Consider the following 230686-nt stretch of genomic DNA (forward strand, 5'->3'; position numbering starts at 1 on the left):
TATCTGAAGCAGTAAGCGTAAACGTACTTGCTGGTGTTACTGGTTCAGCATCAGGCGGAATGAGTATTGTACTTGATATGTTTGGTAAGCAATACTTAGAGTGGGCACATAGAGTTGGTGTTGATCCTCAGTTACTTCACCGTGTAGCTGCTATGGCTTCTGGTGGTATGGATACACTACCTCACAATGGGGCAGTTATTACACTACTAGGAATTTCAGGGTTAACTCATAAGCAATCATATAAAGACATATTTGTTATCACACTTCTTAAGACAGGAACTTGTTTCCTTCTAATATTACTACAAGGAATTTTCCATTTTGTTTAATAAATTTTGAAACAAATAAGTTTTTAATTCAATTAGAAAAGAGACAAGATACTATGTTAAGTACTTGTCTCTTTTTTATAGAATGTAAAATTTAAAGGAATGGCCTTAATTTTGGAAGACGATACCATACAGAGTCGAATAAAGTAAATGTAAGTCGAGTTTTTTATAGCATTAGATAGGAATCAGTATAGTAGAAACACTTTAGAAGATTGCTAAATGTTACGAAAATAACATATAGGACTTATTACGTAATTACTAAGAAAGAAGGTGTACTAATGCTAATACGAAAAAAATTACCTTTATTTATTGCCTTGCTTGTTGCAATACCTTTGATAATTACAAGTGCAGTTGTGGAGGTATATACTTCTAAAGCGCTACAAAGTGATGCATTAAGTAAAATTTCAACTAACAATAATTTGGGGGCTGAGAATATTAATTCTCTTATTCTTTCTGAAAAGAAGGAGGTGGAATTGCTATCTGAGCAAAAAGACATTGTAGAAATATCAAAAGTTAGAATGTCAAATATGGGAGAAGATTTTTTTGATAAATATATAAACCATAAGGCTTTTGATATGTTAAAAACTAGAGCGAGCTATCTTAAGGATCACGAACATTTATTTGTTATTGATTCAAATGGAGAAATATTTGCGGATAGCAATAAGGATTCGTTAAAAATAGACCTGAAAAGTAGAAAGTATTTCCAAGATGCTATACAAGGAAAAACAACTATTAGTGATACTTTAGTTTCAAAGGCAAATGGAAAGACAATTATAGTTTTTGTAGCTCCTATAAAGGATGAAAACGGGAGTATTATAGCCGTAATGGCGAACTCAGTTTATACTGAATACTTTACAAATAAGTTAATGGGGTTAAAGTTAGGAAAGACAGGTTATCCATATGTAGTTGATAAGACAGGAATAATAATAACTCATCCAATAAAAGAAAAAATAAATAAACCTGTGGAAAATGATAGGATAAAGGAGGTAGTTTCAAGAGCTAAAAATGGTGAAGTGATACAGTCTATTACCGGTAGCTACAACTATAATGGGGTAGAGAAATATATGTCCTATTCAGTGATTCCAGAGATAAACTGGACTTTTGTAACGACTCAGGATGTAAGCGAAGTAGAAGAAAGTGCATCAGTACTATTTAGGATTATTCTTATAACTACTATTTTATCTTTAATTTTAGCAATTATAGTAGGTATACTGATATCTAAAAGAATAACATCGCCTATAAGTAAGTTAATGAATTTAATGGACAAAGCTTCTAATGGTGATGTAACGGTTATTTCAAATATTGATTCTAAGGATGAACTTGGTAACTTAAGTATCAGTTTTAACAAGATGATGAATAATATTAAAGGTTTAATATTAAATATTGATCAAGCAATTGATGTTGTATTAAATAGTGTTGATAGGCTTACGGATGCTTCTGATGAAAGTACAGAGTCTATCACTAATGTATCAGATGCCATTGAAAATATTGCATTAGGTGCAGGGCAGCAATCAGAGCAAGCAGAGGCAACATATAAAGTTTCAGAGGATTTAGGAAGTTTAATTGATAAGGCAGCATTGTCAAATAAAGAGATGCAAGAGTATTCAATAAGTATAGATAAATCAAAGGATATTGGCAAGAATACAGTAAAGAATTTAATGGAAAAAACATATAAAGGAACAGAACTTAGTAAGGATTTAGCAGCTGCAATTGATAGTTTAAGTGAAAAATCTTCTAATATAAAAAATATAATAGAAGCTATAACTACCATATCTGAACAGACAAACCTTCTAGCACTTAATGCAGCTATTGAAGCTGCTAGGGCGGGAGAACAAGGTAGGGGTTTTGCTGTAGTTGCAGATGAGGTTAGGAAGTTAGCAGAACAATCAGGAGATGCGGCGAAAGAAATAAGAAATATAATTTTAGATATACAAAATGAAGTTAATTATGCAGTAAAAACGGCTAGAGATGTAAGTATTTCTATTTCAGAACAAGTGACTGCTGTAGAAAGTACTCAAAATGTATTTGATATTATATCAGAAAAGATAAACTCTATAACAAATAAAATTAATGAAGTAGATACCGTATTTACTTCCGTTGAAAAAGGTAAAAATGAATTAGTAGCTTCAATTCAAAGTATTGCAGCTGTGTGCGAAGAAACGGCGGCTTCCTCTGAAGAGGTGTCTGCTTCTACTCAACAACAGATATCTGCAATAGGAGCAATAGCTGACCAAGCATTAAATTTGAAAGATCAAATTGAAAAGTTAGAAAGGTCGGCTAAAGTATTTAAGCTATAGTCGTTATCCAGGGACGTAGCCGCTCTTTACTCGGGAGTATTAGAGCGGGTAGTCATCGGATAAATAAGGATAGCTAAACTTGTTTAAGGTGGCTATCCTTTATTTATTTCAAGCAGCACATTAACTATACACACTTAAAAATAGATTTTTTAGTTCCTTAGTTGTTTTATCGTTTTCACACCCTGATAAAACATTTATTAGTGGAAAAATATCTTCATTTAAGTCTTCCTTATTTCCTTTTCCTTGCAAGTAGTATTCAAATATAGTAGAAATCAGCCGATCCTCACAACTTATTATATTTAAATAGTAGTTTCTAGTACGGAAGACGGAATCATTTCTTGAAATTCTTTGAAAAACCCTAAAAGCACAATCCAATGCTACTACGAAGCCATTATAACTAGTTTTTTCGTATAACTTCGACAGTAAGTTTTCACCTTTTCTTATCAAATTTTCATTCATATTAAGGCTCATCTCCTAAAAGTATTTATGTTGTATTTATTAAAGTATGTATTATTTTTTATATTTTTATTCTATAGACCATCAAATAAATTGAGATATGTGAGTGTATGACGTAAATTGCTTTCATATATTGCGGCGACAGTATTTGATTTAATTGTAGAAGTAAGTTTATTGGTGACGAGAGATTATTTTTAAAAAATTAGGAATATTATTCCAATTCTTGAAAAATGAGAGTATAATTTAAATGCAAGTGAAAGTGTTTTACCATATTCTATACTTTAAACAGTTAAGTAAAAAATATGAAGTTTTTTACTTCGGTATTTCTTTTTTAGGAGTGATGAGTTGATGTTATTAGAAAAACTTTTTAAATCAATAATGGAAAATGTAAGTGATGGAATATTAGGTATTGACAGGCTAGGAAATTTACTTGTTATAAATAATAGAGCTGAAGAATTATTAGGTGTTAGTGGAAAATACAATGTAGGGAAGCATATAGAAAAGGTTTTACCTAATACAAATTTATCACAATTAATCAAAGATAAAGGCGATAAATTGAATGAAGAGTTTTCTTACAATGAAAGAAAATTCATGGTAAATAAAATTATGATAGGGGAAGATGATAAGATTGAAGGAGGAATATTAGTACTTCAAGATGTGACTACGTATAAAGAACTACAAAATGAAATGAATGAAGATAAATTATACATAGATATTTTAGATACAGTAATGAGTACTGTTAACTCATGTGTTGTTTGTGTAGATGAAAAAGGTATTATAACTATGATGAGTGATGCCTACAAGGAATTTTTAAATTGTGATAGTCCCGAAGGTAAGCACGTTACAGAGGTGATTCAAAACACAAGAATACATAAAGTGTTAGAGACTGGAAATACGGAAGTTGCTGATTTACAGGAAATTAACGGACGGAAGACAGTTGCCATGCGTGTTCCAATAAAAAAAGATGGTAGGGTTGTTGGGGCTGTTGGAAAGATAATGTTCAAGGATATAAAGGATTTTCACTTCTTAAGTAAAAAGCTTAGTAGTTTAGAGAAGGAAATAGAATTCTATAGAAGTGAGCTTTGTAAAGAAAGAAAAGCCAAATATTCATTTGAAGATATTATAGGAACTTCAATTAGAATCCATGAAGTTAAAAAGCTAGCTAAAAATGCTGGAAAAACTGATTCAAATGTTTTAATAGTAGGAGAGAGCGGTACTGGAAAAGAGCTATTTGCACATGCTATTCATAATTCAAGTAAAAGGCGTTTAGGACCTTTTGTAAGGGTAAACTGTGCGGCAATTCCTGCAGAGCTACTTGAGGCTGAGTTGTTTGGTTATGAAGAAGGTGCTTTTACGGGAGCAAGGAAAGGCGGTAAAAAAGGTAAGTTTGAACTGGCGGATGGTGGAAGTATTTTTTTAGATGAAATTGGAGACATGCCTATAGATATGCAAGTTAAGATTTTAAGAGTAATTCAAGAAAGAGAAATGGAAAGAATAGGTGGCAGTGTACTGATAAAACTTGATATTAGAATAATTGCTGCTACAAATAAAAATTTAAAAGAATGCATTGATGACAAAAAATTTAGAGAAGATCTCTACTATAGGCTTAATGTTATAAATATTGGATTACCTCCACTGAGAGAAAGGAAAGAGGATATTCCTATGCTAGCAGATGCGCTTAGGGCAAAGGTTGCAAGCAGATTAGATGTATATGTAGATGGAATTTCTAAAGAAGCAATTAATTGCTTAATTCAATACGATTGGCCAGGGAACATTAGAGAATTAGAAAATGTTATTGAGAGAGCAATAAATTTACTGGATTCAGATTTAATAATAAAACCCGATCACTTACCTGAAAAACTAATAAATAATGAACAAAAAGACTATAGTAATGAGTATAAATTTTTAAAGGATATGATTGAGGAAGTCGAACGAAAAGCTATTCTTCGCTGCTTAAAAGATAATAATTGGAATAAGAATAAAACTGCAAAGTTATTAGGGATAAGTAGGGCAGGGTTATATAAAAAAATTGAGGAGTATAACCTTGAAAGTGGACAAAAAGTATACATGTAATATAAAGATACAGTAATTGGAAAACAAGTTGGAAAGTGCATTTTGATTTATAGGGTGTATACAAATTGTACACCTTATGAATTTACTCTGAAATATATATTGCAATTTGGCTAAATAGAATCAATAATTATAGCAATTAAATTAATTTTATATTACTAAAATAATTTGAGTGAATCCATGAAAATCAGTATATAAAGAAATTAATTTTAATATTCGATTTGACTCACTATAAGTTTCTTTATATCTAAAATACCAGTTGGCATGATATATGCTTCTAAACATAATGAAGGCTATAAAGTTAAAGACGAGGTATACTGAATTAAATTTTAAATATTGGAGTTGATATTATGAAATTTAGAAATATAGCTGTACTTGGCACAGGAACTATGGGGCACGGAATAGTTCTATTATGTGCAAAGGCAGGACTTAATGTTACTATGTATGGTAGGTCTGATGAGAGCTTAGAAAGAGGATTTAATCATATAAAAACTGCGTTAAATAGGTTGAAAGACGAAGGGAAACTAACAGAATCTAAGACTACAGAAATACTAGATAGGATTAAGGGAGTTAAAACTATTGAAGAAGCTGCTAAAGGTGCGGATTTTGTAGTAGAGTCATTAGCTGAAAACTTAGAACTTAAACAGAAGGTTTTTAAGCAGTTAGATGAACTTTGTCAGCAAGATGTAATATTAGCTACAAATACTTCTGGCCTCAGCCCAACAAAGATATCAAAACATACAAAACATCCAGAGAGAGTTGTAGTGGCTCATTTTTGGAATCCTCCGCAGTTAATCCCTTTAGTAGAAGTGGTACCTGGAGAAAAAACTTCGTCAGAAACAATGGAGTTAACTATTGAATGGGTAGAGTTTATTGGGAAGAAAGCAGCTCGTATGGAGAAAGAATGCTTAGGATTTATAGGAAATCGTTTGCAACTTGCTATACTTAGAGAAGCTCTATATATAGTTGAACAGGGATGGGCAAAGCCAGAAGAGGTTGACAAAGCAGTAGAGTATGCTCATGGAAGAAGGCTTCCTGTTACTGGCCCATTGTGTAGTGCAGATTTAGGAGGATTGGACATATTTGATGATATATCTTCCTATTTATTTAAGGATTTGTGTAATTCTACAGAAAAGTCCAAGCTATTAAGTAGTAAAATTGAAAAAGGAAACTTAGGAAGTAAGACAGGAAAAGGATTTTATAATTGGGCACCTGAGTATTTAGATAAAAAACAAAAGGATCGTACTAAGGTATTACTTTATTTTTTACAAAAGGATTCTGAAGAAAAATAGACAATACTAAACATACTTATAATAGAAGTTATCAGATTGCAACTTGAAATGAAACTTTTGCTAAAAATGGGTAAACTGTACCCTTTGTCAAGTACACAATAAAACAGGCTGTTCACCTAGAAATTAATTTCTAGGTGAAATTTTTAATATGGTATAATACCTGTAGTCAAATAACTATAGTATTCATTGGGAGTCATTTTCATAAGATCCCACTGGTAACGTTCATTATTGTAATACTCTATGTATTCATCAATCTCTGATTTAAGTTGTTCAAAGGTTTCACATTGACTAAGATTGAGCTCATCTTTCATATGACCATAAAATGATTCTTGAGGAGCATTGTCCCAACAATTTCCTTTTCTTGACATAGATTGTATAAATCCTTTTGACTTTATCAAGTTTTGAAACTTTCTGCTTGTATAATGGATACCTTGATCTGAATGCAAGTAAGCATCTTTTGATATAACGTATGCTTTATTATCCATCAGAAAATTAATCGTATCTGTTGCAATAGGAAGTTCAAGCGATTCACTTAATACATAAGATGGTATTTGACGTGTGCATCCATCTTTGACAGTTGATAGATATGCGCATTTTCCAGAACCATAGTATATGTAAGTTATATCTGTCAGTAGAACTTTACCAGGCTTACCCACACAAAACTCTCTATTTACTTTATTCCCTACAGCGTGGCTTTTTATAGCTTTACCAATCTTTTTATATGGATTAGGTTTCCTTATAGGGCAACGTACCCCATACTTAGCCATTAGCCTACGAATTTTTTTAAGATTCATATTGATACCAAGTTTCCTGAATAAGAACATTTTTATGCTTCTTGCACCTTTATTTCTGTTTTTGAACTGAAACGCATTTAAAATAAGCTCAAAGTCATTCCTGTCTTGCTCTTCCTTTTTGATTCGGTGATCTTCTCTTTGCAACCATGAATAATAGCCCGACCGTGAGACACCAGCCATTTCGCACATATATTTTATGTCAAGACAACATTTACTTTTTTCTGACAATCTTCTAATTATTTTGTACTTTTCATCTGGTTTAATTTTGAATTGGGCATCACCTGCCTTTCCAATCTTCGTAGTTCCCGCAGAAATGAATTTTCTTGCTTTAGATATTGATTTTGTTGTTTTAAACGCGTTAACTCCTCTTCAATACTTATTTCGCCTTCTAAACCTCTGGTTGTTCCAGAGTTACCTTTTCGTATGTCTCTAACCCCTTCGGGGCGATTTGCTTTTGAACGCCATCTTACACTACAACGATCGATTCGATTTTGTCCTATCATCTCAGGATCAAATCCATTCTCTATAAAAATATCTCTAGGAAGCATCCCCTCATTATGTTCAGCGATAAATAATTCTTTAAAGGCATCTGTATACGTAATTTGTTTTGGAGTAACATTTTTAACATGCATATTTTTGGACAAAATATCTATTTCAGCTTGTATGAAGTCTCTGTTTCTTGACTTGCCCATAGAACTCTCCCCTTTTTTCTTCATTATACTAAATTGTTAAATACAAAAATACCCTGTAAGATAGCACAGCCTCTTTTCTGTGTCTATCTTACAGGGTACAGTTTACCTGTTTTTAGCAAATTATATAACAACTGCTATTTATAGATTAAGTTCAAACTTGCAACCTATAGTCTATTTTTGAGAATTATTATAGTTAAATCATAGATTATATGTATGATATTAATAATACTCACACATTATAATAAATAATATGTAAATAAATATATGTATGAAGGATTAATAGAAAGGAGAAAAATATGAGGAAATCTTTTGTAGTAGGTTCAGCGGTAGCAGTAATTGCATATGTTGTTTCTAGAAAAATGCGAAATGAGGCATTACTTAGATGTTTTACAGACAATCACGTTGAAGATGATGACTATACTTCAATAAGTGAGGAGGATGAGGAAAATACCGCAGTTTATGATGATACTACTAAATTGCTACCATCGAAGTCTAAAGCATTAAAGATTAAAACTACTAATTCACTAATAACTTTGAATCTTAAATGGAATTTTTCTTTTGGAACTAGGCCTTTTAAATAACTTTTTAAATCTAAAGCTAGACTTACACACCGGTATATATAACCAATTCCTAGAAGTCGTTAATTACTTTTAGAAATTAGTTATATATACCTTTGCATAAGTCTAGCTTTGTATTGTTTTATCTAAAGTTTAATAAAGTAGTTGACTGTGTCTAAAGCAATTTGTTATATGATCATTTATTATCCCTGTAGCCTGTAGATGAGAATAAATTATAATTGGTCCTAAAAATTTAAATCCATGTTTTTTCAAATCTTTACTAACTCTATCTGATAGTTCGGTAGTTGCGGGAACTTCTGATATGCTAGCCCAGTTATTTACGACAGGTTTATTATCTACAAACTTCCATATGTAGTTATCAAAGCTTCCAAATTTTTCCTGTATTTTAAGAAACATCTTTGCATTATTAATTGAAGCTTCGATCTTTCTTCTATTTCTTATAATACCTTCATTTTGAAGTAATTCATTTATCTTATCTTCTGAGTATAATGCAACTTTTGCAGCATCGAAGTTATCATAAGCTTTTCTATAATTTTCTCTTTTTCTTAGAATTGTTATCCAACTAAGTCCTGCTTGAGCTGATTCTAATACAAGAAATTCGAAATGTTTTCTCTCATCATGAACAGGCACACCCCATTCTTCATCATGATATTTTATGTAGAGAGGATCAGTTCCGCACCAAGGGCATCTATCCATTAAATTCACCGCTTTCTTTAGTTATTATTTATAATATAGATTATATCATTTAGAACGGTATTTTTCTTAAAACTTTCATTTAAAACACTATACTAGCACCTCTATCATTTTATAACATATAAATATAGAGAATCAATTATAAAGGTTAGATAAAATGATTATTGATTTTTCTTATGTGAAAAAGAATATAGATTTTGTTCAAGGATATATTTTAAAAGGAACTTTCTATAAATGTAGTTATATAAGATATAAAACCTTATATAAAAATCCAGCACCAGGAACTGAAAATGTCGAGCTATATAATTTTGCCCCCAGAGGTAACACAAGAGCTTCAGTACTTATACTACATGGGCTTGGAAGCCGTAATATAAAGTTTATGCTTTGGCTTGGAACTCACCTTGCTTCTGTTGGAGTTAACTCAAGTATAGTTATCTTACCAGGGAACTATACTCGTGTGGAAGATAAATCAGTAAGTGGCAGAAGTTATATATGGCCGGATATTAGACTTATGTATCAGTTTTGGGAGCATGCAGTAGTTGATGTAAGAACAACCATAGACCTATTGGAGCAGCAAAAGATTTGGAATGAAAACAATTGTGTAGTTGGATATTGCTTAGGAGGAATGATTTCTTCAATATTAGCCTCAATTGATAAAAGAATCCATCAGACAATTTTTATGACAACAGGGGGGCATATACCTAAAATACTTCATGAATCTCATGTTACGAATTTTGCAAGAAAGCTCTTTGATAAGGGACTTGGAACTGAATACTATTTGAATGACAAGGAGAGATTGTACAAAATATACGAAAATCAATTTGGTATTGTAAAAAAAATGAGTTTGACTGAAGTATTAGGCAGTAGGCTTATACATCCTTTGTTTAGAATAGATCCTATTTCATATGCTCATTTAATTGATAAATCTAAAGTGACTTTTATAGACGCTTTGTTTGATGAAACATTACCTTTCAAGAGTAGAAGTATACTTTTCAAGGAGATGAAGGGAGCTAATAGATATATTGTCCCAACCACTCACGTTGGATGGCTTCCATTTGAATCCTTTTTGGCTCAGTATATTTTACTTAAGGTAAACATTAATGATAAAAAATCCGCTAGCTTAGTTAAAAAGAAACAGGAAATTTTTGACTTTATTAATTTTAAATTCCTAGGGAAATTATAGATTAACAATAGACTTAAAGAGTAAAAAATATAATAGCAGGTAAAATATAATTACTTAAATAGTTTTTATAAAATCATGGAATAATTTATAGATAAGATTCATATAATATTTTTAAAATATAAAGCAAGAATCGTAAACCATAAAGTTATTGTTTAAGAATGTTAAAATATCAAATGAATTGATAATCTTTATTGAATTGTTAATAAAGTATGAAAATAGGTAATCATTTAATAATTCTGTATTGACATTTATAAATTAAAATCATATAATTATACAAAATAATAGAAAAAAAGCAATGAAAAGGAAGAGTAAATAGACTACTGTTCAAAGAGAGAGAAACCCATCGGCTGAAAGGTTTTTTGTTCAAGTGATATTGAAAACCACCTTCGAGTTGAGTACTGAAAATTTAGTAGGTATATTCCGTTGCCAGCGTTAATGGCCTAGAGATAATAGCTTTAAACTCTGCTGCTAAGTCAGTAGTTTATCTATGCTATTAATTTGAGTGGAACCGCGATATATACTCGCCTCAAAATTGAGGGGAGTTTTTGTTTTTTTAAATCTAATAATGATAAATGCAATGATGAGGAAGAGTAAATAGCATTCTGTTCACAGAGAAGGAAATCCTTGGCTGAAAGATTTCTTGTTCAAGAACTACTGAAAACCACCTTTGAGTTAAGTGCTGAATCTCAGTAGGCATCCTTCGCTTTCTAGCGTTAAAAGTACAAAGTGATAGCGTAATCAAGTCACTATTTAAAGCAATTTGTTTTGAGTTTTTGACTAACGCTGTAATTTGGGTGGAACCGCGAACATAACTCGTCCCATTATAGGGATGGGTTTTTATTTTTATATAAAGAATTAAGAATCTAAATTATAAGGAGGAGTAAATTATGAAAACCACCACCAGTAGAAATTTAATTAAATTATTTATAAATAGGAGGGATTTGGATGACTTGTGTAGCAATGCTTGGTTATGGCACTGTAGGTAGTGGAGTTGCCGAACTTATACTAAAAAACAGAAATAGATTAAGAAAGAATATAAACGAAGAGATAGTTCTATCTAACGTACTTGTTAGGGACTTAGAAAAACATAAAGAAAGTAACAATTTAAGCATTTTAACAAGGAATATTGAGGACATATTCAGTGATAAAGTTGATATAATAGTTGAAGCCATGGGGGGAGTTAATCCTGCTTATGAATATGTAAAAAGAGCATTACAGTTAAAGAAGCACGTTGTTACAGCTAATAAAGATTTAATAGCGGAACATGGCGCAGAACTTTTAGATTTAGCTAATAAAAATGGTGTTGTGCTAAGATTTGAAGCTAGTGTGGGTGGAGGAATACCTATATTAAAATCTCTAAGTGAATGCCTCGTTGGAAATAAAATAAAAAGTATTAAAGCAATACTTAATGGAACAACAAACTTTATTTTATCAAAAATGAGCAAAGAAAACATGAATTATAAAGAAGCTTTAATGCTTGCTCAAAAGCTTGGTTTTGCTGAAGCTAATCCGGAAAGTGATGTAATGGGTTATGATGCAGCTAGAAAGCTATCAATACTTTCAACAATGGCCTTTCAAGAAAGGGTTAACTGGAAAGATATTAAAATTAATGGAATAACTGATATTGATGCTATAGATTTTCAATATGCTAGAAGTGAAGGCTTTGAAATTAAGCTTTTAGCAATGAGCGAATATGGAGAGGAGAGAGTATATGCTTCTGTATCACCGATTATGGTAAGGAGCAACTCTACGCTAGGTAGAATTGAGAATGAGTATAATGCTATTTTGGTAGATGGAGATGCAGTTGGAGATGTAGTCTTTACGGGAAAAGGAGCAGGAATGTTCCCAACGGCTAGTGCTGTATTCTCTGATATAGTAGATATCATTCAGAATAAGAAGGAAAATGGAATTCGTTTTGATTACGAAGAGGCATCAGTGGATAGGTTTTGGAGAAAAGAAAATAAATGGCTTCTAAGGATAAAAACAAGGGATAGAGTGAAGACAATGGCTTGTTTATCTGAACTTTTTCCTTATTGTCAAATAATAACTAAAGGAATGTATGGTTTAGAAGAAGAGGTTGCTGCTTTTGTGAAGTCAAAGAATGAGGCCATATTAGATAGAAATATAGATATTTTAAGAGAGAAAGTAGATTCTGATAAGATTAAAAAAATAATGTTGTTAGAGAATTAAAAAACAAAATGTTATTGGGGGATTGCAAAATGAGATGGATGGGACTTATAGAAAAATATAGAGAGTTTTTACCAGTGAGTGAAGACGCAAGGATTATTAGTTTATGTGAAGGAAATACACCCTTAATTAGAGCAGAAAATATTGAAAAACTTATGCCAGGAGTTGAGATATACTTAAAATACGAGGGCTTGAATCCAACAGGTTCCTTTAAGGATAGAGGAATGACTATGGCAGTTACAAAAGCTGTGGAGGAAGGGTCAAAAGCAATAATATGTGCGTCCACAGGAAATACTTCTGCTGCAGCTGCTGCGTATGCTGCTAAGGCTGGCATTAAGTCTATAGTTATAATACCTAATAGAAAAATAGCCATGGGAAAACTGGCACAGGCATTATCTTATGGGGCAAAGGTTATAGCTATTGATGGTAACTTTGACGATGCCTTAAATATGGTTAAGGAAATATCAGAAAAGCACCCTATAACTTTAGTAAACTCTATAAACCCTTATAGAATAGAAGGACAAAAAACTGCTGCCTTTGAACTATGCGAACAACTTGGAGGGATTCCAGATTACGTATCAATACCAGTAGGGAATGCAGGTAATATAACTGCCTATTGGAAGGGGTTTAGAGAGTACAAAGATAGAGGCAAAATAGATAGTTTACCAAAGATGATAGGTTTTCAGGCAGAGGGAGCGGCTCCTATAGTTAATAATAAAATTATAGAAAATCCTGAAACTATTGCAACAGCAATAAGAATTGGTAACCCTGCGAGCTGGAGAAAAGCAGTGACAGCTTTAGTAGAATCAAAGGGAATTATTGATAAAATAAGTGATGAAAAGATACTAGAAGGTTATAAGTTATTATCCAGTTTAGAAGGAATATTTGCTGAACCTGCTTCATGTATATCTGTGGCGGGCTTATATAAGCTTTATAAAGAAGGAAGAGTTCAAAGAGGTAGTAAAGTTGTATGTATACTTACAGGAAATGGACTTAAAGATCCTGACATTGCTGTAAATGCTGGTGGAGATATAGTGACCTTGCCTTGCGATTTTGGAATTATAGAAAGAGAAATAATGAGTAAATAAGTTAGAAGTTAAGAATTAGGAGTGAATAGTTAAAGGGAATTTTTGTTTTTATGCTATAGGGTTTCACTCAAAATTACGTATTTAAGGATGAAGAAACTAATAAAATAGACTTGTACATTAAGGAAGGAGGAAAGTTTAATGATAAAAGTTAGAATACCTGCTACAACTGCTAATATGGGGCCAGGATTTGATACCTTAGGGATGGCTTTAAAACTATATAACGAAATAGAAGTTCAAGAGAAGAGTGGGGAAACTGAAATTTTTAATAATGGAGAAAAAAGTAAAGATGATTATAGAGAAAATTTAATATATACTAGCATGATAAGAACACTTAACATGTTTGACTATAGATATGAAGGCTTTTATATAAATGTTTCAAAATGTGATATACCGATTTGTAGGGGACTTGGAAGCAGTGCAGCTTGTATAGTGGGAGGAGTTGCTGCAGCTAATGCCATTATGGGAAATGTTATGTCTATGGATAGAATAATAGAAATAGCTACAGAAATTGAAGGGCATCCAGACAACATAGTTCCTGCAGCAGTTGGGGGGATGGTAGTTTCGCTTCAGGAAGGCGAGAAGGTTAGCTATTCAAAGGTAAAGTTGCCTTATCAATTGAAATTTGCAGCTATGATACCAGATTTCCAAGTAAGCACGGCTATGTCTAGAGGAGTGCTTCCACAGAGTTACTTAAAGGAAGACTGTATTTTTAATATATCAAGGTCTGCAATGCTTATAAGTGCATTAAGTAATGGAGAGTTTGATAAGCTTAGAACTTGCTTTGGTGATAGAATACATCAACCATATAGAAAAAATTTAATCAAGAATGCAGAAATAATACTAGATAAGGCTAGAGAAATTGGTGCTATAGGCGAGTTTATAAGTGGTTCAGGTTCAACTCTTATGGCGGTAGTAGAACCTAAGGATGAAGAAAAATTTGAAAGAGAAGTTAAAAACTTTTTAAATAATTTCGAAGATCAATGGAGAGTAGTTTTGTTAGAGCCAGATATGGAAGGAATCCAAGTAGCATTTTGCTAAATGAAAAAAATGGAACACATTTAAATTGATTGCATAATATGATATACTGAGGAACTTTTTTTAGGAGGCATATTTTGAAAATCAATGATTTGAAAAGTCAGACATTGTTTGAACATCGTTTTTGGCTTCAGGTTTTAGGAGATCATTCAAGATTTATTTTAGGAGCTTTATCTCCAGAAGAAAATAGTAATATACAAAAGGCGAATTATTTTAAGAACTTATTTGACAATCTTTTGAATAATGCTAGAATGGATCTCAGTACCGAGGAGTTAAATAAGTTAAATAACTTAGCGTATAATGCAGCTTGTCAAATACGTTCTTTTAAACTATATCTTATTAAAGAGCATTTAATCGGTAAAATAAAAATTAATCTACCCCCAACTTTTATAAATCATATGGTTAACGAGGTGGAAGAGTACTTATTTATTCTTTATTGTATTATGAACAAGCAACCTTATTTATTGAATCCAGTACATTATCATAAATTATGGTTACTGGACGGGTCAGGTCATGCTGCTTCGATAGCAAGCTCTCTTGATATGGCAGAACAAGAGTTTATTAAAAAGAGTATGAAATTTCGAAAAAGCTTTGATAAGCTACATCAAAAGTCTCTTGAAATGAAAGGATACATGAGAACAGGGCTATTTAAGTTTCCAGCTTTAAGCAAACTTAATGAAGATGCAGAAGAGGAAATGAATACTTTTAAAAAATTCCTTAAGGATTTGGAAAAGCTAATTTTAGAAAAAAAGTTATTAGGAGACTTAAAGCCTTTAATGACTGACCATATGTACAGAGAAGAATGCTATTATCTCACTAAGCTTTCCATGGTTTCTGAGGTTAAAAAACCTGGCTGTGCACCTGAAAAGCCAAGGATAGAAGAGTAAAATAATTAAAGATTTAATAATCATCGGCTAAGCTTATATTTATACATTGCAGAACAATAACAATTATGCTATAATTTTCATGTAATCAAAATTGAATAACACTAGGGGTGCCCATGTGATGGGCTGAGATAGAACTACTAGTTCTGACCCTCATAACCTGATTTGGATCATACCAACGTAGGGAAGTACTTTATATAGTTAATAAAAATGCGAATTTCTAATATTGTATTTTCTATTAATGAAGTGTTTATGAGGGAGCTTATATTAGCTTCCTTTTTTATTTTATCTAGTGTTACTCTATTTTAAAAAAATTATAAAGGAGATAGAGAATATGAATTACACAACACAAATGGATGCGGCTAGAAAAGGTATAGTTACAAAAGAGATAGAAATAGTAGCAAAAAAAGAGAATATGGAAGTAAATAAATTAATGGAACTTGTAGCAGAGGGTAGAGTTGCAATACCTGCTAATAAAAATCATATATCTTTAAGTCCAGAAGGTGTAGGTGAAGGACTTAGAACAAAAATTAACGTAAATTTAGGTGTTTCAAAAGATTGTAATAGTATAGATGATGAATTAGAAAAAGTTAGATTATCAATAGACATGAAAGTTGAGGCTATAATGGATTTAAGCTGCTTTGGTAAAACAGAAGAATTTAGAAAAAAACTTGTAGAGGTATCATCAGCAATGATTGGAACAGTACCTATTTATGATGCAGTAGGTTTTTATGATAGAGAGTTAACTGATTTAACTGCAGATGACTTATTAAACGTAATTGAAAAACATGCACAAAATGGAGTAGACTTCATGACTATTCATGCAGGAATCAATAGGGAAACTGCAGCAGTATTCAAAAGAAATAAAAGACTAACTAACATAGTATCTAAAGGAGGAGCTTTAATGTATGCTTGGATGGAACTAACTGGTAAAGAGAATCCATTCTTCGAACATTATGATAAAGTTCTAGATATATGTGAAAAATACGATGTAACTATAAGTTTAGGTGATGCTTGTCGTCCAGGTTGTATAGCAGATTCTTCCGATGCGAGCCAAATAAAAGAGCTAATGATACTTGGAGAGCTAACAAAAAGAGCTTGGGAAAGAAATGTACAAGTTATGGTAGAAGGACCTGGTCATATGAGCATGGATGAAATAGCAGCTAATATGAAGCTTGAAAAAAAACTATGCCACAACGCACCTTTTTATGTGTTAGGACCTTTAGTTACAGATATAGCTCCAGGTTATGATCATATTACTTCTGCAATTGGTGGAGCAATAGCAGCTGCTTCAGGGGCAGATTTCCTATGCTATGTAACACCAGCTGAGCATTTAAGGCTTCCAACTTTAGAAGATGTGAGAGAAGGAATTATTGCAACAAAGATTGCAGCACATGCTGGAGATATAGCAAAAGGAATTAAAGGTGCAAGAGATTGGGATAACGCTATGAGTGAAGCTAGATCAGATTGGGAAAAGATGTTTAGTTTAGCTATAGACCCTGAAAAAGCAAGAAGATATAGAGAAGAGTCAATGCCAGAGGATGAGCATACATGCACAATGTGTGGAAAAATGTGTGCTGCTAGAAATATGAATAAAGTAATGAGTGGCAAAAACCTAAATATTTTAAGAGATGATGACTAAATGATTAAATCTGCTATTGGAAGATTGGGCATTTGTTTAGGTTCAGAAGATAAGCTTAAAGAAGAGTGCGGTGTATTTGGAGTTTTCTCAAGGGAAGACATAAATATAGGTAAGATAATCTATCATGGACTTTATGCACTACAGCATAGGGGACAGGAGAGTGCAGGGATTGCATTTTCTGATGGAAATACAATAAAGTGCCATAAGAGTATTGGGCTAGTTTCTGAAGTTTTTAGTAAAGAAAATCTGATAAATACTTTTGGGCAAATAGGAATAGGACATGTTAGGTATTCCACTACAGGAGATAGTAATAAAGATAACGCTCAGCCTATTTTACAAGAGTTTAACTCTAGACAAGTTGCAATTGCTCATAACGGGAATTTGCTTAACGCTGATGAAATAAAAGAACAATTAAGTAGATTGGGGATAAACTTTAAAACTACTACAGACTCAGAGGTTATTTTAAAGCTTATAGGAGAAAATCTAAACAGAGAAACTGATGTCAATACAATTATCAATGGATTAAGGCCTTTAAAAGGTGCATATTCCTTTGTATTGTTAACTGAGGATAGCTTGATTGGAGTTAGGGATCCTGATGGAATAAGACCTCTGTGCATTGGAAAGTTAGATGAAGCATATGTTATTTGTTCTGAAAGCTGTGCATTAACTTCTCTTGGAGGAAAGTTTATAAGAGATGTTGAACCAGGAGAAATGGTCATTATAAACAAAGATGGAATTAAAGAAATTAAGTTTTCCTCTAACTGTGATTATGCTACATGTGCTTTTGAGTACATATATTTTGCAAGAGAAGACAGTGTTATTGATGGAGTAGGTGTGTATAAATCAAGAGTTTTATTCGGAGAAAAGTTATATGAAGAATGTCCTGTTTCTGCTGATATTGTAATCGGAGTACCTGACTCTGGTATACCTTCAGCTATTGGATATGCTAAAGCTTCTGGTATTCCATATGCAATAGGATTGATTAGAAACAAGTACTTAGGAAGAAGTTTTATACAGCCTTCTAAAGAGGTAAGAGAAAATGTTGTTTCACTAAAGCTAACTTTACTAAGTGAAGAGGTAGAAGGAAAAAGAGTGGTTATAGTTGATGATTCGATAGTTAGAGGAACTACCACTAGAAGAATTGCTGAGTGTTTAAGGCAAAGTGGTGCAAAAGAAATACACTTTAGAATTGCATCTCCTCCAATTAAGCATTGCTGTTTTTTAGGAATTAATACTAGTAATAAAGATGAGCTTATAGCTAGCTATAAAAGTTTAGAAGATATAAGAGAGCACATTGGAGTAGATAGCTTAAGATACATCAGTATTAATGGATTTTTAGAATGTATGGAAAATAGGAAGTTATGCTTAGGTTGCCTTAATGGAAAGTATCCTTATTGTGAAGATACTGAAAAGATAAGAAACTTGTATTTGAACTTTTAATACATTAGTTTTATCTGTAAATAGGTGTATAGTAACTAAAATAGGTGTTTTAGTTACTCTGCACCTATTTGTCATGTGTGGAATTAGCAGTAAAAGTTTATAATTTGGTTTGCAAATTTTTATTTACTAGTATAGTAATTGAGATTAAATGCAATATTAAAATTAAGTGTTATATTATATGTTTGGTAACAAGAATTATTTTCGCTCAAATATTTTGAATAAATAATTCTGATCTTTTATTAAGGAAAGGAGTATTTGTATGAAAAAAGATATTGTTTATATAACTATTGATGGTAGAGGGGAACATGAAAGTTTTAGGGATTGTGTCACAAAAGTTTTAGAGACATTAGGTCCTGGTGAAGGGATACACGTTATCAAGGATTTTGAACCATTCCCTATGTACAAAATGATGGAAAGCAAAGGGTTTGATAAATATATAGAGAAGGTTAATGATGACGAGTATCATGTTTATTTTTTTCCTTCAACAAAGTTTAATGATATCAAAATGAATAATCATCTAACTGTTAATAATACGAGAATTAAGAAAATGATTGATATTGAAGTAGATTTTCTTAACAATAAAATTTCTTTGGATGAAGCTAAAAAAAGGGCTAGAGACTCTTTTGAGAAAATCACTGCTGAGGAGTTTGCAGTAGGTGAACAACATCTACATTCTTATGGTATTAGTGATGAGCTGCTAACAGAAAGGATGAATGAACTTTTAAGTATTTTCGAAGGAATTCTTGTTTCAACTGAATTAAAGCTTCCAAAGGGGCATCCAATAAATACATATCAACAAGAAACTATAGAACTTGGTAAAGTTCTTTCATTAATGGAAGAATTACTTGACAAAGGATTTATAAAGAATCAATGGTTAGAATTGTATGATAAACTAAGTCAAATAAATATTCATTTTAGTAGAAAACAAAATCAACTTTTTGCTGCTCTTGAGAGGAAGGGTTTTGATAAACCATCAAAAATAATGTGGACATTGGATAATGATATAAAAGATATTATAAAAAGATCAAGGGATCTATTAGAAGAGGATAATGATAAGGAATTCTTAGCTGTTCAACCTGAGGTAATCGAAATGATAAGGGATATGATGATGAAGGAAAATGAAATTTTATTTCCTACTTCAATTGAGTTGTTAACTGATGAAGACTTTACTGAAATGAGAATAGGCGATGATGAAATTGGATATTGTTTAATAGATAATCCGCCAGCATATAAAAGCAAAGATCTAAGCAAAACTAGTGATTTTACAACGAATAATTTAAACTTAAATGTAGATCTTTTAAAAGATCTTGCAAGTGTTCTTCAAAAGCATGGGGTAACTTCTTCTTCGAAAGATAATGAAGTTTTAAAGGTTAGTCAAGGCCTTCTTACTTTAAACCAAATAAACTTGATTTTCAAGCATTTGCCTATAGACTTATCCTATGCTGATGAGAACAACCTCGTTAAATTCTATAGTGATACGAAACACAGAGTTTTTCCAAGAAGCGCTGGAGTTATAGGTAGAGAAGTTAAGAACTGTCATCCAAAAGAAAGTGTTGATACCGTAGAAAAAATTATTAATGCCTTTAGAAATGGTGAGCATGATGAGGCTGAATTCTGGCTTGAAATTGAAGGAAAGTTCATTTACATAATTTACATTGCAATAAGAGATGAAGAAGGTAATTTCAAAGGTGTTCTTGAAATGATGCAGGATGCCAGTCACATTAGAAGTTTATCTGGTAGTCAGAGACTTATATCTTGGAAAGATGATAATTCATCTAAGGATAATAAGCAAGAAGAATCTATACAGGATAACAATAAATATAATATGAATAAAGATACAAAAATAGGAGATTTAATAAAAGAATATCCATTTTTAAAAGATTTCTTGGTATCCTTAAGTCCTAAGTATCAAAAGCTACAGTCACCTATGATTTTAAAAACAATGGGGAGTGTTGCTACGGTAGAAATGATTAGTGCAAGAGGTGGCTTTGAGGTTTCCGACCTTATCAGTAAATTAGCAGCAGAGATTGATAGGGTAAGTAATTAATTGAAAAACATGTTGGAAGGGATACATGGAAATGAAAGTTGCAATAATGGGAGCAGGATTGTCAGGATTATGCTGTGCAATTATATTAGAGAAGAATGGAATAGAGTCAACTGTTTTTGAAAAGCGGCGTATGCCTGGAGATAGATTTATAAATGCTGAAGCATTATTTCATATATCGAATAGACCTATAAATAATTGTCTCGAATATTTTAGCGATAAATATGGTATAGATTTAAAACCAATAGACAAAATTAGAAAATTAACAGTATATGGACCTAGTGCTCAGGCACTCCTTCACGGCAATTTAGGTTATTCAAACTTAAGAGGAAGGCATGAGGAGTCCTTTGAAAGTCAACTGGCAAGGCAGTTGAAGTTGAAGATAATATCTCACTCCGAATACGGATATGAGGACTTATTAAAGGAGTATACTCACGTTGTCTTAGCAACAGGAGATGCAGCATATGCAACAAAGCTAAATAATTTTCGTGTTGATTTAACTATTAACGTAAGAGGAGCTACAGTAGATGGCGATTTTAAGACAGATCATGTGGTGACTTGGTATAATAATGAATTTGCACCTGAAGGCTACTCTTACCTTGTGCCTTACACGGAAAAGGAAGCTAATATATCTATAGCGTATCCAAGTTATCCTGATACAACTATAAAAGAAATTGATGATTTATGGGATAAATTTTACGCCCGTGCCAAAGGCGATGTAAAGCAAGCTTTAAATATTACTGATAAGTATGAGGTGAAAAGGTACATATTAGGTACTTGTGATAGAGCTAAAATTAATAATACGTATTTTATTGGTAACTGTTTTGGTTCCATTATGCCAGCCTATGGACTAGGTCAATTTGTAGCTATACTTACTGGCATATATGCAGCACTTGACATATGTGGAAGAGGCGATTATGAAGAATTGGTTAAACCACTGAAAAAATCTTATGACAGTTCTCTAATTATTAGGAGGAGCATTGAGAAATTAGATAATAACAAGCTAGACTTATTCGTTAAAGCAATGGATAATGTCATGGCAAGCAAACTGTTCAGTGATGATACTGAATTAGATATATTTAAGATAGTGAGCAAAATACTAAAACCGTTCTTTAATGAAGGATAATTCTTCATTAAAGAACGGTTTTTAGTCTAAAGTCTCTTAGCCTGTCCGCTTAAAATTTTGAGTTTATTGTTTTCGTAACCCACCATATAAGTAACCTTATACTTACTTGATTTAGTTCCGCCATTACTTCTCTCAGTGGCATTTATAATAGATACTACTTCAATAGTTCTATCATCAACCACTCTACCAGTCATATTTTCAATTTCTACTGATAAAGTATCTAAATATCCATTTCTAAAAGTTTCATAAGTCATTTTCTTTTGCCAATCGGAGCCTAAGTATGAGTAAGCTGCTACGTAGTCTTTTGAATCCACGCTATTGTAAAAGTAAGAGACTAAGTATTCACCATCTTCTGCTAGGAGCTTTCCATTATATTCATTCGAATTTACAGAGGTAGATTTAGAACTAGTTTCAGTAGTAGAAGGATTTGCTGACCAATTATCTACCAAGGGTAACACTTGATCTATAGGTATACTAAAGCCTATGGTTTCTTCTCCAAGCTTAGCAGAATTTATTCCTAAAACTTCACCAGTCTTTTTATCTAATAAAGGTCCACCGCTGTTTCCAGGAGATATAGGAGCAGATATTTGGTAAACTCCTTTGTATTTAAAGTTTTGAATTTCAAAATCACGATTAAGTCCACTTATAATGCCTGTGGTTGCTGTATTTTGTAGCCCAAGAGGACTTCCAAGAGCTAATACCTCATCACCTATTTCTACTTTTTTACCTCTGGTTATTTTTACTGGCGTTCTACTAGCAAGCTCTGGAACACGTACTAAAGCCACATCAGTAGAAGAACTTCTACCTATAACCGTTCCTTTATAAACGGTTGTGTCTGCCATTTTTATAGTTACTGTAGAGGCATTATCAACTACATGAGCATTAGTGATTATGTCTCCCTTATCATTATATAAAAAACCAGAACCAATACCTTTTCCACCATAGGCTTGAACTTCTATGTTCACCACAAGTTTTTGATTTTCATATATTACCGTCTTTAAATCTTTATCTTTTGTCTCAGTGGTTTTATTTTGGGATTCTACATCTGCAAGCTTAGTGGTACCTGTAAAAACCTGTTGTTTGGCGTTTGTATGTATAAAGAAAGCAGCGAAAACTCCAATAAGAGCCAATATAACTGTTAATGTTATAGAAATTATAAATTTTTTATTTACATTATTCATAAGGTTCCTCCTAACTTAAATACCACGTGATGTTATTAATTTTTATATGATGGCCATTAACTACACCATACTCTGTATTTTGAAATTCTGCTTCAGAGTTAATATCTAAGTAGTCGGGATACACATAAGTGGAATCTGTTCCTAGTGAGTTATTATTCGCATCGTATACTGTATAGTATATCTTTATAGAACTTATAGGCCTGGTAGCCACATTCTTAACCTTTCCTTTTATAACAAAGTCTCCGTATTTATTTACAGAACCATTTGTTTCTAGTACCTTAACTGCATTTGTTCTATTATTTGTATCTTCCTTTGCAGCTGCAACCATAGCTTGTTCGATTCTTTGCTGCTCTGCTTTTTCGAAAGAAGTCTTCTGTTTAGCTATAATATCCTTAAATGAAAGCAATTTTTTATCATTTGCATTATATTTAAGACCTTCTTCTATGGATGCAGCAGCACCAGCAAAGTCATTTTTCTTCAAGAGCTCATTAGCATTATTGTAAGCTATAACTCCAATTTTTTTACGAAGCTCATTAGCTGTGTCAATAGCTTCTTTAACAGTATAACTGGACACCTTTGTAAGGAGAGGAGTCAGTTCTTCTATGGATTTTTTATTATTCATTTCGCTTTTAATTTGAAGTACTGTTACACCAGTTCTTTTATCTTCCACATTCTTTTTTAATAAAGAATATAAAGCACCTTTCTTTTCCCCTATTTCTTTATCTGCCTTATCTAGTTCCTCTAATGCTTTAGCATAATCCTGCTTTTTCACGTAAGTTTCTAAGCTTTCAATATGCTTTTGAATATTTTTTCCTTCGCTTAAGAGCTTTTTATCTTCTTGAAGCGTTTTATGATTTGGACGCAATGTTAATCCTTTGTCCACTAATTTTTCGGCATCAGCAATTTTGCCTTGAAGAGCTACAGTCTCAGCTTGCACACGAATATTTTCTACATCATTCGAAACTTTTTTCTCATAAGTAAAGAATCCTATGGTCAAAGCTATGGAAAATATAGCAGCACCTGCAGGGAGTAACCATAAATTTATTCTCTTAGTTATAGGGGCTGGTTCAGTAACTTTGTCATTATTATAAAGTAATTCCTTAGGTTCATTAAGAAGTGGAATAACTTCTTTATCAATAGGTTTATTAATCAACGCTGTTATGGGTTCAAATTCTGAAATAATTTCATTCATTTCTTCTTCCGAATTAAAGCCATCTTTTGGGGTAATATTAAGTTTTTCCTCAACATCATTGCTTTGATTAATATTAAGTTTTTCTTCAGAATCACTATTTAAATCAGTAATATAGTTTCTTTCAAAATCATTTTTAATATCTGTATTATCGACTTTAGCACCACAATTATGGCAAAATACAGCTTCCTCAGGCAGTTTAGTGCCACACTTTATACAAAACATAAATTCCTCCTAAAAATACAATTTTCTACTAAATTATAAACTTAAAGTCACTTTTTATCAATAAAATATCTTACTTTAGATATCTTAAAAGAAATAACCAGTAGAAGATGCCCTAACTATATTAACACAAAATCTTGTGGTTTAGGCCAAAATAAATAATACGATTATGTGAACAAATACTTTTCTTATAATGTTTTACTTGAAAAGATAAAGAGGATATAATAAGAGTTTATCAAGTGATTCTTAGGTTCAGATGGAGTTTACTTATAAGAGTGACTTTCTCCAGCTGAACCTTAGAAGAACTTATCCAGGCGCGTAGCAGTGCTTATCCCCCACTTTGATAGAAGATGGGGGTGTTAGCAATGGTAGCGGTCGGATAAAGCAAATTAGTTATTTTTGTATATTGAGATGAAGCTAATTGATTTAAGATTTGTAATCTAATTGTAACTTATTCCATTTACAAAAGATATATAATGTATAAGGAAAAAACTCTTCTATACAATAGAAAGACAGGGAACATATGAACTGAAGATTAAATCAGGTATTTGCATTAGAGTAGGTGGTCATCGGATAAATATGTAAACAGGAGTGATAGTGGTGAATAAAGTATTAATTATTGAAGATGAAGATAGTATTAGAGGTTTTTTGAAAATAAATTTTCAAAGACAAAATTTTATAGTAATAGAAGCAAGCTCTGGGGAAGAGGGGCTGGACAAGGCAAGAATGGAAAATCCAGATATTGTCTTGCTAGATATTATGCTGCCAGGAATTGATGGTTTTCAAGTATGTGAGAAACTAAGGTGTGATTTCCCAAACATTGGAGTTATTATGCTTACTGCTAGGGGGCAGGATGGGGATAAGATAAGAGGACTGGAATTTGGTGCAGATGATTATGTTGTAAAACCCTTTAATCCCTTGGAGGTTATATTAAGGGCAAAGTCTTTAATAAGGAGAATAGTTGAAAAGGATGAGAAGTTAGAGACTGAAAATTTAAGCAGTGGGCCATTTGTAGTAGATATTTACTCCCAAAAGGTATTTAAAAATAATGAGGAACTGTCTCTTACTCCGAAGGAATTTATGCTTATGAAACTTTTTATTGAAAACCCTGGTAGAGCATTTGCTAGGAATGAACTATTAGATATAGTTTGGGGGTATAATTTTGTAGGTGATGCTAAAATAGTGGATGTTAATATAAGAAGGTTAAGGTCAAAGATAGAAGATAAATCTTCAGATATATTACATATAGAAACTGTTTGGGGAACTGGTTATAGATGGAGGAAAGAATAAATGCCTATTAATAAAAAGGACAAGGATTCCTCAAAGAGTATAAAGACAAGACTTGTAGGTAATTTTATGGTTATTATTTTGATTAGTGTCACTGTTTTTGAAGGTTTGCTTATTAATTTTACACAACATTATTTTTATAAGAATGTTGAAGGCGTTTTAACAAATCAAATAAGAATAGCTTCAGATTTTTATACAAAATATTTTTCAAATGTTGCTCTAGAAATAAATGTTCTTGATAATATTGATGTGTTTTGGAAACAAACTACTGCACAAGTACAAATTATAGACCCATCGGGAAGAATTTTAATGGACTCAGCAGGTGTTTTAAATAAGGATTTATTAGGCACCTCTGATTTTAAAGATTCTTTATCTGGTGAAAAAGGTATATGGATAGGAAAAGAAGAGTATGATATGGAAAAGATTATGGCAATTTCATATCCATTAAAATCTAATGGGAAAATAATTGGAGTATTACGATTCATCACATCTCTTAAAGAAATAGATAAATTAGTATTAAATATATCCTTAATATTTATAGGTATTGGAATTATAGTGCTTTTAATTTCAGGGATTATAAGTATACTTATTGCACAAAGTGTTGTTTATCCGCTTAAAGAGGTTACTAGTGCAGCAGAATTAATGGCAGCTGGTAACCTGAAAATTAGAATAAAGAAGAATAATAATGATGAAATAGGAAGACTTTCAGATACGCTAAATTTTATGGCGGAAGAGATTGAAAAAAGAGATAAGATAAAAAATGAATTTATATCATTAGTATCTCATGAATTAAGAACACCTTTGACATCAATTAAGGGATGGGCTATTACTCTTAAAACTGATGAGACAAATGATAAATTTATATTGAATGAAGGATTAAATATTATTGAAAAAGAGAGTGACAGACTAAATGTTATGGTAGAGGAACTGCTTGATTTTTCAAGATTTGTTTCAGGTAAAGTCACATTGAAGAAGCAAGAGACGGATATTAGAGAGATTCTTGAATACATAGGGAAATATATGGGATTAAGAGCTAAGAGAGAAAGGATAAATTTTAAGGTAATATATGAGGAGATACCTTTGATAGAAATTGATAAAGACAGAATAAAGCAAGTGCTTATAAATCTTCTTGGTAATGCCTTTAAATTTACACCTCCAGGAGGAGATGTAATATTAAAGGCATTAAAAAAAGAAGAATCAATTCTTTTAAGTGTTAAGGATACAGGATGCGGAATTAGTAAAGAGGATTTAGCACACGTTAAAGAAAAATTTTATAAAGGGAAAAATAGTAAATCGCAAACGGGTTTAGGCTTATCCATATGCGATGAAATAGTACAAATGCATAATGGAAATCTTGTTATAGAAAGTGAATTAGAGAAGGGGACAGAAGTTATTGTAAGTATTCCCTTTAAAACAAACAATAAAGAGGAAAAAGATTATGAAACGAAGATATAGTGGTCTACTTATTATATTGTTATCTATACTTATTCTTCCTGGTTGTATAAGTATAGATTTTAATGTAGAAGAAAAGATATTACCTCCAGGAAATGCTGTTAATGTTGTTCATGGAACGTGGAGCATATCAAAATACTTACCAGTAGGAAATAAGGATAATGTGTCTAGAGTAATGAATAAGTATATTGGTAAATCTGCTATATTTGACGGTGAAGTAAGTATCCTAGGAAAGGACGTATGTTTTAATCCTCAGTACAAGATAAGAAATGTAGCAACTAAAGATTATTTGTCAGAAAAATATAAAATAGATCCAGAAGAGCTTGGAAATTTAAAAGACAAAATTCATGTAGTTACAGTAACATCAGGAAATCAAATGTTTTATGATTTTATCATAGTAGATGACAGCACTCTGCTCGTGTATGTAGGGAAGGGGTTTCTGAATCTGCAAAAGAGTTCTAGTGAGGTTAATAGCGATATAAAACAAAAAAGCTTAAAAAATTCTGTAGAAGCAAAGAACAATATTATTAAAGAAGATTCTTTGGTAAGATCAGGAATTTTACTTGGAATACGATCAAAAGAAAATACTTATAGAACTATATGGATAGGATCAAGGAATAAAGAAATCAAGCCTATTATGTATACTAAGCAACTTTATGTGCCAAGAACAAAGGGCTTTTGGGAAGTAGGTGTACATAAAGAAACAACCTTAAAAGACAACAACTTAAACATATATGCAAATCCTATTACTGAAAAACCTACCGTAAGCGTAAAAAATATGCTCACTGAAAATGTTGAAAGAAAAATTATGTTCATTGGGAATGATTATGTGGGTACAGAGTATGGTTCAAGACTTCAGGTCATACCTATAGATAACATAGGTGCTGGCAAGGGTGTTAACCTTTCTGATATAGCAAATGACAATGCATATAATGTTATGATACGCTCTAGTGAGAGATTTATTTCATCTCTTGATAAAGATAAGGTACAGCTAATTGAAAAAAGCCCTAAAAAAGATAACTTCACATTACAGAGGCATAATGGACATTGGATTTTAAAAGGTAGATTGGAATATCAGAAGCCTATAGAAGGAAAAAATTATGAGGATTTTGATATAAATTTAATGTTACCTTCAAAGCTTATAAACTATGATGACTTGTATATCCCATGGAGTGATATAAAGTCAAGAATGCCAGAAGCTTCAGATGCATTGCTATCACCTAATAAAGACATTGCATTATTGGAAGGGAAAGATAGCATGTATATATACTCCATAGAAAATGGAAAACTTTCTGAGCAACCGTTAGAAAAAATATCACTAGATGATGGTGATTCTGTTGTTATGGCGGAATGGGCTACTGGTGAATATGCGGAAAAGTGGGAAAGAAGTGTACAGCACAAATTTACGAAACTAGATGAAAGTAAGGATTTAAAATAATTAGATATCTGAAAAGAAATGATAAGTTAAGGATGCAATGTATATATTGTGTTAGATGAGGAGAGAGGTGACCTTGATAGCTAATCTATCAAGGTCACTGTTTTATCTCTACTTAATAGTGGCAAATTCATATCCCTTAGATTTTAGAAGTTCTATTATAGAAGGAAGAGCATTAACAGTGGATTGCTTTGTTGACGAATCATGCATTAAAATTACAACATTGCTATTTGAAATTTCTGCAGTAGCAATTTGATTTTTAATAGTTGATAATTGCTCCTCAGGGGAGACATTATTTTTTACACCATCTCTATTTTCGCTGTTCCAATCTACAAAATACATTCCAGATTTTATAAGGTAGTCTCTCATAGGTTTTTTCCAAGATTCAAAAGAACCCGCAGGAAATCTTACTATTCTTGTGGAACCTGTTTTTTCAAGGGCATTGTCAATTGATTTATTTGTTTTCTCTATTTGTGAACTAAATGCTTGTACGTTAACACTTTTGTGTGGATATAACACTTTATAATCATGGGTGTAAGTATGGTTTCCTATAGCATGTCCTTCATCTGAAATCTGTTTCAATATTTGGGGACTATTGTCAACAGCATTTCCTACTACAAAAAATGTTCCGTGTACTTTATATTTTTTTAATATATCTAGTATTTGGGGAGTTATGCTTGTATTAGGACCGTCATCAAAGGTCAGGAAAGCATATTTCTTACCCTCATTTCTTCCAAAATTATAAACTTCTTCTGCTTTTATTGAATAGCTTTCTTCTGGTTTTTGTACATTATTTTCGTCTTTTGATATATCAGATTTAGATTCGAGCTTTTCTGTATTACTGTCACTATTATTTGTATTAGATAATAGTACAGATGATTTGCTATTTTTATTTACAGACTTGTCCTGAGATTGTGTAGCGGAATTGTTTTTATTAAGTAGTAATAATTCCCTTGCAGACAATGCTGTTGATGCTAGAATTGTAATAATCATTATAGAAAAAATAAACCTTTTCTTTGATTTAATTTTTACTTTTTTTAATCTCTTTCTTCTCATATTATGTCTCCTTCTTTTTTGTATAATGTTGTCTATACTTATATATTACAGTCTTTTTTGAAAAAAAAGGTTACAAAAAACGAAAAAAAAAGTTACAAAATAGTTACAAAATTATTGGTATCCTTAAAAGTTTTTCTCTTTGAAAAATATTAAAGTGAAACTTTATAGAATATAATATATAGGTTGTATTAAATAAACTACATTGAATTGCTAATAATTATTGGAGCAGGCAGTCATCGGATAGACTTTATGGATTGTATACAAAATAGTACTATTTAAGTTAAGAGAATATCTCAACTATGAAAAGAAGCAAGGTATCAGAGAATATATTACGTTTGGAGTGATTATTATAACAAACTATGTGAATAAGAATATAATGGTAAAATTCGTAATTTTCATTGAGTTAGTAATATACTTTTTATTCATTTACATTGATTTCAGGACCAATTTTAAATCAGTGTATTCTTCAATGTTGAAATATACTGGAATATTACTTTGTTTGTTTTTAACTATTTTAATAGGAAATAGCGGACATGATAAAAAGGATACAATGCTTCTAAGATTGGCATTTATCTTTACTGCTACAGCTGATCTATGTATGGTAATTTTAGAGTTCAATACACTAGGAATAGCTATATTTTGCTTAGTACAAATAACTTACATAGTTCGTCATAGAAGAGGGGCAAAAGAGAGGAGTAATGTATATTTCTTAGTAGCTGTTATTGTAGTAGCGATAATTATATTAGGGGTAGATATGAACGGCTTGAAAATAAGAGATTTGTGTAATAGTAATTTAAATATATTTATTATAACTATAGGAAGTGTTTATGCTATTTTGCTATCTTACAGCGTTTATACTGGGTGGAAGACTATTGGAGGAAGCTTTTATCCAGTTTATAGTAAGTATTTAATTGTTATTGGTATAACTTTATTTCTGCTTTGTGACATAAATGTAGCCTTATCAAATATACCAGGTAATTTATCCATAGTGAATATTAAGATTGCAAGTGTTTCAAAGTTACTAATATGGGTATTTTATCTTCCATCACAGGTTTTGCTTGCTTTAAGCGGGTATAGTAAGGATTAAAAAAGGAACTTTCTAGCAATGATGCATTGCGAGAAGTCCCTTTTTCTTAATATCACTTAAATTATGAATTTATTTGACAAAAATCAATAACAAAATATCAAGTTGAGTTAAAACTTTATCTGATGCCAAAAGTTCTATTTATAATTTTGCCTTAATAGTTGACCAATAATCTGCATTTTCAAGCCCAAGCCTCCAAATAGCTATACCGGCTAAATTATTTTTATTCACAATATCTAATTTATAAGCAAGACTTGTACTGTTCTCAAACCATACAGTATGGTTAACTCCCGACTTATCCTTATATCTAAAATACGGACTTTGCGAAACATCATTCCATTGAATTTCTGCATTATAAGCTTCTGCTAGCTTATATATAGAATCAATTCCGTAAGCTTTTACCCCATTTGAAGACCAATCATATCCATAGCTTGCCACACCTAAAACTATTTTGGTGGGGGGGATTATAGAGATAGCATAATCCACAACAGCTTTCACCCAGTTTATAGAAGCAATTGCACCAGCTGGACTACTTGGAGAATGTTCATCATAAGTCATTAGGACAACCTGATCTGTATATTTGGCAATCTCTTTATAATCAAAGGCACCACTCCACCCATCTTTTAGGTTATCATTTGTTTTTGCTGGTACTGAGGCTGTTACAGTAAAGCCTTGAGGATTAAGCACACTATAAAGCTCCTTTAAAAAGCTCGAATAATAATCTCTATCATAGTAATAAACATTTTCAAAATCTATGTTTACACCTTTATAGTTATTTGCTTTCAAAGTATTTAAGATATTGTCTATTAATACTTTTCTATTAGTAGGATTCTCAAGTAAGGTTTTAGCTAAATCACTATTGAACTTATTTGTTACCATAGCTAAAGGTTTAATTCCTTTGGTATTAGCATATGAAATCTGTTCCTTAGGAACAGTACCAGATAAGTTACCCTTAGTATCAATAGTATAAGTTTCAGTTGCTATATTATTTATAGAGCTAGTGTTTTCTATCATTTTATTGTAGGAAGACCTATCCTCGGGGTAATAATAGGTTGTAAATGCTAAAACAGTTTTATTTGTAATTGTTTTAGCAGGTGGTGTTCCAATTGATATATTCTTTTTGGTAGATTTAATAAATAGCATTGATGTAACAAGACCTATAAGTAGTATAGCTACAAGAGCTAGAAATAATCTTTTTTTAGTAAACATAAAGTTTCCCTCCTGTGTCTTTAGACGTAAATTAAGACTTCTATAGACAAGCATATAAACTATTATGTATAAGATATTGGTTAATTTCAAATGTAACTTTTGGCATGTTTGTAAAAAGAAGTGACAATAAAGGAGATTTGGCTTAAATTAATATTTAAATATAAGATTCCATATGGTATTATAGGTATTATATTATTTAGCTGTCTGATAAATGAAAAAATGACTGATAAAATTAAGCACTAGATAAATTTGTAATTAATGTTAATTTAAGTTCGGATTAAACTGGAGTACTAGGCAGTTAACTTTGTAGAAACTAAAGTTGAAGATTGGAGGAGTAAGAATGTTTGATATAAAAGTATTTGATGGTATGAGTTTAAAAGAAAAATATGAAAATATGGTGAACATGCTAGAGGCCTTAATTATTGATGAAAAGGATGATATAGCAAATATATCTAATGCCGCTGCAATTATTAATGCCTTAATAGATAGAATAAATTGGTGTGGATTTTACTTAATGAAAGATGGAGAATTAGTTCTAGGACCTTTTCAAGGCATGCCTGCTTGTAATAGAATAAAAATAGGAAAAGGGGTTTGTGGTACAGCAGCAGACCAAAGGAAAACTTTAAGAATAGATGATGTTCACAGTTTTCAAGGACATATTGCATGTGATTCTGCTTCTAATTCAGAGATAGTTATACCTATAGTTAAAGATAATGTTGTTTATGGTGTGTTAGACTTAGATAGTCCTGAGCTCGGTCGATTTACAGAACTTGAACAGGAGTATTTAGAAAAGTGTGTGAGTATTCTAAATAAGTATATAAGTTGGGATAAAGTTACCGATATTAAATAATTAGATTTCTAAATATTACATTGATTACGCTACCAGATGTTTAGAAATTTGATAACATTTGATAATATTTGATAATAGTTTAAATTAATTAAAAATGTAAAAAATGTTTAATATTCTTCCTAAATAGTACGAATATTAATATAATAATATTTTTTAGGAGGATTTTTTGTGTGGGAAAAGCTTCAGTGTGATTATTTTATAGAGTTAACCATAATAATTCTCACTGATATATTAGATGTATTAAGAAAAGAAAAAGTGGATGATACAGAACTTGAAGTGAGAAAATCCAATTTTGATTATGCAAGTAGAAAACTTCAAAAGCTAATTTTAAGATATGAAAAGAATAGTATTATCTCTGATGAATATATTCTGTTTATCGAAGCGTTAGAGGAAAGTAATAGCTTTGTTGCAGGTATTAATAGTAATTTAAACAAACAAGAGATAGAAAAGAAATGTAGTAAGATTACTAAATTTATAGAACAAATGATAGAATTATGTGGTAAGTAGAAATATATTAATTTAATATTTAAAAAGTATATAATTAATGTGTTAAAAATCTATTATTGAATATTGACAGTTTTATCGATGCTATATATTTGAGTTGATTTCTAGGGTTCCGCGATTAGTTATCGGTCTGGTCCAAGAGAAATCACGCAGCATGTCTGCGTTCACGGTGAGATAAAAGCCCAGGAGGATTTATTTAATTCCTCTTGGGCTTTTTTGTTTTTTTATTGATATATTTCAAGTGTTTCATAGCATGGCTAAATTTTCATAAATAATAAGTTCACTCTTAAGAGATAATATTAATGCTAAAAAAAATAAGGAGGGAACAAAGATATGACAGAAAGAAGCCATGTAGATATAGATAAATTAGAAAAGATTCCAGAAGGAAAGCCTTTTACTTATAAAGATGTTGTAGAAGATGGTTTTACAAATGAAGGACATACTGAAGATGGTAAGAAATTTAAGGCTGAGGTCAAAAGTGGAGAGTTTGATGCAGAAATTGTAAAGGAAACTAATAGTCATTTAGTGTATAAAAAACTATAAATAAGTCAATAAAATTTAATAGAGAAGAAAAAATAAGGCTTAGGCATATTTTTGTATCTGAGCCTTATTATCTTTAATTTAAAAATAGATAGATAACATATAGATAAAAAACTCCAAAGCTAGACTTACACCCCGGGATATATTAGTAATTCTCAAGCACCATAAATACTTTTTAATTCGTCTAAAGCTCGGCTAGAGGGAAAAGCCAAGAACTTAGCCAAACTCGCTATCGCTCAGACATGGCTAAGTTCTAAGCTTTTCTCTCTAGCCGAGCTAAGACTCATAAAAAAGTATTTAAATGTGCTTCAGAATCACTAATATATCCCTCCGTATAAGTCAACTTTCTAGTTTGGTTATCTATAGAGTTCCGCTTTAGATTCCTGTAGGGCAAGGTGCAGTGAACGAATTAGTATTGACTTATAAGGCAGTGATAGAGGAGAGTAACAGTTGAATAAAAGATTTTTAATGCTAAGTATATTTTCACTAATATGTTTAATAATAGTTAGTAGTTCAGCATGTACATCTGCAAACTATGATAGTAACAACTTGAATAGTAAACAAGAATTAATTACCAAAAGTCGATTAGCCGAAAAAGAAAGCTTTATTTCAAAAATGGGCTTAATTAATAAAGAAAATTTAGTGGAAAAAGAGAATTCAATTACAAGCGATAATTTAGTTAAGGGGAAAGAGTTGGCTAGTGAAGATAATTTAACTGAAAAGGAGGAGCTAACTAGTAAAGAAAAATATAAGGATTATTCCGATTATTATATTGATAGAGTTACGACATTTAAGAAATTGCCACATAGCAACAGGGATATAATATTCTTAGGGGATAGCTTAATTGATATATGTGAGTGGGACGAATTACTTGGAAATCCATTAATTAAAAATAGAGGAATAAGTGGAGATACAACTAACGGAATTTTAGATAGATTAGAGGAAGTTGTAGCAGGAAAGCCTAGGAAGATATTTATTATGATTGGAATAAACGATATAGGAAAGGGAAGGAAAACTGAAGATATAGTAAAAAATTATGAAAAAATACTTCAGAACATAAAAGAGAGCTCGCCAAATACTGAGGTATATATCCATAGTGTATTGCCTATAAATAAAGATTTATTTAAAACGAGTACAAAAGAGGAAGAGATAATAAATTTAAATAATAGATTAAAAGAGCTTTGTGCAAGACAGAAATTACAATACATAGATTTATATCCACTACTTGTGCAATCAGATAATAAATTAAAAACAGAATATACTACTGGAGGGATTCACTTAAATGGCAAGGGATATTTGGTGTGGAGAGAAGCTGTCAGAAGGTTTTTATAATAAAAATTTGTAGAATGTGGCCGTATTACGAACAAGGAGCTGTAAATCAGCTCCTTTTGCATAATGAAAAATAAAATAAATATGGTATAATTATTTTCAGAGAAGTTACTAGTAGCGTATGAGAAAAGGGGTTATAAAAGATGAACAAAAAAGATTTAGCAGATTTAAGAAAAGAATTTAAGCTTTCAAGTTATATGATGCCTATAAAAGAGATATATAGTGTTTATTTAAAAAAAGATAATGGCGAGATTATAACAAAGGAACTAAGTTACTTTGAAATGATGGATATTGAGAAAAGAGAACTTTACCTAGAAAACTTTAAAAAGGTTTTAACTGGCACTATAGATGCAAAGATTTTTGAACTTGATTTTAAAATGGTTAATCAAGGGCAAGCAGATCAGGAAACTGCAGCAGCAGGGATTGGTATGGATGAAAGTACTGAAGATATAGTTGAAACTTTAAGAAAGAAAATGGAAGGTGCTGACTATGAGCCAGAAATTATAGAAAGCACACAAACTATTCTTTATAATGCATTAAGCTCAGGTGAAAGCATGGTAGACTATGCAGATAAGATAGTTGAAAAGATTGCTAGAAATTATACCTATGAAACTGATATAGTTATAAATTTTATAAAAGCTGAGTATTTTAAAGGAAACAGGAAAAGAAGCAAAGAAGCAGATGAGTCAATAGATGATTTTGTACAAGCAATAGAGTTTATTATATGCAGTATAAATAAAGTAGATGTACCTAAGAAGGTTTTGAAATTTGATTATTCAGAAATGACTTTTAAGCCCACATCAGCTTTAGATGTAGAGGTTAACTTAAAGTCTCCTTTAGATGGATTCTTATTTCCGAGCATTAGCAGTGAATATGTTGATGTAAACAAAGTCGTGTATTATTCTTCTAAAGCAAAGCAAATGAATACAGCTTTTGTGGAAAATGTACTAGACTGTGGTTTAAGACCTACTGCAATTGAGGAGAAGGAAAGCTTCAACGCAATATTAAATACAGTAGTAGGAGATAGAATAAAGTCTGATACTATGCAGGAGATATACGAAAGAATAAATGAGAAACTAGAACTTGCGGATGAAGATGAGGTTGAAGAGCCAACCATTGATATGAAGGAAATAGCCAAGGTCTTGGAGGAAACTGGTATCGAGCAAACAGAAGTAGTTAAGAGTGCCTTTGAAGAAATCTGTGGTGGAGATTATGAATTTAAGATTAAGAATATAATACCAGATTTTAATAGTAAATCTATTAAGATTGAAAATGAAACTACTAATATAACTATTACTCCAAGAGAGTTAAGCTCTGTTAGACAAGTTATTGATAAGAACGGGAAGAAGTGTCTTTTAATTGAGCTTACTGAAGATGTAGAAATCAATGGATTTAAGCTAGAAAATGAAGAAATAGAAGTTTTATAATGAATTTGAGTTAATGGTACTATTATTAGAAATTTAAAAATAAGATATGATTGTAATATGGAATGGTCTTCAGGAAAATACCATTCCATATTAGTATTTAATAATCCAAAAGTAGGTGAAGGTATAGTGAAATTTAAGCCAAGAGCAAAAGGAATAATACTTGTAATCATTGGAGCAATGCTTTGGGGAGTATCTGGAACTGTTGCTCAATATTTATTCCAAAAAAAAGGATTTAGTCCGGAATGGCTTACTGTAATTCGGTTATTAGCATCAGGAGTGATTTTACTATTATATGCTTTTATAAAAGGTAATCAAGATATATGGAAAATTTGGCAATCTAAACGTAACTGCTGGGGACTTATACTTTTTAGTATAATAGGAATGATAGGTGTACAGTATACGTATTTTGCTGCTATTAAGTACGGAAATGCGGCAACAGCTACCATACTTCAATACTTATCGCCAGTTATAATTACCTGCTACTTAGCTATTCGTACTAAAAAGATTCCGAATTTACAAGAAATTTTAGCTATTACCCTGGCAATGATAGGTACATTTCTTATAATTACAAAAGGCAATATTCATGCTATATCCATTTCAAAATTAGTATTATTTTGGGGAATCAGTTCGGCTTTTGCAGCAGCATTCTATACATTACAACCGCGAAATCTGCTTAATGAATGGGGTTCTACACTTGTAGTGGGATGGGGAATGCTCGTTGGAGGAATAACTTTCAGTTTTATTCATAAGCCCTGGGATTTTATTGGTCAATGGTCAACTAGTTCAATACTTGCTGTCATATTTGTAGTATTATTTGGAACCCTCATTGCTTTTCATTGTTACTTGGAAAGTTTAAAATATATACAACCAACAGAAAGCAGTATACTATCTTCTGTTGAACCCTTATCAGCAGCATTTTTATCTGTATTATGGCTAAAAGTTTCTCTTGGATTGCTGGAATGGGTAGGGACAGTATGCATTATAACTACGATTATAATTCTATCTCGTGCAAAAAATAAAGAAATTACTATTGAAATTTAAGGTACTGCCTACATGATAACTCTAGTTTAATGCTAAATTTTAATATTAAACCTAACTTTTTAAAAAGATTAACGAAATCAATGAAAGCTTGTTCCATAGAGTCATCTAAGGGATAAGCTTTTTTTAAATAATTATATAACATATATAAGCATAACGGTATATTATCCATAAGCGAAGAGGTTCAACAGGAATTTGGACGTACAGGAAATGGCTTGGTATAGAAAAATTTGATATAGTTTCAGATGCAATAATAATGGGAAAAGCCATGGCTTGTTTTGCAGAAAGTGTGCTTAAATTCCAACTGCCTCTTGCAATAGAACAAGAATAACTAGGTATAGACTTGGACCTGGTTGAGGAATCCATAAATGAATATTTAAAAGGTGAGACATCTAATGAAGTTCTAGAAATAGCTAAAGGATAATAATTAGAAAACTTGTAGGTAAAGGATATTTATTTAATCATAAAAATTGAACTTTATGAATATAAAGTAAGGGGGTGATTTTATGTATATAACAAGAGTATGTAAGATATGTGATAATAATAAATTTCACGTGATACCAGATGGAGTTAAGTTTAATGTGAAGTGTTCAGAGTGTAATGGTTTGAGAAACAGCATTGAAATTAGTGGTGAAATGATTATACCAAAATGTAAAAACTGTGGTAGCGATAAGTTTAAGCTAAGGGAAGAGGAGCTAGAAGATGAAGTAATAGTTCAAATTAATTGTTCGGAGTGTGGGACTGCTGCAGAGTATGCATATATTGATGATGACGGTAATGAGATTACATTTGAAAAAAGAACGCTATTGGATATGAAGAAGTTGGTAAGCAGACTAAGTAAAAAGGTTGAAGGGTTAGAGATTGATGTTAGTGATTTAAGGGAAAGATATGATGAGTTTAATTATGAGGTTAGTGATGTAACTGACTTAGGATATGAACTTGAGGGAATCACTAAAGAATTAAGGGATATCAAAGATGATGTTCAGAATTTAGACAGCAAAGTAAAGGATATTGAGTTATAAGCAGAGTTCTTGACATCAGAGGAAGCTAGGATTTCATCTGATGCTTATTTATAGGATAAAAAGAAAGAAAATTATACTTTAAGGCTTAGTATTATCCATCATTTTTGGAGACTACTGAGTCTTTTGTTTGTACAAAACTTAAATAATTAAAAGCAAATAGTTATAACAAATTAAAATATTAGTGATAACTATCTATATGAAACAATTATTTAACTTTGGAAAATTTAAATGCTATAATCAATTAGTAGAATTTTGAAGATTCATGAAAATTTTCGAAAGTGCTTTGAAATCGTTTAAAAGTATAATTGATAAATTATGGAGGATGTAAGATGAAGTTTAATTTTGATGAAGTGGTGGATAGAGCGAACACTAACTCTGTAAAGTGGAGTTTTAAAAAAGAACTTTTAGGATACGAAGACGTAATTCCTATGTGGATTGCTGATATGGATTTTAGAACTCTTCCAGAGGTTGTAGAAGCTATTATGAAAAGAACCGAGCATGGTGTGTTTGGATACTCAGATGGAATGAATTCATATTATGATTCAGTGATTAGTTGGATGAAGAGAAGGCATAGCTTTGAAGTTAAAAAGGAATGGATTTGTACATGTCCTGGAATCGTTCCAGCATTACATTTTTTAATTAAAGCTTATACAATTCCAGGAGATAAAGTAATTGTTCAATCGCCAGTTTATTACCCGTTCTATGATTCAATTTTACATAATGATTGTGAGATATTAACAAATCCTTTAAAACTTGAAGATGGAAAATACACTATGGACTTTGAAGATTTAAAGGAAAAAGTAAAACAGGAAAGGGTTAAGATTTTAATACTTTGCAATCCGCATAATCCTATTGGAAGAGTGTGGACAAAGGAAGAGTTAAAAACATTAGGTGAAATCTGTATAGAGAATAATGTATTGGTTATTTCCGATGAAATTCATTCAGATTTAGTATTTAAAGGTTATAAACATACAACCTTTGCTTCGATTTCTGAAAAGTTTAGAGAAAATTCAATAACTTGTACAGCACCAAGCAAAACATTTAATTTAGCAGGATTACAAACTTCAAATGTTATTATTTCTAATGGAGAGTTGAGGGACAAGTTTAAAACAATACTTTTCAAACATGGATTAAAACGTTTAAACACTTTTGGAATCATAGCCTGTGAGGCAGCGTACATGCATGGCGATCAGTGGTTAGATAATCTTATGGAATACTTAGAGGGTAATAAAAACTTCTTAAAGGATTTTATAAAAGAGAGAATGCCTAAACTTAAAGTAATAGAAACAGAAGGAACCTATCTAGTTTGGATAGATTGCAAAGAATTAGGAATGAGTGAAGAGGAGCTTAAGGTATTTATGCTTACAAAAGCTAAAGTAGCTTTTGATGAGGGATTCATTTTTGGACAAGGTGGAGAAGGTTTTGAAAGAATAAATATTGCCTGTCCAAGACTAGTTTTAAGAGAAGCATTAGAGAGGATGGAGAAGGCCATAAACAGCCTATAATCTATAGAATAACATTTTAGGAGGATATGAAACATGTTTAAAAAAACAAAAATAGCAAAAATAGTACTATCATTAGTTATGGGAGCAGTAATTTTTACTGGATGTGGAAATAAGGAAGCAGCTACAACTGCTAGCAATGACGCTGCTAAAAAGGACAAAGTTATAAAAGTAGGAACTTCAGGTGAATATTTACCATGGACATTTAAAGAAGGCGGAGAATTAAAAGGCTTTGAAATTGATGTGTGGAATGAAATAAGCAAGAGAACAGGATATAAAGTTGAATATAAGGTATCAAAGTTTAGTGGACTTTTTGGTATGTTAGATGCAGGACAAATAGATACGATAGCACATCAAATATCAAATACACCTCAAAGAGCAGAAAAATATGATTTTACTGAAACTTATGCATATAGTGGTTATAGTTTTGTAGTTAAAAAAGATAGCAGCTTTAATAAAGTAGAAGACTTAAAAGATAAGAAAATAGGAGTTGCACTAGGTGGAAATGGGGAAAAGTCTTTAAAAGATATGAATCAGCAAAAAGGACTTAACTTTAATATAGTTACATACGACACAGTTGCTGTTGAAAAAGATGCTGAGATTGGAAGAGTAGATGCCAGTTTCATGGGTACAGTAAAGGCGAAAAGTGCTATTGAAAAAGGTAATATGAATCTAAAATTAATTGATAGTCAATTTGTGTATGAAGTAAATCAATATCCATTTAAGAAGAGTGGAAATAAAGAATTAATAGCAGAAGTAAATAAAGCAATAAAAGCTATGAATGAAGATGGAACTTTAACAAAGTTATCACAAAAATGGTTTGGTTTAGATACAACTAAAAAACAATAAGGTGTGATTTAAAATGACCAATAATTTTGATTTTCACTTTTTTATAAATTTAATTCCATTAATGATAAAGTCCTTGAAGACAACTTTTGCGATATCAATACTTTCACTAGTTCTAGGATTAATGATATCAATAATCATAGCGTTAATAATACAAACAAAAGTGAAAATATTATATCCTCTAACTAAGGTTTGGGTGTCCTTCTTTAGAGGAACGCCTTTAATAGCTCAGTTATTCTTTTTATATTTTGGAATGGTTCAGATTATACCAAGCTTAAAAGGGCTAGATGCCTTTACTGCAGCTGTAATTGGTATAAGTTTTAATGCCTCTGCTTATATGTCTGAAACTTTAAGAGGAGCAATATCATCGGTAGACAAAGGTCAGATGGAAGCTTGTCTATCTGTAGGTATGACCTATATTCAGGCGATGAAAAGAATAATTCTGCCACAAGCAGCAAGAGTTGCAATTCCAGCATTATCAAATAGTTTTGTGGATATTGTAAAAGGGTCGGCTATAGCTTTTACATTAGGAGTAACCGAAATTATGGCTGTTGCTCAAAGTGAAGGGGCATCTAGTTATAGGTTTTTGGAGGCCTTTGCAGCGGTAGTTGTATTATATTGGATTATAATATCAGTTTTTGGATATTTGCAAAAAATGCTTGAGAAGAAAATGAATGAAGCTTATTAGGATGTGTTAATATGGTAAAGATTGAAAATTTACATAAGAGCTTTAATGGGGTAAATGTATTAAAGGGTATTGATTTAGATATTAAAAAAGGTGAAGTCATTGCTGTTATCGGGCCATCAGGAACAGGAAAGTCTACTTTGCTAAGGTGTATGAACTTTCTCGAGAATCCAGATAAAGGAGTAATTGAGATAGGGAATCTAAGGGTTGATGCAGAAAATGCAGCAAAAGATCAGATACATAAGCTTAGAATGAGTACGTCAATGGTGTTTCAAAGCTACAATCTCTATAAGAATAAAACAGCTTTAGAAAATATCATAGAGCCGCTTATTGTAGTAAAGAAGGTGGACAAAAAACAAGCAGAAGAAATAGGTATGAATATATTAAGGCAGGTTGGTTTAGAAGACAAGATGGATTATTATCCGTCAAAGTTATCAGGAGGACAGCAGCAGAGAGTAGGTATAGCAAGAGCCATGGCGGTTAATCCTGAAATAATGTTGTTTGACGAACCTACATCTGCACTAGATCCTGAACTTGTAGGAGAAGTGCTAGATGTAATACGAAACTTGGCAAAGCATCACACCACTATGATTATTGTAACTCACGAAATGAAATTTGCAAGAGATGCAGCGGATAGAGTTATATTTATGGATGGTGGAAAGATTGTTGAAGAGGGTACTCCCAATGAGATATTTAACAATGCTAAAAATGAAAGAACAATAAAATTCTTGAATCAGGTTGAATTGAAATAATTTATAAGGGTCAGACCCCATTCCATAAAATGGAGCGGGGTCTGACCCTATTTTATTTTATTTATTTCCTTCAATAGTTCTTTTGTATCATGATAAGCTAGGGTTATAAGAGAGAATGGTGTTATAACTATAAAAAATATAAAAATAAACTTAAGTATTGTTTGAATAATCATATAACAAATATCCCCATCAAAACTTATATACATAATTATAATATGTAAAAAATTAAAATAGTTTACAGTGATATGTGTGATGGCTACATATGTTGTGTTATCAAAAAATGGGAATTTTCCATATACTAAAAATAATAGTATAAAACCTCTAATCAGATGTTTCTTTATTGATGTGAAAGGGGCTAAACATATGGTAGGAGCAATGAAGATAATTCAGGACATGTTTGTTAATATATGTATATTAGTATCAATTATTTTTATAATAAGTCAGGTCTTTAAAAATGTAGATATTTTGGACTTGAAAACCAAATTTGTATATAGAGTTACACTTGGAATACTAGGAGGTATACTAGGGGTGGCATTAATGTTTTATGGAATTCGTGTTACGCCTTCTCTTGTTATAGATTTTCGGCATATATCGGAAGTAGTAATTGCAATATATGGAGGATTATTTTCTGTACTTGTCACTTCAATAATTTCAGCAATATTTCGCCTTTTTTATTTCGGAATATCCAACTATTCTATTATAACATCGGTGGGAATAATAATAGTTAGTGTTGGATGTGGAATAATTTCAACACTAACTATTGGTAACAAACAAAAGTGGATATATATGTTAACATACAGTGTAATTGTTAGAAGTATAATATTATCTTTACTATTAAAAGATATAAGTCTTATTAAATTAGTATTAATACTATTTTTTATTGGTACATTAGCTGTGGGAAGTTTGGTATGTTATTTGGTGGAGTATCTTGAAACTTCAAATAGAGTTTTAAAAAAGCTAAAATATGAAGCTTCAAAGGATTCTCTTACAGGGTTAAATAACGTAAGAAATTTTAACAGATTGTTAGATGAATCAATAAAAAATGCAGAGCAGAAGAATGAATCACTTTCAGTTTTACTTGTAGATATTGATTTCTTTAAAAAAGTTAACGATACTTACGGTCATCCAGCAGGGGATTCTGTTCTAAGGAATCTGGCATATATACTACTTGGAGCTTGCAGTAAATTTGATATAGTAGGAAGAATCGGGGGAGAAGAGTTTTCAGTAATACTTCCAAGATGTAATGGTAATAAGGCGATTGAGATTGCTGAACGTATTAGAGCTGTTGTGGAAAAGTATCCTTTTGTATTACCAGAAGGAAAAACAATTTATGTTACTGTTTCAATTGGTGTTGCCAGTTATCAAGGTACAACAAGAGAAACTCAAAGTATATTAAAATGTGCTGACTTAGCTTTATATAATGCAAAACATACTGGCAGGAATAAAGTATCTTTTAAAAATAAATAGCTGTTGAAGGGATTCTAAACCTTCAACAGCACCTAAGGCATCTTTAAAGAAATAACTAGTCAGTATGCTAGTCTATTTTGTATCATACTGCGTTGACAGAACCCGTTGATAGGGCGACTATCAACGGAACCTATCGCCTTGTCTGATACAAAATAGACGTCGCATCTTTGACTTGTTATTTCTTTTTAGATGCCTAGATACAAATTCATCTATCTTCTTGCACTTTCTAATGCTCTTGTAACAGCTAACTTCCAGTTGTTAACAGCTCCTGTTTGATTACTTGATATATTAACATTTGCACTTTGTTGGTTTATTATAGTGTTTGCTAAATCTCTTCTAGCAATTTCAAGAGCAGACATATTAGTTGTAGTACTAGTATTTCCGCCTATTGCTCCTTGATTAGTACCTCCCATAAGTCCATTTTGAGTTCCGTCATAAGTCCTTACATTAGGTCCCACTGGATTGTTTCCAAAAGCTTTTTCATTTGCAGCAGATGTAATTCCTCTAGTAGTTCCATCAGCTGGTAAGTTTACACTGCCAGCAGTAGTTCCACCTACAGTGCCGCCAACACCAGCACCATTGTTACCACCATAATATGGGCTTGCATTATTTGCAATTCCTCCATTAGGATGAACACTAGTATTGCCACCAACTGCAGTACCGGTAGTACCAGTTCCACCCATAGTGCCACCAGTAGTTCCACCAATATTAGTTCCAGGAACTCTATTATTTACGCCAGGAGTAGTACCTCTAGTAACTCCACTAGCTGGTGTGTTTACATTGCCAGTAGTACCTGTAGTAGTTCCACTATAATGAGTAATATCTCTTCCCTGAGCGTCCATGGATTTGAGAGCTACATCAACAATTCTTCCGCCTCTTATGGTAACTATAGCAGCTTCGTTACCAGTTGCGCCTCTGTTGTTTCCACTACCTAAATAAACGCCATCTTTATATACAGAAGTTGTATTTACATTAGATCCTATATTAGGTGCGGCTGCATTATTATAACGAATATCTTGAGACGTATTTAGTGGCGGTTGATTAGTGTTTCTATAATAAGCTGTATTTCTATTACCACAAGCACTAAGTGAACAGGTTATTAATGCTACCGCAACAAGACTTGCTACTTTTTTCATACGATGATACCTCCTGATTATTAATTTTTATATGAAACAAACTCTTCCGGTGTATGAGGTAAAAATTTCAACAAAATATCATTACTACCAGGTTGTCCATAAGTACCCGCAAATAATTCTTTTATGTTTACACTAAAATAAACTATAGTTATTGCAAGGTATGTAGTTGACAACATATGGATTTACTATATTGAAAATTTTATTTACAGGACGAGGTTTCAATATTAGATTAACCTGTAAATAAAATTTTATGCTTGAATACATGTTGCTGCTTAATTTGGCTTAGTAGTAAAAGTTTCTCAATAAAAAAACAGTAATGATATTAAATTCATTACCGCTTTTTTATTTGATTAATAGCATAAAATTTATGCTAATTTATTGCTTTCATTGTTTAGCTTGGTTTGATTGCTCTTGAGATTGTTGCTGAGATTCTTGCTGGGATTGTTGACATTGATCTGATTGCTGAGATTGCTGAGATTGCTGAGATAAATTCTGCAATTCTTGTATATCTTGTTTAATTTGTTCTTGTGGATTTGCATGGGCATTATACCATTGTTTGTTTATAGCCATATCTGATAATCTAAAATGTTCATTGATGCAATTTGTCAACTGAGAACTTAATATCTGCCTTAATTGAGGATTGGTGGTTTCAGTGACAGCCTTTGCAAGGGAAGTGATATCCCCTTTTGAGATTATCAACATATCCATGGCTATATCCTTATCGTTAAGCGCTGAATTATTATTGCTATTACCACTGCCGCTATTATTGCTATCATCAGTCCCAAGTAAATTATCTATCCAAGACATATGTACACCTCCTATTTTAAACTAGGTTGATTATTAATAAAAGTTTGCATTTGTTCGAGAGAAGTTTTTTTCGCATTTAAAGATTCCTGCATGAAGGTTTTTAGTTCTTGATCTTGAACCATTTCCATACTCGCCTTAGTTTTTTTTGCTTCAACAATTCCGCTATTAATTAATTCATGTAATTCTATAATCTCGTGGGGAGTTAATGAGTTTACATTATTTTGTTGTTGATTATTGTTATTTTGTTGTTGATTATTCTGTTGATTATTCTGTTGTTGGTTATTATTGTTACAACCATTACTATCAGCCATAAACAACACCTCCTTACTAAATTATTTTTAACCAAGTAATCAAAAATAACCATGGAAAAAAATAGATGCAAAATAAATAAAGTTTCAATTTAGAAGTTTGACTTATATTTATTACAAGCCAAACTTTTAAATTGAAACCTCATATTATGCACCTATTTTTAATTCGTTTTTTTCATAATTATTGAAAGCTTTTCTATCAAATTCTTTTTCGGAGTTTGCAACTAACAGAGATACTACTGAAGCACCTGTAACGTTTGTTGCAGTTCTAGCCATATCTATTATTGTATCAACTCCCATAAGCATTGCTATTCCTTCAATCGGAAGTCCAAGTCCTGCCATTACAACGGTTGCCATTATAGAGGCAGTTCCAGGTACCCCTGCTGTCCCTATAGAAGCTATTGTAGTAACAATAACTAGAAGAATATAGCTGGATATTGACATAGGAACATCGAATACTCTTGCTACGAATATAGCGGCAATTGCAGGATATAGCCCACCGCAGCCATTCATCCCCATTGTAGCACCCATCGGAGCTACAAAACTTGCTACTCTATTAGAAACTTTTACCTTATCAGTTAGGCATTTTATTGTTACAGGCAAGGTTCCGTAGCTGCTTCTTGTTGTAAACGCAACAACTTGAGCCTCGTAAATCTTCTTGAAAAAACTGATTGGATTTACTTTTGCTACAAAGGCTAGTAAGCTTCCATGGACTAATGCAACCTGTAAAATACAAGCTATGTAAACTGCTAAAATCATTTTTCCAAGTGGAAGAAGTGTAGCAATTCCATATTGACCAGTAACAGATGCCATTAATCCTAGAACACCATAAGGAGTTATCTCAAGTATCATGTCTGTAACTCTAAACATTATACGAGAAAATGAACTAAAGAAGTCTTTAACTGGTTTCACAACTTCAGGATTTATAGATCCCTCGATTGTTATTGCAACTGCTATGATTATTGAGAAGATTATTACAGGAATAATCTTTGCATTAGCCATATCTGAAACTGGGTTAACTGGGACCATGTCTAGTAGAACTTTTGCGAATGTAGGAATTTCTCTAGCCTTGAAACTTGCATCTTTAGCAAACTTTATGCCAGCTCCGGGATCCATTATTAGTGCTACAATAACTCCAATAATAGCTGCTATAGCTGTAGTAGATAAAAGCCAACCAAGAGTTTTACTTCCTACTTTTTTTAGTTTTTCAGTACTATCTAAAGATGTTATACTTGAAATTACAGTAGGTACAACTAGAGGTATTACAAGCATCTTAATTAAACTTACGTATATTTGCCCAATTGGTTGAACCAATTGAGTATCTTTCTTGAATAACAGTCCAATAATGATACCAAGAATCATTCCTATGAAAACTCTGTTTCCAAAGCTTACATTTTTTTTCTTTAAAAAATACAAAAATGCTAATAATAATAACGCTAAGAATAAACTTAAATAATTTGGATTCATCACTTTTCACTCCTATAAAATATATTTTTATTTATCATTGCTATATATCACTGCGCGCTAGATTTATATAGCAATTCTTGATGGATATGAACTTTTATCTCTACCTAAAATTTAATTAAACCTATTAACGAATCAACTTTATCTATATATAACTTGACAATGATAAAGTTAGAAAGTGTTAATGAAGCTTTATTATGTAAATCAGAAGGTAGTAGAAATAAGCCACAGAATAAAATAAAAAACCTTCTGCCTCTGTAATAATCTACAGAGGCAGAAGGTTATACTTCCACGGTTCCACTCTGATTAGGCATATCTAAGCCCATCTTTTAGTAGGTACAATAATACCATATCTCTATAACGGGAGAACCCGTAACAGCCTACTGTAGTTCGGCTTAATGCTCACAGGGGCACTTCAACAGTAATCTTGCATAAAGTCCTCCCACCAAATGGACTTCTCTCTGAATGATTCATACAGTTTACTTTTCCTGATCACAGCATTTAATTCATACTAGGTTTATATGTTTAATATGTGTTTATTATATATCTATATTTTACAAAAAGCAAGGTTTTTTTGTCTGGGAATTTTAAAAGAATATTTACCATTCTGGTGATACTATTGTTTAATATAAAGAATATAGAGTATAATTGTTACTATAAACAGGTTTCTAAGCATCAGATGGAGTTTTAACTCCACCTGATGCTTAGAAATCGTTATCCAGGGACGTATCCGCTCTTTACCCCCGAGGGTATTAGAGTGGGTAGTCATCGGATAAACAGAGTTCTTAGTGTCTTTGACACTTAGAAATCGTTATCCAGGGACGTACCCGCTCTTTACCCCTGAGGGTATTAGAGAGGGTAGTCATCGGACAAATAACATAATTCACTGAGGGAGTAAGGACATGACTGCTGAAAAATATAAGATAGATAATTATAAAATTATTGCTAAAAAATTTTATAGTGAAAGGCAAATTGATAAAGCACTTAATTTTTATGAAAAGGCTTATAACTTAGAAGGTGGTAATAGAGATATAGAACTATTAATTGACATGGCTTTAATTTACGACGAACAGGAGCAATGGGAAATTGCAGAAGCGAAGTATAAAGAAGTGCTAAAGCTAAATCCAAAGGATGAAAGAGCATACTATGGTCTAGCAATAATATATGATAACAAAAAACAATATGAACAAGCGATAAAGTACTATAATGAAGCAATAAAAATAAATTCTGAGTATAATAGAGCTTATTTTTTCCTTGCTGGAGCCTATGATGAGATAGGGGAGAAGAAAAAAGCCATTGAATGTTATAAAAAGGTGCTATCTATGGATGATAAGGATTTTTGGGCGTATACAAATTTAAGTGCCATATATGAAGAATTAGGTAAATATCAGTTGTCACTGGAGATGTTAGAGCATAGTTTGGAGATTGACCCTAATCATTACCTTGCACTTTTTAATATGGGAGTAGTGCTTGGAAGATTAAATAGAAGCGAAGAGGCTATTAATTTCTACAAAATGTCTATATCGGAAAATCCCAACTATTCCTATAGTTATTTAAATTTATCTGTGATTTATAAAGAAAAAAAAGATTACAGAACTGCGATAAAGATTATTAGTGCAGGAATTTATAACAATCCAGATGAAGGTTTTCTTTATTATAATAGAGCTTGTTTTTATGTACATATGGATAAATTAAAAGAAGCGATAAGGGATCTATATGAGGCTGTGAGATTATATCCTGGATTTATGAAATATATTAAAGAAGATGAGGAGTTAAACCCAGTGAAGAAAACAGAAGGGTATATGAGATTAATGGATAGGAAAAATTGAGGTATATAGATTTAATTTTAAACCATTCGCATGTGATACCTCGAGTAAATATTTAATACTTCCAATGGTATATGGTATAATATACATAGAATGTTATTAACATGTAGATTTATAAACAGAGTTCTTTAGTGTCTTTGATACTTAGAAATCGTTATCCAGGGACGTAGCCGCTCGCAACGCACTCTTGGAGAAAAGCAGATATCCCAAATCTCTGATTTGGTGATAGTCGCTTTCACACCGTGCAAGCAGATATCCCAAATCTCTGATTTGGTGATAGTCGCTTTCACACCGTGCAAGCAGATATCCCAAATCTCTGATTTGGTGATAGTCGCTTTCACACCGTGCAAGCAGATATCCCAAATCTCTGATTTGGTGATAGTCGCTTTCACACCGTGCAAGGGAGTTTTAGGGCGGCTAGTCATTGGATAAAGCTATAAATAGCAAATATATAAGTTATATCATTAAATCTATTAATTTTGATTTTTGGAAGTGGTAGAAAATGAATTTTTTAAACGCTTTATGGGTTGGTTATTTAAGAAAATATAATAGTTATTTATTTTATTCATTTATTATTTTTAGCGTAGCTATCGGAGTCAGAACTGCATTTATAACTAAAAATTTTTTTTTGCCTTTATTATTTAGTGTTTTCCTAATAATTGCAGAAAAATCAGAAAGAGTTTTAAATAAGTATGTCTCTGCTTATCTATCATTGGTTTTTTTTGTCATAGTAATATGCTATAGTCACCCTGAATATGAACATTTGACTTTAATTCTACATTTTATTCCGGTTATATATGCATACTTACTACCAGATATTCTTTCATCTAATATTTCAGGGTTTATTACAGTAGGAATACTTCATTTATATATTGGACAAGTAGCCGTTTATAGGTTGTTATATAGCTCTATTGGAATATTAACTACTTCACTAATTTTATCGATTATTTTTAGAATGCTTTATAACTTAGTTTTAGAACGTAATACGTACAAAGCTGCAAGTATAACTGATTCCTTAACCGGTTTAGTTAATTTTTCTCACATTATTAAAGTTGGACAAGAAATGATAAATAATGAACAAGATGTTGCTGTATATATAGTAGACTTAGATTATTTCAAGCAAGTTAATGATATATATGGTCATATTGTGGGAAATGAAGTAATAATTAAAGTAGCTAATACTTTAAAGGAAGCTTTAAAAAGTTATAATTGTGTGCTTGGAAGACTAGGTGGAGATGAATTTATAATACTAGTAAAGGGAGCAACTAATTTAGAGCTAAAAATTCTTATGAAGAAACTAAATAATAAGCTGAACAAGGAAACTTTTTATAAAGCTGCTGACGATAGGGTTATAAAGATATCATGTTCAATTGGAAAATCACGAAATAGAGCGAGTACTATAGATGAACTCATACATGAAGCAGATATGGACATGTATCAAAGAAAGTATGGAGCCTTCGATAAGGACATGTGTGTGAATATTGGAGAAAATTTAATAACAGAACAGGTTAAGCAGATTTTAACATCGATAAAGGAGAAAGATAAATATACTTATATTCATTCTCAATTTGTTGCTGGCTACTCGGTGAAGGTAGGCAGAGTACTAGGATTTCAGCAGAAGAAGCTTGAGGAATTATATATTGCAGGATTGCTACATGATATAGGTAAAATTTTTGTAAGTAATAGTATATTAAAAAGACCAGGAAAACTTACAGAAGAAGAGCATGAAATAGTAAAAGGACATGTAAATATAGCAGTAAATAATTTGGATATTTTGGGGTTTAAGGATTTCATAATGATTAAGGACGCTATTAAATATCATCATGAAAGATGGGATGGAAAAGGATATCCCTTTGGAGTTAAAGGGGATGAGATACCATTATGGGCTAGAATATTACAGGTAGCAGATGTATATTCAGCTGTAACAATTAAGCGAGTTCACAAAGAAAGAATATCTATGGAGGAGGCGACAGAGGAGATTAAGAGATGTAGTGGAACTCAACTTGATCCAGAACTTGTAGATGTATTTCTAAAAGTATTGGAATAGAATTTTGAAGCATTAGTATTAAATTATGAATCGCCTTATGAAGTTTATAATTCAATATGATTTACAATCAGTGCTGATAACTAAACGTTATTGCAAGTTTGAGCACTCAATTATATAATTGAGTTTAAAATATTAAGAATGGATGATGTCTATGCCTGTAAATTCTTTTGAAAATTACCCGATGAGCTGGAAGCCAAAATTGACCGAGAGTAATCAACCATTATATTTGGCCATTGCAGAGCTGTTGGAGACGGATATACAGAGAAACGTACTACTTCCGGGGACAAAATTACCACCACAGAGAGAGTTGGCTGACTACCTAGATATTAATGTAAGTACTGTTAAAAGAGCGTTTAAGGTTTGTGAAGATAAAGGTCTGCTTAGCGGAAGAGTTGGCAGTGGGACATTTGTAGCATATGGTGCATTGTCGAATACTTATCTTGCCCCTAATTATGATGCACCACGGTTGATCGAAATGGGTTCAGTCTTTCCTGAGACTACATCACATGAAGAAACAAACATTTTGATTAAGAAAATTCTTGCTGAACCAAATTTAGGTAACCTATTCCAATATGGCAGCCCAGAAGGAGTTTTGTGGCAAAAAGAAGCGGCTCTCAAACTCATCATTAATGCAGGATATGAGACAACGGCAGAACACCTTCTGCCAGCAAGTGGAGGTCAAAATGCTATTGCAGCAATCTTAGCAGGACTTTTCAAAACAGGAGACCGAATTGGAACAGACCCGCTCACTTATCCGGGTTTCATAACGGCTGCTAAAATGTTAGGCATCCAGTTGGTACCTATTCGTCAAGAAAACAATGAAATGAGTAAAGAAGGATTGATTTACGCCTGGAAAAATGAAAAAATTAAAGGCATATACATTATGCCGGATTATCAAAATCCAACAACACATACAATGTCAAAGGTGTGTAGAAAAATGATTGCAGATATTTCAAAGCAACTAAATCTTATTGTAATAGAGGATGGCATTCACAGTTTGTTAAACGAGCATCCACAAAAGGCAGTTGCAAACTATGCGCCAGAATAGACTATATATATTGCTAGTTTTTCGAAAACGGTAGCTCCGGGACTTCGTCTTGCTTATGTGGTGACACCTGAAAAATATAAAAGTGCTTTGTCAAATGCTTTATATAATATAAATCTTACATTGTCTCCATTTCTTGTTGAGCTGGCATCCCGTATGATAGCCTCAAGGGAGGCAGAAAGACTAATTGAAACACATCGAAAATTGAATAAACAGCGTAATAAGTTAACCAATAGATACCTTACCGGATACACCTTGCTTGGCTCTGATGAATGTATTTTCAGATGGCTCCTACTACCGGAGGCATTTACTGGTGAGCAATTTGAAAAATTAGCTTATAATGCTGGGGTAAGTATTTATGCATCGGAACGTTTTGCAGTCGGAAATATAAAACCACCCAGTGCAGTAAGGTTAGCTGTTACAGCTCCATCTAGCGATGAAGAATTGAAAAAGGCACTTAAAATTCTAAAAGGAATATTAACAAATCTATGATTATAGCTTACACAGAAAACAAAATTGAGTTGCACACAATTATATTATTGAGTGCAACTCTTTTCTTTGTTAACATATAATCAGATGTTTACCATGTGAAGTGTAAGCTATTGTTTATGTTAGAAAATTAGAGGAGGGAAATTAAATTATGAGACAATATGTAGTGGATGCCTTTACTGACAAAATATTTGGTGGAAATCCGGCAGCAGTTTGTGTGATGGAAAAATGGCTTGATGATGAAACTATGTTAAAGATTACTATGGAAAATAATTTATCTGAGACTGCCTTTGCAGTAAAGGAAGGTGAAAATTACAAGCTTAGATGGTTTACTCCTGGAGGTGAAATAGACCTTTGCGGGCATGCGACTTTGGCTACAGCATATATAATAACAACATTTGTAGAACCAAGTTTAAAAGAGATTAGTTTCGAAACTTTAAGTGGCATTTTGACAGTCAATAAAAATGATGAACTTTTAGAAATGGACTTTCCAGCATATGAACTAAAAAAAGTGGAAGTAACTGATGCTATGGCTCAGGCAATTGGTGTACGTCCCGATGAGGCATGGATGGCTAGAGACCTCCTTTGCGTATTAGAAAATGAAGAAGATGTTCGTAGTATGAATCCTAATATGGAAAAAGTTAAGGAACTGGATGGTCTGCTTTTGAATGTTACAGCAAAAGGAAAAAACTTTGACTGTGTATCACGTTCATTTGCTCCTAAACTTAATGTGCCGGAGGACCCGGTTTGCGGATCAGGCCACTGCCATATAGTTCCCTTTTGGGCAAACAAGATAGGAAAGAACAATATTATTGCATATCAGGCTTCAAGAAGAGGTGGAACCTTGTATTGCAAAGTTGAGGGCAACCGCATTAAAATGAGCGGAAAAGTAGCACTGTATTCTATTTCAGACATCAATTTATGATATGATTTTTATGTAAAGCTAGGTATCGCATAATAGTGTCAAATCAAATCCACACCATATTTTATTATTACTTAGTATGGATGACATAAGCATAAAAAAGTATTACACAATATTCTTTAAGTGTGACTTAATCTAACTTTAGTACTCTGTTTTAAGGTTAGATTCACAGTGTTGCATCAGCCTTCACTTCGAGAACAGAATCTAATACTAACTCACTTTTAAAGACTCAAATTTTTTTCAATGTTTTATTGCAGAAAACTGTGAAAAAAATTTGAGAGTCTTTAAGTTCGTTAGTATAAGATTCTGTAACTCTTGCTCAAAGCTGATTCCACACTATAAACCTAACCTTAAAACAGTTCTAAATTTTAGTTTTTGCTCTAACTGTTTTGAATTATATTTCCAATCTTAGAGTCATGCTAATGACTCATGCCGCAGGCTTCAAAAGCATATATCTTTTATACAATTATGATATAACACAGTATAGAAAAACAGTATCCGTAAGGATTTAAATATAATATAAGTAAGATACTCAGAGAGAACTTATAAATAGAAATTTCCTATGATATAGTACTAAATGAAAATATATTAGAGTGCTAACGCACTGAGTTATTGTTTGAATTTAGATAGCTTGTTTTTATATTAATTTGCAAGGCCAATACCATTTTTATGCTCTCGCATAATGGATTAGGGAAGGAAAATTAAAAGATTCAATTAATAGAGAAATTTATGTAACCAGTGTATCAGGCTATATGTAGTATGAAGGTCATATTTGATTTGCCATGTAAGTGGAACTTAAAAGAACGTTAGAATAATAATTTGAATTTTGGTCTGTTTGAATAGTAGGTTTATAGTGTGGAGTCAGTTTCGAACAAAGGATTACAGAATCTTATGCTAATGAACTTAAAAGCTCTCAATATTTTTCACAGTTTTCTGCAAGAAAACATTGAAAAATATTGGAGCTTTTAAAGGTTTATTAGTATTAGATTCTGTTCCTGAAGAGAGGGCTGATGTAACACTATAAGCCTACTATTCAAACAGTTTTCTAACTTGTGATTAAGTCGCACTATCCTTTAAATGTTCATGTATCGCTAATTTACAATTGATGAAGAATTTAAGAATGAGACGACACATTTTAAGGAAAAGTGACTTAAAATGTGTCGTCTCTTTTTACTATAACTTAAATCCACTTACCTGATTCATCATTTCTGTTGTCATTTTACTCAGCTGCTCTGCTGATGATGCAACCTCTGAGGAGGAGGTGTTCATTTCTTCAGAAGAAGCAGAAATTTCTTCTGCTGAGGCAGAAACTTCTTCCGATATAGCTGAAGTTTCTCCTATCTTTTGAATAATTAAATTCTTGTCATTAGTTATACTTAAAGCAGAGTCGTTAATATTTTGTATTTGGGGTATTATAACGTCAATGGCGTTAATAATTTTTTTAAATGAATCTATAGTGATGTTTATGATATTAGTCTGGTTACTTAATTCACTATTCATTACACTTGTACTATTTAGGATTGCATCGGAGTTATCTGAAATACCTTTAATAAGTTCATTTATATTTTGTGATGAAGCCTTACTTTGCTCTGCAAGTTTTCTTATTTCATCAGCTACTACTGAAAAACCTCTGCCTGCCTCTCCAGCTCTTGCAGCTTCAATTGCGGCATTTAATGCCAGTAAATTAGTTTGATCAGAAATACTATTTATAAAGTTTGTGATTTCATTAATCTTATTTATATCTTTACCTAGCTCTGAAATCTTAGTAACGAACTCCTTAAAGACTAAGCTTATTTCATTTACAGATTGAATTAAAATATTCATGCTATTATTACTTTCATTAGCCATGGAACCAATGTTTTTAGAGCCTACACCTACTTTTTCAATTGCTTGAACAATCAATTCTAATTTATCACTAAACTTATTTATTGTACTAGTGATATTTATTAGTTCTTCAGATTGAGAACTGGTTCCTCTTGCAACTTCTTGAATTGCAGCAACTACATTTTCAGATGAAGATGCCATCTCCTCAGATATTGAAGAGAGGTTTTCAGAGTGAGAATCTATATTTTTAGACTTTTCATCAATAGCTTTGAGCATAATTGAAATATTCTCAACAGTTTTTGCAAGTGACTTTTTCATTATTCCAAATTCATTTTTACTTTCAGTATCAATCTTTACTGTGAAATCACCTTGAGATACTGTTTCTAGATTTTCAATCATTTCCTTGGAGGATTTTTTAATCATTTCAAATATAAAGTAACTCATTATTGAAGATATAATAATTGATAATATAAATACAACTAGCATAAGTCTTACACTGTTAGAGTAAATTGCATCGCTTTCTTTATTTGACTTATCTGCCACATTTTCATTGTAATCCCTTAACTGGATAAGTATAGTTTCAATCTTGTCACCTATTTCAACAAACGGCTTGTACTCATCTTCAGATAACTTTTCACCCTTGCTTAATTTTATATTAGCCTGTTCCCAATACTTTAAATATTGAGAGTATAGCTCTTTAAATTGGCTAAGATTTTGTAATTCTTCGGGGTATAATTTTGCGTTTTCAAATTCTTTTATTCCTTTTTTCATGTCTGCATCATATTCCTTTATTTTAGTATCAATGCTTGGATCATATTTTAAAAGGGCTTTATTAAACTGAATTCTTATATTTAGAAAGTTTCCTCTGACTCTTGCAATTCTAGCAATAGGTATAAGATTATTATTATATATTGAGTCCATATTATTATTTATTGTTCTCATGTTCCAGAAACCTTCTAAACCTATAGTTAGTAAAAAAATTATTGATATAAAGTTAATTAAGAAAACCGTGGTGACTATTTTTATGTTTTTAAACATCTAACCATCCCTTTCCAATGTATAGTTTAGCCTAATAAACAGAATTCTTAGTGTAGTTAACACTTATAAATAGTTATCCAGAGACGTAGCCGTCTGTCATGTACCCTTAGAATGCAAGTAGAATGTCCAAATTTCTGATTTGGTGAAAATTGATTTCACAAAGTGAGTGAGAGTATCAGAGCGGGGAGTCAGTGAATAAAAGTTATTCGGCTGTCTTTAAAAGTAACACTTAACCTTTCAACTACGCTATTAATATGTATATTAACTAATAAAAGACATAGAAAAGGTAAGATTTAAGCATGGTTTGTAACATCGTTTAATTAATTGTAACTGATAACACTAGATTTTTCAACTGAAAAGGCGATAAATCCCCGAACTGGAGTGGCTAAATATACATTAAGTATGCGGACGATAAAGCTTTCTCTAGTATAGAGTTTTAATTTATCCGATGACTACCCCCCTAATACCTCCATGCACTCTGTTTATTGCTATTTGAAGGTTAGGTTTATAGTATTTTCTTCTAGCTAAGACTAGGGAAGTACTGTAAACCTGACCTTTAACTGGCATTATGGTCAAACTTGTCACTTGACAGGTGGGTGGTAACATAACTTAGAAATTCTAAGTCTATTGAAACTCAAACAAATAAAATTACTATTGGTTCTTCAGCTGTTTCATTTGTTTCTTTAGATCTTTCATTTTCTCTTTCTTTTCTTGGTTAGCGTCTAATAGCCCACGTTGTGAAATTAATAATGCCATCATATCTCCCACTGCAGTGAGTAAAGCGCCAATGAGTTCTACTTCTTCATCGCTTTTGTCTTTTGATAACGATATAGCAATGGCACTAGCCAAAATTGATAACTCCTCTGGACTTGTACAGTTAAAAATAGACATCACTTTCCCCTCCTTTTATTATATTAAATGCAGATCCACTCATTTTTGCTAACTTAATTAATTTATTATCTTGAAAAAAACTTGGTTTATATAAAAGTTAAATCTTAGGTGATAATTATTGTTGATTATCTTTACATAAAGTAGTAAAATATATTCAAAGAGAAATCAGAGTAATACACTCGGATATAAAATTAAGATACTGACATATAGTTAAAGTCTATTTAATGTCTTAATTTAGGTTAACTTAAATCCATGATTAATCTTCTATAAATTTGCTGTTAAAAGGAATTATAAATAAGAATCTACATAAAATTTTTGCATTGAAATCAGAGTGAAATACTCGGGTATGAAGGAGAGAAATTAAAATGTTAAAAATAATTAATCTAAAAACTTCAGTTGAAGATAAGGAAATATTAAAAGGGTTAAATTTAGAAATAGGAAAAGGTGAAATTCATGTAATCATGGGACCTAACGGGGCAGGAAAATCAACTTTAGCTAATACATTAATGGGGCATCCAAAATACTCAATAAAAGATGGAGAAATGATTTTTGAAGGTGAGGTAATTAATGACTTAAAAGTGGACGAAAGGGCAAGAAAGGGAATTTTCTTATCCTTCCAATACCCAGAAGAGGTGCCAGGAATAACAGTAGAAAACTTTTTGCGTACAGCTAAAGGTGCTGTGGTAGGAAAAGTTCAAAATATTATACAATTCAGAAGAGTGTTGAAAGAAAAAATGAAGCTTTTAAGAATGGATGAAAGCTATGCTCAAAGGTATTTAAACTTAGGATTCTCTGGTGGAGAGAAGAAAAAGAATGAAATACTTCAGATGGCAATACTCGAGCCTAAACTTTCAATACTAGATGAAACAGATTCGGGACTGGATGTGGATGCAGTGAGAATAGTTGCTGAAGGTGTTAGAGAGTTAAAAAATGAGGAAAATTCAATTTTAATAATAACACACCTTAATCGTATTTTGGATTATTTAAAGCCTGACTATGTTCATATTTTGATGGATGGAAAGATTGTAAAAACAGGTGATATGTCACTTGCAAAACAGATAGAAGAGTATGGATATGATGCAATAAGAGCCGAGCTTGAAGCCTAATAGTGAGACAGGTATATATTAAGCTATCCAGTAATCTTCATATAAAGGATTAAGATAGTGATTCTATTGAAAAAAGAGGTGTGTGAAATTGGAGAAAAAGAGAACTTACGTCGAGGATATTGAACGTGGTGTTTATGATATAAAAAATGATTTTAAATATAGTTATAAAACTGAAAAGGGTTTGACTAAAGAGATAATAGAGCAAATTTCAGAGGAAAAAAATGAACCTCAGTGGATGAGAGATTTTAGATTAAAATCTTTAGAAGTATATAATAGTATGCCGATGCCAGCCTGGGGGCCAGATTTGAATGATTTAGATGTGGAAAATATAGTCACTTATATTAGACCTAATACTAATATGAAACATGATTGGGAGGATGTTCCCGAGGAAATAAAGAAAACTTTTGATTTACTTGGAATTCCAAAGGCTGAGAGAGAATCACTTGCAGGAGTGGGAGCACAATATGATTCAGAAGTTGTATACCACAATGTAAGTGAGGAATTAACAAGTCAAGGTGTTCTATACATGGATATGGAAACAGCGGTAAGGGAGTATGAGGATTTTGTAAAACCATATTTTATGAAACTTGTACCACCTAGTGACCATAAATTTGCGGCACTACATGGTGCAGTATGGTCTGGAGGATCTTTCGTGTACGTGCCTGCTGGTGTTCAAGTAGATATTCCAATACAATCTTACTTTAGGCTAAATGCACCAGGGGCAGGTCAGTTTGAGCACACTTTAATTATAGTGGAAAAGGGAGCAAAGATTCATTATATAGAAGGGTGTTCCGCACCTAAATATTATGTAAACAATCTTCATGCAGGCTGTGTTGAGTTATTTGTAAAAGAGGATGCGACTCTAAGGTACAGCACTATTGAAAACTGGTCAAGAAATATGTATAACTTAAACACTAAAAGATCAGTAGTAGATAAAAATGGAACTATCGAATGGGTATCTGGTTCTTTTGGTTCAAAGGTTTCTATGCTTTACCCTATGAGTATTTTAAGAGGAGAGGGAGCTAAATCCGAGTTTACGGGAGTTACTTTTGCTGGAGCAGGTCAGCATTTAGATACAGGTTCTAAGGTTGTTCATGCAGCACCTTATACTACTTCCACAGTTAACTCAAAGTCTATATCTAAAAATGGTGGGGTTGCTCTATATAGAGGACTCTTAAGTGCTACACCAAATGCACATCACTGTAAATCTACTGTATCTTGTGAATCCTTGATGCTTGATAATGAATCAAGATCAGATACTGTACCAGTTATAAGTGTTGCAAATGACGGCATTGATATAGGACATGAAGCAAAGATTGGGAAAATAAGTGAAGAAGCTATCTTTTACTTAATGAGTAGGGGATTAAGTGAAGCAGAGGCTAAGGCCATGATCGTAAGAGGATTCGTTGAACCTATAACAAAAGAACTCCCTCTTGAATATGCAGTTGAAATGAATAATCTAATTAAATTGGAGCTAGAAGGAACTATAGGGTAAAGGAGGGAGAAAGTAAAATGAAAGACAATAGGAATGAAGTTTTAGACTTTAAGTACAATAAAATTTCTTTAACTGAAGAAAGAATTAAAAATAATACTATTTTTAAAAGTGAATATGAAGATATCTCAGATATATTAAATGTAATTAATAATACAAAGCAGCATAAGTTAAATCAAACTATGGTTCCTGCTTGGAAACATTTAAAGGTGAATAATTATGATTTAAATAATTTCGATTTACCTACTATAGAGGCTTATAAGAATGATTATTTAAGTTTTGAAGAAAAAATTTCAGATAATGCAATAATCTTAGAAACTAAAAACGCTTTATGGCTAGTGGAAGATGCTAGTAAATATATAAACCTAGAAGAAAATTTCGGGGTTTCTGATAAGTTTGTAGCATTAGGTGAATATGGTTTTAATAGTGGTGTGTTTGTTAAAGTATCTGAAAATAAAGAGATAAGTTCACCTATAAAACTTAACTTTAGCTTGGATAAAGAAAATCCTACAGTTATAGATCACAATATAATTATTGCAGAAAAAGGAAGTAAGGTTACAGTTGTTATGGACTATAGTGCAAGTGATATAGATAGCGAAAATATCCTATTCCATAATGGTGTTACTAAGGTGTTTGCTAAAGAAAATTCGGAAGTAACTATAGTAAAAGTTCAGAGGATGAATAATAAAGCGGTACATTTTGACTCAAACATTGCTTTTGTAAACAAGGATGCCAAGGTAAACTGGGTAACTATTGAAATGGGAAGCGAAATAAACGTTACTAATTACACATCGAATCTAAATGAAGATAATAGTTCATCAGAACTTTATTCTGCATACCTTGTAGACGGAACAAGCAGGCAGGATATTTACTATACAATGAACCATAGAGGCAGGAGAAGTGAGAGCCATATGGAGATAAAAGGTGTAGTAAAAGATAAGGCTAAAAAGATATTTAGAGGCAATATAGATTTTAAAAGAGGTGCTTCGAAATCAAAGGGAGCACAGGATGAAGATGTACTCTTATTAGATTCTACTGTAAAAGTTGATTCAGTACCGATGCTTTTATGTGAAGAAGATGATGTGGAAGGATCACACTCAGCAAGTGTTGGCCAGATGGATGAGGATAAGTTATTTTATTTAATGAGCAGAGGTTTCTGTGAAAGAGAAGCAAAGAAGCTTGTAGTGGAAGCGAAGTTTAGTCCTATTTTTGATAGAGTTCCAGTGGAAGAGCTTAGAGTGTTCTTGGGTGAGGAGCTTAGAAAAAAGCTGATACAATAGGGACTCAGAAGTTAAGTTGATCAAGGTATTTATATACTTTCAGATATGGATATATAAACCTGCAAGAACTTAACTTCCTAAGCTTTATAATGATAGATTAAGAGTTGATAGATATTAATAACTATACAGGAGGAGAAAAATGAGTAAAATAGATATAAATAAAATAAGAGCAGATTTTCCCATTCTCTCTTTACAGATAAATGGAAAAAACTTAGTATACCTAGATAATGGGGCAACTACACATAAGCCGAAATCAGTTATTCAAGCTATAACAGACTATAATGAAAAGATTAATGGAAATCCTCATAGAGGTGCTCATTACCTAAGTGTGGCAGCTACTGACGCCTATGAAGGTGCTAGGGAAAAAGTTAGAAATTTCATAGGAGCTAAAAAGTCCCACGAAATAATATTTACTAAAAATGCTACAGAATCCTTGAATTTAATAGCCTATACCTATGGAATGGCTTTTATAAATGAAGGGGATGAGATTGTAGTTACCATATCAGAACACCACAGTAACATATTACCTTGGCAGATGGTGGCAAAGGCTAAAGGTGCTGTTTTAAAGTATATGTATGTAAATAAAGAAGGAAGACTTACTGAAAAGGAATATAAAAGTAAGATTACTGATAAAACAAAACTAGTTGCTGTTGCTCAAATGTCTAACGTTCTTGGAACTATTTATCCTGTAAAGGAAATAGTAGAATATGCACACAGCCAGGGAGCAGTTGTAGTAGTTGATGGAGCGCAAAGTGTTCCGCATATGAAGGTTGATGTAATGAGTTTAGATGCAGATTTCTTTGTATTTTCAGGACATAAGGCGCTTGCCCCAATGGGTATTGGTGTGCTTTATGGAAGGGAAGAGCTTTTATTAGAAATGCCTCCATTTTTAAGAGGAGGAGATATGATAGAGTATGTTACAGAGCAGGATGCAACCTTTGCAGAGCTTCCATTCAAGTTTGAGGCTGGTACACAAAATGTTGAAGGAGCAGTGGCACTAGCTTCAGCTATTGATTACCTAGAGTCAGTAGGGATGGATAATATTGCTGCGCATGAAAAAGAGCTTACTGAATATGCAATAAGTAAAATGAGGGAACTACCTTATGTAACTATTTATGGACCCCAGAATATGGAAGATAGAGGTGGGCTTATTTCCTTCAATATAGAAGGAGTTCATCCACATGATGTTGCAAGTATTGTAGATAGCTATGGAGTTGCAGTTAGAGCAGGACATCATTGTGCACAACCCCTTATGAAATATTTGGGCGTGCAAGCTTCTTCAAGAGCGAGTTTCTACTTCTATAACACCATTGAAGAAGTCGATAAGTTTATAGAAAGTATAGAAAATGTAAGGAAGTGGTTAGGTTATGGAGAATCTTAATTCGATATACTCTGAGATAATTATGGAGCATAACCAAAGTGGTCACAATAAAAGACACTTAGACCATGCTGATTGTTCAGAAAGAGGGCATAATCCGAGCTGTGGAGATGATATAACTCTATCACTTAAATTTAATGGTAATATTATTGAAGATGCAGCTTTTGAAGGAAGCGGATGTGCTATTTCCACAGCGTCTACTTCTATGATGATAGATTTGATTAGAGATAAATCAAAGGAAGAGGCACTAGGATATGTAAACACCTTCATAGGTATGATTAAAAAAGAAATTACTGATGAAGATGAGTTAGAAAAATTAGAGGACGCTATATCTCTCAAAAATATTTCTACAATGCCAGCGAGGGTAAAATGCGCAGTACTTGCTTGGCATACCTTAAAGGAAGCAATAAGAAAAAAAGATTAAGTTATATCAGATAAATCTTTACTATTAATAGACATAAGATATATGTGAAGTTATATAGATTAACATGGTACTAATAATAAGAATATTGCATGGATAGTGAAAAAATAACCTGAGATGAAATCAGGTTATTTTTTATATTGCACTATAATAGCCAAATTTAAATGCTAATAGGTTGTGTTATTTATAATAAAAGTGTAGACTATAGAAATTTATAGTACTAGTTACATGGTTTTATATGTCAAATTCTTAACTCTTTCATATAATGAAGTAAAATAGGTGGAGAGATTAATTTATAGGGTAGGGGAAGTCAAATGTTTACCATGAATTCATTTTTAGAGTTCTTTGTTAACTCAATCTTATTTGTGGATAAGTTGAAAGATCTAAATACATTCCAGATTTCTAGTCTTATACTTATAGCTCTAATTACAATAGATACAATATTAGGAGTTAAGGTAGCACTAAAATTCAATAGAGTTGGAAGCAAAGGGTTATTGAAGTTTGTTAAAAAAGTTATATTATATACTGTAGCCATAATAAGTGTTAGATTGCTTGAAATTGGAATATTGGCTTTTGTAAATACCACTATGTTATCACAGTTAACGCTTGCTTATCTTATAATTTCAGAAACTATTAGCGTAATGGAGAATCTAACCATATTGGGGGTTCCAATTCCAGCGAATTTTATTTCTATTATGCTTAACAATTTGAAGATAGCTGGATTTGATAAAGTACTAGAGGCATCGAAAAATAACGAAAAAGACATTATAGAGATTGATGATATTATAAAATACCAATTACCTAATTTTAAAGACAAAGATATAGGAAAGTTATTAGAGATAAAATTTAAAGCTTGGAAAGCTATTTCTGAACAAATAACAAATACTGTTGGAGAAAATGAATCTAGTAATGAACGGCTATATTATAGGGTATTGTCATTAATAGAATTAGGGTTTAAGGAAATGGAGCAAGAATTCGAAAATCAAAAAGTGTGTAAAGAATGTGCCGGGCAGTTTTTAAAAGTTCACATGCCAAAAAGAAATAAGCTATTGAAGAAGGTTGAAGAAATTTGCTATTCGGAAAAACCTATAAAAGTTAAAAGAGAAGAATTACTTGATGGGATTATAGTGCTATTGTATGAAACAATACTTGATGCTTATAAAACTATTGATTAGTTTTAAAATATTTTCAAAAACTAACTAAAAAACAACCCAGCATATGTGCTGGGTTGTTTTTTAGATTAAATTATGGATATAATTAAAGGAATTTTATTATAGCAACATTATTAAGTATATCCACTATAAAAAGTATTATTCAATAAATTTCAAGAAAATTAACTAAATTTTAAAAATTATTTCCACTACCTAATAATGAATAAATTAGAATAGTTACCAGTAATTTAATAGACTATTTAATTTAAAACTGCACAAACTTATATTACAACAGGAAGCGACATAAAATAACAAAAATAAAAGGAGGAACACAATTATGGCAAACAGAAATAGTAATAGAGTATTAGTACCAGAGGCAAAGGCAGGATTAGAGCAATTTAAGATGGAATCAGCTAGAGAAGTTGGAGTAAATCTAAAAGAAGGTTACAATGGAGATTTAACTGCAAGAGAAGCAGGATCAGTAGGCGGAAACATGGTTAAAAAGATGGTTGAAGCATACGAGCAAGGATTAAAATAGAACATAGCAGTAAAAGAGTCAGGTAGGTCATATACTACCTGATTCTTTTATAATTAAGTGAAATTTAAATTAGGTAAGCAGAGTTCTTAGTGTCTTTGACACTTAGAAATCGTTGTCCAGGGACGTAGCCGCTCTTTATCCCCACTTTGAGGAGTGGGTGGATTAGAGCGGATAGTCATCGGATAAATACCAACTTAATGTAATTACCAGTCTAAGCAAGTCATAGGTTAATGTTAGTTTGATATAACAAAAAAGCACAGCTATTGTTGCTGTGCTTTAATATTAATATATATATCTTAAATATTTACTAGATGCAAAGCCTTCTACTCCACTAATTCTAATTCTCATCCAATTACCGTCTTTTGAATAGTCAAGTACTTCAGCATACTGATTACCACTAATTACGCCAATTATAGAAGAACTTAGTGTTGCACTACTTCTAATATTTAACTGATAAGCATTACTTATTGCAACGAATTTACCACTTGGTATTGAAGTAACTAGATTTCCCCACACCCAACCAACTTTTCCATTATAGTTAGTTGAATACCAACCATTCGAGTAGTTACTTAAATAAAGTACAGTACCCTTTGGAATAGTTCCAAGTAAAGTAGCGTCATCAGAAGGATTTGCATTAAAGTATGCTGAGTAAGTAACCTTTGTTACTTGAGCAAATTGACCAGGTTTAACAGTATTTTGGTCATCTTCAACTATATTTATATATCTTCCTGGAATATAGCCATTATTTATGTCGTCTATAGTTACGAAATATCTTTTAGTACCTTGAATTCCTCCGAAAACCTGATCCCAAGTTGCTTCATAGGTATAGGCACCAGAAATTCCGTTTAAAGTACCCCATTTATCAAAAATTAAAACGTGGTCACCCGGCCTATCTAGTATGTCCATGTGTTTAATTTCACTTAAGCTTATCTTCTTAAAGTATTTATCAAACATTGTTGAGGTTGAAATTTTATAATCTTTTATATTAAATACAGCTTGTACAAACCCTGAACAATCTATTCCAGCAGTTCCAGGTATATAGCTGCTTCCAGCAGTTGTATTTACATTACCTGCAAAGGCACCTTTATTAATAGCATCTAAATAGTTTGTCCAAGGAGCACCAAGAGATTTTGAATCAATACCATCTTGTCCACCCCAGTTATAAGGAATACCAGTTACTTCTGCAGTTGTTAAATTTGAAAATTGATTTGGCTCAGTCACATAAGAATTATACTGAGGATCTAATTTTCCGTTTTTTTCTTTAGAGTATGTCCATTTTAAATCTATCATTTTAAGTGCTCTTTGTTCTGCATTACTTCTTGTTATCGGAGTTTGTACAGTACTTGCACTTACACTTTTTATAGGTGTAATTACAGCAGATATTCCAAATAGGATACCAAATAGAATCGTGCTAACTTTTTTCATCACAGTTACCTCCTGATATGATTTTAAAAAATAGTAAGAATTACTTAGCTTTAGGGGGGAGGTCCTATGGGTTCAAGCTAAGTAATTCCTACTTTATGGATTATAGACAACTTTTGCCCACAATATTCATTCTGTCTATAAAAATTATTATAAGGGGACTCAGGTTTGTTATCAATAATCAAATTATGGTACTGAATATAAAGAGCTTAATAACTTAACAACTACCAATGATTTTTATGGGTGTGGTCTAATCATATTGAGTTTGCTGATTTTAAGACAGAACCTTCTTATACATCATAAAAGGAAACTTATCAGCAAACTAGAAATACAATCTTCAAGAGATTTTCTTACTGGGCTTTTTATCAAAAGATATGTTATAGAAATTTTACAACAGCTTTTTACTAATTTAAATAATAGATGTGTACAAATATCTATTTTAATGGTTGACATAGATCACTTTAAAAGTTATAACGATAAATGGGGTCATGTTAACGGTGATACATTATTAAAGGAACTTTCAGATATATTATCATGCAATGCAGGAATTGGAAATATGGTAAGCAGATTTGGCGGGGAGACTCAACCTCTAGGAAGGGTAACGGTATCAATAGGTGGAGCTACCTGAATGAAGGGTATGAGTCATATTTATGACTTGATAGAAGATGCAGATAAAGCTCTTTATGAAGCAAAAAAAGAAAGAAATAAGTGTGAGTGGTATAATGGAAAGTAAAAGGAGAGTGCGACTTAACTCTAAGATAACACGCTGTTAGAACAGCATGTTAACCTTAATTTAAGTCGCATCTTTTTGCTAATCTCAGTTTAACTTTAAACCTTAAATTTTTCTACAGAATGACTCAACTCCTCAATAGATGCAGCAAGATCTTCGAGTTTACTAGCCATTGACTGTATTACAGTAACCTGCTCCTCAGCAGAGGCAGAAACCTCTTCTGTTGCAGAAGTAAACTCAGCGGAGATATCTAGTATATTCTGCATAAGAGTTCTAATTTGAGCATTACCCTCAGCTATATCGTTCATTTCAGAATAAACCTCTTCTATGCTATTTATTGTTATAAGCATATTCTCTTGAATACCTCTGTAGTCTACAAATATACTTTCATTAATAGACTTTCTATCTACATTTAATTTAATAGACTGCTCTTTAATATTCTCAGATATTTCTGCTTCTGACCTAACCTTTCGCACTAATTCTTCTATCTTTTGGACGGAATTAGAAGATTCCTCTGCCAGTTTGCGGATTTCCTCGGCAACAACAGCAAACCCTCTTCCATGTTCTCCAGCTCTAGCAGCTTCTATTGAAGCATTTAAAGCGAGAAGATTGGTTTGTGTGGAGATGTTAGATATTGCAGAAGTCATTGCTTCAATTTGTTGTGCATTTTCATGAAATGCGGCTATGATATCGTAGATTTTTTCTGATTGTTCAATACTATTATCTTCAATTTGTTTTAAGCCATCTAAGTTATTTAAGCCTTTAAGTACAACATTGTTTGTTAAATTAGACTTATTTTTAATCTCACTTATTCTATTATTTATAACATCCATCTTTTCAGTAAAGATGTCTAGAAATTCTTTACCATTAGTTATATTTATAGACAAATTGCTCGATTCAGATGCAACTTGATTTATTGCCATTGAAATCTCACTGGACATATTCTCTACAACTTCTGAACTGTCTTTAAGGTCTGAGGAAAGATCATGGGCAGATCTATTAGTGGAAAATATTCCTTTAATAATATGTCTTAAGTCAAAAATCATATTAGCAAAGCTTTTTATAAGTTCACCTATTTCATCATTACTCTTAACAGATATTTCAGCAGTTAAATCTCCATTTGCAATTACCTCTGTATGATTTTTTAGCTTCAAAATAGGTTTTAAAATCCTATTTATCATCAATATTGTAATCGTTATTGATAAAAGGATGGAAATAATTAATGCAACAATAAAACCTTTAATTAGTGTATTTAACGGTTTTTTATATTCTTCAGTAGGAATAGCAAAGCCTACAGACCATCCAGTTGATTTAATGTTATGAAAAATAAAGTACTTTTCTTTACCATCATAATCTTTTTCTTTATATAGGTTATTTGAAGTACTATTTAAGGCATTCGCTATGGATTTCAAGTTTCCGTTCATTACTCCATCAATACTTATCAACCCTTTTTCAGTAGGCTGAAACTCTTTGTTTGGATGGACTATAAAATTATGTCTATTGTCTAGTAAAATAGCATAACTATTCGGAACATCTTTAGCATCTTGTACAACCTTGGTTAAATAGTCTAAGTAAATATCTGATGCAGCAACTCCTAGAAGTGTTCCACCCCTTTTAACTGGCTTTGCTATAGTAATTACCATTTTTTTAGTGGTTGGGTCTAGATAAGGAGAAGTATAAATTACTTTATCCTCTTTTAATGCTTGCTTGTACCAGTCTCTTTCAGTAACATCATAATCAGCTGGCGGAGTCCAACCATCACCAGATATCATCTTTTTATCTTCAAAGCCTATGTAAAAACATAATACACTTGGGTTAGATTTTTGCTTTTGTATAAAATAGTTGAGGGTTTTGTTAAAATCGTAGTCATTATAATATTCTAGGTCATTTGCCATTTCATCAATCATTTCACCTTGCTGCAGGAGCCAGCCGTTAAGTTGTTCTGAATATTTATTTGCAGTCATCATTGAACGCTGTTCTGACTCTTGCATAACCGTCTTGTAGGAAATATAGTAGCTTATTGTAAGTGAAAGTGACACACAAAATAAGCATAACAGACTTACTACTAGAGAAAACTTTACTCTTAAACTTTTCATTTACATACCTCATTTCAAAGATTCATAACTGTGATTAATGCTTTGATTTTTATTTAAATGGATTAAATTTACATAATTTTGGATGTTATGTATTGGATTATAATGTATTTATTTGAAGAATATGCTTCAAACAAGTATCATTATAACATTTTATACTGTAAAGTGTTATAAAAAATATTTATCGTTGCAATAATAAATCGAAAATATGCAAGAATGTCCAAAAAACACTTAAATTATTTTTACAACCAACATTTACAAATAAGGGGAATAGGTGTAAAATATAATCAATAACAATTATTAATTAGTAATTAAAACTAATTTATAAATTAAAGCTTATAGATATGAGTTTTAAATAGGTCAAATAAATATAGTTGTAAAGGGGCGTATGAACTTGATATATAATATTTTAATAGGCGGAAGCGCTGGACAGGGAATGGATACTGTAAGTGAATTATTTGAAAAGATATTGAAGAGGGAAGGATACTATTCATTGTCAACAAAGGACTATATGTCTAGGGTAAGAGGAGGTCATAACTTTATTCAAATAAGATTTGGTGAAGAAGTGGTAGACTCTCATCATCCTAAAGTAGATGCTATAGTTGCTTTAGATTTATCTACAATAGAGCTTCATATAGAGGACTTGAATAAAAATGGAATAATAATTGCGGATGAAGGGATTAAATATGAAGATTCAAGACTAGTTAAAATTCCAATGAAGAAATTTGCAGCAGAAATAGGAAATCCAAAAGTTATGGGAACTGTTGCAATTGGAGTGCTTCTTAAAGCCTTTGGATTTGAAAAGGAAAAAGGAGAAAGAGTTATAAAATCTCAGTTCTCAGGAAATATTTCAGAAGCTAATTTATTAGCATTACAAAGTGGTTATTCAGTAGGAAACAAAATGTTTGAAACTAATAAGTTAGAAGAAAAAGATACTATCTTAATAAATGGAAATGCCTCCATAGCACTGGGAGCATTAGCAGGAGGCGTAAACTTTTACTCAGCATATCCAATGACACTGCAACAAGTGTTATGACATATCTTTCTAAAAAATCAAAAGATGCAGGTATAGTTGTGGAGCAAGTAGAAGATGAAATCGCTGCTATAATTATGGCGCTTGGTGCCTCTTATACAGGAGCAAGAGCAATGACTGGGACTTCAGGTGGTGGATTATCACTTATGGTAGAGGCACTAGGACTTGCATCAGTAACTGAAGTGCCTATAGTAATAGTAGATTCTCAAAGACCAGCACCAGCTACAGGACTTCCAACAAGAACAGAGCAAAGTGATTTAAGCTTTATTTTAACGGCATCTCATGGAGAAGGACCAAGAATGATACTTGCGGTAAGAAACCCAGAGGATGCCTTTTATCAGACTGCTAGAGCCTTAAATATAGCAGATAAATATCAAATACCTGTAATAATTCTAACAGATCAATACTTGGCAGATGCAGTAAGAACAGTTAACCCTTTTAATTTTAGTAAGGTTAGCATAGAAAGACATATTGCATCAAAAGAGGATATAGCAGAAGATTTAAAAGAAGGAAAGTATAAGAGATATAAGTTAACTGAAACTGGAATATCAAAGAGAATAATACCTGGTTCAGTAGAAGGGCAAATAGTGCTTGTAGACAGTGATGAGCATGATGAATATGGCCACATAACTGAGTCTTCCAAAGTTCGTGTTGCAATGATGAAAAAGAGAATGGGTAAACTTGACCTTCTAAAAGAAGAGGTTTTAGAACCAGAGTATGTCGGAGTAGAAAATCCTGAAATTCTTCTTGTAGGATGGGGCTCAACTTATGGTCCAATAAAAGAATCGGTAGATATGTTAGAGAAAGATGGAGTGTCTATAGGAGCATTAATATTTGGAGATATTTATCCGCTTCCAGAAAAACTTCTCAAAAAGTACTCAAAAATTGCTAAGAAAATAACAAACGTTGAACAAAACTATACTGGACAGCTTGCTAAGCTTATAAGACAAGAGACAGGAATTGACATGAATAAAAGCATATTGAAATATGATGGAAGACAGATAAGTGCATATGAGATTTACAATGAAGTAAGAAAAGAGGTGCTTTAGATGTTAGATAAGAAGATATTTAGTTCAAATGATGAAATAGCATGGTGTCCTGGTTGTGGTAACTTTGGAATATTAAATGCATTAAAACAGGCACTCGCGGAATTAGATTTAAAACCAGAGCAAGTTTTAATTGCCTCAGGAATAGGTCAGGCTGCTAAAACTCCCCATTATATAAATACAAATGGATTTAACAGTTTGCATGGAAGATCTATTCCACCAGCAGTGGGAGCAAAAATTGCAAACAAAGATTTAAAGGTTATTATAACATCTGGTGACGGAGATAGCTATGGCGAAGGTGGAAACCACTTGCTTCACAATATAAGGAAAAATGTTGATATTACACATTTTGTCCATGATAATCAGATTTATGGACTAACAAAAGGACAAGGATCACCTACAACAGAGTCTGGACAAATCACATCAATGCAGTTTGATGGTGTTATAGCTCCGAGATTTAATCCATTGGCCTTTGCAATAAGTGTGGGAGCTACTTTTGTAGCAAGGGCTTTTTCTGGTGATGGGGCACACTTAGTTAAAATAATGAAGGAAGCTATAAATCATAATGGATATGCAATAGTAGATATTCTACAGCCTTGCGTAACTTTTAACCAAGTAAATACTTTTAAATGGTATAATGAGAGAATTTATAAATTAGAGGAAGATTATGATGCAAAAGATAAGATGAAGGCTCTTGAAAAGGCTATGGAGTGGGGTGATGATGGTATTCCTGTTGGTGTAATTTACAAGGAAGATAGGGAAAGCTATATCGATTCAATTCCTTATTTGAGAGATGGTGAGCCACTTATTAAGAGAAAGTGGAGTCCTATGGATGCTGAAAAGTTTATGAATGAGTTTAGATAATGAAAGCACCTTTGTGGTGCTTTCATTTTTTAGACATTTAAGAAAATAATTAGAATACGAGAAAAGATTTTAGATATATAATAAAAATATGAGTGTAATTATCTGAGTGATTTTTCGAAAATATTGAAAGTTAGTTATTATAGTGTGATATTTTAATTTTGGGGGGAGAATATTGTGGAGATAAGAGAAAATGAATATTTGTTTACTGATGACAAGAAAAAGATTAATGTAAAGGCCGTTTGGAATTTATTAAAAAACACTGAATGGGCTAAAAATAGACCTGTAGAAGTTGTTCAAAAATCCATAGAAACCTCACTTTGTTTTGCTGTTTTTAAGGATGACATTCAAGTAGGATTTGCAAGAGCTGTAAGTGATTATGCTGTGTATAGTTTGATTTTAGATGTAGCAATTGATGAGGAGCACAGGGGAAAGGGGTTAGGTAAAAAGCTAGTCCAGTTTATAAATAATCACCCAAGTATTATAAGTACCAGCAAGTTTCTATGGACAAAATCTGCTGAAGGGTTATATTCAAAGTTTGGCTATAGGGAAGAGGAAGGATATACCTTTATGTTTAAAAGATAAACAGAGTTCCTGGCATTAAATGTATTTTTAACTTCAATTGATTCTTAATAACAGGGTTCTTAGTGTATTTTACACTAAGAAATTGTTATTCTTAAGAGAAAATTGTCATTCATAGACATATAAGTTCTTTACCCCTTGGGGTATTAGAGCGGCTGCGTTTCTAGATAAAATAAGCACATCAGGGGACTAATCACTGATGTGCCTATTTTGTATACTCTATTCATTTTTTAACAGAGCTTCATCTATTGACTAAAATTTAATACTCAACTGAGTAAAACACATATGCCTGTCACATAATCTAACTCCTCCAAGTATGCCACATTGCATTATTTCTGCCCCTGGCAAATACGTCAGTTCTGTTTGATCCCCAAGATACTGCAGCAGGATCGGAGTTTATATTTCCACCAAGACTTCTCCAAGAACTCCAGCGAGAGCCGTTCCAGGACATGGTAATTACTTGATTATTTAGCCCTCTAGCAAATACCTCAAGTCTGTTTGATGCTCTAGAAGAAACTGCAGGAGCTGAACTTATTAATCCACCAAGGTCTTGCCAGTTACTCCAGCGAGAACCATTCCACCATAGATGGAACAGACGATTGCCTTGACCACGAGCAAATACGTCAATTCTATTATTTCCCCATGAAACAGCAGCAGGAGCAGAAGTCAATCTTCCACCAAGGCTTTCCCAATCACTCCAGCGAGAACCATTCCACCATTTATGATAAAGGGCATTATCAGTGCCACGAACAAAGGTATCTAATCTATTAGGTGCCCAAGAAGAAACTGCAGGTGAAGAGGTTAAAACTCCACCAAGACTTTCCCAAGCACTCCAACGAGATCCATTCCAGAATATATGCCACATAGCGTTATCTGTGCCGCGGCCAAATACATCAATCCTGTTATTTCCCCATGAAACAGCAGCAGGAGCAGAAGTTAATATTCCACCGAGGCTTTCCCAGTCACTCCAACGGGAGCCGTTCCACCATTTATGATAAAGGGCATTGTTAGTGCCACGAGCAAAGGTATCTAGTCTGTTAGGTGCCCAAGAGGAGACAGCTGGTGCAGAAGTTAAAACTCCGCCAAGATTTTCCCATCTACTCCACCTATCACGAGTAGGTGGTATGATTACATTTCCAATACCGAATTCTGTTCGATTAAGGTCATCATTAGGTACATCTTCCTCATTAAACATATCAACTTCGTCAAATTCATTAAGTTCATCACAGTTTTCAACGCTTCTCATTTGTTCATTTGAAATTGGACAAATAGTAGGTTGTGCGCAATAAGGACAATAATAAAATGGATTATTATTCATTGGGTCCCCCTTATGTTTTTGCTGCGGATTAAAATCCTCACTAATTATAGTCTATGATTTAGGAGAGAAAGTGTTACAAATTCCTGTTAACTTAAATAAATATACTTTCCGGGCGGCTACGTCCCTGGATAACGACTTCTAAGCTTCAGATGGAGTTGAAACTCCACCTGAAGCTTAGAAGTCTGTTTATTTGGCGAGAAGCTTTAGATCTCCATTATCCACCCACTCTATAACTCTATCACTCTTATCAATTCTAACATAGGAATTACCATACTTCATACTTCTAGTGTCTATTCCGAACTCAACATTCTGAGGAGTTCCCATAGCTCTTACTACATCAATCACATAAGAGCCTTTTTTTATTCCCGGTGCAGATGGATCTTTCTCACCCATATCTATCTTAAGGTTACCGTTATTAACAAAAGCAACAACATAATTATGTTTATCCACATAGAGGCATGAATCATTTGGATATCTCCATATGCTATAGTCCATATACTCAAATGCTCCATAAGGTGTGCCTAAGGCTGGACCGATTTCGCCTATTGCAGATCCTAAAGTGATTGGTGGTGCATTCTCCTGTTTCTCGCCAACACTTATCTTTGAACTTATATTAGGATCACTACCTTTACTCCATCCTTGAACCACCAATCCATTGGTATCCTCATCTCGTCTAAAGAAAATTTCCGTACTCCATATATATTTACTGGGTATACTATTAAAATAATAGATAGCACCATCACCGTTCTGACTTGATCCTGACGCAGCACCCATAATTTTTACAGCATCATCAAAAGTCATTCCTAGGTTAACCTTATTACCAGGTAATCTTTCTTTGATTAAAAGGCTCTGTACTGTATTCTCTGGAACTACGCTTGTACCTCCTAGTACAAAAATCATCTTATTATTTGGTTTTTCTTCTGCATATGAGCTATAAACAATTTGTTTTGTGATTTTTGACGGCTGAGAAGAGGTTAAAAACATCGGCATTTCATATCTTGCTACTAAGGCTGCTCCGTCCAAAGCATCTGGGAAGTTTTCTCCTGATGCAAAAAATATACTTTTTGAACCTAAATCAGTGATAAAGGTTCTCATAATATTGGTATTGGTTTCATATCTATCTTTACCCCATACCCTAATATTTCCGGAAAACTTCTCTGCCAGAGCATCACTTATAACACCTCGACCTCCAATAATATAGCTCTTGGTTATTTGCTTATTGCTAAGAAGCGTTTCTATATTCGGAGTTATAGTAGTATTGGTTGTGAGTATTATTGGCATACCATTCATAGCTGCAACAGGTGACATAGAAAGTGCATCTGGAAAGTTCTCCCCATTTGCAACTGCAATCTCTGTTCCCATATCAAAATTTGAATACATAAACTTTGCGATATTTATTGAGGTTTCATACCTATTGATCCCCGCTATTCTTATAATCTCCCCATTAAGGGAATTTCTCAAGTTATCTTCCAAGAACTTGGATACCGAACCCTCTCCACCAATTAGATATACTTTACCAGGATTTAGTTCTTTAAGTCTAGTTAAAATTTCATTATCAAGCTTATCGTTTTTTGTCAGTATAATAGGAGCATTTAACTTTCTCGCCAGAGGTGCAGCACATAAACCATCCGGAAAGTTTTCTCCATTTACTATAACTATATTTTTAGCAACTTCCCATCCTTGATTTAACAACGCCAATGAGGTTTTGTATCTGTCCTCTCCTGACAACCTGACTATACTTGGCGCTGCATTTACTTTATATTCGGAAATAAGTACGGCTACAAGTAGTAAAAAAATAACTATAATGAGAGTATTAAATTGTCTTTTTTCTGTTATCATAAACCTTCTCCTTATCTTAAAATAATTTAATCATAATGTTATAGTATCCCGCGTCTAATATAAAACTATTAATGATTTATATAATCTCAGAAGAAAGTGACCCTAAAGTAAAAAAAAGTGCTTCATCTTGCAAAGAATAGCGCTTTCTTTTTACACATGTGCCATATAATTAAAATATTACGATGATATAAGAAATATATAATATGGAAAAAATGTTAGATGACAGTGTGGTATAATTGAAGCAAGAATACAAAGTTGGAGGAATGACAAAATAAGTGATAACTTTAATTTTGCAAGTTTTATATGGAACATAGTAGAAAGTGAAAGTGATTCACACAAAATCAAAGATTTTGGTTCTCTACTTTTCCACATAGATTACGTGGCGAGTGGCTACATCGATAGATATAAGTAATACATAAATTATAAGAAAGTGGTGTTATAATGAATCAAATTTTTGTATTAGAGGTTAAATTCGATTTTGGAGGTGCTGTAAATACTATTTATCCTGCAATATTACAAGATGAAACTGAAATGATTTTAATTGATTGTGGGTATCCAAATTTTTTACCCTTTATAAAAACAGCAGCTAAAGAAAAAGGGATTAATATTGATAGATTGACAAAAATAATTATCACTCATCATGATTTTGACCACATGGGATCCTTAGCAGAATTTAAGGAGGCATACCCCAATTTATCAGTTGTGTCATCTTATGAGGAAGAAAAGTATATTAGTGGAAAAGAAAAATCCTTGAGATTACAACAAGCAGAGGCCTTGTACGATTCTCTACCAGAGGATCAAAAAGCGGGTGCAGAAAGCTTTCACAATATGCTAAGATCAGTTAAACCTGTAAATGTTGATATGATTATAAAAGATGGTGATGTATTTTCATGGTGTGGTGGGACCGAGATTGTTGCTACTCCAGGACATATGCCAGGTCACATTTCTTTATATTTAAAGGAATCAAAAATGTTAATTTCGGGAGATGCCTTAGTAGTAGAAAATGGTGAACTTTGTATTGCAAACCCACAGTATACTTTAGATATAGAAGAAGCAAAAAAGTCAATTAGAAAATTGCTTAATTATAACATAGAGAAAATCATTTGTTATCATGGCGGTGAATATACTGGAGATATTAAAGGTTTTTTGCAGAATGTATAGTATGGATTACGTAGCAATAATTGAGATTAATTATGTTGGAAGTTTAATCATTAGATGGAGTATTAATTTAGCATAATGATTAGAAATAGTTATCTAAAAGAGGTAGATGCTCGGAAAGTAAATGTTAGAAAAGAAAGTGAGGTACAATATGAATTGGATTGAGTCTATAAGAAAATATAATCCTTATAATGAACAAGAAAAAAAAGATAAAGAACTAATTTTACAATGTATAGATAAATTTAATGACATTTTAACTAGAGACAATAGGATTTTACATATAACAAGCTCGGGATTTATAGTAAATAAAACAAAGGACAAAGTTTTAATGGTGCATCATAATATATATAATTCATGGTCATGGACAGGTGGGCACGCAGACGGAGAAGAAGATCTATTAGCCGTCGCAATCAAAGAGGCAAAAGAAGAGACAGGAGTACAAAATATTTGTCCTGTAAGTATAGATATATTCTCATTAGATGTACTACCAGTTCTTGGACATACTAAAAGAGGGAAATATGTATCTGCACACTTACATTTGTCAGTTGCCTATTTGATAGAGGCAGACGAAAATGAACAACTTATTATTAAAGCAGATGAAAATAGTGCCGTTAAGTGGATTCCTATAGGTGAAGTGAATAAATATACAAATGAACCACATATGCAGAAGGTATATGAGAAGTTAATATTTAAAGTGAAAAATTAGTATTTAAGGCATATATAATTTACTTAGATGTAAAATTTTTGGTATAATATGATTAAAATAGCTAATTGAAGATTTTATCGGGTGACTATTCGTACTTTACCCCTTGTTTCATTCAAGGATGGGGTGATGTAAGAAGGCAGGTGAGGATATGTCCCCGGATAACGAACTATAAACAATAGTTGCATGATGACAAGAATTCTATTTATTTAGATAATTATATTTGGGGGTCGTAAAGTGGAAGGGATACAAGACAGTAAAAGGTATATGCTATATAAGGGTATTTCTATTAAGTTTATTTATATGATGCTATTCTCTTTATTAGTTTCGTTTTTAATTTGGAAGCAACTTTGGAACGGTGATAAGGAACTATTACATTCGCTACTGGAAATTACAAGCGTTATTATTGGGGTTGCAACATTCTTAATTATCTGGTACCAGAATGAAACAGATAACACAATAAACAGTATCTTAGGCTTTGGCCTTTTTGCTACAGCAATTTTTGACTTAGCACATGTATATTACTACAAATACTTAATAACAAATGATATATTTAGAGGAAATTTGACAATTAGGTATTGGCTAACTGCTCGTTTACTAGAGATTGGAACGTTGTTTGTCTTTTCATTTTTTCCCTACTATAAAAAAATTAATAAATATATAATGGCAAGTATAACATCAATAGTTATAAGCTTATCTTTTTGCTTCATATACTTCAATAATAATTGGCTTCCTATTCTTTATACTAGTGAAGGTGTAACTTTCCTTAAAGTGCTTCTAGAATCTCTAGTTATCGTAATGTCAGTACTTACTCTAGCTAAGTTAAAGAATAATCTAGAGGAAGAAAGTATAGTAAAATTTGTGTATCTTTTTCTGTGTGTAATAATGGTAATCCCTTCTGAAATTTGTTTTACTATTTATAAAAATACAGATTCATTTGCTGTGGTTTTTGGACATGTATTAAAGATTGTTAGTTATTGTTACCTTTATAAAGCAGTGTTTGAGAGTGCAGTCAAGTATCCTTATGTTAAGTTAATTGAAAGTAATCAGCGGTTATCAGATATTCTTAATGCCATTCCTATGCCAATATATACTTACAACGTCCTTAATCGTGTAGACTTTATCAATGATAAGTTTGAAGAAATATTGAAATATCCTAGAGATAGGATTATAGGATTAAGTGATAAAGAAATCTTAGAAGTTTTGCGAAAGATAGATAATAAAAATGAAGAGACGATTATTTATAGAGTAAATAATGATAAAGGTGACGTAAATAACATTATTAGAACTTACCTTAATGGTGATGGTGAGCCAATTAAAGTACTTATAAATGCACGCAAGATTAAAAATGGTATTCTTGTTTTAGTAAGCGATGTAAAGCAAAAACAGGAAATAAAGAACTTACATTTGCAGACACAAACAATTTTGAATGCAGTGTTAGTACCAATTACAATTGTTGACATTAATGGAAATATAACAGCATGCAATAATGCTTTTGTAGAGCTAGTAGAACTAGCCTACGATGAGGTTATTAATATGAGCATTCACGAACTTGATTATATTACTAAGTTTAGTAGAAATAGGGCAACTGATAATATGAGAGCTGAAAATGTTGTTGAAGAAATATACGAAGATTTCATAGAAACTCCAAAGGGGAATAAGAAAGAAATCAGATGTACAACGTCTGCAATTTATAATGTTGATAATGAAAAGATTGGTGTAATTTCAGTAATTCAAGACATTACAGAAGAAAAACAAATACAGTTTAAATTAGTTAATCAGGAAAAACTGGCGCTACTTGGACAAATGGGAGCAACTATAGTCCATGAAACCAGGAATTTTCTAACAACAATTAAAGGAAGTAGTCAACTAATAGGGGTTTATTCAAATGATCTAAGAGTAAAACAATACGCTGAAAAGATTAATATTAATACAGATGAAGTAAATAGAATTATTACTGATTTTTTAAATTTATCAAAACCACGAGGAACTGAACTTTTAGAAGTTGCATTTAATGATTTAGTTTCATCTATGACAGGAATAATTGAAACTTCCTCTTTAATGAAGGGAGTAGAATTAAAATTGGATTTAAATTATGACGAGAGATATATACTTTGTGATGAAACACAAATAAGACAAGTAATTTTAAATATATGCAAAAATGCAGTAGAAGCGATGGGAGAAAGAAAGAAACCTATTTTGCATATATGTACTGGACTAAACGAGTTCAAAAATGAAATATTTATAAAGATGTCTGATAATGGAAAAGGAATTTCAAAAGAAATGATTAAGAAAATAGGAACACCATTTTTTTCAACCAAGAAGAATGGTACGGGGCTCGGTTTAAATGCATGTTATCAAATAATCAAAGAACATAAAGGCAAGATAGAAATAGAAAGCGAAATAGATAAGGGGACAACATTTACAGTAATATTGCCTTATATTGAAGAAGACATAGAGGATATTGTTTAGAGTTTTAACTGAAGAAATGTAAAAATTACAGGCTTAGGGCATGATTTCATACCCTAAGCCTGTACCCAGCACCCCAAACAGTTTCGATATACTGAGGATTAGATGGTGAGGACTCTATTTTTTCTCTAACTCTTCCAATGTGCACTGTAATAGTTGCAGTATCACCAAGAGCGTCAAGTCCCCAAATCTTCTCGAATAATTCCTCTCTGCTAAAAACTCTGTTTGGATTTTCAGCCATGTAAAGTAATAGATCAAATTCTTTTTGTGCGAGTATTACCTCATTTCCATTAATAAACACCTGTCTAGAATCCTTGATTATTTCAAGTCCTCTTACTACTATATTGTTAGTCTTTTCTTTTGAAGTAAATCTATTCTTAATCCTCTCATAATTCTGAATGTGTGACTTTACCCTAGCAACTAATTCACCTGGACTAAAAGGTTTTGTAATATAATCATCAGCACCAAGGCTTAATCCTTTAATTTTATCAATTTCTTCTTTTTTTGCAGAAACCAGCAAAACAGGGATATCCTTATCCTCTTGAATACTTCGTAAAATACTAAACCCATCGATTTTAGGAAGCATAATATCAAGAATTATTAAGTCAAATTCTTTTTCTTTTATAGTATTTAAACCCTGTACGCCGTCTGTACATATAGTAACCCAAAAGCCTGAAAGCTCTAGATAATCTTTTTGAAGTTCTGCAATACTTAAGTCATCTTCAATTATTAAAATCCTTTTCATAATACCCTCTCTATTTCTGCGATGTTTTCGCTAGTGATATTACTATGCTTGTGCCAGCATTTTCAGGGCTTATAGCCCATATTTTACCCTTATGGCCTTCTACGATTTGTTTTGAAATAGCAAGGCCTAGTCCACTGCCCTTTGTTTCAGTTCTAGCTAAATCTGCTCTGTAGAATCTATCAAATATTCTATTTATATCATCTTTATCTATGCCCGGTCCATTGTCTCTTATTTCTATAATAATGCTAGAGTTAGTTTCCCTAAGCAGTATAGTTATCTCACCTTGATCTTTATTCATGTATTTACGTGAGTTATCAATAATATTAATTATAACTCTTCTCATTCTCTCACGATCAAGCATAACATATTTTGTTTCTGTTAAAGAGCTGTTTATATGAATTTTTATATTAGATTTTTGAAGTTCGAAAGAACTTTCTTCAACACAGTAATCAAAAAACTTAGCAATATCTGTTTTTTCATAGTTAAAGGGAATTTGGTTCAAATCTAGTTTAGAGTATAAAAGCAAATCGTCAATCATAACATCAATAAGCTCTGCTTTTGAGTAAATAGTTTTTAAATAGGTTTCTACCTTTTCGGGGGTATTTGCAACACCATCTAAAATTCCCTCAACATATCCTTTTATAGAAGTTATAGGAGTCTTTAAGTCATGAGATATACTAGAAACCAGCATTTTTCTGTTATCGTCATATTTAAGTTGTAATCGTACAGAATCCTTTAATTGTATTCTCATCTTCTCAAAATCTGCACATAATTCCCTAATTTCTCCATCACCGCTTTCTATAATTTCAAAGCCCAAATCACCTCTGCTAATTTCTGCGGTGGCCTTTTTAAGATTAGCAATAGGTTTCAATATTCTTTTTGAAAAGAGATAAGACATAAAGATATTTACAGCTATAAATGAGATAAAAAAGACACTAACAATAGTAATTATAAATATTCCAAAAACATTTTCTGTCTTTTCTGCCGAGGCAAGTAATAGGACATTACCTATAGAGTCATCCTTAAATTTTAGTGGAGTCGCCTCAACCATATAAGAAATATTATCAATTTTTACTGACTTTTTTAGGCTAGTGTTTCTTACTTCTTCTAAGCATTTTTCTATATCAATCTTGTTCATAGCTTTTGAGGCAAATATAACATTATCATTTTTGATTACTATTATCTCTCCGTTTAAAGGGGAAAGTTTATCGTGTAAATATCTTTGAAATTCAGCATTCTCAATATTTTCAGGATTTGACTTTGAAATATCTTTTATCGCATTTACTAATTCATATCTTGTAGCTACAATTTTTTTGAAATTATCATAACTTATATCTGCATTAAAAACCTTTGAAGATACAATCATAAAAATAAAAATTGTCAAAACTGCAATAACAAAGGGAATAGTAACTGTAATTGTATTAGAAATAATTAGACGTTTTTTTATATTCATTTTTCCACCTTATATTATTTGTGTAAGTGTCTATTTAATAGCTATTTTAACATAATAATAGATTAATATAGCTTAACTCTCTAGAGAATCTGCTAAAAATCTTTTTTATCAAATAAATAATAACTACCTGTAAATAGTAGTATAGCATAACTTAGAAGCATCATAAACTGGCGAAAAATTTTTAAAAAGGAAATATTGCTCATAATCCATAACTTATACCAATCCATCATGCTAGTAAAGAATAAACCAGAATAACTTGAAAAAACAAGTGAAATTGCTTTAAAAGCAAGAAAAAGAAGAATAGTTACAAAGAATACACTTATTCCACTTTTTAAGATATTTGTTAAAAGTACAATAGTAAGTGATAGTACAAGCATAGGCATTAGCGTTACTAAGTATGAAATAAATATCTTAGCAATGCCTTGAACTGAAAAAGAATTGGTATTAAAAATTAAACTGGTTATAGTTGAAAAAATCATTACAAATAAAAGATTTACTAGCACGAATAACATTATTGCAGCAATTTTTGCAGTAAAGAACTTTAACCTTGCAATCGGTCTTGTGATTGCAATCTTCATGGTGTTTTGAGAAAATTCACCAGAAAAACTATCTATGGTAACAAGTGCAGTAAATAGAGGAAGAATTGTATTAACAACTACTGAAAGCACAAGCAGTGGGAATTCCATACTAGAAGTACCACGTACCCCGAAACCACTTCTTAAGCCTACAATAGATATTTGTCCGAGTATAATGAAAATAAGTGACACTAACGCTGCCACCAAAACTTTTTTCTTTTTGTATAATTTTTCTACTTCATTTACTAAAGCTGCTTTAAATCCTACCATTTCTTTCTACCTCGCTGATAAAATAGTTTTCTAGGGAAACATAGTTGTTCAATATATTTTTAGTACTATCAACACTAAGCATTTTTCCGTTATACAACAAACCAACACTAGTACAAGTAAGCTCCACATCGTGAATAAGGTGACTGGAAATAAAAAAGGTGGTTTTTTCTCTTTCTGCAAGGTCTTTTATAATATTTCTCATATCCAGCATTCCCTCAACATCAAGTCCATTTAAAGGTTCATCTAAAATTACTACCTCAGGTCTTGATAAAATTGCAGCTGCAATTCCTAATCTTTGTTTCATTCCAAGAGAAAATTTTCTGGGCTTTTCATTTTTATATTTTGAAAGTCTAGTAAGTTCTAAAACTTCATCTATTCTTTTATTATCAACATTTTCATAATATCTTGCAAACTGTTTTAAATTTTCAAAAGCCGTTAAATAAGGGTAGGATTCAGCAGTTTCTATAATACAACCCACTTTTTTCATAGCATTCTCAAAGTCCTCTGAAACACTATGACCTAAAATCTTAACATCACCACTATCTGCCTTCACAAGCCCAGTCATAATCTTCATAGCAGTAGTCTTACCGGCTCCATTAGGACCTAAAAAACCAAAAATATCACCCCTATGTATATCTAAATTAATATCCGTTATACCTCTTCCATTTTTATATACCTTGGACAAATTTTCAATTTGGATGACTTTCTCCATTTGTATACCTCCAAAATTTTATGTGGTTTGCCGGAGTAGCACCGGCAAACTGAACTACTATTAATTGAATACTCTACTAAACTGACTATCAAATAACATGTTTCCATTCATTGTTCCATCAATATTAAAGTTTATTTTACCTGAATGTTGGTCGATGTATATATTACCTTTAACGTTATTATCAGCTGTAAATTGAGCATCAAAATGGTTTTGACTGAACTTGGCATCAAACTTGAAGTCCTTTTTATCAGTTCCGTAATCCTCGAAACCTTTTAAATACTCTTCGTAATATCTTCCACTAATGTTGCTTTCAGTCACGTTAGTAACGTCTACAAACTTTTCACCTATTTTTTGGAACTTTCCGTCTTTCTCTATTAAAATGTCAGTTTTATATTTTCCTTTATATTTTTCAGGATTTGATAATTTATTATAATCTTTTTCTATAGTTTTTTCTACCTTTTGACCAGTAAGATCAGGCTTTTTAACAACAGTTGAATTAACATTTGTTATCTTTCCTAATAGTTCAAAGGTTATAGTGTGCTCTTTGCCACTTTCATCTTTACCAGAAACTACTCCAGTTCCAAGAACACTTTGAATTAATCCATTTTTGTCTACAATCATTTTTCCTTTAATTTCTTTTACAAATATATCTTTTGCAATCTTAGGCATATAGCTTTCGCTATTTTGTCTATTTCCAAATTCATTCTTAGATTGGAAAGATACTATTGCATTAATTAATGCTGGTATTTGTGCTTCAGTTAAGGAACCTGATAATTCTTTGCTTCCATCAGGATTCTGATTAACTATTACAGAATCTTTTAAATTTCCTACAAGAGCATCAGCTATTTTTTCAGCATCTCCTGCTTGTTTTTCCTTAAAAGGATTTTTAAAAGAATGATTTTCTTGAGGAGTTGTAAACTCTGTTACGTAATAAATATTTTGTTCATTGCTTTTATTTATACGACTATTTTTATCAGTGTAGTAATAGTTGTCCCTTTTATTAGGACCCTCTGTAGATGAGGATTTAGTTTCCACAGTTTGTTTTGAGACATCATATTTTCCAAGTGTAGTTTCGGAAGCAATGACATTACCATTATCCTTTAAAACGAATGACATATCCATAGTATAGCTTGAGAGTTTAGTAGTACAACTTTCTGCTGTATACTTTACAGAGTCCTTTAATTGATCATATCCGCTTTTAGATACTACTTCAGCAAAGGCAGTAGTGGCAAACATAGTAGTACCAAGGGCAAAACTTAAAATTATTGCTGTTTTTTTCTTAAATTTCATTTTCAATACTCCTTTTATACTTGAATTTTATACATGAAGGCCTTTCATAATTCCATTATAAAGTGTACCTCTCTACTTTCTATAAACTAATTATAAACAAAGTATAAACTTTAATATAATAGGGTTTAACAAATATATTTTGCCACTTGTCAGGTGGGTGGTACCTATGGTTACCAGTAAAGCATATCATGATATTAGTAATTTATACACGCATTATATAAATAAAGGTGGTAAATTAGATGATAAAAACTATAAAAGGAAAATTATTGATTTTCACACTACTATTGTCATTAATTCCGATGTTGATAACAAACCTGTATCAACTTTTTAGTTACAGTAAAAATCAGCAAACAGAAATAACAGCACATCTTCAAGACATTGCAAGAGATAAAGCAGAAGCAATAAATCTCTGGCTTGAGGAAAAGATAGATTTATTAGATACAATATATAAAAGTCATCCAGAAATACAAACTGCTAATTTAGAAAATGTAGTACCAACTCTTGAAACTATCAAGAGTAAATATCCAGGTATTGATAATGCTATTTTAGTAGATAATGTTGGAAATGCGGTAACAGAGCAAGGGCAGAAGGCTAGTATTACTGATAGAGAATATTTTATGAGAGCACAAAAAGGAAACTCTATTATAATAAGCGATATAGTTACAAGTAAAACCACTGGAAAGAAGGTAATAACGTTTATAAAACCTGTGACAAATGATAATGGGGGATTTAAAGGCTTATTTATGCTTTCAGTTAATGCAGAAAGAATGATTAAGACTGTAAATGATATAAAAATAGGACAGACAGGGTATGGATATTTAATAAATAAGGATACAACAATATTTTTAATTCATCCTACAAAGGATAATGTAGGTAAAAAGTATGAAGAAGTAAACCCTGATAACGCTAAGTTATTTCAAGAAACTGTGTTTAAAAATGACGGTGGACATCTTCAGTATATAGCTTTTGATAAAACAGAAAGAATGGGTTATTATCAAATAATAAAGGTTGCAAATTGGCAGTTAATTGTAACTGGAAAGACATCAGAAGTACTGGAGGGAGTTAACGCAACAACTAAAGTTCTTACTATACTAATAGTTGTGACTACAATTATTATTACAACATTAGGCATATTTATTGGAAGTGCATTTGTTAAACCTATAAAGAAGATAACGGAACTTTTAGTTAAAACAGAAGAGCTAGATTTGGCAGATGAAAATGGCTTTGAAGAACTATACAAAAAGAAAGATGAGACAGCAGTTATGGCCAGGGCATTAGGTAATACAAGAAAAACCATAAGAGAACTCATAGGGAGGATTCAGAATACTTCTCTTATTATAGAAGGCAGTACTAAAGAACTATCCTCCACCTTAGGTGAAACATCAGGTTCAATTGAAAGTGTTTCTAAGGCAATTGACGATATGGCTAATGGCTCAACAGAACTTGCTCGAAGTACGCAAACAAGTGCAGAAAAATTAAATATGCTTTCTAAAGAAATTGAAGCAATAAATAAAACTGCTTTTGAAATGAAGATTTATATAGATGAAAGTAAAAAAGCTAAGGATAACGGTTTAGATGTAGTTAATAAACTACAAAAGGCAGTGGTGGATAATGAAGCGGTAGCTGGCAGAGTAGGAGAAAAGGTATTTGATTTAGATGAAAAATCTCAAAGAGTTACTGTGATTACAGAAACTATAAAAAATATTACCGCACAAATAAATCTGCTTTCACTTAATGCAGCAATAGAGGCAGCAAGGGCAGGGGAAGCTGGGAAGGGCTTTGCCGTGGTTGCAAATGAAATAAAAAGACTCGCCTCAGATACAGCGGCCTCAACTATTGAGATTGATAGTATTATTTTGGAATTTAAAAAGATAATTGAGGATACTAAAAAGGAAATGATAGGAGCAAAAGAAGTTATAGAAAACTCAAGCAAGATGAGTAAGATTACTGGAGAGACTTTCAATAGTATAGATAATTCCGTAGTAAATATTATTAAAGAAATAGATTATTTGGCTAAAGGTATTACAGGTATGAACAATGATAAACAAGAAGTTCTTAAGGCAATAGAGGATATTTCTGCAGTTTCAGAGCAGTCAGCTTCAACCACAGAGGAAATTTCAGCTTCCATTCAGCAACAGTCAGCAAATATAGAACAAATTTCAAGTTCAGCAGAAAAGTTATATGAAATTTCAAAAGAACTGGAGGAATTAATTAATAAATTTAAGGTTTAAAAGATAGGTACTGTCTCAAAATGAATATGACATACAAAAAGTTTTTGTATAGTTCCAATATTATATAAAAACAATAGTTTTATATAATATTTTCAAAGTAAGGTTATAATTTAAGTGATATTATGGAAAAAGATGTTGTCTCAAAATGCATATCTATGCATTTTGAGACAGCATCAAAAATAAAAGGTAATTGATTAAGTATTTAGAGATGGTGTAAACTTATTATAAACCTTGATTTGAAACACTTAAGATAAGATATAGAAAGAAGGCGATGAAAGTGTCATTATTAGTGGGACAACAAAATTTATATAATAAATTAGTTGCTTACCGACGTGAATTACATAGAAATCCAGAACTATCAATGAAAGAATTTGAGACCACAAAACGTATTCGTAAATGGTTAAAGGAAGCAGGTATTAATATTTTAGAATATCCCTTAATTGTAGGTGTGGTTGCTGAAATACACGGTGATAAGGAAGGTCCAACAATTGCACTTCGTGCTGATATTGATGCATTACCAATAGATGAAGAAAGTGGAGTAGAATTTTTTTCTCAAAATCAAGGTGTTATGCATGCATGTGGACATGATTTTCATACTGCTTCTATTTTGGGGGCAGCTATTCTTTTGAATGAACGTAAATCAGAATTAAAAGGAAAAGTCCGTATTATTTTTCAACCAGCAGAAGAAAATGCACAAGGAGCAGTAGAGCTTTGCAAATTAGGTGTGTTAGAAAATGTAGAGGCTATATTTGGAATGCATAATAGACCAAATCTTCCAGTTGGAACAATAGGTATAAAATCAGGCTCATTAATGGCAAGTGTAGACAGATTTGAAATAGATGTTATCGGTATAGGCGGACACGCTGGTATGCCAAATGATGCTATTGACCCGATTGTTGCAGCTAGTCAAATTGTATCTGGACTACAGTCTATTGTAAGTCGTAATTTGAATCCATTTGACAATGTGGTTATTAGCGTAACTCGTTTTCAAGCAGGTAACACATGGAACGTAATCCCAGAGAAAGCTGAACTTGAAGGTACTGTAAGAACATTTCAAGATGAAGCACGTGGGATTATTCCGGGTTTAATGAAACGTACAGCTGAAGGAATTGCATCAGCCTTTGGTGCAAAGATAGATTTCAGGTGGTTTCCATATTTACCTGTTGTAAATAATGATTCAAAGTTTACACAAATATTAACAGAAGTTGCCGGGGAACTTGGTTACACAGTTGTAGAGGCTGAGCAAAAACCAGGCGGAGAGGATTTTGCTATTTATCAAACTAAGATTCCTGGATTTTTTATTTGGTTAGGCGTTAGTGGTACAAAAGAATGGCATCACCCAGCTTACACATTAAACGAGGATGCTCTAATTATAGGAGCTAACTACTTTTCAAATTTAGCAATCAAGGTATTAGCACAGTGGAAGTAAGTATAAGAGAATATAGTATTAGTAGGAAAGGTGATTTTATGAAGATTTCAACAAAAGGCAGATATGGATTAAAAGCATTAGTTGATATTGCTATGTATTCCAATTCTGAAACAGTTACATTAAAAAGTATTTCTGAGAGACAAAATATTTCGGAAGGATATTTAGAACAAATCTTTTCAAACTTAAGAAAAAGCAATTTGGTAATAGGAAGAAAGGGAGCACAAGGTGGTTATTCATTAGCAAAGGCTAGTGAAGAAATAACTATTGGAGAAATATTAAGAGCCTTAGAAGGCGACTTAGGTTTAGTGGAGGTAAGTGGTAAAGATATTGTTGATAATTTAGAAGACTGTATAAACGAAAATTTATGGAATGTAATAAATAAAAATATTAATGATTATTTTGACTCAATTACTTTAGAGGATTTGGTCAACAAATATAAGAGTAGAGTAGATAACTTTACGTACGTAATTTAAATTTTGAGGAGGATTACATATGGTACATTTACTTAAACCGTTACAAGTTGGAAATTTAAAACTTAACAATCGTTTAGTTATGCCTCCAATGGCTACTGCTAAGTCAGAAGATGATGGAAAGGTAAGCAAAGAAGTGCTTGATTACTATGACGAAAAATCTAGAGGAGGATATCTATCCCTTATTATTATTGAACATAGTTTCATAATGCAAGAAGGAAAGGCTAGCAATAATCAACTTTCTGTTGCAGATGATAGTGTAGTTAATGGACTACGTCAGCTTACAGAAATTATTCATAAAAATGGGGCAAAGACAGCAATGCAACTAAATCATGCTGGAAGCGCAGCTAAGGAGGCGGTTACAGGAATGGCTTCTGTGGGTCCTTCAGCAATTGTTAATTTACGCCAAGGAGATGTTACTCCTCACGAACTTACTCAAAAAGAAATTAAAGATATAGTTGATGCATTTAGGAATGCAGCCTCTAGGGTTAAAGAAGCTGGTTTTGATGCTATAGAAATACATTCAGCCCATGGATACCTTCTTAATCAATTTTTGTCCCCTTTAACAAATAAAAGAACAGATGAATATGGTGGAGATATACATAACCGCATTCGTATTCATGTTGAAATAATAGAAGCAGTTAGAGCTGCTGTGGGTGAGGATTTTCCGATTTTATTAAGACTAGGTGCTTCTGATTATAAAGAAGGTGGAACTACCTTGGAGGACAGCCAAATTGCTTGCAGAGAATTTGAAAAGGCAGGAGTAAATATTATTGATATTTCCGGTGGTTTCTGTGGATATGTTGTGCCGGGGGCTACCGAACAGGGATATTTTGCGGAGCTTGCAGAAGGCATTAAAAAGGTTACTTCTATTCCTGTGATTTTAACTGGTGGAATTACTGAAGGTAAGGTTGCTGAGAGGTTATTAGCTGAGAGGAAGGCAGACCTCATTGGAGTGGGGAGAGCTGTACTTAAGGATTCTAGTTGGGCAAAAAATGCCATTGAAGGTCTAGTGTAATTTTAGATGCCACTTAAGGGTTTATGTGTTACTTTAAGTGAAATAACAAACATACCTAGGCAAGCATTTGCTGTACTTATTGATGAAAATGATGCGGATAACATAGGTGTTGACGGAGTAATACTATCAGAGTGTAAATAGAATTTAATAAGATAAGTTAAAAAACTGCAGGAGAATAATAATTTCTGCAGTTTTTGTTAATATTCAGTAAATTCTAGTTTTTAACTTTACTCATTGTGAAGAATATGATAAAGTATTTATATAAGCATAACTATTATGAAAATATAACTATATTTGCATTATTAAAATAACAAAATTGATTAGGAGATAAATATGGATAATAAAAGATTTGAAGAAATAGCAGAAAACATATTTTTAATAGTGCCTTTACTAAAAAATAAATTGCTGAAGTATGAGTTAAGTAAAGAAATAGATATAACACCATCTCATTTTCGTATTCTAATTAACATTCAACAAATGGGGACGATTACCATTAGCGAACTAGGAAAATTAATGAGCATTTCAAAACCAAATTTAACACCATTGATTCAAAAACTAATTGATAGAGGATATCTTGAGAGAATTACTGATGAAAAGGACAGAAGATACATTTATATTAAGTTGACGGTAGATGGAAGAGAATTTTTGAAAGAGCAAAAAGATTTTGCCATTAAGAATCTAGAACTTCGAATGTCTAATTGCAGTGAGATAGATTTAGAAAAGTTAGGCACTTCGTTACAGTGCTTAAAAGAAGTTTTAGAAAAGATTTAGTAGATGTTACTTAAGCAGAACTCTGTTTATAAATATAAAATTTAAATTTAAGGGAGGAATTATATGAAGAGCAAAAAAAGTAAACTTTATTCAAATATCATCAAAGTAATTTTCATGATAATAGGGGCAGTGTTATATTCAATTGGACTTGAGATATTCTTAATACCAAATCACATAATTGATGGTGGAGTTGTTGGAATTTCTATAATGGTAAGTCATTTTACGAAAGTACCGTTAGGAGTACTTACCTTTGTACTTAATATTCCATTCTTTATATTTGGATATAAACAAATAGGAAAAACATTTACCATATCAACCTTATTTTCTGTAGTATGTTACTCTATAGGGGTATCTATCCTTCATCCTATACCGGGTATAACAAATGATATTCTTCTAGCTTCAGTTTTCGGTGGAATAATAATAGGTCTTGGAATAGGAATAATAATCAGGAGCGGTGGTTCAACAGATGGAACTGAGGTAGTTGCAATAATTCTTGATAAAAGAATGAGTTTTTCTGTTGGTCAGATTGTAATGTTCTTTAACTTTTTTATACTAACTTTTGCTGGGTTTATTTTTGGGTGGGACAGAGCAATGTATTCTCTTATAGCATATTTCATAGCGGTAAAGGTTATTGATATTATAGTTGAAGGAATAGATGAATCAAAGGCTGTCATGATTATTTCAGAAAAGCATAAGGAGATATCCGAGTCTATAATGGCTAGACTTGGAAGAGGACTTACATTACTTGACGGAAAAGGTGCGTATAAAGGAGCAACAACTAATGTATTATATGTTGTAGTTTCTCGCCTAGAAATAGCTAAGGTGAAAGATATTGTGCATGGCTTTGATGAAGATGCTCTAATAACCATAGGGACTGTTGATGTTTCAGGAAAAAAGTATAAAAAGAAGGCAATCCATTAGCAAACTTAAATCATACTTTATAGTCAGGTATATCAGAGCAATTCCTAAGTACTGTTAACTAACTCCAAGCGTTTTAAAGTCCGAAAACTAAGAAGTCAGTTAAATGTATCTTAAGAATTACTCAAATATACCTTTGTACAATTATGTGAAATTCAATATGACTATTAATACTTTGTTTATATATAAATACTATTAAACAAGAAGGGTTTTTCATTAATATATAGAATATTTATAGAATACATATGGGTTAACTTATTAAAAATTGAAACGGGGGGAATTCACATGAAATCATTAAAAGGAACTAAAACAGCAGAAAACTTAATGAAGGCTTTTGCAGGAGAATCACAAGCTAGAAACCGTTATACATACTATGCTTCTGTAGCAAAGAAAGAAGGATATGTTCAAATATTTAATCTATTTACTGAAACAGCAGATAATGAAAAAGAACACGCAAAAAGATTTTTTAAGTTTTTGAATGAGGATTTAAAAGGAGAACCTATAACAATAACTGCAGATTTTCCAGTAGGACTTGGAGATACTAAATTCAATCTAGCAGCGGCAGCAAATGGTGAGAATGAAGAGTGGACAGATTTATACCCAAAATTTGCTGACATTGCAGATGAAGAAGGCTTCCCGGTAATCGCGTTTGCTTTTAGAAAAATAGCTGAGGTTGAAAGACACCACGAAGCAAGATATAGAAAATTACTTAGCAATTTAGAAAATAAAACAATATTCAAGAAAGATGATTCCGTTTTATGGAAGTGTAACAACTGCGGATATATCCACGAAGGGGAAGCTACTCCAGAAATGTGTCCAGCTTGTGCACATCCACAGGGATATTTTGAAATGTTTGTAGAAACTTATTAGAAGTTAAGAAGATGGAGGAAAATTTTTAGTATCATGTACTAAAAATTTTCCTCTTTATTTGATTTTATAGTATTGCTTTCTAATTTAGGTGAGATTATAATTGAAATAGTTAATATAGTTAACTATTAACAATGTTAAAAGTTATGACTTTTAATTGTTAAATTTGTAAATAATCAGGACAGGAGGACAAAAATGAGTATAACCGAAATTTCAGTAAAAAGACCTGCCGCAATGTGGATGGTAATAGTTCTACTGGTTGGTCTTGGTGTTATAGGCTATAGAAGCATGGGAGCAGATCTTTTGCCATCTATGAATGTTCCTATAGTTGCAGTAATGACTCCCTACGGCGGAGCAAGTGCTGAGGATGTAAAAAAGGACGTTATAAAACCCATAGAGGATGCTATATCAGGAATAAGTGGACTTGACACAATCAAGTCAGAAGCTAGAGAGGGATTTGGTACTGTCATTATAACTTTCAAAATGAGTGCCGACATGAATTCAGCATTCTTAGATGTTCAAAAGGCTGTTGAAAACGCATCAGCAAAGCTTCCTGAAGATGCAGGAAAACCTATTTTATATAAGGCAGATACAAGTGCTATTCCAATTTTAACACTTGCCTTAACAGGAAACGTCACATATGATGAACTTTATAATCAAGCAGATAAGTTAAAGCAGTCCTTAGAGAAAATACAAGGTGTTGGTAAAATAGAATTACAGGGTGCAGATAAAAAGCAATTAATGATAAAAATTGACAAGACTGCAATGGAATACTATGGAGTAAACATAAATGCTTTAACAGGCAAATTAAAATCAGAAAACATCAATATGCCAGCAGGTGAAATTAAGCAAGACAAGCTTAATCAGGCAATTCGAGTTGTTGGAGAATTTCAGAATATTGACGAGGTTAAAAACATATTAATATCTACAGTGACAGGTGGAACAGTTCGTCTTGGTGATATTGCAGAAGTGAGTCTTGAAGCGCCAGAAGCTAGTTCTATATTAAAGTTAAATGGTAAAAAGACTATGTCACTTGTTATCCAAAAGCAGAGTGATGCAAATGTGGTTGAGGTAGTAAATGTAGTGAAAAAGGAGTTAGAAAATATAAAGAAAACTGCTCCTAAAGAGATTAATATAACTCTTGCAAATGATACTACTACATTTATTAATTCATCATTATCAGAAATAAAGCGTAATCTTATAGAAGGAATTATAACCACTGCTATTGTACTGTATTTCTTCTTCCGCAGCTGGCGTTCTTCCTTAGTTGTTTTAGTGGCTATACCAACGTCACTTATTGCTACTTTCTTTATGATGTATAAACTTAACTTTACCTTAAATATGATGTCTTTAATGGGATTATCACTAGTTGTAGGTACACTGGTGGATGACTCTATAGTTGTACTTGAGAACATACAAAGACATCTAGCTATGGGTAAAAACCCAATAGCAGCAGCAATTGAAGGACGTAAAGAAGTAGGAATGGCGGCAATTGCCATAACCCTTTGTGACGTAGTTGTATTTGCACCTATTGCTTTTGTATCCGGTATGATTGGACAGTTCTTTAAAGAGTTCGGTCTAACAATAGTTGTGGCTACGTTATTCTCACTTTTAGTGTCCTTTACAGTTACTCCAATGCTTGCCTCAAGAGTATACAAGAAAAAAGGTGAGGAAAAAGAGAAAAATAAGGTAACTAAATATAAGAATAACATATTTTCAAAGATAGGTAATAGGTTTTCAAATAGCTTTGAAAACTTTACAGAAAGCTACAGAAAAGCTCTTATATGGTCTTTAGACAATAGGAAAAAAGTCCTAGCGATGTTTGTAGCTGCAATGATATTAAGTGTAGCACTTGTTCCGATGAAGGTTATAAAAACAGAGTTTATGCCACAAGCGGATGAAAGTACTTTTACTGTTAATATAGCGCTTAGCCCAGGTTCTACATTAAAGCAAACAGATGATAAAATAGTGCAGATAGAAAATTACTTGCATAAGTTACCAGAGGTTAAAGACTATTTCTCAACTGTAGGAACAAGTAACAACAAAGCTAATGCAGATATTACTGTTAATCTAGTACCTAAGAAGAATCGTAAAAAAGGTCAAAGTGAAGTTGCCAAAGAAGTTCGTGACTGGGGAAAGAAAATGCCAGGAGTAGAGTTTAGTGTGTCAGAGCAGCAAACTGGAGGCGGAAGCAGTAAGCCAGTATCAATCGGTATAAAAGGTGATGATGCTGATACCTTAAAAGATATATCAAATGAGGTTGAAAAAATAGTTACTGCAGTTCCTGGAATTACCGACGTAAGCAACTCTTCAAAGATAAAGAATAGTGAACTTAGGGTAAAAATAGATAGGCTTGCAGCTACTCAATACGGTGTGGCAATATCAGATGTTGCCAGTATGCTGAGAATAGGTATTGAAGGTACTACATCAGGTGTATATAGAACAAATGATAGTGAATATGATATAAAAGTTAAGTTTATGGATGGACAGATAAAGAATTCTGAAGATATTGGTTCAATAAAGCTTAACAGTTCAACTGGGCAGCAAATACCATTAAGCCAAGTTGCGTCTATTGAACAATCAGAAGGACAACAAACAATATCAAGAGAAGATAGACAAGACGTGGTAACAGTATCGGCAAATATTCAAGGAAGAGTACTTGGAGAAGTAAATGGAGAAATCTCTAAAAAGATTAAGGCTCTCTCACTTCCAATGGGTTATAGTATAACTTATGGTGGAAGTCAAAAGAATATGGCAGAATCCTTTAGTTCTCTTATTATGGCGTTAGCTGCTTCATTAGCTCTTGTTTATATGATACTTGTAGTGCTTTACGAATCGTTCTTAACTCCAGCTATAAGAATGATAGCACTGCCTTGTGCGTTAATAGGTGCTTTTCTTGCACTTGCATTAACAGGTAAGACATTAAATATGATGTCTATGATCGGTTTAGTAATGCTAGAGGGACTTGCATCTAAAAACGGTACACTGCTTATAGACTACACAAATACCCTCATGAAAAGGGGATTAGGCATAAGAGATGCTCTTATAAAAGCTGGTGTTACTAGATTAAGACCTATAATCATGACCTCTGCAACTATGATAGTTTCAATGATTCCTGTTGCTTTATCAATGGGAGAAGGAAGTGAAACTAAATCTAGTATGGCTGTAGTAGTAATTGGAGGTATGGTTGTATCAACAATACTTTCACCTATTGTACTGCCAGTAATTTATACATTAATGGATGATTTAAAGAACTTTGTATCTAGAAAGAGAAGAAAAGAATCATTTACTAGGGAGGTAGAACAATTTGAAGCGTAGATTAAATAAAAAGAAGATTATAGCAGTGGTTGTCATAGCCGCTGTTGTAGTCGGAGGTATTTCTTTCAAAATAAAAGGTAAAAAGGTAGAAGCTACTAAACAAGATGTTAAGAATGTTAAGGTCCAAAAGGTAGCAATGGGTTCTATATCTACTCAAGTAGAATACCCAAGTAAATTAAAACCAATTACTGAGGTAACAGTTACTCCAAAGACAGGGGGAAAGGTTGCTTCTGTAAATATTAATGTTGGAGACAAGGTTACAGCAGGACAGGTACTTTTCGCATTAGATACAGCAGAGATTAATGCAACACTTCAGCAACAACAAGCAGGACTTACTGCTGCAAATGCAAATTACGCTAAAACGAGCGATTCAGGACTTGAGCAGCAAATTACTACAGCTGAGCAAGCATTAGGTAAATATCAAATAGTATATAACGATTCTAAAGATAACTATGAAAAAATGCAAAAGCTTTACGATGCAAATGCAATATCAAAACAAGAGTTAGATAATGCTAAGTCAAGATTTGATAGTGCATCTTTAGATCTTAATGCATCACAAACTAACTTAAATCTCTTAAGAGATAAGATAGGGCCACAATCTTCACAAGCGGCAGCGGCACAGGTGGAGCAAGCTCAAGCAGGAGTTAACTCTGTTCAAGTTCAGTTAAATAACGCAACAATTACTTCACCTATTGCTGGAGTTGTATCAGCAAAGACTGTTGAAGTTGGTGAAATGGCTTCAGCACCTTCAAGCTCAGTTACTGTTATTGATTCTTCAATGTTAATAGCAGAAATAAACGTACCAGATAAAATGGTAGGTAGACTTACAGTAGGGGAGCAAGTTCCTGTGAAGGTAAATGCATTAGAGGATAAGGAGATAACAGGAATAGTAGACAATATTAGTCCTAATGCGGACGATAAAAATCACTCCTATATAGTTAAGGTTAAAATCGATAACTCAAAGGGTGAGATAAAATCAGGTATGTTTGCTAAGGTTTCTATACCAGCTGAGAAAAAGGATAACATTTTAACAGTTCCTAATGAGGCTATTAAAATTGAAAATAGTGTTAAGTATATTTATGTAGTTGATGGAGGAAAAGTTAAAAAATTATCTGTAGATACTGGTGTTTCAAATGACAAAGTTACAGAGGTAATAGGTAACGTTAAAGATGGAGCAAGTATAATTACAGAAGGACAGAATCTCTTAAACGATGGGGAAAAGGTAAATGTAGTTAAGTAGGGGAAGGCTTATAACTTAACTTAGCACCAGATGTATATAGCTAATTATTCAATGTATTTTCATAATCAGCTATATACACCTGTGCAAGGCTAGAGTTATGAGCCTAATATACTATTAACAATACATTAAAACAAAAGAAAATATGTGAGTACAAGGCTGTTTAAAGGAGGAATTGGGATGTCTAAAGATATTTTAAATACATTGACTGAAAATCTGTTTGAGCTTAATCCTTTAGTCCATAGAAGACTTCTAAAATTTGATAGATGTCCTGACAGAGTAATACTGCCTATAAATCAGATGATGGTTTTAGGTGTACTTCATGAGGAAGAGAGTTTGTCTATTTCGGAAATAAGCAAGAAGGCATACATATCAAAACCGCAGATGACAAGTATAATAGATAGACTTATTAAGGAAGACTTCGTGGAAAGGATACATGATAAGGAGGATAGAAGGGTAATTAACATTAATCTTACCGAAAAGGGCAGGGCCTATACAGATGATATTTCTAAAATGTTAAAGGAAAATATGAGAAAGAAGTTAGCTGCACTGTCTGAAGAGAATCTAGAATGTTTAGCTAGTTCTATTGAGAGGGTAATTAGTATATTGAAGATTGTGGAAGAATAATAGTTATGCTAAGGTGTATACTAGAATTTTATAAATTATTTATAAAGTTTAGCACTTTAAATAGGAAAACGCAATAAAACTATATAAGGTAAGGTTTACTTGTAGTATTAGAAGTTGAAATTACTATTGAATATAGCTTGATTTTTATATGCTGTTATTGTTTAATATAAGGGGATAATTGAGGAGGGGTAGTAAATGTTTGGTTCTTTAAGAAGAAAAATCAGTATTAGTTTTATTGTGCTTTCACTTATTTGTATTATTTATACAATGGTTTTGATGACTATACAATTTGGAAAGGTATTTGGTGCACAGGTACAAAATGATGCTTTAAGCCTGGCTTTAGAGATCGAAAATGGAATAGAGTACTATGAGACTGATAACATAGATGATATACAAAAGTACATAGATCATAGTAAAGAAGATGCAAAGAATGTATCTTATATGGCGATAATTGATAAAGACAACAAAATTATAGTTAGTTCAAATAAAAGTGATATTGGTAAAACTTCAACAGAAAAATCTTTATCAGTTATAAATAGTGGAGAAGTAGTTCATGAGGATGAAGAGAATGCAGAGACAAAGGAACCAGTTCATGAAATAATAGTTCCATTTCATGATAAATCTGGTGATAAGGGTGCACTTTTATTACAAATTTCTTTATCAGAAGTTACTGGATTACCAGCTATTATACTAAAAAAAGTAGGAATATTTGTCATGGTTATGGTAATATTTGCCATGGTTGCAGCTGCTATAATTTCACATAAGTTAGCAAAGCCTATAAAAGATATAGTAGAAAATTTAAGGAAAGTAAGTGAAGGAGACTTATCCCTTCAGTTTAAATCTTCATCAAAAGATGAGATGTCTATACTTTCAAATAGTATGAATGATACATTAAGTGTATTGAGAGAAATGATTACGAATATTAGAAAAGCAGCAACAGAGCTAGAAGGAGTTTCAGAAGATTTAGCTAACTCCAGCGGAAGTGTAGCATCTTCAAGTGAGGAGATAGCTGCTTCAGTAACAGCGGTTTCACAGGGAGCAACTAGACAGTCTGATAACATACTTGGAACTGTTGAGCTTTTGGACAAATTCTCTGATAACTTAACAAAGGCAAGTAACGAGCTTCAAGTTGTATCTGATAGTAGTAATAAAATCAAAATTGTAGCTGATAATGGCTTTGGGAAAATTGAAGAACTTAATAAGGCAGTGACTCAGTTAGAAAAAACATTCTTATATGTAGCTGGAAAAGTTAAAATATTAGATGAGAATGTTGGGAAAATTAATACTATCACAGAAGTAATAAGTAATGTTGCTGGGCAGACGAATTTACTTGCTTTGAATGCATCAATAGAGGCTGCAAGAGCTGGAGAAGCTGGAAGAGGGTTTTCAGTTGTTGCTGATGAAATAAGAAAGCTTGCAGAACAGGTCTTAGAATCTTCAGAAAGTATTAATGTAATAGTAGGGAATGTTACTCAGAATACGAAAGATCTTTCTAAAACGTCAGAAATCGCCTCTGGTTTTGTAGGTAAACAAGTTGGGGTTGTTGAGGGTACAGTAGATTCTTTAAAGCAAATATTAGAAGAGACAGAAAAGATAGTTCCGCAGATAAACTCTGTCAACGCAATGCTTAATAACACAGTAGAATCTAAATATGAGATTATATCAAACATACAAAATTTTGCAAGTGATGCACAGGAGATAGCTGCATCCACTGAGAATGTAACTGCATCTGTAGAAGAAGAGACAGCTGCAGCAGAAGAGTTAAATAAGACAGCAAATCGCTTAACAGATATGTCTAAGGGATTACTTGAGAGTATTGAGAAATTTAGGGTTTAGAATATAAGACATCCGCATGATTCTGTTCATGTGGATGTATTTTTTTAAGAAAATAATGCTTAGAAATCGTTATCCAGGGACGTAGCCGCTCGCAACGTACTCTTGGAGAAAAGCAGATATCCCAAATCTCCGATTTGGTGATAGTCGCTTTCACAAAGTGCAAGCAGATATCCCAAATCTCCGATTTGGTGATAGTCGCTTTCACAGAGTGCGAGGGAATATTAGAGCGGGTAGTTATCGGATAAAAGGGATTCATATTTATAAATGTGTATTATAAGATAGCTGTTATAACTATTTCTCACTCATAAAAATGGATTTTAAGAATAGAATCATTATATGAAGTGAAACTTGAATCAGAAGAGGGAGAGTCTCAAATGATTCCTAGTTGAGCTAATCTTTGCTCGCAGGGAGTATTAGAGCGGGTAGTCATCGGATAAAAGGGGAGGATATAGGTAGTATGGCTGTAAATATTTCTTATGAGATAGAGAGATTACTTCAATACGGTTTGCATAAAAGGCTTATTAATGATTTAGATGCAATTTATACAAGAAATAGAATAATGGAGCTATTACAAATAGATGACATTGAAGAAGTATGTGTTGAAGAGGAAGTTTTAGATTCCCCTGAAGTAATACTTGAAAATATACTGAGATGGTGTCTTAAAAAAGGTGTTCTTGAGAACGATGGAGTAGTATATAAGGATTTATTAGATACAAAAATTATGGGATGTTTAATACCAAAGCCCTCTGAAATTATTTGTAAGTTTAATACTTTTTACTTGGAAGACAAAAAGAAAGCAACTGATTATTATTATGATTTAAGTAAAAGCTCTAATTATATTAGGACTAGCAGAATAAACAAGGATTTAAAGTGGAAAACTTCTACTGAATATGGGGATATAGATATTACAATTAATTTATCAAAGCCTGAAAAGGACCCTAAGACTATTGCAATAGCAAAAAATTTACCTTCTAGTTCATATCCTAAATGCTTATTGTGTAAGGAGAATGAGGGCTACGCAGGAAGACTGAGTCATCCAGCAAGGCAAAATCACAGAATACTTCCTTTAATATTAAATAATGAAAGGTGGTTTTTTCAATATTCACCATATGTTTATTACAATGAGCATTGTATAATATTCAAAAGTCAGCATGAGCCTATGAAAGTTTCTAAAGATACATTTGTAAGATTACTAGATTTTATAGAAAAATTCCCACATTATTTTATTGGTTCCAATGCAGATTTGCCTATAGTCGGAGGTTCTATCTTATCACATGACCACTTCCAAGGCGGAAACTATGAGTTTGCTATGGCAAAGGCACCGATTGAGAAAGAATTTAATGTTCCAAAATTTAAGAATATAAAGGTTGGTAAAGTTAAATGGCCAATGTCTGTTATAAGACTAGAAGGGGAAAGTAAGAAAGATTTAGCTGAAGCTGCTTATTATTTATACAGAGTATGGGCAAACTATTCTGATGATACAGTAGACATTCTATCTAATACAAATGGGATTCCACACAATACAATAACTCCAATCACAAGAATGAAAAGTGGCAAGTTTCAACTAGATTTAGTGCTTAGAAACAACAGAACAACGGAACAATATCCAGATGGTATATTCCATCCACACTGTGAGTTACACCATATCAAAAAGGAGAATATAGGACTTATAGAAGTTATGGGATTGGCAGTTTTGCCAGCAAGGTTGAAAAATGAATTAAAGAATTTAGAATATTTTTTAGTAAATAAAGACTATATAGAACAGATAAATGAAAAAGAAGAATTATTGAAGCATAAAGAATGGTGTAAAGAAATTATTCAAAGATATAAAGATATAAATAATGATAATGTGGGTAAAATATTACGAAATGAGGTAGGAACTAAATTCTTAAAGGTGCTTGAGCACGCTGGTGTTTTCAAAAGGGATAAACAAGGACAAGACGCTTTCAATATGTTTATTAAAGGATTATAACTTTAAAGGCTGTTCTAGTAAAGGTTATAATATTAGTGTATAACGGGAAACAAAAAACGCAAACATTACAGTTAGGTTACTCTAATCTTTTTTCATTCAGACAGTTAGTGTTATAACTAAGTGGAATTTGGATAAGACTCTGAATTTAAATTCTGAGCCTTATCCTTTAAAATCTCTATTTAGTTTTTATTTCATAGTTCTAAACATAACCTTTTGAGCAGGCATAGCTGCTTTAATAGCATCAGCCTTATCCTGTGATATAATTCCGGCAGTTACAAGTTCAGCTGTGAAATCAGTCTTTTCTTTCTTATTATTTTCGAAATAAGTCTTACGTTCAGTCTCAGTCATATTTTTAATCTTATCAATTTCTGCTTTTCTATCAGTTTCTTTTTGTTTCATATAGTCTACAATCTTAGTTTCTTCATCTTGGGTAATAGTTCCGTTCGTTACTAGTTTATCAAGCTCAGCTTTAAGCATTTCTTGATTTCCTCCGAACCCTTTTCCGCCAGGTCCTTGGTGAATTACCTTAGCTACAGCATCAGCTTGGTCTTTAGTTATAGTTCCAGCTGTTACAAGGCTGCTTAGTAAATTAGTTTTTTCTGCCGGCTTATTGTTTTCAAAGTAAGTCTTACGTTCAGCTTCAGTCATGTTTTTTACTTTATCCATCTCTGCTTGTCTTGCAGCATGTTCTTGAGTAATGCTGTTTAATATGGCAGTCTCTTGGTCAGCAGTAATAGTTCCAGCAGCAACTAATTTATCAAGCTCAGTTTTAGCTTGTTCTGGATTTTCTCCACGTTCTTTACCGCTAGGTCCTTTATGGCTTACATTAGATATGGCATCAGCTTGAGCCTGTGTTAAAGTTCCATTGGTTACAAGTTCACTTAAGAAGTTAGTTTTTTCTGCCGGCTTATTGTTTTCAAAGTAAGTCTTACGTTCAGCTTCAGTCATGTTTTTTACTTTATCCATCTCTGTCTGTCTTTCAGTATATTTTTGTTTAAAGTAATCCAAGACTTTAGTTTCTTGGTCAGCAGTGATAGTTCCGTCCGTTACTAACTTATCAAGCTCTGTTTTCATATTGTCTGATATGTTTTGCTTATTCATTCTAGCTTCCTGTCTTTTAGTACTTGCTCCTGCTAATGTATTTGTATTACTTTTTGCAAAGACGTAACTTCCTGTTGATAGAAGAACACCTCCAGCTACTACTGCAGTTATTATTTTGCTTACTAATTTTTGGCTTTTCATTTTATACTCTCCTTTAAATGTTTTATTTTTAAAACTTGTTGGTTTCTATATATTTATAATACAGCTCCTATGTCACAGTTTAGTTACAACTTGGTTAATATTTCATAGATAATGATTAATAGTTTGTGAACGTTTTATATATTTGAATTTTTACGTAGCATTTTATTATTCACACAATCTTAATCATAATATTGAATTTTGTAATTTAATTAGGATTAGTAGTAAATACTAGAATATAATAATGTTTTACAAAGAGTGGTGATTTTAGTGGAAGCTACTAATTTAAATAATGATAATACAAATAAAAAAGCAGATTATACACCCTTAAGCAGCGATATAACCTGTAATTTAGATAAACTAAAAACTATTTTTGTATACCCAGAAAATAGAGATTTTATTATTAGAGGTATTAATATAAAAGCTTTAAATAAAGATGGAGCTGTAATTTGTTTACATGGTATCGTTGACGCTAATATGATACAGAATAACATCATTGAACCCTTGTTAGGAAGCTCAGTTACAAATGAAAATAACGAAGACATATGCACATTTTTGATGAAAAACATTTTAACAGGAAAAAATGTTAAAACGGTTAATAACTTTAAACAAGTTTCAGATGAAATTGTTAATGGCAATAGTATACTGCTTATTGAAGGTCAGAGTGAAGCAATTTCTATTTCCACCGCACAATATGAACATAGGTCGGTAGAAAAGCCTACTGCTGAAAATACACTTAAGGGTCCGAAAGAATCATTTACCGAGGATTGTGGTGTAAATCGTTCTCTTATCAGGAAGCATTTAAGGAATTCAAGACTTATCACAGAAAGCTTTATTCTTAATAGCAAGGTTTTTAATGAGATTTTTATTATGTATGAAAAGGATATTGCTAATCCTAAATTAATAGAGGAGGTTAAAGAAAGAATAGGAAAAATAAGCGTAGAAAATATAAAAAATCTTTCGATTTTAGAACAGCATCTAGAAGATAGGACTTACTCATTAATACCGACAGTATTAATGACTGAAAGACCAGATAGGGTGTCAGCATTTCTCGAAGAAGGATATGTAGCGATGCTCATGGAAGGAGCACCCTATGCTTTAATAGTTCCTGTAACTTTTTGGTCATTTTTTCATACTCCTGAGGATATGTATCAAAGATGGTCATATGGAAACTTTATGAGAATGATAAGACTGTTTGCCTGTTACATTGCACTACTTATGCCAGGATTATATATCGCAGTAAGCAGTTATCATGCAGATATGATCCCCACAGATTTAGTTCTTGCTATATCTGCAAGTAGAGAAAAACTCCCTTTTCCAGCTATAATTGAGGTTTTAATAATGGAGATTTCTTTTGATTTAATAAGAGAAGCAGGAATAAGAGTTCCCACGCCTATAGGACCTACAATTGGAATAGTTGGCGCGCTTATCCTAGGGCAGGCAGCAGTTCAAGCAAATATTGTAAGTCCAATTTTAGTAATTGTTGTATCCTTAACAGGGCTTTCATCCTTTGCTATTCCAGAAAATAGTCTGAACTTTATGATTAGAATAGGAAGATATATATTTTTATTTTCTGGGGTTATGATGGGTTTTTATGGGATAGCTGTATGTTTTGCTGTGATTATAACCTACCTGGGAACAGTAAGTTCCTTTGGAGTTCCTTTCAATACGCCTATGTCACCACATTATAGATCCTCAAAGGATATGGTTATTAGACCACCAGTATGGAAACAATGGCTTAGGCCAATGTTTATGAATCCTCTGGATAAAAAAAGAAGCAAGAAACCAGAAGAGGAGTGATTTTAGTGTTTAAGCAAGCTAACAACAAAACAGGAACGAGGGAATTATTGGCAATTATTGTTTTTACAATAGGTATACAGGCGTCAGACACAACACCAACACTACTCTTTAAGGATGGGAAAAATGCCGCCTGGATGATGGTATTGGTGGCCTCAATCATTCCTTTTATTTGCCTTCTAGCACTTATAAAATTACTGAAAAGATACAAAGATAAAGGGTTGATGGAAGTTGTATATCAGTTAACAGGGAAATTTATTGGATTTATTATTGGCATGATGTTAACTATCCAGTTAATATTATTTACTGCAATTAATACTAGAAGCTATATAGACATACTTTCAAATGTATTTTTTCAGAGTACGCCTCTAATGGTTTTATATATAATACTAATTTTAGGTAGTTTCACAATAGCAAACTTTGGAATAGAAGCAATCGGGAGACTTGCATGGATAAGCTTTTTCTACGTTATGATATCAATAATAGTCTTTATCCTGCTAGTTTGGAAAGAGCTTAATATAGATTACCTTTTTCCAATTTTGGGGCCGGGTATTAAAGACATTATAAAAAATGGAATAACTAACAGTACAATTTTTGGTGAAATAATTTTTTTTGCTATATTATTTCCTCATGTAAGGAGTTCTAATGCCTATAAAACTGCAAGTATTTTAGGCTTAGGGTTTGTAACAATTTTGATTTCTGGGTTTTGTGCAATATACATAATGGCTTTCGATTACCCACCAGCAGTAATTATAAATTATCCTTATCAGACACTTGCAAGGCTTATTTATGTAGGGAGATTTCTTGGTAACCTTGAAGCCTTCTTTTTAGCCTTTTGGGTTATAGCCTCAATTATACGTTTCTCCGTGTACCTTTATTTGGATGCTATTTTTTTAGGACACACACTAAAGCTAAGGCAATTTGAACCTTTAATTCTCACCTGTGCCGCATTAGCAATGGTTATTGGATTGATTCCGGAGAATTTTTTTCAAGCTATTGAAGTAGCAAAAAAATTTTTATTGAAAATAACATTGATATCTATCTATTCCCTACCTTTTATCCTTTTGATTATTTCACAATTGAAAGGAGATTATAAAAATGAAACTTAGAAAAATTAGCTTTTTTATGATTCTAATATTAATAACAGTTTTGTTTACAGGATGTTGGGATAAAATTGAAATAGAAGAGCAAGGATATGTTGCAGCTATTGGAGTAGATAAAGGAACTGGAAAAATGCTAAGGATTACCTTTCAAATTATAAATCCTAAAGCAGGTGGGGGAGGCGGTGCATCAAATCAAGGATCAGGAGGTGGCGGAGGCAGTAGCAAAGCATCGGATATTATCACAATAGAATCTCCTGGAATGCTTATTGCTAGGGAGATTGTTAGCATTTCAGTAACAAGGAAAATATCTCTCTCACATGCGAAGATTTTAGTTATAGGTGAGGAGTTAGCCAAAACAGATCAGTTTTTTCGAATTCTAGAGTCATCTTTGCGTGAAAAGGAAATTAGACGTTCTATGAATATAATGATATCGAGAGAAAAGGCAGAAGAGTTTATTAGCAATAATAAACCTATTCTAGAAGACAGACCAGAAAAGTTTTTTCAGTTTATGGCAAGGAGATGGAAGGATACTGGACTTGTTCCTCCGAAGTCAACCTTAAATAGGTTTATGCAGCGTACTGAAGAAGCAGGAAGTCTTTTTTTAACTACCTATGGTACTGCTAAAACTTTTCCTGACAGAGAAGGAAAAAATGAAGCAGATTTTCTTCCAGGTCAGGTTCCAAAGGTAGGAGGTAACCCTACTGAAATAATAGGATCAGCGGTCTTTTGTAAAGGTAAGATGATTGGTAGTTTAACAGGAGATGAAACTAGATTAGTTTCGCTTTTAAGACCGAAAGCTGAAGTGAATAGCATGTTATTTAGCATCCCAGACCCCTTAAAGAACGAGTATCTAATGGGAGTACGAGTTACGAAACAAAAGGGTAGCAAGATTAATATAGATGTTAGTGATGGCCCTCTTACTATAGATATTACTGTGCCAATTCTTATAGACGTATTAGCTATTCCAAGCTTCGAAAGTTATCCGGAAGATATAGGGAAGCAAGACATATTAAAACAGGCAATAGGAAGTCATTTTGAAAAAGAATCAATGAAGTTAATAAAAAAAGCTCAAAATGAGCTAAATGGAGATCCTTTTTTATGGGAGCTTGCGGCAAGAAAAAAGTTTTTAACCCAAGATGCTTATAAAAAATATAATTGGTTAAAGGCATTCCCTAAAGCGCAGGTGACTGTTCATTATAAAGCAATTATAAAAAGTTTTGGAAAACAGCTAGATCCACCTAAGGAAAATGAATCAAAATAATGATATAGGATGGTTTTAAATATGGGACGATTATTTTTTGTGCTTTATTTAGTTGTAACTTGGAATACACTTAGGTTTGGAAGAATAGTATGGAAACAAGGAAAGAGGTTCAGTAGTGTTATTATTGTGAGTATAGCTTTAATATTGGTAGGATTAGCGACTTGGGTATTTTTACTAGGACCTAGATAACTTAAGACAAATTTATATACTACAGAAACAAGGAAATGTTTTGTATTAAAATATTATAGATAGTGAAATTTAGAGGTGCTTTTATTGAACCTTGAATAAATTTATTTTTTAACTCCTAAAATAGATGAAGAAACAAATAGAAAATGATTTAAAAGAACTTAAGATATATATACTTGAGTTCTTTTTGGTATTTCTGTAACATATTGAAATGTTTTGATAAATTTATAAATTTGTCTGTTATTGTAATTATATTACATATATAATATCGAAAAATATACAAACTAACAATAATTTTTACATATGTATAAACTAATTTAAAAATACTACGAAAAATAAATATAACAAATATTCAAAGGGATGGTGTAGTAATGCTGAGAGAGTTATTCGTAAATATAAATATCTTAATTTCTTTTATATTTATAGCATTCATATACTTAAAGGATCATTCTTTAAATTATGAGTGTGGAATAAAAACAAGATGCGTCTCAGGGGTTGCTAGCGGGGTTCTAGGGATTTTACTGATGATCTTTGGAATTCATAGTAGTGGTATTATTTCGGTTGATTTGAGGTTTATTGCAGTTATTTTAGTAGCTATTTATACAGGCACTCTTCCAGCTGTGATTTCTGCATCTATAATAGATGTGTTTAGAATATTATATTTTGGATTAAATATATCTTCAATAATTAGCTCAATAACTTTAATGGTTATTGCCATTGGATGCGGGATAATATCTAAGTTAGATTTAGAAGAAGAGAAAAAGTGGTTTATGATGTTTACATATAGTATAGCAGCAGTCACAATAAATCTAACGATATTATTAAAAAATCGAATTGATTTTCATTTGTTAATTTTTCAATTTTGGATTGCATCTATAAGTGCTGGCTTCATTATTTATTTTGTTACACAATATATTATTGAATCCAATAGGCTTTTTAAGAGATTTAGAGAGCAATCTACAAAGGACTTCTTAACAGGATTAAATAATACTAGACAGTTTAATTTATTGTTTGATGACATGGTTAGTAAAGTTAAGAAGAATGGGAAAATCGAAAAGTTTTCTCTTATCATCATAGATGTAGATCACTTTAAGAAGATTAATGACACCTATGGTCATCCTTCAGGAGATGCTATACTCAAGCAGCTTGCAGTGGTTATGTCTAGCATATGCAGTTCGAATGATATTATTTCTCGAATAGGTGGAGAAGAATTTTCTATCCTGCTACCTAATTACAACTATATGAAAGCTTCAGTAATTGCTGAGAAAATTAGAAAATCCATAAGAAAACATAAGTTTTTGCTTCCAGAGGGAGTAGAGGTAAGTTGTACTGTTTCAATAGGAGTTGCAACGTATCCAGATACGGTTACTTGTGCTGATATGCTGATAAGTAAAGCGGACCAAGCTCTTTATGAGGCAAAAAAACTTGGACGCAATCAGGTATACTGTGTCGGTAAAAATTGTGAGATGATACGATTTGTAGATTCTTTTTAAATAATCGGATAAACAGAGTTTTTAGTATCAAATTGAGTATTAGAATTATTAATCATGGGATAAATATTAAAAATAAACAATATATAAAAAGCATAATAGGTAGTGAATACTTATTATGCTTTTTATATATTGTTTATTAACCTGTATTTTAGCACTCAAATACACTTGTTCATAGTCTTATATTCCGTGTTTTAGTTATTAAAAAAAATTATAATTTAGTAAGTATAATAGGAGCTCCATCTGTTATAACTATTGTATGTTCATATTGAGCAACTAAACACCCATCTTCAGTTCTTAAAGTCCAGCCATCATTATCTTCCACAGTAAACTCGGATGTAATAGAAATGAAGGGTTCCACAGCGAGCACTAGTCCATATTTCAATAGATAATCCTGCGATTTATCGAAAAAGTTAGGTATATACTCTGGCTCCTCATGAAGCCTTTTTCCAATACCATGACCAGTTAAGTCTTTTATTACCGTAAAACCATTGTTTCTCGCCTCATTATGTATGGCTCTTCCAAGTTGATTTATCTTAACACCGGGCCTAGCTTTTTCCATGGCCTTATAAAAAGCTGATTCAGAACACTCACACAACTTTTTTGCTAAGTTAGATACAGGTTCAACTGCTATAGTAATACCTGTGTCTGCAAAATACCCGTTTAATTCAGCAGAAATATCAACATTTACTATATCACCAGCGTTTACTACTCTGTCACCTGGGATTCCATGGGCAGCTACATCATTTATGCTTATGCAAGTGCTTCCTGGAAAGTTATATTCCTGTCTAGGAGCGGACTTTGCTCCGTATTCTAGCAGGACCTTTTCGCCTATTGAGTCGAGCTCAGCAGTTGTAATACCTGGCTTGATGTTTTTAACCATTTCTTCTCTTGCTGATGCAACAATTCTGCCTATTTTCTTTAAAGCCTCCAAATCATTTTCCGAGGTTATTATCATTAATATATCAATCCTTTCTCTTAAGATTTTTATTAAGATTAATTTTTAAAAACAATAAAATAATAACTAGTCGTAAAGGTATAATAATAGTATGATATTAAATGGAAATATAATTCTATAGGAGGTGTTTTGGGTGGATCGTTCAAAGCAATTAGGTGAAGAAAGTGTAGGACGACTATTATGGAAATTTTCCATTCCTGCAATAGTGGGAATGGTTGTAAATGCACTATATAATATAGTAGATAGAATATTTGTAGGAAGAGGAGTTGGAATGCTAGGGATTTCAGCAACAACTATAGCTTTTCCTATTGCGATTATTATTATGGCTTTCGGCATGCTTGTGGGAATAGGTTCTGCGGCCACAGTTTCAATAAAACTCGGTCAAAAGAACAAAGAAGAAGCTGAACATATCTTAGGAAATGCATTTACTCTAATAATTATAGTATCTATTTCGGTAACTGTTTTAGGGATTGCCTTTGAGGAGCCTCTTTTAAGACTGTTTGGGGCCAGTGAAGAGGTTCTACCATTAGCAAAACAGTTTATTACTATAATTTTGCTAGGTGCTGTACTTCAAAATATAGGGTTTGGACTTAATAATATAATTCGATCTGAAGGAAATCCTAGAATGGCAATGATTACTATGTTAATTGGGGCTATATTAAATACTATTTTCAATCCACTTTTTATATTTGTATTCCATTTGGGAATAAGAGGGTCAGCTCTTGCAACTATAATTTCACAATCAGTTTGTTCAGTATGGGTGCTTTCATATTTCATGGGTAAAAAAAGTACGTTGAAACTAAAGACTTCTAATTTAAAGTTGAATTCGTATATTGTAAAACAGATATTTGCTATTGGTATGGCTCCGTTCTTGATGCAGCTAGCTGCTAGTGTAATAAATATAACTTTAAATAAAAGTTTGGAAGTATATGGAGGAGATATAGCTATTGCAGCTATGGGAATTATAAATAGTGTAGTGATGCTAATATTAATGCCTATCTTTGGCATAAATCAAGGTTCTCAGCCTATTATTGGATATAATTATGGAGCTAAAAATTTTGAAAGGGTAAAGAACGCTTTAAAGTTAGCTGTGTTTGCTGCAACAGGCATTTCTACTTTGGGGTTTATTATAGTAGAATTGTTTCCAAGGGCAATCATAAGTGTTTTTAGTAGCAGTAATACTCAATTAATAGATATTGGCTCAAAGGGAATTCGAATATTTTTAGTCATGCTTCCTATTATAGGATTTCAAATTGTAAGTTCAAATTATTTTCAGGCCGTAGGAAAAGCTAAGATTTCTACTTTTCTAGCTTTATCAAGACAGGTTATAGTATTATTACCACTACTTCTTATTTTACCTGGTTTTTTCAAGTTAAATGGAGTTTGGGCTGCGGGACCTACTGCTGATGCTATTTCCTCAATACTTACTGGCGGATTTCTTCTCAGAGAGATAAAGCGTTTAGGTGATGCTGAAACAAAAATCAGCTAGGTTTTACTCTTTTTTCAAAGTGGAGTTAAAGAACAATTTGATGATTCATCAGATTAAGAATAAGGTGGGGCTTATTGCCCCATCTTATTTAAATTTCAGTGCATATACAGAGTTAAAGAGTTAATAGATTGAAGATGCTTTTTTAAAACTTTAATTTTTGCTATTTTACGTATTAATCTATAAAATTCTTCTATTAGGTAGGGCGAAATTTTGGAATGAGACTATTATTTAGCAATAAACTGCATCTGGTGTATCACTATGAGTATTATGAAGTTTTTTAGAGAAAAAGTTAAAAAAATGAATATAATTTAAAATAAATAGATATAATACTAATGTTTATAGGTTATAAAAATGATAAGATTACATTCGTCGCTTGGATAAGTGATAAACAAAAGTCGTAAAGATGTTATTGACACTTAGTAAATATTTATGATAGTATGTGAAGACAGTTGAGAATTAGAAAAACACTCGAAAAATTCTTGACAAAACAAAAACAACTTGATAGAATATTGAGGTGTTGAAATAAAACAAATTGATCTTTGAAAATTAAACAGAGTGAAGATAAGTAAAACTTATTTTTAAATAAACCAGCAATTCTTTGAGTTACTTTTAGAGTAACAAACAGTAATGAGTCACAAACTTTTAAATTGAGAGTTTGATCCTGGCTCAGGACGAACGCTGGCGGCGTGCCTAACACATGCAAGTCGAGCGATGAAATCCTTCGGGATGGATTAGCGGCGGACGGGTGAGTAACACGTGGGTAACCTACCTCAAAGAGGGGGATAGCCTCCCGAAAGGGAGATTAATACCGCATAATATTAGTTTTTCGCATGAAGGACTAATTAAAGGAGTAATCCGCTTTGAGATGGACCCGCGGCGCATTAGCTAGTTGGTGAGGTAAAGGCTCACCAAGGCGACGATGCGTAGCCGACCTGAGAGGGTGATCGGCCACATTGGAACTGAGATACGGTCCAGACTCCTACGGGAGGCAGCAGTGGGGAATATTGCACAATGGGCGAAAGCCTGATGCAGCAACGCCGCGTGAGTGATGAAGGCCTTCGGGTTGTAAAGCTCTGTCTTTGGGGACGATAATGACGGTACCCAAGGAGGAAGCCACGGCTAACTACGTGCCAGCAGCCGCGGTAATACGTAGGTGGCAAGCGTTGTCCGGATTTACTGGGCGTAAAGGATGCGTAGGCGGATATTTAAGTGAGATGTGAAATTCCCGGGCTTAACTTGGGAGCTGCATTTCAAACTGGATATCTAGAGTGTGGGAGAGGAGAATGGAATTCCTAGTGTAGCGGTGAAATGCGTAGAGATTAGGAAGAACACCAGTGGCGAAGGCGATTCTCTGGACCATAACTGACGCTGAGGCATGAAAGCGTGGGTAGCAAACAGGATTAGATACCCTGGTAGTCCACGCCGTAAACGATGAGTACTAGGTGTAGGAGGGTCCAACCTTCTGTGCCGCAGTTAACACAATAAGTACTCCGCCTGGGAAGTACGATCGCAAGATTAAAACTCAAAGGAATTGACGGGGGCCCGCACAAGCAGCGGAGCATGTGGTTTAATTCGAAGCAACGCGAAGAACCTTACCTGGACTTGACATCCCCTGAATTACTCGTAATGGAGGAAGCCCTTCGGGGCAGGGAGACAGGTGGTGCATGGTTGTCGTCAGCTCGTGTCGTGAGATGTTAGGTTAAGTCCTGCAACGAGCGCAACCCTTATCATTAGTTGCTACCATTAAGTTGAGCACTCTAGTGAGACTGCCCGGGTTAACCGGGAGGAAGGTGGGGATGACGTCAAATCATCATGCCCCTTATGTCCAGGGCTACACACGTGCTACAATGGTGAGTACAATTAGATGCAAACCCGCGAGGGGGAGCCAAACTAAAAAACTCATCCCAGTTCGGATTGTAGGCTGAAACTCGCCTACATGAAGCTGGAGTTGCTAGTAATCGCGAATCAGAATGTCGCGGTGAATACGTTCCCGGGCCTTGTACACACCGCCCGTCACACCATGAGAGCTGGCAACACCCGAAGTCCGTGAGGTAACCGTAAGGAGCCAGCGGCCGAAGGTGGGGTCAGTGATTGGGGTGAAGTCGTAACAAGGTAGCCGTAGGAGAACCTGCGGCTGGATCACCTCCTTTCTAAGGAATAATAACTAGAAGCTTAGGTTTTTAGTTACATTGGAATTTTGGTTTATACTCTGTTTAATTTTGAGAGATTATAAAATAGATCTTTCGAAAATTAAGTGTTGTTAATTAGATATGGATAGTTATTCATATGAATTATCAACCGTTAATTTAAATATGGGGGTATAGCTCAGCTGGGAGAGCACCTGCCTTGCACGCAGGGGGTCAAGGGTTCGAATCCCTTTATCTCCACCATTGTTCTTTGAAAATTGCACAGTGATAAGCGTTAAATAATGAAAGTTATTTAACATAAATTAAGTAAAGCTAAAGGTATGATTACTTAAATATGGATATTTATATCTGTACTAAAGTATCAATAACACCTTTGTAGATTTATAAACTAAAACTAGAAAATTGATAGAAGCAAGCAGTTCAAGGAAGGACTCGAGTGAAGAGCGGAGTTTACTTATGGTAAATGAGCATCTGAAAGAGAGGCCTGACGCAGAAATGCGAAGCTTATAGCAATTTTCGGTCAACTAGGTCAAGCTACAAAGGGCGCATGGTGAATGCCTTGGCACCAGTAGCCGATGAAGGACGCGATAAGCTGCGATAAGCTTCGGGTAGGCGCAAATAGCCTGCGATCCGGAGATTTCCGAATGGGGCAACCCACATAGCTAACGCTATGTACTGTAAACTGAATTCATAGGTTTATAGAGGTAGACCCGGGGAACTGAAACATCTAAGTACCCGGAGGAAGAGAAAGAAAAATCGATTTCCTAAGTAGCGGCGAGCGAAAGGGAAAGAGCCCAAACCAGGAACTTGTTCCTGGGGTTGCGGACAGATCATAAAAGGAAGTAGGAATTAATTGAAGAGAGCTGGAAGGCTCCGCCATAGAAGGTAACAGCCCTGTAGATGAAAATGAAAACTTCTAGATCTGATCCAGAGTACCACGAGACACGTGAAACCTTGTGGGAAGCAGGGAGGACCACCTCCCAAGGCTAAATACTAACTGGTGACCGATAGTGAAGCAGTACCGTGAGGGAAAGGTGAAAAGAACCCCGGAAGGGGAGTGAAATAGAACCTGAAACCGTGTGTCCACAATCAGTCGAAGCAGTTTTACCTGCGACGACGTGCTTTTTGTAGAACGAGCCAGCGAGTTACGATGTGTAGCAAGGTTAAGTATTTAAGATACGTAGCCGAAGGGAAACCGAGTCTGAATAGGGCAAAAAGTTGCATGTCGTAGACCCGAAACCGGGTGACCTATCCATGGACAGGTTGAAGCGGAAGTAAAATTCCGTGGAGGACCGAACCACATTGGTGTTGAAAAACCATGGGATGAGCTGTGGATAGCGGAGAAATTCCAATCGAACTCGGAGATAGCTGGTTCTCCTCGAAATAGCTTTAGGGCTAGCGTTTTGAATGAGTAGTGGAGGTAGAGCACTGAATGGGCTAGGGGCTGACAACAGTTACTGAACCCTATCAAACTCCGAATGCCATATACTTGAATCAAAGCAGTCAGACTACGAATGATAAGATCCGTGGTCAAAAGGGAAACAGCCCAGACCATCAGCTAAGGTCCCAAAGTGTAAGTTAAGTGGAAAAGGATGTGGGATTTCTAAGACAACTAGGATGTTGGCTTAGAAGCAGCCACTCATTTAAAGAGTGCGTAATAGCTCACTAGTCGAGAGATCCTGCGCCGAAGATGTTCGGGGCTAAAACTTACCACCGAAGCTATGGATTGATACGTAAGTATCAGTGGTAGAGGAGCTTCCTGTATGGGTTGAAGTCGTACCGTAAGGAGCGGTGGACTGTACAGGAGTGAGTATGCTGGCATAAGTAGCGAGAAATAAGTGAGAATCTTATTGGTCGAAAACCTAAGGTTTCCTGAGGAAGGCTCGTCCGCTCAGGGTTAGTCGGGACCTAAGCCGAGGCCGAAAGGCGTAGGTGATGGACAATCGGTTGATATTCCGATACCACCAATTTGCGTTATTACAAATGGGATGACGCAGGAGGATAAGATGTGCGCACTATTGGATGTGCGTCTAAGCACTTAGACAGACTAGATAGGCAAATCCGTTTAGTCAATGTTGAGGTGTGATGGGGAGCCCTTATGGGCGAAGTATCTGATTCCACGCTGCCAAGAAAAGTCTCTATGGAGTAAATTGGTGCCCGTACCGCAAACCGACACAGGTAGGTGAGGAGAGAATCCTAAGACCAGCGGAAGAATTGTTGTCAAGGAACTCGGCAAATTGACCCCGTAACTTCGGGAGAAGGGGTGCCACCGCAAGGTGGTCGCAGAGAATAGGCCCAAGCAACTGTTTAGCAAAAACACAGGTCTCTGCTAAAGCGAAAGCTGATGTATAGGGGCTGACGCCTGCCCGGTGCTGGAAGGTTAAGGGGAACACTTAGCGTAAGCGAAGGTGTGAACTTAAGCCCCAGTAAACGGCGGCCGTAACTATAACGGTCCTAAGGTAGCGAAATTCCTTGTCGGGTAAGTTCCGACCCGCACGAATGGCGTAATGACTTGGGCACTGTCTCGACAACAAATCCGGCGAAATTGTATTGCGAGTGAAGATGCTCGCTACCCGCGATTGGACGGAAAGACCCCGTAGAGCTTTACTGTAGCTTAGCATTGAGTCTCGGTATTGTCTGTACAGGATAGGTGGGAGACTGCGAAGCAGAGGCGTCAGCCTTTGTGGAGTCGTCCTTGGGATACCACCCTGATAGTACTGGGATTCTAACCGGCGGCCATGAATCTGGTCACGGGACATTGTTAGGTGGGCAGTTTGACTGGGGCGGTCGCCTCCTAAAAAGTAACGGAGGCGCCCAAAGGTTCCCTCAGAACGGTTGGAAATCGTTCGTAGAGTGCAAAGGCAGAAGGGAGCCTGACTGCGACACAAACAAGTGGAGCAGGGACGAAAGTCGGGCTTAGTGATCCGGTGGTACCTCGTGGGAGGGCCATCGCTCAACGGATAAAAGCTACCTCGGGGATAACAGGCTGATCTCCCCCAAGAGTCCACATCGACGGGGAGGTTTGGCACCTCGATGTCGGCTCGTCGCATCCTGGGGCTGAAGTAGGTCCCAAGGGTTGGGCTGTTCGCCCATTAAAGCGGCACGCGAGCTGGGTTCAGAACGTCGTGAGACAGTTCGGTCCCTATCCGTCGCGGGCGTAGGAAATTTGAGAGGAGCTGTCCTTAGTACGAGAGGACCGGGATGGACTGACCTCTGGTGCACCAGTTGTTCCGCCAGGAGCACAGCTGGGTAGCTATGTCGGGACGGGATAAACGCTGAAAGCATCTAAGCGTGAAGCCCACCTCAAGATGAGATTTCCCATAGCGTAAGCTAGTAAGACCCCTTGAAGAACACAAGGTTGATAGGTCAGAGGTGTAAGCATGGTAACATGTTCAGCTGACTGATACTAATAGGTCGAGGGCTTGACCTAAAACATCACTGTGCAATTTTGAGAGAACAATTCTTTCAAACAAAAAGTAACAATAAAAATTGATAGAAGCGAGCAGTTCAAGGAAAAGCTTGAGCGAGGAGCAGAGTTTACTTCAGTAAATGAGCACCACAGCGAAGGATTTGACGCAGAAATGCGAAGCTTATAGCAATTTTTGCGAATCTAGTGGTTATGACGTGAAGGTTACACCCGTTCCCATTCCGAACACGATGGTTAAGCTTCACAGTGCCGATGGTACTGCACGGGAGACTGTGTGGAAGAGTAGGTCGCTGCTAGGTTAATGATAAAAAGACGCTAAGTTTAAATACTTAGTGTCTTTTTTATTTGTAGTGAATCAACTATACAAACTTATAAAAATAATATTTAAAGTAAGTAAGAGCCTACAGAAGCCAAGTATATCTAATGATTAGCATTTATAAACAGAATTATTGGCATCAGATGGAGTTCCAACTCCATCTGATGTTTATTAATATAGTGTGATGGGAGTATTAGAGCGGGTAGTCATCGGATAAAAATATGTTGGAGTAAATGGAATAAGGTATAGCGCTTTGAGATAGTTCTATATAAACAAAAATTTATTGCTTTATCTGAATGAAATACTACAGTGTTAACCTGTGTTTGAATAAAAAAAATTCAAAACTATAGTTATATTTAATTCGGAGTGTTCATAAATATTAAATATAGATAAATGATATCAAAGAAAAAGCTTCGATATCATCTACCTATAAAAAGGAATTAAAAAAACTATAAAGGGGGATGCAAGATGAAAACGCAAATTAGACTAAGAATGAGTGCACATGATGCTCATTATGGAGGAAATCTTGTTGATGGAGCAAGAATGATGCAACTATTTGGAGATGTAGCAACAGAACTTTTAATTAAAAATGACGGAGATGAAGGCCTATTTAGGGCATACGATAATGTTGAGTTTTTGGCTCCAGTATATGCAGGTGACTATATAGAAGTTGAAGGGGAAATCACTGAAATAGGAAACAGCTCAAGAAAAATGATTTTTGAAGCAAGAAAGGTAGTAGTGCCAAGAACAGATGTAAATGATTCTGCAGCTGACTCTTTAGAGAAACCAATAGTCGTATGTAGAGCCTCTGGTACTTGTGTAGTACCTAAAGATAAGCAAAGAAAAAAATAACTAGTTAAAATAAAGTTTACAAAATAGTAATAATTAAATTTTAATTACAATATAAATTAACATAAGGAAAATATAAACTAAAAGTTAGCATAATAATGCTTAATACATTGATTTAAATTGAAAATTAAATAGAATTAATACATAAATAGAGGCGCAGGTGAAAGGGTAGTTTATAGGTGATAAGGAGAATAACCCTCCAACACTATAGATGAAGGATTCATTTGCCGAAAGAATATATTAGGTGTTTGGTATGTTCTTGGGGAGAATGGCACAATAGCTTACTCCTTGCCATGAATGGTATTCATGGAGCGCTATTTATGTAATGAAAAGGAAATTTTCATTGCATGAATGGCAAACTAAAATTATGTTTTTAGAAGCATTGAAGATTTTCAATGCTTTTTATTTTTATTAAATGTTTTAATTTATGATTAAAGCATATTTTTAGTAAGTCGCTACATGCAACAGGGGGGATTGTCATGGAAAAATTAATCATCACAGCAGCTATTTGTGGTGCTGAAGTTACAAAGAATCATAATCCTAATGTACCTTACACAGTGGAGGAGATAGGAAGAGAGGCTGAAGCTGCTTATAAGGCAGGAGCAAGCATAATTCATCTTCATGTGAGATGGGATGATGGTACTCCTACGCAAGATAGAGAAAGATTTAGAAAATGCATTGATGAAATCAAAAGAAGATGTCCAGATGTAATTGTACAACCTTCTACAGGAGGTGCTGTTGGAATGAGTGATGAAGAAAGATTACAGCCTGTAGATTTAAGACCAGAAATGGCAACATTGGATTGCGGAACTTGTAATTTTGGAGGAGATGACGTTTTTGTAAACACAGAAAATTCTATTAGGGTATTTGGAAAGAAGATGATCGATCTAGGAGTAAAGCCTGAAATAGAAGTGTTTGACAAAGGGATGATTGATATGGCACTTAGGCTTTATAAAAAAGAATTCATTAAAGCACCGATGCATTTTAATTTTGTATTAGGTGTAAATGGTGGAATTTCTGCAACAGCTAGAGACTTGGTGTTTATGGCAGGAAGTATTCCACAAGGAAGTACTTTTACTGTAGCAGGAATCGGAAAAAGTGAGTTTGAAATGGCTGCTTTATCAATAATAATGGGTGGACATGTTAGAGTAGGATTTGAGGATAACATTTACATTTCTAAAGGAGTACTGGCTAAATCGAATGGTGAATTAGTAGAAAAAGTAGTTAGAATAGCTAAAGAGTTTGGAAGAGATATTGCGAGCCCAGACGAGGCTAGAAGAATTATGGGTATTAGCAAATAAATGCCTCTATTTGCTATGCTATAAAAACGTATTCATGTAAAGGTGTATTTTTGGCATAATAGAAAACGAATAAATTGAAGAAGTTAGGTCATTTACTTAAACTGATTAGTTATAGATGAAAAAATAAAAATAATAGATATTTAGGGGGAATTTAATTATGAAAAAAGGATGTAAATTTGGAACACATAGGGTATTAGAGCCACAAGGAGTTTTAACACAAGCTGCCTATAAGATAGATAACAATATGGATGTTTACAGTAATGAGTTATTAATAGATGTACAAGCATTAAATATTGACTCAGCGAGCTTTACACAAATTGAAGAGGAAGCAAAAGGTGACATAGAAAAAATCAAAGCTAGAATAATAGAAATAGTAAATGAAAGAGGAAAAATGCAAAATCCTGTGACAGGATCAGGTGGAATGCTTATAGGAACTGTAGCTCAGGTAGGAGAAGACCTAAAGGATAGAGATTTAAAAGTAGGAGATAAAATTGCTTCATTGGTATCTCTTTCATTGACACCATTAAAGATTGAAGAAATTATAGGTGTAAAACCTGAAATAGATAGGGTTGAGGTTAAGGCAAAGGCAATATTATTTGAAAGTGCAATATATGCTAAACTTCCAAGTGACATGCCTGAAACACTTGCATTAGCTGCATTAGATGTTGCAGGAGCTCCAGCACAAACTGCTAAGCTTGTAAAACCTGGACAAAGTGTATTAATTTTAGGTGCTAGCGGGAAATCAGGATTACTTTGCTGCTATGAGGCTATGAAGAGAGTAGGACCAACTGGAAAAGTTATAGGAATGGTTAGAAAACAAGAACAAGCTAAAAAGCTTTTAGAATTAGGTCTATGCCATGAGGCTATAGTAAGTGATGCTCAAAAGCCTGTAGATGTATTAAATAAAACACTAGAGGTAAACGGAGGAAACGAGGTAGACATTTCAATCAACTGTGTAAATATACCTAACAGCGAAATGGCTTGCATACTTCCAGTAAAAGATGGTGGAATTGTTTACTTCTTCTCTATGGCAACAAGCTTTACTAAAGCAGCTCTTGGTGCAGAAGGTATTGGAAAAGATGTAAATATGATAATAGGTAATGGATATACAAAAGATCACGCCGAAATAACACTAGCAGAATTAAGAGAAAGTCAAACTTTAAGAGAAATATTTGAAAAAATGTATGTTTAATTAGAAACTACTTATTCTAAGACATTTCTGAACATTTTTATTGGTGATTGTATGGCAGACTGCATGTGAGATTAGCGAAGTAATTACAAAACTCATAACTCATGTGCCTGTCACCATAACCATTAATTTGGCAAGTAAGTACTTGATAACATTTATCCTATTTATAAAAAACCATACTAATAGGATATATTCATATCAATGACTGCAATCATTACTTGTTGAATTCAAGTTAAAAATAGCACTTAATTATTGGGAGGATTTAAATGAAAAATTATATAAGAAATGAACTGTTTAAAGACATTACAGATGAACAGTGGAATGATTGGAAATGGCAGTTAAGAAATAGAATCGAAACAGTAGATGAACTTAAAAAATATATTCCCCTAACTGAAGAAGAAGAGGAAGGAGCTAGAAAATGCCTTCAATCCTTAAGAATGGCAATTACACCTTATTATTTATCATTAATAGATGTAGATGATATAAATGATCCTATTAGAAAAGAAGCAATACCAACTGGACAAGAGCTTCACAAAGCAGCGGCAGATCAATTAGATCCACTTCATGAAGATGAGGATTCACCAGTACCAGGGTTAACTCATCGATATCCAGACAGAGCACTACTCTTAGTTACAGATCAATGCTCCATGTATTGCAGACATTGTACTAGAAGAAGATTTGCAGGACAAAATGATTCAGCGCTTCCAATGGCACAAGTAGATAAAGCAATCGATTATATATCAAAAACACCAGTAATAAGAGATGTTCTTCTTTCCGGTGGAGACGCGTTACTGCTTTCAGATGATAAGCTGGAATATATCATATCTAAACTAAGAGCCATACCTCATGTTGAAATAGTAAGAATAGGTTCAAGAATCCCAGTAGTTTTACCTCAAAGAATCACACCTGAATTAGTTCAAATGCTTTCAAAATATCATCCAATATGGCTAAATACACATTTTAATCATCCAAATGAAATTACAGAGGAATCAAAGAAGGCTTGTGAAATGTTAGCTAATGCAGGCATCCCACTCGGAAATCAATCTGTTCTCCTGCGGGGTGTAAATGACTGCGTACATGTAATGAAAAAATTAGTCAATGAATTAGTAAAAATAAGAGTTAGACCATACTATATCTATCAATGCGATCTTTCAATGGGCCTTGAGCATTTCAGAACAACAGTATCTAAGGGAATAGAAATTATTGAAGGATTAAGAGGACATACTTCTGGATTCTGTGTTCCTACCTTTGTGGTTGATGCACCAGGTGGAGGTGGAAAAACTCCAGTTATGCCGAATTATGTAATTTCTCAAAACCACAGCAAGGTAATTTTGAGGAATTTTGAGGGAGTAATCACAACTTATGAAGAGCCAACAAACTACACTCCAGGCTGTAAATGCGAAGTTTGTAGAGGAGAAAAAGAAGTTAAGAAGGTGGGCGTTGCAGGACTATTAAATGGACAGCAAATGAGCTTGGAACCAGAAGGGTTAGAGAGAAAGAAGAGAAATCATCATAGTCATGAATAAAAAATATATTCTTCAGATGGTTAAAGGATATAGTACCTTATCAATTATAGGAATGGACAAAAATGTTGGAAAAACCACACTACTTAACTACATTTTGCAGGAGTCAAGGGGAAAACTTCCCCTTGGCCTAACTTCTATAGGCAGAGATGGGGAAGAGGAAGATGTTGTAATGGGCACGGAGAAACCTCGGATTTATGTTGAAAAAGGCACTATAATTGCAACAGCTAAAAAGTGTTTGCTTGAGTGTGATATAACCAGAGAAATCATTAAAACTACTGGTATAAATACTGCAATAGGAGAAGTAGTTATTGTTAGAGCTCTTAGCGATGGACATGTAGAACTTGGAGGACCTTCTATCAATGCACATATGGTTAATATATGTAAGTATTTAAGGGAAGCGGGAAGTAACCTCGTCATTGTAGATGGTGCCTTAAGCAGAAAAACCACCGCAGCTCCTTTAATAACAGAAGCTGCCATACTTTCCACAGGAGCAGCTTTATCTGCCAATATGGACAAAGTAGTAGAAAAAACTGCACATACTGTAAAGGTTCTTTCATTGCCAAAAGAAGAGGATGGTGAAGTATGTAGGTTAAGTGAAGATCTACTAAAGGAATTCAGAGTTGGCATCATATTTGATTATAATAATGTGAAAGGCTTAAAGCTTCCTACATCATTAGAGGCTGAAAAGGAGATTATTGAATACTTAAATCAAAGACCAAAGTACGTAACTATAAAAGGAATTGTTTCTGATAAATTGATTTCAGATATTATGAAATCTACAGATAAATATAAAGGTGTAACATTTTTAGCTGAGGATGGCACTAAAGTATTTCTAAAACAGGATACACTGTATAAATTCGAAAAGCAAGGGGGACGGATTAAGGTCACTCATCCAATTAACATTACCTGTGTAAGTGCGAATCCTAAATCACCTTTTGGCTATGAATTTGATAAAGTAAAATTCATTGAGATGCTTAGACAAAATATAGATTTACCAGTATTTGATGTAGTGGGAGGGGATTAGCATTCGATTTTTAGATAAAGAGCAAAGAGAACAGATAGGCTTCAGTTTTATTTTAGATAATCTAAATTTGAATACTGTATACGGTTTAGATGAAAAGAAGTTGCTAAAACCCTTTAAAAAAAGTGAAAGAAGTAGATTAGCAGCAGAACTAGACAATTTGGAAACAGTTATTGAAAGTATAGAGAAAGACAAATCTGTTTATAGAGAGATTGTTACAAGACTACGGAAGCTTAAAGATATAAGAAACTCTTTAAGGAGATGTAAAAACCTAAATATTTTGGATGATGTTGAACTATATGAACTAAAATTTTTTGCAATTATAATGAACGAGGTTATTCAGTGTTATGAAAAACTGAATATAAGCATAATAGGAATAAAGTTTTGTAAACTAGAAGAAGTTATTACACTTTTAGATCCGGAAGGGATGGGAATACCTACATTCTATATCTATGATAAGTATTCGAAGAATCTTAGGAGTTTAAGAGAAAGAAAAAGAGAAATTGAAAATAAAATTTTTGAGGATATAAATGAAGAAACAAAGGCAAAATTGAAGCAGCAAAGATTAGAAATAGTAATTCAAGAAGAACAAGAAGAGATGAGAATAAGGAAAGAGCTTACAGAGCAGCTGTTTGAGTATATTAGTATTATTAACGAGAATATATATTCTATAGGAAAACTAGATTTACTAATAGCAAAGGCTGAATTGACTATAAAATATAAGGGTGTAAGGCCAGAAATCCAAGAAAATATGGAAATTTTAATGGAAGATGCCTTTAATCCAGAGGTGGTAGAAATTCTATTTCAAAAGGGCAAGGAATTTACTCCTATAAGTATAGCCGTAAAAAGCGGAACTACTGTAATAACAGGAGCAAATATGGGGGGCAAAAGTGTAACTTTAAAGACAATTGTTTTAAATATGTTACTAGGACAGATGGGCTTTTTTGTGTTTTGCAAGAAGGCCAAAATTCCTATTCTGGATTTTATTCAATTTATTTCTGATGACATGCAAAATATATCTAAGGGACTTAGTACTTTTGGGGCTGAAATCATTAAGCTGAAGGAAGTATTGAGCTATGTGAAGAACTACGACGGCTTTGTGGCACTAGATGAATTTGCTAGAGGCACAAACCCAAAGGAAGGAATGAATTTAGTAAAGTCTCTTTGTGATTACCTAAATAAATTTTCCACTATTACAGTAATATCTACTCATTATGATGGTGTAGTAAATAAAAACATGACTCATTATCAAGTGATTGGGCTAAAGAACGTGGATTTTGGTGCTCTAAAGCAGAAAATAGACTTAAATAGAAAACAATCTATAGAGATTATTCAAAAACACATGGAATATAAATTGGAAAAGGTCTCAAAAGAAAGTAAAGTGCCGAAAGATGCATTAAACATATCAATGCTTTTAGGACTAGAGCCAGAGCTTATAAGTATAGCAAAGCAATATTATGAAGCTAATCAATTTACAAAATAATAGGAGGCGCACTATGGAAAGTAAGTTAAACTTAAACTTCAAATTAGTTGAGAGTGCAAGACAAAGTGCAAAAAAAATAGCATTAGACATACAGGAATTTATAGATAAGCACACTACGGTTGCTGTTGAAAGAACGATTTGCAGGTTACTTGGAATAGATGGAACAGATAAATTTGGAGTTCCATTACCTAACGTTATAGTTGAAAACATAAAAAAAGGAAATGGATTATCAGTAGGGGCAGCAATGTTTGTTGGAAACGCAATGGTTAACACTAAACTATCTCCACAGGATATTGCTGAAAAGGTTTCAGAGGGAGAACTAGACTTAACCAAGCTACCAATGTCAGATATTTTCGAAATTAAGATGGCAATAAATGAAATTGCTAAGAGTAATGTAGAAAAGATAAGAAAAAACAGAGGGAGAAGAACTGAATTTTTAGACAGATTCGGTGATAAAAAAGGTCCGTATCTTTATGTTATTGTTGCAACAGGTAATATATATGAAGATATTATACAAGCAAAGGCAGCTGCTAAACAGGGAGCTGACATCATAGCAGTAATTAGAACAACTGGTCAAAGCTTACTTGATTATGTGCCTTATGGAGCAACTACAGAGGGCTTTGGAGGAACTTTTGCTACACAAGAAAACTTTAAGCTTATGAGATCAGCACTAGATGAAATAGGAGAAGAGCTTGGAAGATATATTAGACTTTGTAACTACTGTTCAGGCTTGTGTATGCCAGAAATTGCAGCAATGGGAGCTTTTGAAAGACTAGATGTTATGTTAAACGATGCTCTATATGGAATTTTATTTAGAGATATAAATATGCAGAGAACAATTGTAGATCAATATTTTTCAAGAATTATTAATGGTTTTGCGGGGGTTATTATTAATACTGGAGAAGATAACTACCTAACCACAGCAGATGCTATAGAAGAAGCCCATACTGTGCTTGCATCTCAGTTTATAAATGAACAATTTGCAGCACTTGCAGGTATTCCAGAAGAACAAATGGGCCTTGGACATGCGTTTGAAATAAATCCTGATATTAAAAATGGATTTTTGTATGAACTTGCACAAGCACAAATGGCAAGGGAAATATTCCCTAAGTCACCATTAAAATATATGCCTCCAACAAAGTTTATGACTGGAAATATATTCAAGGGGCATGTACAAGATGCATTATTCAATATGATAACCATAATGACTAACCAAAAGCTGCATCTTCTTGGTATGCTAACAGAAGCAATTCACACACCATTTATGTCAGACAGGGCATTATCAATAGAAAATGCTCAATATATATTTAACACAATGGAAGACTTAGGAAATGAAATTACCTTTAAGAAAGGAGGCTTAATAGAACAGAGGGCAGATGAAGTGCTTAATAAGGCACATGATCTAATAACAGAAATTGAAAAAGAGGGGCTATTTAGGACATTAGAACAAGGCAAATTTGGTGGCGTTAAGAGACCTATAAATGGAGGAAAAGGATTAGAAGGTGTAATTCAAAAAGACAAAGAATACTTTAATCCATTTATAAAACTAATGTTAGAAAATTCAACAGATAATAATTGTAAATGTACAGGAGGAGTTAAATAATGGGTGGCGGATTATACTCTACAGGTAAAAAAGATTTTGATAAGAATTTGGACTTGACTAAAGTGAGGCCTTACGGAGATACAATGAATGATGGAAAAGTTCAAGTTAGTTTTACTCTTCCAGTAGAAGATGGGGAAAAAGCAGTTGAAGCAGCCAAAATACTTGCGAAAAAGATGGGAATAGAAGAGCCTTCTGTAGCCTATCACAGTGCTTTAGATAAGGAATATACATTTTGTGTTGTCTATGGTAGCTTAATTCATTCTGTAGATTATACTTCAATTCATGTACAAACAGTTGATGTTCATACAATGGATATGGCTGAAATAAATGAATATATAAAAGAAAATATAAAACGCACGGTTGTAGTTATAGGAGCAAGTACAGGTACAGATGCTCATACAGTTGGGATAGATGCAATTATGAATATGAAGGGTTTTGCAGGGCATTATGGTCTCGAAAGATATGAAATGATTGAAGCTCATAATCTAGGAAGTCAGGTTTCAAACGAAGAATTTGTTAAGAAGGCTGTAGAACTCAAGGCAGACGTGCTCTTAGTGTCCCAAACAGTTACCCAAAAAAATATCCACATACAAAATCTAACCGAATTAGTAGAACTTTTAGAAGCGGAGGGGTTAAGAGATAAAGTAATTTTAGTTTGTGGCGGTCCAAGAATAACACATGAGCTTGCTAAGGAACTTGGTTACGATGCAGGTTTTGGTCCTGGAAAGTATGCAGATGATGTGGCTACTTTCTCTATAGTTGAAATGGTTAGGAGAATAAAAAAATAGGTGGGGGATAATTATGAGTGATAACTCTGAAGTCAAAAAAGGGAATTCGCAGGAACTGAAAAGAAGTTTAAAAGCTAGACATCTTAACATGATAGCTATTGGAGGTGCTATTGGAACTGGTCTATTTTTCGCAAGTGGAGGTTCTATAAGCACAGCTGGACCTGGAGGAGCTCTTGTTGCATATTCAATAATGGGTATATTAGTTTACTTTCTAATGACCTCTTTAGGCGAAATGGCAACATTATTACCTGTATCTGGATCTTTTGAGACCTACGCAACAAAATTTGTTGATCCTGCACTAGGGTTTGCCCTTGGATGGAACTATTGGTTTAACTGGGCTATTACTGTTGCAGCAGAGCTAGTGGCTGCGGCTCTCGTTATAAAATTCTGGTTCCCTAATACTAATACTACTCTATGGAGTATGGTATTTTTGGCAATATTATTTGGAATTAATATTTTATCTGCTAGGGCCTATGGTGAAGGAGAATACTGGTTTGCAGGAATAAAGGTTGTAACTATAATCATATTCCTAATCGTTGGATTCTTAATGATCCTTGGAATCTTAGGTGGCAATACAGATGGCTTTAGCAACTGGGTTATATCTGATGGAGCTGGTAAAAAAGCACCTTTTGTAGGTGGTATGCTGGCAATACTTAATATTTTCCTAATAGCAGGGTTCTCTTTCCAAGGCACTGAACTTGTAGGACTTGCAGCAGGAGAATCAGAAAACCCGGAAAAAAACGTACCAAGAGCTATAAAAACAGTTTTCTGGCGTATTCTCTTATTTTATATAGGTTCAATTATAGTTATCAGTTTCTTAATTCCTTTTACTAACCCAAACCTCTTAAAGAGTGGTGCAGACAATATAGCCTTTAGTCCATTCACAATGGTATTTCAAAAATTAGGTATTGCTTTTGCTGCTAGTATTATGAATGCTGTAATATTGAGTTCAGTACTTTCCTGTGGAAACTCAGGGCTATATGCAGCATCTCGTATGCTTTATTCTATGGCAAAAGAACACAAGGCTCCTGCATTCCTTGGAAAAGTAAACAAAAGAGGGGTTCCAATGAATGCATTATACGTTACTACTCTTGTTGCAAGTACTGCCTTTTTTGCATCCTTAGTAGGTGATGGAAAAATATATTCTATACTTTACAATGCTTCTGGATTATGCGGATTCTTTGCTTGGCTGGGTATAGCAATTTGTCACTTAAGATTCAGAAAAGCTTATACTGCTAATGGCGGAAAAATTGAAGATTTAAAATTCAAGGCTAAATGGTTTCCATTTGGACCTATACTTGCAGTAATACTTTGCACTATAGTAATTCTTGGAGCAAATATATGGGTATTCCAACAGGAGTGGAGCTGGTTTGACTTTATCACAAACTATGCATGTATTCCAGCTTTCTTACTATTATATATCTGTTATAAAGTAGTTAAGAAGACTAAGGTTATACCTTTAGAGCAATGTGATTTTACACATGAATAATAAGTGTTAGACTAATAAGAGGTTGTTACTATAGAGGGTTACTAATAACAGTTAACTTAATGGTAACAACTTTTTAAATGTAGGAAGCACAAGTAATATTCTATTTTTTATCCGACGAAAGGAGGGAAAACTAATAAAGAATGAAGAAATAAAAAGTAATTTGCTTCTTTTTGTTGCAGCAGCAATTTGGGGACTTGCGTTTGTAGCTCAGAGGGTTGGTTCCGAGTATTTAGGAGCCTTTACCTTTAATGGAGTTAGATTTGCACTAGGAAGTATATCTTTAATACCGTTGATATTCTATTTTAATAAGAAAAATAGAAAAGATAAGGATCATGAAAATGAAACGGATTCTAAAATCTTAACGATAAAAGGTGGAGTAATTATAGGCTGTGTTCTTTTCCTTGCTGCGTCTATCCAGCAAATCGGGCTATCTTATACTACGGCAGGAAAAGCAGGTTTTATAACGGGTTTTTATATTGTTCTTGTTCCCGTGTTTAGCATTATATTAAAACAGCGTATTGATATAAGTGTCTGGGGGGGAGCTGTCTTAGCAATTCTAGGGCTATATCTCCTAAGTGGCACAGAAAACTTTACTATATCAAAAGGGGATTTATATGAGTTAGTGGGATCTGTTTTTTGGGCATTTCACATATTGCTTATAGACCATTTTACAAATAAGGTTGATGCCATAAAATTGTCTTTTATTCAATTTGTTACCTGTTCTGTACTAAGTATGATTGTTGCACTTATTTTCGAAAGAGTCAGCATATATGGATTGACTCAAGCATTAGTACCACTACTTTATGGAGGAATATGTTCTGTGGGAATAGCTTATACTCTTCAAGTAATTGGTCAAAAACATGCTAAAGCATCTCATTCCGCTATTATTCTTAGCCTAGAATCAGTTTTTGCATGTATTGGTGGAATATTAATTTTAAATGAGCCTATGGGATTTAGAGGATTTATAGGTTGTGTTTTAATGTTTAGCGGAATGATTTTATCTCAATTTAAAAATTTCAAAAAACTATAAATTATTGGGGGGACTATGAGTCAGTATATCGATTTGTATTCAAAATATCCTATTTTAGAAATAGATTTAAATAAGTTACGAGAAAATGTAAAAGTTATGGTTCAGTTATGCAGACGTCAGGGAATTAGCATAGCAGGAGTAGTTAAAGGTTTTAACGGATTGCCAAGGGTGGCCGGGGAATTTGTAAATGCGGGATGTGAGTATATAGCAGATTCAAGAATGGATCAAATTATCAAATTGAAGGAATATGGTATAAAAGTACCTATTATGCTGATTAGAATTCCTATGTTTAGCGAAATTAAATCTTTGGTTAAATACGTAGATATAAGTTTAAACTCTGAATTGGAGACCTTAAAAAGAATCGAACAAGAGTGTGAACTACAGGATAGGACTCATAATGTAATATTGATGTATGATCTTGGAGATTTAAGGGAGGGCGTTATAAATAAGGATGAGTTTACCGATCTAGCTGTATATGTAGAGAAAAATTTAAAAAGAGTTAATTTATATGGGATAGGAACTAATTTAGGATGCTATGGATCTATAAAACCTACAGAATATAATTTAGGTATGCTTTGTGATATTGGTCATGAAATCGAAAATAAAATAAACAGAAAGCTAGATATTATATCTGGAGGGGCAACAAGTTCAATTCCATTAATTATTGATGGAAAAATGCCTAAAGGAGTTAATAACTTAAGAATAGGTGAAGGTATACTTTCTGGAAGAGATCTACAAGACTTTTGGGGGTATAACATGGATTTTATGAACTTGGATGCATTTATTTTGAAGGCACAAGTTATTGAAATTAAAGATAAACCTACATACCCCATAGGTGAAATATTTATTGATGCTTTTGGAAAAGTTCCTGAATATGAAGATAAGGGAATAAGAAAAAGGGCATTGGTAGGCGTTGGAAAACAGGATTTTGGACTACATGATAAATTAGTTCCAGTAAAACCTGGGGTTAAGATAGTAGGAAGCAGCAGTGATCATTTAATAATAGATATTGAGGAGTGTAAAGAGAGAATAAAACTAGGCAGTGTTATGGAGTTTATGATGTACTACCCTGCCATACTTTACTTAAGTGAAAGCCCTTCTGTAACAAAGGTTTTGATTTAGATACACAAATTCAAAGCTAGATTTATCTGTCAGGATACATTATCAGTTCTTCGACATTATAAATGTTTTTTTATGATTATAAAACTCGAACGTTATAAAAGCCTAAGAATCTTATAAAGTCCTTAGCCAAGAATCATTAAAAAAGTATTTAAATGGTCCTCAAAATTATTAATATCTCTGTGTGTAAAGCCATTCTCTAAGTGATTTAGAAGTCTCATTTAGAACTCTGTTAATAAGCATCAGATGGAGTTAAAACTCCATCTGAATCCAAGAACTCTGTTTATATTATAAAATAGCTTCGTTATTTAAAATATAACTTTTAAGAAAATACTATTGAATGAAGAAGGAGAATTATAAAAATTAGCTACCTGACAAAGTCTTAATGAAAGTTATACGGGGGAGATCTGAACCTAATTCGAAGTAAACTGAATCTGGTGTATCAATATATTAACTATTGAGTATAAATGAGAATAACGAAGGATTTTCACATTAATTTTATGAAATGATGATTACTATATTTAGAGTATTTAAAAAAACATGATAAGATAACATTCGTCGCTTGATGAGTGACAAATGAACAAATAAATTTTAATAATAAAAATGATATTGACATTAAGTATTTGTCCGTGATATTATGTGAAAGCTGTCAAGAAAGATTAAAAATAAAAAACATTAAAAAAATTCTTGACAAAGCAAAATAGAAATGATAAGATATACAAGTAGTCGAGCTAAATCGACATGATCCTTGAAAATTAAACAGAGTGAAAGATAAGTTAAAACTTGTTTTTAAATAAACCAGCAATTCTTTGAGTTACTTTAAAGTAACAAAACAGTAATGAGTCACAAACTTTTAAATTGAGAGTTTGATCCTGGCTCAGGACGAACGCTGGCGGCGTGCCTAACACATGCAAGTCGAGCGATGAAATCCTTCGGGGTGGATTAGCGGCGGACGGGTGAGTAACACGTGGGTAACCTGCCTCAAAGAGGGGGATAGCCTCCCGAAAGGGAGATTAATACCGCATAACATTAGTTTTTCGCATGAAGGACTAATTAAAGGAGTAATCCGCTTTGAGATGGACCCGCGGCGCATTAGCTAGTTGGTGAGGTAAAGGCTCACCAAGGCGACGATGCGTAGCCGACCTGAGAGGGTGATCGGCCACATTGGAACTGAGATACGGTCCAGACTCCTACGGGAGGCAGCAGTGGGGAATATTGCACAATGGGCGAAAGCCTGATGCAGCAACGCCGCGTGAGTGATGAAGGCCTTCGGGTTGTAAAGCTCTGTCTTTGGGGACGATAATGACGGTACCCAAGGAGGAAGCCACGGCTAACTACGTGCCAGCAGCCGCGGTAATACGTAGGTGGCAAGCGTTGTCCGGATTTACTGGGCGTAAAGGATGCGTAGGCGGATATTTAAGTGAGATGTGAAATTCCCGGGCTTAACTTGGGAGCTGCATTTCAAACTGGATATCTAGAGTGTGGGAGAGGAGAATGGAATTCCTAGTGTAGCGGTGAAATGCGTAGAGATTAGGAAGAACACCAGTGGCGAAGGCGATTCTCTGGACCATAACTGACGCTGAGGCATGAAAGCGTGGGTAGCAAACAGGATTAGATACCCTGGTAGTCCACGCCGTAAACGATGAGTACTAGGTGTAGGAGGGTCCAACCTTCTGTGCCGCAGTTAACACAATAAGTACTCCGCCTGGGAAGTACGATCGCAAGATTAAAACTCAAAGGAATTGACGGGGGCCCGCACAAGCAGCGGAGCATGTGGTTTAATTCGAAGCAACGCGAAGAACCTTACCTGGACTTGACATCCCCTGAATTACTCGTAATGGAGGAAGCCCTTCGGGGCAGGGAGACAGGTGGTGCATGGTTGTCGTCAGCTCGTGTCGTGAGATGTTAGGTTAAGTCCTGCAACGAGCGCAACCCTTATCATTAGTTGCTACCATTAAGTTGAGCACTCTAGTGAGACTGCCCGGGTTAACCGGGAGGAAGGTGGGGATGACGTCAAATCATCATGCCCCTTATGTCCAGGGCTACACACGTGCTACAATGGTGAGTACAATTAGATGCAAACCCGCGAGGGGGAGCCAAACTAAAAAACTCATCCCAGTTCGGATTGTAGGCTGAAACTCGCCTACATGAAGCTGGAGTTGCTAGTAATCGCGAATCAGAATGTCGCGGTGAATACGTTCCCGGGCCTTGTACACACCGCCCGTCACACCATGAGAGCTGGCAACACCCGAAGTCCGTGAGGTAACCGTAAGGAGCCAGCGGCCGAAGGTGGGGTCAGTGATTGGGGTGAAGTCGTAACAAGGTAGCCGTAGGAGAACCTGCGGCTGGATCACCTCCTTTCTAAGGAATAATAACTAGAAACTTAGGTTTTTAGTTACATTGGAATTTTGGTTTACACTCTGTTTAATTTTGAGGGATTAAAACCTCAAATAAAGCTAACACTAAGGTGGTAGCAAAATGTTCTTTGAAAATTGCACAGTGATAAGCGTTAAATAATGAAAGTTATTTAACATAAACAAAGTAAAGCTAAAGGTATATATACCTTTGTAGAATTATGATTTAAGGTCAAGCTACAAAGGGCGCATGGTGAATGCCTTGGCACCAGTAGCCGATGAAGGACGCGATAAGCTGCGATAAGCTTCGGGTAGGCGCAAATAGCCTGCGATCCGGAGATTTCCGAATGGGGCAACCCACATAGCTAACGCTATGTACTGTAAACTGAATTCATAGGTTTATAGAGGTAGACCCGGGGAACTGAAACATCTAAGTACCCGGAGGAAGAGAAAGAAAAATCGATTTCCTAAGTAGCGGCGAGCGAAAGGGGAAGAGCCCAAACCAGGAACTTGTTCCTGGGGTTGCGGACAGATCATTAAATACTGTGATTTCTTAATTGAAGAGAGCTGGAAGGCTCCGCCATAGAAGGTAACAGCCCTGTAGGTAAAAAGAATAACAGTCAGATCTGATCCAGAGTACCACGAGACACGTGAAACCTTGTGGGAAGCAGGGAGGACCACCTCCCAAGGCTAAATACTAACTGGTGACCGATAGTGAAGCAGTACCGTGAGGGAAAGGTGAAAAGAACCCCGGAAGGGGAGTGAAATAGAACCTGAAACCGTGTGTCCACAATCAGTCGAAGCAGTTTTACCTGCGACGACGTGCTTTTTGTAGAACGAGCCAGCGAGTTACGATGTGTAGCAAGGTTAAGTATTTAAGATACGTAGCCGAAGGGAAACCGAGTCTGAATAGGGCAAAAAGTTGCATGTCGTAGACCCGAAACCGGGTGACCTATCCATGGACAGGTTGAAGCGGAAGTAAAATTCCGTGGAGGACCGAACCACATTGGTGTTGAAAAACCATGGGATGAGCTGTGGATAGCGGAGAAATTCCAATCGAACTCGGAGATAGCTGGTTCTCCTCGAAATAGCTTTAGGGCTAGCGTTTTGAATGAGTAGTGGAGGTAGAGCACTGAATGGGCTAGGGGCTGACAACAGTTACTGAACCCTATCAAACTCCGAATGCCATATACTTGAATCAAAGCAGTCAGACTACGAATGATAAGATCCGTGGTCAAAAGGGAAACAGCCCAGACCATCAGCTAAGGTCCCAAAGTGTAAGTTAAGTGGAAAAGGATGTGGGATTTCTAAGACAACTAGGATGTTGGCTTAGAAGCAGCCACTCATTTAAAGAGTGCGTAATAGCTCACTAGTCGAGAGATCCTGCGCCGAAGATGTTCGGGGCTAAAACTTACCACCGAAGCTATGGATTCACCGTAAGGTGAGTGGTAGAGGAGCTTCCTGTATGGGTTGAAGTCGTACCGTAAGGAGCGGTGGACTGTACAGGAGTGAGTATGCTGGCATAAGTAGCGAGAAATAAGTGAGAATCTTATTGGTCGAAAACCTAAGGTTTCCTGAGGAAGGCTCGTCCGCTCAGGGTTAGTCGGGACCTAAGCCGAGGCCGAAAGGCGTAGGTGATGGACAATCGGTTGATATTCCGATACCACCAGTTTGCGTTATTACAAATGGGATGACGCAGGAGGATAAGATGTGCGCACTATTGGATGTGCGTCTAAGCGTTTAGGTATACAGGATAGGCAAATCCGCCTGTATTAGCTGAGGCGTGATGGGGAGCCCTTTTGGGCGAAGTATCTGATTCCACGCTGCCAAGAAAAGTCTCTATGGAGTAAACTGGTGCCCGTACCGCAAACCGACACAGGTAGGTGAGGAGAGAATCCTAAGACCAGCGGAAGAATTGTTGTCAAGGAACTCGGCAAATTGACCCCGTAACTTCGGGAGAAGGGGTGCCACCGCAAGGTGGTCGCAGAGAATAGGCCCAAGCAACTGTTTAGCAAAAACACAGGTCTCTGCTAAAGCGAAAGCTGATGTATAGGGGCTGACGCCTGCCCGGTGCTGGAAGGTTAAGGGGAACACTTAGCGTAAGCGAAGGTGTGAACTTAAGCCCCAGTAAACGGCGGCCGTAACTATAACGGTCCTAAGGTAGCGAAATTCCTTGTCGGGTAAGTTCCGACCCGCACGAATGGCGTAATGACTTGGGCACTGTCTCGACAACAAATCCGGCGAAATTGTATTGCGAGTGAAGATGCTCGCTACCCGCGATTGGACGGAAAGACCCCGTAGAGCTTTACTGTAGCTTAGCATTGAGTCTCGGTATTGTCTGTACAGGATAGGTGGGAGACTGCGAAGCAGAGGCGTCAGCCTTTGTGGAGTCGTCCTTGGGATACCACCCTGACAGTACTGGGATTCTAACCGGCGGCCATGAATCTGGTCACGGGACATTGTTAGGTGGGCAGTTTGACTGGGGCGGTCGCCTCCTAAAAAGTAACGGAGGCGCCCAAAGGTTCCCTCAGAACGGTTGGAAATCGTTCGTAGAGTGCAAAGGCAGAAGGGAGCCTGACTGCGACACAAACAAGTGGAGCAGGGACGAAAGTCGGGCTTAGTGATCCGGTGGTACCTCGTGGGAGGGCCATCGCTCAACGGATAAAAGCTACCTCGGGGATAACAGGCTGATCTCCCCCAAGAGTCCACATCGACGGGGAGGTTTGGCACCTCGATGTCGGCTCGTCGCATCCTGGGGCTGAAGTAGGTCCCAAGGGTTGGGCTGTTCGCCCATTAAAGCGGCACGCGAGCTGGGTTCAGAACGTCGTGAGACAGTTCGGTCCCTATCCGTCGCGGGCGCAGGAAATTTGAGAGGAGCTGTCCTTAGTACGAGAGGACCGGGATGGACTGACCTCTGGTGCACCAGTTGTTCCGCCAGGAGCACAGCTGGGTAGCTATGTCGGGACGGGATAAACGCTGAAAGCATCTAAGCGTGAAGCCCACCTCAAGATAAGATTTCCCATAGCGTAAGCTAGTAAGACCCCTTGAAGAACACAAGGTTGATAGGTCAGAGGTGTAAGCATGGTAACATGTTCAGCTGACTGATACTAATAGGTCGAGGGCTTGACCTAAAACATCACTGTGCAATTTTGAGAGAACATCTCAAGGCTATGCATAACTGAACATACCAAATCAAAAATTTGGAATGCCTAGTTATCTAGTGGTTATGACGTGAAGGCTACACCCGTTCCCATTCCGAACACGATGGTTAAGCTTCACAGTGCCGATGGTACTGCACGGGAGACTGTGTGGAAGAGTAGGTCGCTGCTAGGTTAACATGGATCTTTAGCTCAGTTGGTTAGAGCAACCGGCTCATAACCGGTTGGTCCGGGGTTCGAGTCCCTGAAGGTCCACCATATAATAAGAGGTAACTTTAAGTTACCTCTTATTTTTTTATCGATAAGTAACTGTTCTAATACTTTCTCGCACTTTATGAGAAATCTGAACTTTCACCTAGTACTCTGTGAAAATAGTTCAAACCAAATCAAAGATTTGGGTTCTCTGCTTTTCCAAAACGGTACGTTATTGGATAGGGGGCGAAGAATAACTAGAACAAAGCATATCAATATTCTATGATAACGATATGCTTTAAAATAATATATTCTAATTAAGCTAAGATATATCTTCTTGTATTTTCCTTAGGATATTTTTGAATTTCTCCACATCCTGAGCACCTACAATCTCATATTTATCATTTATTATAAATGTAGGAACACTATTAATTGTATATGCTCTTGCCTCTTTTGAATACTCATATAAACGATCTTCATATATAGCTCTCTCCAGAGCAAAATGCATACCCTCAATGTCAAGCTCACATTTTTTAACAACTTCTTCAATTACTTTTATATCGCCAATATCCTTACAGTCTGAAAAATAAGCTTCAAACATAAACTTTGAAAACTTATCGACTTTACCCATATCACGTGCGTATTCAGCAGATAAAAGTGATTTATGAGAATTTGAGAGAAACTCTAACTCTCCAAATTTTAAACCAAATTCTGAACCTCTTTTTCTAAGCATATCATACATCATTTTTCTATTGCTAGATGGAAAAACCTCATCTAATTTGACACCTTTCTGTGGAGTTTCAGGGTGAATTTCAAAGCCAACCCACTGATCTTGTATATCAAATTCTTTCTTAAGCTCTTCGACAATACCTTTGCCAATAAAACAGAATGGTCATATGTAATCGGAAAATATCTTCATTCTAAATTCCATGTTGTAACCTCCAATAAACTAATTAGATTCTTAATTGTTAATTGTTAATAGTAATTACTCTATAATTATATATTAAACATAAACTTATTTCATATTCAACAAAACACAAAATATTAAAGAACCTGATTTAATTCAGGTTCCTTTTACATCAAGGGTAAATCGAGGTTTAACATAAGAATAGACAGGTGAAATTTTAAAACATATAGTGCTTAAGTTTTATTTACACAAAGAGAAGATAGAACTTAAGTTAAGTTTAGAAATACGTAAAATAAAATACAATAACTATGAAAGAATATATGATTAATAGAAAAGGGTTAAATTTAATCCTTAGTTTTTCCTTTTTATGTCCTAAAATATTTAACATAATTGATAAAGCACATAGAATAACTATTGATATCACTAAATAAAAGACATTTTCCATGATATCTCCACTCCAAGTTTTACGAAGAGGCATATTCTTGAGTCTATTAAAAAATGATTCAAATGGGGGTTTTGCTCTGTCTATTAGCATAAGAGAAATAAGGGTTATAAGCCAGGCCAGTGAGTTTATCACAGAAGTAAGTTTAGTACATGGTTTTTCTTTAAATCTCATAATTTGCCGCTGATTAATTACCAATTAACACAGCAGATTTCACCTTACTTTCTTAATTGCTTTAATATATATTATTAGGTTAGCTGGTAAAAGATTACAACATATTTTGTCCAGCTAAAATAGTCATTGGATAAAGCAAAAAGGCAGATGATTAAGCAGCATGACTCCCTCGAAAAAAGTAATGCTACTTAAAGCTCATTTTATAAATTCTAGAATTTAAATTTTAAGTTTTTAATTTGTGGAATTATTATGGAGAAACCGAATACATATAGTATAAAGTGAAGCTAGCACCTGCAGATATACTTGTAGATATACCTGAGAACTTCAATTTACTTAGGCAAAAGAATACTGATGACATACTTGTAGAAGTTACTAGCTTGCATAAAAACTATATATATACGGGGGAATGGTGGTATGTTTAATGGTAGCGAAAGGGTTCCAAAGAATTTATTAAAAAGAATAGAAGAATTAGATTATGATACCACTTTTAAAAATAATACAAAAGACTTCTTGAATTACATAGCAGAAAGCAATGTTTTTAATGCTGCATTTGTGGACAACCTAGACTTATACTTTGGTAATAGTTATGAGTCGGAAAAGCTTATACTCCATTTTGAAATAGATAAAAATAAAATTGAAATCTATGATGAAAATAAACTAGGAGACAGATGTGAAATGTTTTTTGAATTCGTAGATTATGCAAAGGAATTGATATATTACTTTGAAGGTAACATATTTTATAGTAGAATATCTGACTTAGTAGAACTTAATGTGCTAAGAAATGCTTTAAAAATAATGAGCAAAGATGAGAAGCTATTGAGAAAATATGGAGTAAGAAAATTGATTACGAGAAAAGAAAGGATTAATTTAAAAATTGAAGAAATATTGAGTAGAAGAATTAATAGTATATAACTATCAAAGCCATGTAAGGGGGGCCTTACATGGCTTTTTAGTTAGGGATAAGAGTTTGGGGGACTCTTTAATGGTTATGGTTATTAGTGAATGTATATATCAATAAAAAGAAATTAACTATAATTCATATATAGTTTTATTAGCAATTTATTAATGTAATTATATTATATCAATTATTAAATAAAAGTCAATATTAATTAATAAAATTAAATAAAAAACACCAACTATTAAAAGCTGGTGTTTCTATATTAAAATATTAAGTTTACGCCTTGTTCCTCCATACCTTTAATATAATCGTCTTTACACTTACAGGATTTACTACAATTACAAAACTCATTATTAATAGCTTTTATTAAGTCGTTTCTCAGAGCCTCGTAAGCAGCTTCCACTTTTTTACGTTTAATAGATGAAAAATATATAGTATAGCAAGAAAATATCAGTAAAGCTATAGGTAATAAATCAGCAATTAGAAGATTGGAAGTTAAATCTTTAGAATTAGCAACTGTTGTCAAGGTGTAATCAAAATATCTTTGGTAAAAGGCAGCTATATAAAATACCGATACTGCAGCAGATAAATATGCAAGTATAGGAACACGGTTTGTTCTATTTAGCTCTTTCTTAAGTTCTAATATTCTAATAGTCTTTTTTTCTATTGTATAACTCGGATTAAAATGCTCCATTAGACAATCTCCCCTTAAATAAAAATATATTAATAATTATGATGCCTGTATGAATTCTATTCGTTAAAATGATAAGAAAGTTAAAGTATTTCAATATACAAAACATATAATGAGCGTTTATAGTAGTGTTAGAGCGGGTAGTCATCGAATAAAAAAGCATTAAAGAATAATGTAATTTAAGAAGATTGGCGATAAGTAGGTTAAGTTACAAAATTTTGAAAAATATACTGTTTTGTATTATAATATATAATAAGTGTAATTATATTAAAGATCAGTGAATTTAAACAAAAAATGTGTTTTTGTCTAATATATTTCACTTAATAAGATATATAAAAAATGTGTTAAAAGGTAAAAACATAATAGCTCAAGTTATAAAACCATAAGTAAAGATGTTTTTATAATATGGTAAATGGGGGGTGGAACTGTTGAGTAAATTAAATATTGAAGAGCTTAAAACAAAGGGAATTTGTTTTAAAACGGTTAATAAGGAAAAACTAAATGAAGAGTTGGAAATAAGTTTTTCAAAACTCCATACTATAAGTGATAGGGGAAAGAAAAAAGTATTATTAGAAAAACGAGAAGAGATTGAGAATAAAATAAGAGGTATTTTATCTAATTCCGAAGAAAATATAAGGAGTACGGTTCCGATTATAAACAGCGTAAGTAAACAGCTTATGCAAGATAATCTACTATTAAAGATGAAGCTGGAGAGTATGAAGCAGACATCAAAAAATATAATGAATCATTGCATGAAAATTCAACAAGAAGCTCAAGAGCATGAAAATAAAGAGTTAAACGAAGTCTTGATCGCCATATTAGAAAAATTTAAAGGGGAAATGCTAAAGCTGAAGGAGGGAGATTAAGAGTAATGTTAGTTGATGTATTTAAAGATATTGAAAATTTTAAAAAAGATTGTGAGAGTCACAAGGATAGCGAAAATCTTAGTACTCTAGTAGGTAGCATTGCAACTAATAAAAATGATTCTGAGGAGATTGAAAGTGGTTTTAATAGTATACTTAATCTTTTGCAGTCAATCGAAATTATGAATAATGATGTTATAAATAATAAAAATTTATTAAAGAATGTTCTGGATAAAGATCATGAGGAGAAAAAGAGATTTATAGAAAGAATAAAAAATACAATAAATGGGTATATAAACTTCTATGACTATGTGGATGAGATAAGGCAAGCTATAAAGGAGTCAACTTATAATAATGATCATAACTTAATCACTGTAGTCAACTTGTTACTTAGATTTTTAGAAAAGGAATATTTAGAGTTTGGACTTACAGTCTATACTCCTAATGTTGATATAGACAAATTTGATAGTAGCAAACATGAGGTTTTTGGTACGGAACAAAACTTAAGCTTGGCAGATGGAACCATAACTCAGGTGTTAAAAAAGGGGTTTTATTATAATGATAGAAATATAAGATTCACAAGAACTGCTAGAGTAATAACTGTATCAAACTAGCAGAATATACAAATGGGTGGTTTATTATGGGAGAATTATTACAATATTATAAAGAGGGAATGAAATATTTTGCTGAAGGAAACTTAAATAGGGCATTTAATTCTCTAACTTTAGCAGTTGCTGGTGGGCTGGAAAGTGAAGAATTGAATACTGCAATAGCTTTAATGCTCGTATACAGAGGGGAATTTGAAGAAGCATATAAATTATTTATACGCAATAATAAAAAATATAAAGATGGAGTAAGTGAAAAATATTTATCTAGTATTGATGAAATCAACAGTTGCATAGAGAAACATAACTTAGTAGTTGATTTAATAAAGGAAAACAAATATGAAGAAGCGCTTGTTAATTTAGTTTCGATTAGGACATCTGGATTTAGAACCTTAAATGACGACATTCTTATTTGTTACGTATACTGTGTAAAGAAAGACTATAAAAAGTGTAGACAAGTTTTAGAGGAGATATATGCTATAAATAGGGAAGAAGTTTTTTACTATAAAATGAAAAATTATATAGAGAATAAGAATTACACTAGATTAAAAATATATGCAGCTTGCATTACAGCCATGATAATTTTATTTTCAACTATAGCGCCATTGGGAGGCAATAAAAAATCATTTGATAATGTACAAAGATCTATTGAATCTAAGTCGATACTAAACACTAAAATTGAAAATAGTGACTCTAACTACAAGGTGCTAGCTATTTTAAGCAATGATATTATGAGAGAAGATTTATATGATTTTTGGATGAATGATAAGAACATAGACCCATCAAAGTTAGATGATAAAAGTAAAAATATATATGATGGATTAAAAAAGAATTATAATGAAAAGGCAGAGATGTTTTTTTACAAGAACGGATTAGAACTATATAAAGGTGGCAACTATAAAAAGGCATTCGAATATCTTACAGTTGCTCATGAAAATATGAAGGGAACCTATTTAGATGAGCATATTATATTTTACATAGCCAAAGCTGCTAAGGCTAGTGGTAGTAATGGAACGGACTACTACCGAGAATATGTAAATAAGTATCCTAAGGGTGGGTATATACAAGAAGCCCTTTATGATTTAGCAATTATAGATTTTAAAAATAATAATATAAAAGAAGCAAAAAAATATGCGTCTATTATAGTTGAAGAACATTCAAATACAATATATAATAATGATAAGATAAGTGATATTATGAACAAGTAAATTCAGGAAATGCAACTTTGCATTTCCATTTTACTTTTTAAAAAATATAACTAAGGAGAAAATAGAATGAACAAACAAGATAAAAAGGTTCTCATATCATCTATAGCATTAGCTTTAGTAGCAGTATTTTGGGGAACAAGCTACGCTGTGGTAAAGGATTCCTTAAATGATATAAAACCCTTTCAGCTTATGACTTTAAGATTCGGATTGTCCACTGTGATACTAGCTTTTATATTCGGTAAAAGATTGAAAGTTATAAGAAAAAAAGACATATACAGAGGTTCAATAATAGGTTTCTTTCTGTTTCTTGCTATGTTTACCTTATCCATAGGAATTCTATTTACAACTGCATCCAAGCAGTCCTTCATAGTAGGGGCTTATGTAGTAGTTGTTCCTTTTATGGGATGGTATATAAGCAAAAAACGACCAGATAAATACGCAATCGCAGGAGCGGTAATAGCCACGTTAGGAATTGGACTGCTTACCTTAAATAATTCTTTTTATATTAATAAAGGAGATTTAATATCAGTATTATGTTCACTATCCTTTGCCTGCCACATGCTTGCAATAGAATATTTCAATGTGGATTTTGATCCAATAGTTTCAACAATAATCCAACTTGCTGCTGTATCTATCTTATTTATTATAAGTACAGGACTTTTTGAGTCCTATCATATTAGTGTAAATGCTAAAATGATAAAGTCAGTGGCATACCTTGTTATTGTAACAACTGTGATACCTTTTGTTATTCAAAATATCGCTCAAAAATATATTTCATCAACAAGAACTGCCTTGATACTAACACTAGAATCTGCTGCTGGAGGAATGTTTGCAGTAGCATTTTTAGACGAGAGTATGACAGCTAGGATGATTGTTGGGGGAGCAGTTGTATTTTTAGGAATTATTACAGAGGAGACAAAGTGGCGTTTTGTAAAGGGTATTTTCAGAAAAGAAGAGAAAAGTTTAAAGAAGAAAGTAGCTTGATATATAAAAATAGCTAAGATTTCTATAAGGAAAGTCTTAGCTATTTTTAATTAACGTATTTGAGTAACATTATTTTATTTGATACAATTTAAAATTCTAAAAAATTAAATATATTGATAATAAAAAAGATAACTCATATAATCATAATATACATAATTATCCAACAATAAAATATTTGCGGTGTCAAAGGAGTATACCTACAGTATCAAAATGGTTAATGACAAAGGAGCCAGGGGGAATGAAATAATGAGCAACTTGTCTAATGTAGAAAAAATACTAGAGTGTTTAATTGAAAACTTGGATGCAGGAATTCAGGTTGTGGATTCGGAAGGGAGAACCATATACTACAACAGGGCAATGGGAAAAGTAGAGGGGATAGACCCAAAGGAGGTATTAGGAAAGAAAGTAGATGAATATTTGAAAGATGTAAGGGAAGATTCATCAACACTTATGAATGCATTAAAAAAGGGCGAAAAGATTATAGATTTAGTTCAGCACTACAGTAATGAGCATAAAAAGAAAGTTACCACTATAAATACTACTGTACCAGTAATACTAGATAGGAAGACCGTAGCAGCTATCGAAATCTCTAAAGATATGACTAGGTTAAAAGAGCTAACAGAGTGTGTATGCAAATTGCAAATGGCAGATACAAAAATCAAGAGAAATTATACTTTTGGCGATATATATGGCAGTAATCCTGATATGAAAAATGCCATTGAAAAGGCTAAGAGGGCAAGCATGTCAAGTTCATCAGTTTTAATTTATGCAGAGACAGGCTGTGGAAAGGAGGTTTTTTCGCAGAGTATTCATTATAGTGGAATAAGAAAGGATAAACCTTTCATACCAATAAACTGTGCAGCAATCCCTGCTGCTTTGCTTGAAGGAATGCTTTTTGGAACAGAAAAAGGAAGTTTTACAGGTGCGGAAAATAAAAAGGGATTATTTGAGGAAGCTAATCATGGAACAATTTTACTTGATGAACTTAATTCAATGGAGCCTTATCTTCAGTCAAAGCTTTTGAGAGTACTGCAGGATGGATACATAAGACCGATTGGAAGTAGTAAAATCATAGATATAGATGTAAGAATAATAGCCACATTAAATGAAGATCCAGAAAAGCTTATAGAAAGTGGTAAGCTAAGAAAAGATTTATATTATAGATTAAGTGTAATAAGATTAAATATACCGCCTCTTAGAGAAAGAAAGGAAGATATACCAATGCTTATTAAAGCATTTATAGAGAATTACAATAGCATCTTAGGTAAAACTATACAAGGAATTGATGAAAAAGTTAAGGAAAAGCTATTAGCCTACGATTGGCCTGGGAATATAAGGGAATTGAAAAATGTAATTGAAGCAGCTATAAATATGGTAGATGATAATTCTATTCTAAGTAGTAGACATTTTGAAAGTAGAATATTTAATGATTCCTTGAATAAATCTTTAAATGAAACCTGTCTGGATATTAATAGTTTAGAAATAGATAGTGAGTTTGATTTAGATAAATATATAGCTTGTGTTGAAAAGAAAATAATTAAAAATATACTAGAGAAGAATAATTATAATATTAGCAAAACGGCTAGGCAACTAAATGTGTCTAGACAAAACTTACAGTATAAGATTAAAAAATATAATATCATTAAATAAAAGTTTTATATAGGTTTTAAGTTACAGATAAGCCAGCCTTTGGTATTGTTTATCTATAAAAAATAAAAATTAAAATCGAACATTGTGCAAGATGATGAAAAAATATTACATAAAAAAAAGCGAAGTTGTTAAAAATATCAAATTCATAAGGAGGAGTCAATGTTTAATATTGTTAGATTATTGTGAAAAGACAATTAATTAGGATTAGTGTAAAAATACTTGCAGTATCTGCAAAGGAATTTGCACACATTGTAAGATGTTGGAAAAGTTTGAATTGCGTTAACAATAAATTAATAATACAGCAAAATACCTGCAAGCTTTTTTGCTGAAAATTATACATGGATTTAGATTAAACCTTCTAAATCCATGTATTTTTATTTGGCACAGGATTTGCTATATATAAAGACACAAGGAATAAAGCCTAGAAAGTAGTCTAGGTATAGCAGGCGGAGTTTATTCGAAAAATTAAATTAATGGTAGGTGAAAGATTATGATAAAAAAAGGTACATGGGTTGAGGTGGAGGAAATTGTTCTTTCCCCAGAAGATAGATCACAAGTTATTCCAGAGGAAACAAGAGTAACACCTCTTAAGTGTTGGATAAGAGGAAACTGCTTAAATGATTGTGAAATTGGAGATGAAGTTGAAGTAGAAACAAATGTAGGAAGAGTAGCTAAAGGAATAGTTGTTGAAGTAGAACCAGGATACAATCACTCTTTTGGTAAGTATATTCAGGAATTGGGGTATATAGGTAAACAGGCTAAAGAAATTATAAGGGAAGTTTAATTAAAAGGAGGCTTTAAAAATATGAATAAGTATGAAGAAGTCATGAGAAGAAAGAATGAAATCATGCTTAAATCTGTAGGTATTGACTTCGATAAATATGAAAAGGGAAATCTTTCCTTTGATTATGAAGGTTTAATGAGAGATGTAGGATATTCACTTCAAGAAGTAAGAGAAATTCAAGTCGAAGTGGGAGTAGGAAACACTCCATTATTAGAGCTTAAAAACATAACGAGGCTAGCTAGAAAAGCTTCGAAAACAGGAAAAGCAGCTAGAATATTTGTAAAAGATGAGAGTTGTAATCCATCTGGAAGTTTTAAAGATAGAAGAGCATCAGTATCTGTATATGATGCAATGAAAAGAGGATATGAAGGGGTAGCGGCAGCAACATCAGGTAATTATGGAGCGGCAGTTGGATCTCAAGCTAATATAAGAGGACTTAAGTGTATAATAGCAAATGAATGTTATGATTCAAGAAAAGTTGGACAACCAGAAATTATTGAAAAAGGTAGAAAGTGTGAAGGTTATGGCGCAGAAGTTGTTAGACTTACTGTAGGACCAGAATTATTCTATACTTACTTGAAGATTCTTGAAGATACAGGCTATTATAATGCCTCACTATACTCATCCTTTGGGGTGGCTGGAGTAGAAACTTTAGGATACGAAATAGCTGAGCAGTGTAGGGAAAAGTTTGGAAAGGATGCTAAAGCTGTAATAGTATCCCATGCTGGTGGTGGGAATGTAACAGGAACTGCTAGAGGTCTTATAAAGGCAGGAGCAGTAGAAACAAAGGTAATAGGAGCATCTGTAGACCTATCAGGTTTGCACATGGCCTCAGACATAGCCTTCAATAAGAAATCCTTTACTACGAGTCATACCGGCTTTGGTATTCCCTTTATGTCTAATCCAGATAGATCGGATGTGCCAAGAAGCGCAGCAAGACCACTAAGATACATGGACAGATATGTAACAATAACTCAGGGAGAAGTATTTTGGATGACTGAATTGTTAGCTCAGTTAGAAGGTTTAGAGAGAGGTCCAGCAGGAAATACATCTCTTGCAGCTGCTTTTGCAATCGCACAGGAATATGATGATGATGATATTATAGTTGTTCAAGAGACTGAATATACAGGAGCAGGAAAGAGCCCAATTGCGCAGCTTAACTTTGCGAAGGAAAATGGAATCAGAATTTCAATAGGTAATCCAAAAGAACAAATACCAGGAGAGAATATCATATTACCTTCGCATCCATCAATGGTTTCAGTAACAGATGCAGATATGATGGACTTAAGAAAGTCCTATTTAAAGAATGCTTTAAAGAAGTTAAAAGAAAATAGAGTTAAACAAATTGATGTTCAGTTCTTATCTAAGGAAACAAAATTGAGTGAAGATGAAATTATGAGGATATTGAAAGCAAATAGTATTGAAGTAGATGGTGAGTAATGGAGGGATTTTATGAAAAGAGCAGATGATTTTCAAACTAGGAGAGAGCATTTAAAAGATTTAACAGATGAGGAATTGTATGAAAGATTTTGGAGCCTTACTGAGAAGATTGTAAATCCATTAGTAGACTTAGCATATACACACACTTCACCAGGGATTGAGCGTTCAGTTCTTTTAAGGATGGGTTTTTCAAGCCTACAAGCACAGCCGATAGTTGATTATGGAACAAAGTGGAACTTACTTGGAAAAGGAATGGGAAATGTGGTTTTAACCTATGCAAAGCTTAAAAATATGGATTACTTAAAAGCTGGAGAAGAACTTGCAAAGGGAATAGGTTGGGACTTAATAGTAGAAAAAATGAAAGGTGGTGACAAGTAATGATAGAAAGACTAGAGGCAAATAAAAAGTTAGATGTAGAAGAAATATTGAAAGACTTAGATAAATATGAACCAAAGTGGAGAGGATGGCATTGGAGAGAGCAAAATCCAGAAGGAAGAGCCGGAGAATTCACCTATCATGAAATATCACAGCCTTTAAAAAATAGTCAACCACTTCCAGCGGCTAGAAGTTTTAGCGAAATAGATCCTCAACCGAAGGCGGTCATTACTACAGAAATAGCATCAGGGAGATTTGAAGATGATCTAAGAAGAATGAGAATGGCTGCTTGGCATGGTGCTGATCACTTAATGGTTATAAGAACAGCAGGGCAAAGTCATTTCGATGGATTGATAGAAGGAACACCAGAAGGTATAGGTGGAGTTCCTATAACTAGAAAGCAAGTAAGAGCAACAAGGAAAGCTATAGATTTAATAGAAGAGGAAGTTGGAAGAAAAATTAACTTTCACTCATATGTATCTGGTGTGGCAGGCCCCGATATAGCAGTTATGTTTGCGGAGGAAGGAGTAAATGGAGCTCACCAAGATCCTCAATATAATGTACTTTATAGAAATGTTAATATGTTTAGATCCTTTGTAGACGCGGCAGTTGCAAAGAAAATTATGGCATGGGCAGATATGCTTCAAATAGATGGTGCCCACAATGCTAATGCAACCGCTATGAAGGGGTACAACGTAATGCCTGAGCTTATGGTTCAACATGCTATAAATGCAAAGTTCTCAGAGATGGTTGGAATGAAACCAGAAAATGTGGCACTTTCAACAGTACCTCCAACCTCAGCACCAGCTCCTTGTATGAGATACGACTTGCCTTATGCAGTAGCTTTAAGAGAGCTATTCTATAAATATAAGATGAGAGCTCAGATGAATACTAAGTATATAGAATCCTGTGAAAGAGAAGCAACAGTTGGACATACATTAAATTTATTAATATCAGAGTTAACCTCAGCGGATATTCAAAGTACAATAACTCCTGATGAAGGAAGAAACGTTCCTTGGCATTATAACAACATTCATGCAATAAATACAGCTAAACAGGCGTTTATCGGCATGGATGGATTAAAGGAAATGATAGAAATAAAGAAAACTGGCTATCTACCAGAAAAGGTTAGGGAGTTAAAGGAAAGATCTATCCTATTCTTAGAAGAAATGATTGAAGCTGGGGGATATTTTAAGGCTGTAGATTCGGGATTCTTCGTAGACTCAGGTGAGTATCCAGAAAGAAATGGAGACGGTATCGCAAGAAAAATGGAGGGTGGAGATGCAGTAGGAACAATAGTAAAGAGAGAAGACGACTATTTTGCACCAGTTTGCGCTCACTTCGGATATAACAATGTTCCAGAAGAATATAATAAAGCTTGTGATGCTATACATGAGTGTACATTGTGTAATCATTCAAAAATTAAATATATAGGTGAACTAGATGAAAATGACAACGTGTTTAAGAGAATGGAGAAAGTTAAAGAGGATTGTACAGTAGTTCCAGAAGTTCAATGGTCTAAGGATGGATATGTAAGAGTTACTTTATGCATACCGGAGAATGAGCAAATAGCTGAAGCAGCAGCCATTGAAATGGGAAAAAGAATGAATTTGAAAGACGTGGAAATAATCCACAAACAAGTACTTCAAAAAGCAGAGGGAACTTTAGTTGAAATTAAAGGAGTATGCGATTTTACTCCAGTAAAACGTGATGAATTAATTCTTCCTAGAAGAAGAAAAGTTCTTGGACAACAAGAAATGAAGGATTATGTTAAAGAAAATCCTATAAAAGTTGTAGCTGCAACCGTTGGTGAGGATGAACACTCTGTTGGCTTAAGGGAAGTTATTGATATTAAACATGGTGGAGTTGAAAGATTTGGCATAGAGGCAATATATCTTGGAACTTCCTGTCCTGTGGAAAAGCTTGTAGATGCAGCTATAGAATCAAAAGCACAAGCTATATTATGTAGTACAATAATTACTCATAATGATGTTCATACAAAGAATATGAAAAAGCTCCATGAGCTTTGCGTAGAAAAAGGGGTAAGAGATAAGCTTATACTTTGTTCTGGTGGAACTCAGGTAACTGATGAAATAGCTAAGGCTCAGGGAATGGATGTTGGATTTGGAAGAGGTTCAAATGGAACAGACGTGGCATCTTTCATAATTAAGAAACTGATGGGCATTGACGCAGATGAGTAGCATCAAAGTGACTTTGGCATCCGGTGTATATAATTAACTCCTCAGTACTGTTAACTGCCTTTAAGTACTCTAAAGCCTGTAAATTCATAAAATCTAAGAGCTTCAGCTAACTCGCTATCGCTCAGACAAGCATAAATTCTAAGATTTTATGAATTTACAAGCTAAGAGTACTAAGAAAGTCAGTTAAATGTATCTTCGGAATCAATTATATACACCTAAACGAAAGTAACTTTGATTCAATATCAGGTATATTAATATGCAATAGGTAGGAGGTGATTGAAGTGAAAGTTGATTACCTAGTTGCTGAGATAGGTAGTACTACTACATTAGTGACAGCTTTTAATGTAAAGCATGATGAAGAAGGAAAAGTCTTTGTAGATACTCCTTTTCAAGGCAAAGCTTGTACTACAGTGTTAGATGGAGATGTAACGATAGGACTTAAAAATGCCATTATAGATATTGAAAGTCAGATAAAAGAATCAATTACTTGGAACAAGATGTTAGCTACTAGCAGTGCTGCTGGTGGACTTAAGATAACAGTGCACGGTCTTATGGAGCAGATGACTGTGAAGGCTGCTAAGGAGGCTGCACTTGGTGCCGGTGGAATCATTAAAATGGTTACTGCTGGTAAGATGAGAAAAAGCGATTTAAAAAGAATACGTGAGATTGACCCTAATATGATAATGATTGCAGGCGGCACAGATTATGGGGAAAGAGAGACTGCTCTTTACAATGCAGAGTTAATAAGTGCTGAGAAGTTTAACAAGCCTGTAGTGTACTGTGGAAATATTGAAAATAGAGAAGAGATAAAGGAAATATTTGAAGGTCAAGAGCTTTACATTATCGACAATGTTTATCCTAGAGTAGATGAGTTAAATGTGGAGCCAGCTAGAAAAGTAATACAGAATGCTTTTGAGAAGAATATCGTGAAGGCTCCTGGCATGAATAAGATAAAGGATATAGTGAATGGAAGTATAATGCCAACGCCCGGTGCTGTTATGGAAAGTGCAAAAATTCTTTATGATATAATAGGGGATTTAGTAGTTTTAGATGTTGGTGGAGCTACAACTGATGTACATTCTGTTACTGATGGAAGCACAGTAGTTTTAGATATGCTAGTAAATCCAGAACCAAAGGCTAAGAGAACTGTAGAAGGAGATCTTGGGGTTTTTATAAATAGTAAAAATCTCATAGAACTTCTGGATATCAGAGACTTAGGAGAGCTCAAAAAGGAGTATATAGAGGAGCATATAAAACCTATTCCGATGGAAAAAGAAGATATAATGGCAAGCTGTATGCTTACAAAGAAAGCAGTGGAAGTGGCAATTAATAGACATGTAGGAAGTATAAGAAGAAAATACGGTGGTGAAAGTGGCTTTATAGCTTATGGAAAGGATTTATCACAGGTTAAATATATAATCGGTACTGGTGGTGCCCTGACTAGACTGCCAGGAGGTGTTAAAACTCTACTAAGTATAAGATTTTTGAAGGATGATGTAACAATGTTACCTACAAAAGGTGCAAGAGCTTTGTTGGATAAAGATTATATCATGGCCTGCGCTGGTGTTTTAAGTAGAGAAGATAGGAAAACTTCTGAAGCTCTATTAAGTCAGAGTTTAGGGATAAAGTGAAACTTGAATCAGATGGGGGGTAACCCCACCTGATTCTTAGTTGAACGAATCCAGGGACGTAGCCGCTCTTTACTCCATCTTGGAGAAAAGCGATTCGCACCAAATCTTTGATTTTGTGTGAATCACTTTCACAGAGTGCGAGGGAGTATTAGAGCGGGTAGTCATCGGATAAATAAAGAATTGAACTCAACTAATAAATGAACTGCTAATTTTTAAACCTAATATTTAATAAAAGGAGAGCTGCATTATGAAAATAGAATACCCATGTGTGGAAGTTGATCTATCAAAGATAACACATAATGCAAAAGAAATTATATCCCTGTGCAATAAAAGAGGAATAGATGTTATAGGGGTAACAAAGGTATTCTGTGCCGAATCTCCTATTGTAGAGGCAATGCTGAATGGGGGGATTACACAAATTGGAGATTCTAGAATTCAGAACTTAAAGAAGATGCAAGATGTAGACTGCAAGAAAATGCTATTAAGAATATCCATGGAAAGTGAAGCTGTAGACGTTGTAAGATACAGTGATATAAGTCTAAATTCAGAATTAGATACTATAAAAGTTCTATCAAAAGCAGCTGAAAGATTAAATAGAATTCATAGTGTTATTTTAATGGTGGATATTGGAGATTTAAGAGAAGGTGTACTTGTAGAGGATGTTATTCCCACCGTTAAGGAAATTATTAGTTTAGGCAATATAAAACTAGTAGGACTTGGAACTAATGTCACTTGTTATGGTGGAGTAATTCCAGATAAAAATAATCTAGGAAAACTTGTTAAGTTAAAAAAGGATATTAAAAAAGTTTTAAACCTTGAATTACCTATAATTTCTGGTGGTAATTCCAGCAGCCTTTATATGATTATGGAAGACACTATGCCAGAAGAAATTAATCAACTTAGAATTGGAGAAGGAATAGTACTTGGAAGAGAAACTTCTTTTGGAGAACCAATACCTAATTGTTATAATGATGCCTTTATACTTAAGGGTGAAATTGTGGAAATAAAAGATAAACCAACAGTTCCAACTGGAAGGATAGGTATGGATGCTTTTGGACAAAAACCTCATTTCGAAGATAGAGGAATAAGAAGGAGAGCTATTATAGCAATAGGAAGACAAGATATTAGGTTGGACGGACTTATTCCTTTAGATAACAGTATAAGTATCTTTGGTGCAAGTAGTGATCATCTAATTTTAGATGTTACAGATAGTAAAAAACTACTTAAGGTGGGAGATATAGTAGACTTCAAAATGGATTATGGCTGTATCTTAGCTGCTATGACTTCACAGTATGTAAAAAAGTATTATGAAGAAGAACTGGCTTTAGCTAGTATCTTATAAAAATGAAAATAAATATATACAGTTATTAGAGAACAGTTATACAAACTGTCTTATAAATAATAAAGTTCTATGAAAATAGAAGAAAATAAAGAATAATTTGAAATTATTGAGGAGGAATTATTATGAAAAGAAATGTAAAAGTTGTAATTTGGGGATTTGGTGCAATGGGAAGTGGTATGGCAAAAATGCTATTAAAGAAAAAAGGTGTAGATATTGTAGGAGTATGCGCTAGAGGAGAGCAAAGAGTAGGAAAGAGTATGTATGAATTGTTAGGTATAGAAAGAGAAAATAGACCAGAAGTTATAATTAACTCCAATATTGAAGAAATATTGACTCAAACAACCCCTGATGTATGTCTTTGTGCAACAGATTCATTTACAAAGGAAGCGTTTCCAAGATTAAAGCTTGTTCTTGAACACAAGGTAAACGTTATCTCAACAGCAGAAGAAATGGCTTATCCTCAAGCTAAAGATCCAGAAGTTGCTTCAGAACTTGATAGAATAGCTAAAGAAAATGGAGTTAGCATACTTGGAACTGGTATAAATCCAGGTCTTATAATGGATTTACTTGTACTTTGCTTAACTGGATGTATGATGGATGTTGAACATATAGAAGCAAAGAGAGTAAACAGTTTATCACCATTTGGACCAGTAGTTATGAAAGAACAGGGAGTTGGTACTACTGTTAAAGAATTTGAAGATGGCGTTAAAAACGGTACACTTTCGGGTCATGTTGGATTTGCTGAGTCAGTAGCAATGATTGCAGACGGTATTGGTTGGAAGGTTGAAAAATTTGAACAACAAATGAAACCAATCGTTACAACAGTTGATAGAAAATCTGAATTTGGATTTGCTAAAGCAGGAGATATTGCAGGTGTTACAATGACTGGACAAGGATGGGTAGAAGGAGAAGTTAAAATAGATATGATCCACCCACAACAAATAGAACCAGAAATGGAAGGAACACAAACAGGAGATTATATAACAATAAAGGGAACGCCATCAATCCATATGGCAAATAATCCAGAAGTTGATGGTGGAATTGGAACGATTGCTATGTGTGTAAATATGATTCCACATGTAATAAATGCTGCTCCAGGTCTTACAACAATGATAGATCTTCCTGTTCCAAGAGCTATAATGGGAGACTTTAGAGATTTAATAAAGAATATAGAATAACTGTATATATTCAAATGATGATTCCTACCAGACTTATGCACTTATTTGATGGTGCATAAGTCTACCTGTATATTCGGAGGATGAGTAATTACTCTTAAAATTGTAATCAATGAATAAAGGGGAAATGTAAATGTCAACAAATAATTCAATCTTTCGAACTAAGTCTATAGAATATTTACTTGAACAGGCATCAGGTAAACGGGCACTGAAAAAAGTGCTAGGACCATTTGAATTAATAGCACTTGGAATTGGCTGTATAATAGGTACAGGTATATTTGTCCTTACAGGAGTTGCAGCAGCAAATTACGCAGGACCAGCACTTATCCTCTCTTTTATTTTCTCAGGTATTACATGCACATTTGCGGCGTTATGTTATGCTGAGCTTTCATCCATGATACCCATAGCCGGTGGTGCTTATACTTTTGGATATGTTGGATTAGGAGAGATTTGGGCGTGGATTATAGGATGGGATGTTATATCTGAATATATAGTTGCTCTTTCTACAGTTGCAGTTGGGTGGTCAGCCTATGTTTCTACACTACTTGAATCTGCTGGAATACATCTCCCTCCAGCATTATGCAATCCTCCAGGACAGAATGGTGGAATCATTAATCTTCCTGCAATTTTTATCTTATTTATTATGACATTATTATTGATAAAGGGTGTTAGCGAAAGTACTAAATTGAACAATTTATTAGTTATAATAAAATTAGCCGTTGTAATTCTGTTTATAGTTTTAGCAGTAGGGCATGTGAATCCAACTAATTGGCATCCATTCTTCCCTTATGGTATTAGCGGAGTATTCAAGGGTGCTGCAATAGTGTTTTTTGCATATCTTGGATTTGATGCTGTAGCAACAGCAGCTGAAGAGGTTAAAAATCCACAAAAGAATTTACCAATAGGTTTAGTTGGCGCACTTCTAATTTGCACGGTATTATATATTGTAGTTACAGCTATATTAACGGGTGTAGTGCCATATTCAGAATATAAGACGATAGCAGCACCAGTTGCTTATGTATTATTAAAAATAGGAATTAACTGGGGGTCAGCTCTAGTATCAGTTGGTGCAATTTGCGGTATAACTTCAGTATTATTAGTTACTATGTATGGAGCAACTCGTATAATATTCTCGTTATCTAGGGATGGGCTGATTCCAGAGGGGATTGCAGAAGTTAGCCCTAAATATGGTACACCTGTCAAGAGTACTATATTAGTTGGTTTAATATCAATAATTTTAGCTGGATTCTTACCAATAACCAGGTTGGCAGAACTGGCAAATATGGGAACACTGTCAGCATTTTGTGTAGTTTCCTTATCAGTTATAGTTCTTAGAAAGAGAAGACCTGATGTGCACAGAGAGTTTAAATGTCCAGCAGTTCCAATTGTTCCTGCGATAGCTATATTATCTAGTTTATACTTGATTTGGGAATTGCCTCATATTACTAAAGTTGTATTTGTGATTTGGATATCCATAGGATTTGTAGTATACTTTGGATATGGTAAATCTCATAGTGTTATGGCTAATCCAGAGAATCAAGCTGAATAAGAAAAGGAGTTGAGCAAATTGAATTTGCAAGATAGGATCTACAATACATTAAAAGATTTAGTAACTGTTCCAAGTATATCTGGTACAGAAGGTGAAAATATTGCATCAGAAAGAATATATGATACACTGTCGCAAATCCCTTACTTTAGAGAGAATAAAGATAATTTTGGACTAGGGCAAATAGAAGGAGATTCTTTACAAAGAAAGTTTGTATGGGCTCTTGTAAATGGAGAACATGAATCAAAAGACACAATAATATTAACAGGACATATAGATGTTGTTGAAGTGGAAGAGTATGGTCATTTAAAAAATGTTGCTTTTGATATAGAAGAGTGTACAAAAAGAATTAATGAGTTAACTTTGGATGAAGAGGCAGTGAAAGATCTTAAGTCTGGTGAATGGATTTTTGGCAGAGGAACTGCTGATATGAAAGCGGGAATAGCAACAGATATTGAATTGATCAGAGAGTTTAGCGAGAATAGAGATTTTAAAGGGAATATATTGTTTTTAGGAGTTCCAGGGGAGGAAAGCAACTCAGAAGGAATGATAGCTTCAATTCCTTTTCTTCTAAATCTTCAGGATAAGATGGGATATAATTTTGTTGGTGCCATTGTATCTGAGTGTTGTATTCCGAAAAGTGAAAATCAAAAATCTAAAAGATTGTATATGGGTAGTGTAGGTAAGATAATGCCGTTATTTTTCTGCGTGGGTAAAGAGACGCACGTAGGGGAGTCTTTAAAAGGTCTTAATCCTAATGCATTAGTTTCAGAAATAAGCAGGCTCTTAGAATTTAATCCGGATTTTTGTGAAAAGTTAAATAGCAGTGTTACACCACCACCTATGTCTTTAAAACAAATGGATTTAAAAGAGTTATATTCAGTGCAAAGCCCTATATTTGCGGCAGCATATTATAATATACTAACTCTTAGCATATCAGAGGAAAAGCTTTTAGGAGATTTAAAAGAATTAGCTACTAAAGCCTTTAATAATGTTTTACGAGATTTTAAAGAAAAAAGAGAAAGATATATTGAAATGTTTAATGAAAATCCTCAATATTTTCAAGCGGAACCTTGTGTTATTACTTATAAAGAGCTATTATCGAAAGTTAAAGAAAAGTATAGTGATTTTGATAATTATATAATGGAAAAAGTTAAGGCTTGGAAGAAAGAGAAAAAGGATAATCAAACTATAGCAGTAAATATAGTAAAAGAAACATATGAGAAGTACGAAGACAAAAGACCAATGATAATAATTTCGTTTATACCTCCATATTACCCTCATAAACACTTAGATGATATAGATGAAAAAAGCAGAAAATTTATAAATGTAATAAATGACACAATCCAATATGCTGATGAGAAGTTCAACGAAGAGATTGTTATGGAAGACTTTTATATGGGAATATCTGATTTAAGTTATACTGGAATTGACAATGGTATGGATTTAGATAACCTTTCTTCTAACATTGTTGGATATGGAGTAACTTATGATTTACCTCTACAAAGTTTAAGTAAACTTAACATTCCCGGGATAGTATTTGGAGGAGAAGGAAAGAATTTTCATAAATATAGTGAAAGACTAAATGTACCTTATTCATTAAAGGTAGTACCAGAATTATATAAATATATGATTAATTCCTTATTTAAATTGTAATTTATAATTTTGGTTATTTAATATTCATTTTCATAATAGTAAGGCTTGTGTGGGGCGCAAGCTTTACTTATATAATTATATGAGTGTGGTTGGTGTTATTAAATAAGCTTTATAAAAAATTAAGGGGGACTTTTAATGAACTTATTTAGGAAAAGGGGAGTAGCAGATTTTAAAGAGGCATCAGAGGGAAGCGGTCTTAGAAAACAACTAACAGCTTTTGATATAGCAGCTCTTGGAATTGGATCAGTAATTGGAACTGGTATATTTGTTGCTACAGGACAAGGTTCACAAATGGCTGGACCAGCTGTTACAATATCATATATTGTAGCAGCAATAACTAGTGCACTTTGTGCTCTTACTTACGCAGAACTCGCTACTATGTTTCCTGTTGCTGGAAGTACCTATTCTTATGCTTATGTTGCATTTGGTGAGATTATAGCATGGCTTATAGGATGGAACTTGGTGCTTGAATATCTAGTTGTTGCAGCTGCCGTTGCTTCTGGCTGGTCTGCTGCTTTCCTGGGTGTTTTAGACGCTTATAATATACACTTGCCTGAAATGATAACCAAAACACCTTTATCTGGAGGAATGGTTGATTTACCTGCAGTCTTAGTTGTTGCTTTCATAACTTGGTTACTATATATCGGGGTATCGGAAAGCGCAAAAGTAAACAATGTTATAGTTGTTATTAAGGTATCTGTAATCCTTGTATTTATATTCCTTGGGGCAACTCACATAAATCCTGCAAACTACCATCCATTTGCGCCTTATGGAAATAAGGGAATAATGTCAGCTGCCGCAATTATATTCTTTGCATATATAGGATTTGATGCTGTATCTACTGCAGCAGAAGAAACAATTAATCCTAAAAGAGATATACCACTAGGATTAACTATTTGCTTAACTGTAATTATAATACTATATGTATCAGTTTCCTTAACACTTACAGGAATGGTTCCATTTAAAGAAATAGACGTAAATAATGCCCTTCCAGCAGCGTTATCTCGTATAGGAATCAATTGGGGATCTGCATTAGTTGGTGTTGGAGCAGTTGTTGGAATGATTTCAACTTTACTTGTAACTGTATATGGGCAAGTTAGAATATTTATGGTTATGTCAAGGGATGGATTGTTACCAAAATCTTTTGCCACTATATCAAAAAAGCATGGTACACCTGGAGCATGTACAATAATCACTGGAGCCTTAACTGCTCTTATAGGAGGGTTTTTACCGCTAACAGTGCTTATGGATTTATGTAATATAGGAACACTATCTGCATTTATAATTGTATCTATAGGAGTTATTGTTTTGAGAAAAACAATGCCAAATATTGAAAGAAAATTTAAATGTCCTGGAGTACCTTTTACTCCTGTTTTAACTGTAATTTTCTGTTTCTATTTAATGTATAGTTTACCAGGAGTTACTTGGATAAGATTCGGAATATGGACTATTGTAGGTATTTCAATTTACTTCTTGTATGGTATGAGGCATAGTACATTGAATAAGATAAGCAATGATGTAAACTCAGAAGTCTAATATATATCTAGAAAAGATTCTTTAAAAATTGATATAGAGGTTATTACTATGTGTTAAAAATATAGTATAAAATTAATAGCAGAACTTACTAAGGCTTAGTAAGTTCTGCTATTAGATATTTCTAGTTAACTAAGATTAAATATCTTCTAAAGCTTCACTATAGAATCTCATAGTTGATCTAGTATCAAGTTCTTCTTCCAAAGATTCTAGCAGAACTTCATGTACATATCCCATAAGTTCTGCTTTTTCTCTTTCTGTTATGTTAACGGTACAAATAATAGTTGAGTCAATGGTTTTTCCAATATGTAGATGAACTTCTCCAGCATTTTCTCCATTTAAATAAAGAGCATATGCTTCACTAGAAGGAGTTCTTACCATTCTTGTAATGATCCAATCTAACTCTTCTGTTTCAGATATATCTTTATACCCTGACGTATTAGTAGATGGATCAAATTTAATATCAAATCTAGACATACTTTCAAGCTCTGCTATAATGGTATCGATATTTTGGCTTTGCATATCTAAATCTTTACTTGTCAGCGATAACAATTCATTAAGCATATTTTGAAGTGAAGGTATTGCTTCTATAAATTTTGAATAATAACCTCCATGAGTGTTTATAGTAGTTTTAGCACCATCTATCTCTAAATATATTGAGAATATAGGAACATCATCTTGAAAATGATGAAGTAGTAAATGTGTAGTAAAGTACTCTATAAGTTGATGAGAAAATTTGAGACTCTCCTCCTTAGTTCTTTCAGATATTTTAGAATAAGCTAAAACCTTTAGCGTGGAGTCTTTGTCATGTTGTTCATTAGATTCAAGATAAACATCTTCAATAAATACGGAGATAATAGGAAAATTTCTTTTTTCTACCATGTATTTGGTCCTCCTTTGAGTAAGTCTTTTATTAGGATTACCAAAACTTACAAGATTCATACTTGTTAAATTATCATCAATTTAAAGACGAAGAACTAGCTTGATAAATCAACATCTCTATTAGATGTGCCACTAGTCCGAAACATACCTAAATCTCTAATTTCAACAGAAAGCGACTGTGAAATGTTTGATGACATGTAATTGTTCACATAAGCGTAGAATATATTTAAAGTAAAGATCTTTACAATACATATTCTATTTGAAAGGGTGAACTTTGTATGACTATTTTGCCATTTGTTTGTCTAGGCATCGGGTTAATCATAGGATTTCAAAGAATGACAAACAAGTTTTTAAAAGTAATAGATTACATCATTAATGTAACTTTAATAGTTCTTATGCTAACAATCGGGATTAATATAGGTGTAAATAATTCCATAATGCTAAAAATAGGTTATCTAGGATTAGATTGCTTCATAATCGCATTATCTGCAATTATATTTAGTGTTATTTTTACTTTAATTGTAGAAAAGACGGTATTACCTCTAGAGAAAATTAAAGAAAACTTGAACTCACAAAATATGAGTTTGAATGATGAGGTAAATATCACTCAAGAGGAAAAGAAAAAAACATCCCCTCTGGTCTTAATTATACCACTCAGCATAGTTACAGGTGTAATATTAGGATATTTTGCAATACCTAAGGATAAGTCTTATCTACTTGGATATGTTTTGACTGTATCGTTGATTTTTCTCTATATAGGAGTTGGCATAAGCTTAGGGAATAACCGTAAAGTATTTAAATATGTTAGAGTTTTAGGAGTGAGGATTATTTTTCTTTCATTAGCTATTTTATTAGGAAGTTTAGTAGGAGGATTTATGGCGGGAAGTATTCTAAGCTTATCGCCTAAGATTTCGGTAATGTCGGCAAGTGGCATGAGCTATTATAGTTTAACTGGAGCCTATATGACAAAAGTATACGGAATTGAAATAGGAACCTATGGGTTTATTATTAATGTTATGCGAGAGTTTCTTACAGTTTTACTACTTCCTTTACTAATTAAAATAAGCAAAGGAAGCCCTATTGCTGGAGGAGCTGCAGGCAATATGGATACTATGTTAATGCCTATAACAAAGTTTGTAGGTCCGGAATTAGGCTTAGTTACATTAATAACTGGAGCGATTTTAACATTTGCCGTTCCATTTATACTTCCCATTTTGTATGGAATTTTTCAGTAGCAAAAGGAATAATTCATCGTTATCTAGATAGTATAGTAAAGGAAGTTTTGCAGTATTTCGTATTTTTATGTATAATTAGTTTAATAAATCATGCATACTAATTACTAAGTGCAAGTTTGGAGGATATTATGCTAAAAATATGGGGTAAAATAACTAAAAATGGTAAAATAATAAGAGATGAAGTAGTTCAATCTAATATTGAAGGAAGTTATCAAGATAACCTAAAGGCTTGCATTACAGAACTAAGTTATAAACTTGATATTTCAAAGCCATATTGGCTGCCAAGCAACTTAGACGAGTATAATAAAAGAGGCAAAACCACTTTTACAGAGCATAACTTCATTGAGGAGATAGATTTTGACAAGCTTATAATAGAAGAACTAGATACGAAAGAAAAGTAGTATATAATTTATTTCTGCAAAAAGCGGAATATAAATCCTATCAATAAACATTATAGAGGTTTAGTTAATAGATAAAGGAGCTTTATTTAAGCCCCTTTATTTTACCTTTAAGTGCTTTAATACGTCCATTTACATAGTTTATAAGTTCATTTTTATTATCTTTTATATCAGCAGGTGCATTAGAAACTATAGTTATAATATCTAATTTATTTCCCTTTACTTCTTTTGCAACTTCGTAAGCTAAGCATATATTTTTTACCTTCCAATAAGTAGTATTGAATTCATCTACTTGTCTTTTATTGTAATAACCTTTCTCAATACCATATTGAAATAAATCAGCAGCTGCCTCAAGTTCATCTAAATCCTGAGCTTCCAAAGTCTCATTTATAAGAGTTTGAAATGATTTCATAAATAGCACCCCTTTTTAGTGAGATAACAATATTTTTAACTTATATCAACATTCCTATACTGGATTATACTGGTTTTTATGTCTATAGAACTGATAGTCTATATTATTCTAATTAAAGGTATTAAGTTCTAAATTAAATTAGAATAATACATACAAAAATTTAGTGTTTATATACTAATCACAAAGATGAAACATAAATTTATAATAAATATTTGATTTTTACCTAGAATTTTACTATAGTTATGTTAGTATTAAAATTTTATTAATTGGAGGAAGAAAGAATGCTAGAAAGATTAAGTAAAGCTAGAGAAGAAGTAGAAAAAGCCTTTAATAATGATAAACCTGAAGATATGGGAAAAATGGCAAAGAGATTTAAAAAATTGTACTTTGAATGCTTAGAAAAAGGAGAAGAATCAAGAGAATATCACTATGGCGAATACATAAAAAAGGTTATTATGTTATATTTTGAAAACATTTTAAATGGATATGGTGATGCAGAAACATTATACGAGGAATGTGAATATGAAGCACAATTAGCGGGAATAGAACCAAACATATCTTTAATATATTAATAGTAAAAGCTAAAAGAGGTGAAGAAGTTGAAGTTGTTTTTTAACAGTTATAAATCATCTATTATACTGCTGTGTTCAATAATTTTAGGTGGAATCATTGGAATCTTTCTAGGACCTAAGTCAGCTGTGCTCGAACCTTTAGGCGATCTTTTCTTAAACTTGATGTTTATGATAATAGTGCCTTTAGTGTTTTTTAGTGTCACATCAGCTATTGCAAATATGAGTGGAATGAAAAGACTTGGCAAAATTATGGGAAGTATATTTATAGTATTTGTATCCACTGCTCTTGTAGCTGCTGTTATTGGACTAGTTGCTGCTTTAATTGCAAATCCTACTAAAGGAATAGATGTTCATGCTATACAAAAACTTATGGCTAAGGCTAGTGATACAGCACAAAAGACTGAGCAGGTAGGATTCTTAAAACAAATTGTAAATACTCTTACTGTATCAGATTTTGTATCATTATTTTCTAGAAAAAATATGCTACAGCTTATTGTATTCTCAATAATCTTTGGTGTTTCAACTGCAATGGTTGGAGAAAAGGCCAAACCAGTTTCTAGGTTTTTGGATGCTGGTTCAAAGGTAATGATGAAAATGGTAAGCATTATAATGTACTATGCACCTATAGGTCTTGGTTGTTATTTTGCTTCTGTAACTGGACAACTTGGCACACAGATACTTGAGGGATATTTTAGAGTATTTGCACTTTATTTGGTCCTGTCAGTAATTTATTATTTTGTATTCTTTACTCTTTATGCTTTCATAGCAGGTGGAAAGGATGGAGTTAAAGTCTTTTGGAGAAATGCTATAGCACCATCAGTAACGGCACTAGCGACTTGTTCAAGTGCTGCATGTATACCTGTTAATTTAGAGGCCACAAAAAAGATGGGAGTGCCAGATGACATAGCAGAAACTGTAGTACCATTAGGAGCGAACACTCATAAAGATGGTTCTGTATTTGGTGGTGTTATGAAAATTATATTCTTGCTCGGTTTATTTGGAAGGGATATAAGTAATATTCAAGCTATACTAGGAGTTATTGCAGTATCCTTCTTAGTCGGAGCTGTAATGGGAGCAATTCCAGGTGGCGGTATGATAGGAGAGATGCTTATAATAAGTGTTTATGGATTTCCACCTGAGGTGCTACCAATAATAGCTGTAATAAGCACAATAATAGATGCACCGGCTACATTATTAAACTCTACTGGAAATACTGTGTGTGCTATGATAGTTACAAGACTGGTTGAAGGTAAAGAATGGATTAAAAATAAGGTCAGCAGTTTAGAAAAGATTACAATTTAAATAAAAGTATTTATTCAAGGCTCATGTTGTATAGATAAACCATTTAAAAGTTAGACTTATCCTTCTGGATAAGTCTAATTTTTAATTAGTTTATCTATGTGAATTTAGTCGAATCATATTAGTTAATACCAATTCTTAATTTGCTAGATTGAAACTTTATACTATTGGCATAGGCTATTGTTTTAACTTGTATTTAGTTTTAAAATATTATAAAATTAAATTACTATATAGATATTTTTGTAATTGATGTAAATTTAATGAAATGAGTTCATATGATATAAGAAATAGGGATCCTTATATAAGCATATAATATTAAAGGAGATGGTTTTTATGAAATTAATTATAGCCATTATACAGCGTAAAGATGCTAGTGAATTAACAGATATGCTGAATGAGGAGGGATATAGAGTCACTAAGATTGCCTCAACAGGAGGGTTTCTAAGGGCTGGAAATACTACTCTTTTAATAGGAGTGGAAGAATCAGAGGTAGATAATGTTATACAAAAGATGAAAGATAAATGTAAAAAAACAGGTAAACGAGATGCATCAAATTATTCTTCTGCAGAACTAAATAGAACACGTGAGTCATATAGTAGTGAAACCGAGATTGAGGTTGGAGGAGCAACAATATTTGTTATAGATGTAGATAAATTTATGAAGATATAGAAAGAATAGATATGTTAATTTAGTTCTTAATAGTTCTTTTTAAAATACAAGGCCATAAATTTAATTTTTAGTATTTATTTTGTTTCATACATTATGTGTAAACTTGGAATAATTTGAATACTTTTTATCAAAATATAAAAAATATCTATAGGGAATTTACCCTATGGATTTTTTTATGGTATAACTTTGCTTATAAACATCTTCATTTATGAAAGAGTGCGAAAATCGAATATATATCTAGTTATTTTGCTTAAATGGCTTATAACTTGTAAAAATTATTAATTACACAATTTGATATATACCAGTTATAAGATTAATATAATATATAACGAGATGTAGCTTTCAAAGCTACATATAAAAATATTAATACATACATGTTGAAAGGATTGATTTTATGTTTAGAAAACTTAGAGAACCTGTTAGCGGGTTAACTCATTTATTCGGTGCATTTGCGTCTGTTGTTGGTTTAATAATATTACTTATTTACTCAATTATGCAAAATAGTCCATGGCATATTGCTACTTTTTCAGTATTTGGTATAAGCTTAATACTACTTTACACAGCTAGTTCTGTGTATCACTTGGCCTCTATTTCAGAGAATGCCATTAAGGTTTTGAGAAGAATCGACCACTCCATGATTTATGTTTTAATCGCAGGAAGTTATACTCCCATTTGTTTAATTGCACTAAAAGGCGCTTGGGGTTGGAGCATATTTGGGACTATATGGGGACTTACTATAGTAGGAATATTAGTAAAAAACTTTTGGTTTAATGCACCTAGATGGCTTTCTACTGCTTTTTATATAGGAATGGGCTGGCTTGTGATTATTGCTATATACCCACTAGGTAAAGTACTTCCAAGTGGTGGAATGGCTTGGTTATTTGCAGGAGGAATTGATTATACAGTTGGCGGCGTGATTTATGCTACTAAAAGACCTAGGATTAATTTTAAGCATTTTGGATTCCATGAGATTTTTCATATTTTTGTTATGATAGGAAGCTTTTGTCACTATTGGCTAATGTTTAAATATTTGTTATATATATAAAAAAGTCCTCTATTTCCGATTACGAGAAATAGAGGACTTTTTTATATAAAATTACGCTAAAACTTAGTTTTACATTCAAATGATAACTCGTATGATTGTATCAAAATAATGTATTGTTTTATGAAAATTTTAATACAATAAGATATAAATAAAGAGAAAGGTATGACAATACATGAGAAATATATTAGGCGTATATAAAAGAGATTTTAGAAACATTGTTACTAATTGGGTTGCATTAGTTGTTATAATAGCACTTATGATATTGCCAGCGCTTTATGCATGGTTTAATATAAAATCTGCTTGGGACCCTTATGGGAATACAGCTGGAATATTAGTTGCTGTTGTTAATAAAGATAAAGGAGGGCAGTATGGGGGACAAAATATAAATGTTGGAAAACAGCTAATAGAAAAGTTGAAAACTAATACTAGCATAGGCTGGAGGTTTACAGACGAAAAAACTGCTGAACATGGTGTAAAGTATGGTGACTATTATGCAAGTATCACAATACCAGAAAATTTTTCGGAAAGATTATTAACTATTACTCAAAGTCAGCCACAGAAGGCAGATTTAATCTATACGGTAAATGAAAAGAGAAATGCTGTAGCTCCCAAAATTACTCAGAAAGGAGCAACAAGTCTTCAAGAGCAGTTAACCACAACTTTTGTTCAAACAGTAAATAGGATAATATTTGATGTTTTTAATAAGTTAGGTGTTGAGCTTGAGCAAGGTAAACCTGTGTTACAAAGTTTTATAAATGTAATATTTGAAATTGATAGTAAGATACCACAAATAAATAAGGAAGTAGACGATTTATACAGCGGAGCAATAACCCTTCAGGGATTTACAAAGAGAGTTCAAGGAGACTTGCCTGTTGTTGAGGATACAATAAATAAAGCATCAGATGTGGTAAGTACAGGAGAGAATTTTTTAATCAAAGCTAGGGATGGACTAAAGAGTTCTGCTCCTCTTATTAAACAAAACTTAATAACTTTAGATAACACTGCACATATAGCTGAGACAGAGATAAATGATGCTATAGCATTATCATCGTCTAATCCAAGCAGGTCTAGAGAGCTATTTATAGCGGCTAGAGATAGATATAATATAGCAATAAGTAATATTAATAATGTTCTGGATTTTTTTAATTCTCTAGGTAACATATCAAATAATCAAATTATAACTGGTTTTATAAGTAGTATGAATGATATAAAAGGTAGATTACAAAGACATATAAATAATATAAATTTTATAATTGCTTCTATTGATAGAAAAGAGCAGATAAAAGAGGATATTTTAGATATCTTAAAAAAAGATTCTTCTGAAATAAGTAGGTTCTTAGATAGTCAAGTTGATAAGTTTGACAGTACAATCGCACCTGCTATTGACAATATTATGCGAAACTCTATTCAAATAACTGACAACACTACAAAGATACTTGGAGATGCCAAGAACGATCTGCCAGTTATAAGTGAACTATTAAAGAAAGTCAATACTGGAACAGAAATAGGAGTACAAGATATTGCGGAACTAAAAAAAAGATTGCCAGCTATTGAAGAAGCCATACACAGTACTGCGGAAAGGTTAAGAACTTTAAATGATGAAGATAAGTTAAATGAGATTATAAGGATATTAAAGTTGGATGCTCGAAAGGAAAGTGAGTTTATTGCTAGCCCTATAAATTTAATACAGAATAGAATGTTTCCAATTCCTAATTATGGCTCAGCGATGGCACCATTTTTTACTTCATTATCTTTATGGGTTGGAGCACTTATCTTAGTTTCTATACTTTCAGTAGCTGTACCTGATTTTGATGGTGATAAAAAACTAAAATCTCATGAAGTGTATTTAGGAAGGTATTTAACCTTTGTAACTATTGCTGTATTTCAAGCAACGGTTGTAACTTTAGGAGATATATATTTGCTGAAAGTATATGTTTCGAATCCAGTAGTTTTTGTAACATATGCAATCTATATAAGTGTAGTTTTTAGTATGATAGTCTATACTTTGGTATCTGTATTTGGGAACGTAGGTAAAGCTTTAGCAATGATATTACTAGTGCTTCAAATATCGTCTTCTGGCGGAACTTTTCCTATAGAGGTTACACCACCATTTTTTCAACACTTGAATCCATTCATACCTTTTACTTATGCTGTAGCAGGAATGAGGGAAGCGGTAGGAGGCGTGCTTTGGGATTTGCTAAGTTACAATGCAGCCATGTTGTCAATTTACTTCTTTACTTTTATCATAATTGGGATAGCTTGGAAGGAACTATTAAGTGGCATAATTGCGAAGTTTGTTGAAAAGTTTAAAGAAAGTGGGTTGGTCGGAGAATAAAGTATTAGATAGTATAATGTAGACATAATATTTAGAAAACTAGCATTTAAGAACAAATTTTAAGGGTTGTAAATATTTGCAACCCTATTTATCCGATGACTATGTTATTAGTCTTTATAATTTATCAAACTGTGTCCTCTTACTAATAAAACTAGTAAATAGATATATTAATATATATATGAAGAAGGAGTAGACTGATCTCCAGTTTTCTGGCTGATACAGTTGTAAGAATATAAAAATAGGTTCAAATATAAATGCAGAAAGTGATGAAAAAATAAGTGCTTTAATAAAAGGATTAATTTTAGGTTTATATTGAATGAAAAACATGATTAACACAGGAAACAATGAAAAATCCCAAGGTATATAACCAGGAATCATAGGCAGTACTTTCCAGTCGTAATGCCAAGCTCCAGAGACAACTCCAACAAAATCAAGATAAGAAGTGATAATCATTACTGTAGAACCTGTCAGTAACAATCTATAAGTACTTTCTTTTTTTCTAAACTTTATCCATAAGGCCCAGGGTATGACAGTTAAAAACAAAAGAAGCCACCAGCGCCACTTAAATACCATTTCAGTTTTCCAAAGCGTAAACATTTGATTGTTTGCATCTACAACTAATTTATAGATTTTATGTGTTTTCTCGTGCATAATAATATACCTCATCCATACAATGTTTATATTTAGTATTCCCTGAGTGAAGAAGAATATTTTAAATTTAATTATAATCTCAGTTTGATTTATTGTAACAAATATTACAGACAGTAAAAATTTTAAATGTTATAATTATATTCGAATTATAACATTTAAAATAAATGATATGATAACATAGGATTAGTTAGAAATTAAATAGATGTTTATAGAATTATTTAAAGATATTTATTAATATATTTAATTTTAATTATACAAATATAAGTGTTTCGAATAGGAGAGATATTATGGGTAATAATTTTGGAAACTTACAAAAAATAAGGGATGGAAAGAGAAAATTCTCAATAACTCCACATATACCAGGGGGATTTATTAGCCCTGAGGCTCTTGAAAAGATAGCAAAAGTAACAAAGAAATATAAAGGGGTTTTAAAATTAACTTCTGGACAGAGAATTATGATAACGAATCTAGAAGAAAGTGATCTAGCTAATATATGGGAAGAACTAGGAATGGAACCAGCAGTAAAAACGGCTAACTCGGTAAAGAATATCGAGATGTGTCCCGCAGGTTTTTGTAAAAGATCAAAGCATAATACTATAGGGATAGGGATGAAACTTGCAAAGAAGTATAAGTGGATGGAAATGCCTTGTAGAACAAAAATAGGAGTTGCTGGCTGTAGAAACGCTTGTGGCAGCGTATATAGTAAGGATGTTGGAGTAATAGCGGATATTACAGGTATAATTGTAACTGTAGGTGGATCTGCTGGTTATAATCCCAGATTGGCAGATATTATAGCCATAGATTTGACTGAGGAGCAAGCGTTAAAATTAGTTGATAGTGTTTTTGATTACTACAAGGAAAATGCTGAAGCTGGGGAAAAGATAGGAGTCTTTATAGATAGAATAGGAATAGAAAAATTCAAAGAAGATGTATTGAAAAGAGCAGAATTAGTATAATTAGTAACAATATAAGTTTACAATTATTAGTAGGCAGGTGATTTACATCTGTCTATTTTGCTAGTAAGAGGTATTGTGAAAATTATATGTATGTTATAACATTAAATCTACATCAATTGTCGCTATTAACCTTTATAGTAATTAATAATTCAATGAAGTATATTTATCACAACCTATATAGATGAATAATATTTTCTACTAAACAAATTCTATAAACAGAGTTCTTAGTATCAGATGGAGTTTTAAATCCACCTGATGACTATTAACAGATTTCTTAATGTCTTTGACAATTAGAAATCGATAAATTAGATAGAAAATCCAACGATGCGGATAATGTTTTATAGAATGGAGTGTAAATATGAAAATAGGCTTAGTAAGGCATTTTAGAGTAAATATTAAAAAAAATAGATTTATGACTTCAACGGAATATAACGAGTATATGAAAAAGTATGATATTTCAGATGTGATACCTAATGAGGTTGTCATTGATAAAGAATGGGATAAGTGTTACTGCAGCAGTATGAGTAGAGCTATCACAACAGCGAAAACTGTATATCATGGAGAAATAATTATAACTGATAAACTTGTAGAAATTCCTTCTGCAGCATGGAGAAATACAAACATTAAATTGCCATATGATTTATGGGCTGTATTAAGTAGAATAGCTTGGTTTAGAAATCATATGTCACAGCCGGAGGGAAGAAGAGTAACTTTAAAAAGAACAAGTGAGATTTTAGATAAGATGCTTCAGGAAAAGAATAAGAACATTCTTATTGTAAGTCACGCTGGAACTCTTTATGAAATACAAAAAATGCTCATTAAGAGAGGCTTTAGAGGAGACTATTTTTTAAAAGCGAGAAATGGAAAGTTATATGCTTTTGAAAATAAAAAAAGTTAAAAGGACTGATAGTAATTAATTTGTCTGATTGTTCCCTATAGGATTAGTTTTTACCTAGAGTTAAGATGCCGAATTATAAATTGAGAAATGATATGTTAAGTAGGTTGTTTGAACGCTACAAAATGTTTAATAAATTCATTTTGTAGCGCCTGATTTTTTACAACCTTTTTTTTGCCTCTAAATATAATACTTTAACAAATTTTTTTGTATTAATACGAATATTTGACATAGAAGGCTTTATTTCATTTTGTAATTCCATCATCATTTTTCGTATCTCTGTAAAATCAAAATACTTTGAAGCATATTCTTCAAATTTAGGATTTGAGTAATCCGTAAGACCGAGGGAAGCTAAATGGTTTAAAGCTTGGAATATTGCTCTGCGAACTCGTTGCTCAGATGCTTTAATTTCTTTTTTAAGCTCAAGTGAATCGGCAGACGCTCCTAGTTTTTTAAAAGCTATTGTAGTGAAAATATCCTTTAATGAAGGAAACTCGTGTTCAAGGGGATTTTCTTTTTCATTTTTAAGTAAGTATTCAAGCATATCCAATAAGTCTTTGCTACCGCTTTCGCCAATCATGCCTAATTCAGTTAATAGGAATTGACCAGAAGTAATAATATTTTTGTTTGTAGAAGTAGGTTTATTGTTATCTTTTAAATTTATTATGTCCAAAACATTTAATGCTTTTTGAATATCTTGTATAGATTTTTGTAGTTGCATGTGCTCAATCACTTTCTTGATAACCCCTACTACTTCTAGGCGGTTAATTGGTTTAGTAATATAGTATTTAACCCCAATTGAGTAAGCCTCACCAATAATTTTCTTATCTTCTACCTGAGATAACATTATAATACTTCCACGGAATAAAGACCCTAGACTTCGAACCGTCTCGATACCATCACGAACAGGCATTAATAAGTCAATAATAAGAATATCTACTTTTTTTAAGTCTAGTAAATTGTTATCTACATAGGAACCGTTATCTGCCTCCCCAACTACTTCCCCTAGGTCACAATCCTCAATAATCTCAACTAACATAGAACGAATAGCCTCATCATCATCAGTGATAAAAAAACGCATGCTATCATCCTTTCTTTACTAAATTTTTAATTGGTAGCTGTATAATAAAAACTGTTTTATTTGCCTCAATTTCATCTTCAATTGTTACTGTTCCGTTTAGATTTGTAATAACTTCTTTAACATATGGTAGCCCCATTCCAGTTGATGGCTTGCCATGAAGGTCATATTTTGTAGTATAGCCTGGTTTGAAAATCAATTCTCTTTTATTTGGAGGTACACCTACTCCAGTATCGGAAACTTCAAATTTAACAAAGTCTCCTACTCTTGAAATGAAAACTTTTATTAAACCAGAGCTATCAATTGACTCTACAGCATTAGAAACTAGATTATTAACTAGTGATAAGATCGTATAAACATGTAGGTGAGGATATAATCCTTCAATGTTTAATATAAATTGAATTTCTTTGTTTAACAAATCGGAATACTTTTTATTTGATTCAATAATAATATTACCTATTTCAGAAATATTCATATAATCAGTTGAGCTTTCAGAAGAAATCATTTTTGTAAGACCAGCATGGATTCTTTGATTATCTTTCTTAATTTCATGTACTTGTCCTGCAATACCCAATATTTTTGAACTCAAGTCATCCTTTTTTAAGCTAATATTACTATTTTGCAAATTTCTATATAAGTTATAACATTCGGTTGTAATATTTTCTGCATCTTGTAAGGATTTTTTTATATGAATAGATTCTGCATATAAGTTTGAAACTAATAAAAGCATAGTTCTGTTTTGGTCCCTCTGCTTTTTTGCTTCCAGTCTAGCATTATGAAGATTAATTATACTAAAGAAACCTAGGGCAAAAAAACTACGAATTATAGCTATGGCAATAATCTTAATTAGCACAACCAAGGTAATCATGTTTCCTAGTATATAGTGTCTGAAAGACAACTCAACTATACCAGAAGTGATATCAATTAAAATTGACAAAATCCCAATTGTAAATGGACGATGATGAAAACTATTAACCTTTGCAAAATAAAAAAGAGAAGAATAGGTAAAATAGTAAAAAAATGAAGAAAAGTGAAGTACAAAATCTGATCCTAATCCAAAGTTACCATATATACAAAAGTCTAAAATTATTCTAAAAGCGATAACAGAGATTCCAACTAGAAAACCAGATAAAAGCAAAGGTACTTTTTTTCGTATCCATAATAGAAAGAAGAAAAAAGTTGCTGTGCCAAAACTAACACGATAAGTATCGTGAAAAGGAAAAAACTTCAATTCACCAGTCAATGGTACTGTAATCATCATTAAAGCAAGAATAAGTAAATCATCCTTCAACAAGCATACACTCCTTTAAACTTTAGATGTCAATACTACTTAAATATCCATTAACAAGGATAGCAGAAAATTTAATAATATACCAGTATTATGTAAAATTTAATTTGATTATTAAATAAATCTAGTTATGGTGTGGACAATATGTCCTTAATTAGATAATTATGTCATTCATTTAGTTCTGAAAATATCAGTTAAATCTTTAAATTCAATATAAAAAAACATGAATAAATATTAGGATTAAAATCAATAATCTATAAAATGGTATAAACATAATTAAATTATTCATTTTTTTAAAAAGTTTCATAAATTGTTTTGTAGTTTTTTGTGGTTTTTTATAGGTTAGGTTGTATGATTTAATCATGATATTATTTTAACATTAATAAAAAGTCAGTGATTAATTTTTTAGGGGGAGTTGGTATTATATGAAAAAGCTGAAATTTGGGTTAGCGACGCAAATTGTTGTTGCTTTAATTCTTGGTATTGTAGTTGGTGCTGTTTTTTACGGTAATCCAGCAGTTGAAGCCTATCTAAAACCATTCGGAGATATATTTCTTCGTTTAATTAAGATGATAGTTGTACCAATAGTTTTCTCATCGCTTGTTGTTGGTATTGCAGGAGCAGGAGATATTAAGCAGGTTGGTAAAATCGGAGGAAAGACTATACTTTACTTCGAAATCGTAACTACAGTTGCAATAATTCTTGGACTAGTAATAGCAAATGTATTCCACCCAGGTACTGGCGTAGATATGAGTTCAATAGTAAAGACTGACATAAAAAGTTATGTTGATACCGCTGAACAAGTAGGACATCATGGATTTGCAGATACATTCGTAAATATCGTTCCTACAAATATATTTCAAGCTCTTACAACTGGAAATATGCTTTCTGTAATATTTTTCTCAGTTATGTTTGGTGTTGGAGTTGCTGCAGTTGGAGAAAAAGGAAAGCCAGTTCTTCAATTCTGCCAGGGAGTTGCTGAGACAATGTTCTACGTAACAAACTTAATCATGAGAACTGCTCCAATCGGTGTATTTGCCTTAATAGGTGTAACCGTTTCCAAATTTGGACTAAAATCACTTATTCCGCTAGGAAAGCTTGCAATTACAACTTATGGAGCTATGATATTCTTCGTGCTTGTAGTACTTGGATTAGTAGCAAAAGTAGTTGGTACAAGTATTATGAAAATAATAAAGATACTAAAGGCAGAGTTAATTCTTGCTTATAGTACATCAAGTTCGGAAACAGTTTTACCAAAGATCATGGAAAAAATGGAGAAGTTCGGCTGTCCAAAGTCTATAGCGACATTCGTTGTTCCAACTGGATATTCATTTAACCTAGATGGATCTACACTATACCAAGCAATTGCTGCTATATTTATAGCACAAATGTATGGAATACACTTACCGATTCCAGAGCAAATCAAATTGGTACTAGTGCTAATGTTAACTTCAAAAGGTATAGCAGGGGTTCCTGGAGTATCCTTCGTTGTTCTACTAGCAACCTTAGGTTCAGTAGGAATTCCAGTAGAGGGACTAGCGTTTATAGCTGGTATTGACCGTATCCTAGATATGGCAAGAACTGCTGTTAATGTAGTTGGTAACTCGTTAGCTGTTGTGGTTATATCAAAATGGGAAGGTAGATATGACGCTAAAAAGGGTGAAGAGTATCTACAGGAGATTGATACAACTACCACTGCTGCATAATAAGAAATCTTCTATCACTACTTAAATATTAGGTAGTGAATTTAGAAAAATATATATGTTATCCCACGTATATGTAATACAAAAAAACAACCTTGTTCTAAATGAACGAGGTTGTTTTTTATTTCAACTTTGTTAATAAGCATCAGGTGGAGTTAAGACTCCACCTGATGCCAAGAATTTTGTTTATTTGATAATTAAATATTAGATAGAGTTGAAAACTTATATGATATTTAGAAACCTGTTTATCATAAATTGGAAAGTATAAACATATGGGAGTTGGATATCACATGCCTTGAATTATTCTTTATTTAAAATAGAAAGTACAAAGTTAGTTATTATATAAATTCCATAAAAAATTGTATCTTCGGAAGCGTCAAATTCAGGAGAATGTAGAGGATGAACGCCCTTTATTTTATCAGATATTCCAAGCCTGAAATGAACTGATGGAACCTTTTCTGCAAAGTATGCAAAGTCTTCACCAGCGAAGGTTTTTTCTAAGGGGAGAACATTGTTATTTCCAATTAACGAGTTTGTAGATAGAATAAAATTTTTTGTAATAGTATCATCACTTATAAGGGGAGGATATTGAAAAGAATAGATTACATCTGTTGTACATCCATACTTTTCAGCACATAAACGAGAATTATTTAAAAACTCTTTATATATTTTTTCTCTAAGTTCGCTATTAAAGGTTCTTACAGTGCCTAAGACCTTGCACTCGTCAGCTATAATATTTGGTGCATTTCCGCACTGAATCGAAGAGAAAGTAATCACATGAGATTCTAAAGGACTATTTTGTATATTGGATTTTATATTCATTGTTTGTATAAAATTCATAGCCGGATACATTGGATTTATGGAAAGATGGGGCATAGCGGCATGCCCCCCTTTGCCTTTAAAATTTATACAAAAATCATCAACAGATGCCATAGATGGCCCGCTAGAAACTTCTACTGTACCTACTTTAACATTAGGCCAAACGTGAAAACCTATCATAGCTTTAACTTTTGGATACTCTAGGACACCTTCTTCAATCATCGGAAGAGCTCCACCTTCTCCTTCTTCAGCAGGTTGAAAAATAAATTTAATACATTTAGATATTCCTAATTTTTTTAATGTATTGGCCACACCAAGTACAATTGCCATATGATAATCGTGACCACATGAATGAGATACTCCATTTACAGGCAGACCATCCATATCAGCTCTTATAGCTATACAATCCTCACTTTGATTTAATGTTGCAACAACTCCTGTTTCAGCCATTATTTGAGCATTTATTTCTAATGATTTTAAAAAGTTTAAAATAATACTTTGCGTTTTATACTCTTGAAAAGCAAGTTCAGCGTTATCGTGTAGTTTATTTCTCAAATCTCTTATCTTCTTTATATCTTTCTTTATTATTTCTTCAAGGTTCATAATATCACCGTCCTAGTATCATATTTAACTTTAGCTTGAAGCCTATTAAAATATTAAGAACCAGTTGCAGTCCTTACTCCATCTGATTCTCAGTTTAACTTCATACTAATATTCTTTTAACCACTTATTTCTTTCATAACTGACCCAAGTATGCCAACTGCTAAATCTATTTCTTCCATAGTAACATTAAGTGGAGGGAGAATTCTAACTACATCAGTTCCAGCACTTACTATTAAAAGTCCCTTATTAAAGCATAAATTAATAAATTCTTTTAAGTTGGTATTGATACTTATACCTATAAGAAGTCCTATTCCCTTAATTTCATTTATAATATCATATTTATTTTTTAAATCATTAAGTTTTTCCTTAAGATACATAGATTTCTCATCTATACTATTAATAATTCCACCATCAGTTAGTTCATTTAAGACTGCACTAGAAACAGCGCAACCAAGAGGATTTCCACCAAAGGTACTACCATGATCACCGGGAGCAAAAGCTTTGGCAGCTCTTTCATTAGCAACAACCGCTCCAATTGGGAATCCTCCTCCAAGAGCCTTAGCTATACATATTACATCAGGTATTACTCCAAATTTTTTATAAGCAAAAAGGCTTCCGAGTCTCCCCATGCCACACTGTATTTCGTCGAAGATTAATAAAGCATTAAATCTGTCACACAATTCCCTAGCCTTATTAAGATATTCAAAGTTAGCAGAGTTAATTCCACCTTCTCCTTGAATAGGTTCTATGATTATGCCACAAACTTGTTCATTAAAGTTATTATTTAAATCTTCAATATGGTTAAACTTGATTTTTTTAACTCCACCAACTAAAGGCAAAAAATCCTTTTGATATTTTTCTTGTCCAGTAACAGAAAGTGCCCCCATGGATCTTCCATGGAAAGAGTTATCCATATACAGAATTATGTTTTTGTCACTAGAACCTTGTAATTTGCCATATTTTCTTGCTAATTTCAGTGCTCCTTCTGTGGCTTCAGTACCACTGTTACAAAAAAATACTTTATCATGGTCACAATGACTTATCAATTTTTCAGAAAGCTTTATATTCTCAGTATTCCAGTAATAATTTGATACGTGAATCAGTTTATTGCTTTGTTCAGTCAGAGCTTTAGTAATAGCAGGATGACTATGACCTAGACAATTTACAGCAACGCCTGAAACAAAATCAATATACTCATTTCCATTTGTATCATAAAGCTTAGCGCCAAATCCTTTCTCGAAAGTAATATCAAATCTTCCATAAGTATTCATTATATTATTTTTTGACATTGACTTACACCTCTCTTTGTTATAATTTTGGTACCAGAATTAGTAGTTATAGTATTTAATAAACTATGTTCTTGTCGCCCATCAAATAAATGAACATTTCTTGTCCCTTTTTCTAAACTTTCTATGCAACATTCAAGTTTGGGAATCATTCCACCATTAACTATGCCTGTATCAATAAATCTTTTGATTTCATCAGTTGTTATAGAGGGCAGGAAGGTAGAAGGATCTTTTATATCCGTATACACCCCTTTAATGTCTGTCATAATAAGCAGCTTTTCAGACTTCAACACACCACTAATAAAAGCAGCTGCGTAATCAGCATTAATATTGTAGCTATTGCCTTCTGGATCCCATCCAATAGGTGAAATAACAGGAAGACAATGTTCTTCAAGTAAGCTTAAAAGTAATTTCTTATTGATACTCACTACTTCTCCAACAAATCCTAAGTCTAACTTTTCTCCATTATTATAGATATATTTTTTCTTAGCTTTTATAAGGTTACCGTCTTTTCCACTTATTCCAATAGCATTAAGTCCTCTTAAACTTAGTGAGGAGGCTAGTTCCTTATTCACATGCCCTGATAACACCATTTCAACTACTTCCATTGTAATTTCATCTGTAACTCTTAAGCCCTCTATAAAGGTGCTCTCTATACCTGTTTTAAGGAGCCATTTAGAAATTTCAGGGCCGCCACCATGAATTATTACAATTTTAATACCAACACTTGTAAGCAACAAAATATCCTGAGCGAAAGCTTTTCGTGCTATTTTATCGTTCATAATGCTACCACCATACTTTATAACAAAAGTTTTTCCTCTATACTTTTTAATTTCTAGAAAAGTTTCTGTATCTAAGAAACCACTTTGAACCTTCATCTTATCCCTCCACCCTGATGTATAACTTATGAATAATTATACTAATATTTTTATAAAAATTCAATAATTTATTGATTTTTTTCTCGTTTTGGTCCATAATTATTTTTATTAAGAGATAAATTATAATGATGAGGTGGTATCATGGTTAATGTTGGAATCATTGGAGCGACTGGATATGCAGGGGAGCAATTAGTTTGGATTTTGCGCAATCACCCTGAAGTTAAAATAAAATTTTTATCTTCTCATAATTATACTGATATTCAGTATAATCAAATTTATAGAAACTATAATGGTTTTATAGAAGATACATGCATAAGTCTTGAAGAGGCAGAAGAGTTGTTTGGTAATATTGATGTGCTTTTTATTGCACTGCCTCATGGAAAAGCATTTGAAATTGCTAAGAAAGCTTTGAGTAAGGGAGCAAAAGTAGTAGATTTAGGTGCTGATTTTAGGTTAAAGTCAGAGAAATTATATGAAGAATGGTATGGAGTTGAACATCAGTATTCAAAAGTACTGAAAGATTCAATTTATGGGCTAGTGGAATTAAATAGAGAAAAGATAAAGAATACACAATTAGTAGCCAATCCTGGATGTTATCCAACAGCGAGTATATTAGCACTAGCTCCACTTTTAAAGTACAAACTAATAGATTCAGAATCTATTATTATTGATGCAAAGTCTGGAGTGTCAGGAGCTGGAAGGTCAGCAAATATTAATACACTTTTCGCAGAGTGTAATGAATCAATTAAAGCTTATAGTGTTGCTAGTCACAGACATACGCCGGAGATTGAGCAGGAGTTAAGTGAAATTTTAGGTAATAACATTACTATCTCTTTTACTCCCCATTTAGTTCCAATGAATAGAGGAATTTTATCCACTTGTTATGCGAAACTATTGTCTGACTTAAAAGAGGAAGAACTTATTAAAATATATAGAGAATTCTACTATGAAGAATTTTTCGTTAAGGTTATAGATAATATTCCAGAAACTAGATGGGTAAGAGGGTCAAATTTATGTCACATTGCTATAAAGGTTGATGAACGTACAAAAAGAGTAATAGTTATTTCTGCTATAGATAATTTGATAAAGGGGGCAGCGGGGCAAGCAGTTCAAAATATGAATATTATGTTTGGGATTAAAGAAACAACAGGTTTAGAATTCATAGCTATGGCTCCGTAATATAGTCATTTGGATAAACTCTAATCATGTTATCGTATAATTACTAATAAAAAAAGCATTTAGCATAATTGAATGTGCTGATTGCTTTTTATTTAAAGAATAAATGGGGGTAGATCGATGAAAAAAATGGTCTTAGTGGTTAGAAGAGCTAGTTATGAGGACATAATTGAAATTCAAGAGATAGCTAAGGAAGCTTTTAAAATATATTCTGAAAGAGCAGGGATAACAGCATTTGTTACTCCTCTTCAGGAAACCTATGAAGATTTAAAAAGAGAAATAGAAGATAAATTGGTTTTTGTAGCTCTTTTAGATGGAGCTATTGCAGGAAGTGTAAGAGTTGAACTAAAACAAAATAAAACTGCTTACTTATATAGATATGGCGTTGACAAATTATTTCAAAATAAAGGTGTAGGTGGAGCATTAATAAATGAAGTCGATAATGCAATGAAAGAATTAGGAATTACCAAATTATATTTGCATACTGCGTCTAGAATGTTCTCTCTTGTTAGGTTTTACTACGGAAGAGGATTCTATATTGAATCAACCACAAAAGAACCAGGATATATTAGAGCATTACTATGTAAAGAATACAATAATGAAATTATTGAAAACTCATTGGATACTGGGTATGGAAATTATGCAGTAATTTAAAACGGATCTACAAAATTATAAAAATAGTGAAGTTAAAAGAGCTGATAAAGAATTAAAGAATTATACTGAAACCCTAAAGCAAGAAACTAACGATGCTATTGTGTAGGAAAAAGAAGGACTCATATCAACACTTTTTATCAGAGATATGACTCCTTTTTTTATATTGTATATATTATTTTATTATTATCTTTTAATTAGAGGAAATGCTATAACATCTTTTATGCTATAAGAACCAGTAGGGAATATTATCATTCTATCAATACCTACTCCTAATCCTCCAGTCGGTGGCATTGCAGTATCGATAGCAACAGCGAATTCTTCATCCATTGGACTAGCTGTTTCAAGTCCCGCTCTTAGTTTTGACGCTTGTTCATGCAAAAGAATTCTTTGCTTCAATGGGTCATTGAGTCCTGAATAAGCGTTCTAATAGACTTTGATAGTAATTCAAATTTACTTGCTTTAACGGTAATCTCACCTGTTTGAGTCTTAAATACAGTTCCTTCAATTCCAATAATATCTCCAATATCAATTAATTTTAAGATCTTATAACTTTCAGCGCCTATTAGGTTCTTACTTAAGAATATTTGTATGCTTTCTTTTTTATCTATAATATTAGCAAATGTAGCGTTTCCCATCCTTCTTATCAGCATGATTCTTCCTGCCAATGTGAATTCTTGTTCTTCTTCTATATTCTCAAAGTTATCACAAACGTCCTTAGTATGCGTTGTGTCTTTATAACCATAAGGATATGGGTTAATTCCCTATACATTTTAGCTATACCACCTTTAATTATTTATTTATGATTCTTCTGTAACTCTTGCTCAAAGCTGATTCCACACTATAAACCTAACCTTAAAACAGTTCTAAATTTTAGTTTTTGCTCTAACTGTTTTGAATTATATTTCCAATCTTAGAGTCATGCTAATGACTCATGCCGCAGGCTTCAAAAGCATATATCTTTTATACTATTATGATATAACACAGTATAGAAAAACAGTATCCGTAAGGATTCAAATATAATATAAGTAAGATACTCAGAGAGAACTTATAAATAGAAATTTCTTATGATATAGTACTAAATGAAAATATATTAGAGTGCTAACGCACTGAGTTATTGTTTCAATTTAGATAGCTTGTTTTTATATTAATTTGCAAGGCCAATACCATTTTTATGCTCTCGCATAATGGATTAGGGAAGGAAAATTAAAAGATTCAATTAATAGAGAAATTTATGTAGCCAGTGTATCAGGCTATATGTAGTATGAAGGTCATATTTGATTTGCCATGTAAGTGGAACTTAAAAGAACGTTAGAATAATAATTTGAATTTTGGTCTGTTTGAATAGTAGGTTTATAGTGTGGAGTCAGCTTCGAACAAAGGATTACAGAATCTTATGCTAATGAACTTAAAAGCTCTCAATATTTTTCACAGTTTTCTGCAAGAAAACATTGAAAAATATTGGAGCTTTTAAAGGTTTATTAGTATTAGATTCTGTTCCTGAAGAGAGGGCTGACGTAACACTATAAGCCTGCTATTCAAACAGTTTTCTAACTTATGATTAAGTCGCACTCTCCTTTTACTTAGAACTAAGGCATCATTTGGCATGTGTCCGAAACCATAATATGTGGTTAAAGTTTGAGAATATTTGCAAGCGCATTTACATAGTAATAGTAAATAGTATGAATTTAGTTCTAATCTGTCTAGTAAAATTTTTATAAATTTGATAAGTCAGGGGAGATGGAGATGAAATGTAATATGAAAACCATTAAGGATATTCATAAATTTATTGAGGGTTTTCCTATAAAAGAAGGGGATAAGGTGGCTATAACCTTCGGTACAGAATTTCAACAGGAAATAGCTCATAAAGTAGCTGAGATAGTTAATTGTAAGGGCGCAAAACCTATAATGGTATATGTTCCTATAACTTATGAATCGGATAAGGGCGATGAGAGTTGTTTTGCAAAAGAAGATGAGCTTTTCCCTATGTTGGATGCTGATATTTGGATTAAATTATAAAATAGATTAGAGATATAAAAATAGATGATCATGACTTATTTCCGTGGGCCATGGCCATCTTTATTTTTATGGTTTAACGATTAAATTTTGGTATGTGTAGTTTTATAAATACTAGTCTAATTATAAGCAGTTTCTTTCTTCTTTAGTCCGTTGGGTAGAGTAAAAGACAGTATTAAGCTAACTACAGTGATTAGAATTAATGACATATATATAATATGAAGTCCTGAATTAAGAGAAATTTTAATCTGCTCAAGGGATATAATGTGACTTGTATTTGCAGCAGCGTATAAATTACTAGGGTCTATTCCAGTGATTCCTAAGTTATTAAAGTATTTAACTATACTCAAGTTAAACATACTTCCAAAAATACTCACTCCAATTGTTTGTCCTAGGGTACGAACTAGTGAGTTGGAAGCAGTTGCAGCTCCTCTTTTAGTATAATCTACAGAAGACTGTACCACTATTGTAAGAGTAGTAAAGCTTCCTCCAAAGCCAAAGCCCATTATAAACATGTAGATTACAGTTAAAACTAATGGAGAGGTAATATTTAATGTAGGTAAAAGCAGACAGCTTAATACAATTATAAGAGAAGATACTACAATTATTGCTCTTTCACCATACTTAGGTATAGACTTTCCTAGTATAACTGATGATAAAAGCCAAGCTACAGACATAGGAGCCATTGACAGTCCAGAGACAGTTGCTCCAAATCCTAAAACATTTTGCATATATAGAGGTATATAAACGTCTATAGCTATTAATACAGCTGAAGCTAGAAAGCTGATTATGTTAACAATAGTGTTAGTTCTCGTAAAAATTTCAAATGGAACAATAGGTTCTTGGGCCATTTTCTCTATAAGATAAAATATAACCAAAAGAATCGCTGTTACAATTAAACATATTGCTAATAAAATAGAATTTTCTCCTCCTAATAAAGTGCCGTATAAAAGCACTAAAATAGCAGCTGATAAAGCCATAGTACCTGCATAATCTATCTTATGTTTTTTTCTTTCAAAATTCTCACTTAGGTTTCTTTGGAGAAGAATTATAGATAGTATTCCAAAAGGTATATTTATAAAGAAAATCCAGTGCCATGAAAGATAATCTATTAGGAATCCTCCTAAAAAAGGACCAATAAGACTAGCGATACCCCAAGTAGAGCTTATCCAACCTTGCACTTTTGCTCTTTCGGAAAGATTAAAAACGTCGCCTACAATAGTATAAGTTACAGTAAAGATTGCGCCTGCTCCCAGGCCTTGCAATGCACGAAACGCTATTAACTGATGCATACTTCTGGATAAACCGCAAAGTGAACTGCCTATTAAGAATATTATAATTCCTATAGAAAGAATATTCTTTCTTCCATATAAATCAGAGAGTTTACCGTATATAGGAGTTGAAATAGCAGAGGTTAGTAAGTACACAGAAAAAACCCAACTTATTAATTCAAATCCATTTAGTTCTTTAACAATTGTTGGCACAGCAGTAGTCACAACTGTTCCCTCAACAGCTCCAAGAAACATTGCTACCATTATCGCTGTGACAATATTTTTCTTTCTTAAATCCATACTGGATATCACTTCCTTTATATCAAAATTACATATTAATAAACAACAAATAACATTCTATCATTAATAAATAGGATTGCCAAGCTTATTTATTAATAATAGAATGTTACTATTAACTAGATTATACATACATAGCAATAGGTATAACTTGAAGTGCTGGACCAGTTACCTTTGTGGTAAAGTTACTAGGAATTAAAATACCATTATCATTTAATATTTTTAAGTATGGCCCCATTGAATTAAGAAAGCTACAGCAATAATCACTCATTCCGGTTTTTCTAAGTAAATCTATACTGTTATTTTTAGTAACAGCTCTAATGACCTTGCATAAAGTTTTGCATTCTGAATTAGCAGTATCATATATATAGGCATTTTTATCACAAAAATTATTAGTGTTAACATCTAAAACCGCTTTGGCGAAATTCAAATTCATTATTAAATCTGTTGTGTTATTTTTACTCAAATATCCATTTATGTTTTTTAGTTGTTTAAGTATTACGGAGCAATTAGTGAACCCTCCAATTTTATCTTTGATTAGAGTATCTAAAGCCTTAGTATCGTATGAGTCTAAAATATCTATTAACATATCAATTGTTCCCACTAAGGATGTGGTTGAGAGTTTGGAAGTAAACTCTACATATTCTCCACAGCAGACATTATTATTAATAATATCTTCTTCTGTTATTTCTCTTAAAAGGTATTTTTTTAGAAGTGATTCCCTTACGTTATTAAAGAAATAAAAAGTAGTATAAACTTTTTTTATGGTAACTTCATCATCACATTCCCATTCAGCATTAATATATCCTGATTTATCAGTAGTATCTGTGGTTGCTTTATCTTTTGAGCTTCCTTGAGTTTTATAATCTAAAGATATTCTTATTGAATCTTCCTGTTCTTTTTTTGTCTTTATAGATTTGCTTTCTAGATAACCTTCTACTAATAAAGAGGATAAATCTAAAATTAAGCTTCTATTTGCATAGATAGGAATACCTGAAATAGAGTGACTCACTTTATTTCCTCCTAAAACTTGATATAATATATATAGTATTCGGAGCTATGTGGTAAGTTGTACAATATTTTTACATAGATGCATTAATGAGTGCTAAACAAGTTGAGGGCTGAATGTGCTAATACCACCATTGAGTTTGCTTTTGCAAAAGTGTAAGTTGAGTAACGCTACGCCTAGGAAATGATTGAAGCAAGATCTTAATTCAGATGGGGATTCTTTTACCCCATCTGAATTTTAGAGCTGCGAATGCATGGCTTACTTGGCGTTGAACTCCCACTTGAAGAAAAGCAGGGAGTCCAAATCTCCGATTTGGTACGAATCGCTTTCACAGAGTGCGTGGGAGGCTTACGCCAAGTTAGTCAGGTTAAACTAAGAATTAGTATAGCTTCTAGGAATATTTAATTTATATTTCAAAGTGGTGTCAGTAAAAGTATTAATTTAAATCAAAAAGAAAGTTTTTAGAGGTGTTTTAATGAAGACGAAGATTAAATTGGAAAAAAGCGTTAGAAAGAACCTTGTTGAAGAAATTAAAAGGTTTTATTTTAATGAGAGAGATGAGGAACTTAGTGATTTAGGGGCTGAAATCTTGCTAGACTTTATAGTTAACACTATAGGACCTCATATTTATAATGAAGGAATTAAGGATGCTTATGTTTTTATGAATGAGAAAGTAGAGGATTTGTTTGGATTGGAGAAACGTTAGTGTAAGTAAAAGCATTAGATTCTTTAATGAGTTATTAATTAGACTTGTAAATTAATAATATAAGTGAGTTATAAGTTTCAAGAGAGTTAATCCCCTCAGATTGATTACAAATTCATATTTTTGAAAAAGTTAACTTTTTAAATCGTTGATATTACTGAACTTTTAAAAATAAAGCTTATCAAATATAAGAATTTCAACAGCCTGAGGGGTTTTGACTTTTTAAGATTATTCATAGAGTCTTATTTTAGAGAATATATTCTTTAAATGATTGACAATACTAGATTTGAAAAATAAAAAATCTAGTATTCCTTCACAGTGTAAGATGGCCTAACTTCTTTGGTGCTAATAAATTTCAATATATAAACTTAATAAATAATTTTCACTAAGTTAACGGTAATACAATTTTTATAACTGTTCCTATATCTGGTTTACTCCAAATATTTATTTCACCATTATGGTTATCAATTATCCATTTTGCAATAGAAAGTCCGAGACCGGTTCCACCACTAGATTTTGTTCTAGACTTATCAGCTCTGTAAAACCTATTGAAGATGTAAGGAAGATCTTCCTCTGAAATACCATTACCTGTATCTCCGATAGTTATAATAGCGTTATTGCCATTCAAATAGGAATCTAATTTTATTGTTCCACCTTCAGGAGTATATTTAATACTATTGTCAATAAATACCCTTACTGCTTCTTTTATTAGTTTTCTATCTGCATAAACATTTAAACACTGATTATAATTATTTTCTATTTGATGGGTTACATCGATTAATTTTGTTTCCTTTATTATTTCATCAATCAATTCATTAAGCATAAAGTCTTGTCTTTCAACTTTTTGAGTGTTTTTATCTCCACGAGCAAGAAATAGCAGTTTTTCAATCAAATCCTTCATGTTTTGTGATTCACTTTTTATTGAAGCAATTGACTCCTGAAGAACTTCTTTATCATCTTTTCCCCAACGATCTAAGAGGTTTGCGTATCCCTGAATCACAGAAATAGGTGTTCGTAGTTCATGTGATGCGTCCGATACAAACTGATTTTGCTGTTCTACAGAAGTTTCAATTCTATCTAGCATTTCATTGAAGGTTTTTGCTAAATCCTTTAGTTCATTCTTTGAACCTCTTACATCAAGTCTTTTATCTAGAGCGTTAATAGATATTTCCTTTACGGTTTTAGTCATAGTTTCTACAGGGGACAGAAATTTTTTACTTGCTCTGAAGCCAACTACAGTAATAATTATTGATCCTATTATATTAGATGCAACTAGAATACTACCTAAAACAGATAAATAATTACCAGTAATATTGTTATCTATATAATACTTGAAACTAGCCAATATACCTGTACTTATTAATGAAAAAATGATTATAAATGTAAAAATATAAGTTATGGTAATTTTAAATGTTATAGAGAATCTAAGTTTTTCAACAATTCTTCCAATGACCTTGTTCAATAGTTTAGGTAAAAAATTTAAAACAAACTTTAATACTGAAAGAAACAACTTAATAACTTTAATAATTGCTTTAAAGATAGATTTTATATTATTCATGTTTTAATTGATACCCCACTCCACGAATGGTATGAATAAACTTTTCATTATATTTATCATCAATTTTACTTCTTAAATAACGGATATAAACATCTACAATGTTTGTATCTCCAGAGTATTCATACTCCCAAACCTTTTCTAGAATGTTATCCCTAGAAAGAACGATATTTTTATTTATCATTAGATACTTAAGCAAATCAAATTCTTTTTTTGTTAAATCTATAGTATCATCATTATAGGTTACAATGTATTTATCTATGTCTAGTTTTAGCTTACCTATAATAATAATATTTAATTGAACATTAGAGATACTTTTATGCTTAAAGACAACCCGAATTCTAGCAAGCAACTCTTCTATTGCGAAAGGTTTTGTCATATAATCCTGTGCTCCTATATCCAGCCCCATAACTTTATCTGTAATTTCATCCTTTGCAGTAAGCATAATTACAGGAACTTCTGACACTTGTCTTAATCTCCTAAGAACCTCCATTCCATTAAGGGATGGAAGCATAACATCAAGTATTATGAGGTTATAGTTTTCTTTTAAAGCTTTCTCAAGCCCTGTTCTTCCATCATGAGCCTGTTCAACCATATATCCTTCATGCTGAAGCTCTAGTTGAACAAACCTAGCTATTTTTATTTCATCTTCAATAATAAGAATTTTTTCACCAGCCATTAGCATCCATCCTTCGCCAATTTACTTTATGTAAGATTATACTTACCTTACACTTATTATACTAATTAGGAGTTATTATTAAAACATAAAAAATTAAGAGATACCTCAAAATTAATTTTTCTATATAAACAGGGTTATTGGTATCATATGGAGTTTTAACTCCACCTGATTCAAGTCTTAACTTCATAATGGATAATTAGAAACTTGACTTATCCAGAAGGATATATTGTTAGTTATGAAGCACATTTAAATACTTTTTTAATGATTCTTAGCTCGAACTTTATAAAAATCTTAGAACTTTAGATTGTCTGAGCGATAGGCGAGTTATCTAAAGTTCTTAGGTTTTTATAAAGTTCGAGCTTTAGAAGCATAAAAAAGTATTTATAGTGCCGAAGAACTGACAATATATCCTGCCGGATAAGTCATGCTCTGTATTACTTATATATATTCTAAGCATTTTTGAATTCTTCTGTTATCTTATCTGTTACATTGTTAACTACATCAGTAACCTTATCTATTTTGCTGTTTATGCTGCAGTCTTCTCCATTTTCTTTACGGAATCTCATCTTACATTTCGTAACTAAAGCAAGAACTACTGATGCTGCTGCAACATGTGGTGCAATTACCGTAAAGAATACTGCTACAGTTGAAGGTAAGTTCAAGATTGTTTTTTCATCTTTAGATACTACGAATTTTATTTTGTTAGCCTTTGAAACCAATCTTTTAGTTTTCTTAATAAATGTTGAATCCTTATAGGACTCACTTTCAGGTTTAATTTTATTTTGTTCTTCAAGGTAAGATAGGGCATCCACTATATCCCCATTGCATTTTTCAAGGGCTTCTTTAGCTTCTTTATAACCTACATTTGCTCTTTTCCTTAATAGATCGATTTGTTCAATGGTAATTGTCATTTTAAATTCCTCCAATTAACTTTTTATTATTTTCTAATTTGTATGTCATCTGTCTATACTTATATAATAAGGGGCAATTATTAAAGTAAAATTAGTTCAACATTAGAATTTGATTAGAAAATTAATAAAAAAATTTAAAAAAGATTATTGACATTAACGTTGCGTGAAGGTGTAAATTAATCTTGTAAGGAGGTGTGCTTATGGAATATACAGTGAGGGCTGAAATGCTGATAAATAAAGGGGGTAGCTCATCTAAAATGACAACTAAAAAGTACGATAACATTCACGTACTATATTGTAATACACGTTAACTTCTTAATTTGAACTTAGCATAATTAGGAAAGACATTCAAGAGATACTTAAAACTATTTCTTATTTAACATAATGCTTGGTAAGAACATACGAATGAAAATTAATAGAAAGCATGCCTAATATATGAGCCGTAGACATAGAAAGCTGCGAATATATTACTCGTATGATGCAAATGTGATTATAATGCTTAGAATTAAAATAAATGTACTATAAGAACGACATAAATAGCAAACGTAACTATATTGTATTAATTATGAAATGTACAAACTGGTAATAATCTAAATAAATATATTATTTTTGAGGAAAGCTAGTGGAATTAAAACAAATATTAAATATTGATATAGAAATTAATAATGAAAATGGTTATCAGGTACGGAAATTAATCTTATATATAACAATGGTTGGTGCTGTGAAGCAGGAGGATGCCAGATAACTATTTTTTACAGCCGAAGAGATGAATGAAACAGGGTTTAGGCGAGGTATGTTTTAGTGACATACCTTTTTGTTTTTCATATAAAACATTTTATTGCAGATATATAAACAGTATTATGAAGGTACAATGTGAGAGTATGAGTGTTAGAACATGAGAATTTAATGATTATAAAACGATATCTTCAATTTTTGAATGACAAGGATGCTGTTGAGATGCCAATAAAAACAAGCATGCCAATGAACTTGTAGTGATATGCTATGCAGAGAAAATATATATCTATATAGATAATCCTCTGGGTTTCGTGCCTAGAGGATTATAATCTATGTGAATTTGATTAGGTAACCAGCATCTAGTTTTAGTTTTTATTTAGTAGTTTATCTAAGATAAACTTTATCATTATATTATTTACCTCAGATAGAATAGAAAATTATTTGGTTAAAAAATAACCAGTGTGTTATTGACTTAAAGAAAAATACGTGCTATCATATAATCAGTTGGTTAAATATTAACCAAGGAGGTAATGGTGATTGTGAAGATTGGATTAGAATACATATTAGAAATACATAATATGAGTAATATTGAACTTGCTGAGAAACTTGGGATTAAGACTCCAAATGTTAGTAGATGGTTTTCGGGTGAAAGGAAGATACCTGAAAAATATCTTCAGACATTAGAAAATATCTTTAATGTACCTGAAAACTATTTTCAAAAAGAATTAACTGAATCAGATAGACTTAGAATACTTTGGAACAAACTTGATAAAGAATATTCTACAGCCGACATACAGCGACAAAATGATATTTGTATGGAACTAGTAAGATTAGAACTTAATATTGAAATAGCCGATACAATTGAAAAGTTAAATAACCTATTTAAGATTAATGATATGACTACTTTAGAGAAAAAAAGCATAGCTGATATTATAGATAGAGTAATAAGAATTGCACAAAATAAAGAAATACCAACTGGATTTACCAATGATTTGTTGAGTTATATAATAATACATTACGAAGGTGAGTCATCTTTTATAAAAAGTGAAGTTCAAAATTTGGAAAAATCTCCGGAAGCATCAAGATATATAGAAAAACGTGATACAATTCTTAAAAAGTTTGATAAACTTATCGATGAATTTGATGAACCTAGAAAGAATTACAATGAGGAATTAAATATAAATAGAAGTAAAAAGGGTCATTAAATACTCTGAGACTATATATAAAAAATTAAGAAAAACTTGCAGGAATTTTAATGAACAAAACATTGCCTTGTACAATTAAACTTAATCAATATTACACATTTGATTATTTAGATTTCAACTATAGGGGTAAATTTATGGCAAAAACCATAAATACTCTTAATTAAGAGTCCTTTATAAGTCTTAAATTTCAAATGTAAATTTTGATAAAAACTTGATGAAAAGGGCAATTGTTATAAATTAAAAAATTTTGTTATTAATATTGAATGGATAAGCTTTGAGCTATTACCATATTAAATTTTATTTGTTTCAAATTTTGCAAAAAACACAAATAAACTATACACTTGACTGTTTTTAAACAGGCTTAGCATAGCTATACCCTAAATTATACAAAACACTTAAAACGTGTAATAGGGAGTAATCCCTTTACAATATAACTTTACTAAAATAATACCAATTTCAAGCTATTTTATACATAGTATTATAAGAAACTTCGCACGTTCAGTATAGCATTATGTAACCTTAAAATCAATGAGGAAAATAGCTTGAATAAATAAGATTCAACGAAAGGAGATGAAATTAAGCTATTTAAATACAGCAAAGGTAACGACAATAAATATATTATCTATCGATTTTAAGGAGGATTTTATAATGAAAAAGAAATTTACAGCTTATACTCTAGATGAAGAGATAATTACAAAGAATGTGGAGAAATTATTTCTAAAAGCAGGTTTTACAAAGATTAATAATGGGGTATTTTATGGGGAAGAATGTAATACACTTCCTATTACGGAACAACTATATAAAGAAAATGTTGATTATGCTTTATGCCCAGTATTGTACTCTGGCAGTAAAGAATATGAAGATATAGATAGAATAATTATAGAACTAGTTGAAAAAACGAAAGTTAATAAAGAAATCAGAAGAGGTAGAATACCTACTCCAGAAGAAAGAGCAGAAATAGATGCAGCACTTGAAGCTTTAAATTCAGAAATAGAATTGGTTAATGCAGGTAAGATAGACTTAACAAAGATGAATGAATTAAGGGTAAAACATAGAGATTTGGTATTTAACTATTCTATGACAGAGGAACAGAAAGCTATTGGAGAACTTCCATTTTAAATTAAACATCTTTGGAAAAGGAGATGCTGCAGTCTCTTGTTCACAATCTTACATAAAATTCAAGAAAAGAATTCGCAGTAATTAGTGTGAAAATTTGTATATAAGGAGTGATAATTTTGCTATTAATAAATATAGCGCCATACTATTATTAGTAAATATATAGATACCTCTTGATTCAACCTAAGTAGATTTAAATCAGAAAATAGATTGAAGAGAGAGGGTAAATAAATTGAAAAAAAGAAGAGAGCTTTTGGAAAAATTATTGAACAAGGAAATGGAGAAACTACGTAGGTTTTGCTTTAAATATAAAAGGCGACCACTATTAAAAAGAGAAATTGAAATATTTGAAGGTGATTTAGGTGAATATACTTTAGGTTTATATGAATCTATATCGATAGAAGGAAAAGACGAGAGGTTCTTCTATACTCATAAAATAACAATAGATAGTAGTTTAATAGATAACTATGTTAACTATAGAAGAAAAAGTAAGTGGGATTTATCTAAAGGATATTATAAAAGATTATTAATAAATACAATTGAACATGAGTTGTCCCATGCGTTTGTAAAAGATTACTATGGGGATTTTTGTGAAATTGAAGGCGTTGATAGAGACGCAAGTCCTGTTTTTCTTAGTTGGTTATGTTTTTTTGGATACAGGTCTGGCTATAAATGCAAAAATGGTTTTTTGAAAAGTAAAATCTATGAAGAGATCAGAAAACTACCACATACATTTAAAAATTTGGACAAGTATTTAACTAATCTGATCTTAAATTACGAAGATGTTGTAAGAAATGAAAGACAGAGAGTATATGTGGAAGGAAAAAAATGTTATACAACAATTAATGAATTTGAGTTTTCTCCTAGGGAAGCTGGATTATATAATTGGAGTAAGATTGTAGTCAAGGCTGTGGTAAGTGGAGAAAAACAAATGAAAGAATCTAATTTCCAAAAAAACAAATATCTTATTGGATGTTGTATAGTTCCCGAAAGTATAACTGAATTAGTGAAAAGTCACGAAAACAGTAAATTTAAGTACTATTCCTATGAAAAGTTTTATATTGATTCCAATAAGTTTGATAAAGATAATCCATTAGCTGCTATGAAATCCATTAGAAAAGTAAGCAATTTAAACTAATATAAATATTAAATGGATAAAGCGGAAAAGTGATAAGCACTATTTTCATAAGGGGTTTAATATGGAGCGGATCAATCGATTAAAATATAACCATATACATAGTTAGAGATTAAGGGGAAAAATTTAAATATAAGGAGTGATAATTTTGCCAGCAACAAATATAGTGGCGCACTATTATTAGCTATTTCGATACCTCGTGATTAATTAATCTATTAAATTAAACTTTAAAAATAGATTAATAAAAGAGAGGAAGGAATATTATGATAAATGTAAAAAACTTAAAAGTGGGAATGGTTGTAAAAAACTATAAAGAGATGTGCAAATTGTTAGGTTGTAAGGAAAAAAAGCGAGGTAACTCAAGGAATTATCAACTTAAGGATTGGGAGAGATATTTTAGTTGGCATAATGAGGGGCATAAATTTATAGTCGATGAAATTTATGAAATTCCAGTTGAAAAAATTGAGAATAGGGGCAAAAATCATAGCATTTACAAAAAATACATAGAAAAGTTGATATTAGATTTATTAGTTACACAATTGCAAGATAACGGAGTTAAAAGAATAGTCTTAGGTAAGAATGCACTACTAAAGCAATTGAACATGACCAATGATAACTACCAGTTCGGAAATTTAAATAGAAAAGAGTTATCAAAAGCATTGGAGATGCATGAAAATTTTATATATGATTTTTATAATAATACGAATGGAAATCTAAAGAGTGCATTAGAAAGTGCATTTAGGTCTTTAGAAAATAAGTTTTTAATTAAATGGAATACTATATATACAGTATGCGTAGATGGGATACATAGAGATGCGGAAAATTCACAAATAGAATTAATAGTTGAAACAGAGAAATTAATAATAACACAAATGGGTTATAACACTAAATATCAATTAATTTCACACAAAAAATATAAGCATTTTCTATATCAAGTAAATGAAGTACTTAAAGCGGAAGCAAATATAAGCTACTATTATAAGTCGTATAAAATTTCTTTTAGTACATATGTAACTCAAGAGCAAGAGAAACTTGAAAAATTTTTACTTGATAGTGATGTAAGAGTTAAAACACAAACAGAATTAAATAATATTCTGGTAAGCAATCTAAACAAAAATGCAACAAAGAGACATACTGCTGCAAAAACAGAGCAGCCAACAATGGCATTTAGTCAAGATACATGTCAAGATAATATAACGCTTCATGATAAATACATAGCAAATAACAGTAAAATAGTTGATACCGTTATAAATCAAGAGGCTAGAAAAATAGCCGTATAAAAAACGTTCCGTTTTCTAATCATATAATATATTATTTTAATTACATAGGAATAAAGAACGGAACGTTTTTTTATTGTTCATAAATCATAAATATTTGAATGCTCATAACTAAAGATCATATTAGGTATTGCTTTCTCGAAAGCAATACCACCCCATCGCAAACGAGTTTGCGAATGGGGTGTTAATTTTATATATTAATGTAGGTACTTAACAGGCGAACTTCATAAATATCGAGAACGTTCATAGGTTTGTGTAAAATTATATAGATGAGGTCTAACTTAATTGGAAATTACTATAGGAAAAAATTCCTGTAGTAATTTTTACTTTTTGTGGTAATACTAGATAATGTCGTAGTATAGCTTTTATCTGTTAGTATTGTTTGTAATTTTTTCATTATTATTCTCTTTTATTCAAAAAAGTACAAGCGTAGCTTTTTAGATATATTGTTCAAGCCTATCTTCAAACATTATACTAAGTTGAGCTAATGTTAAGAACCAGTTCTGACTCGGCGAAGTCCATTTTCTCATAATCTGCTCTGTAGCTAAATATAGAGCTTTCATCAATGAATCATCCGTAGGGAATGATGTTCTAATCTTAGTAAATTTTCTTAGCTGCCTGTTGAATCCCTCTAAAGCATTTGTAGTATATATTATTCTTCTAATCTCTGGTGGAAAAGCAAAATATGTAGATAAGTTCTCCCAGTTATTCTTCCAAGACTGTATAACTATTGAATACTTTTCTCCCCAAGTGTCTTCCAAAGTTTGAAGGGAATTTAGAGCTATTTGCTCACTTGTTGCTTGATATACAGATTTTAAATCCTTCATAAAAGCCTTACTGTCCTTTGAAGCTACATATCTTATAGAATTTCTAATCTGGTGTATTATGCAGTTTTGTATACTTACATTAGGGAACACAGCTTTTATAGCATCAGGCAAACCTTTAAGACCATCCATACAGGCAATTAGTATATCCCTTACCCCTCTATTTTTAAGGTCGTTACAAACTGATAACCAGAACTTAGCTCCTTCCTGTTCTCCAATCCAAATACCAAGTATATCCTTATAACCCTTAGTATCTAAAGCCATACAAATGTATGCAGCCTTACTTACAATCCTATGTTCTTCTTTAACCTTAAAATGAATAGCATCCATATAAACTATAGGGTATACAAGGTCTAACGACCTATTTTGCCAGGCGATAGCCGTTTCGATAACCTTATCTGTTATTTTTGAAATCATCGTAGGAGATATATCAACTCCATAAAGTTCATCAATTTCTGATTTAATATCGTCCACAGACATGCCTCTTGCATATAGACCTATAACCTTTTTATCAAGCTCATTACAAACTGTTTCATATTTCTTCACAATCCTAGGCTCAAATTCTGATTTTCGGTCTCTTGGCACACTTACATCAACTTCTCCGAAGCTGGTTCTAATATTCTTCTTACTATAGCCATTTCTGTAGTTCTTATTATCATTGTTCTCTCTCTCATACTTCTCTCTACCGAGATGTTCTTCCATCTCAGCCTCTAAGAATTGCTGAATTATGTTGCCAAATAACCGTTGCATTAGCCCATTCTTTCCAACTAAATCCTCCATACTCTTACATTTATTTAGTTCTTTATTTAAATCTATATCTGGTATTTGTAATTGTTTCATTTCTTTTTCTCCCTTCATAAATCATTGTGGTTATTATTCCCATAAATACCAGCTATACATACATAAAAAAAGCATACATAGATTTGATTTACACAAATCTATGTATGCTCCCTTTCTACGATATTATATAATTTTCTATGTTGCTCTATCGTGTATTTGTCTGTCATACCAGCTATATAATCACATATTGTTCTTAGTAACTGAACTTTATATACATTATAATCAATCCTTATAATTTCTGTATTATTAGCATCTGAACTTTCGGTATTGTAGTGGTATTCTGATAAAACTTTTCTTAATTCTCCTACATTGTATCTGCTAGAGTTTTCATATTTATAGATGTTTAAACCATCTTTATGCTCTTTATATAAGTTTTTAAATAATCTTACTATAGTCTTATCTGGTAACTGTTGAGGATTTAAGAGATAAGCTTTAAAAAGTTCCTTAATAACATGTTGTCCCACTCCATCCATTGTTTGAGCCATATGAGAATTTAATATTCTATTACTTAGAAATTTCTGTAGTTGCTTGTCTTTTTCTTTTATAAAACTACTATAACTAATTATGCTCTTAAATTCTTCACTCTTTTCTTTATTATTATGAAGGTCTTCTTGAGTTTTAATATTATATTTTATAATTAATTTATCAAAGTTGTTTTTTATATTTAAAATGGCATCGGTAGTTAGTAGGTTTACAATGAACTTAGAAAACTTAGATTTATATAAATCTATATCATCTTCATTTATAGATTTTAATATGTCTGAAAAGTTTCCCTTATGTTCTTTAATGGATTCAAAGAACTCTTCCAAGTTCTGCGTCTTATTTTCTTGTTGAAGCCTTTTTGTATAATCATCGTAATTAAATATTAAGTCTAATTCCTTGTATAATTCATCTTTTAGAATTATATTATATTCTAATGCATCTTCAATATCGTGATGTCTTTGAGCTATTTCATCAGCTAATTCAACTATTAACCCCTCAAAACTCCATTTGTTTTTAATTTTTTCATATACGCAAGATTCTTTTACCTTCATATTTGTATAAAAGCTTAGTGAATTATCATTCTCTAGATTTATAGTGCATTTTTTATTACTTTCATGCCTAAAGAGGCAACTGTTATTTTTATCTTTCATTTTGCATTTTTTATATTTTATATTACTGTGATTCAATATTCCCCATAAAGTATAATCAGTCAGATTCATGCTATATTCCAAGTCTGTTGCTACTCTGATAGATTGCCAGTTATGTTTAAAGCCTTTGCTATTATTTAAAGTCTCGTTAGTAGAATTAAAATCTCTAATTACATAACATCCATTCATTATATTATTAAGCATTCTTTCCCCTACGTGTCCAAATGGGGTATGACCAATATCATGTCCTAGAGCTATCGCTTCTGTTAAATCCTCGTTTAATTCAAGAGATTTCGCAATAGTTCTTGATATCTGTGCTACTTCTAAAGTATGCGTTAACCTTGTTCTTGCATGGTCATCATTTCCAGCTAAGAATACTTGAGTTTTTCCACTTAATCTTCTAAATGCCCTTGAATAAAGTATTCTATCTCTATCTCTTTCAAATTCATTTCTTATTGGGTGTTTATCTTCGTGATAGCATACTCTTTTTGCATATTCATCATTCATGGCTAAACACCTATACTTATTCTCCATGATTTATTTCCTCCTATTATAATTTAAATACTAGACATATAATATTATTTTATTACATTTATATTACATAAATCAACTAAATAGGTAGTATTGTACTAGATTCCATATGATTTACAATGAATGAAGTATAAGGAATAAGCTGATAAAAATTTCTAAATATAATAAAATCGAAATTTTATATTGTACATATTAAAGAAATATATATTTTAATTTCATTGATGTATTTGTCTAAAGGATTTGAAAGGTTATATAAATGATAAAGAACGAGAAGTATCAAATAATAGAATATGACACTTTTTTACCCTTCAAGAATATAATGTATATTTAATGTATTCAAAGTTGCACTTAGTTGAAAAGTTATATATAACTTTTCAACGTTGTTGTATAATTATACTTATGATGTATACGCGTGGAAAATATAATTGCTTTATAGTATATAGAATGTTGGTAGGTGAAATACAGTGAGATACAGGTTTAACAATAGTGTAATATGTAATGAAATTCTTAAAATTGTAAGCTTATTTGAACAAGACCACGAAAAGGGCAGCAATATAGAGAAAAAAATCAAGAAGTACTATCAAGAAAAAGGAACTAATAGTAAAAATTATAAAGTAAGTATAGAAGAAAATAAGGTAGGGTTCTTTCTCGAGGTTAAAATACAGAATGAATTGTTTTATAGTATTAAAATAGTTGGACAAAAAATTACAAAATTATTTTTCGAATTATTAAATGAAAATAATTGGCATATATCAGAACTAATTTTTGTTGACTGTGAATTGAGAGAAATAGACAAGTTTTATGAAAAACTTGATAGTGTTAAAATTATTAATTCAACAATAAGTAAGATATCATTTATAAATCAAAGCATTGAAAAGTTTATATTTGAGAATTGTGAATTTAACGATGTAGAATTTGAAAGCTGTCAATTCAAAGATTGTGTTTTCAAATATGTAAAATTCAATAACGACCTAAATTTTAGAAATACGTATTTTAAAGGGTCTACGTTTAGCTATGTCACGTGGACTAATGAACTATTTAATTATAATTCTTTTAATAGATGTAAATTTAAAGATTTTAATAGACCTATGATAACAGGAAATGAAAGTGAAGAATGTTTAACTATAATGGCTACTTCTTTTAATTGTTGTGAATTTACTTGGGCTGATTTCCAACAGTACAAATTTGTTAACTCGTCTTTTATACATAATGTGTTTAAAATTGGTATAACATTTAGTTATTGTGAGTTTATCGATACACAGTTTAATTGGAATAAATTTATACAATGTAGTTTTCGGTCGGCAAATTTTACTGGTAACTTAGAAAAGAAACGAAATAGAAATCAATACGTAAATAATGAGTATAGACAATGTGAAATGTATAATACAAACTTTTCAAACATACTATTAGGAAAAAATATATTTGAAGATAATAAATATGATTATACAACATTATTTGGATTAGATTATTATAAAACATTAGTTTGCTTGGATAAAAAAGTTAGTAATTATAGTGTCAAGGAATTGCTTCGTGACATAAAAATATATAAATTAAAAGCTGGTAAAAAAGTATCTAAGAGTATAGAGTTTAAGAAACGAAAAGAGATTTCGACAAACATTAACTATCTAGGTACACTAATAAATTTATATAATATGATTTGTGTAGGGTTTAAGAGTCAAAATTTAGAACAGAATGCATATCAGTATTATTATAAATTTAGAGAACTACAGTTAATAAAAATGAAATTAGAGAGGAAAAGAGGAAAAATTAAATTTAGAAGTATTATTTTACCTACAATTTCAAATTCAATTTGTGGATTTGGAGAGAAACCATTTAGAGCATTAAAATGGTGTGTAATTTTATCATTAATTTCATCTTTTGCGTATATGTTTTGTGGAATTGGTGGACAAGAAGTAATTGATTATATTGGTCCTGTAGATAGTATATTTTATAAATATAAACTTATATCTACCTATAAGCCAGATAAAATTGAAAATCTCAAGGATTGGTTTACTTGTTTTTACTTTAGTGTTATAAGTTTTACGACAATCGGATTTGGAGATTTTTATCCTTTAGGTGTGGCGAGTAGAATAATAGTTATCATACAATCTACATTATCTGCAGTCTTAATAAGCTTGTTTACAGGTACTTTCCTTAGAAGATTAATCAGAGATTAATATATTACCAATCATGCGTAAAGGTATTATTGTAAATTAAATGAAACTGTTGGAAAAGTAATTAATTAAAGAAGCGGGGGATGAATAACTCGCTTGATTTATTTAGGGATAGATAAAATATCAGTTTTGTTAAGTCAAAAAAGCAGTTATAAGTATTTTTTTGTGATACATTTATAAGAGATTTAAATAACGGGGGAATATTTTATGAATGAAAAAGTAAGAAAGTTTTTACTATACAAGATTAAAGGAGACTTTTGTGAATCTATAGCTGATGCGCATTTCCGACTATCAGATTATAAAATATCAAAAGTTGGAATAGAAAATTTTGCTATAGACTATTGTAAGATTGCTAATTTTTCACCTAGTGATGAGTTCAATTCAAATATAAAATTATATATTCAAAATATCCCAGATTTATTGATAAGTAAAATAAATAATGAGCAATTACTTTCTATTTTTGTTGAATGCAAATACAGATCAGATTTACATAGTTTTTTAGAGTTATCTGAAGACTTAATATGGGATTATAAGAATCTATTATTTAACGGAGTGAGAAGGGACGGAATTATCAGTGATTTTTTAAGTGATAGCAATGTTCTTGATGATTGCACTGATGAGGAAATGAGCTATTCGCGTATAGATGAAATCAAAAGAGATATATGGTATACATATAGCAACAATAATGATTTATGGAAAAAAAATAATAGGGGGATTTATAAGGCAATAAAAGAAAAAATGAACGACTGGCATATTTCAGCTTACTTAAATAGTCTCATTGTTCCATATGAATGTAGGATTGAAGATTCTAAGCTTCCAATTTTATTTTATGTTTTAACCAAAAATATAGATAAATTAGCCATAACAAAATATAAAGACTACCTGATTAAATTGGTTGATGAATGGGAAAAAGGATACTTCAGTGGTGATATCAACCTTTTCCCCGATGCATTAAGGAAGCTAAGAGATTATTTTGTAAGATTAGATAATGGAAGTTTAAAACGTCCATATGTTTTTGTAAACTTTAGTCATTTTCCATTTTGGGTTCCCGCAAATACAGATATCATGAGTAGGGTCGATAGTTCTTATTTTGGTGATTTTGAAGAAAATTATAAAATAATAGAAAGTACGATATGTGAAATTTGCAATATTGGCTCAATTAAATATTAAAGAGATAGAATTTTTTTGTTATTAAGATTTAAGTTTTATAAAGATTAAAGCAGGAGAAATCCTGCTTTTGTTATTTAGCATAGTTAGTTAAAGAACACTTGAAAGATTAACTAAATTTATTATAGGAATATGCGTAGGGAAATTTACTATCCTATTTTAAGCTTCTATCATAAAATTCTAATAAGGCAGTTTCACCAAATTTAGTAATCATATATTTTCTCTCACTTTGATTACGTTTAGTGCCATCTGATAATTTTATTAATGAATAGTTTTCTAAAATATTAATAGTGGAGCGTACAACATCTTTATGTTTATTACTGAACAAATTATAAATCCCTTCAATATTTAGACTATCTGCTTTAGTGTATAAGGTTTGAAGAATAGGTATAGCAAAAGGTTTATATTGAAGCTCAATATCCTTAGTTAACTGTGAAGAAAAACTATCTATTTGATAACCATCCATCCTAATCCCCTCTATAAGTGTTTCTTTAATAATTCTATGATTCATGATAGTTGTCCTATGTGTAGGAATTCGAAATGTAAGGTATATTATTAATATATATGGAGTAGTTGGAGTAATTTACAATAACGTAGTATTTGTATCAAATTGTTAATTTTTGAAGTTTGGAGTGTTAAAGATGATTATCGCTGAAATAAGACATAAACTTGATTTTGTTAATTTTGAAGATGACGAATTAAGAACTAGAGATATAACAAGGATGGAAGATGTGTTAACTAGTAATATATTTGGAGTACTTAAAAATGTCGATATAAGGGTATTAAATGATATATTATTGAAATCAAAAATTGATAAATTGGATTGTAAAGGGAGGTTTCTATTTTGGGAGAGGTACGAGAACAATACCGAACCTGACTTGGTAATTGAAACGCAAGATAGGTATATCGTGGTTGAAGTTAAATATCTATCAGATTTTGATAAGGGGACAAATGAAAGGGAACCACAAATATTAAGAGAGTTGGAGGGAGGAATTAAACAGGCTGGAAAAAAGAAAGTAGATTACCTAGCTGTAACTAAAGAAGAGACTATTGATTGGTATTCAAAAATTTATTCGAAAAACGATTATATCGAAAAATTAAGAAATAGCTTTCATTATTTGCATCATATTTCGTGGAAAGATATACATGGAATTTTAAAGAAGCAATCTAGTAATGCTGCTCTAGATGATATTAGTAGGGCATTTGTGGAGGATTTGGTTAACTATCTGGAATTAAAGGAGGTTGGATATATACCAATCAGTAGTGTAAATGGAAGAAACTTTAACTACTTTTTTGGCGATGAATCAAATGATATGTACAGTTTGGTTAAAAATATAGGGAGAAATAGTGGATATGGTACTGATGAAATATATAAGGTTAACTTAAATAGCCTTGGGTCCAATAAAAGAATAGAATTATACAATAAGATTATTGAATATATTGAAAAACTTATAGAAAGTGATAAGTTAAGGAAGTGTTTAAATAGCATAGCAACCAATAAAATTAGCTTAGATTTAATGCTTGATGTAGATGATAGTGAGATAGATGAATGGACGAGATTTATAGTTTATTTATTTAAATGTCCATATATAAATTTAAATGGTCAGGGGGATATCTCAGCGAAACTACATTTTAAAAGAGGAAACTATACAAAAGCATCTGTAAGTCTTTTTACATACTCAAAGGGGAGTAGGGCGTTAGTCTTTAGAGTAAACAGGTAAACTATTTAGTATTTCTTCAATTCTTTATTCAAATTTATAAAATAGAAAGGAAGGATAGCATTTTTTCAGTTGAACAAATGAAGGAACTTGTTAACAAAAATAAACCTAGATAGAATGAATATATAATAATAAGTTTATAAGTAAAGTAAATGGAAAGCTTATATTTCTTGTATATTCATATCTAAGTTTTTCGACAATGCAGGAATCCTCTTTTTAATATAGAAGATAATATGTTGAAAGGAGTGAAACTAATGGGATTAGAAGAGCTAACAGTGGGATATATAAAAAGATGTAATGAAATTCTTGAAGCTCTGGATGTTAAAGAAGCTAAAAAATTTCAGGATATTATTATTAGTACCTTTGGAGATTATATAGCAGGTATAAAGAATGAATTAGATAACTATAGTGCAGCTGGTTGGTATAGTGATAGACAAGTGGATTTTTTAGGTGATATAGAAAAATTAAAGGGTAAACTAGAAATATTCCTTGCAGCAGGATGTAAATCTACTAAAGATATTAAAAATTCACTAGATGGAAATGGAGTTATCAATATTCATAATAATAATCAGAACTCAAATACTAATACAAATACAACAAATATAGAGGCAGAAATAAGGTTAGTATTTGATGAAGCTAAAGCAAAAGTAGAATCTGATGAAAATCTTTCCGAGACAGAGATAAAAGAAGTATTAGAAAAAATTAAAGAAATCGAAGACATTCATGAGTCATGCGAAACTAAAAACAAAAAATGGTTTGAATTAAAACCTACTATGGAGTGGTTAGGAACCAAAGGATTAAATACTGCGACTACTATCTTAAATCTCATTACTGCTATAATAAAATACAACAGTTAAAAAGAGCTTATATAATCTCTTTTTGCATATTTGACACCTCAATTTACTTAATTTTGTTGATTGTATCAAAAGTGATAAAATTTAAGTTTTATTATGTTTTGAGCAGGGGAAATCTTACTTTTTTATATGAGCTAGAATTATTAAAACAGTAAATTTATAAAGATATAAAAGTTTATATCTACTAGTACCTTTAATTGCAAAAACTGTGGCGTACATCGTAACCTAGAGCTTGATTTTAGTAAATTTGTAATGATATACTATCATTAGATTATGGAAAATGTTTGAATTTTGTTATGGTATATATCAATATAAATAGGGAAAACGTATATCTAATAAAAATTGAGTTCTTATAAGCTGAAGTAACAATGATACCAAATACTATGGCTCCTGTAGATATGGAAACAGCAGTGAAAGTTCAAAAGCTTATAGATAAGCTTGAAGATGATGATGACGTTCAGGACGTTTGTCATAATATTTATTATTTAAAATATTTAAAGAAGGTAAGTAAAGTTGCCTTCTTTTTTATGCGCTAAAATTAAGGGGAATAGATTAAAGATATCAATGAGGTGTACTGAGGAAATGTAATTAATATCTATAATATAAACGAATTTTAAATATTATTGATACTGTTATTAGTAAGTAGTACAATATTTTAGAAAAGGGAGGTTTGCTAAAAGCTCCCTTATACTATTTTAATTTAATATTATGTTTCTTAGATAGCCTATCTAATGGATTTATACTATTAAAGTTTTCCTTTATGTCATCATTAGTTAAAGATAAGTATGTTTGCACCTGTTTAAGTGAAGTATGACCAAGCAATTTTGCAAGTGTGTGTATATCTCCGCCATTCTTTAAATACATCGTAGCAAAGGTATGACGATATAAATGAATGGATGTTTTCATTATTCCTCTGGATCTATGATAATTAATTATATTTATTCTTAGGGTAGAAGAAGGTAATTGTTCACCATAAGAATTTGGAAATAGATAATCTTTACCTTGACCACCTCTAATATTAAGATATTCACCAAGGATGTTATGAAGCATAGAAGCTATTGGTACATAACGTTGATGTTTATTTTTAGTTCTAGATACAAGTAATAAATCATTCTCAAAGTCCACGTCTTGCACTCTAAGACTCAATAGTTCAAGAGACCTTAAGCCCGTAGCTAATAAAGTATTGATCATTACCCAAGTGCGGTATACTCCAAAACTTTTCCTAGGCGGTTTTTTCAATAATAATTTAAGTTCTTCCTCAGTATATATAACTTTTATTTTCTCTGTAGTTTTATAATCAGGTATTGTGAATGATTGTATATATCCCAAAGATATACCATATTTGATAATGACTCTTAACCACTTTATATAAGAATGAATTGTAGTATCAGTTATATCCTTGTTTCTTAGAAATAATTTAAAATCGTCAATAAGATTTCCATTAATTTGTTTGCATTTTAAGTTTTCTAAATCTATAAACAGATTGAAGGCTTTATAGACACTATTATAATTTGTAATTGTGTGTGGACTTATATTGTTTACAGTACATCTTTTTATATACATAGAATGTAACTCTTTGAACAATATATCTTTTGAATTATTAATTTTTATCAAGTGTTTTCTAACCATTTTAATATTCTCCTAATAGTCTTTAACTATATATTTTTATTAAAGAAGTTAACGTTTATTGTTTTTTTGTAGATGGCTTAAAAGACTTGATTTCCTTAAAATATTTTAAAAAGGTTATTGACATTAACGTTGCGTGAAGGTGTAAATTAATCTTGTAAGGAGGTGAAAACATGGAATACACAGTGCAAAAGTTAAGTAGTTTAGCAGGTGTAAGCACTAGAACGCTTAGGTATTATGATGAAATAGGAATTCTTAAGCCGGCAAGAATTAATTCATCGGGATATCGAATTTATGGTGAAGCGGAAGTTGACAGATTACAACAAATACTGTTTTACAGGGAATTAGGTGTGAGTTTAGATAATATAAAGGATATAGTTACTTCACCTTCCTTTGATAGATCAAAAGCACTTAAAGAGCATCGAGAAAAGCTTATTGAGAAAAGAGAACAATTAGATTTATTAATTAATAATGTAGATAAAACAATAGCGTTAACTGAAGGGAGAATTAACATGAGTAATAAAGAAAAGTTTAAAGGATTTAAACAAAAAATGATTGATGATAATGAGAAAAAGTATGGTGAAGAAATACGAGATAAATATGGAAATGATGTAGTTGAAAAATCAAATGCAAATTTAATGAACATGACAGAGGAACAATATAAGGAAGTGACAAAACTGACTGAACAAGTTATAAGCACTCTAGCTGAAGCATTTAAAAATGGTGACCCATCAAGTGAGATAGCTCAAAAAGCAGCAGATTTGCATAAGCAATGGCTCACTTATTATTGGAGTGACTATACTAAGGAAGCACACGCTGGGCTTGCTCAGATGTATGTTGATGATGAGAGATTTACAGCTTATTATGATAAAGAGCAGCCAGGAACAGCAGCCTTCTTAAGAGATGCGATTTTTATCTATACAGGTATGAAAGAGTAATGTCAATAAAGATTAAACGAATATACGAATCTCCTTCAAAAGAAGATGGTAAGCGAATATTAGTAGATCGCTTATGGCCACGGGGAATATCAAAAGAAAAAGCAAAGGTAGATATGTGGTTAAAAGATATAGCACCAAGTACTGAGGTGCGTAAATGGTATGGTCATATACCTGAGAAACATGAAGAATTTAAAAATCTATACGAACAAGAACTTTCTACTGATCCTGTGCATATGGATAAGGTCAATTTATTAAAAAAGATGTCCAAAGAAGAAGATATAACTTTGCTTTATGGAGCGAGAGATATTACCTATAATCACGCTATAATCTTACTTAGTTGGATTATACAAAGTAGAAATTGATAAAAGGGAAGTCAGATACACTGGCTTCCTTTTTCTATATGCGTACTATTTAACAAAGTAGGCATTAATATCAATTTGATTTAAATCACATACAAAATTCTATTTAAGGAATAAAATAATAATTGTATAACGACAAAAAACTTTATAAAGTAATAAAATGACCATATTAGTTACGGTTTTTAGTTACCTTGTAGATATTATTATGTAAGGGGAGATAACATGGAGATAAATAAAATAATTATATTCTGGATACTAATTATCCTTATTATGCATTTTATACATAAAAGAAAAATAAATAGTATCTCAAAGCTTAATATACAGCTAAGTAATGAAAGAAAAAAGATGGAGGCTGTTTTTTCAAATATAGAAGATGGCTTAATAATTACAGATGCTTCAGGCAACATTACTTATGCTAACCCAATGATAGAAAAGGTTTTAGAAAATGAGGGGAAGCAGTTATCCGATATGACATCTGAAGAGGTATTAAGTGTAATTAATAACAAAATACAAAGTAATGCCCATTACTGTAAGCATGAGGGAGTTAACGAAACAGGAGTTTGTCATAATCATAATAATTCAGCAACTAGCGGTGATACTCACTCATGCTTCGATACTAAGATTAATAGAATTAAAGATAAGGACGGGCGTATTGTTGAAAATATTATAATCATACCTAGCATGAGGGAGTGTGATGAGGCTCACCAATTGATACACAAGATGGCTCACTATGATTTATTAACAGGTTTGGCAAATAGAGTGATGATAAATGAGACTTTAGAAGAGATGCTTGTAGAAGCTAAAAACTCAGGTAACAAACTAGCGGTTGCATTTATAGACTTGGATAACTTTAAGTTAATTAACGATACAATGGGTCATGATGCTGGTGATTTAGTACTAAAAAAAGCAGGTAAAATAATTCAGAGCAACTCAGGAGACAGCGATTTTGCAGGGCGTTTTGGGGGAGATGAATTTATTATAGTAATGCCTAATGTAGAAAGTACAAAAGTCGTATTAAAAAAAATTAAAAATATTATAGAGATGCTTAATAAGCCAGTACATATTAAAGATAGAGAATTTTACATACCAGCAAGTGTAGGGGTAGCAGTTTATCCGGAAGATGGCAGTACTGCAGAAGCTTTAATAAAAAATGCGGATGTTGCCATGTATAGTGCAAAAAGTATAGGTAAAAACACTTGTAAGCTATATAATGATGAGATGAATGTTGAAGCAACAGAAAAGCTTAAAATGATTAATGAATTGAAAAATGCAGTGAAAAACAATGAATTCATGGTACATTATCAACCTCAGATAGATATTAATACTAATGAAGTTGTGGGAATGGAAGCACTAGTTAGGTGGCAGCATCCTACTAAAGGACTTGTACCACCATTAGAATTTATACCACTTGCTGAGGAAACTGGGCTTATAATTCCAATGGGGGAGTGGGTTTTAAAGGAAGCTTGCAGACAAAATAAAGCTTGGCAAGACCTTGGTTATAAACCTATGAGAATAGCAGTTAATCTTTCAATAGTGCAATTTGAACATCAAGGCTTAGTTCAAACTGTAAAAAGAGTATTATCTAAAACAGGGTTAAGTCCGGAGTGGTTAGAACTTGAAATAACAGAAAGTCTTGCAGTAAAATGTTTTGATTGTGCAGTAAAAAGAATTAAGCAACTTAAGGAGCTAGGAGTATATATTTCCTTAGATGATTTTGGAACTGGCTACTCGTCTTACAATTATTTAAACCAGCTTCCAATAGACTCTCTTAAAATAGATAAAATATTTTTAGATAATCTCACAAAGGATTCTGATGAAGAGTTTATTACAAAAACTATGATTAGTTTAGCAAAAAGATTGGATTTAACAGTGATTGCTGAAGGAGTAGAAACTACAAGTCAGCTTAATTTTCTAAGAAAACAAAAATGTAATATAGCACAGGGTTTTTTGTTTAGTAAACCTATACCAGCGGAGGAATTTGTAAATTTGGTAAGAAAAACATCAGCATAACAATATAAAGAGATATCTCAGTCATAAGAGATATCTCTTTATATTATTTACGAAAATCTATGCTTGTTCAAATTGGTCTTTACCTACACCGCATAAAGGACATGCCCAACTATCAGATATATCCTCAAAAGAGGTTCCAGGATTCACTCCGTTATCTGGATCTCCTTGTTCTGGATCATAAACATATCCACAAACTATACATACATACTTTTCCATAATATTTCCTCCTTGATATTTTAGTTTAGTACTATTAAATATGAATATTGATTTACATTTTAATGAAATACTGTAACAGGTAGTATCTTAAATATATCTACATAGTTGCCTGCTATCTTAGGATAATTTTATCAATGTTGGGTTACTTTGTCGGTAACTTATGTTACAGAAAATAATAAGATTTAATTGTATAATGAGAATTATTGTGAAATATATGGAATGAACTGATAGTAATAGAAATTCAGGAATATTTTACCATTTGGACAAAAAGAATTTATAAAGTCGGGTAAACGCTAATATGTGATTTGGGGCACATACTCATAACGCAATAAAAGGTAAAATATAGATAAAAAGGGAGCTGATTATTAATGGAATGGACATTTAAGCGAAAAAAAATATCAGAAGAAAAGAAGGACGTTAATTATGAATTAAAAGAAAATTTAATGAAAATAATGACTAACGCACTAGAGAATAATTTTCCTAATATAAGTGAAAATGAGTTAGACGATGCAGAACTCGTAAGGCTATGGAACAAAATAGTGGGAAAATTTCATGAAAATAAGAATAGAACAACAGTAGATATCAATAATTTATTAGAAAGCGTTACAAGATTAGATTCTATAAAGGAAATGATAGATAGTGCAAATAAGCAAACTGAAGCCCTTCACACGATGGCTACAAGTAGTGAAGAATTGGCAGGATCAATTAATGATGTAGCTAGAATTGCACAAAAGGTGGCCGAAGAATCAAATCAAGCGCAACAAACATCTGACGAGGGTGTAAAAGTTATATCTAATTCAATGGAATTCGTTATAAAATCATTTAATGATATTAACCAAATAAATGAGCAAATGCACAGAGTCAAAGAAAAGACACAAATAATAAATCAGATAACTGATATAGTTAAAGGAATAGCTGAACAAACTAATTTATTAGCACTTAATGCAGCTATTGAAGCTGCTAGGGCAGGAGAGCATGGAAAAGGTTTTGCAGTAGTAGCTGATGAGGTAAGAAAACTAGCTGAGCATACAAAAAGATCTGTCTCAGATATTCAAAATAATGTTGGAGAACTGCAAAGAGACATAGATTCCTCAGTACATAAAATAGGAGAAACATCAGCACAATTAAGTTCTGGAAAAAAACTTGTGGACAGTGCATTAAATTCAATTAACACTATAAGTAATTCAATTTATGCAGTTACAGATTCTGTGATGATTGTTGCTGCTAATACCGAAGAGCAAACAGCAGTAACAGAGACCTTTACAAACGGAATAAATAAATTGACTGCAGAAGCAGATAACATTTCAAATATTTGTATTGATACAGGAAATTCTATTTTTGAAATAAGCAAGAAAATTGATTTAATAAGAAGGAAGTCTTTAGGAGATGAATCTTGTTTAAGTGATATAGATAAAATTGATGTTTATAGAGCAGATCATCTATTGTGGAGGTGGCGTGCTTACAATATGTTACTTGGATATGAAAAAATCAACTTAGATCTAGAAGAGGATTATAAGAACTGTAGTTTAGGAAAGTGGTATTATGGGACTAGTGGTGAAAAGTTAAAAATGTATAAGAGTTTTAAAGACATAGAAGAACCTCATATTGAACTTCATGAAATAGTGGAACAAGCAGTTTCTGCTTATGAGAAGGGAGATATGAGTGAGGTGGAACATCTTCTTGTTAAGATGGACAAATGCTCTAAAATATTAATACAACTTCTCGATGAATTAAAAGATGAACTAAGTAAGTAGTGCCAATTCTGTTGAGTTTTATAGTAAATAAAAATTTGAATAAAAGGATCATTCAAAAACTTGTTTTTGAGTGGTCCTTTTATTTAATTGACAACAATAAGCGATAATGTTATTATATCTATGAAATTAATAGACGGGAGGAGAATATGGAGGAATTAATTCGTAACGCAACTATAGAAGATTTTAAAAGGGGCTATATATGGAATAGTAAAGAAGCTCAGTTTGTTTGTATTTCATGTGGTGAAAGAATTGGTGATAATAATGAAAGTGTAAATACTCACATTGTAAAACATGGCAGTTCTATTGAGAGACTACTTTTATTAAACAAGAAGCATACTGGATTAACTGAAATTCAAAAAGAATTTTTGACAATGACATCAAACAGGTATACTGATAAAGAAATTGCTGCTAAGCTTGGTTGTACAGAATCCACAGTAAGAAACATGAGATTTTCTTTAAGAGAAAGAGCTAGGCAAGCGAGAGCTTTCTTAGCAGTTATGGAATTAGCAGAAGAAAAAACACCAACATTAACACCGCCTAAGCTTAGAGTCTTTCCTGTTAGAGAAGGAAAAAGAAAAGAATTATTACCGAGATTTGCTTCCTTGTTTGAGCCAAATAAAGAATATACAGAACTGGAAGTGAAAAATCTTATTAAAGCTATTTATGAAGATGATGCAACTATACGTCGCTATTTAGTGGATTATGGATATTTAAATAGAACTAGGGATGGAAGTAAATATTATAGGAATTGTAAGGAGAATATAATGGATAAGATAAATAAAAAAGAACTTATTAATGAATATAAGCAGAAAGAAGTAGAAATGGGGATAGTTAAAATACATAACAAAGTTACAGGATATTCTTTTGTTGATATATGCAGTAATTTATATAAGCCTTTTGAAGGAACAAAATTTAAATTAAGTGCTGGAAGATTTAAAGTGAAAAAATTACAAGAGGATTGGAACACTTACGGACAAGATGCATTTACATTTGAAGTAGTAGATAAACTTAAGCCAATTGAAGGTGCTACAGAAAAGGAAAAAATGGAGGATTTAAAAGAACTTTTACAGATGTGGGTTGATAGTCAGGGGGAGGGTTTAAAATTGTATAAATAAAGCGATTGGATAACACCAACCGCTTTATTTATCAAAATTCTATTTTTCTTTTAATGCTAAAATTCCATGTGATAAGAGACCTAACCCTATACCTGCAGCTGCTCCAAATATGCCATAAGCTATTATGTGATTTAATGCAAAGCTTATACCAATTCCAATAGTGGTAGATAACATTAAACAAGCTGCGTAAAATAGTATGTAGTATTGTTAATTATAATAAATTAGGTTGCAAGAACTTGAAATAATAGTTTATATTGGTATAATTAACATGAGAATTATGTCATATTGATATTTTTAAAAAAGCAAATATAAAGTAACATTAAATATTGAGGTGGTAAATAAGTGGATAAAATTGACTATAAAAAAGAGTTAAGGTCACTATATTCTGGGAAAAAGAATGTCTTTAATATAATTGAAGTACCCAAACTAAATTATCTTAAAATACATGGCAGTGGAAATCCAAATACAGATCCAACATATAGCAGTTCTATAGAAGCCTTGTACTCAATAGCCTATGCGATCAAATTTATATGTAAGAAAAGAGAACTTGATTTTGTAGTTATGCCTTTAGAAGGGTTATGGTATGCCGATGATCATAACGTATTTCAAAATAGAGAAAAGGAAAAATGGAGTTGGACCATGCTTATAATGATGCCGTCATTTGTTACAGAGGGCATATTTAGAGAAGCGGTAGAAACAGTAAAAAAGAAGAAGGACAATTCTAAAATATCTGAAGTATTTTTTGAGGAATATGAAGAAGAATGTGCTGTCCAAACACTACACATTGGTAGCTATGATGATGAAGAAGCTATTATTTCGGAAATGCACAATTATATTTCAAGTCAAGGATACAAGTTAAATGGAAAGCACCATGAAATATATTTAAGTGACGCAAGAAAAACTAGACCTGAAAAGCTGAAAACCATAATAAGGCAGCCAATTATTAAATAGAAACAGTAACATGTTATCATGGTGGGGTATACAAAGATAATATGTTACTGTTTATTGCAAAACTAGCTAATAAACAATAAAAATACCATGCACTAAGAAATAATGATTTATTGACAGAAAAATTTAATATCTTATTATTAAAACAAAGAACTACAAGTATATAAAATACTTCAACAAGCAAGGAAACATCTATTTCAATAGGTGTTTTTTATTTAGAATATATTGTTGACAATATTTGATATGCTAAAGTATAATGAAATGTATTTTTCATTTATAGTTTTCAACTATATTAAACAATAAGTACTATAAAAAATAAGAAAGATTTTAATTCACGTATTAATTTTAAGGAGTGATGAGATGCAAAGTTCAGCACCTGCAAGTTTCTTTCGAAATCGTTTTATTCAGGTTATTATGCTTTCAGGTATTTTATTACAAATAGGAATATGGGTTCGTAATTTTGCTATTCTATTGTTTGTGATGGAGAAAACACAGAATGATCCATTTGCTGTTTCAATGATTTCTGTTGCAGAATTTGCACCAATATTTATTTTTTCTTTTATAGGTGGAACCTACGCAGATCGTTGGCGTCCAAAGCGTACAATGGTTTGGTGTGATTTATTAAGTGCTATTTCAGTGCTAGTAGTACTGCTTACAATAATTTTTAGCACTTGGCAAGCTGTATTTTTCGTAACATTTATTTCAGCTATCCTCTCACAATTTTCTCAACCATCTGCTATGAAGCTATTTAAAATTCACATACCTATTGAAAAACTTCAGATGGGGATGGCAATGTTCCAAACATTAATGGCAATTTTCATGATTATAGGACCAATGATGGGTACATTTGTGTATCAAAGGTTTGGTATTAATATTGCAATTGGGGTAATGGGGGTAGCATTTCTATTGTCTGCAGCTGTACTGACGTTTCTTCCACCTGATGAGAAAGAGGAAAATAAACAAATAGAGGCAAATTTTTGGAAGGAATTAAGTGATGGTTTCCGATATGTTTGGGAAAGAAAAGTACTTACTATACTTGGAGGGGTTTTTGCTGTAGCTGGCCTAGCAGTGGGGATTATTCAACCGCTTGGAATTTTTATTGTTGTAGAAAGATTGGGCTTGCCAAAGGAAAGCTTACAATGGTTACTTGCAACAAATGGTGCGGCGATGCTTATAGGTGGTGGTGTACTACTTGCCCTTTCGAAAAAGATTAGTCCACAAAAACTTCTTGCGCTTGGACTATTTGTCAATGCAGTAGCAATTGTAGGCATTGGAATATCTACTAATTGGATAATTACTCTTGCATTCCAGTTTTTAAACGGATTATTTATGCCTTGTATTCACATTGGAATCAACACTTTGATTCTTCAACTTACAGAAGAAGAATTTGTGGGAAGAGTAAATGGAGTCCTAAACCCACTTTTTATGGGGGCAATGGTAATCACGATGAGTTTGTCAGGGTGGTTAAAGATTCAATTTTCGTTAGTAACAATGTATGTAGCATCCGGTATACTATTTCTTCTAGGTATGATTCTAACAGCACAACTATTTAACATAGATAATTCTAATGAAGAAGACAAATTGATTGTTGAAGGAGAATAATGTAGGCTCTTTAGAATAAAAATGTACTTCATAGTTGGGAACATTAATAAGAAAATGCCATCGATTCAGATTAATTCGATGGCATTTTTAGTTTTTATCAGTAATTATATTTATAGAGAATAAATGACTTATATCATATGGTATTTTATGATAGAAAAAATTAAAAATAATAATTGACTCTTACCTTAGGTAAGGCATTATGATTATTAACGAGGTGAGAAATTATGCTATATACAGTTAAAGAAATTGCAAAACTAACAGGGGTTACAATAAAGACACTCCACCACTATCATAAGATAGAGTTACTTGAACCTTGTGAGATTAGTGAGGGAGGTTATCGTCTTTACGGAGTAAAGGAATTGGAGAGATTACAGCAGATATTGTTTTATCGTGAGCTTGATTTTTCACTGAAAGATATCAAAATAGCACTTGAGGATGAACCGAGTCGATTGAGTTGTTTAACAAAACAACAGGAACTGCTTTTTGCGCGCAAGCAGAGATTGGAACGTTTGTTAAAGAATATTAATGAGTCGATTGTTCTCACTAAGAAAGGAGAAATTATGAATAAATCAGAAATGTTTCAAGGATTTAACAAAGAAGAATGGGAGGATGCTCTTACTGAGCAAAATGAACATCTCAAAGATAAATATGGTTATGATATGATAAAAGAAAATGATTTTGAAGTAAATGAAATGAACGAAAAGGCAGCAGAGGCTCAGAACTTTATGGGAAGTGTAGTAGAGGCTTTGAAGGATGGATGGAAACCAAGCGATGAGAGATTGCAAAAAATGATAGAAAATCATATTACATTTTTGAATGACCATGGTACAGAGATAAATGCAAAAACATTTGCAACGCAGACAAGATTCTTTTTAGAAGATGATTTTCATAGAAATATGCTTGAAAGTCAACAAATAGGATTTAGTTATTATCTTTGTATTGCAGTAGAAATGTATGCTGATGGTAAATAGCTTATAGATAAGTTACTCAAAAGCTAGACCTATCCGCCAGGATATATTAGCAGTTCTTCGGTACTATAAATAATTTTTAGAGAACGTTCATAGGTTTGTGTAAAATTATATAGATGAGGTCTAACTTAATTGGAAATTACTATAGGAAAAAATTCCTGTAGTAATTTTTACTTTTTGTGGTAATACTAGATAATGTCGTAGTATAGCTTTTATCTGTTAGTATTGTTTGTAATTTTTTCATTATTATTCTCTTTTATTCAAAAAAGTACAAGCGTAGCTTTTTAGATATATTGTTCAAGCCTATCTTCAAACATTATACTAAGTTGAGCTAATGTTAAGAACCAGTTCTGACTCGGCGAAGTCCATTTTCTCATAATCTGCTCTGTAGCTAAATATAGAGCTTTCATCAATGAATCATCCGTAGGGAATGATGTTCTAATCTTAGTAAATTTTCTTAGCTGCCTGTTGAATCCCTCTAAAGCATTTGTAGTATATATTATTCTTCTAATCTCTGGTGGAAAAGCAAAATATGTAGATAAGTTCTCCCAGTTATTCTTCCAAGACTGTATAACTATTGAATACTTTTCTCCCCAAGTGTCTTCCAAAGTTTGAAGGGAATTTAGAGCTATTTGCTCACTTGTTGCTTGATATACAGATTTTAAATCCTTCATAAAAGCCTTACTGTCCTTTGAAGCTACATATCTTATAGAATTTCTAATCTGGTGTATTATGCAGTTTTGTATACTTACATTAGGGAACACAGCTTTTATAGCATCAGGCAAACCTTTAAGACCATCCATACAGGCAATTAGTATATCCCTTACCCCTCTATTTTTAAGGTCGTTACAAACTGATAACCAGAACTTAGCTCCTTCCTGTTCTCCAATCCAAATACCAAGTATATCCTTATAACCCTTAGTATCTAAAGCCATACAAATGTATGCAGCCTTACTTACAATCCTATGTTCTTCTTTAACCTTAAAATGAATAGCATCCATATAAACTATAGGGTATACAAGGTCTAACGACCTATTTTGCCAGGCGATAGCCGTTTCGATAACCTTATCTGTTATTTTTGAAATCATCGTAGGAGATATATCAACTCCATAAAGTTCATCAATTTCTGATTTAATATCGTCCACAGACATGCCTCTTGCATATAGACCTATAACCTTTTTATCAAGCTCATTACAAACTGTTTCATATTTCTTCACAATCCTAGGCTCAAATTCTGATTTTCGGTCTCTTGGCACACTTACATCAACTTCTCCGAAGCTGGTTCTAATATTCTTCTTACTATAGCCATTTCTGTAGTTCTTATTATCATTGTTCTCTCTCTCATACTTCTCTCTACCGAGATGTTCTTCCATCTCAGCCTCTAAGAATTGCTGAATTATGTTGCCAAATAACCGTTGCATTAGCCCATTCTTTCCAACTAAATCCTCCATACTCTTACATTTATTTAGTTCTTTATTTAAATCTATATCTGGTATTTGTAATTGTTTCATTTCTTTTTCTCCCTTCATAAATCATTGTGGTTATTATTCCCATAAATACCAGCTATACATACATAAAAAAAGCATACATAGATTTGATTTACACAAATCTATGTATGCTCCCAATTTTTATGATTCTAAAGCTCGGATTTTATAAAAACCTAAGAACTTTAGAAAACTCGCTGACGCTCAGACAATCTAAAGTTCTAAGATTTTTACAAAATCCTTCGCTAAGAATCATTAAAAAAGTATTTAAATGTACACTCCGAACTACCAATGTATCCTTCTGGATAAGTCAACTTTCGGTGTTTCTTATCTGCAGTTGTGTATTTAAATTATTCTATAATTTAAACATATTTGTAAGCTCATTCATATCTTCAGATAGAACAACCAATTCATCAGAAGTTTTATCAATTTTATTAAAGAGTGTTTCTTGTATACTTAGCTTTTCCTTAATATCGTTTGAAACATTAAGTCCAGATTCGATAGTCATATTTATGTCATCTATGGTTGCAGTCATTTCCTCAAGAGAAGCCGCCTGAGTTGTAACACCATCAGTTATATCCGTAAGCATAGCAAAGGTATTTTCCATACTATCGATGATTTTATTTATGCTTAATTTTACTTCATTTGATTGAGCAACACCAAATTCTACTTTTTCTTCTGTTGCTGAAACAGCAGATACTACATTTCCAGTTTTCATATTCATATCTTTAATAAGATGACCAATATCCTGTAAAGAAGCATTTGTGTCTTCAGCAAGTTTCCTTATTTCTTCAGCTACTACAGAAAAACCTTTACCAGCCTCTCCAGCCCTAGCTGCTTCAATAGCTGCATTTAAAGCAAGAAGGTTTGTCTGACTTGAAATTTGAGAAATAATATTAACAATTTCAGTGATTCTATTACTTTGTTCTTCAAGCCCAAGTACTTCAGTACTTACATTTTTTGAATTTTCAGCAAGATCATTTATAGCACCAACTATAGAATCAACAGAATTTTTGCCACCTTCTGCGGCATCTTTTACTAGTTTCGTATATTCTGCAATCTTCGAAGCAAGTTCTGCAGTTCTCTGCGAGTTATCAGTGATACCAGATAGTGCAATTGAAGTCTGCTTTATATTTTCTGCATTTTGATAGGAACTAGATATAAGCCTCTTAACTCCCTCATTAATTTCACTTACCTGGGTATTAGCTTGAATAATTATATTATTCAAATCCTCTGAGGACAGAGTAACCTTTCCAGAAGATTTTTGTATTGTTGAAATTAGGTTTTTTAAATTTTCTTTTGCTTTTAGTAGGGAACTTATCATTTGGCCTGCTTCTCCATGTTGAAAAGTTTCAATGTTAACGGAAAGATTATTGTTTGCAATTGAATCTGCAAGCATAATCCCCTTTTTTAATGGCTTTATGAGAACGTATTCAGATAGCGAAGCTGCAAGTATTTCAAAGACTATAAAAAATATTATGGCTTTAACAACAACTTGTCCAGTTATTATTTGAAAAGGATTATGATAAAGGTTATAGGATAGAGTAAACATTATAGACATATTCGAAATAAACATTGCAAAGAAAACTAAAAGCATAATACGAGTACGAATCGAGATATTTTTAATTTTATTCATAATATAATCCACCTGCCTTGACTAATTATTTTATTAAATAAAAGGGAAAATTTTAGTGATATTAAAAGTATCATATTCTATATATGACCACTTTACACTATTTTAAGCTAAAATGGCAAGTGAAAAATTTCTAGTTATATTTATAGTAATTAAAGTGAAAAATAATATATTGACAAAATATATTATTGAACTTAATATAATATTATACGGTGTACAAAAATAAAATGAGTATAAAAATATTTAAAGGTAGTGATTAGTTTATGAATAGAAGAGAACGTAAAAAGGAAGAAACAAGAATAAAAATTATAGATTGTACTATTGGGCTTTTCAAAGATAAAGGTTTTGGCGATACATCCATGGAAGAGATTGCAGAAAAATCTGATGTAGCAAAGGGAACATTGTATAATTATTTTCCAGATAAGGAATCAATCTTGGCTTCATACTTTCAGGTTGTTATTGAGAATTATAAGGAAGAACTAAGGAACAATATGGATGGTATAAAAGATATCAAAAATAAACTTTTAAATCTTATAGATTTTATTAGCGAAATTTTTGATGAAAACTCAGAATTAACTGCAATCTATTTTAGATATAGGCTACAAAATTTATTTGTGATTGATCAATTAGATAAGACAAAAAGAAGTGGTATAGAGGATATTATTTGCAAAGTTATAACAGATGGACAAAATGAAAATGAGTTAAGAAAAGATATACCTGTTGAAATATTGGCTAGAAATCTTCAATTTTTAATATTGAGTCTACTTATTTCATGTATAGCTTTTAATGCTGAAATGGCTATAAGGGAAAAAAAACTGGAAATAATAGATTTATTTTTAAATGGAGCAAAAGCGAATAAATAGGAGGATGAAAGATGAACAATTATGTATTACACTTTAATGAAATTGACAAGAGTTCATTACCAAAGGTTGGGGGTAAAGGTGCTAATCTGGGAGAAATGACTAAGGCTGGCTTTCCAGTACCACAAGGTTTTTGCATAACTACCTCAGCTTATAGTGATTTTATTTTGACAAGCAATGGAATGAATAAGTTTTTTAGTTTACTAGAGAAAATTGAATATGAAAACTTAGAGGAAGTTCGTATATTAGGACAAAAAATTAGAGGACACCTTGAAGCTATATCTATTCCAGAAAGTATACAGGCCTCCATTTTGACGGCATGGGAACAACTAGGCACAGAAAAGGCATATGCTGTACGATCTAGTGCTACAGCAGAAGACTTACCAAGTGCTTCTTTTGCAGGTCAGCAGGAAACTTATTTAAATGTTAAAGGCAAAGAACAGCTTTTGAAATCAATTAAACAGTGCTGGGCTTCATTGTTTACAGATAGGGCCATTGTGTATCGATCAAAAAATGGATTTGATCATAAATCAGTATTATTATCAGTAGTAGTACAGGAGATGGTGTTTCCACAAGTTTCAGGAATTATGTTTACAGCCGATCCTATAACAGGAAATCGTAATACAGTGTCTATAGATGCAAGCTTTGGACTAGGAGAAGCTCTTGTATCAGGAATTGTATCTGCAGATTTATATCAGGTAAATAGGGGAGAAATCATTCAAAAGAAGATTGCTACAAAGAAAATAGCTATTTATTCAATTGCCACTGGAGGCACAGTTACGGAGGATTTACCAAAAGAAAAGCAAGAAATTCAAGCCTTAGAAGATGAAAAAATTATGGAACTTTCAAAAATAGGGAAGTTTATTGAAAAGCATTATGGTTCAGAACAGGATATTGAATGGTGTTTATCAGATAATAAATTTTATGTTGTTCAGAGCAGGCCTATTACATCCTTGTATCCTGTTCCTAAAGTTAATGATGATGAATTGCATTTATTTGTCTCTCTTGGTCATCAACAGATGATGACAGATGTGTTAAGTCCACTAGCAAGATCAATTTGGCGCACATTTATGCCTTTTGGAAAATCAGGTCCTATTCGTAACGAAAACTGTTTTATGCTGGAAGCTGGAGGAAGACTTTTTGTAGACATAACTAAGCTACTTCAAATAAAGCAAGCTCAAAGAATTCTTCCCAAAGTATTAAGTGGAATTGATGAGCGTATGGGAAGTGCTTTAAAGGAAATTATTAGGCGACCATACTTTAAACAAAAAGAGAATCCAAACACAAAAAGAAAAGTAATATCAAATATATTACCTATAGCTAAGAATATCCAAAAGAATTTGTTTGTTAGAAATCCTTATAAAGCAATTAATATATCTAATGAAATAATGAAGGCTTCAGTTAAGGAATGTGATGAATATATTAATAAAGCAACAGGAGCAGAACGTATAAGAAGAATACAAGAGAGTTGTGGCAATTTTGTATTGGATTTATTTATAAAGCTCGTAACTTATCCTCTTTCAGGAATTGTATCAATGAAATTGATTCAGCACTTCACTAAAAAGTGGTTGGGAAATGACAGCAATATACATCTTTTAAATAAATCATTGCCAGGCAACGTAACCACTGAACTAGGTTTGAAAATTGGAGACTTAGCAGACATAGCTAGAGAAAATATAGAAATCATAGATTATTTAAAACGTGCAGAAGATAAAAGCTTCTATGAAGGGCTATATAAAGTAGATAGCGATGGTATATTTACAAAATTGTTTATAGAATTTATTGATAAATATGGAATGAGATGCCCGGGAGAAATTGATATTAGCAATACAAGATGGAAGGATGCCCCTACTTTACTTGTACCAGCGATCTTAAGCCAGGTAAATAGTTTAAGAAAAGGCGAGCATCGTGAGAAATATAAAATTGGGTTAGAGGAGGCCGAAAAAACAGCAGAAGATATAATCTTAAAGCTTCGTAAAACATCAGGAGGCTTTTATAAAGCGAAGTTAATGTCACGATTGTTAAAGGTATATCGTAATGTAATGGGGCTTCGTGAGACGCCTAAATATATTATGGTACAACATCTACAAATATATAGAAAAGCTGTTTTAGAGGAAGGTCAGCTACTTGTAAATAAAGGTGTTATAAGACATCAATCAGAAGTATTTTATCTATCTTTGCCGGAACTTTTTAATCTATTAAATGAAGATTTTTCCGGAGATGTCCAAAATATAATCGATTCAAGAAAAAGTCAAATAAAGCATTATAAAAAACTTACGCCTCCACGAGTTATAACAAGTGAAGGAGAGATAATAACAGGAAAGAAAGAGAATGCGAATGCACCAGAAGGCGCATTACTTGGAACACCTGTTTCTGCGGGAATTGTTGAGGGTTATGCAAGAGTAGTTTTAAAGGCTGAAGAGGCTGACTTAAAATCAGGAGAAATTTTGATTGCTCCTTTTACTGACCCAGGATGGACTCCACTATTTAGTGCAGCAAAGGGATTAGTTATGGAAGTTGGTGGAATGATGACTCATGGTGCTGTTGTTGCTAGAGAATATGGTCTTCCAGCTGTGGTAGGAATTGATAGAGCAACAGAAATTATTAAAAATGGAGATTATATTAAGATAAATGGAACAGAGGGATATGTACAGATACTAAAGGAGCATAAAAATGAATAAGAGAATAATATTACCTTTTATCGGAATATTATTTGGCACTGCAACAAGTACTCTAATGCAAACGGTGATTGCTACCATATCGCCGCAGATAACAGGTAGCTTAGGAGGAAGCCATTTGTATGGATGGATATTTAGTGGGTACTTATTATTCTCAACTATTACTATTCCTCTCTTTGCTAAGTTATCTGATTCATATGGATATAAAAAGTTTTACATGATAGGTATGGTAGTTTTTTTAGTAGGTTCGCTACTATGTGGAGTATCTCCTTCTATAGAATTTTTGATTGGTGCAAGAATATTACAGGGCATAGGAGCAGGAGCCTTAGGTCCTGTAACTATCGCTCTTATAGGTAATCTATTTTCCTTAGAAGAGAGGGGAAAGGCCATGAGCATATATGCAGCTACTCAACTTTTATCTAATGCAGTGGGTCCTGTTATTGCAGGACTCATAGCACAAGCCTCTGGATGGCAATGGGCATTTTATATGGTTATTCCTATTGGGTTAATATCTATGGGGCTAATATATATAGCATCATTTGAATTAAATAAAACAATATTTAAAAAGCCTTTTTATGAACTTGATATACTTGGAGCACTTCTATTAGGCACCTCGGTTTCACTTTTAATTCAGGGTTTCACAAGGTTAGGTAAAAATCTTATAAATGCAGCTACTTGGACAATTTTTGCAGCATCTATAATAATATTTGTATTATTATTTTTTCAAGAGAAAAGACATAAAGATCCAGTTATGCCACCAAGATTAATAAGAATTACAAATATTCGTCTAGCTAATGGTTGTGCATTTCTAATCGGGGTTATAATGTATGGAGCTATAGCAATTCTACCTTTATACTCTATTGAAGCCTCTAAAAGTAAATCCTTTTACAATGGGATTATACTTATACCACTTATGGTGGGAATGGGTGTTGGGGTAATAATAGGTGGAGCTTTGATAAAGAAATATAGCTACAAAGTATTAGCTCGTACTGGGTGGCTTATATCCTTTGCAGGTCTATTAATGTTAAGTATAATGAGTATGTTAAGTTTATTCGGATTTTTCACATATGTTAGTGCCTCATTTATTGGTTTTGGACTAGGAACACTTCTTCCAACCTTCTTATTACCAGCTCAAAATGCTGTTTCACAAAATGAGCAAGCAACAGTTGGGGGACTGGTTCAGCTGAGTAGAAATCTTGGTGGCGCCATTGGAATTCCAATATTAACAGGACTTATTGCTATGATAAAAGGAGATAAACTTTCATTTGGTAACAAGTATTGGCCTGTGTTTGTATTTTTATCTATGTGTACAATTTTAGGACTACTCATAGGTGCACAGTATAAAGGTTCTGTTAGTGAAGAAATAAATAAAAATATTTCTAAAAGTTAACTAGATAGAAACAGAAATTGTTCGGCTCATCTCCAATCTAGGTAAGGTGCTCGTCATCTTTCGAAAAATGGAGATGGATTGGACAATTTTTGTTTGTAAGAACTTACAAGTTAATGAAAAATATTTAAAAAGGTGTTTGAATATTTTCGAAAGTATGGTATTACGAAAACATAAATTGGTAATTTTATCCCAAATAGTGAATATAAATATTAAATATTAAATTAAGAATTAAACGTATATCTTACTAAAGTGATCTATGGCAAGCTATATATCATAACATTTGTTAGAACGTTATGATATACAGTTTTTGAAGGAGAAGTTTTTAAATGAGTGACTTTACAATAAAGGGTATATCAAGAATTGCAGGAGTAGGGGTAAGTATAGTATCAAGGGTTTTAACAAACATCCTGATGCCAAGGGGGAGACAAGACAAAAATTACTGAATGTAATAGAAGAGTTTAATTACGTACCCAACAATAGTGCAAGGAATCTCAAAAGAAATACTTGATTATACGAAATATTTTCATCCATCATTAACTACGGTTAAACAGCCTGTAAAGCAAATGGGAGAAAAGAGTGTAGATATATTGTTTGTCTTAATTAAAAATAAGAAAGAACATGAGCATGTTGTCTTTGAAACAGAGCTACTAGAAAGAAAATCTGTTAATTTAAAGGGGTAAAGGAGCATTATAATGATTACAAGAGGCAGTGGTATTTTGGTGCATATAACATCTTTACCAAGTCCATATGGCATTGGAACCTTTGGAAAGGAAGCTTATGAATTTGTAGATTTTTTAGTAAAATCAGGTCAAAAATACTGGCAGATATTACCTGTAGGACCTACTGGAGCGGGCGATTCGCCATATCAATCCTTTTCAACTTTTGCAGGTAACCCATACTTTATTGATTTTGACTTGCTTGCAGAGGAAGGCTTACTTCAAAAGGAAGACTATGAAAAGGTGGATTTTGGAAATGATATTGAAAAGGTAGATTATGAAAAGATCTCTAACAATAAAATGCCTATTTTGAGGCTTGCATTTGAAAATAACAAAGGAAAATATGCTGATGAAATAGATAAATTTATAAAGGAAAATAAAGAGTGGCTAGAGGACTATGCACTATACATGGCGGTAAAATCGAGGTTTAATTTAAAATCATGGCAAGAGTGGGATGAGGATATTAAACTAAGAAACAAAAGTGCACTAGAAAAATATAAAGAAGAATTAAAGGAAGAGGTATACTACTGGACATTTTTACAGTATCTTTTCTTTAAGCAATGGAACAATTTAAAAAGATATGCAAATTCTAACGGAATCAAGATCATAGGAGATATTCCAATTTATGTAGCGGAAGATAGTGCAGACACTTGGGCAAACAGTAAAGTATTTCTCCTTAATGAGGATAAAAAACCTATTAAGGTTTCTGGATGCCCTCCTGATGCATTTTCTGCTACTGGTCAGTTATGGGGGAATCCTATATACGATTGGGATTACTTAGAAAGTACCAATTATGAATGGTGGGTAGAGAGAATTAAAGGCAATATTACTCTTTATGATATAACAAGAATAGATCATTTCAGGGGTTTTGAATCATTCTGGCAAATACCTTATGGTGAAAAAACAGCAGTAAATGGTGAATGGGTAAAGGGACCGGGAATAAAACTGTTTAATACGATAAAAGAAGCTTTGGGGGAAGTAGAAATCATAGCTGAGGACTTAGGATATTTGACTGAAGAGGTGATAAATTTTAGAAGTGCTACTGGTTACCCAGGAATGAAGGTGCTAGAATTTGCCTTTGACACTAGAGAAGAAAGTGATTATCTGCCTCATAATTATGATAAGAACTGTGTAGTTTACACAGGAACTCATGATAACGACACTGTTATGGGATGGTTTGAAAATGCTAATAACAGTGATATAAACTTTGCTAAAAGATATCTAAAATTAAATAAAAAGGAAGGGTACAACTGGGGATTTATTAGGGGAGCATTAAGCTCAGTAGGAAACCTTGCTGTTGCTCAGCTCCAGGATTATTTAGGTCTTGAAAGTGAAGCAAGAATGAATATTCCATCAACCATAGGAGAAAACTGGCGATGGAGAGTAAAGAGAGAGGACTTAACTAGTAAGTTATCTCAGAAAATTAATAAAATTACAAAGTTGTATGGAAGGTAGAAGTAAAATGTTGGATATTAAGCAGCTTAATCTAACTATAGGTAGAATTCTTAAGGTGGATTATGGTAAAAGAAAATATAAGGATAGAAAGTTAATGTTACTCGACTGTGGGCAAAGCAATTTGTTTACAGTCTTTTTGCTAATGGGTAATAAATATTGATTTAGGGAAAGTAAGAGACGAAAAAAAGTTTTTTGAAAATGATGGAAATATACTCGAAAATTCAAGGAAAATTTAGATATAAAGAGATTGAGCTAAACATTTTGAAAATATGGTTCAAAAATCAATAAATAAGGATTAAATTAACGTTGTTATATTGTATTGAATACTATATAATAAACTTATATTAATTAATACGTCCTTATTAAAGGATTTCAGGAGGAGAATTTTATGGGAATGTTTAAAAGAATATCAAATATTTTTAGGTCAAAGGTTAATAACGCTTTAGATGAGGTGGAGAATCCAATAGAACTTTTAAACCAAAAGATAAGAGATATGGAGGAAAGTTTAAATGGAGCAAAACTCTCATCTGCACAGATTTTAGGAAATGTTCATGAAATTGAAAAGAAGATGAATAATGCTAAAAGAACATCACAAGAATTTGACGAAAAGATTAAACTTGCTATAAGTAAGGGAAACGAGGAATTGGCTAAAAAAGCTTTAGCAAAAAAAATTGAAGCTGATAAAAGTTATGATTCACTAAAAGCTAGTTATGATGATGCAGTACAAAAGGCTGAAGCAATTAAGAAAAAGTTAAGAGATTTAGAATCAGAGGTTGAAAAGACTAGGACCTACAGAGATGAAGCTGCTGCAAGATACAATAATGCAGAGGCTAGTAAAAAAGTTAATGAAATTTTGGCTAATGTAGATGCTGGAAGTAACAAGATAAACTTAGATGATATAGAAAGAAAAATTCAGAAAAAGGAAGCTTTCGCTGAAGGCTTAAGTGATTTAAGAGAAGATAACTCTTTAGATAAGGAATTTGAAAAGTTAAAGGAAGTAGATCTAGAGGCTGAATTGCAAAAATATAAACAAAGCTAATAATGTAACATTAACAGCGTAATGATTATATAGTAATATTATGTTTATTAGCACTATTTTACGTTTTAGAGGGGGATTATAATGTTTTTAAATGAACTTAATCAAAAAGAAGCTATAGCTTTTGTAAATTTAGTTGAGACTCTAGCTAAGATAGATGGAGCATTTGCTCAGAAAGAAAAAGATTTATTGAAGGAATATATTGAAGAATTATCTTTAACTAATGAAACATTAAATAACGTAGATTTTGAATTAACTGTTAGTGAATTTGAAGCATCTACAGATAGAGTTAAGAATATAATTTATTTAGAACTTTTGGGATTAGCATTAATAGATGGGGCATATGAAGACGAAGAAATTGAATTTTTAAAAAAGCTTGCTGCTAAATTTAAAATAAGTCAGCAAAAGCAGCAGGACTTTATAAATTATTTCAAAATGCTTAAAGAGACTTATGATTCTGTCTTTATTGATTACGAAAGCAAACTAGAATCACTAGAAAAATCAGCTATGGATTTATTATAGAAGCAAAAGCCTGCTTTAGATGCAGGTTTTTTACTTATTAAAGTGATAACTATAATTAAAAACTGTCGCATATATATAATGTAAATACAAAGTGCGGAAAATAACAATCCAGAGATAGTGTTATTTAAAAGTTGTATTTTGCATTGGGGGGGGATATAAATGTCAGAAGAAAATAAACCGGGAACTATTAAAAATATTATAGGGGTTATAATAGAACCAAAAGAGACTTTTGAGAGAGTTATAGAGGATCCGAGAATATTTAAGTATCTATTGCCTATAACATTAGTTCAATTAATTGCTACAATAGTAGAATTGCCAAAACTTTTAAGTTTTATAATTTTAAATGCTCAGCAAACACAAAATGCTGCTCAACTGGCAAATCCAGTTGTTAAAAACTTTATTATAGGTTCAGCGATAGGTGCAGCACTGCTTGGGCCGGTAATTATGATACTTATAGCTACTGTACTAATTAAACTTATAACTGTGATATCAAAAGAAACAGGAAACTTCAAGCAATTATTTTGCATAAATACGTTAGCATATATTCCAATAGCAATAGGTGGAATAGTAGCTGCAATAGTAATTTTGTTTACAGATCCTGAAAACTTTAAAAATGTAACAATGAGTTTAGCAATGTTTTTAAATTCAAATGTAAGTGAAACAAGTATTATTTATAAACTTTTATCAAAAATAGATTTTTTTAGTATATGGAGTTTAGCTTTATCGGCAATTGGTACTTCGGTTGTTTACAAAATGAAAATCAAAAAAGCATCTATTATTGTCTTTGGAATTTATGCTGCTGCAACAGCTATTATGGTTATACTATAATCATGAATTATTCTAAAAATATGAAAAAGCGGTTAAGACCGCTTTTTGCTGCTTTAAATTTAAAGCATTTTTAATATTGAAATTGACGTTCAAATATGCAAATAATCTTTTGTTATCTTAGCACTAGGTGAAGCTTGAATCATAGGAAAGTATTAGAGTGGTTATCCATCAGATAAAGAGTAAATCACATTTCCTAAGAGTTTTGCCTCCTTCATATCGTGAGTTACAAGTATAACAGTTCTTTTGTCCTTTTCGTAGAGTTTTAAAAAATCTTCTATTATTTCAGTTTTTAGCTTATCATCTAAGCCCTTAAAGGGCTCGTCCATTAAAAGTAATCTACTTTTATGAGCAAAAGCTCTAGCAATGGAGACTCTTCTCTTCATTCCTCCACTTAACTTAGAAGGAAGTTTATCTTTGTTGTCAGTTAGTTTAACAATTTCTAAATACCTACGTATAATACTATCCATCTCTTCTTTATTCATCGTAGATTTTAATACAAAGGATATATTTTCATAAACTGTAAGATGGGGAATAAGCCTATCTTCTTGAAATATGTAGGATATACTATTATTTTTTAAAAAAACCTGTCCACTATCTTCCTTTTCAATACCACTTATAATGTTTAATAGTGTGGTTTTTCCACAACCAGAAGGTCCTGAAATGACAGAGATTTTATTTTCAATAAAACTCATATTTATATTTTCTAAAACTTTAGTTCCTTCAAAAGATTTACATAAGTTTATTAGCTGAACTTCATAACTAATTGACAATTTTATTAATACCTCCGCAGAAAATTTAAGTATAACAATTTTTCCATTATTATATATCATCATTAATTTGGCAAACAAATCTGCAGAACACGAATAGTAATTAATTTATTTATAAAAAATTATATTAAAGTGGAATCATATCAATATCTTTAAGGATTACTTATTGAATATAGAATCATATAAAAGGGCAATTATCAACTATATTAGACACTGTTGACTAATTCAAACCATTATTTCTGCCTTTTATATAATATTTAAATATAAGTTCAAAAATAAAGCTTAATAAAACTACCACAATAGTCCATGCAAAAAGCTCCGCAGTTTCTAAGGTTGATTTGGCATTTAAGAGATTTAAACCTATAGAGTATCTTGGGGTACTTAATATTTCAGAAGCCACAGAAACTTTAAAGCCAAGCCCCAAACACATCAATATCCCTGAAACAATATAATGTTTTATACAAGGCAGATATATATCCTTTATTATATATCTATTTTTAACTTTATATATATTAGCCATTTGAATTAAATGTTTATCTACAGCTTTTATTCCCTGTAGTACATTTGTGTATATTATAGGAAAGCATATTAGTATAGTGGTAAAAATCACTACACTGGAGGATTTAAACCAAACTAAAGCTAGTATTATTATGGACATAACGGGAGTAGATTTTATAACAACCATTATAGGTTCCAATAATTCTTCTATAAACCTAGTAAGTCCTGCAGTAATTCCTAGAAATATTCCCACACCAATAGATAAGAAAAGACCTAAAATAACCCTAGTTACGCTATTTAAAACACTTTTCCAGAAATATACTTTGCCTACTAGATAAATTAATACTTTTGCAACTTCTATAGGAGAAGGAAGTAAAAGTGGTTTATTAATAAAAAGGGAGCAAAGCTCCCAAACCAACATCCAAAATATTAGTATTAATATTTTTCTAGTTACTTTTCTCAGTTCCTTTGTAGTAGAAATTTTCATCTGGCATTTTTCCTCCGATGGATTTTGGGTCACTTTCCTTTAAAACATTGTAGAATTTATCTAAGGATGCTTTTCCATCCTTTGCACTAATAAATATAATATTAGACTTTGGAATGGCCATTTCTGCCACTTTAGCTTTTGGCAATATTCCATTCTTTTCAATTAATTTGCTCGCATCTTCTTTATTTTTATTTACAAAATCTACAGAATCTTTATATTTACCTAAGAATTCATCTAAATCTGTTCCTCTTTTATCTATAAAATCCTTTCTAAATACTAAAGTTCCCATTACTAACTTTCCTTTACCTTCTGACGCTTTTTCCCACTCTTTAGTCAAGTCTATTGGTATCTGTAAATCAGTATCTTTCATTTTGGTTGTTGTAACAAAGGGCTCAGGTAAAACAGCTATTTTAACTTCTTTTGATGCTACTGCTGTAGCAATATCGCTATGTTGCATTTTGTACTCAATTTTAACATCTTTATCTGGAGCTAATCCGTTTTTCTCAAGTATATAATTTAAAACAAATTCAGGTGTACTACCTTTTCCACTGGCATAAATGGTTTTACCTTTTAAATCTTTTATATCCTTTATGCTGTTACCATTCTCAACTATGTATAGGACTCCTAGTGTATTTACTCCTACTAATTGAACTCCACCTTGTGTCTTGTTATAAAGAACTGGAGCCAAGTTTGATGGAACTGCTGCACCATCTACTTCACCGTTTACGACTTTTGAAACTATCTGGTCAGGTGAATCAAATAAAGATATATCATAACTATCCTTATTTTCTTCCATCAGTTTTACCATACCCATGCCAGTAGGGCCTTTTAAAGCCGCTATCTTAATTTTATCATTCTTAGTATCAGGCGAAGCTTGTCCGGTGGCACTGGAATCTTTTGAGCAGCCTACTGCAAATAATGATGATATCACTAGTATGAATGACATTAATAGTTTTACTATTGTTTTTTTCATAGTAATCCTCCTTCTATGTAAGAATTTTTAGGTGAACAATGAAATTATACTGTATTTCATAATTTAACATTACACTAAAATTATGTTTTCGAAAAAAGAATAGTAGCAATTTTAAATACAGAGAAAATATAAATCATTTATATACCAATTATAGCATTAATTTCAAGTAAAGAAAATGACATACTCAAAATACATCAATCTTTATGAGAGATAGTGTCATTATAATTAAGTCTATTATATACATTTGATAGGGGAAAGTGGAGGAAATCTTTCAACTGATGAAAAACAGCTTATATCCTTTGCAAGAGCTATTATAGCCAATCCATCTATATTTGTCTTTGATGAGGTGACATCCTCTATTGATACAGAAACCGAAAAAATGATAGGAAATGCAATAGATAAAGCTCTTTCTGATAGAACAAGTTTCGTTATTGCACACAGACTTTCTACTATAGTTTCAGCAGATAAAATTATTGTTATAAGTAGAGGAAGAGTTATTGAAACTGGAAATCATAAAGAATTGATAAGAAGGAAAGGATATTATTACAGATTATATACAAGTCAACTCCTTCAGGAGAAAGAGTTGGAAAGTGCAAGCATATGCTAAATATAATCTTTAATAGCCTTATGAATATTTAGTTATTTAAGTTTTCACGAGTTAAAAGAATATTTTTAATTAGGTTTTGGAGTAGCTGTGAAGTAAGATTCACAAGCTGCTCTTTTTAAACATATTGTTAACTTAAAATAATATATAAGTTGACAATAAGGTGTGTATTTATTATTATTAATATAAAAGTAAATATTGTGAAAGGGTACATTTTATGAGAAGTACAAGAAACCTAATTTCAATAGCGATGTTTATTGCTTTAACGTCAATTGGGGCTTAGGCTATACCCTATATATTTTTTACTCTTCAATATTTATTTCTGCTTTAGATGACGCAATTTTAGGTTTAAAACTAAGAGATTTATTACAACGGCCTATGTTATAGGTAAAATAGGGGAGGAGCACAACATGAGAGATTTTATTAAGAGTATAGAAAAAAAGATTTTAGAAGAACAAACCATAAGTTTTGAGGAGGCTATGAAATTAGCAAGCATTGAAGAAGAAGAAGACTTATTAGAACTATGTAATAGTGCTAACAAAATACGAGAGTTTTTTTGTGGTG

Annotated in this window: 189 protein-coding genes, 2 tRNA genes, 6 rRNA genes, 4 pseudogenes, 3 riboswitches and 3 other annotated features (2 of these 207 running past the window's edge); of the genes and pseudogenes, 148 read left to right on the forward strand and 53 right to left on the reverse strand. The window is 32.5% G+C overall.

The window, feature by feature from the left end; genetic code table 11:
- On the forward strand, nucleotides 1-326 hold the 3' end of the coding sequence (locus tag AC0N0V_RS05985; RefSeq protein ID WP_474462701.1) for a GntP family permease. It extends 1069 nt beyond the left edge of the window; 326 of the gene's 1395 nt are visible here — the last part of the coding sequence; its start codon lies off the left edge, out of view; its stop codon occupies nucleotides 324-326.
- Between the two features lie 275 nt (nucleotides 327-601).
- On the forward strand, nucleotides 602-2620 hold the full coding sequence (locus AC0N0V_RS05990) for a methyl-accepting chemotaxis protein (RefSeq protein WP_474462702.1): 2019 nt from the start codon (nucleotides 602-604) through the stop codon (nucleotides 2618-2620).
- 120 nt (nucleotides 2621-2740) lie between these two features.
- Here the strand turns inward: AC0N0V_RS05990 and AC0N0V_RS05995 are convergent, their stop codons facing one another.
- A complete protein-coding gene (locus AC0N0V_RS05995) occupies nucleotides 2741-3079 on the reverse strand; it encodes a hypothetical protein (protein ID WP_474462703.1) in 339 nt (112 codons plus the stop codon).
- A 345-nt stretch (nucleotides 3080-3424) separates the two neighbouring features.
- On the opposite strand from AC0N0V_RS05995, the gene AC0N0V_RS06000 reads away from it, so the two are divergent.
- Both AC0N0V_RS06000 and AC0N0V_RS06005 read left to right on the forward strand, forming a co-directional pair.
- On the forward strand, nucleotides 3425-5149 hold the full coding sequence (locus tag AC0N0V_RS06000; protein WP_474462704.1) for a sigma-54 interaction domain-containing protein: 1725 nt from the start codon (nucleotides 3425-3427) through the stop codon (nucleotides 5147-5149).
- A 347-nt stretch (nucleotides 5150-5496) separates the two neighbouring features.
- Nucleotides 5497-6438, forward strand: coding sequence for a 3-hydroxyacyl-CoA dehydrogenase family protein (locus tag AC0N0V_RS06005; protein ID WP_474462706.1), 942 nt, complete (start codon nucleotides 5497-5499; stop codon nucleotides 6436-6438).
- Between the two features lie 143 nt (nucleotides 6439-6581).
- On the opposite strand, the gene AC0N0V_RS06010 is transcribed toward AC0N0V_RS06005, so the two are convergent.
- A protein-coding gene (locus AC0N0V_RS06010; protein WP_474464388.1) for an IS3 family transposase occupies nucleotides 6582-7924 on the reverse strand; the annotation gives its coding sequence in 2 pieces (ribosomal slippage) (nucleotides 6582-7514 and nucleotides 7517-7924; 1341 coding nt in all).
- Nucleotides 7925-8220: 296 nt separating this feature from the next.
- On the opposite strand from AC0N0V_RS06010, the gene AC0N0V_RS06015 reads away from it, so the two are divergent.
- Nucleotides 8221-8505 carry a hypothetical protein gene (locus tag AC0N0V_RS06015; RefSeq protein WP_474462707.1) on the forward strand — a complete coding sequence of 95 codons (285 nt, stop codon included), beginning with the start codon at nucleotides 8221-8223 and terminating at the stop codon, nucleotides 8503-8505.
- 129 nt (nucleotides 8506-8634) lie between these two features.
- Here AC0N0V_RS06015 and AC0N0V_RS06020 read toward each other — a convergent pair whose 3' ends face one another.
- Nucleotides 8635-9198, reverse strand: coding sequence for a DNA-3-methyladenine glycosylase I (locus AC0N0V_RS06020; protein ID WP_474464463.1), 564 nt, complete (start codon nucleotides 9196-9198; stop codon nucleotides 8635-8637).
- Between the two features lie 154 nt (nucleotides 9199-9352).
- Between AC0N0V_RS06020 and AC0N0V_RS06025 the strand changes: the two genes are divergently transcribed.
- The 9 genes from AC0N0V_RS06025 (at nucleotide 9353) to AC0N0V_RS06065 (ending at nucleotide 21824) form a co-directional block, all read left to right on the forward strand.
- Nucleotides 9353-10378, forward strand: coding sequence for an alpha/beta hydrolase (locus AC0N0V_RS06025; RefSeq protein WP_474462708.1), 1026 nt, complete (start codon nucleotides 9353-9355; stop codon nucleotides 10376-10378).
- Nucleotides 10379-10664: 286 nt separating this feature from the next.
- Nucleotides 10665-10910, forward strand: a binding site (T-box leader).
- Nucleotides 10911-10946: 36 nt separating this feature from the next.
- Nucleotides 10947-11202: a binding site (T-box leader), on the forward strand.
- Between the two features lie 121 nt (nucleotides 11203-11323).
- Nucleotides 11324-12568 (forward strand): homoserine dehydrogenase, encoded by a 1245-nt coding sequence (locus AC0N0V_RS06030; RefSeq protein ID WP_474462709.1) that lies wholly within the window; start codon nucleotides 11324-11326, stop codon nucleotides 12566-12568.
- 29 nt (nucleotides 12569-12597) lie between these two features.
- The gene (gene thrC, locus AC0N0V_RS06035) at nucleotides 12598-13653 is read left to right on the forward strand and encodes a threonine synthase (protein WP_474462711.1); all 1056 of its coding nucleotides are present in this window, start codon (nucleotides 12598-12600) and stop codon (nucleotides 13651-13653) included.
- A 138-nt stretch (nucleotides 13654-13791) separates the two neighbouring features.
- On the forward strand, nucleotides 13792-14691 hold the full coding sequence (gene thrB / locus AC0N0V_RS06040) for a homoserine kinase (RefSeq protein WP_474462712.1): 900 nt from the start codon (nucleotides 13792-13794) through the stop codon (nucleotides 14689-14691).
- 74 nt (nucleotides 14692-14765) lie between these two features.
- On the forward strand, nucleotides 14766-15575 hold the full coding sequence (locus AC0N0V_RS06045; RefSeq protein ID WP_474462713.1) for a DUF2935 domain-containing protein: 810 nt from the start codon (nucleotides 14766-14768) through the stop codon (nucleotides 15573-15575).
- Nucleotides 15576-15668: 93 nt separating this feature from the next.
- Nucleotides 15669-15776: riboswitch (TPP riboswitch) on the forward strand.
- 130 nt (nucleotides 15777-15906) lie between these two features.
- Nucleotides 15907-17214, forward strand: a complete 1308-nt coding sequence (gene thiC, locus AC0N0V_RS06050) for a phosphomethylpyrimidine synthase ThiC (RefSeq protein ID WP_474462714.1) — start codon at nucleotides 15907-15909, stop codon at nucleotides 17212-17214.
- On the forward strand, nucleotides 17215-18654 hold the full coding sequence (gene purF, locus AC0N0V_RS06055; RefSeq protein ID WP_474462715.1) for an amidophosphoribosyltransferase: 1440 nt from the start codon (nucleotides 17215-17217) through the stop codon (nucleotides 18652-18654). It begins immediately after the preceding gene.
- A 259-nt stretch (nucleotides 18655-18913) separates the two neighbouring features.
- The gene (locus AC0N0V_RS06060; RefSeq protein ID WP_474462716.1) at nucleotides 18914-20701 is read left to right on the forward strand and encodes a PAS domain-containing protein; all 1788 of its coding nucleotides are present in this window, start codon (nucleotides 18914-18916) and stop codon (nucleotides 20699-20701) included.
- A gap of 25 nt (nucleotides 20702-20726) precedes the next feature.
- Entirely contained in the window at nucleotides 20727-21824 is a 1098-nt protein-coding gene (locus AC0N0V_RS06065; protein WP_474462717.1) for an NAD(P)/FAD-dependent oxidoreductase, read from the forward strand.
- Nucleotides 21825-21850: 26 nt separating this feature from the next.
- On the opposite strand, the gene AC0N0V_RS06070 is transcribed toward AC0N0V_RS06065, so the two are convergent.
- Both AC0N0V_RS06070 and AC0N0V_RS06075 read right to left on the reverse strand, forming a co-directional pair.
- Complete coding sequence (locus AC0N0V_RS06070; RefSeq protein WP_474462718.1) at nucleotides 21851-23005, reverse strand: S1C family serine protease; 1155 nt, start codon at nucleotides 23003-23005, stop codon at nucleotides 21851-21853.
- Nucleotides 23006-23015: 10 nt separating this feature from the next.
- Nucleotides 23016-24419, reverse strand: coding sequence for an FxLYD domain-containing protein (locus tag AC0N0V_RS06075; RefSeq protein ID WP_474462719.1), 1404 nt, complete (start codon nucleotides 24417-24419; stop codon nucleotides 23016-23018).
- 597 nt (nucleotides 24420-25016) lie between these two features.
- Between AC0N0V_RS06075 and AC0N0V_RS06080 the strand changes: the two genes are divergently transcribed.
- Genes AC0N0V_RS06080 through AC0N0V_RS06090 form a run of 3 tightly spaced genes read left to right on the forward strand, consistent with a single transcriptional unit; the run spans nucleotide 25017 to nucleotide 28593 of the window.
- Nucleotides 25017-25706, forward strand: coding sequence for a response regulator transcription factor (locus AC0N0V_RS06080; protein ID WP_474462720.1), 690 nt, complete (start codon nucleotides 25017-25019; stop codon nucleotides 25704-25706).
- Nucleotides 25707-27158 carry a sensor histidine kinase gene (locus AC0N0V_RS06085; protein ID WP_474462722.1) on the forward strand — a complete coding sequence of 484 codons (1452 nt, stop codon included), beginning with the start codon at nucleotides 25707-25709 and terminating at the stop codon, nucleotides 27156-27158.
- The gene (locus tag AC0N0V_RS06090; RefSeq protein WP_474462725.1) at nucleotides 27142-28593 is read left to right on the forward strand and encodes a hypothetical protein; all 1452 of its coding nucleotides are present in this window, start codon (nucleotides 27142-27144) and stop codon (nucleotides 28591-28593) included. The genes AC0N0V_RS06085 and AC0N0V_RS06090 overlap by 17 nt, the downstream gene beginning before the upstream one ends.
- Nucleotides 28594-28701: 108 nt before the next feature.
- Here the strand turns inward: AC0N0V_RS06090 and AC0N0V_RS06095 are convergent, their stop codons facing one another.
- The gene (locus tag AC0N0V_RS06095) at nucleotides 28702-29646 is read right to left on the reverse strand and encodes a polysaccharide deacetylase family protein (protein ID WP_474462726.1); all 945 of its coding nucleotides are present in this window, start codon (nucleotides 29644-29646) and stop codon (nucleotides 28702-28704) included.
- 469 nt (nucleotides 29647-30115) lie between these two features.
- Here AC0N0V_RS06095 and AC0N0V_RS06100 point away from each other — a divergent pair, with 469 nt between their 5' ends.
- Complete coding sequence (locus AC0N0V_RS06100; RefSeq protein WP_474462727.1) at nucleotides 30116-30733, forward strand: lysoplasmalogenase family protein; 618 nt, start codon at nucleotides 30116-30118, stop codon at nucleotides 30731-30733.
- Between the two features lie 138 nt (nucleotides 30734-30871).
- Here AC0N0V_RS06100 and AC0N0V_RS06105 read toward each other — a convergent pair whose 3' ends face one another.
- Nucleotides 30872-31939 carry a glycosyl hydrolase family 18 protein gene (locus AC0N0V_RS06105; protein ID WP_474462728.1) on the reverse strand — a complete coding sequence of 356 codons (1068 nt, stop codon included), beginning with the start codon at nucleotides 31937-31939 and terminating at the stop codon, nucleotides 30872-30874.
- Between the two features lie 340 nt (nucleotides 31940-32279).
- Between AC0N0V_RS06105 and AC0N0V_RS06110 the strand changes: the two genes are divergently transcribed.
- The 11 genes from AC0N0V_RS06110 to AC0N0V_RS06160 all read left to right on the forward strand — a co-directional run bounded on the left by AC0N0V_RS06110 (nucleotide 32280) and on the right by AC0N0V_RS06160 (nucleotide 42434).
- A complete protein-coding gene (locus AC0N0V_RS06110) occupies nucleotides 32280-32789 on the forward strand; it encodes a GAF domain-containing protein (RefSeq protein WP_474462729.1) in 510 nt (169 codons plus the stop codon).
- A 168-nt stretch (nucleotides 32790-32957) separates the two neighbouring features.
- A complete protein-coding gene (locus tag AC0N0V_RS06115) occupies nucleotides 32958-33296 on the forward strand; it encodes a hypothetical protein (RefSeq protein WP_474462730.1) in 339 nt (112 codons plus the stop codon).
- 90 nt (nucleotides 33297-33386) lie between these two features.
- Nucleotides 33387-33484: riboswitch (guanidine-I (ykkC/yxkD leader) on the forward strand.
- A 142-nt stretch (nucleotides 33485-33626) separates the two neighbouring features.
- The gene (locus AC0N0V_RS06120; protein WP_474462731.1) at nucleotides 33627-33836 is read left to right on the forward strand and encodes a hypothetical protein; all 210 of its coding nucleotides are present in this window, start codon (nucleotides 33627-33629) and stop codon (nucleotides 33834-33836) included.
- A gap of 447 nt (nucleotides 33837-34283) precedes the next feature.
- Nucleotides 34284-35165: a GDSL-type esterase/lipase family protein gene (locus tag AC0N0V_RS06125; RefSeq protein WP_474462732.1), complete on the forward strand. Its 882-nt coding sequence runs from the start codon at nucleotides 34284-34286 to the stop codon at nucleotides 35163-35165.
- A gap of 140 nt (nucleotides 35166-35305) precedes the next feature.
- A complete protein-coding gene (locus AC0N0V_RS06130; protein WP_474462734.1) occupies nucleotides 35306-36589 on the forward strand; it encodes a DUF4317 family protein in 1284 nt (427 codons plus the stop codon).
- A gap of 126 nt (nucleotides 36590-36715) precedes the next feature.
- Nucleotides 36716-37630 carry a DMT family transporter gene (locus AC0N0V_RS06135; protein ID WP_474464465.1) on the forward strand — a complete coding sequence of 305 codons (915 nt, stop codon included), beginning with the start codon at nucleotides 36716-36718 and terminating at the stop codon, nucleotides 37628-37630.
- Between the two features lie 503 nt (nucleotides 37631-38133).
- Nucleotides 38134-38649, forward strand: a complete 516-nt coding sequence (locus AC0N0V_RS06140) for a hypothetical protein (RefSeq protein WP_474462735.1) — start codon at nucleotides 38134-38136, stop codon at nucleotides 38647-38649.
- Between the two features lie 329 nt (nucleotides 38650-38978).
- Nucleotides 38979-40154, forward strand: coding sequence for a MalY/PatB family protein (locus AC0N0V_RS06145; RefSeq protein ID WP_474462737.1), 1176 nt, complete (start codon nucleotides 38979-38981; stop codon nucleotides 40152-40154).
- A 33-nt stretch (nucleotides 40155-40187) separates the two neighbouring features.
- Nucleotides 40188-41000, forward strand: coding sequence for a transporter substrate-binding domain-containing protein (locus AC0N0V_RS06150; protein WP_474462738.1), 813 nt, complete (start codon nucleotides 40188-40190; stop codon nucleotides 40998-41000).
- Between the two features lie 13 nt (nucleotides 41001-41013).
- Complete coding sequence (locus AC0N0V_RS06155) at nucleotides 41014-41685, forward strand: amino acid ABC transporter permease (protein WP_474462739.1); 672 nt, start codon at nucleotides 41014-41016, stop codon at nucleotides 41683-41685.
- 11 nt (nucleotides 41686-41696) lie between these two features.
- Complete coding sequence (locus AC0N0V_RS06160) at nucleotides 41697-42434, forward strand: amino acid ABC transporter ATP-binding protein (RefSeq protein ID WP_474462740.1); 738 nt, start codon at nucleotides 41697-41699, stop codon at nucleotides 42432-42434.
- Between the two features lie 47 nt (nucleotides 42435-42481).
- Here AC0N0V_RS06160 and AC0N0V_RS06165 read toward each other — a convergent pair whose 3' ends face one another.
- On the reverse strand, nucleotides 42482-42607 hold the full coding sequence (locus tag AC0N0V_RS06165) for a hypothetical protein (protein ID WP_474462742.1): 126 nt from the start codon (nucleotides 42605-42607) through the stop codon (nucleotides 42482-42484).
- A 79-nt stretch (nucleotides 42608-42686) separates the two neighbouring features.
- Between AC0N0V_RS06165 and AC0N0V_RS06170 the strand changes: the two genes are divergently transcribed.
- On the forward strand, nucleotides 42687-43901 hold the full coding sequence (locus AC0N0V_RS06170; protein ID WP_474462743.1) for a GGDEF domain-containing protein: 1215 nt from the start codon (nucleotides 42687-42689) through the stop codon (nucleotides 43899-43901).
- Between the two features lie 209 nt (nucleotides 43902-44110).
- Here the strand turns inward: AC0N0V_RS06170 and AC0N0V_RS06175 are convergent, their stop codons facing one another.
- From AC0N0V_RS06175 to AC0N0V_RS06190, 4 genes are all read right to left on the reverse strand, one after another.
- On the reverse strand, nucleotides 44111-45037 hold the full coding sequence (locus tag AC0N0V_RS06175; RefSeq protein WP_474462744.1) for a hypothetical protein: 927 nt from the start codon (nucleotides 45035-45037) through the stop codon (nucleotides 44111-44113).
- A gap of 384 nt (nucleotides 45038-45421) precedes the next feature.
- The gene (locus tag AC0N0V_RS06180) at nucleotides 45422-45844 is read right to left on the reverse strand and encodes a spore coat protein (RefSeq protein ID WP_474462745.1); all 423 of its coding nucleotides are present in this window, start codon (nucleotides 45842-45844) and stop codon (nucleotides 45422-45424) included.
- A gap of 11 nt (nucleotides 45845-45855) precedes the next feature.
- A complete protein-coding gene (locus AC0N0V_RS06185; RefSeq protein ID WP_474462746.1) occupies nucleotides 45856-46155 on the reverse strand; it encodes a hypothetical protein in 300 nt (99 codons plus the stop codon).
- Between the two features lie 144 nt (nucleotides 46156-46299).
- Nucleotides 46300-47619: a dicarboxylate/amino acid:cation symporter gene (locus AC0N0V_RS06190; protein ID WP_474462747.1), complete on the reverse strand. Its 1320-nt coding sequence runs from the start codon at nucleotides 47617-47619 to the stop codon at nucleotides 46300-46302.
- Between the two features lie 263 nt (nucleotides 47620-47882).
- Nucleotides 47883-48121 (reverse strand) — a binding site (T-box leader).
- Between the two features lie 397 nt (nucleotides 48122-48518).
- Between AC0N0V_RS06190 and AC0N0V_RS06195 the strand changes: the two genes are divergently transcribed.
- The 4 genes and pseudogenes from AC0N0V_RS06195 (at nucleotide 48519) to AC0N0V_RS06210 (ending at nucleotide 53948) form a co-directional block, all read left to right on the forward strand.
- Entirely contained in the window at nucleotides 48519-49445 is a 927-nt protein-coding gene (locus AC0N0V_RS06195) for a tetratricopeptide repeat protein (protein ID WP_474462748.1), read from the forward strand.
- Between the two features lie 499 nt (nucleotides 49446-49944).
- Nucleotides 49945-51489: an HD domain-containing phosphohydrolase gene (locus AC0N0V_RS06200; protein ID WP_474462749.1), complete on the forward strand. Its 1545-nt coding sequence runs from the start codon at nucleotides 49945-49947 to the stop codon at nucleotides 51487-51489.
- 181 nt (nucleotides 51490-51670) lie between these two features.
- A pseudogene (locus tag AC0N0V_RS06205) lies at nucleotides 51671-53026 on the forward strand (aminotransferase-like domain-containing protein).
- A gap of 148 nt (nucleotides 53027-53174) precedes the next feature.
- The gene (locus tag AC0N0V_RS06210; RefSeq protein ID WP_474462750.1) at nucleotides 53175-53948 is read left to right on the forward strand and encodes a PhzF family phenazine biosynthesis protein; all 774 of its coding nucleotides are present in this window, start codon (nucleotides 53175-53177) and stop codon (nucleotides 53946-53948) included.
- Between the two features lie 1170 nt (nucleotides 53949-55118).
- On the opposite strand, the gene AC0N0V_RS06215 is transcribed toward AC0N0V_RS06210, so the two are convergent.
- Together AC0N0V_RS06215 and AC0N0V_RS06220 are read right to left on the reverse strand one after the other, a co-directional pair.
- On the reverse strand, nucleotides 55119-56807 hold the full coding sequence (locus tag AC0N0V_RS06215; protein WP_474462751.1) for a methyl-accepting chemotaxis protein: 1689 nt from the start codon (nucleotides 56805-56807) through the stop codon (nucleotides 55119-55121).
- Between the two features lie 651 nt (nucleotides 56808-57458).
- Nucleotides 57459-57698: a hypothetical protein gene (locus AC0N0V_RS06220; RefSeq protein WP_474462752.1), complete on the reverse strand. Its 240-nt coding sequence runs from the start codon at nucleotides 57696-57698 to the stop codon at nucleotides 57459-57461.
- Nucleotides 57699-58063: 365 nt separating this feature from the next.
- Here AC0N0V_RS06220 and sufC point away from each other — a divergent pair, with 365 nt between their 5' ends.
- The 7 genes from sufC (at nucleotide 58064) to AC0N0V_RS06255 (ending at nucleotide 65064) form a co-directional block, all read left to right on the forward strand.
- The gene (gene sufC, locus AC0N0V_RS06225) at nucleotides 58064-58804 is read left to right on the forward strand and encodes a Fe-S cluster assembly ATPase SufC (protein ID WP_474462753.1); all 741 of its coding nucleotides are present in this window, start codon (nucleotides 58064-58066) and stop codon (nucleotides 58802-58804) included.
- A gap of 88 nt (nucleotides 58805-58892) precedes the next feature.
- Entirely contained in the window at nucleotides 58893-60299 is a 1407-nt protein-coding gene (gene sufB / locus AC0N0V_RS06230; protein WP_474462754.1) for a Fe-S cluster assembly protein SufB, read from the forward strand.
- A gap of 17 nt (nucleotides 60300-60316) precedes the next feature.
- Entirely contained in the window at nucleotides 60317-61576 is a 1260-nt protein-coding gene (gene sufD / locus AC0N0V_RS06235; protein ID WP_474462755.1) for a Fe-S cluster assembly protein SufD, read from the forward strand.
- Between the two features lie 139 nt (nucleotides 61577-61715).
- Nucleotides 61716-62957, forward strand: a complete 1242-nt coding sequence (locus AC0N0V_RS06240) for a cysteine desulfurase (protein ID WP_474462756.1) — start codon at nucleotides 61716-61718, stop codon at nucleotides 62955-62957.
- The gene (gene sufU / locus AC0N0V_RS06245) at nucleotides 62944-63378 is read left to right on the forward strand and encodes a Fe-S cluster assembly sulfur transfer protein SufU (protein ID WP_474462757.1); all 435 of its coding nucleotides are present in this window, start codon (nucleotides 62944-62946) and stop codon (nucleotides 63376-63378) included. Before AC0N0V_RS06240 ends, sufU begins: the two co-directional genes overlap by 14 nt.
- A gap of 311 nt (nucleotides 63379-63689) precedes the next feature.
- Nucleotides 63690-64550 carry a phage holin family protein gene (locus AC0N0V_RS06250; protein ID WP_474462758.1) on the forward strand — a complete coding sequence of 287 codons (861 nt, stop codon included), beginning with the start codon at nucleotides 63690-63692 and terminating at the stop codon, nucleotides 64548-64550.
- A 313-nt stretch (nucleotides 64551-64863) separates the two neighbouring features.
- Nucleotides 64864-65064, forward strand: a complete 201-nt coding sequence (locus AC0N0V_RS06255; RefSeq protein ID WP_474462759.1) for a small, acid-soluble spore protein, alpha/beta type — start codon at nucleotides 64864-64866, stop codon at nucleotides 65062-65064.
- A gap of 282 nt (nucleotides 65065-65346) precedes the next feature.
- On the opposite strand, the gene AC0N0V_RS06260 is transcribed toward AC0N0V_RS06255, so the two are convergent.
- Complete coding sequence (locus AC0N0V_RS06260; protein WP_474462760.1) at nucleotides 65347-66489, reverse strand: SH3 domain-containing protein; 1143 nt, start codon at nucleotides 66487-66489, stop codon at nucleotides 65347-65349.
- A gap of 262 nt (nucleotides 66490-66751) precedes the next feature.
- Between AC0N0V_RS06260 and AC0N0V_RS06265 the strand changes: the two genes are divergently transcribed.
- Complete coding sequence (locus AC0N0V_RS06265) at nucleotides 66752-67114, forward strand: GGDEF domain-containing protein (protein WP_474462761.1); 363 nt, start codon at nucleotides 66752-66754, stop codon at nucleotides 67112-67114.
- A gap of 200 nt (nucleotides 67115-67314) precedes the next feature.
- On the opposite strand, the gene AC0N0V_RS06270 is transcribed toward AC0N0V_RS06265, so the two are convergent.
- Entirely contained in the window at nucleotides 67315-69312 is a 1998-nt protein-coding gene (locus AC0N0V_RS06270) for a methyl-accepting chemotaxis protein (protein ID WP_474462763.1), read from the reverse strand.
- A gap of 391 nt (nucleotides 69313-69703) precedes the next feature.
- Here AC0N0V_RS06270 and AC0N0V_RS06275 point away from each other — a divergent pair, with 391 nt between their 5' ends.
- From AC0N0V_RS06275 to AC0N0V_RS06290, 4 genes are all read left to right on the forward strand, one after another.
- Nucleotides 69704-70345, forward strand: coding sequence for a 2-oxoacid:acceptor oxidoreductase family protein (locus tag AC0N0V_RS06275; RefSeq protein ID WP_474462765.1), 642 nt, complete (start codon nucleotides 69704-69706; stop codon nucleotides 70343-70345).
- Entirely contained in the window at nucleotides 70342-71391 is a 1050-nt protein-coding gene (locus AC0N0V_RS06280) for a hypothetical protein (protein ID WP_474462767.1), read from the forward strand. The genes AC0N0V_RS06275 and AC0N0V_RS06280 overlap by 4 nt, the downstream gene beginning before the upstream one ends.
- A complete protein-coding gene (locus AC0N0V_RS06285) occupies nucleotides 71392-72252 on the forward strand; it encodes a 2-oxoacid:ferredoxin oxidoreductase subunit beta (RefSeq protein ID WP_474462769.1) in 861 nt (286 codons plus the stop codon).
- A gap of 174 nt (nucleotides 72253-72426) precedes the next feature.
- Nucleotides 72427-72834 carry a GNAT family N-acetyltransferase gene (locus AC0N0V_RS06290; RefSeq protein ID WP_474462771.1) on the forward strand — a complete coding sequence of 136 codons (408 nt, stop codon included), beginning with the start codon at nucleotides 72427-72429 and terminating at the stop codon, nucleotides 72832-72834.
- 298 nt (nucleotides 72835-73132) lie between these two features.
- Here AC0N0V_RS06290 and AC0N0V_RS06295 read toward each other — a convergent pair whose 3' ends face one another.
- Entirely contained in the window at nucleotides 73133-74149 is a 1017-nt protein-coding gene (locus AC0N0V_RS06295) for a PLL family lectin (RefSeq protein WP_474462773.1), read from the reverse strand.
- 186 nt (nucleotides 74150-74335) lie between these two features.
- Nucleotides 74336-75988 (reverse strand): cell wall-binding repeat-containing protein, encoded by a 1653-nt coding sequence (locus AC0N0V_RS06300; RefSeq protein WP_474462775.1) that lies wholly within the window; start codon nucleotides 75986-75988, stop codon nucleotides 74336-74338.
- A gap of 441 nt (nucleotides 75989-76429) precedes the next feature.
- On the opposite strand from AC0N0V_RS06300, the gene AC0N0V_RS06305 reads away from it, so the two are divergent.
- From AC0N0V_RS06305 to AC0N0V_RS06315, 3 genes are all read left to right on the forward strand, one after another.
- Nucleotides 76430-77149, forward strand: coding sequence for an MBL fold metallo-hydrolase (locus AC0N0V_RS06305; protein WP_474462777.1), 720 nt, complete (start codon nucleotides 76430-76432; stop codon nucleotides 77147-77149).
- Nucleotides 77150-77297: 148 nt separating this feature from the next.
- Nucleotides 77298-77852 carry an NUDIX hydrolase gene (locus tag AC0N0V_RS06310; protein WP_474462778.1) on the forward strand — a complete coding sequence of 185 codons (555 nt, stop codon included), beginning with the start codon at nucleotides 77298-77300 and terminating at the stop codon, nucleotides 77850-77852.
- Nucleotides 77853-78086: 234 nt separating this feature from the next.
- The gene (locus AC0N0V_RS06315; protein ID WP_474462780.1) at nucleotides 78087-80321 is read left to right on the forward strand and encodes an MASE3 domain-containing protein; all 2235 of its coding nucleotides are present in this window, start codon (nucleotides 78087-78089) and stop codon (nucleotides 80319-80321) included.
- A 46-nt stretch (nucleotides 80322-80367) separates the two neighbouring features.
- On the opposite strand, the gene AC0N0V_RS06320 is transcribed toward AC0N0V_RS06315, so the two are convergent.
- The 5 genes from AC0N0V_RS06320 to AC0N0V_RS06340 all read right to left on the reverse strand — a co-directional run bounded on the left by AC0N0V_RS06320 (nucleotide 80368) and on the right by AC0N0V_RS06340 (nucleotide 85363).
- On the reverse strand, nucleotides 80368-81063 hold the full coding sequence (locus AC0N0V_RS06320; protein ID WP_474462783.1) for a response regulator transcription factor: 696 nt from the start codon (nucleotides 81061-81063) through the stop codon (nucleotides 80368-80370).
- Between the two features lie 10 nt (nucleotides 81064-81073).
- The gene (locus AC0N0V_RS06325) at nucleotides 81074-82516 is read right to left on the reverse strand and encodes a sensor histidine kinase (RefSeq protein ID WP_474462784.1); all 1443 of its coding nucleotides are present in this window, start codon (nucleotides 82514-82516) and stop codon (nucleotides 81074-81076) included.
- Nucleotides 82517-82608: 92 nt separating this feature from the next.
- Nucleotides 82609-83361 (reverse strand): ABC transporter permease, encoded by a 753-nt coding sequence (locus AC0N0V_RS06330; protein ID WP_474462786.1) that lies wholly within the window; start codon nucleotides 83359-83361, stop codon nucleotides 82609-82611.
- Nucleotides 83348-84073: an ABC transporter ATP-binding protein gene (locus tag AC0N0V_RS06335; protein WP_474462788.1), complete on the reverse strand. Its 726-nt coding sequence runs from the start codon at nucleotides 84071-84073 to the stop codon at nucleotides 83348-83350. The genes AC0N0V_RS06330 and AC0N0V_RS06335 overlap by 14 nt, the downstream gene beginning before the upstream one ends.
- Before the next feature lie 60 nt (nucleotides 84074-84133).
- Nucleotides 84134-85363 (reverse strand): hypothetical protein, encoded by a 1230-nt coding sequence (locus AC0N0V_RS06340; protein ID WP_474462789.1) that lies wholly within the window; start codon nucleotides 85361-85363, stop codon nucleotides 84134-84136.
- 239 nt (nucleotides 85364-85602) lie between these two features.
- On the opposite strand from AC0N0V_RS06340, the gene AC0N0V_RS06345 reads away from it, so the two are divergent.
- The 13 genes from AC0N0V_RS06345 (at nucleotide 85603) to galT (ending at nucleotide 102057) form a co-directional block, all read left to right on the forward strand.
- Nucleotides 85603-87594, forward strand: coding sequence for a methyl-accepting chemotaxis protein (locus tag AC0N0V_RS06345; RefSeq protein ID WP_474462791.1), 1992 nt, complete (start codon nucleotides 85603-85605; stop codon nucleotides 87592-87594).
- Nucleotides 87595-87871: 277 nt separating this feature from the next.
- Nucleotides 87872-89023, forward strand: a complete 1152-nt coding sequence (locus tag AC0N0V_RS06350; RefSeq protein ID WP_474462793.1) for an amidohydrolase — start codon at nucleotides 87872-87874, stop codon at nucleotides 89021-89023.
- A gap of 38 nt (nucleotides 89024-89061) precedes the next feature.
- Complete coding sequence (locus AC0N0V_RS06355) at nucleotides 89062-89496, forward strand: RrF2 family transcriptional regulator (RefSeq protein ID WP_474462795.1); 435 nt, start codon at nucleotides 89062-89064, stop codon at nucleotides 89494-89496.
- Nucleotides 89497-89515: 19 nt separating this feature from the next.
- Nucleotides 89516-90511 (forward strand): NADH:flavin oxidoreductase, encoded by a 996-nt coding sequence (locus AC0N0V_RS06360; protein ID WP_474462796.1) that lies wholly within the window; start codon nucleotides 89516-89518, stop codon nucleotides 90509-90511.
- Nucleotides 90512-90517: 6 nt separating this feature from the next.
- On the forward strand, nucleotides 90518-90652 hold the full coding sequence (locus tag AC0N0V_RS06365) for a tautomerase family protein (protein ID WP_474462797.1): 135 nt from the start codon (nucleotides 90518-90520) through the stop codon (nucleotides 90650-90652).
- Nucleotides 90653-90844: 192 nt separating this feature from the next.
- A complete protein-coding gene (locus tag AC0N0V_RS06370; protein ID WP_474462799.1) occupies nucleotides 90845-91282 on the forward strand; it encodes a MarR family winged helix-turn-helix transcriptional regulator in 438 nt (145 codons plus the stop codon).
- Between the two features lie 63 nt (nucleotides 91283-91345).
- Entirely contained in the window at nucleotides 91346-92203 is an 858-nt protein-coding gene (locus tag AC0N0V_RS06375) for a YitT family protein (protein ID WP_474462801.1), read from the forward strand.
- Nucleotides 92204-92485: 282 nt separating this feature from the next.
- Complete coding sequence (gene rbr / locus AC0N0V_RS06380) at nucleotides 92486-93070, forward strand: rubrerythrin (protein ID WP_474462803.1); 585 nt, start codon at nucleotides 92486-92488, stop codon at nucleotides 93068-93070.
- Between the two features lie 192 nt (nucleotides 93071-93262).
- The gene (locus AC0N0V_RS06385) at nucleotides 93263-96385 is read left to right on the forward strand and encodes an efflux RND transporter permease subunit (protein ID WP_474462804.1); all 3123 of its coding nucleotides are present in this window, start codon (nucleotides 93263-93265) and stop codon (nucleotides 96383-96385) included.
- Nucleotides 96375-97625: an efflux RND transporter periplasmic adaptor subunit gene (locus AC0N0V_RS06390; RefSeq protein WP_474462806.1), complete on the forward strand. Its 1251-nt coding sequence runs from the start codon at nucleotides 96375-96377 to the stop codon at nucleotides 97623-97625. The genes AC0N0V_RS06385 and AC0N0V_RS06390 overlap by 11 nt, the downstream gene beginning before the upstream one ends.
- A gap of 177 nt (nucleotides 97626-97802) precedes the next feature.
- Nucleotides 97803-98249 (forward strand): MarR family winged helix-turn-helix transcriptional regulator, encoded by a 447-nt coding sequence (locus AC0N0V_RS06395; protein ID WP_474462808.1) that lies wholly within the window; start codon nucleotides 97803-97805, stop codon nucleotides 98247-98249.
- Nucleotides 98250-98444: 195 nt separating this feature from the next.
- A complete protein-coding gene (locus AC0N0V_RS06400) occupies nucleotides 98445-100085 on the forward strand; it encodes a methyl-accepting chemotaxis protein (protein ID WP_474462810.1) in 1641 nt (546 codons plus the stop codon).
- 457 nt (nucleotides 100086-100542) lie between these two features.
- Nucleotides 100543-102057 carry a UDP-glucose--hexose-1-phosphate uridylyltransferase gene (gene galT, locus AC0N0V_RS06405; protein WP_474462811.1) on the forward strand — a complete coding sequence of 505 codons (1515 nt, stop codon included), beginning with the start codon at nucleotides 100543-100545 and terminating at the stop codon, nucleotides 102055-102057.
- A gap of 186 nt (nucleotides 102058-102243) precedes the next feature.
- Here galT and AC0N0V_RS06410 read toward each other — a convergent pair whose 3' ends face one another.
- Nucleotides 102244-103299: a hypothetical protein gene (locus tag AC0N0V_RS06410; RefSeq protein ID WP_474462812.1), complete on the reverse strand. Its 1056-nt coding sequence runs from the start codon at nucleotides 103297-103299 to the stop codon at nucleotides 102244-102246.
- 267 nt (nucleotides 103300-103566) lie between these two features.
- Between AC0N0V_RS06410 and AC0N0V_RS06415 the strand changes: the two genes are divergently transcribed.
- The 5 genes from AC0N0V_RS06415 to AC0N0V_RS06435 all read left to right on the forward strand — a co-directional run bounded on the left by AC0N0V_RS06415 (nucleotide 103567) and on the right by AC0N0V_RS06435 (nucleotide 109136).
- The gene (locus AC0N0V_RS06415; protein WP_474462814.1) at nucleotides 103567-105096 is read left to right on the forward strand and encodes a spore germination protein; all 1530 of its coding nucleotides are present in this window, start codon (nucleotides 103567-103569) and stop codon (nucleotides 105094-105096) included.
- Nucleotides 105097-105101: 5 nt separating this feature from the next.
- Entirely contained in the window at nucleotides 105102-106202 is a 1101-nt protein-coding gene (locus AC0N0V_RS06420; RefSeq protein WP_474462816.1) for a GerAB/ArcD/ProY family transporter, read from the forward strand.
- Nucleotides 106192-107457, forward strand: a complete 1266-nt coding sequence (locus AC0N0V_RS06425) for a Ger(x)C family spore germination protein (RefSeq protein WP_474462818.1) — start codon at nucleotides 106192-106194, stop codon at nucleotides 107455-107457. Before AC0N0V_RS06420 ends, AC0N0V_RS06425 begins: the two co-directional genes overlap by 11 nt.
- Before the next feature lie 21 nt (nucleotides 107458-107478).
- Nucleotides 107479-107646: a hypothetical protein gene (locus AC0N0V_RS06430; protein WP_474462820.1), complete on the forward strand. Its 168-nt coding sequence runs from the start codon at nucleotides 107479-107481 to the stop codon at nucleotides 107644-107646.
- A 368-nt stretch (nucleotides 107647-108014) separates the two neighbouring features.
- The gene (locus tag AC0N0V_RS06435) at nucleotides 108015-109136 is read left to right on the forward strand and encodes a GGDEF domain-containing protein (protein WP_474462822.1); all 1122 of its coding nucleotides are present in this window, start codon (nucleotides 108015-108017) and stop codon (nucleotides 109134-109136) included.
- 208 nt (nucleotides 109137-109344) lie between these two features.
- On the opposite strand, the gene map is transcribed toward AC0N0V_RS06435, so the two are convergent.
- Nucleotides 109345-110091: a type I methionyl aminopeptidase gene (gene map / locus AC0N0V_RS06440; protein ID WP_474462824.1), complete on the reverse strand. Its 747-nt coding sequence runs from the start codon at nucleotides 110089-110091 to the stop codon at nucleotides 109345-109347.
- A gap of 133 nt (nucleotides 110092-110224) precedes the next feature.
- On the opposite strand from map, the gene AC0N0V_RS06445 reads away from it, so the two are divergent.
- The 20 genes from AC0N0V_RS06445 to AC0N0V_RS06540 all read left to right on the forward strand — a co-directional run bounded on the left by AC0N0V_RS06445 (nucleotide 110225) and on the right by AC0N0V_RS06540 (nucleotide 136638).
- The gene (locus AC0N0V_RS06445; protein WP_474462825.1) at nucleotides 110225-111580 is read left to right on the forward strand and encodes an MATE family efflux transporter; all 1356 of its coding nucleotides are present in this window, start codon (nucleotides 110225-110227) and stop codon (nucleotides 111578-111580) included.
- Nucleotides 111581-112223: 643 nt separating this feature from the next.
- Nucleotides 112224-113730: ribosomal RNA gene (locus AC0N0V_RS06450) — 16S ribosomal RNA — on the forward strand.
- A gap of 164 nt (nucleotides 113731-113894) precedes the next feature.
- Nucleotides 113895-113970: transfer RNA gene (locus AC0N0V_RS06455), tRNA-Ala, on the forward strand.
- Nucleotides 113971-114254: 284 nt separating this feature from the next.
- Nucleotides 114255-117157: ribosomal RNA gene (locus AC0N0V_RS06460) — 23S ribosomal RNA — on the forward strand.
- A gap of 179 nt (nucleotides 117158-117336) precedes the next feature.
- Nucleotides 117337-117453 (forward strand): 5S ribosomal RNA (gene rrf / locus AC0N0V_RS06465).
- Together the 16S, 23S and 5S rRNA genes with 1 tRNA gene alongside form the textbook arrangement of a ribosomal RNA operon.
- A gap of 485 nt (nucleotides 117454-117938) precedes the next feature.
- Entirely contained in the window at nucleotides 117939-118322 is a 384-nt protein-coding gene (gene kal / locus AC0N0V_RS06470) for a 3-aminobutyryl-CoA ammonia lyase (RefSeq protein WP_474462826.1), read from the forward strand.
- 138 nt (nucleotides 118323-118460) lie between these two features.
- A riboswitch (Lysine riboswitch) is annotated at nucleotides 118461-118644 on the forward strand.
- 154 nt (nucleotides 118645-118798) lie between these two features.
- On the forward strand, nucleotides 118799-119620 hold the full coding sequence (gene kce, locus AC0N0V_RS06475) for a 3-keto-5-aminohexanoate cleavage enzyme (protein ID WP_474462827.1): 822 nt from the start codon (nucleotides 118799-118801) through the stop codon (nucleotides 119618-119620).
- A gap of 157 nt (nucleotides 119621-119777) precedes the next feature.
- Nucleotides 119778-120812, forward strand: a complete 1035-nt coding sequence (kdd, locus tag AC0N0V_RS06480) for an L-erythro-3,5-diaminohexanoate dehydrogenase (RefSeq protein WP_474462829.1) — start codon at nucleotides 119778-119780, stop codon at nucleotides 120810-120812.
- A 263-nt stretch (nucleotides 120813-121075) separates the two neighbouring features.
- Nucleotides 121076-122335 carry a lysine 2,3-aminomutase gene (kamA, locus tag AC0N0V_RS06485; protein WP_474462830.1) on the forward strand — a complete coding sequence of 420 codons (1260 nt, stop codon included), beginning with the start codon at nucleotides 121076-121078 and terminating at the stop codon, nucleotides 122333-122335.
- Nucleotides 122328-123359 (forward strand): lysine 5,6-aminomutase reactivase subunit KamB, encoded by a 1032-nt coding sequence (gene kamB, locus AC0N0V_RS06490; RefSeq protein WP_474462831.1) that lies wholly within the window; start codon nucleotides 122328-122330, stop codon nucleotides 123357-123359. Before kamA ends, kamB begins: the two co-directional genes overlap by 8 nt.
- 34 nt (nucleotides 123360-123393) lie before the next feature.
- Complete coding sequence (gene kamC / locus AC0N0V_RS06495; protein ID WP_474464467.1) at nucleotides 123394-124839, forward strand: lysine 5,6-aminomutase reactivase ATPase KamC; 1446 nt, start codon at nucleotides 123394-123396, stop codon at nucleotides 124837-124839.
- A 13-nt stretch (nucleotides 124840-124852) separates the two neighbouring features.
- Nucleotides 124853-126442 carry a lysine 5,6-aminomutase subunit alpha gene (gene kamD / locus AC0N0V_RS06500; protein WP_474462833.1) on the forward strand — a complete coding sequence of 530 codons (1590 nt, stop codon included), beginning with the start codon at nucleotides 124853-124855 and terminating at the stop codon, nucleotides 126440-126442.
- Nucleotides 126442-127230, forward strand: coding sequence for a lysine 5,6-aminomutase subunit beta (gene kamE / locus AC0N0V_RS06505; protein WP_474462835.1), 789 nt, complete (start codon nucleotides 126442-126444; stop codon nucleotides 127228-127230). The genes kamD and kamE overlap by 1 nt, the downstream gene beginning before the upstream one ends.
- A 13-nt stretch (nucleotides 127231-127243) precedes the next feature.
- Nucleotides 127244-128719 (forward strand): amino acid permease, encoded by a 1476-nt coding sequence (locus AC0N0V_RS06510; protein ID WP_474462837.1) that lies wholly within the window; start codon nucleotides 127244-127246, stop codon nucleotides 128717-128719.
- A gap of 160 nt (nucleotides 128720-128879) precedes the next feature.
- Nucleotides 128880-129749, forward strand: coding sequence for a DMT family transporter (locus AC0N0V_RS06515; protein WP_474462840.1), 870 nt, complete (start codon nucleotides 128880-128882; stop codon nucleotides 129747-129749).
- 15 nt (nucleotides 129750-129764) lie between these two features.
- Nucleotides 129765-130871, forward strand: a complete 1107-nt coding sequence (locus AC0N0V_RS06520) for an alanine racemase (protein ID WP_474462842.1) — start codon at nucleotides 129765-129767, stop codon at nucleotides 130869-130871.
- Nucleotides 130872-131722: 851 nt separating this feature from the next.
- A 16S ribosomal RNA gene (locus tag AC0N0V_RS06525) occupies nucleotides 131723-133229 on the forward strand.
- A gap of 223 nt (nucleotides 133230-133452) precedes the next feature.
- Nucleotides 133453-136353 (forward strand): 23S ribosomal RNA (locus AC0N0V_RS06530).
- A gap of 85 nt (nucleotides 136354-136438) precedes the next feature.
- Nucleotides 136439-136555, forward strand: a 5S ribosomal RNA gene (gene rrf / locus AC0N0V_RS06535).
- Between the two features lie 6 nt (nucleotides 136556-136561).
- Nucleotides 136562-136638 (forward strand) — tRNA-Ile (locus AC0N0V_RS06540).
- Between the two features lie 256 nt (nucleotides 136639-136894).
- Here AC0N0V_RS06540 and AC0N0V_RS06545 read toward each other — a convergent pair.
- A complete protein-coding gene (locus AC0N0V_RS06545; protein ID WP_474464469.1) occupies nucleotides 136895-137452 on the reverse strand; it encodes a DsbA family oxidoreductase in 558 nt (185 codons plus the stop codon).
- Nucleotides 137453-138373: 921 nt separating this feature from the next.
- Here AC0N0V_RS06545 and AC0N0V_RS06550 point away from each other — a divergent pair.
- Nucleotides 138374-138517, forward strand: a complete 144-nt coding sequence (locus AC0N0V_RS06550) for a hypothetical protein (protein ID WP_474462844.1) — start codon at nucleotides 138374-138376, stop codon at nucleotides 138515-138517.
- Nucleotides 138510-139007, forward strand: a complete 498-nt coding sequence (locus AC0N0V_RS06555; protein ID WP_474462846.1) for a hypothetical protein — start codon at nucleotides 138510-138512, stop codon at nucleotides 139005-139007. Before AC0N0V_RS06550 ends, AC0N0V_RS06555 begins: the two co-directional genes overlap by 8 nt.
- Nucleotides 139008-139255: 248 nt before the next feature.
- Here the strand turns inward: AC0N0V_RS06555 and AC0N0V_RS06560 are convergent, their stop codons facing one another.
- Nucleotides 139256-139687, reverse strand: a complete 432-nt coding sequence (locus AC0N0V_RS06560) for a hypothetical protein (RefSeq protein ID WP_474462848.1) — start codon at nucleotides 139685-139687, stop codon at nucleotides 139256-139258.
- Between the two features lie 425 nt (nucleotides 139688-140112).
- Between AC0N0V_RS06560 and AC0N0V_RS06565 the strand changes: the two genes are divergently transcribed.
- From AC0N0V_RS06565 to AC0N0V_RS06640, 16 genes are all read left to right on the forward strand, one after another.
- The gene (locus tag AC0N0V_RS06565; protein ID WP_474462850.1) at nucleotides 140113-140550 is read left to right on the forward strand and encodes a hypothetical protein; all 438 of its coding nucleotides are present in this window, start codon (nucleotides 140113-140115) and stop codon (nucleotides 140548-140550) included.
- Nucleotides 140551-140555: 5 nt separating this feature from the next.
- Entirely contained in the window at nucleotides 140556-141161 is a 606-nt protein-coding gene (gene grpE, locus AC0N0V_RS06570) for a nucleotide exchange factor GrpE (RefSeq protein WP_474462852.1), read from the forward strand.
- Nucleotides 141162-141187: 26 nt separating this feature from the next.
- Nucleotides 141188-142360, forward strand: coding sequence for a tetratricopeptide repeat protein (locus AC0N0V_RS06575; protein WP_474462854.1), 1173 nt, complete (start codon nucleotides 141188-141190; stop codon nucleotides 142358-142360).
- A gap of 66 nt (nucleotides 142361-142426) precedes the next feature.
- Nucleotides 142427-143344: a DMT family transporter gene (locus AC0N0V_RS06580; RefSeq protein WP_474462856.1), complete on the forward strand. Its 918-nt coding sequence runs from the start codon at nucleotides 142427-142429 to the stop codon at nucleotides 143342-143344.
- A 246-nt stretch (nucleotides 143345-143590) separates the two neighbouring features.
- Complete coding sequence (locus tag AC0N0V_RS06585) at nucleotides 143591-144994, forward strand: sigma-54 interaction domain-containing protein (protein ID WP_474462858.1); 1404 nt, start codon at nucleotides 143591-143593, stop codon at nucleotides 144992-144994.
- A gap of 182 nt (nucleotides 144995-145176) precedes the next feature.
- Entirely contained in the window at nucleotides 145177-145323 is a 147-nt protein-coding gene (locus AC0N0V_RS06590) for a hypothetical protein (RefSeq protein ID WP_474462860.1), read from the forward strand.
- A gap of 161 nt (nucleotides 145324-145484) precedes the next feature.
- A complete protein-coding gene (ortA, locus tag AC0N0V_RS06595) occupies nucleotides 145485-145778 on the forward strand; it encodes a 2-amino-4-oxopentanoate thiolase subunit OrtA (RefSeq protein WP_474462862.1) in 294 nt (97 codons plus the stop codon).
- 21 nt (nucleotides 145779-145799) lie between these two features.
- Nucleotides 145800-147218: a 2-amino-4-oxopentanoate thiolase subunit OrtB gene (gene ortB, locus AC0N0V_RS06600; RefSeq protein WP_474462864.1), complete on the forward strand. Its 1419-nt coding sequence runs from the start codon at nucleotides 145800-145802 to the stop codon at nucleotides 147216-147218.
- Between the two features lie 12 nt (nucleotides 147219-147230).
- A complete protein-coding gene (locus tag AC0N0V_RS06605) occupies nucleotides 147231-147596 on the forward strand; it encodes an ornithine aminomutase subunit alpha (protein ID WP_474462865.1) in 366 nt (121 codons plus the stop codon).
- Nucleotides 147596-149794, forward strand: coding sequence for a D-ornithine 4,5-aminomutase subunit OraE (gene oraE, locus AC0N0V_RS06610; protein WP_474462868.1), 2199 nt, complete (start codon nucleotides 147596-147598; stop codon nucleotides 149792-149794). Before AC0N0V_RS06605 ends, oraE begins: the two co-directional genes overlap by 1 nt.
- A gap of 281 nt (nucleotides 149795-150075) precedes the next feature.
- Nucleotides 150076-151425 (forward strand): GlmL-related ornithine degradation protein, encoded by a 1350-nt coding sequence (locus AC0N0V_RS06615; RefSeq protein ID WP_474462870.1) that lies wholly within the window; start codon nucleotides 150076-150078, stop codon nucleotides 151423-151425.
- A 247-nt stretch (nucleotides 151426-151672) separates the two neighbouring features.
- The gene (gene orr, locus AC0N0V_RS06620; protein WP_474462872.1) at nucleotides 151673-152767 is read left to right on the forward strand and encodes an ornithine racemase Orr; all 1095 of its coding nucleotides are present in this window, start codon (nucleotides 151673-151675) and stop codon (nucleotides 152765-152767) included.
- Nucleotides 152768-152889: 122 nt separating this feature from the next.
- On the forward strand, nucleotides 152890-153945 hold the full coding sequence (gene ord, locus AC0N0V_RS06625; protein WP_474462874.1) for a 2,4-diaminopentanoate dehydrogenase: 1056 nt from the start codon (nucleotides 152890-152892) through the stop codon (nucleotides 153943-153945).
- 130 nt (nucleotides 153946-154075) lie between these two features.
- A complete protein-coding gene (locus AC0N0V_RS06630) occupies nucleotides 154076-155491 on the forward strand; it encodes an amino acid permease (protein WP_474462876.1) in 1416 nt (471 codons plus the stop codon).
- An 18-nt stretch (nucleotides 155492-155509) separates the two neighbouring features.
- The gene (locus AC0N0V_RS06635; RefSeq protein WP_474462878.1) at nucleotides 155510-157144 is read left to right on the forward strand and encodes a M20/M25/M40 family metallo-hydrolase; all 1635 of its coding nucleotides are present in this window, start codon (nucleotides 155510-155512) and stop codon (nucleotides 157142-157144) included.
- 135 nt (nucleotides 157145-157279) lie between these two features.
- Nucleotides 157280-158680, forward strand: coding sequence for an APC family permease (locus AC0N0V_RS06640; RefSeq protein ID WP_474462880.1), 1401 nt, complete (start codon nucleotides 157280-157282; stop codon nucleotides 158678-158680).
- A 135-nt stretch (nucleotides 158681-158815) separates the two neighbouring features.
- Here AC0N0V_RS06640 and AC0N0V_RS06645 read toward each other — a convergent pair whose 3' ends face one another.
- Entirely contained in the window at nucleotides 158816-159559 is a 744-nt protein-coding gene (locus AC0N0V_RS06645; protein ID WP_474462882.1) for a hypothetical protein, read from the reverse strand.
- A 278-nt stretch (nucleotides 159560-159837) separates the two neighbouring features.
- On the opposite strand from AC0N0V_RS06645, the gene AC0N0V_RS06650 reads away from it, so the two are divergent.
- Both AC0N0V_RS06650 and AC0N0V_RS06655 read left to right on the forward strand, forming a co-directional pair.
- Nucleotides 159838-160794, forward strand: coding sequence for a LysO family transporter (locus AC0N0V_RS06650; protein WP_474462884.1), 957 nt, complete (start codon nucleotides 159838-159840; stop codon nucleotides 160792-160794).
- A 128-nt stretch (nucleotides 160795-160922) separates the two neighbouring features.
- Nucleotides 160923-161195, forward strand: a complete 273-nt coding sequence (locus AC0N0V_RS06655; RefSeq protein ID WP_474462886.1) for a hypothetical protein — start codon at nucleotides 160923-160925, stop codon at nucleotides 161193-161195.
- Nucleotides 161196-161277: 82 nt separating this feature from the next.
- On the opposite strand, the gene AC0N0V_RS06660 is transcribed toward AC0N0V_RS06655, so the two are convergent.
- Nucleotides 161278-161604: a hypothetical protein gene (locus AC0N0V_RS06660; RefSeq protein ID WP_474462888.1), complete on the reverse strand. Its 327-nt coding sequence runs from the start codon at nucleotides 161602-161604 to the stop codon at nucleotides 161278-161280.
- A gap of 281 nt (nucleotides 161605-161885) precedes the next feature.
- On the opposite strand from AC0N0V_RS06660, the gene AC0N0V_RS06665 reads away from it, so the two are divergent.
- From AC0N0V_RS06665 to AC0N0V_RS06685, 5 genes are all read left to right on the forward strand, one after another.
- A complete protein-coding gene (locus AC0N0V_RS06665; RefSeq protein WP_474462890.1) occupies nucleotides 161886-162176 on the forward strand; it encodes a hypothetical protein in 291 nt (96 codons plus the stop codon).
- Nucleotides 162177-162203: 27 nt separating this feature from the next.
- Complete coding sequence (locus tag AC0N0V_RS06670; RefSeq protein WP_474462891.1) at nucleotides 162204-163478, forward strand: dicarboxylate/amino acid:cation symporter; 1275 nt, start codon at nucleotides 162204-162206, stop codon at nucleotides 163476-163478.
- A 330-nt stretch (nucleotides 163479-163808) separates the two neighbouring features.
- Entirely contained in the window at nucleotides 163809-164144 is a 336-nt protein-coding gene (locus tag AC0N0V_RS06675; protein WP_474462893.1) for a cyclic-di-AMP receptor, read from the forward strand.
- A gap of 394 nt (nucleotides 164145-164538) precedes the next feature.
- Entirely contained in the window at nucleotides 164539-165189 is a 651-nt protein-coding gene (gene trhA / locus AC0N0V_RS06680; RefSeq protein ID WP_474462895.1) for a PAQR family membrane homeostasis protein TrhA, read from the forward strand.
- 172 nt (nucleotides 165190-165361) lie between these two features.
- The gene (locus AC0N0V_RS06685) at nucleotides 165362-167524 is read left to right on the forward strand and encodes a YhgE/Pip domain-containing protein (RefSeq protein WP_474462897.1); all 2163 of its coding nucleotides are present in this window, start codon (nucleotides 165362-165364) and stop codon (nucleotides 167522-167524) included.
- 114 nt (nucleotides 167525-167638) lie between these two features.
- Here the strand turns inward: AC0N0V_RS06685 and AC0N0V_RS06690 are convergent, their stop codons facing one another.
- Nucleotides 167639-168175, reverse strand: coding sequence for a CBO0543 family protein (locus AC0N0V_RS06690; RefSeq protein WP_474462899.1), 537 nt, complete (start codon nucleotides 168173-168175; stop codon nucleotides 167639-167641).
- A 287-nt stretch (nucleotides 168176-168462) separates the two neighbouring features.
- Between AC0N0V_RS06690 and AC0N0V_RS06695 the strand changes: the two genes are divergently transcribed.
- Together AC0N0V_RS06695 and AC0N0V_RS06700 are read left to right on the forward strand one after the other, a co-directional pair.
- Nucleotides 168463-169131 carry a nitrite/sulfite reductase domain-containing protein gene (locus tag AC0N0V_RS06695; RefSeq protein WP_474462901.1) on the forward strand — a complete coding sequence of 223 codons (669 nt, stop codon included), beginning with the start codon at nucleotides 168463-168465 and terminating at the stop codon, nucleotides 169129-169131.
- Nucleotides 169132-169489: 358 nt separating this feature from the next.
- A complete protein-coding gene (locus AC0N0V_RS06700; protein ID WP_474462902.1) occupies nucleotides 169490-170029 on the forward strand; it encodes a histidine phosphatase family protein in 540 nt (179 codons plus the stop codon).
- A gap of 157 nt (nucleotides 170030-170186) precedes the next feature.
- Here AC0N0V_RS06700 and AC0N0V_RS06705 read toward each other — a convergent pair whose 3' ends face one another.
- Both AC0N0V_RS06705 and AC0N0V_RS06710 read right to left on the reverse strand, forming a co-directional pair.
- A complete protein-coding gene (locus AC0N0V_RS06705) occupies nucleotides 170187-171107 on the reverse strand; it encodes a response regulator (protein WP_474462904.1) in 921 nt (306 codons plus the stop codon).
- 4 nt (nucleotides 171108-171111) lie between these two features.
- Nucleotides 171112-172395 carry an ATP-binding protein gene (locus tag AC0N0V_RS06710; RefSeq protein WP_474462906.1) on the reverse strand — a complete coding sequence of 428 codons (1284 nt, stop codon included), beginning with the start codon at nucleotides 172393-172395 and terminating at the stop codon, nucleotides 171112-171114.
- A gap of 422 nt (nucleotides 172396-172817) precedes the next feature.
- On the opposite strand from AC0N0V_RS06710, the gene AC0N0V_RS06715 reads away from it, so the two are divergent.
- A complete protein-coding gene (locus tag AC0N0V_RS06715) occupies nucleotides 172818-174098 on the forward strand; it encodes a cation:dicarboxylate symporter family transporter (RefSeq protein WP_474462908.1) in 1281 nt (426 codons plus the stop codon).
- A 297-nt stretch (nucleotides 174099-174395) separates the two neighbouring features.
- Here the strand turns inward: AC0N0V_RS06715 and AC0N0V_RS06720 are convergent, their stop codons facing one another.
- The 3 genes from AC0N0V_RS06720 to argB form a co-directional block, all read right to left on the reverse strand.
- Nucleotides 174396-175517 carry a M20 family metallopeptidase gene (locus AC0N0V_RS06720; protein ID WP_474462910.1) on the reverse strand — a complete coding sequence of 374 codons (1122 nt, stop codon included), beginning with the start codon at nucleotides 175515-175517 and terminating at the stop codon, nucleotides 174396-174398.
- A 116-nt stretch (nucleotides 175518-175633) separates the two neighbouring features.
- Entirely contained in the window at nucleotides 175634-176806 is a 1173-nt protein-coding gene (locus tag AC0N0V_RS06725) for an acetylornithine/succinylornithine family transaminase (protein WP_474462912.1), read from the reverse strand.
- Nucleotides 176788-177681: an acetylglutamate kinase gene (argB, locus tag AC0N0V_RS06730; protein ID WP_474462913.1), complete on the reverse strand. Its 894-nt coding sequence runs from the start codon at nucleotides 177679-177681 to the stop codon at nucleotides 176788-176790. Before argB ends, AC0N0V_RS06725 begins: the two co-directional genes overlap by 19 nt.
- 141 nt (nucleotides 177682-177822) lie before the next feature.
- On the opposite strand from argB, the gene argC reads away from it, so the two are divergent.
- Nucleotides 177823-178860, forward strand: coding sequence for an N-acetyl-gamma-glutamyl-phosphate reductase (gene argC / locus AC0N0V_RS06735; protein ID WP_474462915.1), 1038 nt, complete (start codon nucleotides 177823-177825; stop codon nucleotides 178858-178860).
- A gap of 117 nt (nucleotides 178861-178977) precedes the next feature.
- A complete protein-coding gene (locus AC0N0V_RS06740) occupies nucleotides 178978-179511 on the forward strand; it encodes a GNAT family N-acetyltransferase (protein WP_474462916.1) in 534 nt (177 codons plus the stop codon).
- A 183-nt stretch (nucleotides 179512-179694) separates the two neighbouring features.
- On the opposite strand, the gene AC0N0V_RS06745 is transcribed toward AC0N0V_RS06740, so the two are convergent.
- Nucleotides 179695-179907 (reverse strand): amino acid--tRNA ligase-related protein, encoded by a 213-nt coding sequence (locus AC0N0V_RS06745; protein ID WP_474462918.1) that lies wholly within the window; start codon nucleotides 179905-179907, stop codon nucleotides 179695-179697.
- Nucleotides 179904-180161 carry an OB-fold nucleic acid binding domain-containing protein gene (locus AC0N0V_RS06750; protein ID WP_474462920.1) on the reverse strand — a complete coding sequence of 86 codons (258 nt, stop codon included), beginning with the start codon at nucleotides 180159-180161 and terminating at the stop codon, nucleotides 179904-179906. The genes AC0N0V_RS06745 and AC0N0V_RS06750 overlap by 4 nt, the downstream gene beginning before the upstream one ends.
- A 1093-nt stretch (nucleotides 180162-181254) precedes the next feature.
- On the opposite strand from AC0N0V_RS06750, the gene AC0N0V_RS06755 reads away from it, so the two are divergent.
- Nucleotides 181255-181527 (forward strand): hypothetical protein, encoded by a 273-nt coding sequence (locus tag AC0N0V_RS06755; protein ID WP_474462922.1) that lies wholly within the window; start codon nucleotides 181255-181257, stop codon nucleotides 181525-181527.
- Between the two features lie 116 nt (nucleotides 181528-181643).
- Here the strand turns inward: AC0N0V_RS06755 and AC0N0V_RS06760 are convergent, their stop codons facing one another.
- Both AC0N0V_RS06760 and AC0N0V_RS06765 read right to left on the reverse strand, forming a co-directional pair.
- Nucleotides 181644-183095, reverse strand: coding sequence for an MDR family MFS transporter (locus tag AC0N0V_RS06760; RefSeq protein ID WP_474462924.1), 1452 nt, complete (start codon nucleotides 183093-183095; stop codon nucleotides 181644-181646).
- Nucleotides 183096-183216: 121 nt separating this feature from the next.
- The gene (locus AC0N0V_RS06765) at nucleotides 183217-184104 is read right to left on the reverse strand and encodes a DUF6414 family protein (RefSeq protein ID WP_474462926.1); all 888 of its coding nucleotides are present in this window, start codon (nucleotides 184102-184104) and stop codon (nucleotides 183217-183219) included.
- A 472-nt stretch (nucleotides 184105-184576) separates the two neighbouring features.
- Between AC0N0V_RS06765 and AC0N0V_RS06770 the strand changes: the two genes are divergently transcribed.
- The gene (locus AC0N0V_RS06770) at nucleotides 184577-184807 is read left to right on the forward strand and encodes a DUF2164 domain-containing protein (protein WP_474462928.1); all 231 of its coding nucleotides are present in this window, start codon (nucleotides 184577-184579) and stop codon (nucleotides 184805-184807) included.
- Between the two features lie 382 nt (nucleotides 184808-185189).
- On the opposite strand, the gene AC0N0V_RS06775 is transcribed toward AC0N0V_RS06770, so the two are convergent.
- The 3 genes from AC0N0V_RS06775 to AC0N0V_RS06785 form a co-directional block, all read right to left on the reverse strand.
- Entirely contained in the window at nucleotides 185190-186362 is a 1173-nt protein-coding gene (locus AC0N0V_RS06775) for a sensor histidine kinase (protein WP_474462930.1), read from the reverse strand.
- Nucleotides 186355-187038 (reverse strand): response regulator transcription factor, encoded by a 684-nt coding sequence (locus tag AC0N0V_RS06780; RefSeq protein WP_474462932.1) that lies wholly within the window; start codon nucleotides 187036-187038, stop codon nucleotides 186355-186357. The genes AC0N0V_RS06775 and AC0N0V_RS06780 overlap by 8 nt, the downstream gene beginning before the upstream one ends.
- Nucleotides 187039-187487: 449 nt before the next feature.
- Complete coding sequence (locus AC0N0V_RS06785) at nucleotides 187488-187949, reverse strand: DUF4342 domain-containing protein (protein ID WP_474462934.1); 462 nt, start codon at nucleotides 187947-187949, stop codon at nucleotides 187488-187490.
- Nucleotides 187950-188571: 622 nt separating this feature from the next.
- Between AC0N0V_RS06785 and AC0N0V_RS06790 the strand changes: the two genes are divergently transcribed.
- The 5 genes from AC0N0V_RS06790 to AC0N0V_RS06810 all read left to right on the forward strand — a co-directional run bounded on the left by AC0N0V_RS06790 (nucleotide 188572) and on the right by AC0N0V_RS06810 (nucleotide 193420).
- Nucleotides 188572-188694, forward strand: coding sequence for a hypothetical protein (locus AC0N0V_RS06790; protein WP_474462936.1), 123 nt, complete (start codon nucleotides 188572-188574; stop codon nucleotides 188692-188694).
- A gap of 529 nt (nucleotides 188695-189223) precedes the next feature.
- The gene (locus AC0N0V_RS06795) at nucleotides 189224-189889 is read left to right on the forward strand and encodes a helix-turn-helix domain-containing protein (protein WP_474462938.1); all 666 of its coding nucleotides are present in this window, start codon (nucleotides 189224-189226) and stop codon (nucleotides 189887-189889) included.
- 648 nt (nucleotides 189890-190537) lie between these two features.
- Complete coding sequence (locus AC0N0V_RS06800) at nucleotides 190538-191008, forward strand: hypothetical protein (protein WP_474462940.1); 471 nt, start codon at nucleotides 190538-190540, stop codon at nucleotides 191006-191008.
- Between the two features lie 229 nt (nucleotides 191009-191237).
- Nucleotides 191238-192143, forward strand: a complete 906-nt coding sequence (locus AC0N0V_RS06805) for a hypothetical protein (protein WP_474462942.1) — start codon at nucleotides 191238-191240, stop codon at nucleotides 192141-192143.
- Nucleotides 192144-192403: 260 nt separating this feature from the next.
- Nucleotides 192404-193420 (forward strand): hypothetical protein, encoded by a 1017-nt coding sequence (locus AC0N0V_RS06810; protein WP_474462943.1) that lies wholly within the window; start codon nucleotides 192404-192406, stop codon nucleotides 193418-193420.
- Nucleotides 193421-193854: 434 nt separating this feature from the next.
- Here AC0N0V_RS06810 and AC0N0V_RS06815 read toward each other — a convergent pair whose 3' ends face one another.
- Both AC0N0V_RS06815 and AC0N0V_RS06820 read right to left on the reverse strand, forming a co-directional pair.
- The gene (locus AC0N0V_RS06815; RefSeq protein WP_474464472.1) at nucleotides 193855-195081 is read right to left on the reverse strand and encodes an IS256 family transposase; all 1227 of its coding nucleotides are present in this window, start codon (nucleotides 195079-195081) and stop codon (nucleotides 193855-193857) included.
- Nucleotides 195082-195179: 98 nt separating this feature from the next.
- Nucleotides 195180-196745, reverse strand: coding sequence for a deoxyguanosinetriphosphate triphosphohydrolase family protein (locus AC0N0V_RS06820; RefSeq protein WP_474462945.1), 1566 nt, complete (start codon nucleotides 196743-196745; stop codon nucleotides 195180-195182).
- Nucleotides 196746-197206: 461 nt separating this feature from the next.
- Here AC0N0V_RS06820 and AC0N0V_RS06825 point away from each other — a divergent pair, with 461 nt between their 5' ends.
- A complete protein-coding gene (locus tag AC0N0V_RS06825) occupies nucleotides 197207-198919 on the forward strand; it encodes an ion channel (protein WP_474462947.1) in 1713 nt (570 codons plus the stop codon).
- 204 nt (nucleotides 198920-199123) lie between these two features.
- Nucleotides 199124-200086, forward strand: a complete 963-nt coding sequence (locus AC0N0V_RS06830) for a hypothetical protein (protein ID WP_474462949.1) — start codon at nucleotides 199124-199126, stop codon at nucleotides 200084-200086.
- Nucleotides 200087-200237: 151 nt separating this feature from the next.
- Here the strand turns inward: AC0N0V_RS06830 and AC0N0V_RS06835 are convergent, their stop codons facing one another.
- Nucleotides 200238-200549, reverse strand: a complete 312-nt coding sequence (locus tag AC0N0V_RS06835) for a hypothetical protein (protein WP_474462951.1) — start codon at nucleotides 200547-200549, stop codon at nucleotides 200238-200240.
- Nucleotides 200550-200724: 175 nt separating this feature from the next.
- Between AC0N0V_RS06835 and AC0N0V_RS06840 the strand changes: the two genes are divergently transcribed.
- From AC0N0V_RS06840 to AC0N0V_RS06850, 3 genes and pseudogenes are all read left to right on the forward strand, one after another.
- Nucleotides 200725-201804 carry a hypothetical protein gene (locus AC0N0V_RS06840; RefSeq protein ID WP_474462953.1) on the forward strand — a complete coding sequence of 360 codons (1080 nt, stop codon included), beginning with the start codon at nucleotides 200725-200727 and terminating at the stop codon, nucleotides 201802-201804.
- 251 nt (nucleotides 201805-202055) lie between these two features.
- Nucleotides 202056-202658, forward strand: a complete 603-nt coding sequence (locus tag AC0N0V_RS06845) for a hypothetical protein (RefSeq protein WP_474462954.1) — start codon at nucleotides 202056-202058, stop codon at nucleotides 202656-202658.
- Between the two features lie 353 nt (nucleotides 202659-203011).
- A pseudogene (locus AC0N0V_RS06850) lies at nucleotides 203012-203191 on the forward strand (YebC/PmpR family DNA-binding transcriptional regulator); the annotation flags it as partial.
- Between the two features lie 154 nt (nucleotides 203192-203345).
- Here the strand turns inward: AC0N0V_RS06850 and AC0N0V_RS06855 are convergent.
- Nucleotides 203346-204284 carry a tyrosine-type recombinase/integrase gene (locus AC0N0V_RS06855; RefSeq protein WP_474462956.1) on the reverse strand — a complete coding sequence of 313 codons (939 nt, stop codon included), beginning with the start codon at nucleotides 204282-204284 and terminating at the stop codon, nucleotides 203346-203348.
- Between the two features lie 170 nt (nucleotides 204285-204454).
- Between AC0N0V_RS06855 and AC0N0V_RS06860 the strand changes: the two genes are divergently transcribed.
- The 3 genes from AC0N0V_RS06860 to AC0N0V_RS06870 all read left to right on the forward strand — a co-directional run bounded on the left by AC0N0V_RS06860 (nucleotide 204455) and on the right by AC0N0V_RS06870 (nucleotide 207588).
- Complete coding sequence (locus AC0N0V_RS06860; RefSeq protein ID WP_474462958.1) at nucleotides 204455-205219, forward strand: MerR family transcriptional regulator; 765 nt, start codon at nucleotides 204455-204457, stop codon at nucleotides 205217-205219.
- Nucleotides 205219-205581, forward strand: coding sequence for a DUF488 domain-containing protein (locus AC0N0V_RS06865; RefSeq protein WP_474462960.1), 363 nt, complete (start codon nucleotides 205219-205221; stop codon nucleotides 205579-205581). Before AC0N0V_RS06860 ends, AC0N0V_RS06865 begins: the two co-directional genes overlap by 1 nt.
- 219 nt (nucleotides 205582-205800) lie before the next feature.
- On the forward strand, nucleotides 205801-207588 hold the full coding sequence (locus AC0N0V_RS06870) for a putative bifunctional diguanylate cyclase/phosphodiesterase (protein WP_474462962.1): 1788 nt from the start codon (nucleotides 205801-205803) through the stop codon (nucleotides 207586-207588).
- A 57-nt stretch (nucleotides 207589-207645) separates the two neighbouring features.
- Here AC0N0V_RS06870 and rd read toward each other — a convergent pair whose 3' ends face one another.
- Nucleotides 207646-207804, reverse strand: a complete 159-nt coding sequence (gene rd / locus AC0N0V_RS06875; protein ID WP_474462963.1) for a rubredoxin — start codon at nucleotides 207802-207804, stop codon at nucleotides 207646-207648.
- 368 nt (nucleotides 207805-208172) lie between these two features.
- On the opposite strand from rd, the gene AC0N0V_RS06880 reads away from it, so the two are divergent.
- Complete coding sequence (locus AC0N0V_RS06880) at nucleotides 208173-209558, forward strand: methyl-accepting chemotaxis protein (RefSeq protein ID WP_474462965.1); 1386 nt, start codon at nucleotides 208173-208175, stop codon at nucleotides 209556-209558.
- Nucleotides 209559-209704: 146 nt separating this feature from the next.
- Entirely contained in the window at nucleotides 209705-210673 is a 969-nt protein-coding gene (locus AC0N0V_RS06885) for a DUF2087 domain-containing protein (protein WP_474462967.1), read from the forward strand.
- A gap of 39 nt (nucleotides 210674-210712) precedes the next feature.
- Here AC0N0V_RS06885 and AC0N0V_RS06890 read toward each other — a convergent pair whose 3' ends face one another.
- Nucleotides 210713-210847 (reverse strand): hypothetical protein, encoded by a 135-nt coding sequence (locus AC0N0V_RS06890; RefSeq protein WP_474462969.1) that lies wholly within the window; start codon nucleotides 210845-210847, stop codon nucleotides 210713-210715.
- Between the two features lie 168 nt (nucleotides 210848-211015).
- Between AC0N0V_RS06890 and AC0N0V_RS06895 the strand changes: the two genes are divergently transcribed.
- From AC0N0V_RS06895 to AC0N0V_RS06905, 3 genes are all read left to right on the forward strand, one after another.
- Nucleotides 211016-211624 carry a GyrI-like domain-containing protein gene (locus AC0N0V_RS06895; protein ID WP_474462971.1) on the forward strand — a complete coding sequence of 203 codons (609 nt, stop codon included), beginning with the start codon at nucleotides 211016-211018 and terminating at the stop codon, nucleotides 211622-211624.
- Nucleotides 211625-211981: 357 nt separating this feature from the next.
- Nucleotides 211982-213223, forward strand: a complete 1242-nt coding sequence (locus tag AC0N0V_RS06900; RefSeq protein WP_474462973.1) for an MFS transporter — start codon at nucleotides 211982-211984, stop codon at nucleotides 213221-213223.
- Nucleotides 213224-213447: 224 nt separating this feature from the next.
- A complete protein-coding gene (locus AC0N0V_RS06905) occupies nucleotides 213448-214194 on the forward strand; it encodes a MerR family transcriptional regulator (protein WP_474462974.1) in 747 nt (248 codons plus the stop codon).
- A gap of 281 nt (nucleotides 214195-214475) precedes the next feature.
- Here AC0N0V_RS06905 and AC0N0V_RS06910 read toward each other — a convergent pair whose 3' ends face one another.
- Nucleotides 214476-215702 (reverse strand): IS256 family transposase, encoded by a 1227-nt coding sequence (locus AC0N0V_RS06910; protein WP_474464472.1) that lies wholly within the window; start codon nucleotides 215700-215702, stop codon nucleotides 214476-214478.
- Nucleotides 215703-216030: 328 nt separating this feature from the next.
- Entirely contained in the window at nucleotides 216031-217311 is a 1281-nt protein-coding gene (locus tag AC0N0V_RS06915) for a methyl-accepting chemotaxis protein (protein WP_474462976.1), read from the reverse strand.
- A gap of 260 nt (nucleotides 217312-217571) precedes the next feature.
- On the opposite strand from AC0N0V_RS06915, the gene AC0N0V_RS06920 reads away from it, so the two are divergent.
- The 9 genes and pseudogenes from AC0N0V_RS06920 (at nucleotide 217572) to AC0N0V_RS06960 (ending at nucleotide 226793) form a co-directional block, all read left to right on the forward strand.
- The gene (locus AC0N0V_RS06920) at nucleotides 217572-218171 is read left to right on the forward strand and encodes a TetR/AcrR family transcriptional regulator (RefSeq protein ID WP_474462978.1); all 600 of its coding nucleotides are present in this window, start codon (nucleotides 217572-217574) and stop codon (nucleotides 218169-218171) included.
- Nucleotides 218172-218182: 11 nt separating this feature from the next.
- Nucleotides 218183-220849, forward strand: a complete 2667-nt coding sequence (locus AC0N0V_RS06925) for a phosphoenolpyruvate synthase (protein WP_474462980.1) — start codon at nucleotides 218183-218185, stop codon at nucleotides 220847-220849.
- Complete coding sequence (locus AC0N0V_RS06930) at nucleotides 220842-222236, forward strand: MFS transporter (protein WP_474462982.1); 1395 nt, start codon at nucleotides 220842-220844, stop codon at nucleotides 222234-222236. The genes AC0N0V_RS06925 and AC0N0V_RS06930 overlap by 8 nt, the downstream gene beginning before the upstream one ends.
- Before the next feature lie 326 nt (nucleotides 222237-222562).
- Nucleotides 222563-222738, forward strand: a pseudogene (locus tag AC0N0V_RS06935) (LacI family DNA-binding transcriptional regulator); the annotation flags it as partial.
- Nucleotides 222716-222916, forward strand: coding sequence for a substrate-binding domain-containing protein (locus AC0N0V_RS06940; protein WP_474462984.1), 201 nt, complete (start codon nucleotides 222716-222718; stop codon nucleotides 222914-222916). The pseudogene AC0N0V_RS06935 and the gene AC0N0V_RS06940, both read left to right, overlap by 23 nt.
- A 12-nt stretch (nucleotides 222917-222928) precedes the next feature.
- Entirely contained in the window at nucleotides 222929-224407 is a 1479-nt protein-coding gene (gene malQ, locus AC0N0V_RS06945; RefSeq protein WP_474462986.1) for a 4-alpha-glucanotransferase, read from the forward strand.
- Nucleotides 224408-224795: 388 nt separating this feature from the next.
- Nucleotides 224796-225446: a PspA/IM30 family protein gene (locus AC0N0V_RS06950; protein ID WP_474462988.1), complete on the forward strand. Its 651-nt coding sequence runs from the start codon at nucleotides 224796-224798 to the stop codon at nucleotides 225444-225446.
- An 81-nt stretch (nucleotides 225447-225527) separates the two neighbouring features.
- The gene (locus tag AC0N0V_RS06955) at nucleotides 225528-225965 is read left to right on the forward strand and encodes a hypothetical protein (RefSeq protein ID WP_474462990.1); all 438 of its coding nucleotides are present in this window, start codon (nucleotides 225528-225530) and stop codon (nucleotides 225963-225965) included.
- A 159-nt stretch (nucleotides 225966-226124) separates the two neighbouring features.
- The gene (locus tag AC0N0V_RS06960) at nucleotides 226125-226793 is read left to right on the forward strand and encodes a Yip1 family protein (RefSeq protein WP_474462992.1); all 669 of its coding nucleotides are present in this window, start codon (nucleotides 226125-226127) and stop codon (nucleotides 226791-226793) included.
- 161 nt (nucleotides 226794-226954) lie between these two features.
- On the opposite strand, the gene AC0N0V_RS06965 is transcribed toward AC0N0V_RS06960, so the two are convergent.
- The 3 genes from AC0N0V_RS06965 to AC0N0V_RS06975 all read right to left on the reverse strand — a co-directional run bounded on the left by AC0N0V_RS06965 (nucleotide 226955) and on the right by AC0N0V_RS06975 (nucleotide 229518).
- Nucleotides 226955-227563 (reverse strand): ABC transporter ATP-binding protein, encoded by a 609-nt coding sequence (locus tag AC0N0V_RS06965; protein WP_474462994.1) that lies wholly within the window; start codon nucleotides 227561-227563, stop codon nucleotides 226955-226957.
- A gap of 217 nt (nucleotides 227564-227780) precedes the next feature.
- Nucleotides 227781-228545: an ABC transporter permease gene (locus AC0N0V_RS06970; RefSeq protein WP_474462996.1), complete on the reverse strand. Its 765-nt coding sequence runs from the start codon at nucleotides 228543-228545 to the stop codon at nucleotides 227781-227783.
- Nucleotides 228505-229518, reverse strand: a complete 1014-nt coding sequence (locus AC0N0V_RS06975; protein WP_474462998.1) for an ABC transporter substrate-binding protein — start codon at nucleotides 229516-229518, stop codon at nucleotides 228505-228507. Before AC0N0V_RS06975 ends, AC0N0V_RS06970 begins: the two co-directional genes overlap by 41 nt.
- 247 nt (nucleotides 229519-229765) lie before the next feature.
- Here AC0N0V_RS06975 and AC0N0V_RS06980 point away from each other — a divergent pair.
- Nucleotides 229766-230125: pseudogene (locus AC0N0V_RS06980) on the forward strand (ABC transporter ATP-binding protein); the annotation flags it as partial.
- A gap of 407 nt (nucleotides 230126-230532) precedes the next feature.
- Nucleotides 230533-230686: the 5' portion of a biotin synthase BioB gene (bioB, locus tag AC0N0V_RS06985; RefSeq protein WP_474463001.1), read on the forward strand. 830 nt of this gene lie beyond the right edge of the window; the window shows 154 of its 984 coding nt (coding positions 1-154); it begins with the start codon at nucleotides 230533-230535; its stop codon lies off the right edge, out of view.

The organism is Clostridium sp. CS1-1 (genome assembly GCF_056135525.1).

Bases quoted from the DNA above. Each gene is read 5' to 3' on its own strand.
- AC0N0V_RS05990 (WP_474462702.1), top strand. From the start codon at position 602: ATGCTAATACGAAAAAAATTACCTTTATTTATTGCCTTGCTTGTTGCA.
- AC0N0V_RS05995 (WP_474462703.1), bottom strand. From the start codon at position 3,079: ATGAATGAAAATTTGATAAGAAAAGGTGAAAACTTACTGTCGAAGTTA.
- AC0N0V_RS06000 (WP_474462704.1), top strand. From the start codon at position 3,425: ATGTTATTAGAAAAACTTTTTAAATCAATAATGGAAAATGTAAGTGAT.
- AC0N0V_RS06005 (WP_474462706.1), top strand. From the start codon at position 5,497: ATGAAATTTAGAAATATAGCTGTACTTGGCACAGGAACTATGGGGCAC.
- AC0N0V_RS06015 (WP_474462707.1), top strand. From the start codon at position 8,221: ATGAGGAAATCTTTTGTAGTAGGTTCAGCGGTAGCAGTAATTGCATAT.
- AC0N0V_RS06020 (WP_474464463.1), bottom strand. From the start codon at position 9,198: ATGGATAGATGCCCTTGGTGCGGAACTGATCCTCTCTACATAAAATAT.
- AC0N0V_RS06025 (WP_474462708.1), top strand. From the start codon at position 9,353: ATGATTATTGATTTTTCTTATGTGAAAAAGAATATAGATTTTGTTCAA.
- AC0N0V_RS06030 (WP_474462709.1), top strand. From the start codon at position 11,324: ATGACTTGTGTAGCAATGCTTGGTTATGGCACTGTAGGTAGTGGAGTT.
- thrC (WP_474462711.1), top strand. From the start codon at position 12,598: ATGAGATGGATGGGACTTATAGAAAAATATAGAGAGTTTTTACCAGTG.
- thrB (WP_474462712.1), top strand. From the start codon at position 13,792: ATGATAAAAGTTAGAATACCTGCTACAACTGCTAATATGGGGCCAGGA.
- thiC (WP_474462714.1), top strand. From the start codon at position 15,907: ATGAATTACACAACACAAATGGATGCGGCTAGAAAAGGTATAGTTACA.
- purF (WP_474462715.1), top strand. From the start codon at position 17,215: ATGATTAAATCTGCTATTGGAAGATTGGGCATTTGTTTAGGTTCAGAA.
- AC0N0V_RS06060 (WP_474462716.1), top strand. From the start codon at position 18,914: ATGAAAAAAGATATTGTTTATATAACTATTGATGGTAGAGGGGAACAT.
- AC0N0V_RS06065 (WP_474462717.1), top strand. From the start codon at position 20,727: ATGGAAATGAAAGTTGCAATAATGGGAGCAGGATTGTCAGGATTATGC.
- AC0N0V_RS06070 (WP_474462718.1), bottom strand. From the start codon at position 23,005: ATGAATAATGTAAATAAAAAATTTATAATTTCTATAACATTAACAGTT.
- AC0N0V_RS06075 (WP_474462719.1), bottom strand. From the start codon at position 24,419: ATGTTTTGTATAAAGTGTGGCACTAAACTGCCTGAGGAAGCTGTATTT.
- AC0N0V_RS06085 (WP_474462722.1), top strand. From the start codon at position 25,707: ATGCCTATTAATAAAAAGGACAAGGATTCCTCAAAGAGTATAAAGACA.
- AC0N0V_RS06090 (WP_474462725.1), top strand. From the start codon at position 27,142: ATGAAACGAAGATATAGTGGTCTACTTATTATATTGTTATCTATACTT.
- AC0N0V_RS06095 (WP_474462726.1), bottom strand. From the start codon at position 29,646: ATGAGAAGAAAGAGATTAAAAAAAGTAAAAATTAAATCAAAGAAAAGG.
- AC0N0V_RS06100 (WP_474462727.1), top strand. From the start codon at position 30,116: ATGTTGAAATATACTGGAATATTACTTTGTTTGTTTTTAACTATTTTA.
- AC0N0V_RS06105 (WP_474462728.1), bottom strand. From the start codon at position 31,939: ATGTTTACTAAAAAAAGATTATTTCTAGCTCTTGTAGCTATACTACTT.
- AC0N0V_RS06110 (WP_474462729.1), top strand. From the start codon at position 32,280: ATGTTTGATATAAAAGTATTTGATGGTATGAGTTTAAAAGAAAAATAT.
- AC0N0V_RS06120 (WP_474462731.1), top strand. From the start codon at position 33,627: ATGACAGAAAGAAGCCATGTAGATATAGATAAATTAGAAAAGATTCCA.
- AC0N0V_RS06130 (WP_474462734.1), top strand. From the start codon at position 35,306: ATGAACAAAAAAGATTTAGCAGATTTAAGAAAAGAATTTAAGCTTTCA.
- AC0N0V_RS06140 (WP_474462735.1), top strand. From the start codon at position 38,134: ATGTATATAACAAGAGTATGTAAGATATGTGATAATAATAAATTTCAC.
- AC0N0V_RS06145 (WP_474462737.1), top strand. From the start codon at position 38,979: ATGAAGTTTAATTTTGATGAAGTGGTGGATAGAGCGAACACTAACTCT.
- AC0N0V_RS06150 (WP_474462738.1), top strand. From the start codon at position 40,188: ATGTTTAAAAAAACAAAAATAGCAAAAATAGTACTATCATTAGTTATG.
- AC0N0V_RS06155 (WP_474462739.1), top strand. From the start codon at position 41,014: ATGACCAATAATTTTGATTTTCACTTTTTTATAAATTTAATTCCATTA.
- AC0N0V_RS06160 (WP_474462740.1), top strand. From the start codon at position 41,697: ATGGTAAAGATTGAAAATTTACATAAGAGCTTTAATGGGGTAAATGTA.
- AC0N0V_RS06165 (WP_474462742.1), bottom strand. From the start codon at position 42,607: ATGATTATTCAAACAATACTTAAGTTTATTTTTATATTTTTTATAGTT.
- AC0N0V_RS06170 (WP_474462743.1), top strand. From the start codon at position 42,687: ATGGCTACATATGTTGTGTTATCAAAAAATGGGAATTTTCCATATACT.
- AC0N0V_RS06175 (WP_474462744.1), bottom strand. From the start codon at position 45,037: ATGAAAAAAGTAGCAAGTCTTGTTGCGGTAGCATTAATAACCTGTTCA.
- AC0N0V_RS06180 (WP_474462745.1), bottom strand. From the start codon at position 45,844: ATGTCTTGGATAGATAATTTACTTGGGACTGATGATAGCAATAATAGC.
- AC0N0V_RS06185 (WP_474462746.1), bottom strand. From the start codon at position 46,155: ATGGCTGATAGTAATGGTTGTAACAATAATAACCAACAACAGAATAAT.
- AC0N0V_RS06190 (WP_474462747.1), bottom strand. From the start codon at position 47,619: ATGAATCCAAATTATTTAAGTTTATTCTTAGCGTTATTATTATTAGCA.
- AC0N0V_RS06195 (WP_474462748.1), top strand. From the start codon at position 48,519: ATGACTGCTGAAAAATATAAGATAGATAATTATAAAATTATTGCTAAA.
- AC0N0V_RS06200 (WP_474462749.1), top strand. From the start codon at position 49,945: ATGAATTTTTTAAACGCTTTATGGGTTGGTTATTTAAGAAAATATAAT.
- AC0N0V_RS06210 (WP_474462750.1), top strand. From the start codon at position 53,175: ATGAGACAATATGTAGTGGATGCCTTTACTGACAAAATATTTGGTGGA.
- AC0N0V_RS06215 (WP_474462751.1), bottom strand. From the start codon at position 56,807: ATGTTTAAAAACATAAAAATAGTCACCACGGTTTTCTTAATTAACTTT.
- AC0N0V_RS06220 (WP_474462752.1), bottom strand. From the start codon at position 57,698: ATGTCTATTTTTAACTGTACAAGTCCAGAGGAGTTATCAATTTTGGCT.
- sufC (WP_474462753.1), top strand. From the start codon at position 58,064: ATGTTAAAAATAATTAATCTAAAAACTTCAGTTGAAGATAAGGAAATA.
- sufD (WP_474462755.1), top strand. From the start codon at position 60,317: ATGAAAGACAATAGGAATGAAGTTTTAGACTTTAAGTACAATAAAATT.
- AC0N0V_RS06240 (WP_474462756.1), top strand. From the start codon at position 61,716: ATGAGTAAAATAGATATAAATAAAATAAGAGCAGATTTTCCCATTCTC.
- sufU (WP_474462757.1), top strand. From the start codon at position 62,944: ATGGAGAATCTTAATTCGATATACTCTGAGATAATTATGGAGCATAAC.
- AC0N0V_RS06250 (WP_474462758.1), top strand. From the start codon at position 63,690: ATGTTTACCATGAATTCATTTTTAGAGTTCTTTGTTAACTCAATCTTA.
- AC0N0V_RS06255 (WP_474462759.1), top strand. From the start codon at position 64,864: ATGGCAAACAGAAATAGTAATAGAGTATTAGTACCAGAGGCAAAGGCA.
- AC0N0V_RS06260 (WP_474462760.1), bottom strand. From the start codon at position 66,489: ATGAAAAAAGTTAGCACGATTCTATTTGGTATCCTATTTGGAATATCT.
- AC0N0V_RS06270 (WP_474462763.1), bottom strand. From the start codon at position 69,312: ATGAAAAGTTTAAGAGTAAAGTTTTCTCTAGTAGTAAGTCTGTTATGC.
- AC0N0V_RS06280 (WP_474462767.1), top strand. From the start codon at position 70,342: ATGACATATCTTTCTAAAAAATCAAAAGATGCAGGTATAGTTGTGGAG.
- AC0N0V_RS06285 (WP_474462769.1), top strand. From the start codon at position 71,392: ATGTTAGATAAGAAGATATTTAGTTCAAATGATGAAATAGCATGGTGT.
- AC0N0V_RS06295 (WP_474462773.1), bottom strand. From the start codon at position 74,149: ATGAATAATAATCCATTTTATTATTGTCCTTATTGCGCACAACCTACT.
- AC0N0V_RS06300 (WP_474462775.1), bottom strand. From the start codon at position 75,988: ATGATAACAGAAAAAAGACAATTTAATACTCTCATTATAGTTATTTTT.
- AC0N0V_RS06305 (WP_474462777.1), top strand. From the start codon at position 76,430: ATGAATCAAATTTTTGTATTAGAGGTTAAATTCGATTTTGGAGGTGCT.
- AC0N0V_RS06310 (WP_474462778.1), top strand. From the start codon at position 77,298: ATGAATTGGATTGAGTCTATAAGAAAATATAATCCTTATAATGAACAA.
- AC0N0V_RS06320 (WP_474462783.1), bottom strand. From the start codon at position 81,063: ATGAAAAGGATTTTAATAATTGAAGATGACTTAAGTATTGCAGAACTT.
- AC0N0V_RS06325 (WP_474462784.1), bottom strand. From the start codon at position 82,516: ATGAATATAAAAAAACGTCTAATTATTTCTAATACAATTACAGTTACT.
- AC0N0V_RS06330 (WP_474462786.1), bottom strand. From the start codon at position 83,361: ATGGTAGGATTTAAAGCAGCTTTAGTAAATGAAGTAGAAAAATTATAC.
- AC0N0V_RS06335 (WP_474462788.1), bottom strand. From the start codon at position 84,073: ATGGAGAAAGTCATCCAAATTGAAAATTTGTCCAAGGTATATAAAAAT.
- AC0N0V_RS06340 (WP_474462789.1), bottom strand. From the start codon at position 85,363: ATGAAATTTAAGAAAAAAACAGCAATAATTTTAAGTTTTGCCCTTGGT.
- AC0N0V_RS06345 (WP_474462791.1), top strand. From the start codon at position 85,603: ATGATAAAAACTATAAAAGGAAAATTATTGATTTTCACACTACTATTG.
- AC0N0V_RS06355 (WP_474462795.1), top strand. From the start codon at position 89,062: ATGAAGATTTCAACAAAAGGCAGATATGGATTAAAAGCATTAGTTGAT.
- AC0N0V_RS06360 (WP_474462796.1), top strand. From the start codon at position 89,516: ATGGTACATTTACTTAAACCGTTACAAGTTGGAAATTTAAAACTTAAC.
- AC0N0V_RS06365 (WP_474462797.1), top strand. From the start codon at position 90,518: ATGCCACTTAAGGGTTTATGTGTTACTTTAAGTGAAATAACAAACATA.
- AC0N0V_RS06370 (WP_474462799.1), top strand. From the start codon at position 90,845: ATGGATAATAAAAGATTTGAAGAAATAGCAGAAAACATATTTTTAATA.
- AC0N0V_RS06375 (WP_474462801.1), top strand. From the start codon at position 91,346: ATGAAGAGCAAAAAAAGTAAACTTTATTCAAATATCATCAAAGTAATT.
- rbr (WP_474462803.1), top strand. From the start codon at position 92,486: ATGAAATCATTAAAAGGAACTAAAACAGCAGAAAACTTAATGAAGGCT.
- AC0N0V_RS06385 (WP_474462804.1), top strand. From the start codon at position 93,263: ATGAGTATAACCGAAATTTCAGTAAAAAGACCTGCCGCAATGTGGATG.
- AC0N0V_RS06395 (WP_474462808.1), top strand. From the start codon at position 97,803: ATGTCTAAAGATATTTTAAATACATTGACTGAAAATCTGTTTGAGCTT.
- AC0N0V_RS06400 (WP_474462810.1), top strand. From the start codon at position 98,445: ATGTTTGGTTCTTTAAGAAGAAAAATCAGTATTAGTTTTATTGTGCTT.
- galT (WP_474462811.1), top strand. From the start codon at position 100,543: ATGGCTGTAAATATTTCTTATGAGATAGAGAGATTACTTCAATACGGT.
- AC0N0V_RS06410 (WP_474462812.1), bottom strand. From the start codon at position 103,299: ATGAAAAGCCAAAAATTAGTAAGCAAAATAATAACTGCAGTAGTAGCT.
- AC0N0V_RS06425 (WP_474462818.1), top strand. From the start codon at position 106,192: ATGAAACTTAGAAAAATTAGCTTTTTTATGATTCTAATATTAATAACA.
- AC0N0V_RS06430 (WP_474462820.1), top strand. From the start codon at position 107,479: ATGGGACGATTATTTTTTGTGCTTTATTTAGTTGTAACTTGGAATACA.
- AC0N0V_RS06435 (WP_474462822.1), top strand. From the start codon at position 108,015: ATGCTGAGAGAGTTATTCGTAAATATAAATATCTTAATTTCTTTTATA.
- map (WP_474462824.1), bottom strand. From the start codon at position 110,091: ATGATAATAACCTCGGAAAATGATTTGGAGGCTTTAAAGAAAATAGGC.
- kal (WP_474462826.1), top strand. From the start codon at position 117,939: ATGAAAACGCAAATTAGACTAAGAATGAGTGCACATGATGCTCATTAT.
- kce (WP_474462827.1), top strand. From the start codon at position 118,799: ATGGAAAAATTAATCATCACAGCAGCTATTTGTGGTGCTGAAGTTACA.
- kdd (WP_474462829.1), top strand. From the start codon at position 119,778: ATGAAAAAAGGATGTAAATTTGGAACACATAGGGTATTAGAGCCACAA.
- kamA (WP_474462830.1), top strand. From the start codon at position 121,076: ATGAAAAATTATATAAGAAATGAACTGTTTAAAGACATTACAGATGAA.
- kamB (WP_474462831.1), top strand. From the start codon at position 122,328: ATGAATAAAAAATATATTCTTCAGATGGTTAAAGGATATAGTACCTTA.
- kamD (WP_474462833.1), top strand. From the start codon at position 124,853: ATGGAAAGTAAGTTAAACTTAAACTTCAAATTAGTTGAGAGTGCAAGA.
- kamE (WP_474462835.1), top strand. From the start codon at position 126,442: ATGGGTGGCGGATTATACTCTACAGGTAAAAAAGATTTTGATAAGAAT.
- AC0N0V_RS06510 (WP_474462837.1), top strand. From the start codon at position 127,244: ATGAGTGATAACTCTGAAGTCAAAAAAGGGAATTCGCAGGAACTGAAA.
- AC0N0V_RS06520 (WP_474462842.1), top strand. From the start codon at position 129,765: ATGAGTCAGTATATCGATTTGTATTCAAAATATCCTATTTTAGAAATA.
- AC0N0V_RS06555 (WP_474462846.1), top strand. From the start codon at position 138,510: ATGTTTAATGGTAGCGAAAGGGTTCCAAAGAATTTATTAAAAAGAATA.
- AC0N0V_RS06560 (WP_474462848.1), bottom strand. From the start codon at position 139,687: ATGGAGCATTTTAATCCGAGTTATACAATAGAAAAAAAGACTATTAGA.
- grpE (WP_474462852.1), top strand. From the start codon at position 140,556: ATGTTAGTTGATGTATTTAAAGATATTGAAAATTTTAAAAAAGATTGT.
- AC0N0V_RS06575 (WP_474462854.1), top strand. From the start codon at position 141,188: ATGGGAGAATTATTACAATATTATAAAGAGGGAATGAAATATTTTGCT.
- AC0N0V_RS06580 (WP_474462856.1), top strand. From the start codon at position 142,427: ATGAACAAACAAGATAAAAAGGTTCTCATATCATCTATAGCATTAGCT.
- AC0N0V_RS06585 (WP_474462858.1), top strand. From the start codon at position 143,591: ATGAGCAACTTGTCTAATGTAGAAAAAATACTAGAGTGTTTAATTGAA.
- ortA (WP_474462862.1), top strand. From the start codon at position 145,485: ATGATAAAAAAAGGTACATGGGTTGAGGTGGAGGAAATTGTTCTTTCC.
- ortB (WP_474462864.1), top strand. From the start codon at position 145,800: ATGAATAAGTATGAAGAAGTCATGAGAAGAAAGAATGAAATCATGCTT.
- AC0N0V_RS06605 (WP_474462865.1), top strand. From the start codon at position 147,231: ATGAAAAGAGCAGATGATTTTCAAACTAGGAGAGAGCATTTAAAAGAT.
- oraE (WP_474462868.1), top strand. From the start codon at position 147,596: ATGATAGAAAGACTAGAGGCAAATAAAAAGTTAGATGTAGAAGAAATA.
- orr (WP_474462872.1), top strand. From the start codon at position 151,673: ATGAAAATAGAATACCCATGTGTGGAAGTTGATCTATCAAAGATAACA.
- ord (WP_474462874.1), top strand. From the start codon at position 152,890: ATGAAAAGAAATGTAAAAGTTGTAATTTGGGGATTTGGTGCAATGGGA.
- AC0N0V_RS06630 (WP_474462876.1), top strand. From the start codon at position 154,076: ATGTCAACAAATAATTCAATCTTTCGAACTAAGTCTATAGAATATTTA.
- AC0N0V_RS06640 (WP_474462880.1), top strand. From the start codon at position 157,280: ATGAACTTATTTAGGAAAAGGGGAGTAGCAGATTTTAAAGAGGCATCA.
- AC0N0V_RS06645 (WP_474462882.1), bottom strand. From the start codon at position 159,559: ATGGTAGAAAAAAGAAATTTTCCTATTATCTCCGTATTTATTGAAGAT.
- AC0N0V_RS06650 (WP_474462884.1), top strand. From the start codon at position 159,838: ATGACTATTTTGCCATTTGTTTGTCTAGGCATCGGGTTAATCATAGGA.
- AC0N0V_RS06655 (WP_474462886.1), top strand. From the start codon at position 160,923: ATGCTAAAAATATGGGGTAAAATAACTAAAAATGGTAAAATAATAAGA.
- AC0N0V_RS06660 (WP_474462888.1), bottom strand. From the start codon at position 161,604: ATGAAATCATTTCAAACTCTTATAAATGAGACTTTGGAAGCTCAGGAT.
- AC0N0V_RS06665 (WP_474462890.1), top strand. From the start codon at position 161,886: ATGCTAGAAAGATTAAGTAAAGCTAGAGAAGAAGTAGAAAAAGCCTTT.
- AC0N0V_RS06675 (WP_474462893.1), top strand. From the start codon at position 163,809: ATGAAATTAATTATAGCCATTATACAGCGTAAAGATGCTAGTGAATTA.
- trhA (WP_474462895.1), top strand. From the start codon at position 164,539: ATGTTTAGAAAACTTAGAGAACCTGTTAGCGGGTTAACTCATTTATTC.
- AC0N0V_RS06685 (WP_474462897.1), top strand. From the start codon at position 165,362: ATGAGAAATATATTAGGCGTATATAAAAGAGATTTTAGAAACATTGTT.
- AC0N0V_RS06690 (WP_474462899.1), bottom strand. From the start codon at position 168,175: ATGCACGAGAAAACACATAAAATCTATAAATTAGTTGTAGATGCAAAC.
- AC0N0V_RS06695 (WP_474462901.1), top strand. From the start codon at position 168,463: ATGGGTAATAATTTTGGAAACTTACAAAAAATAAGGGATGGAAAGAGA.
- AC0N0V_RS06700 (WP_474462902.1), top strand. From the start codon at position 169,490: ATGAAAATAGGCTTAGTAAGGCATTTTAGAGTAAATATTAAAAAAAAT.
- AC0N0V_RS06705 (WP_474462904.1), bottom strand. From the start codon at position 171,107: ATGCGTTTTTTTATCACTGATGATGATGAGGCTATTCGTTCTATGTTA.
- AC0N0V_RS06715 (WP_474462908.1), top strand. From the start codon at position 172,818: ATGAAAAAGCTGAAATTTGGGTTAGCGACGCAAATTGTTGTTGCTTTA.
- AC0N0V_RS06720 (WP_474462910.1), bottom strand. From the start codon at position 175,517: ATGAACCTTGAAGAAATAATAAAGAAAGATATAAAGAAGATAAGAGAT.
- AC0N0V_RS06725 (WP_474462912.1), bottom strand. From the start codon at position 176,806: ATGTCAAAAAATAATATAATGAATACTTATGGAAGATTTGATATTACT.
- argB (WP_474462913.1), bottom strand. From the start codon at position 177,681: ATGAAGGTTCAAAGTGGTTTCTTAGATACAGAAACTTTTCTAGAAATT.
- argC (WP_474462915.1), top strand. From the start codon at position 177,823: ATGGTTAATGTTGGAATCATTGGAGCGACTGGATATGCAGGGGAGCAA.
- AC0N0V_RS06740 (WP_474462916.1), top strand. From the start codon at position 178,978: ATGAAAAAAATGGTCTTAGTGGTTAGAAGAGCTAGTTATGAGGACATA.
- AC0N0V_RS06750 (WP_474462920.1), bottom strand. From the start codon at position 180,161: ATGCTGATAAGAAGGATGGGAAACGCTACATTTGCTAATATTATAGAT.
- AC0N0V_RS06755 (WP_474462922.1), top strand. From the start codon at position 181,255: ATGAAATGTAATATGAAAACCATTAAGGATATTCATAAATTTATTGAG.
- AC0N0V_RS06760 (WP_474462924.1), bottom strand. From the start codon at position 183,095: ATGGATTTAAGAAAGAAAAATATTGTCACAGCGATAATGGTAGCAATG.
- AC0N0V_RS06770 (WP_474462928.1), top strand. From the start codon at position 184,577: ATGAAGACGAAGATTAAATTGGAAAAAAGCGTTAGAAAGAACCTTGTT.
- AC0N0V_RS06775 (WP_474462930.1), bottom strand. From the start codon at position 186,362: ATGAATAATATAAAATCTATCTTTAAAGCAATTATTAAAGTTATTAAG.
- AC0N0V_RS06780 (WP_474462932.1), bottom strand. From the start codon at position 187,038: ATGGCTGGTGAAAAAATTCTTATTATTGAAGATGAAATAAAAATAGCT.
- AC0N0V_RS06785 (WP_474462934.1), bottom strand. From the start codon at position 187,949: ATGACAATTACCATTGAACAAATCGATCTATTAAGGAAAAGAGCAAAT.
- AC0N0V_RS06800 (WP_474462940.1), top strand. From the start codon at position 190,538: ATGAAAAAGAAATTTACAGCTTATACTCTAGATGAAGAGATAATTACA.
- AC0N0V_RS06810 (WP_474462943.1), top strand. From the start codon at position 192,404: ATGATAAATGTAAAAAACTTAAAAGTGGGAATGGTTGTAAAAAACTAT.
- AC0N0V_RS06815 (WP_474464472.1), bottom strand. From the start codon at position 195,081: ATGAAACAATTACAAATACCAGATATAGATTTAAATAAAGAACTAAAT.
- AC0N0V_RS06820 (WP_474462945.1), bottom strand. From the start codon at position 196,745: ATGGAGAATAAGTATAGGTGTTTAGCCATGAATGATGAATATGCAAAA.
- AC0N0V_RS06830 (WP_474462949.1), top strand. From the start codon at position 199,124: ATGAATGAAAAAGTAAGAAAGTTTTTACTATACAAGATTAAAGGAGAC.
- AC0N0V_RS06835 (WP_474462951.1), bottom strand. From the start codon at position 200,549: ATGGATGGTTATCAAATAGATAGTTTTTCTTCACAGTTAACTAAGGAT.
- AC0N0V_RS06840 (WP_474462953.1), top strand. From the start codon at position 200,725: ATGATTATCGCTGAAATAAGACATAAACTTGATTTTGTTAATTTTGAA.
- AC0N0V_RS06845 (WP_474462954.1), top strand. From the start codon at position 202,056: ATGGGATTAGAAGAGCTAACAGTGGGATATATAAAAAGATGTAATGAA.
- AC0N0V_RS06855 (WP_474462956.1), bottom strand. From the start codon at position 204,284: ATGGTTAGAAAACACTTGATAAAAATTAATAATTCAAAAGATATATTG.
- AC0N0V_RS06860 (WP_474462958.1), top strand. From the start codon at position 204,455: ATGGAATACACAGTGCAAAAGTTAAGTAGTTTAGCAGGTGTAAGCACT.
- AC0N0V_RS06865 (WP_474462960.1), top strand. From the start codon at position 205,219: ATGTCAATAAAGATTAAACGAATATACGAATCTCCTTCAAAAGAAGAT.
- AC0N0V_RS06870 (WP_474462962.1), top strand. From the start codon at position 205,801: ATGGAGATAAATAAAATAATTATATTCTGGATACTAATTATCCTTATT.
- rd (WP_474462963.1), bottom strand. From the start codon at position 207,804: ATGGAAAAGTATGTATGTATAGTTTGTGGATATGTTTATGATCCAGAA.
- AC0N0V_RS06880 (WP_474462965.1), top strand. From the start codon at position 208,173: ATGGAATGGACATTTAAGCGAAAAAAAATATCAGAAGAAAAGAAGGAC.
- AC0N0V_RS06885 (WP_474462967.1), top strand. From the start codon at position 209,705: ATGGAGGAATTAATTCGTAACGCAACTATAGAAGATTTTAAAAGGGGC.
- AC0N0V_RS06890 (WP_474462969.1), bottom strand. From the start codon at position 210,847: ATGTTATCTACCACTATTGGAATTGGTATAAGCTTTGCATTAAATCAC.
- AC0N0V_RS06900 (WP_474462973.1), top strand. From the start codon at position 211,982: ATGCAAAGTTCAGCACCTGCAAGTTTCTTTCGAAATCGTTTTATTCAG.
- AC0N0V_RS06905 (WP_474462974.1), top strand. From the start codon at position 213,448: ATGCTATATACAGTTAAAGAAATTGCAAAACTAACAGGGGTTACAATA.
- AC0N0V_RS06910 (WP_474464472.1), bottom strand. From the start codon at position 215,702: ATGAAACAATTACAAATACCAGATATAGATTTAAATAAAGAACTAAAT.
- AC0N0V_RS06915 (WP_474462976.1), bottom strand. From the start codon at position 217,311: ATGAATAAAATTAAAAATATCTCGATTCGTACTCGTATTATGCTTTTA.
- AC0N0V_RS06920 (WP_474462978.1), top strand. From the start codon at position 217,572: ATGAATAGAAGAGAACGTAAAAAGGAAGAAACAAGAATAAAAATTATA.
- AC0N0V_RS06925 (WP_474462980.1), top strand. From the start codon at position 218,183: ATGAACAATTATGTATTACACTTTAATGAAATTGACAAGAGTTCATTA.
- AC0N0V_RS06930 (WP_474462982.1), top strand. From the start codon at position 220,842: ATGAATAAGAGAATAATATTACCTTTTATCGGAATATTATTTGGCACT.
- malQ (WP_474462986.1), top strand. From the start codon at position 222,929: ATGATTACAAGAGGCAGTGGTATTTTGGTGCATATAACATCTTTACCA.
- AC0N0V_RS06950 (WP_474462988.1), top strand. From the start codon at position 224,796: ATGGGAATGTTTAAAAGAATATCAAATATTTTTAGGTCAAAGGTTAAT.
- AC0N0V_RS06955 (WP_474462990.1), top strand. From the start codon at position 225,528: ATGTTTTTAAATGAACTTAATCAAAAAGAAGCTATAGCTTTTGTAAAT.
- AC0N0V_RS06960 (WP_474462992.1), top strand. From the start codon at position 226,125: ATGTCAGAAGAAAATAAACCGGGAACTATTAAAAATATTATAGGGGTT.
- AC0N0V_RS06970 (WP_474462996.1), bottom strand. From the start codon at position 228,545: ATGAAAATTTCTACTACAAAGGAACTGAGAAAAGTAACTAGAAAAATA.
- AC0N0V_RS06975 (WP_474462998.1), bottom strand. From the start codon at position 229,518: ATGAAAAAAACAATAGTAAAACTATTAATGTCATTCATACTAGTGATA.